Here is a 183241-nt window from a genome sequence, read left to right on the forward strand (position 1 = left end):
CGCCGTCCATGTACATGAGCTTCTCAAAAACGCCTGCCTTCACCACCAATGAAACCATTCAACCCTTTGATATCGATTCAAAAGGCATGATGATCGGCGAAGGGATCGGCATGGTCGCGCTTAAACGCCTTGAAGATGCCGAGCGCGATGGCGACCGAATTTATGCCGTCATCAAAGGCGTTGGCGCCTCATCTGACGGTAAGTTTAAGAGTATTTATGCGCCGCGCCCTGAGGGCCAAGCTAAAGCTCTCGAACGCGCTTACGACGATGCAGGTTTTGCCCCGCACAGCATTGGCTTAGTTGAAGCCCATGGCACGGGTACTGCCGCAGGTGATGTGGCTGAATTTAATGGCTTAAAATCAGTATTTGCCCAAGGCAACGACACAAATCAACATATCGCGTTAGGTTCAGTGAAATCCCAAGTGGGCCACACTAAATCCACAGCAGGCACTGCTGGGGTGATCAAAGCCGCGCTAGCGCTGCACCACAAGGTATTGCCTGCGACCATTAACGTTAGCAAGCCTAATCCAAAACTGAATATCGAAAGTTCGCCATTCTATTTAAATACCGAAACTCGCCCATGGTTCCAGCGCGCTGATGCAACGCCGCGCCGTGCAGGTGTAAGCTCCTTTGGTTTTGGCGGCACGAACTTCCATCTTGTATTAGAAGAATACAAACCTGAGCACAGCCGTGACGAGCAATATCGTCAGCGCAGTGTGCCGCAGACGCTATTGTTTGCCGCAGCCAATAAAGCCGCACTGCTTAGCGAGTTAAAAGCTGCGCTGAGCCAAAGCGTAAACACAAGCGCAAACGCGAATAAGAGCAGCGCTGCGAGCCTAAACGCTATCGCTCAGCAATATCCGCTGCGCCCGCTGGCAGACACAGATGCCCGTTTAGGTTTTGTGGCTAAGGATATCGCTCAGCTACAAGCTCAGCTAAATCAATCGATTGCGCATTTAGAAAGCGGGCACCTAGAAACCAGTGCAAGCGAGGCGTGGCAATTACCTTCTGGTATCAGCTACCGCTCCCATGCCTTGGTCGCTAAAAATGAATCAAAGAAAGTAGCTGCCCTGTTTGCTGGTCAAGGTTCACAGTACCTGAACATGGGCCGCGAACTCGCCTGCCATTTCCCGGAAATGCGCCAACAAGTGACGGCCAGCGATAAAGTATTTGCTCACCACGGTCAAACACCGTTATCGAACATCCTCTACCCTATTCCAGCATTCGATGCCGATGCGGTGAAAACCCAAGAAGCGGCGCTGACCAATACCCTGTTCGCTCAAAGCGCCATAGGCGCGGTTTCAATGGCGCAATATTCGCTATTAACGCAATCGGGTTTTGCACCCGATATGGTGGCGGGTCATAGCTTTGGTGAACTGTCAGCCCTTTGCGCGGCAGGCGTGATTTCCAATGAAGATTACGTCGAACTAGCCTTCGCCCGTGGGCATGCCATGGCGCAAGTGCCAAGTGATACCGCGAGTAAAGCAGTTGATTTAGGAACCATGTTCGCCATCATTCTTAAGCAAAAGAATGATATCGATGCGATCAATAGCTGTTTAGCCCAGTTTGATGACGTTAAAATTGCCAACTACAACGCGCCGACGCAATTAGTCATCGCAGGTGGCACAGAGCAAACTCAGCTGGCCGCGAAAGCCATTAGTGAACTGGGCTTTAAAGCGATTGCCCTGCCTGTCTCAGGCGCGTTCCATACCCCATTGGTTGGACACGCACAAAAGCCATTTGCCAAAGCCATTGATAAAGCTAAATTCAGCGCGCCTTCAGTCGCACTTTATGCCAACGGTACGGGTCAATTGCACCCAAGCGATGGCAAAGCCATTAAAGCAGAATTCAAACAACACATGCTGCAATCGGTTCGCTTTAGCGAACAACTGCAGGCCATGTATGACGCTGGCGCCCGTGTGTTTGTTGAGTTTGGCCCTAAGAACATACTGCAAAAGTTAGTTGAAAATACCTTAGGTGAACACTTAAATGAGCTTTGCCTTGTCAGCATGAACCCGAATCCTAAGGGCGACAGTGACAGTCAATTACGCTTAGCCGCAGTGCAATTAACCGTAGCCGGCGTGGCGTTAACTGAGGTTGACCCCTATCAAGCCGTCACGTCACAAGAAATTGCCGAACGTGAAGCGCCATCAGCGATGAACATCAAACTCACTGCCACTAACCATATTAGTGCTGCAACCAAAGCTAAGATGGCCAAATCCCTCGCCACAGGCAGCGTGACTAGCCAAGTGCAATATGTGGATCGCATCGTTGAAACGGTTGTCGAAAAAGAAGTCGAAAAAATTGTTGAGAAAGAAGTCATCGTCGAAAAAGTGGTTGAGAAAATAATAGAAGTGGAAGCGAATCAAGTGGCAGCTGTTGAAATGAAACAAACATCCCCAAGCGTTGCGCAAGGCTTAAGCAATCAGCAGCAAGCGACGGCGCAGTTAAACCCAAGCACACCTAACGTCAGCAGCGATGCGTTAACGGCATTTTTCAGCGCACAATCTCAAGCGGCGCAGTTACATCAACAGTTTTTAGCTATCCCGCAGCAATATGGCGATACTTTCACGACACTGATGACAGAACAAGCCAAGATGGCAAGCCAAGGCATTGCAATCCCTGAAAGCCTGCAACGCTCGATGGAAATGTTCCACCAGCATCAAGCGCAAACCCTGCAAAGCCACGCCGAATTTATGCAACTGCAAAGCAGTAGCAGCCAAGCGGCCTTGGCGATGCTAAACAATGCGCCGATTAACTTTACCCCAGCGGTTACAAGTCAGCCACGAGCAACTGCGCCGGCTCCTGCACCTGTTGCTCCAGCGCCTGTGGCTGCATCGACAGTGGCACACAATGCCGCACCAGTAGCGGCTCAGGCTGTTGCGACGAGACCAGCAATTAACACACCTGTTGCATCTGTTGTGCAAACCGCTCCCGTTGCTCATGCGCCTGCTGCGACAGTACAGGTTGCGCCAGCAGCTCCTGTTTTAGTTATGCCAGAGATGACATCTGCGACACCAGCAACGAGCGGTTTAAGCGCTGCGTTAGTGCAACAAACCATGATGGCTGTGGTTGCCGATAAAACAGGCTATCCCACTGAAATGCTAGAACTTGGCATGGATATGGAAGCCGATTTAGGTATCGATTCGATTAAACGCGTTGAAATTTTAGGCACAGTGCAAGACGAACTGCCGGGCTTACCCGAACTTAGCCCAGAGGATCTCGCCGAGTGTCGCACCTTAGGTGAAATCGTTGCACTCTTTTCGAAAGAAATAGGGAATAGCAAATTACCTGCAGCGGGAGCTATTGCTTCGATAGCAGCGCCAGTTGCGCAAACCATTGCAGCTCCTGCCGCCAGCGGTTTAAGCGCTGCGTTAGTGCAACAAACTATGATGGCTGTGGTGGCTGACAAGACAGGCTATCCGACTGAAATGTTGGAGCTCAGCATGGATATGGAAGCCGATTTAGGTATCGATTCTATTAAGCGCGTTGAAATCTTAGGCACAGTACAAGACGAACTGCCGGGTTTACCAGAGCTCAGCCCAGAAGATCTGGCCGAGTGTCGCACCTTAGGTGAAATCGTTGACTACATGAACAGCAAGCTGCCTACGGCTGGCCAAGTTGTCGTTTCTACAACAACGCCAACAACTCCTGCAGCCAGCGGTTTAAGTGCTGAGTTAGTGCTGCAAACTATGATGGCAGTGGTAGCCGACAAGACGGGCTACCCCACTGAAATGCTGGAACTCAGCATGGACATGGAAGCTGATCTAGGTATCGATTCAATTAAGCGCGTTGAAATCTTAGGTACAGTACAAGACGATCTACCGGGCTTACCTGAGCTGAATCCAGAAGATCTGGCCGAGTGTCGCACCTTGGGTGAAATCGTTAACTACATGCAAAGTAAGCTTACACAAAATGACAAGCTGCCTGCAGCGGGCGCAGTTATCGTAGCAACTCATGTGACAACTGCCGCACCTGCCGCCAGCGGTTTAAGCGCTGCGTTAGTGCAACAAACTATGATGGCTGTGGTCGCCGACAAGACAGGCTACCCCACTGAAATGCTGGAACTCAGCATGGACATGGAAGCCGATCTAGGTATCGACTCCATCAAGCGCGTTGAAATCTTAGGCACAGTGCAAGACGAACTTCCGGGCTTACCTGAACTCAATCCTGAAGATCTGGCCGAGTGTCGCACATTAGGTGAAATCGTTGACTACATGAACAGCAAACTACCTGCGGTTGGCTCGGTTTCAGCTACAACAGCAGTGCAAGTCACTGTTACCGCTACAACAAATAACGGCTTAAGTGCTGCACTTGTCCAACAAACCATGATGTCAGTAGTGGCCGACAAGACAGGCTACCCCACTGAAATGCTGGAACTCAGCATGGATATGGAAGCCGATCTAGGTATCGATTCCATCAAGCGCGTTGAAATTTTAGGCACAATGCAAGACGAGCTACCGGGTTTGCCTGAACTCAATCCTGAAGATCTGGCCGAGTGTCGCACCTTAGGTGAAATCGTTGCACTCTTTTCGAAAGAAATAGGGCAAAGCAAGCTAGGCCAAAACGCGGTAAGCCAGAATGTAGCGCCAATTAGCGCTGTCGTTCAGCCTGAACCTACTATCGATTTACCACCCCATAGCGAGGTGGTGCTAAAAAAGTTGCCAGCGGCGGCTGAATTAACGCAACGTGAGTCGCAACTATCAGCGCAACAAGCTGTGACACGCGTTTTTGCTAAAGATGCCTGCATTATCATCGCAGATGATGGTCACAATGCTGGCGTACTTGCCGAAAAATTGCATGCTCAAGGTCTAACGGTTGTGGTTGTGCGCTCGCCTGAAAGCCTTGTGGCCAGTGCATCACCGCTCAATAGCCACATTGCCAGCTTCACATTGGCGGCGATTGACGATGCCAGCATTGGTGCCGTAATTAATCAGATCAAAAGCTTAGGTACGGTTGCAGGCTTTATTCATCTGCAACCACAACATAAAAACTCAGCCGATGCGAAAGGTTTAGTGTTGTCCAGTGCCGCCAAGGCATCCGTCGAGCAAGCGTTCTTGTTCGCCAAGCACTTACAACCGTTTTTAACAACAGCAGCGACCGCCAATACTGGTAGTAGTTTTATCAGCGTCAGTCGTATCGACGGTGGTTTTGGTTATCTCAACCACAGCCAAATTGCCCGCAGCGAGTTAAACCAAGCAGCATTGGCAGGTCTGACGAAAACCTTGAGCCACGAGTGGCCAAGCGTGCATTGCCGCGCCTTAGATATCGCGCCAGCACTTGATGCCAAGCAACTGGCCAATGCAGTGATCGCTGAGCTCTTTGCAACCGATAAGCTATTAGAAGTCGGTGTGAGTGAAGCTGGCGTAACTGAAACGCTGGCACGCGTGACCTTAGTTGCAGGCAAGGCAGATACCCGCCACCGCGCAGCTAACTTGACCAGTGCAGATAAAATTCTGGTGACTGGCGGCGCAAAAGGCGTGACCTTTGAATGTGCCTTGAGTCTGGCAAAACGCAGCAAGGCGCACTTTATCCTTGCCGGCAGAAGCAGCCAACAAGCCATTCCCGCTTGGGCGCAGGGTAAGAATAACAGTGAACTTAAAGCCGCTGCCATTGCCCACATTCAAAGCTTGGGCGAGAAACCCACGCCAAAACAAGTGGATGCCTTAGTATGGCCAGTGCAAAGCAGCCTAGAAATTGCAGCCGCACTAGAAGCCTTTACCGCCGTAGGCGCGAGTGCCGAGTACTTAAGTATCGATGTTAACAATCCAGATGCGATCGCCAGCACGATAGTGCCGATCACCGAGTTATCACCTATTACTGGCATCATCCATGGTGCGGGCGTACTCGCCGATAAACACATCCAAGACAAAACCTTAGATGAGTTAGCACGGGTGTATGGCACTAAGGTCACAGGTATAAGCAATCTACTTGCCGCACTGGATTTAGATAAATTAAAACTGATTGCCCTATTCTCTTCGGCGGCGGGTTTTTACGGCAATACTGGCCAAAGCGATTACGCCATGTCCAACGACATACTCAACAAAGCCGCACTGCAACTGGCGCAGCAACTGCCAAATGCCAAAGTGATGAGCTTCGATTGGGGTCCGTGGGACGGCGGCATGGTGAATCCTGCGCTGAAAAAGATGTTTATGGATCGCGGTGTTTATGTGATCCCGCTAAAGGCAGGCGCTGAGTTATTTGCTAGCCAATTACTGAGCAACACAGGCGCACAATTGCTGGTCGGTACTGACATGCAAGGCACAGTTCCAAGTGACGAGCAAGCAACTCAAGGTAGCAATCTAAAAAAGCCTGAAGCGGATCTGACCACTGACGCGTCGGATCCGCATGCTTTGGCATCAACACTTGCTGCAATCGCTTTCACGCGACCGCTAACACTGCAGCGCACACTGGACCCTAAGGCAATGATCTTTATTGAAGATCACTGCATTAACGGTAATCCCGTATTACCGACTGTGTGTGCGATTCAGTGGATGCGTGAAGCCGCCTTTGATGTGCTCAAGCAACCAGTAAAAGTACAAAGCTACAAGCTGTTGAAGGGCATTATTTTCGACACTGCCGTGTTACAAAATGGAGTGTTAGAAAGTGAAGCGCCCATCACGCTGGAACTTGAACTGGCATCCTTAGTCAATGCACAAGCTAGTGTACAAATTAATGCCTTAATCAGCTTTGAAGGTCGTCCGCAATATCAAGCTATCCTAGTCGTTGATGATGCTGTTGATGACGCGGCTAACGATTACTTAGCCACTAACAGCAAAGCAACCGCCTTTGACGCGCAAAGCTTGGCAGGACTTTCTGCCATCACAACCGCGAGCAGCCTTTACAGCGACGGCACGCTTTTCCACGGCCCAAGACTGCAAGGTATTGAGTCGGTGGTGAAGTTTGACGATGCGAGCTTAGTCGCTAAGGTGAGTCTTCCCCATGTTGCGTTAGCGGACTGCGGGGATTTTGTGCCTAATCTCACGCCTAAAGGCTCACAAGCTTTTGCGGAAGATTTGTTGCTACAGGCGATGCTGGTATGGGCGAGACTCAAATATGGTGCGGCGAGTTTGCCATCAAGCATTGGTGAGTTTATCTCCCATGCGCCGTTTGCCTTTGGCGATAAAGGGTATTTAGTGCTCGAGGTGGTGAAACACTCTGGCCGTGCCCTTGAAGCCAATATCACGCTGTATCATCAAGATGGCCGTTTAAGCTGCGAGATGAACAACGCCAAAGTCACCATCAGCAAAAACCTTAACGGTGCATTCTTAGCTAATAAAGTTGCGGCTAATCAAACCGCTGCGAATAAAGCCATTGAAAGTGTGGAGGCAAAAGTCGAGTGAATTTAGCCCACACTTTAGCAACGCTACATAGCGGCCAAACTGAAACGTCGATAGCTGACACGGCTATGACTGAAAAGCTTGCCAAGCCACTGCGTATTGCAGTGTTGCTTGGCGATGCCGTCAACCTTGACTCTCACTCAGCCCAAGTATTAGGGAGATTTACGGAACGTGAAAGAGTTCAAATTTGCGCTGCCGATGCCAACCAATCGACAGATCATGAACCGTCAGTGTATGAGCAAAGCTCGCTCACTGCCTTGTTAGGCCAAGCAACAACAGCCATTGAGCAAGGCAAGCTCGTTGAACTTAAATTCAATGATGGCAATCTGCCCCAGTCTCTGTACTTGCTCGATGGTTTAACCGCCGCCAAACTGCGCCTCCACGCCCACGCGTTTATCGCTGGTTTTGCCGCTGGCAATGAGACTACAGGTGTTGTAAATGCAGGTGTTGCTAATGCAGGGGCGGTTGCTAATGCGGCATTAGCGGCGGCAAAGCGCAGCCCAGCTCAAACCGTTCAACATCAGACTGTCGCCAACACTCTCAACGAGGCATTTGTTGCGCTGCGCCAAGGTGTAACCGCACTCGCCGCGCGAACACAAGCGCCGCTTCATGGCGCTACTGATATTAAAGAGGCAAACGGCACCAATCATCAAGCTGGCTATTGGTTTAGCGACCAACATCAAGCGCGGGTTTTATGTCTAAATCTTGTAACAAAGAATCTAGCGGCAACAAGATCAAACCCAGCAGATACCTTGCTGGATTCAGGCCAAGATATTTACCAGAGCCTAGTACTGACCCAAGGCACACAAGTTATCGCGCCCAAAGCTCTTGTTGATGAAAACCAGCTGTTTGTGCCGATAAGTGCTGACAATATTGATTCACTCATCGCGCAAGTATTTCAACTTTTGCAGCGAGTTAACACTCTGGGAAATGGTGCGGGCACACTGGAAAATGGCGCCGGCTTGCACGCTGACTTTCGCGCTGAGCAACTCAAACCTTGGTTTGAACGCTATGATGCCAACGCAACACTGGCATTAGTCTTGATGGCGGCATCGATTGACGACCTCAAACTTGAAGCCAAAGCTATGCTTACGGCGCTTGAAAGTGATGCAGTGCGTCATCATGGTCAACACTTTAAGACGCCAGCGGGTAGCTGTTTCACCGCTAAGCCGCTAGGGGATGCGGGGCTGACCTTTGTTTATCCCGGCGTTGGCACTGTTTACGCCAATATGTTCAATAACTTGCATGAATATTTCCCCACGCTGTATCACCAGCTAGAACGTGAAGGCGATTTAAGCGCCATGCTGCAATCTCCGCTGATATATGCGGCAGATGTTAAAACCGCGGCTGGCATGAACCTAAGTCAGCAAGCGATTAGTGGCGTGGGCGCCAGTTACCTATTCACTAAGCTGTTGACCCAAGTCTTTAATATTAAACCAAAAATGGCGCTGGGTTACTCAATGGGCGAAGCGGCCATGTGGGCCAGCCTAGATGTGTGGCAAACACCCCATGCTATGATCAACGCCACCGAAAATAGTGATATTTTCAACCATGCCATTTCTGGCGAGCTAACCGCAGTGCGCCGAGCATGGCAGCTTGCAGATAATGAATCCATAGTGTGGAACAGCTTTGTGGTGCGCGCCGACAGCAATGAAATCAAGGCATTATTGCCAGAGTTTCATCGTGCTTATTTAGCCATCACCCAAGGTGATACTTGCGTCATTGCAGGCTGCGAAACTAGCTGCAAAGCCCTGCTTGCCACGTTAGGCAAACGCGGGATTGCCGCCAATCGCGTCACGGCAATGCATACCGCGCCAGCCATGTTAGTCCATGGGCAAGTACAAGATTTCTATACTCAAGCAGTGAAACCTGAGGCGCTGGAAGCGGCGGCGCAAGATTCGTCTATTCGCTTTATCAGCGCAGCGCAAACTGCGCCAGTAACCGTGGATAGCCACAGCATTGGCCGCGCGATTGCCGATACCTTTTGTTCGCCACTCGACTTTAGTGCACTCATTCAAAATGCCACTGAGCAAGGCGCAAGGCTATTTGTCGAAGTGGGCGCCGATAGGCAAACCAGCACACTCATAGATAAAATTAGCCACGCCCATGCAGGCCAAAGCACGGCGAACGAGGCAACAGTCGCCATTGCTTGCAATGCCAAGGGTGCCGATGCGATTACCTGCTTACTCAAGTGTTTAGCTCAGCTAATAAGCCACAGAGTGCCGCTTTCGCTCACGCCGCTCATTCAGCCATTAAGTGCTAACAAAGCCCCTTTATCATCAGCAGTATCACCACAAGGAGAACCCCAGTGAGTTCTCAGCATTCCCCTACTATTGATAAAACTACCGTGCCTATGATTTTGTCAAAAAGTGCGTCAAACCGCGCATCAAAAAGTGCGTCAAAAATTGCGATTGTCGGTCTTGCGACTCAGTATCCTGATGCCGATAATCCGCAAACTTTCTGGCAAAATCTGCTGGATAAAAAAGACTCTCGCAGCCAAATCAGCCGCGAGAAGCTCAATGCCAATCCCGCCGAATACCAAGGTGTGCAGGGTCAGTCTGACCGTTTTTACTGTGATAAGGGCGGCTACATCCAACACTTTGAGTTTGATGCTAAGGGCTATCAACTGCCTGAGTCCGCCTTTGACGGGTTAGATGAAAGCTTTTTATGGGCACTCGATTGCAGTCATAAAGCCCTTCAAGACGCAGGGATTGCTCCAAACGATACCGTACTGGCGCGCACAGGTATCGTAATGGGAACCTTGTCGTTCCCCACGGCCCGCTCCAACGAATTATTTTTGCCTCTGTATCATCAAACCGTTGAAAAGGCGCTGCAAAACAAACTTAACCAAAGCGCATTTCAGCTGGCTGACTTTGGCAATTCAGTTAACGATCTCAATGCCAATAGCCAAACCTTAAACGTCGCCAATGGCGCCGTTGCCCACACAGCCTCAAAGCTGGTCAGCGATGCACTCGGTTTAGGTGGCACTCAGTTAAGTCTGGACGCCGCCTGCGCCAGTTCGGTTTACGCACTTAAACTCGCCTGCGATTACCTAACAACTGGCAAGGCCGATATGATGCTTGCAGGCGCAGTATCGGGCGCAGATCCCTTCTTTATCAACATGGGATTCTCGATTTTCCACGCCTATCCAGATCATGGTATTTCGGCACCCTTTGACAGCAACAGCAAGGGCTTATTCGCCGGAGAAGGCGCTGGGGTTTTAGTCTTAAAACGCTTAGAAGATGCCGAGCGCGATGGCGATAACATCTATGCCGTCGTTAGCGGCATTGGTTTGTCGAACGACGGTAAAGGCCAGTTTGTATTAAGCCCCAACAGCAAGGGCCAAGTGCAAGCCTTCGAGCGCGCCTATAGTGCGGCAAACACACTGCCCGCCAATATCGAAGTGATTGAATGCCACGCCACGGGCACGCCGCTTGGGGATAAAGTCGAACTCGCCTCGATGGAACGCTTTTTTGAGGACAAACTCGCAGGCTCTGCAGTGCCGCTGATCGGTTCAGCAAAATCCAACTTAGGCCATTTACTCACAGCCGCGGGCATGCCGGGGATCATGAAGATGATTTTTGCCATGCGCTCGGGCCGCTTGCCGCCAAGTATTAATTTATCGGCGCCGATATCCTCACCTAAGGGTTTGTTTAGCGCTAAAAATCTACCGACAGAACTGCATGCGTGGCCCGATAAAGCTGGCAATGACCGCCGCCACGCGGGTGTTTCCGTGTTTGGTTTTGGCGGCTGTAACGCGCATTTATTGCTGGAATCCTATGTACCGGCAAATACCAGTAGCAAACATCAGCAGAGTACAGCCCAAGTAAGCTATCAACATACACCATTAAATATCATTGGCTTAGCATCGCACTTCGGGCCTTTATCCTCCATAAATGCGCTGGATAACACCATAAGCGCGAAGCAAGATGCCTTTATCCCGCTGCCCACTAAACGTTGGAAAGGCTTAGATAAACACCCTGAGATTTTAGCTAACTTTGGTTTGCCTTCTGTCCCGCAAGGCGCATATATCGACCAGTTCGATTTTGACTTCCTGCGCTTTAAAGTGCCGCCCAATGAAGACGATCGCCTGATCTCCCAGCAACTGCTGCTGATCAAAGTGGCCGATGAAGCGATCCGTGATGCCAATCTAAAACCCGGTGGCAAGGTGGCCGTATTAGTGGCGATGGAAACTGAACTCGAATTACACCAGTTCCGTGGCCGCGTAAATCTACACACCCAACTGGCAGACAGCCTTAAAAAACAAGGAATAACACTCACGCAAGCTGAGTATCTCGCCCTTGAAAAAATCGCCATGGACAGTGTGCTCGATGCCGCCAAACTGAACCAATATACCAGTTTTATTGGCAACATCATGGCGTCACGTATCGCATCCCTTTGGGACTTTAACGGCCCTGCCTTTACCATTTCGGCGGCGGAGCAATCGGTCGCCCGCTGTATCGATGTGGCCGAAAATCTGTTGTCCCAAGAATCCTTAGATGCCGTAGTGATCGCCGCCGTCGATTTAAGCGGCAGTCTAGAGCAAGTCATCCTTAAAAACGCCGTATCGCCAGTGGCATTTACTGCCACTGACGCAGGCTGGAAAGTCGGTGAAGGTGCTGGCGCGTTAGTGCTCACAACAGCGCAATCAAGTGCAGCCCAGCCAAGTAATGCCGCTGACAATGCTAATACCAATAGCAGCTATGGCAACAGTTATGGTCACATCAGCGGCCAAGTATTTGGCGCGATTTGTGACATACAAGGTAATAGCAACACAGCGCGCATTTGCGATGACTTGCTAACCCAAGCCAAGGTGAATAGCAGCCAGATTAGCTTGATTGAAACCAGTATTGCGGTTGAGCAACTTGACGATTCAGAGTTGGTACTCAATACCCTGCTGCCGAGTGTGAACCAGCGCAGCCAAGCCGCTGATACCCTAGGCCACAACTTTGCTGCGGCGGGAATGGCGAGCATGTTGAGCGCGCTGCTTCAGCTTAAAAATCAGGTGCAGCTTAAAAATCAAGCGCAACTTAACAAGCATTCTTCTCAAGCTCAGCAGCACGCGCTCGTTGCCACGTTTAGCCAAGGTAAATGCTCGCAGTTACTGCTCAGCCAAAGTGCCACGCAAGCATACAATTTGCAGCAAAGGCTTGAACAAGACTTAACGCTTTCAGAGCAAAAACACTTAATAAAACAAGTAACGCTCGGTGGCCGCGATATCTATCAACATATCCTGGATACGCCGCTCGCAGGTCTTGATGCTATACAACAAAAAGCCCAAGCCATGACAGCACTGCCAGCGCGCAGCCAACGCAAACATTTGGCCCAAATAGCGAGCAAAGACACGAGTCGCTTTGCAACAAGCAGCCCAACCACGGCTCAACAAAAAGAGACATTAAGCAGCATGCCAATGAATGCCCTAAGCACGCCCAATAAAAACGCCACTCAAGCAGAGCTAAAAGACGCGGCATTTTTAAGCAATCAGCAACTCGCCCGTGAAGCCCATTTAGCCTTTTTACAAAGCCGTGCTGAAGGCTTGAAACTAGCCGATGCCTTGATGAAAGCCCAGCTTGCCAGCGAGTTAGCCGTCAATGGCCAAGCTGCGCCAGTACAACAGCAAGCCATTGTTCAGGCATCTGCGACAGCGGTTCTTCCACATCCAGTGCTTTATCCCAATCATGCAAAAGTGCCTGAGTACACGCCGCCAACACCGATAAGCAAGCCTTGCATTTGGGATTATGCGGATTTAGTCGAGTACGCCGAAGGTGATATTGCTAAAGTATTTGGCCCAGATTATGCCATTATCGACAGCTATTCGCGTCGTGTACGCCTGCCAACGACTGACTATTTGCTAGTATCTCGGGTAACGAAATTAAACGCCCAGATGAACCAATATCAGCCTTGCACTATGACCACGGAATACGACATTCCTGTGGACGCGCCGTATTTGGTCGATGGCCAAATCCCTTGGGCCGTGGCGGTCGAATCGGGTCAATGCGACTTGATGCTGATCAGCTACTTAGGTATCGATTTTGAAAATAAAGGCGAGCGCGTTTATCGCCTGCTCGATTGCACCCTGACCTTCCTTGGCGACTTACCGCGCGGTGGCGACACCCTGCGCTACGACATTTCCATCAATCACTTTGCCCGCAATGGTGATACCTTGTTGTTGTTCTTCTTCTCCTACGAATGTTTCGTGGGCGACAAGCTGATCCTGAAAATGGATGGCGGCTGTGCCGGCTTCTTCACCGATAAAGAACTGGCCGACGGCAAAGGCGTTATTCACACCGAAGCCGAAATCAAAGCGCGCAACCTCGCCTTGAATAATCCGAATAAACCGTGCTTTAATCCGCTGCTTGATTGCGCGCAAAACCAATTTGATTACAGCCAAATCCATAAACTGCTCGGCGCCGATATCGGTGGCTGTTTTGGCGGCGCACACGCGGCGCATCAAGCCCAATATGGTTTGCAGCCCTCTTTATGTTTTGCCTCCGAAAAATTCCTGATGATTGAACAGGTCAGCAATCTTGAGGTGCATGGCGGTGCGTGGGGCTTAGGCTCAGTGCAAGGCCATAAGCAGCTCGAAGCTGATCATTGGTATTTCCCGTGTCATTTCAAGGGCGACCAAGTGATGGCGGGATCGTTAATGGCCGAAGGCTGTGGTCAATTACTGCAATTCTTTATGCTGCATATTGGGATGCACGCCAGCACAGAAGAAGGGGGCGTCAAAAACGGTCGTTTCCAACCGCTCGAAAATGCGTCACAAAAAGTGCGCTGTCGCGGTCAAGTCTTGCCGCAATCTGGCCTGCTCACCTATCGTATGGAAATCACCGAAATCGGTATGAGCCCGCGCCCGTATGCTAAGGCGAATATCGATATTTTGCTCAATGGCAAAGTGGTCGTGGATTTCCAAAACCTTGGAGTGATGATCAAAGAAGAAGCCGAATGCACCCGCTACCTCGCGGATAATGCCAACAGCACAGTTAACCATGTAGCTAAAAAAGCTGTTTCGGCTGCGCCGCTTGTTTCAACAGCACCCGTATTGTTAGCCGCGCCGCTGATGGCGCAGCTGCCCGATTTAACTGCGCCAACCAACAAAGGCGTAGTGCCGCTTAAGCATGTGTCTGCGCCGATTGCGCCAGCGGATTCAAAGTATGCTAACCGCGTGCCCGATACCCTGCCGTTCACGCCGTACCACATGTTCGAATTTGCCACTGGCGACATCGAAAACTGCTTCGGCCCCGATTTCAGCATCTATCGCGGCCTAATTCCACCGCGCACGCCTTGCGGTGATTTGCAGCTCACGACTCGCGTCATTGCGATTGACGGCAAACGCGGCGAACTGAAAAAGCCCTCTTCGTGTATAGCCGAATACGAAGTGCCTGCAAACGCTTGGTATTACGATAAAAACAGCCATCACGCCGTTATGCCCTATTCTGTGCTGATGGAAATATCACTGCAGCCAAACGGTTTTATCTCAGGTTATATGGGCACCACCTTGGGCTTCCCCGGCCAAGAGTTGTTTTTCCGTAACTTGGACGGTAGCGGTAAGCTGCTGCGCCACGTGGATTTACGCGGCAAAACCATAATGAACGACTCACGTTTGTTATCGACTGTGATTGCTGGCAGTAACATCATCCAAAATTTCAGTTTTGAATTAAGCTGCGATGGCGAGCCTTTCTACCAAGGTAAAGCGGTATTTGGTTACTTCAAGGGCGATGCACTGAAAAACCAGTTAGGCATAGACAACGGCAAGATAACTCAGCCTTGGCATGTGCAAAATGGCATAGCCGCCGATAGCCAAATCAATCTGTTAGATAAACAACATCGCAGCTTTAATGCACCACAAGGTCAGCCACATTACCGTTTAGCGGGCGGTCAACTTAACTTTATCGACAAGGCTGAAATCGTGAAAGCCGGCGGTAAAGCGGGCCTTGGCTATTTATACGCCGAGCGCACCATTGACCCGAGTGATTGGTTCTTCCAATTCCATTTCCATCAAGATCCTGTGATGCCAGGCTCCTTAGGGGTTGAAGCCATTATCGAGCTGATGCAAACCTATGCGATTAACCAAGACCTTGGTGCGGGTTTTAAGAATCCTAAATTTGGGCAGATTTTATCGGATATCAAATGGAAATATCGCGGCCAAATTAACCCATTAAACAAGCAGATGTCGCTAGATGTACACATTACCAGCGTGACAGACGACAATGGCAAACGCATCATTATGGGCGATGCCAACTTGAGTAAAGATGGTCTGCGGATTTATGAAGTTAAAGATATCGCCATCTGTATTGAAGAAGCCTAGCGAGTTTACGCAGTTAGAAAGACGCTAATCTCGAATAACGAATAACGAATAACGAATAGTTGCGCCGCCTTGGCTATCCACATCACCAAGGCGGCACAAATAACATGAGAACACCTATGACTAGCCATACTCTAGATCAATTCAATAGCAATAACGAAAAACTCAGCCCTTGGCCGTGGCAAGTCAACGATGCAGAGCTGTGCTTTGATATCGACGCATTAGGCAAAAAACTCAAAGATTTAAGCCAAGCCTGTTACTTAGTGAATCACAGTGAAAAAGGCTTAGGCATAGCGCAAACAGCCGAAGTCACCACAAGCGACAGCCAAGCGCCACTAGGCTCACACCCCGTCAGCGCCTTTGCGCCCGCCCTTGGCACCCAAAGTTTAGGCGACAGTAATTTTCGCCGCGTACACGGGGTTAAATACGCTTACTACGCTGGCGCTATGGCTAACGGTATTGCCTCGGAAGAACTGGTTATCGCGCTGGGCCAAGCGGGCATTTTGTGTTCGTTTGGCGCGGCGGGGTTAATCCCATCCCGCGTTGAAGCGGCCATTACTCGCATTCAAGCGGCGCTACCCAATGGTCCTTACGCCTTTAATTTAATTCACAGCCCAAGCGAGCCCGCATTAGAGCGCGGCAGTGTTGAGTTGTTCTTAAAACATAAAGTGCGCACGGTCGAAGCCTCGGCATTTTTAGGCTTAACGCCGCAAATCGTCTATTACCGCGCCGCAGGTTTGAGCCGCGACGAACATGGCGAAATCGTCATTGGCAACAAAGTCATCGCAAAAATCAGCCGCACCGAAGTCGCGACTAAGTTTATGGAGCCAGCGCCAGCCAAAATCCTCCAGCAACTAGTGAGTGACGGCCTTATCAGCCAAGACCAAATGGCGATGGCGCAACTCGTGCCGATGGCGGACGACATCACAGCCGAAGCCGACTCAGGCGGCCATACCGACAATCGTCCATTGGTCACGCTATTGCCGACGATTTTGGCGCTCAAAGATGAAATCCAAGCTAAGTATCAATATAAAACGCCCATCCGTGTTGGCGCAGGCGGCGGCGTCGGCACACCCGATGCAGCATTAGCCACCTTCAACATGGGTGCGGCATTCATCGTCACAGGTTCTATCAACCAAGCTTGCGTCGAAGCGGGCGCCAGCGAACACACACGTAAGTTACTCGCCACCACAGAAATGGCCGATGTGACTATGGCGCCTGCCGCCGATATGTTCGAAATGGGCGTGAAATTACAAGTGGTTAAGCGCGGCACTTTGTTCCCGATGCGCGCCAATAAGCTTTATGAGATCTACACCCGTTACGATTCGATTGATGCCATCCCTGCGGACGAGCGTAAAAAGCTCGAAGAGCAAGTGTTCCGCTCATCACTCGATGACATTTGGGCTGGCACAGTAGCCCACTTTAACGAGCGCGATCCTAAGCAAATCGAGCGCGCACTGGATAACCCCAAACGTAAGATGGCGCTGATTTTCCGCTGGTATTTGGGTCTATCGAGCCGCTGGTCAAACACAGGCGAAGTCGGCCGCGAAATGGATTACCAAATTTGGGCAGGCCCAGCGCTCGGCGCATTTAATGCGTGGGCCAAAGGCAGTTATTTAGATGACTATAAGGCCCGTAATGCGGTGGATTTAGCCAAACATTTAATGGTGGGCGCAGCATATCAATCCCGCATTAACCTGCTGTTATCCCAAGGCGCGAGCATTCCAGTTAGCCTGCAACGCTGGAAACCATTAAATCGTTTTTAAACGTATTTAGCTCATATCATCTTGTATTATAAGATCATAATATCTTCAAGCCGACACAAACTCACAGTGTCGGCTTTTATTTGTCTTTACTTATGAACGACATCAGCTCACAGTCTTTGATTCAACGTATTAGGCTGAAACTCTTACCGAAGCTTAGGTAAAAATTGCCTACCCCTCTTTTAATTCACTCACACCATTTTAAATAAAATGATTTAAATTATATTTAAAATCAATTAACTACTTAAAATTTTTAAAGTTGGCATTAAGATCGCAATCAAGTAAGAGCCATTAGCCGTTACCTTACAAGTGACACAAACGGTCATGAGAAGGATTAATACAAGGGCAGGAGGTTATTATGCTAGGTTGGACATTAGTATTTCTAGTTGTTGCCGTGATTGCCGGGTTGTTAGGATTTGCTGGGATTGCTGGCGCAGCGGCGGGAATAGCGAAAATCATTTTCTTCATATTTATTGTGTTATTAGTGATTTCTCTGCTGATCAATGCCCTTAAGGGTAAATCACCGCGACTATAATTTTTTTTAGAAAAGGAGATAGATATGAAACCATTTACCCTGATGACAAGTGCAGCATTCGCATTATTACTCGCCCTAGGTTTAACGGCCTGTAGTGATAACAAAGCCGAAGACGCGGGCGAAAAAATCGATGAAGTAATGACTGATACAGGTAACGCCATCGAAGATGCCTGTGAAGAAGTCAAAGAAGGTGTTAAAGCTAAAGATACTAAGTGCTAAACAAACCTGACTTTAGGGTGGCAATAGACTCGTCTACTGCCACCCTTTTGGTTTAGACTCGCTCATTTCTGCATCTCTCATCTCGACATCTATCCATTCAAGTGCAACGATTTTAACCAAGAACAATGGCATTGGAGGACTTGCATGCTAACGAAGATCCACATCAAATATTTGTACACTGCAGGTGCAGTATTGTTAGCCTATTTTGCAGTAACAGACACTTCTCCCCTGCTCACTTTCATTTGTGCATGGACAAGTCTGTCACTGTTTTTAGTCGGTTCCGCCTATTGGTTTAATCTCGCCAGTATTTTTAGAAAACGCCAAGATGGCACTATTCCTTGGTATATTCGTTGGGGTTTTATTCCCTTTTTATTAGGCTGTCGACTCTATAACCACTGGGCCAGAAAATACGATTCAGTACCGCCCATGCAAAGGATTGATGAACATCTGTATCTCGGCTGTAGACTCTTTTCCGCAGATCTGGAAAAGATTAAAGCCAATAAGATCACTGCCATTCTGGATGTCACCGCTGAATTTGATGGCTTAGATTGGTCGCAATTTGAAGATCATATCGAGTATTTAAATATTCCCATCCTCGACCATAGCGTACCGACTAGCGCCCAACTCAATCAAGCCGTTAACTGGCTGCACCGCCAAGTGCGCGCCAATAAACAGGTACTCATCCACTGTGCTATGGGTCGTGGCCGCTCAGTGCTGGTACTCGCCGCTTATTTGGTTTGTAAAGATAAACAACAGCACTTCGCCGAAGTACTGCAGCAGATAAAGCAAATTCGCAAAACCGCTGGCTTAAACAAATGGCAATTACGCGCGCTCGATCGCATGCTCAGTCAAGGGAAAATTAACATCCACAAAGTAGCGTGGATTATCGCCAACCCAGTTTCAGGTGGCGGGAAATGGCAAGAATACCGCGAGCAAATCCAAGATGAACTCAAAGCCTATTTTGACCTAACGTTAAAACTCACAACAGCAGACGAAACCGCAAATGTCTTCGCCGAGCAAGCCCGTAATGCAGGCGCTGATATTATTATCGCCTGTGGTGGCGATGGTACTGTGACTGAAGTGGCCTCTCAAATCGTCGATACGGATATCGTCTTAGGCATCATTCCTCTTGGCACAACTAATGCCCTCAGCCATGCCCTCTTTGGTTTAGGCAGTAAGCTTATTCCTATCTCTCAGGCGCTGGATAATATTATTCAAGGGCATTGCCAAGCCATTGATACCGCGCGTTGTAATGAGGCGTTAGTGTTGTTGCTCGTAGGCATAGGGTTTGAGCAACAAATGATTGAATCCGCAAACCGTGAGCGTAAAAATGCTCTCGGCCAGTTTGCCTACCTCGATGGCTTATGGCGCGCAGTGAATGCCGATATCACTTTAACCATCCAGCTCAGCTTAGATGATGCAAAACCCACAACATTGACGACCCATAGCCTAATCGTTGCCAATGCCGCACCGTTTACCAGCGTGTTGGCGCAGGGCGATGGCGAGCCAAACATGACCGACGGTTTACTCGACATTACTTGGTTGGATGCTGGCGATGAACCCAAAGAGCAGTTGCTTAGCCTCGCTGAATTAGCGATTGCGGGATGGGTAAAAGAAGGCAATAAAAATGTGCGAGATCAACAAGCGAGTGCAAGTAAAGTCCATCATGCCCATGCTAAAAAGGTCACCATCAGCAGCCAGCCTAAGTGTAAATATGTGATTGATGGTGAAGTATTTGAGCCTGCAGATCTCACTATTGAAGTCCAGCCAGCATCTCTTAAAGTGTTTGTTCCTTATCAGGAAACCACTGAGCAAGATGAGTGATCGTTGTGGAGGACATCCAGCCTAACTTTTTAGGCTGGATGACTGAGCATTTATAGAACGAACAAAAAATATAAAATATTCAACAAAATAAATATAACCAGCAGAACCAGTACCCGCATGAAATTAAATTCACTACCTTTGGGAAGTGATTTTTGAGTGGTGTTACTAAAATCCTGAAATTTACAGTCTATTGCCTGCGCACATTGCTGTAGAACTTGTTGTAATTCCTTTCTATCAGTACTGTCACCCAATATCAATTGAGCACCGTTGGGCTGATGCAATTCTAAATAAGCCAGATAATGTTGGACAGTATCTTCCGCTTGGCGATTGCGGCTGATCTGATGCCAGCGGGTGATTTGCAGCTGATAAAGTTGCACTGCTTTGATGTCCGAAAAGGCATAGGAACGCCACCGCCACAATCCCATATACCTCCCATTGAAGAAACCTTTACCGAGCCACAATTGCTGTTGCTCAGCATCTAACCAACACTGTTGCTGAACAAACGCAGTCGGTAACACGGGTAACAATAGAAACAGTGTTACCCAGCCGAGAACGAGCTGTAGTATCGGATCGGGTTGTAAATAGGTTGCTCTGGCGCAGAGTAAACCAAGCAGTAATAACCCAGCAGCAAACAGCCATAATAGAGGTCGGTACTGAGTACTCAGAGTTTGAATATAAAATGCATTTTTAGAAGGTTGATTGAGTTTCACTGAACTTGTTCCTTGTTCCAAAAATTATCTCACCATTCAATATTGACCTGTGCCAGTAACAATAAGAGGCATTGATAGTTTGCACAATCAACACCTAACTCATTTCTAGACGCTTTCGAGTTAAACCAAAGACTGACATCAACGTAAATAAACAGTTGCGATATAACTCATACTGCAAATATAAGCTGCAACTTTGCTGTTGCAGCTAAGGTGTTATTGACCCGCAGCAGTATCCTCACCGGTCCAGAGTCGCATGATACGATAAGGCGGTTTGGCTGTTTCGGCTTTTCCATTAAAGGCTTTTGCTTTATGCAATTGATTCACTGAAATATATAACCAGCCTGTTTCACCAAATTGCACACTATCTGGAAAATCCAGTAGTGGAGAACTGACCGCTGTTGTTAGTGTGCCTTTGTTATCTAGCATGGAAATGGCATTGTGGTTCAAATTGGTAAAGTAATGATTACCTTGTTTGGACGTTGCTGCGCCATCTGATACAGGCTTGGCTCCGACTAATTTTACCGTGGCGATAATTTTATCATTATTGCCTGTTTGTAAAGCCGCAGTCGATAACTGATACCAGTGAGTGCCATTCATTGCACCATAATAGAGTGTACTTCCGTCGGCAGATAAACTGATTGGATTGACCGCTACACTGGCGACTTTGCCATTAAACAATGTTGTTTTGTTATCTATGTTCATTACTGCATCCGTTTCGGCCTGCAGCGAGCTATGACCTGAAAAACGTATTGTATGACCATCGTCGATACGCACCGCTAAGAGGCCAGGGTTGGCGATATCAGCTAAATAAATCCAGCCTTTTTGAGAGTCGACAACCAAATCCTGCATAAAGCTGCCTTTAGGCGCGAGAGCTTGTGGTAGGACGATTTGTTTATATAGACTGCCGTCCTTAATGTTGAATCCCCAAATTCTTGTCTGGCCTAATTCTAACCCCATATCTGCGGTCCAGAGGTGTCCAGCCTTGTCCTGAGCAATACCTAATAAGGTATCAAATTGAGCAGTATTGGCTGTCGATGTTTTTTGCAAATCCATTGAAGGCCAAGCTTTATAAGCGTTGGTCTCACGATTAACTTCAATCAATTGCAAACCTGATGGTGTATCAAATGGATGTACTGTGGCAAAAATCCGACCTTGTGCAGTGACGCTGACATTGCCAGGTCGTATTGGCAATTCAGCGACTGTTTCAAGACTTCCTACTGCTGGGGTGGCGTTCACAAAACTACTGGCTGTCAAAGAAAGCCATAATGCTGTTGTTAATAAGTGTTTCATATTCTATCTCCGCTTTTTCTGTTTAAGGGCTGTAGAATAGGAGTTATTATTTACAAAAAAAAGAGTATAAAGTTTAGCTCTGTTTCAATATTAATTTGATAATTAATGTTTATTCAGCAGTCGTTTCACCGGTCTCGACTTGCTGCTCGTACTTGCTGAGCTTGTTGTAGAGGGTTTTAACGCTGATCCCCAGTTGTTCGGCGGTATCCGTTTTATTACCCTGAGTGGTTTCTAGTGCTTGATAAATAGCGATTCTCTCTAAATCATCTAAGCGCATGCCTTGGGGGATAACAACTTGTTCACCACCACATAAACCCACTTCATTCGTCTGAGGTAGCTGTAAATGGCTGGGTAAAATATCCTGATCGGCCAGAATATAGGCTCGCTCAATAGCATGTTTTAATTCGCGCACATTACCAGACCAAGGGTACTTAGCAATCATCTGAATACAGTCTTCAGCTAAGCTCTTATTCTGCTTTTCGGCCACGTTACGATAGGCAAGAAAATGCTGCGCAAGCCCAATAATATCCTCGCCACGTTCCCGTAAGGGCGGAACGCGAATGGGAAACTGAGCCAAACGAAAGTACAAATCTTCTCGAAATAACCCAGCCTCTATCGCCACTATGGGATCACGGTTAGTCGCTGCCACAATACGTACGTTTGCACGTTGCACTTTGTCGCCACCCACAGGACGATACTCGCTATTTTCCAACACTCTGAGTAACTTCACTTGATGATCAATCGGCATTTCGGTGACTTCATCGAGAAACAAGGTCCCGCCTTCAGCCTGTTCAAATACGCCTTTGTGATCGCGATTCGCCCCCGTAAATGCGCCTTTGACATGACCAAACAGCTCACTGTCGACCAATTCTGGGCTTAATGCACCACAGTTAATCGCAATAAAAGGCTCGTTCACCCTAGGGCTGGCAAGATGTATGGTATTAGCAACCAGTTCTTTCCCGACCCCACTTTCCCCAATAATCAGCACATTACTGCCTGTCGCAGAGACGCGACGAATTGTACGATATAGCTTGTGCATAGGAGCTGATGAACCAACAAGCAAACCGTATTGGTCTAGCTCGCTAGCAAAAGGATGCAGTCGATTAGGCGATGATGCTAAATACTGTGCAAAATCAGCAAAAATTTCGCTGATTAGCGGCATATCGTAAGGTTTGCGAAAGTGGTAACCCGCAAAATGAGACATTAACTGATCAAGATTAGGGTTTGGCTGACCGTCGGAGAGAAAAATAAACTCAATATTTGACATGGCCGCATTATCCAGCAGCACAAGGTAATCTTCACGACTAAGACTGGATAACTCAATAATGGCAACATCGACGTGATTTGCCTCTAGCTGCTCTATCCAAGGCAAGTCATCGACACTGCGTAGCTTATTAAAGTCAGCAGCGCCAGCAAGTTCGATGATTGCTTGCTCGGCGCTAACATCCTGCAAGTGATAAAAAAGTGTCAGTCGAGCCATGCGTATCTACTCCCTGTATGAAAAACTACTGTATGTCAGCCATGAAATTTTAACAACAGCAACGGTAATAGTTGCCGATGTTCTAAGATGATATCTCGATGAACTGAGAATATCAGTCTAAAAATCAGCCTGTTAAAATATCATTAAAAACGAGAACAGAATATGCATGGTAGCTGAACGAAACAAAATCAGTTTACCCAAGCAGTTAAACAATCTATGTCGAACACTGGCATTAGGAGGCCCATAATGAAGTCTAATGTTGTGCAACATCAGACTGATATCCGCGCCGATATCATGTTGATCGATGAAATCATCAAGCTGAATCAAGAAGGACTCATATTTTACAACCAAGCGAGGAGGTATGTCGAAGACTATAATCTTAAACGTGTTTTTTCCGCCAAAGCTAACATCCACCAACGAATGTTAACTCGGTTTGAACAGCTGAGACGTTTGGCTGACGAGCCAATTAATGGCCTAAGTCACACCGTGCCCGTCACTTATACTCAAGCAACAGAATTGCTGCAACAGTGCCAAATTTCGCAGGCTATGACCGCCCTTGTCGATATAGAGCAGCAAGTGCTAATCCAAATAAAACAAGCAGTAAGGCAAGCGCATCAGCCACAACTTGCAAACCAACTTGCAGAGGGCGCCGCTTGGCTGCAAATGAGTTACGACGGTACGGGATCGCTCAATCACCATTAATTCCCTGTCGCTAAGTGAGCCATATTTAACCGACTCCCCTCCACTTTTATTACAGACATAATACCGCACTGATGAGTGCGGTTTTTTATGCTCGAATGATGGCTCAGCATGCCAGAAAAAATTACATTTTGTCGGTAAAAAAGACCGACCAAAAGGAAAATCCCAAGGTATAAAAACGCCAGATAAAACAATTAAAACATTAAAAATCATCATCTTAAAAACATTGGCACGATTAGCGCATTATCTAGCTTCGAGAAAACAACGGAGGATATGATTATGAAAACTACAACAGCATCAGTACTAGTGGCTTTACTTGTCGGTTCAATCAGTTTAAATGTGGCCGCCGCCCAAGATTGGAAAGGCGGAACCAAGGATGCGTGGATCGATGGAAAAGCAGAAACCACTTTACTGCTCAACACAAATCTCAATTCCTTCGACATCATTACAGATGTCAAAGATGGTAAAGTGACGTTAACAGGTAAAGTGGAAAGCAGTGTGGATAAAGCCCTCGCCACAGAGCTCATCAAGAGCTTAGATGGGGTGAAAGATGTCGATAACCAACTCACTGTGATGAATGAAAAAGAAGGCACCAGTGAAGTTGTTGCCACCTTAACTGACTCTAAAGTTGCCACAGTCATCAAAACGCGTTTACTGTTTTCAACTGACGTATCCGGCACCCAAATTAATGTGGATGTTGCCAATGGCATAGTCACATTGAAAGGTGAAGTTGCCAGCGATGCAGAACGTCAACTAGCACTGAAAATTGCCGAAAATACCGACGATGTGAAAAAGGTCGTTGATAAAATTAAAGTGGTTAAAAAAGTGTCTTAACTCTCGCGACAACGGCATTTTTTAAATTAAACGTATTTTAAGTAACAGCACACCGATCTAGACTCAAGGTTCGATAGTGCTTTATGAAAAAAGAATCAAAAAAACCAGCCTCAGCTGGTTTTTTTTATGCCCATTTTCAGACTCAATCGAAAAGAATTACTCGCTTAAATTAAGAAGGGTGAATTCAGATGACTCGAATGATAATAAAGGAGAAGAGTTACAGAAAACTGAGCTAAAACGCAGGCGTTACTCAAGCTTCAAAGCCAAACTAAGCTTCAAAGCCAAACTGGAATGCATAAAAATGTTGGCCATTCTCAATATTGATGGTCATAGTGCCAGTTAACCCCTGCAACTCCCCCGCCCCAGAATGGGGTACCACTTCTAAGATCAGACGATTTTGTCCATCGGTCATAATGCCAAAATGTTGTAATACAAAACTGCCCTGCTTACCGCACAAATTACCAACCACTTGTTCAATGGCCACATAGCCAGCTGAGCCCTTGACTGACGTCATAGCACTGAGCATTTCCCCCTTGCTGCGCCCCTCAAGCTCACCATAAAAGGTTTTATCTAAGCCCATACGTCCTAACGTCACACCACCAATGCCAGTAGCATAGGGGCTATCAGGAGTGAGCTTAACATCAAATTTCCCAGTGATTTTGCTAACTTGCATGACACTCTCCTTGTCGAAATCTTATGCTGACCTATTGCCTGCTAACGCTTGCTACTGAAGCAAACATCACCCACTGACCGAAAAACAACTTAGCATAAGCCTGCGTAGATCCATAATGGCATTTACACGCTACTTATGTATGCTGGTCTCACTCACTATCATCTCTATGGTTTTGACTATTTCAGGGCTTTCAGACATGGGTTGGTCAGACGCTCTATCGCGATAAGTCACAGCAATTTTGAATGGGGCTTCGAAAGGATAAACAGGTTCAATACTATCCACCTCGATTCGATCACCAAGCATGACACTGCCTAAGTGTTTCAAGCTATTGTGTTTAAAATCCAGATTAAACAATCCAAGATACCAAAATACGCCTGAACCTTGAGTCGTCACAATAAAGGGCGCCACAAAAGGCATAGTTTGCATTTTAGGATCATCTTGAATCGGTGCGTCACTTTGGGTGTCCGGCTCTAGAGCGGGATCGAAATTTAACGGTGTAATGCGTAAGTAATCAAGTAATGCTCGACCTTTTACCTCACCATCTTGGTAGTCGCCCATAGCAAACTCTGTTTGTTTGATCTTAATAAAATGAGTCAATGCAACGGACTTGCCGCCCTCAGGCAGTATTATTTCAACAGGATTGGCGGTATTTAAGCTAAAGAGTTTAAGCATCACTTCTGATGCATTCGCCACAGGCTTTACCTCAAAAGGTGTCACAGTTTCGATCTCATTCGCCTGAGCCTGAGTTTTTTCATGCGCCATGGCTTCATCGTATTGCATCACCTGTCCATCTTCCATCACCATATAAATATCATCATTGGTCATGTTGAAACGGTAAATACCCGCAGCAAGTAAGGCTAATACCACTAAGGTTGCCGCTATGGTTAATTTTACAAACGTACTCATCTTCTCTCCCCAATCGCGCTCGTTATGCGCTACTTTTCTAACACCGATAAACTTCAAATCAATGTCGGAGCAGTATTACAGATACTGAGTTAAAGCGAAGTGGGTAAAGTGTAAAAAATGCCGCTATTTTGAATTTTGTCAGGCTAAGTTCAGATTGTCCTTAGCAAAGATAACTAAAGGCATTGAATTTTTATCACCTTACCGTCTTCAAGCTTAAAAAATGCATCTTGCGGCATGTCTTGTGCCCATAAAGCTTGATAATCCAGATCCGCATAAATACCGCGAAACACGGCCCCAGATAAAGCATGAGAAACGACAATGACACGTTCAGGTACGCTCGGATCGTTCAGCCAATCCTTAAGACGCTCAGTTATACTGGCAAATGACTCAGCATTTGGAGCATAGGTATACCAGTCGACGATGTGACTTAACTCAGGCTGGGTTTGCTTAATGTCAGGGACGCGCTGCTGTTCCCAATCACCAAGACCAAATTCAATTAAACGCGCATCCTTTTGTAACCGTGCAATAGGAAAACCAATTTGTTGACAAATAATTTCGGCAGTCTGTACTGCTCGCCCTAAAGGACTAACATAAAATGCCCATTCATCCACACTGTAGATACGCTGCATCAGTACTTCCCCAACCGCTTGTGCCTGTAACTTTCCCAACGCCGTTAGAGGAGAATTACAACGTCCCTGTAAACGTAACTCTGCGTTAAATTGTGTCTGCCCATGACGTAATAGATAAATCGTTTTTTTAATCAATTTGAGAACCTAGAAACATATTGCTGAAATACAGACTTAGTGTTATGTGCTAAGCTACGCTTTGGCATTGATAATGGGAAATGTCATTATTCAGTATCAAATGACGTCCTTTAGCATCAGAATGTAAAATACTCAAACTTACTGGACGAATGGTATTCCAAAGTGTTTCAGAATTTTGTTCAGTCAGGAAATAATTAGTCAATAATTTAACCATCAAAGATTCTAATACAATAAGCACATTACCACTGTATATCATGCCAATATTTTCAATGATTTCAAAAAGACGTTTCTCTACTATTTTTAATTGAGCATAAATAGATGAGCAAAAACCACGGGATTGCAACATCATAGTATGAATACACAGGGTTAAATCAAAACATTCTCCATTAACGTCAAAATCGGCTTTAAAATCCTCCAATGCTAACTTTTTAATCACAGATATGGATTTTTTCCGTCCCCGGTTTAATATTCCAGCCGTTTCTATCGATAATGGTGACGTGCAAGAGTATACCATTTCAAACCGAGTATCCCTCAATGAGTTTGCTAGCATATTTGCATGCAATTCTCCGAGATTAGACAGTGAATGATGAGAAGGTGCAGACAGGTCGTACACTTCTAAAGATTTTGCATCCCCTTGACTAATTAGATATATAGTAGCCAATTAAATCACCTCAAATTTTATAGTAAGTTCGACAATCTTAGCCGAGAGCAAGCTAAAGCAACCTACACTCGGCTACATTTTAGACGGTTAAAAAACGTGGCGGACACCTAATGTAATAACTTTATCGTCGCCAACATCTTGCTTTATACCAGACAATCTATATTCGCCTTCGTATAAGGAAAAATGAGTATAAACTCGAGTCGATTTAGTCACTTTTTTGTCGATACCAATAGTAAACTGGCTGATATCAACGTCAGTCACCTCATCATTTTGGCCAACAAGTTTAGAAAAGTAGCCACCTAATCCAGAACGATCTTTACCAAACTCAGCTTTTAATGTTATACCCAATAAATCGTAGGTAGCATTGATAAAATAGGAGTGTCCTTCCATATTGGAAAACGTCAAACTTTCAGTATGTTGAAATATCCCACCAAGTTTAACGTCTCCTAACTTAATTTGTGTAACAGCACGATAAGCATCAATATTAGCGATACCTTTATTAAGTGCTGCTGCTAAATAATAATGACTATTCTTGAGTTCCTTATCACCACTAGTCATACTCAATGCGTACAAATTATCATCGACACCATAATTATCTTGCATTAAGTAAGTGGCATTAAAATCAACTAGACCGAATAACTTTGGAGAGTAATACCACAGACCATCAGCACTTCGAGTCTGCCCAGCGACTAATTGATTGATATCGGCATTCGTTGTACCAAAAATATCGACTTTACCTTCTGACGTTTTAAAAACTGTATCATTTCGACCAATAAGCAAAGAGCCATAAACGGTTTCAATACCTAAATAGCTATTTCTTGCAGAGAATACTTTGCTAGAATCATTGGCACGGTTAGACGTATTATTTACGCCAAACTCCATCTTGTAGATAATATTAATGTCGTCATTTATGCTTGATTTACCTTTGAGACCAATATTGGATGAGTTATTTTCAAGATAAATGCCACTCTCGTCCACATTCACTCCGCTAGTGCCACTGTAAACAGTTGAACCTAACTCTGAATGGGTAACTGATAAATCAAGTCGCCCATAGATGCTAGGCGATTCATCTGCTGTAACAGATGCTGAATAAATGGCAAATACTAAAGCGGTTAAAATTGCTTTTTTCATCGTGTTTCTCTTACTTAGTTTGATATTAATGGTTTAAGAAGAAACTCTTTACAAAGGCCATGACAATTAACGCCATGACCGACTCGGTTTATCAATCGACCATAGTGACTTTCTTAGAACGCCATACAGAAGCTGCGAGTACAATGGATAGTATTGAAGTGCCTAACCAGAAGTATTGCGCACTACCAAAGTCATAATGCTTAACACCTGCCAATTCGGTCACTACGATTAATTTTGAAGAAACAATTTCTTGCAGGGATGCCGCGAGGTAAGAGAACAAACCAATGAAACCCTTCACTGCGCCTACCGCATTTTTAGGCATTAAGTCACAGGCCGTTAAACCGGCAAGGAATACGACTAAACCACCGATTGAAAAACCGATCAGGCCCAGACCAAAGGCATCCATAGTGCGACTCTCTGAACCCCAGAACAGTAGGCACATACCAACTATATTTGCTAAACCGTATAAGAAAGTCGGAATATGACGATTAGCATTGAATACTTTGTCAGAAATAATCCCAGATAAAATAGCCCCAATGAATCCTGCAATCGGATATGAAGACATAGCAACACCTGCATCAATCAAGGAATAGTTTTTTTCCGATTGCAGGTACAACACAGCCCAAGAACTCATGGCATAACGCGATGAATACATTGCTGCACACGCTAAGGCAATAATCCAAACTACGGGTTGTCTTAATACGAACAGTTGAGCTTTACGAATAGCGACAGGATCATGCCCTTTAACTGACTCAGGCTCTTCACCATAAGCTGTTGCAGGATCTGGTAAACCATAGGTACGAGGACGATCTTTTAGCAGCATGAACATACAAGCTGCAGCGGCAAATGCAGCAATACCAGCCCCAATAAAGCCTATCTGCCAGCCAAAAAAGCTTACTAATGAAGCAGTTAAAATCCAGCTAATTGCTTCACCGATATTGCGTGAGCCGCCCCATATAGAGTAAACACTGCCCCTTTGTTTAGGAGAGTACCAATGGAAGATTGAAACACATGAAGGAGCAGAACCCACGGATTGGAACCAGCCATTCATCCCCCAAAGTACTACAAAGAATACCCCTGCAACCCCCATTCCCATTGCCATGCAAGCAATAGAGGAAAGCATCAAGGAAACAGACATAAAACGGCCAATGTTGGCATAATCCGCTAAAAATCCATTTGAGAACTTACCAAATGCATAAGTAAAGAAGAATGCTGAACCCATCAAGCCTAATTCTTCAATGGTTACAACACCTGCGTCGAGCATAGGTTTTTTAACCACACTCAACGCCATACGTACTACATAAAACATGGCATAGCCGAACACTAAGCCGATAAAAACCTGCCATTGATATTTTTTATAAATTGAACGAATTTTTTCGGGCGTCTCGTTCATAATAGGTAGATCAGCACCGGTTTGAAAAAATTTCTTTATCATAGCTTGCTCCAAAAGTTGGAAGTCTCGTTAGCCAAAAAGTAACGATGCACATATTAAAAATTCGTGTAACATCATTTTCACAGACACCTTAATATCCGATATGAATTGCAACAAATTGGCGAAAACGAGTTAGTTTTGACACAAACTCGTCCTAGAAGCGCTAATTCCTATGTGTTAATACAAGGCGCGAACGATAAAGATGGCTTAAGCTATTTTCAGCCCTAAAAAATCGAGTCAAATTTGACTCAACTAGAATCAAACAAGAATTTAAAATTTTAAAAATATGCGAGTTGAATCACTTAATAAGGTATTGATGCCATGAGTTACATAAAACTGGACGAAATAAATCATGTTCTGCAAATAAAAATTAAAATTTTGACTCCATTTTTATTACTACTGTGGACAAGCATAGGATTAAGCTCACTCTTTAATTCCGCCTCTGCAGCAGAACCTCTAGTGGTATTAACCACCTTTTCTGAAGAACCTATGGGCGCCTTATTTGAAGAATTCAAACAGTTAAATCCAGATGTCCCCATTCAAGTGGTATATCGCAGGACTGGACCTGCATTAAAGTGGGTAAAACAATCGTCAATACATCCGGTAGATATGATTATTTCTTCTACTCCAACCTTCTTTCGCGATTTGGATAATGCGGGGCTTATTGTCGCCCCATCAGAACGCTATGAAATGCCGCCTTGGTTAAAAATACATGACCTTACTAAAAGCAATAAAACCATAGCATTAGGCTATTCTGGGATAACGATTATGTATAATCAGCGCTACCTAGAAAAAAACAACTTACCCATACCCCATACTTGGAAAGATCTCGCTGCTGCACAATTTTCTGGGCATATCATGATGAGTACGCCCAACAATTCTGGCACCACTCATATGATGGTCGAAGGAGTACTACAACAAAAAGGCTGGATTCAAGGGTGGGCATTACTAAGGGAAATAGGTGGAAATTTGGCCTCAGTTTCAGCAAGAAGTTTTGGAGTGAGTGAGTCTATCTCTAGGGGGCTTGTTGGCGCTGGCGTTGTAATAGATAGCTATGCAATTGACTCTAAATATAAATTTGACTTTACAAATTTTAATTATCTACCCAATACCGTTATACTTCCGACTTATATTTCCGTTACTTCCCGTGGCAGAAGTAAGGCGAATGTCGAAAAGCTTATCCAATATTTTCTCTCTACTAATGGCCAAAAGCTTATAAGCTCTAGTGCCGTTGCCAAACGTTCACTGACGGATTCTAGTCTTGCTAAAAGTACACAACCCGTCATTAATGAAGAAGTACTGTTTAACAGAGCCGATATTATCAATTCATTATTCGATCAGGTGATTACCTACCAATTACCTAAACTACAACTGGCATGGAAACTTATCCACCAAGCTGAAGCATCGACCACCATTTCATCTGATGAACAACAACTCATTAGTCAAGCACGACTATTAGCGAGTTCAGTTCCTATTGATGAAGCCGAGTCTTTATCTTTAGCACTACAGAATCAATTTATACAGATTTCAACAGAGCATAAGCACACCACAGAAATAGAACAAATTTTGTACCAGTGGCGCAAGAAAAGTGAGCATCAATTAGATCAGGCTATTAGTTTAATGAACAGCTTAGTGTCCAAAAAATCATGAAAAAATATCATTTTAAAATACCAACAACATTAGGAAGCAAATTAATGCTCGCCTTTGCGAGCATGACATTTCTCAATCTATCTATAGGAGTGACTACGGCTTTTATTTGGGAAGAACTCAGTAATAAGATAAATAATATCGTAGAGCATAGTCTGCCACCACTTAATGGCGCATATATACTAGAAAGATCAAGTGGGAATATACAGACTATTATCTCTAATAGCTATAAAATTAAAGATGAATTCGATTATAAAAAATTTGAGGCTGATATAAAAAATGAAATTATAACTATTGAAAAAGCCTATATGAACAGTAACCATGATAACGAGCTACTCCCTGAACAACGGATTGCACTCGATCATTTCTCAAGTTTAATCGAAAAACAAGATACGCTATTAAAACAAAAAATAACTTACAGCCAAGAACTTAATAACTTGCAAAAACGCATCACTTGGTTACATCAAGACCTTAATGACGAAATGACGCCCTTAATGCAAGAGGTCGAATGGCACGTGACTCGCTTACTGTCACATCCGGTAGGAAATACCTCGCCCAATGCATTAATGAGTGAATTTTTTATTTTGCAAGAATTATCCGCTAAAGAAACAGAACTCTTTACCTTAGTGAATGAAATTATTGATCAAAGATACACGCGAGAATTAACGAGCGCCTTCTATTACTTAGATCAAAAAATAGTCGAAATTGAAGAGTTAGTCGAAAAACTGAAGAGCTTTCCTTCCACGATCAGCCATAGGCAAATAATGAAGAATCTAATCAACCTTATCAGCTCTAATGGTGAATTGATTCGACTCTTAAAACTGGATACTGAAGCTCAACTGGCATTATCACAATTAGCAACCCCATTAACTCAAGTGTTAACCCAATTTCACCGCAAAAACATTGCTACCTTGGAACAATCCAGCCAAGCATTCAACTCATTAAACATCAACACCAAATCTATGATAGTAAATGGAAAGTTGATTATTTTCCTTATATCCGTAATTTCTATTTTAATCAGTATTTTAGTATTGGCAATCCTCATTCGACAACGAGTATTAAAACGCCTTAATACCCTAGAAATTGATTTAAAAAATGTCGCTAACGGCCATTTAGACTGGCCGATAGCGACGCAAGGTAAAGATGAAATTGGCCACATGGGTGACTGCTTGCGACAATTCTGTGTCGATATGCAGGCAATGGTAAAAAGTAATGCTTTGACACTTATCAATAATGCCCAAGCAAGCTTGATTACATGTTATCCCAACGGGGAAATTGAATCGGCAAACCCTCAGGCATTACAATTACTGAGTTTAACCACGCTCGCCCCACAACTAACCCTTTGGCAAGCATTCCCCTCCACTAGCCAGCAAGTGTTATCGCAACAATTCGCGATTGATAGTGAGCTGCAACAAACGGGACGAAGTGAATGCATCCTCAATTTACTCAAGAATAACACCCCCCAATACTTGCATTTTCACCTGCAGGCATTCGAACACGCACGACAAGCAAAATACATGGTTACTATTACTGACATCACCAAACAAGAGCTCAATGCCCGCGAACTTGAGTCCTTAGTCGCTGACAGGACTTTAAATCTAACCTTGAAAAATCAAGAGCTAACGGCAGAAATAGAACAACGTGGCATTGCAGAAAGGCATTTACGTCAAGCGCAAGCAGATCTCATCCAAGCTGCCAAAATGGCTGCGGTAGGTCAGACAATGACAAGCCTAGCTCACGAGTTAAATCAACCACTTTCAGCAGTCAGTACCTATCTGTACAGTTGCCGTTTAGCACTAGCATCACATCAGTTCGACTTACTCACTGACATGCTAAGTAAAACCGAAATGATGAATTTACGGATGGCTAAAATTATCTCTGCTATTAGAAACTTCGCCCGAAAATCCCCCAGTAATATTGAAGCTGTTAGCCTAGATATCCGTCAACTCGTTAGTAACGCATTGGTACTAGTGGAAACCCGAGCTAGAAATGAAAACATCATTATTCATAACGAGTTAGATAAAGATCACATGATAATGGCAGACGCGGTTCAGGTAGAACAAGTACTGCTGAATATCCTAATTAACGCTATGGACGCCACCGCAAGTCAATTAGATAAACAGATCTTTGTATCAATATTCAATCAAACGAGCGCCAAATTAACACTGGCAATTTACGATAATGGCCCAGGATTTGACCCGAGTATTTTGCCTCTTATATTCACCCCGTTTAACACAACTAAGGCCGTAGGTCTGGGCCTAGGGTTGAGCATTTGTCGCTCAATACTCGAACGTTTTCAAGCTGAGATTTATGTGGCATCACACCTAAAAGGTGGCGCTATGATTATTTTGGAGTTTCACAATGCAGATTGAAAATTCGACGCAGTTTAATGTGCTACTTGTCGATGATGATGAGGATGTACTCACTGCCTATCGCCACTTATTACACCTATCAGGGTACAATGCTAAGGCAACCAACTCACCAGCTAAAGCCTTAGCGTTACTCAATGAAAACTGGAATGGGATTGTCGTCTCAGATATTTATATGCCCGCGATGAATGGCATGGACTTACTCGATGAAGTCAAAAAAATTGATCCTGAAATTCCTGTCATCATGATCACTGGTCACGGTGATATCCCACTCGCGGTCGAGGCAGTCAAACGCGGTGCTTTCGATTTCCTTGAAAAACCTCTCGACTCCGCTCAATTCTTACAACTGCTCAAACGAGCTCAACAAATCCGTCAAGGGATCATAGAACAGAGAGAGGCTATCTCTAGCACTTTTAAGGAACATCTATTCGGCACCAGTGAGCAGATCAATCTAATACGCCAACAACTGAGTCAAATCGCTAAAATAGATAAAGATGTGATGATTGAAGGACAAATGGGCACAGGTCGTCACTTAGTCGCATCTGTATTGCATAGCTTAAGTCAATACAAAAACAACAGCTTAATAATCCATGATTGCAAAGAGCATCCCACATTTTCGGAATTAGAAGCCAGTATAGTCAAAGCCCAAAATGGTACCTTAGTGCTGCGTTCGTTAACTCAGCTAGACCATGATCATCAACGCTGGCTATGTACTCGCTTACTGGATCAGGAAAGACTAAATACCAAAAGCCATCGTACGATTTGTATTTTCGATACCAATCCAGATGATGAAGTCAAAACAGGAGCCCTATTACCTGAGTTATATTACTACTTCTCACAGGCACGGATCCAATTGCCAAAACTCGCTGAACGCAAGAGTGATATTATTCCTTTATTCCGAAATTTTGTAAGCCAAAGCTGTAAGCGTTTCGATATTTCTATTCCCAAAATTGACTTGAATTATATCGATATTCTTAAACGCTACCACTGGCCAGGAAACATCCGTGAGTTACGAAATCTTGCCGAGCTCTATGCCGTTGGCATCATAAAACTTCCCGGTGAAGAAACCCTCAAACTAGTACAAACCCCTGATGCACCGTTGGATGAGCTCGTTGACGCCTATGAAAAACAAGTAATTGAAAATATTCTGTATCTTTGTTCAGGTAGAGTCACAGATGCCGCAAATTACTTAGGGATACCTCGGAAAAAACTGTACCTAAGAATGAAAAAGCTCAATCTAGAAAAGGATAAGTTTAAACCTAAGTCCTAGATACTATCTGAGCCAGATAAAAGACTACCGCGGTGATATTTAAAATATCACTGCGGCAATGGATTTTGTGTTTATAAATCGCACTACTTTTCATTTTTCCACAAGGCTGGGGTTTGGCTTGGTTGCCAATTGCTTTGGGAGAAATGGGCTTGCACTAAGGAATAGATTTTATCTTGATAGGACACAAACTCAGGTAGTTGATAATTATGCTGATCCTGCCAAGCAGGGGCATAGTTATCTAGCGTATCAAAACGATACCCTTGACGTTGAGCTTCTTCAACAAAACGCTTAATTTTAGGCAAGTTGATGGTTGCACCTTGTCCGCGGTGCGCATTCTCAAACAGGAAGTCGTGGGTCAAGATCACCACTTTCCCGTTATGTAAACCATCACTACAATCTAAGTTCTGCGTACGACTGTTAAGCGGATTCATCGTCGTTCCTGCGCAGGTGTTGATCACTTGATTGACTTTTGCCACCAGCTCAACCCCATCGGCCATAGATTCAGCAGGAAAGGCAACCCCCCAATCCTCTGGTCCCCAATCTAGATCCCAGCCAAATATTTTATAGTCACTCTCGGCGAGCATGTTTTGAATTTGCACCGCAACTTGCGAACTGTTGGTCGAGGTTTCTGCGGTACAAGCAAAAGCAGGGTCCCAAGGCGGCACAGTATCGGATGTCGCACACAAGCCGTCGCCTTTGAGTTTACTGGTCACTCGCCAACCATTGGTGTAAGGCAAACGTGCCAACTTAGTCATCTTGTTATTGGGATAACTGGCGGCATTAGGAATAAGTTCAACCACTTTGGCCGTGTTCGTCACAAAATAGGTGAAATCGGTGGCCGCATCTTGATAGGATTTTACAGGCCAGAGTCCAACTTGATTACAATATGCCGCCCCAGATTGCACGCCATCAGTGCAGTTATGCAGCATATGATCGTAACTGTGGTTTGCCAAAATATGACCATCATCTAGCAAGCGTTGTAGGGCGACAGCCGCTAACGCCTCGTTTTCATCCCCTTCGCCATACATATGAAACGCATTAATAAAGAACGTCGCCTTGATATTGGCATCCTTTAACGCATCTAACAGCCCTAAGGTCGCGTCAATTGGACCATCATCAAAGGTAAGGTAAATGGTTTTATCACTGGCGTAGGCCGCACTTAAGCCAGTACTCAAGCTCGCAACACAAAGCCCAACTGCAACGGCTATCGATTTCAGTTTCATGATTTCATCCTATAAATAATGTTTAAAGATGAATAAGTTAGTTCTCTTTACGCACTGGTTAATTCATAACCTGTAGACAGCGAGTTCACTCATCCGTTTAGCTTATCTATAGTGAGTAATCCCACCAGCATTAGTTATACCATCCTAGCAACAAGCCATACTTTTCTACGCTAAGTCGATAAATCCTGCCTTTGCACCCAGTTAACCATCCTCTTACCCAAGGTTTCAAAGACAATAGAAAAATACCAATCCTAGTGTGAAAAGTACCGCATCAACAATTCGATAACAGGTAAGTTAACTGGAGAAAAAAACAACACAAAAGCACTACAGGGATGCAATAACATGTCAGAAGGTCAACTATTTAAGAGCTCTTTGCTCGCATTATGTATCGCTAACGCCTTGTTCGGGATGAGCTCAACCGCAATCGCGGCGGAGCAACAAGAGGCAACCGCAGAAAATATTGAGGTAATCCAAGTACGCGGCATACGTCGCTCGATTGAAGCCTCAATGAATACCAAACGCTTCGCCGACTCCACGGTCGATGCCATCACCTCGGAAGATATCGGTAAGTTTCCCGATAAAAACATTGGTGATGCGCTGCAGCGAATTTCTGGGGTGACGGTCGATAGACAATACGGTGAAGTGAGCGGGGTCACCATTCGTGGTACAGCGCCTGAACAGAGTCGTATTTTGCTGAACGGTCAAACCGTTGCGAGCACCTCTTGGTATGATCTTGGTCCTGCCACTCGTACCTTCAACATGGAATTATTGTCAGCCGAGCAAGTCAGTGCGGTTGAAGTCCACAAAACGCCAACCGCTAGCCTTGAAGAAGGTGCGCTGGGCGGCACTGTCGATCTCAAAACCCGTAAGCCCTTAGATCTCGATGCTCACACTTATCAAGTGGCGGGTGAGTTGAGCCAAAGCAGCCTGTACGATGAAACAGATCCGAGTGGATCTTTCGTCGGAAGCTGGAAAAATGACGATGAAAAATTTGGTATTTTAGGCGCTTACTCAGTAGAAAAACTCACCAGTGGTCGGCATGTATTAGAATCGCTCAGCGGTTATTATGAATACTTCGCTGCCGATCCTGCACAAGACCAAGAATCAACTGTCGGGGCGTGGGGGATTGGCTCACAGGCATTTAGGGCCGAACGCGAACGGACCAGTGCCCAAGTCACACTGCAATTTGCACCGACTGAAAAAACAGAGTTCACCTTAGATTACTTTAATTTTGAACTCGATATCCCCCACGTAAACCATAACTTCTTAACCGTTGGCGCCCGCGGTTCGGGCTCCACCAACGTAGTAAATAACGCCCAAGGCGGCACAGCATCGGCAACGATTCTGCCAGCGTATGCGTCGATTATTTATAACCCTGTGGTACGCCACGCGGTCAATATGAAGTCTGACGTACTCAACTTAACCGGAAAATACGTCGGGGACAGTTTCACCCTTAGCGGCGTCATTGGCCAATCGACCTCAGATGGCGGCACCCAAGGCGGCTCATCTTCTTGGTGGATCCCTGCGACGGACCAAGGCGGCAAAATTGGCGATCCCGCCTTCCCTAATGGTCAAGGCAGTGTCGATGGTGGCTTTAGTTACGATGCCACAGGTCCCTATCAAGTGGTGCTCACGAGCCTAGATGCCAACGATGCTAGCCAGTTCAAGCATGCGCAGGAAGCCAACTACGAAACCACAGTGCAAGATCATAAAGTCACCTACGCCCAGTCTGACTTCGAATATCAACTCGATCATGATTTTATTAATAAAATTGCGGTCGGGATTAAGTACAACACCAGTGATTTCGAGCGTAATGCCTTCAACCGTAACCCCGCAGAAATCCTAGGTTTCGTGCCTAATGGCAACCTAGCCAACTGGAGCGATGGCGTACTGTCTGGCCTGCATTCCCAGAGCGGTGGCAATGTGCTCGACTCCTATGCCAAGTTAGATGAAGACAAATGGTGGGCGTTTATCAGCGAGAAATACGCCAATGGCGAGTTAGTGGAAGTCGCCGATCTCGGTAACACCTTCACTGTCGAAGAGGATATGTTGGCCTTGTACGCCCAAGCGGATTTCAGCGGCGAATTCTATCGTGGTAACTTTGGTTTGCGTTACGTTAACACAGACCAAACCTCAACCGGTTTTGCCGATGGCAAACCCTACAATGAATCCGTTAATTACGATAATTGGTTACCGAGTATCAACGTCGCCTTTGATCTACAAGAAGATCTAATCCTACGTGCCTCGGCCTCTGCCGTGATGGCACGTAACAACTACAGCGATCTTAAACCTGGGTTAGCGATAGCGAAAAACTTTGGTACTGCGACCGGCGGTAATCCCAATTTAAAACCCTATAAGGCGAACCAAGCCGACCTTGGCATCGAATGGTACTTCACTGAATCTTCTATGCTGTCGGCAGCCTTATTCTACAAAGACATTGATAACGTAGTGTTTGTCACTGAGTCGACTCAGTACATTGAAGGTTGCGGCGCGTCAGAATCCGAGTGGGATAAATGCCGTGTCACAGCCCCAGCCAACGGCGGTAGCGGCTCAGTGACTGGGCTTGAAATCCAGTTACAACATAACTTTGAAAGCGGTTTTGGCTTCTTAACCAACTACACCTATGTTGACAGTAAAAGCACTCGCCCCGATGGCACCGAGCAGATGATTGAAGGCGTGTCAGAGAACTCCTTCAACGGTTCACTCTTCTACGAAGATGATCTGTTCAGCGCCCGTATCGCCTATAACTGGCGTTCAGAATACTTAGGCGTAGGTAATATTCAAAACGTGTTAAACGACAGCTATCAACAAGTGGATGCCTCAATTATTTGGCATGCAATGGAGAACTTAGATATCTCACTCGAAGGGGTTAACTTAACCAATGAAGTGGTGCAATCCTATGATGTTAAATACGGATTAACCCAAAACACCATCGAATTTGGTTCACGTTATTTCGTCGGTGCCAGCTACAAATTCTAAACTTGAGTCACAGCATAGCCGACCTTAGGGTCGGCTTTTTGCGTTGATAATGCAGAGGTATAAGCCATGAAAGTGAAGCAAGCAATCAGAAAAGTCATTATCTTAGGGGGTGGAACCGCAGGTTGGATGGCAGCGGCAGCCCTCGCGAATAACCCCGTATTTGCCGCCATTGAGCTCTGTTTAGTGGAATCGGACAACCTAGGCACCATCGGCGTTGGTGAAGGTTCAACGCCACACTTGAAACGCTTTATGGACAACTTAGGCATTAGCGAAAAAGATTGGATGGAGCAATGCCACGCCAGCTATAAAACCGGCATCGATTTTATTAACTGGAATGGGGACGGGCAGCAATATTTTCACCCCTTCTATTGTCAAATGGATGTGAAACCCGCTGAAGTTTTCTTTATCAACGCCAATGCAAGACGCCGCGGTCATGGCAGTGCAGTAAAACCCGATGCGTTCTTCTCCAGCGGCGTACTGGCGAAACGCAATCTCAGCCCAAGGCCGAATAAAGCATTGCCCTACGCTAACGAATACGGCTATCACTTCGATGCCACTGAGCTGGCCAACTACTTAAAAGAATACGCTTGCCAACGGGGCGTAAAACACCTCATCGGCGATGTCATTGAAGTTTCAACAACCCAAAACCAACATATAGACGCCTTAATGCTGGCGAATGGCGAACGACTTAACGCCGACTTTTTTATCGATGCCAGCGGCTTTAGCGCTAAGTTAATTCATAAAACCCTAGGCGTACCCTTTCAATCCTTCGCCAATGAACTGCTCAACGACAGCGCCGTCACTGTTCCTGTTCCTGTTCCTGTACCAGCATTAATGGACTCCACTCAAACACAGCAAACCCATGATCTACAAAACCATGCATTGCAAACCCAAGCACAGCAAGCCAAGTACCATACCCGCGCAACGGCGCTCAGTGCGGGCTGGCTATGGCAAATCCCCCTCACCCACAGGCTTGGCAATGGCTATGTTTATAGCCGTCGCCACCTCAGTGCCAATGCCGCGGCTAAGGAATTGTTGCACAGTGTTAATCTGCCTGAATCAACCCAAGTACGGTTTCTCAAAATGCGGGTCGGTGTCAGTGACAAGGCTTGGCACAACAATGTGCTGGCGATAGGACTTGCACAAAGTTTTATCGAACCGCTCGAAGCCACGTCGATCATGATGACCCAATTCACTCTTGAAAAATTTATGTCGTTATTCGAGCGCTATCAATTGAATAAGCAGGCAGAGACCTTAAGTCGACAAACACTCAATCAGGCGGTCATGCAGTTAGTGCTCGGCATAAAGGATTATATTCAGGCCCATTATGTCACCAGCCAGCGCAGCGAACCCTATTGGTTGGCGGCGAGAAAAGTCACCATTTCCCAAAGGCTGACGCAACTATTGCAAGCTTGGTATCAAGGGGAAGACTTTGATTTACTGCTTTACCAATACGATCAGCAACTCGCCTACTTTCGCCCTTCTTGGTATGCGCTGTTAGCGGGAATGGATTACCGCGACCCAAAACTGAAGCGCCCATTTGAGCCGATTTCAGCGGAGATCACGGCGCAAGCGATACGCTACAGCCAAACCTTAGTGGAGCAGTATTTTCAGCCTAAGCATCCGTGATAAGAATGGTTAAATTGCCCTTTGTTTACTGCTAAAGCACTGACGAAAACGACTCGGCGTGACACCTTTAAATTGAATAAAGCGCCGATTAAAATTGGATAAGTTATTGAAACCACACTGATCGCTGATGGTTGATATCGGACTTTGATTTGACAGCAGTAACTTGCACGCCTTAGCGATCCTGAGTTGATTGATAAACTCAGTTAAGGTTTTCTCGGTGCGTTTTTTAAAGAAGCGATGGAAGTGATTGGTGCTCATGTGCGCTAACTTTGCCAAATCCTGTGCCGACAAGGCCTGAGTGTAATTGTCATAAATATGCTCAATCACTTTATCGAGCTTTTTCACGGTAAAGTCGAGTTTACTACCGTGGGTAAACAAGGTGCTCGACAAGAGTTCTTGCTGACTATCCTGTTGTAATAACGCTAATAATTCCAATAACAAAATATAGCGTTTAAAAGGATTGGCCGTCTCCATTTCGATAAACACACTATGGGCCTTACGCGCCGTTTCCTCACTAAACAACACACCTCGTTTGGCATGGGTCAAAAGTGAATGCAAAGACGCTAACTCACGTTGCTCATTCACAATTTGGTGTAGCCAGGCCGCTGGAATTTGTGCCACATAAACGACTTCCTGCACCCTCGCATTCGAAGTGCCATCTTTTAGCGCGTTGCCATTTGATATCTCGTCAGTTGAAACACCAAGGTTAGCCTCGGATTGCCAGCCGTGGGGCATATCCGGGCCTATGATCACTAAATCATAATCGCCATAACGGGCAATATGGTCGCCCACATAACGCATACCATAACTGTTAAGGGTTAAGCAGATTTCGTACTCGGGGTGATAATGCCAATTGAGATCCATGTGGTCCCATTCATAACGAAAGTAACGCCAAGAGCTATTTTCATCGGGGATCACTTTTTCACACAGAGGTTTCATCCATTAAACTCCAGTTGCTCATTCCTTTACCTTAGCTTCAATCAGCTCTTATAGTTCAACGCCATTCACTCAAGCTAGCCGTTATTGCATCCTGTTAAATTATTCAATTACTTAGACCTTACTTTTAATGCCAGCCTTGACCTATCAGCACGGCGAAATAGCTGTGCCTTCGCGCACTATTGTCTATAGCAAGTCAGCCTTGCAGTGATACTAAAATCCGCCACTCCGATACTATTCTATCCAATGTTAATTAAAGGTAACTATTTTACAAGTAAACACTTTATCAGCAGAGGCTAAAACACCGTTTTATCTATGCTCATCCGCAGCAGCTATCTACTGCCCACTATCTACAGCAAGTATTTACAGCACCTGATGTAAATCAGCCCAATCAGCGCGAACACGATTTGACTATGTGAGAAAAGTATCGACAGAGGCACCATTCGTATCACCACCAAGGCGAGCGTCAAGCCACAATGAATTTCACTTAATTCAATTGGCTAAGCACATGAAACACAAACTCATCATTCTGTTTGTCCTCTGTACTTTCTTTGTGATTTCCCTGATGACCAACAGTATGGGGCCGATTTTCCCTGCGTTAATTGACAGTTATGCTATCGGCCTAACGTTGGCGGGATTATTTCCCTTTGCGTTTTTTATCGCCTACGGCGTGACATCGATTCCTGCGGGGATTTTGGTGGACAAGTACGGTGAAAAACGGGTGATCATCTTAGCCTTTAGCCTGGCGTTTATCGGCGCAATTACTTTTGTGTGTCTCCCTTCCTTTAGCATCGCCATGTTTAGCCTGTTTTGTATTGGCACTGGCATGAGCTTATTACAGGTGGCAGTGAATCCCTTATTGCGACAAGCTGCGGGGCCAGAGCATTTTGCCTTTTTCTCCGTACTGGCCCAACTTGCCTTTGGCGGCGCCGCGACCTTAGCGCCGCTGGTGTATCAGCATTTTGTCGCCTTAGATCAAGCCAGTGTTGCATCCGCCAACTATGTGCAACAGCTATTGCCCGAGAACATGAGTTGGCTCGCCATGTATTGGTTATTCGCCGTGGTCGCGCTCGCCATGGTGCTCTTTGCCAGCCTAGTGAAGATGCCCAAAGTGAATAAACTGGCAGATGAGTCGGCAGGTGCCCTCGAGACCCATTTACGCCTTTTCAAAGATAAAACCGTTTTGAAATTCTTCTTCGCTATCGCCGCCTACGTTGCGCTTGAGCAAGGGCTTGCTAACAGTATCTCAGTCTTTTTGCTGCAATATCATGGTCTTGATACCTTAAGTGTCGGCGCCAATGTGGTTAGCGATTTTTGGTTTTACATGACGCTCGGCTGCCTACTCGGTTTGCTACTACTTAAACTTATCGACAGTCAGATCTTGCTGCTCAGTTTTTCCCTTAGTTCACTGGTTTGTTTTCTGGTGGCGATTTGGGGACCGAGCCAACTAACATTAATTTGTTTCCCATTGGTTGGCTTTTTCATTTCTATCATGTGGTCGGTGATCTTCTCGCTGGCGCTTAATTCGCGCACTCAAGATCATGGATCATTCGCCGGCATTCTCTGTACCGGCATTATCGGCGGCGCGTTTATCTCGCCGATCATTGGTGTTATCAGTGAGCTGTCCGGCGAATTACGGCTCGGGATGTTAGTGCTGTTAATTCCTATGGCATACATAGGCTATGTCGCCCTAACGGCTCGTCCCTTGATTAAAAACACCACATTATTTTCAACAAAAGCGGCCTCAAAGAATGACGAGCCGATGGCAACAAACAACACGAGAGGCAACAAGCTATTATGAGCGTCCTATGTTTAGATCTTGGGGGAACTAAACTGATGTTGGCACAGGTGGAAGGTAAAACCTTACTCGACACTTGGCGGTATCCTGTTCCCGCCGATGGCAATTTCGAACAGTTATTCGATTTCCTCGTGACCTGTATCCACAGCCACCTCACGCCTGAAACCAATGGAGTTTCCATCGGGGTGCCCGGTATGGTGGATATGCACAGCGGCACTTTACTCGAAGTGCTCAACATCCCAGCACTAACGGCAACGCGGTTAGCCCAGCAACTGCAAAATACCTTTGAAATGGATGTGGTTGTAAATAACGATGCGAACCTCTTTGCCCTTGGCGAAGCTGTACTCAATCACAATCAAGACATGCTCGGGATTACCTTAGGCACAGGCGTAGGCGCTGGGGTGATTTTTAATGGTCAGTTGTATTCGGGTAAACATTGCGCCGCAGGAGAAATCGGCAGTTTGAGTTATCGCGATGGCATTATTGAGCACTACTGCTCGGGGCAATACTTCACCACTCATCACCAGATGAGTGGTGAGCATTTGTACCAAAAAGCCTGTGAAGGTGACAGCCAAGCGCTACAAGCCTTCGCCCATTTTGGCGAACACTTGGCGCACATGATCGCCCAAACCTTACTAGTATACGATCCCAAAGATATCATCCTTGGCGGCTCAGTCAGCCAAAGCTTTCCCTTTTTTATTGAAGCGCTTAAACAGAAATTGCAAAGTTTAGTCTATGGCCCGCAACTGACAGACTTGACGATTTCAGCCAGCCAACATCACAATGCAGCCCTCATAGGTGCCGCGCAGTGGTTTTTACAACAACAGAAAATCAAACAAGTTCAACCAACATCACAATGCTCCAGCAATTGATCGACGCGGCGCAGTGGTTTTTACAACAAAAGGACTCAGCTAAGTGAAAGGACTAATAAAACAAAGAGGGATGATTAAGTGGCAGAGGATTAAGACGGCCTTAGTCAGCGGCGTCATGGCAGTGCTTCCCGTGGCGTCGGTGCTTTCAATACTTGTTATGCCATCAGTACTGGCCGCCAATGCTGTGCAGGAGGCAAATCATGTCGCGCTGAATCAATTGGCCGATAAGCTCCAATTAAATTATCAGCTAACCGCTAGTTATCTTGAAACCTGTCCCGCTAAAGAAGCCCAATGCTATCGCTCCGCCATTGAGCTAACCCTGCCCACTCAGTTATCCAACGACAAGTTATCCAGCGAAGAGCTAAATCATGGCGACTGGCAAATTTATTTCAGCCAATTATCGCCCGTTTATTTCGTCGATGCGGGTGACTTTAGCATTGAGCATATCAATGGCGATTTACATAAAATCACTCCTAAAGCCAGCTTTAAGGGCTTCGTCGCCAATCAAGTTTATCATATTGAGTTTTATAGCAAAGGTAGCCAAATCACCCGTTCCGAGTTTATGCCAAACTTCTTTGTCGCTATGGGCGATAAGGCGCAGATCATAAAGAGCACTCAAACAAGGCGCGATAAAGAAACAGGTTTAGCCGAGCAAGACTACCTCGCGCTTTTTAATGCCGAGAAACAATTCTTACTGGCAAAAAACGATGCAACCCCCTTTGCCGATGGCCAGTATTTAGCAGAGCAATATCAAGCCTTAGCCGCAGACAAAGCACCTGACATTAGCGGCAAACTCATCCCCACGCCACTTCATAGCCAAAGCCTAAACTCGGCGCCTTTATCCCTTGCTAAAGGTTATCGACTCACGGCTGCAACTGTCGATTTTAAGGGACGGCAGGCGGCATTTAATTACCTCGATTCTTTAGGCTTTTCGGCCAAGGACAAAGGCACGCCGCTATTATTGCAACTCGATACTCAAGCACCTAAGGTCGCCAGCACTGAAGCCCATGATAGTGAAATTAAAAGCAGCGAAGCCTATCGGTTAACCATAACGACTGAGCAAATCAGTATTCGAGCGAGCACTGAGGCGGGACTCTTCTATGGCCTACAGAGCCTAGCTGGGTTGATCAGTTTAAGTGACGATCAACTGGTCGCCATCGATATTCAAGACCAGCCTCGCTACGCCTTTCGCGGCCTACATATCGATTTAGCCCGTAACTTTCACTCGCTCGATTTTATTAAACGCATTATCCCACAGCTCGCCGCCTATAAAATCAATAAGCTGCACTTGCACTTAGCCGACGATGAAGGCTGGCGTTTAGCCATCCCCGGCTTACCTGAACTGACCGATGTGGGTGCAAAACGCTGTTTCGATTTAACCGAGCAAACCTGTTTATTGCCACAACTGGGCAGTGGCATAGCGGACGTAAACCCCGTCGATGGCTACTTAACCGTGGCGCAATACCAAGCAATATTACAACTGGCTGATGCTCACCATATCGAAGTGATCCCTTCACTGGACATGCCGGGGCATTCACGCGCCGCAATAAAATCCATGGAGGCGCGTTATCACCATTACCTCGCCAAGGGAGACAAAGCTAAGGCGGAGGAGTTTTTACTGACTGAATTTGCAGATAAAACCCAATATTCGTCGATTCAGTATTACCACGACAACACACTCAATGTGTGTCTGCCGAGCACCTATCACTTTATCGATACTGTGATTGATGAAGTCAAAAAAATGCACCAAGCCGTAGGCATTCCTTTAGTGCATTACCACATAGGCGCCGATGAAACTGCGGGCGCTTGGGTAGAATCCCCTGCATGTATCGCAATGAAGCAACAAAAAGCCGATGAGTTAGCCGGACTGCATTCGCTCAATGGTTACTTTATTGAGCGCGTTGCTAACATGCTGGCGGAGAAAGGGATTATTGCCGCTGGTTGGAATGATGGCATGGGTGAAGTGCGCCCCGAAAACATGCCAGCCCAAGTGCAATCTAACGCTTGGTCGCAGATTTCAAACAACGGCCATCAAATCGCCCATAAGCAAGCAAATCTTGGCTGGAAGGTCGTTATCTCAACGCCAGAAGTCACCTATTTCGATTTCCCCTACGCTAGCCATCCAGATGAGCGCGGCAATCATTGGGCCTCGAGGGCAATAGACAGTTTTAAGGTGTTTAGCTTTATGCCCGACAACCTGCCCGCCCATGCCGAGCGCTGGCACAATAGCTTAAATCAGCCATTTGTGTCGGACGATAGCCACAGCCAGCTCAAACCGGGACACAGTTTTTACGGCTTGCAGGGGCATCTTTGGAGCGAAATGGTGCAATCGGACGAGCAAGCAGAATACATGTTATTCCCGCGCATGGTCGCCCTCGCCGAACGGGCATGGCATAAGGCGCCATGGGAATTAGCCTATGATTATCAAGGTAAAATCTATAGTCAGCAAACTCAACATTTCGCCCGCCAACTCAAGGGCCAAGCCGAGCAAGTCCTCAAACAGGATTGGCAAATTTTCACCGCGGTTTATGCCAATAAGGTACAACCTAAGTTAGCTAAAGCGGGAGTTTTCTACCGCATAGCCCCGCCTGGAATACGTGTTGAACATCAGCAGTTAGTGCTCAATAGCTTGTATCCCAATGCCGAGCTGGAATACCAACTCGACTCAGGACCTTGGCAAAACTACCGACAAGCGTTCAAGCTTAATGATGTCAAACACATCCGCGCCAGAGTCAAAGATGGCACGCGTTATTCTCGCCCATCGACTTGGCAAAACACCCTCTAGTCGTTTCTCGCACAATGTCGGCCATCGTATGTGATGGCCGATGCGTTAATTGGCTATTAATACCACTAGTCGATAGGTTAAGCATAAGCTTACATTGAGGCTTTTCAATAACAGCGCAACTCAGGCTATAATCTCGCTATTCGCGATGACACTCTCGTGATAATACTTTATCAAGCCTAAGGATCCGCCAACCGATGACAACTGCTTCTACTAGCCCCTTTGCCGTGTTAAACCAAACCACAGCAACCTCGTTTAATGAACAGAAAAATCTGATTAAACGGGTATTTAAAGGTAAGCCAGTGCAATGTCCTAGCTGTAAACAGACACTTAAAGTGATATTGCCAGAGCAGGCAAAAGCCGAACAAACCGCAGGAATTTACTGTGCTAAGGGCTGCACTGATATCGAACTCGATATGGAAGCCGTCGCGGGACTCTAATCATTCCAGATCCAACCCACACTGGCATTAGCCTCACATCGACGGCCAAGCGACGATTACAACAGTCACTGTAATTCGCCGTTATAAAGTAAATATCTTTCTAATTATCAATGAGATTATTTAAACTGATCACGGCAGTTGCTTAAGCTGCCCACGAAAATAGTGTCGATAATAGCCCACCAAATTACTGCCAATAAAGAGTACCTCCATTAACACTGCCACAGGCGATCCCACTAAGGCATTGTGAACAAGCCAAAAACTGGTTCCGACTATCATAAGCAGTCTGAGATCTTTATCCCTTTGACAGAATGCGGCGCGGGTTTGAAACAAGGTGCCTATACAACTGATCACAGTCGTTACCCCATTAAAGGTCACAATGCTCATCACAAGTGCAGCAATAGAGAAACACCATAGGGCTACTTTTGAGGTGGTAAAAATACTGGTGAGATAACGCACTGTGGCTATGCCCATTAAGCCTGCGGCAGTCCATTGCTCCAGCAAACAAAAATGAATTGAAATCAAGATGCCAGACACAAAAAGGCAGGCGACTATCCGCTCCCGCGCCTTAAATTGAAACGAAATCAGATCGAAGATAATGGCTATCGCCACCAAAATTTGAGACAAAGTAAACGCAGTCAACTTATTAAGCTCCTTCGCTTTAAGTAATAATGCGCACTCTGATTGAAAGCTTTGTAGACTTGAGAGCGCAACTTAAGGCGCAGCATCATGGAAATCGCGATTTAGCGCATTAACTTAAGTTAACTGGGAGCAAAAACCGTTAAAGAGAGTCTTGAAGTCGTCGACGCATACGCGACAAACTGATTGCCGTAATGCCAATATAATTAGCTAGCTGACCTTGGCTTAACCGCTCAAGCCAAAGTGGTGAATGTTCGCGTAAATACAGATAACGTTGCTCAGGAGTGTGCAGCAGTAAAAAGGCTTCCTTTTGTTCTTTATACAATAATTGCTGTTTAAGTAACCCAAGTTGCACTGACTGCAGCGAAGTATCATCCAACACAGATAACGGCATTTGGATAAGTTTACAGGCGCTTAAAGCTTCTAATTGGTAACGAGCGGGAATTTGCTTAAGCCAACTGACATACAAAAAACACAGTTCACCCTCGAAATAAAACTCCTTACAGCGCTCTGTGCCCTCCTGAGTATAATGGCAAGCGCGCACGATACCATCCACAACAAAATATGCCTGTGACTGCGCCTCACCTTGGTTAAGAAGCACCTCTCCCGCCAGCACGTTCAACGCTTTAAACTGTGATAAGTAACGTTCAACAGTAGCTTGACACGCCCCTAACGCAATCAAATATTGTTGCAGTGGCTGGCAAGTTGGCACCTGCAATACAGCAGTCTTTTTTACGTCATCAGGTTCAATCATGCGAGCAACTCAGCGATTTATCACTAAACACTTAACCACTGCCATTCGAGTAAGGGTTCAGCACTCGCTTGCAGGCCACGGCTCAGCGTGACGTTTAATACACTTTTAGCGGGAATGCTTCCCACGCCCTTGGGCGTGCCTGTCATTACGATATCGCCCTCATCGAGACTGATAAATGCCTGTAGCTCGGACAATATGGTCTGAGGTTTGTAAATCATTAAATCGATATGCCCCTCTTGAACCAAGTTATCGTTGATACTCAAGGTGAAATGCAGCTGTGCCTCTGCATCATCAATCGCCACAAACGGACTGAATAACGCAGCACCATCGAAGGCTTTTGCTCGCTCCCAAGGTAATCCCTTAGCTTTTAACTTAGTTTGCAAATCACGTTTTGTGAGATCTAGACCGACAGCGACGCTACTAAAACGGCCATTTTGAAACATAAAACACAGCTCGGTTTCATAATGCAAGGTTTCCCCTTGATGCTTAGAATGAAGCACAGTCGAAATAGCCGAGTTAGGCTTTAAAAATACCACCATATCCTCGGGGATTTCGTTACCTAATTCATGGATATGCTCAACATAGTTACGCCCAATGCAGAGAATTTTTGTCGGTACGATAAGGTTTTCACCTAACACGACTGATTTCATCTTTAATCCTTTTCAAGATAGGGTTGAAATAATTTTAAATAATAAAACCAACTAGTTAACCTAAATTAGATCTAAACGTTCAATTGAACTAATCACTGTACTTATGACGAACTCTGCTACACTTAAATCAATATTTCAACGAAAACAGCGATCTAACCATTAATAAACCCATTTTACAGGGACAGTCATAGAAGAGGTTTTCGCACTATGTTAACGCTTACCATAAAACAAAAAATCATCTTTAGTTTTAGTGCAATTGGCGCGCTGCTCATCGCTGGCAGTAGCTTTTTCTACTATTCACTCTCCCAAGTACAAACCGCCTATCAAAATATTGAAACCTTAGCCGTACCCGTGCAAAAGCAGAGTAATAGCTTACAACTAGTGCTATTAAAAATGTCACGCCTTGCCACCTTGGCCCATAGTCAGCAAGACACTGCCGCCTTAACCAAAAGTCAGCAAGCATTTACCGCGCTGCAGAAGAAATATCAAAGTATCGAAAATGAGTTAATTGAGCGAGTTGCAGATCAACCTAAGATGCAAACATCCCTAAACGAAGCGCAGGCAAGATATCAAGCCTATTTGCAGCAAAGCCAAGCCATGTTTAGCGCTAAACTCGCCAATGAACAAGCAAAACGGCAGTACCTGCAACTCTTTGAGCGCTTTAACCATGCCAAGACCAACGCCAGTAATGCGATGATTGATCTCGAAACTCTTTCCATCCCCGATAATCCGACTTTACTCGAAGAAATTGTCGGCACAGGTACTCGCATTGACGACATGCTCTATACGCTAGCCAACACTATGGGGGAACTGATCCACACTCAAAGTTTGGATGTTATTCAATCGCACCAACAGGATGTCGGTATTTTACTGGGAAATCTCACCACTAACTTTACCTTTTTAAAACAACAAACTGATGGGCTTGATACCTTAGGATTACTGCAAATATTCGAACAAGAATATGCGATTATCAATACCTTACTCGCAGCGCCTGCCGAACTTTATAAAGTGCAGGAAGCCGTAGTTGAGGCACAACGACAAGCAGAGCAACATTACCTCGATGCCGATAAAGAGTTTAATGCGAATAATCTCGCCTTAGATAAGTTAATCAACTTAGCCGACCGCCGATTTACCAGCCTGCAAACCATCGCCAGTAATGATATTCAACAGGGTCAAACCTTAGCGATTGTACTAGCACTGGTATTTATCGCCATGGTGAGTTTTATCTCTTTCTTCACCTCCAAGGCCATGCTCAATCCCTTGGCCTTAGTGAACGGCGCACTCGCCAGTATCGCCCAAGGGGATTTATCAAAACGCATTCATAAACGTCATAACGATGAATTTGGTGCCCTAATCGATAACATGAATACCTTGAGTGACGATCTTGCCAAGCTGTTAACCAATATCAGCCAAAATGCCCATTCATTGGACAGCTCTGCCACCCAAACCAATGAGCAAGGCCAGCGCATCGCCAATGCCGCAACGGCGCAAATCAGTCGAGTCGATGAAACTAAAGCCTTGGCAGAACAGATGTTTACTAGCTCAAATCTAGTGACAGAACAGGCCAGTGAGTCGGCGAGACAAATCAGTCAAGCCTCGAAATACGGTAATCAAGTGAAGCAAATTGCCGATGATAATCGCAATAAAATTGCCGAACTGAGCGCCCGTTTAAGTAGCTCAGTTGAAGTCATGTCTCGCTTGAGCATTCAAAGCGATAATATTGGCAGCATTTTAACCACCATTAGCAGCATTGCCGAACAAACCAATTTGCTGGCACTGAACGCCGCCATTGAAGCCGCCAGAGCGGGGGAACATGGTCGTGGTTTTGCCGTCGTGGCCGATGAAGTGCGATCACTTGCCTCACGCACCCAAGCCGCCACCGCCGAAATTCAAACCATGATCACGGCCCTGCAAAAAGAAACGTCCACGGCAGCCGATGCAATTACTACGGGGCAAAATCAAGCAAATGAGTGTGTCGGACAAAGCCAAATCCTGCAGGATGCTATCGCTCACATAGAAAGCACCTTACATACCCTCAATAAAATGAGTCTAGAGATCACCCACGCCGCCCACGAGCAGTTAGATTACAGCCAACGGATTGAGTCGAGCATGAGTGAGGCGGCACAATCTGCAGACCAAAATGCCAATGAAGCCATGGACATGGCCAAACGCAGCAACGAAGTCACTCTGCTTGCCCATTCACTCACCAGCTCAGTGGAGCGGTTTAAACTGTAGAGGTGATGGGACCTAGATTCTAGATTCTAGATTCTAGATTCTAGATTCTAGGCATATTCCATCAGGAATTCATCGAGTTGTTCGTTGGCAATTTCAATTTCGTCACCTTCGAACTGGGCGATATGAAACATACCCTCACCTTCGTTAGTCACAGGGATATTACTTATTCCTATGATAATACCGTCGGTTGGCGCGCGAATGGCCACACTGTCACCGCCGTGGGGGCTGACGATATGGGCAATGATATAACCCTTAGTCACCCGCTGGCCGAGTTTAAGCTTCATATTCACTAAACCATCGGATTCACTGCGCACCCAATAACTGCGAATAGCACTGACACTCGCGCCTTTGTTACTCACTCGCCCTTTAAGCATATCTAAACTGCGCATCACATTGAGCACACCTTTGAGGCCAGATTTTATCGACAACTCGCTAAAACGTAACGCCTCTCCAGCCTCATATAAAATGCAAGGAATGCCCTGTTGATTAGCATAACCTCGCATAGAAACACTGCGCGCTTTAGAATGCATAATAAGCGGCGCACCAAAGGCATTCGCCATGGCCAGCATAGTCTCATCATTAGTATCACAGCGAATTTGCGGCAAATTATCCCTATGGACGGCCCCTGTATGTAAATCAATCACATGGGTTGCATGAACTAATAACTGAGTGGCAAACAGATTAGCTAAACGGCTTGCGAGCGCCCCTTTGCTAGAACCAGGAAAGCAACGATTTAAATCGCGACGATCGGGTAAATAACGGGATTGCTGAATAAAACCAAACACATTCACTATTGGCACCACAATTAACGTGCCCGTCAGATTCTTGGGATTCACTCTGGCTAATAAACGCCGACAAATTTCGATACCATTGAGTTCATCCCCATGAATGGCGGCACAAACCAGTAAAGTCGGGCCAGGTTTGGCTCCGTGAAACACTTCCACATGAATATCGAGTTGCGTATCGGTATACAACTTAGCGGCTGGCAGCTTGATCCCTAATTGCGTCCCAGCTGTGACTCGTTTTCCCGCTAATTCAAATGCTTCACGTCTTTTTACCATGGCAACTCCCTTGTTCTATAAAATGTTATCCCGCGCGGTTGGCTCATGTTTACCGCATTTTGCCAAAGTGATCCGCTATTACATATCAGCCTACTTTAAAGACTAAAGTGGGATTTTAAACGAATTATTGCGGCTCAAATTGGTTCAGCCAAGATTTTAAAATCTGCAGTAATACAGGCCTATCTTCAACGCTCACGCCCGCGAACAACGCACTTTGACATTGAATATGCTGAGGTAATGCCTTATCAATGAGCGCCTTACCCTCAGCAGTTAACGAAACATGGACGGCGCGGCGATCTTCCTTACTGTGCTCCCGCTCAATCAGCCCCTTATTTTCGAGTCTGTCTAAACGACTGGTCATAGCGCCAGAACTTAGCATCATGCTCTGATAAAGTTGCGAAGGCGAGAGTGTGAACGGCTCTCCCGAGCGCCTTAACGTCGCGAGCACATCGAACTCCCCCTGACCTAAGCCAAATTCGGCGTGGCATTGCAGCAGTACCACTTCGATATATTTCGTTAAACGAGCGATTCGCCCGAGCACAGCCATAGGGATCAAATCCTCACTCACCCCTTGCTGTTGCCACTGTTCAACAATTCTATCGAGGCCATCTTCTTTGGTATTCGAATCCGCTTTCTTTTTATCCGTAGAACTCGCGTTAGTATCCGCAGGACTGGCATTAGTTAGCGTCATTTTAGCTGTCATAGGTTTATCTCAATATAAAGATTCTTCACATCATCCTTTACATCTTAGTCATTTTCTCGCAGAATTAAAATATCTTTATATCAAGATACATCTGAAAGAGATTCTTTTTGAATTGTAGTGATGTGGTTTCAACCTACTGTTGTTGAAAGGAAATCATCATGAGTATGCTAAATGCTGCTACAAATCACTTTTTCAGCAAATCAAACTCAGCTTATTTTTGGAGACAATCCATGCGATCCCCCCAGACAGAGAAAGCGAATTTATTGCTGCTCGGACTCGCGTTCATCCTTATTGGTCTAAATCTACGACCCATTCTCGCCTCCGTTGGGCCTTTACTGCCCAGCATACAAAAGGATATCAGCTTAAGTTTTACTTTAGCATCTATGCTGACATTGCTGCCCGTGCTCGCCATGGGACAGGGCTGTTTTGCAGGCTTTAGTATCGCCAAACGTTTAGGATTCAATACCGTAATGACAGGATCATTGCTACTGCTGATCGCCGCTACTGCAATGCGCTTCTGGGCGATAGATGCCAATTGGCTTATCTGCTCGGCATTACTGGCTGGAGTCGCAATCGCCCTCATTCAAACCATAATGCCCGCCATGATTAAGCTTAATTTCGGTGAACGGGTGCCCTTAATGATGGGGCTTTACGTCACCGCCATTATGGGCGGCGCCGCATTAGCGGCGAGTAGCGCGCCTTTTATCGGGATAAACTTAGGTTGGCGCGCGGGTCTAGGTCATTGGACTTGGTTAGGCATATTCGCACTCGTGCTGTGGCTCCTGATTAAACATAAAGCCGCATTACCGAGCCAAGCAAAAGAGCAAGCTTTGCAACTTAACTTTTGGCGTTTTCGTCGCAGTTGGCTATTGGCGATATTTTTTGCATTAGGCACAAGTTGTTATGTCTGCGTACTTGCATGGTTAGCCCCCTACGCGGTCGAGCTAGGTTATAGCCAAACTCAATCGGGATTAGTGTTAGGTTTCTTAACCAGCATGGAAGTGATCGCAGGCTTAGTGTTTCCTTGGCTTGCCAGCAAGTCGACGGACAGACGCGCCATCATAGCCCTACTCTGCTTGCTACAACTCATTGGCTTTATGGGACTCGCACTCGCCCCTCAAGTATCGCTATTTTTATGGGCGGGACTTGCAGGATTAGGTATTGGCGGGATTTTTCCACTCGGGCTGATTGTCACTATGGATCATCAACAGAATCCCATGTTAGCAGGTAAATTAACCGCCTTCGTGCAGGGTGTGGGATATACCATAGCGGCTATCTCGCCTTGGATTGCCGGATTAATTCGCGATAATTTCAACAGCTTTAACAGTGCTTGGTTATTACTCGGTGGCTTAAGTGTGATCGCGTGGATATTATCTTGGCAATTTAATCCGCAGGGCTATGCACGCCAATATCAAATCACCCGCTGTGTATCTTAACTACCTAACTCAACATAAAAAAACCGCCATGTCGGCTAACGATCATGGCGGTTTTTATTGTGTTGAGCTAAATAAATCGCGCTCACACTAAGCGAAACTTAAGACTTTTTAACGAAGCACGTCAGAATCACAATACGAGTACCGTTAACGCGGCCTTCGATATGCTCTGGGTTGTTGGTCAAAGCAATGTTACGCACAGCTGTGCCACGCTTAGCCACAAAGCTAGTGCCTTTCACGTTTAAGTCTTTGATGATGACCACAGTATCGCCAGCATTGAGCACTGCACCATTACTGTCTAACGTTGGCGTAGCATCGTCACCTGCTGCGGCAACTTCGGCATCACCCCACGCTTTTAAATCGTCTTCAAGATAAAGCATATCCAGCAAATCTTGCGCCCAGCTTTCGCCATTTAAGCGCTTAAGCATACGATATGACATCACTTGAACTGCCGGTACAGGACTCCACATGCTGTCATTCAGACAACGCCAGTGGTTCATGTCCATGGTATCCGGTGCCGCAATTTGGCCACTGCAGGTTTCACAAATCATGATCTCATTGTCACGGCCATCGGAGGCTGGCAGATCATAAATAGAGAGTTCAAGCTCGCTGCCACACAGTTCACACTTGCCGCCACAGCGACTTAGCAATTCATTTTCAGTCATTTTTCTGTTCTATATGCCTAGTAAAACGCGGATTATGCCATAAACTGGCATTTTTCGGCAGGGGCTTAAGCAATATAACCCTATTTTTTATGAGCTATATATGCCTAGTCCACACAGCCTTGGTGATTAGTCTTTAAAATTCATAGGCTAAACTCAAACGAACATCACGCCCTGCGGCGGGTATCCCATCGGAGAGAAACGGCACCACTTGCAGATCCGTAAGATTTTTTACCATCAAACGCACACTTAATCCCTTTAAGATGGCTTGAGGTTCATAGGCGAGATACACATTCTGTAGGAAATAATTCTCGCTTGGAGACTCGGCATTAAAGATATCACCGTGGGGAACATTGGTTTGCGCATCATACCAAGCACCCTGCCAAGCGATAGAAATGTCATCTGTGATATACATGCCTAAACGCAGACGAATATCGAGCGGGGCTATGTTAGCTAAATATTCATCGTCATCTTGGCTGTCTCTGAGTGACCCATTGTGCTGTCCTTGCAGCCATGAAACCGCAAGATCACTGAACACATCTTGATAGCGATATTGGGCTTCAAAATCGGCACCGTAAATATGGTAACCATCAAGATTTGTGTAACCACTTTGAATTAGCTGGGTTTTATCAGACTTAGCTCCGCGGCGCTGGGCAATATCATCACGACCTAAATTGGCAAACAGGGTGATTTGCGTCGACAAGGCATCCTCATTGGCAAGTACATGCTGGTGCTGTGTCATTAACCCTAATTTGAAGGCATGTAAGCGTTCGACATCAATATCGCGACTCGTGCCGGTAATGCTGGCTTTGGCGTATTGCACGGCATAAATCTCATCCACCACAGGGGCTTGCAAGCTATAAGCGTAATCAAAGTTTAACCGAGCGTGATTTGTCAGTTGATAATCTATGCCTAATCTGGGTGAGAACCCCGAATGATGGGTTGAGCTATAGTCATGGCCCGCAGCAATATCATTGTAATCTGGTGCAATATTTGGTCGACCTATGCTGTAGATAAAGTCATATCGCAGCGAGGGCGTCACAGTTAAGTCATTAGTAAGATGAATTGCATCGCGAATATAGGCAGCATAGGTATCTTGACGGCCTTCAGGTTGGTAGTAAGGTGTGTACCAGCCAAAGTTTTTCTCGGGATTTGTTTCATAACTTTTGTTAAACACGAGCGAAGTGCGGTCGAGACTACGGTACTGTAATCCTGTGGTGATCTCATGGTCACCAATCAAGCTCAAGTTGTTAATATCAATGTAGTCACGTTTATAGTCTAGCCAAGATTCGTGACCGAAGTTGCCTACGGAAACCGTCATTTTCTCCCACGCGATATCGGGTCTTACCCAGTGGCGTGCATTCGCCGAATGGGAAATCACCACTTGGGTATCGATCAGTGGATTACTCGGCGAATAGCGATAATTTGCCGACCAAGTGTTGTCTTCATAGGTGTTGTAGGCAGTTGTGGCATACAGCGCCTGCTCGTAGGAACCGTACTTTTTGATGTTGTAGTCCGAAATTGCAGGCATAGGGCCACGGCGATTAGCCCAAGGTTTGCGGCCCTCATCAAGATAATGGGTAACGCTCAAGGCTAATTGGTGATCGCCCTGCGCGTAATCCATCTTACCTAGGTAGTTATTTTGCTCATAACCTGAATATTCAAACTCTTCACCATTGGCTAAAGTGACATCCCCCGCATCGCGACGCGTAAGATGCAGCAAGCCAGATAGATGTGAATTCACGCGGCCATAAACTGTCCCCGTATAACCCATAGCGTCATTATTGCTGGCGTAGCTGGTTTTGACTCGCGCGCCAAGGGATTGATCATATTTAAGAAAATCATCGGCCGATTTAGTAACCACATACATGGCACCACCAAAACCGCCATTGCCCGAGCGCACATCATGGGCCCCCTTAATCACTTCCACTCGCTTGATGAGGTCAGGATCGAGGAAAAATGAGCCGTAGCGATACTGCTCAAATCCTACCGGAGCATTATCCACATAAACGTTAAAATCTTCAGTCTCGCCAAAGCCCCAAATATTAATCCTCTCACCGCCACTGCGGGTACCGCCATCGATATGCGCCCCCGCCATATCATCAATCACTTCGGCGAAGGTCGTCGCCTGCATCTCCTCGATTTGATCCATGGAAATAATCGCTTCACCGGGTTTAGCGACTGTGATAGCCCTGCGATATTGCTGCCCATGAACCTGCAGAATCTCAATCGGCTCAACCTTAGGCTCGCCCAATACCTCAGCGGCGTACAACGGCATTGAGGGCAATATACATAATCCCATGAGCGACAGATTTCTATTCGCTTTCCACTTCTCACACTTAGGCAGGCAACCCATTCAACATCATCCTATTAACAAACCAATCTAAAAATAGGGCGGCATTATAGGCACTAACAAATAAGATAAGAATAGTTCTCACTTAGCTTTACGTGTAAATAACCGACTTATTGAAAACAAGGTAGAAGCGGCACAATGCAAAAATTTAAGTGAAGATCTTGCCGAAGGATGGCAGTATTGGCACCCAACTTGGCAGTCTTAACTATCGTGTTTTAACTATCGTGAGTAAGAACGGGCGGGCGATACGGAAGGATATGTCAGCAACTCACCTTGCTCCTCAATCGGCATTAATACTGCTTGTGCTCGGTTTATCTGCATTAATAAGGTTCCCTGATAATGGCCACTCTAACAACTAAAATCCCTATTGCGACTGGTGCAACGTTCAGCGCTGCGAGCCTGCAATTTTTAAATCAACTGGCACAAAACAACTCCCGCGACTGGTTTAAAGCCCATCAAGCGGAATACGAAGAAACAGTGCGAACGCCTGCGCTGCAATTTATCGAGCAAATGCAGCCCAGTATTCTCGCCCTCTCGCCTCGGCTGACTGCAGTACCAAAAAAAGTCGGCGGCAGCTTGATGCGTCCCCAGCGAGACAGCCGTTTTAGCAAAGATAAAACGCCCTATAAAACCAATGTTGGCATTCAATTTCGCCATTTTCAGGGCAAAGACGTGCATGCCCCGGGACTGTATCTACATATTGCCGAAGATGGCTGTTTTATTGCAGCAGGGATTTGGCACCCAGAATCGAAAGCCTTAAATGCCATTCGTACTTGTATTGATGAGAATCCTAACGGCTATAAAAAGGCGCTACAAACCTTACAAAGTCATGGATTTAATATGGATGGCGATAGCTTAACTCGACCACCAAAGGGATTTGATAAAAACCACCCTATGCTGGCAGAGCTAAAACGAAAAGATTTTATCGCAGTTAAAAATATCGCCTTTGAGGAACTCTGCCGCCCAGATGCAGTCAGTTTTTGTGCCGAGCAATTTGCACACTGTACTCAACTGATGGCCTATCTGTGTTTTGCGCTGGACTTGGACTTTTAGAAATAGCTTTTAAAAATAAACTTTTAAAAAATAGATTTCTAAAAACATGGCCTAGGCAGAAAACTAGGCCAATCAAACTATGTCATTTGCAGTTATGCCGTCTGATTAGCACTCAAACTACGTAAATAGTCTTGCAATACAACAAACGCATTGTCTAACAACTCATATTCGCCCGCCTTGCCTAACACTCTAATCCCTTGTAATTGCAGCACTAAAAAAGCAGCAACTTGATGTGGTTGCACATGGGCTAATAGCTCTCCACGCGCTTGGCAAACTTGTAACACTTGGGTGAATGAGGTCTGTAATCGACAAAATAATCGCTGACATTCCTGCAGCACACTTTCATCGTTAAGGCTCTTTTCGAGCACAGCATTTTGCATAAAACAGCCGTACTTTTGCTCCCGCTGCAAAGCAACAAAGCGCGCTAAATAAGCTTCTATTTCAGCTAAGCCCGCTTTTTCATGCAGCAAAGTATCTGAAGCGCCAAAGGAGTAGTTATCGAGGTAGAAACTGAGGCACTCGCGATAAAGATTCTGCTTGTCGCCGAAACTGTTATAGAGACTAAATCGATTAATGCCTAAATGGCCGACGAGATCGGAAATCGAGGTTTCGGCAAAGCCCTTTTGCCAAAAAAGCTCCATCGCCAATATGAGTTTTTCTTGCCGATCAAAATTACAACTCCGTGCCATAGCCTGCGACCTAATCTCTTGAATACGCGTTCACGATCAGCTTCACCATTCCTCTTTACTACAGAAAGTTGAGGGGTAAATCATTCTTGACTGTTCGTTTAGATATAGCGTAAATTCTAACCTAACCGAACGTTCAGAAAAAGCCCTATGTGCCCGAATCGAGCATAAAGCACTGATAAAAACTACAGGACTTTAGATGAAACTCTACGAATTAGCTCCGACTCCCAGCGCACGCCGCGTCAGTATTTTTCTTGCGGAAAAAGGCATAGAAGTGCCAAGAGTGAACGTCGATATCCGTGGAGGGGAAAATTTAAGCGCCGAGTTTAAAGCCAAAAGTGTAAATGGTCGCATTCCACTGCTCGAACTCGATGATGGCAGCTACCTGTGTGAATCAGTTGCCATTTGCCGCTATTTAGAAGAGGTCCACCCGAGTGAGCTTTCACTGTTTGGTAATACACCTCTTGAGCGCGCCACAGTAGAAATGTGGCAACGCATCATAGAGTTACAAGGATTAATGGTCGGGTTTCAAGCCTTTCGTAATTTAAGCGGTGTCTATAAAGACAGGGAAAATTGTGTCGAGTCTTGGGGCGCAGAATCACGCCAAAGGGTCATTGACTTCCTACCAACCTTAGACCAACAATTGAACACGTCAGTCTTTGTGGCAGGCGATGCATTCAGCATTGCCGATATTTCGGCTTACGTTTTTATCAGTTTTATTAAAAATTTAGACATCGAAGTGACTGATAACTTGCCGCATCTCAAGGCTTGGTTCATCACTATGGCGCAGCGTCCTGCCATAGTATCGTTAACCCCTAAAAAATAGCGGCGCTAATGCCTGATAATGAATATTCATAGGCACTAAAGTGAGTAGCTATAAGCGTTATAACCTAAAGGAATCATCATGATAGATTTATACACAGCCGCGACCCCTAACGGTTTTAAAATTTCCATCGCACTGGAAGAAATGGGACTTGAATATCGCGTCCACAAATTAGATTTCAGCACCAATGAGCAAAAACAGCCCGAGTTTATTGCCATCAATCCCAATGGTCGCATTCCCGCCATTATCGACCGCGATAACGCGGATTTTGTGGTATTCGAATCGGGTGCGATTCTGCTGTATCTCGCCGAAAAAACAGGTAAATTCCTGCCAGCCGATCCTAAAAAACGCTCGCAGGTGATCCAATGGTTAATGTTCCAAATGAGCGGCGTCGGCCCCATGATGGGACAAGCCAACGTATTCTTTAGGTACTTCCCTGAAAAAATCCCCGCAGCCATTGACCGTTACCAAAAAGAAGGTCGACGTTTATTCGAGGTTATGAATACTCAACTAGCTACAAATCAATACCTTGCTGGTGACGAATACACGATTGCCGACATCGCAACTTGGCCTTGGGTGCGGATCCACGAGTGGAGCGGCATCAATATGGAAGGTCTGACCCATTTGCAACGTTGGTTAGATGAGTTAGCACTCAGACCCGCGTGCCAAAAAGGCATAATCACGCCGCCACCTGTGGAAATGAGTGATGAAGAACGGGCTAAGCAAATCCAAAAGATGGTGACGAAATAGTCATCTGCTAAGCGGTCATTGCGCGAATAGCCTGCAAATAACCCTTTGGTACTGAATGCACCATGAGTCTCAGTGACCCAACCACAAAAAGCCCCGCAAGTTGATACTACTTTGGGGCTTTTTTTCTGCCTGTTATCGGGCAAAACTGCTACACTCTGCGCCACTTATTTTCCCCTCTGTTACAGTTATGCCTCCTACATAAGGCGCAACCACAGAGAGCATAATTCAGGCTAAATTTATGGGTAATCCAAGCAGCTTCTCTTCCGATAAGGCATCTAACTCAAACACATCGTCAGCGTTAAATACAGAGGCGAGCACCCCAGCGCAAAAACGTGCGCTCAGTTACGCCAGTACAATTAAGCAGTTATTCGATGAAATTCAAAGCAGTAAAATGCCCGCCGACCGTATTTTGGCAAACTACTTTAGAGAACATAAAAAACACGGCTCGAAGGATCGTAAAGTCATCCGTGAATCTTTGTTTAGTCTATTTCGTTGGTGGGGGTGGTTTCAGCGAATAGGCGATCAACAAGAATCAGCGACTTATTTTGCCAGCCTAAGCGCCAGTGCGTTATTGGAAGCCCATGCCTGGCAAGATATCGCCACTGCTTGGCATGAGTTATCGCAGTCGCCTATCGATTATCAACAGGCTCAAGCACTTGCCGTTGACAGTCTCGACGACAAACTCACGCTAATGCAGCATTTATTTCCAGCGGCTAAGCTTAAATCACAGGATTTATTACCCGACTGGTTCTGGCAAGTGTGCCCTATAGATGCGGCGCAGCAAACGCAATTAATTGCTGCTATGTCCAGTCGCCCGCCGATTTGGGGACGCGCGCAAGGGATCACGAGCCAAGATGCGGCGGCGCAGCTGCAAGCGATAGGTATCGATGCTAGTTATGGTCATTACTTTAACGATGCCATTAACCTTGGCAGCAAGAGTATGAATCTTAATGAAATCGCCCTGTATAAAGACGGTAACATTGAGATCCAAGATTTGGCTTCACAGGTCATAGGGCAAATTTGCGCGCCAGAACCCGATGACCATTGGTGGGATGCCTGCAGTGGTGCTGGCGGAAAAACCCTGCAGCTGCGGTCTTTGATGTTGACCAAGGCTGCTGATAATAAAACACCCTCTACGGGCAGCATTATATCGTCAGATATTCGCTCCAATGCCCTAGAAGAACTGACTAAACGTGCCCAAAGAGCTCACTTTAACGGTATTAGCGTTGCCCGTTGGAAGAGCGTTGCCCTGCCGGTACCTGCGGATCATTTCGACGGTGTGTTAGTCGATGCCCCCTGCAGTTGTACTGGCACTTGGCGACGTAATCCTGATATGCGTTGGTTGGATGGTGTTGAAGCAGTGGCCGATAAAGCCGCGTTACAGCTCGATATTTTAAGCCGTAGTAGCCGCGCAGTTAAAGCGGGCGGCATCCTCGTTTACGCCACATGTTCCTTGTCGCCGCTCGAGAACCAAGACGTGGTGACGGCGTTTTTACAGCAACATCCAGAATTCACGCTCACGCCAATACGCCATCCTTTTACGGGTGAACAAACAGAAATGTTGACCGTATGGCCCTTTGAAGCGAATAGTGATGGTATGTTTGTCGCGCGTATGCTGCGCAGCAAGTAACACTAACTCATTATTTTGTATCAAAACTTGGCGCCTTTCATTCTGGGCGCCAGTTTCAATCATATAATATAATTTCTGATGATAATTACACTTACCCTTTAATTATCATAAGGATAATCCACACATTCCCCATTAAAATCTCAGATACGGCCATTTCAGTGGCAAGATATAGCCTTTGGACAAAACTTTTCACCATCAGTGATGAAATATTTCGCTTTAGCTTCATCTCACCTTTGGGTAAAAAGATCGGGTGCTGCGAATGGCACAGGTATTTTTGGAATTTTGACCATGTCACACTCCTATGAATTTGACGACGATGATGCGCCATGGGGCGATAACGTCAAAGGTAAGCAAAAGAATAAACGCGTGAAACAGCGCCGCAGAGATACTAAGCGACGTTACTCGGACGATAATACAGAGGTGGATTTCTACCAAAATAAATCGAAGTAACTAAATCTAAGTACCCTTGCTCTCACGGGTTTGTTTTACAAATTCGTTCAGTGCTAAACCTGCCAAATCTGAGCAAGTTGGATAATATCCAACTTGCTAATCAACCCCGTTATCCCCTCTCAAATACTTAATCATTCCAGTGTAAAATCAATGGGCTTAATTGCTTATTTGCCCTATGCTTTTTGGGCTATAACTCCCAAATCATTGGACTTACACTGAAATTTAAGGATGAACGCCATGGAAAAACAGCGCCCCGACTTTATTTATCCCCAAGGCAGTATGTTGATGCACTCGCCCTTAGTGCTAAATAAAGCCGATATGTACGGTTTTTTTCTTAAGGGGAAACAGGAAAACCTGCAACGCTCTATCGATAAAACCTTGAATCAAGTTGCTGGCAGCGAAATGTATTTTAAGGTGCTGTCTCCCTACGTACTGACAACCTTCACTCAAATTGAAAAAGCGTATTCCGCTTATCCAGAGGACAGAGCTAAGGGCTGGATCCAAGAAACGGACATCATCACTTGGGTCATGGTCGGGCGCCAAGATAGCAGCAACAGTAAACAAATCAGCCAAGTGTATTTTCAGCCACTACATATTTGGGTGAACGATGCCATGGCCTTAATTAATGGCAGAGAACTCTTTGGTTATCCTAAATATTTATGTGAATACACTATGCCAGCGGTTGGCGAGCCTCTGACGCGATTATCCCTTGAGACCAAAAGTTTTTTACATTTCTCACCCGAAACCGAACTTGCCCTGCATCCATTAATTGAAGTGAATTGCGATGCCAAACCCGAGGCACAGCTTTCAACCCTTGAAGCAATAGCTCAAACTTGGCAACTCTTTAAAGAACAAACCGATTTTATTCCAGAACTTGACCAGCTTGGCGAAGAGCAGCTATTTCATCTGTTATTTAAACCCGCTATCGATCAAGTATTTCTAAAACAGTTCCCCGACTCGTCAGGGCAAAAAGCCATTTATCAAGCCATCGTTGCCGCGCCAGCCCAAGTGAATAAAGTGCACAGTGTTGCCCTGCTAAAAAATGATTTTGTTGCGACCATTTTTGATAATGCCAGCTTCCCGTTAAAGGATACGCTCGGGGTCGAGATTGGTGAGCAACACGTTTTACTGCCTTACCATGTGAACTTCGATTTTGAAGTGCCGCCCGGCGAGGTATTAGTCGATAACTCCGAAATCAAAAAACAGAAAATAGCCATTCTCGGTGGCGGTGTCGCGGCAATGACAGCAGCCTGTTATCTAACCGATAAACCCGGCTGGCAGAATCAATATGAGATTGATGTCTATCAACTCGGCTGGCGTATCGGTGGTAAAGGGGCTAGTGGCCGCAATGCCGCTATGGGGCAACGCATCGAAGAACATGGTTTACACATCTGGTTTGGTTTCTATCAAAACGCGTTTGCCTTAATGCGCAAAGCGTATGAGGAATTGGATAGGCCAGCAAACGCGCCGCTTGCAACTTTTTTTGATGCCTTTAAACCGCATAACTTCATCGTCTTACAGGAAGACGTTGATGGCCGTTCTGTGAGTTGGCCAATCACTTTCCCAATGCTACCAGGCATCCCAGGTGATGGCACCGAAACCCTCACCTTCTGGAAAGTCGTTAAAGTCGCCTTTGCGTGGATCAAAGAATGGCTCAAAGACATGGATGACCTGCTCGATGCAGATGAAAAAGCCATGGGAACACCTAAAAACTGGCTCGATAGCAGCTGGTTTGAACGCTTAAAAGATAAGTTAGAGGATTCGGTCGAAGATGCCAAAGAATCACTCGACGCGCTCGGTGATAAGCTTGAATGCCATTTTAATCAAATGATTGGCCGCGAGTGCGATGAGCATGTACACAGTGAAAGTGACGATGGTCTTGTAGAATCAGCTGTCGATGCCCTGCATCAAAGACTCGTGAAACGTTTTAGCGGACATTTAGATAATAATGACGAACTGCGCCACTTATATATAGCCGCCGATCTGGGCCTCACGATCCTCAAGGGCATGTTTGCCGACGATGTATTTGAAAAAGGCTTTGACGCCATCAATGGCTATGATTATCGCGAATGGTTAACCAAACACGGCGCCAGCCTTAAGTACACAGTCGACAGTGCGCCAGTGCGCGGTTTTTACGACTTAGTGTTTGCCTATGAGAAAGGGAACTTCGACAAACCCAATGTCGAAGCGGGCACAATTATCCGCGCTATGCTGCGTATTGCCCTGTGCTATCAAGGTGGCGTGATGTGGAAAATGCAGGCGGGCATGGGTGATGTTGTGTTTACACCTTTTTACGAAGTGCTCAAACGCCGCGGAGTCAATTTCCACTACTTCAATCGAGTTGATAATCTCGAATGCCGTAATCAAAGTATTCAAGCGATTGAGATCACTGAGCAAGTAGCCATGGCACCGACTGTCACAAACTACGATCCTTTAGTCGATGTGAAAGGTCTCGCTTGCTGGCCGAGTACGCCCAATTATGAGCAACTTGAGCCTGAACAAGCGGCACTGCTTAAAGCCCATAATATCAATCTTGAACACTTCTGGAGCGATTGGGACAGCGTGTATGAAACTCACTTTGGCAAAGCCCTACCGAAAAAGCGTTTAGTCAAAGGCGTAGATTTCGACAAAGTGATCTTCGGTCTATCCATAGGTTCTGTGCCCCACGTGGCGAGTGAAGTTATGGCACAAAGCCCAGCCCTCAAGCTTTGCGTTGATAAGGTGCAAACTGTCGCCACTCAAGCCTATCAACTGTGGATGAACCAAGATCTGAATGGAATAGGCTGGCCTAATTACTCTGAAGATGGCGAGGAACCCGTATTATCGGGCTTCACCGAACCCTTCGATACTTGGGCATCGATGAACCAACTACTAGACAAAGAAGATTGGCGCGGCTTAGAACCTAAAAATGCCAGTTACTTTTGCTCGGCATTGCCTGTCGAGGCCTATCCACCAAGCTCGGATGTAGATTTCCAACAACGGAAAACCTTAGAAGCAAAAGCGGGTGCTATCCATCAACTCAATACCGAAATCCATAAACTTTGGCAAAATGTCGGTGATAGCTTCCCTTGGGAATGGTTACACGATGAACAAGACCGTCAAGGTGTTGCCCGCTTCGATAGCCAATATTGGCGCGCAAATGTAGACCCATCCGAGCGTTATGTCTTATCGGTTAAAGACAGCTCGCAGTATCGCATCACGACAGATGGCACAGGGATAGATAACCTGTATATGACGGGCGATTGGATAAAGACAGGCCTTAATGCGGGCTGCGTCGAAGCGGCGACGATGGCGGGAATGCACACATCAAAAGCGATATCGGGTCATCCTGCGGTGATTAAGGGCGAAAAAGACTTCTAAGCTCGTCCTTAAATCTAGCTAAGTCGCAAACTTGGACACTGCTTAGTCCAAGCAAAATGAAGCTAATAAATCTAAGATAAAAACATAAACGGCGCAGATAAATTCTGCACCGTTTATGTTTTCTAATGTTCTACTAAAACGATTATTTTAAATTTTTCAATAGCTAGCTTAAATGTAGCCTCACATCGACACCACGAGTATCTGCATACTCTTGACGACGCTTATCCATACGCGATTGATATAAGTGAGTGTCAGCAGAACGCAACCACTCATGGGGATCTGCGACCTCAGTGTTTAACGACATCCCAAAACTACACTGGCAATCTTTAAAACCATGGCTTGCTAATTCTTCACCTAAGCCACTCAAAGCACTCTGTAATAACTGGATACCAGCAGAAGGCGTCACAATCACAAACTCGTCACCACTAATCCGATAAACCTTCATGTGCGCTAAGTCTGTTGCTTGCAATAACTGCACTATCAACAGCAATAATCTATCGCCTTCTTGATGGCCGAGTGTTTCATTGACACTTTTCAGACTATCGATATTCAATAGTGCTAACGCCATTGGTTGCACGACTTTATCGGCAAATCCTAATTGTGAGTTCATATATTCGTCAAAAGCATAACGATTACCGACTCGCGTTAATCCATCTAAACGTGCCTTTTCCCATGCAATCGCTAACTCTTCAATATGCGCCTTACGTTCCTCAGCAAGTAATTTCAGCTTATTCGCTAACGCTAAGGACAGTAATAACGCATCAGCCGTACCGCCCATCAGAGTCGCAAGCTCTGCATGTTCAATGAAATCAGGAGTGAGCCCCATATTTCCGGGTAAAATAATCACCGCAGGCAACAGCAAGCAGGTAAAGGCAAGAATAAAATAACGTGCAGGAGCAAAGCCTTTCATCAAACACACATTACCGCAGGTAATCGCTAAAGCAATCCATAGCATGATCAGTACAGAGGCAATAATTGCCGTATAGGACAACAACCAAATACTGGTCGGCAGAGCCACAATACAGGCAAACATTAAATACTGACTAAGACGCCACAGCCGTGGTGAGTAACTAGGCAACTGCAGGAAGTGCTTGTAAAACATGATATTAAAAATGGGTAAACTGATGAAAAACAGATGATGCAACTCAAGGTAATGAAAATTAAATAAGTGTGCTGGCAAATGGAAAGTCAGTGCCCAGCCACCAAAATAAGCAAATACGTAAAGGCCATAGTAGAGAAAGGCTTTATCAAGAATAGAGATATAAATCAAAATATTATATAAGGCGATAAACAATAATCCGCCTAAACACAGCAGCACTGCCATTGCGAGACGGTCAGACATCAACTGATGATCCGCCACACTTTGCAATGCTATCTCAGGGGGAGAGGAGTAATAACGGCTGCTCAGCTTCACCACCAGCCAATAATCCGTGCCCATATTCAAGGTGACCTTACGGCCATAATCGAATAAAAACTGGTATGGAGCACTGTAGCCACTGTGGGCATGTTGTACGCTGCCGTCACTGCCGAGTATCCAATAATCTACGGATTCAATAATCGAATTACTTGCATCCACTACCCAGTTTGATTGACGTTGATTGACCATCACAGGTGTAATCATCCAATAATCGCCACCGGTTAAGCTGACCGAACTAGCTTCGTCGAGTTGTCCCATCCAATGGGGCACGGTTTCAAACCGATCAGGAGGCTGTTGATCCGCTTTAGCATGGAACAAATACGGGGAGTCCAACGCAATTTCAGCGCTTAATACAGAGGGACTTAATGTCCACAAAAAAAGTAAAAAACACCCAAATAGAGTTTGTTTAAGTTTGTTCATCGGCTTATTTAGTTAAAGGGCCATAGATCATTTTTACAGCTATGAAGAAAATGCTAATGCTGTCAATCTTAGTCGATAGTTGGATTTGTAGGTTAACTTTATGGCTACATTTAGTTTTTTACAATCAGTTAGGCTAAATTAGTCGGATATACCATGCCTTATGATGCTATTTTAGTCTCAAAGTCCAAACTGCGGCATGAAATTCAAGATACACCTTAATACTGACTTATTTTTGCTGGGATCCTATGCAGCCTCTATTGATGATTTTAGCCGCACAACTACTGATTGCCAGCGGTAACCTATTGGTTAAGTTGCTTGAAACCAATGCGCCTGTTTTTCAACTGGTGCTCTACAGGCAATTATTTGCCACTCTGCTTGTACTGCCTTTTGTGTGGCACTTACAAGGTAATCTTAAACTGAGTCCTTTTTACAAAGTGCATCTCGCCCGCGCGCTATTGATTGGACTGGGCAACGCCATTTTTATGCTTGCTATTCTGCATCTTCCGCTCGCAACAGTAACAGCTGTGATTTATACCTCACCCTTGTTACTGCTAGTACTATCGGCCATTTTTTTAAATGAACGTATTGGTTATCGACGCACGGTCGCAGGTCTTATCGGCTTTAGCGGCATTTTGCTTATCAGCCAACCAACAGAATTTAACCTGTACATAGGTTTAGCCTTTTTCGGTGCCATGACATCAGCGTTGAATAGTTTGATTTTAAAGGCCTATTCGACCCATGAACATCCTTTTTCCATGCTCTTTTGGTCTAATGCCTTTGCGATGATATTTCTGATACCTGCGACCTTATACGAAGGCGCCGAATTTAGTTTACCAGTGGCGCAAGTGGGGCTGACTTTGGGACTATTTTACATTGCCATGACCTATCTCATCATCCATGCCTATCGACGTGCCGATGCGAGCCAAATGGCACCAGTAGAATATACAGGATTGATTTTTGCAGCCTTGTTAGGCTGGTGGATACTCGATGAAGTACTCAGCCTAGTGATTTTAATCGGGATTGGATTGGTCATTTTCTCATCCATATTACCAAGCTACAGTGAGCTAAAGGCGAAATGGAAAAGCCGGCGAAGTTAACCTCGCCGGCTCTTTAATTCGACATCACGATCGCAATATAGCTAAATCAATAAGCCTTGTGCTTAGAAACGGAATTTACCGCCAATATACACACCATCTTCGAAAGTAAAATTGCGAGCATCATCGTATTCGAAGGCAATCTTGCGGTAACCAACATAAAGTGCCATGTTTGGCGTTATACGGTATTGCACTTTTGAGTCTAATTCATAATGACCATCAACATTGCCAAATGACAATACAGACGGCGCATAGTAAGCCGCGGCGTGCAGTGAAATATTGGGTCCCATTGATAGTGCATAACGACCACCAACAGAAACGGCACTGCCATTGGGTGAATAGTCAGACCAAAGCTGGCTTAACTGAGCACCAACCTCAAAGTGATGCACACCCGCATCATGGGTCATGTGCATTGCACCTTGAGCGATATGGCCGCCTTCATCCGCATAGATATAACCCAAAACTGCGTTAGTATCTTTGTTCAATTGCAGTTCTAACTCAGTTGAAACCACATCGTTGTTCAACCCAAGATTAAATTCTGACGCATTCACTTGCAGCGCTGCTGCACTCAATAATAAGACACTTGCTACTCTGAACTTAGCCATAAAAAAACACCTCAATAATGACTGTGGGTAATAGCCGCGGATCATACCGAATAAATAAAGAAAATCAGCCTATTTGCGTATAAAGAGGGATTATTTGCGAGGAATATACAAATGTAAAACAAGATGAAAACACATTAAGATCTAAGTCTTTTCACTTACAACACAATTAGACCGCCGGGGTACGATCGCCAACTAAAGACTGCATTATCGCTTCAGCATCGACATTAACGCTTAAAGCTAAGTAATACCAACCCACAGTATTTCCTGTGCCACGGATACTCAAATAATTACGCCAAAATTGAAAACCTGCCTTCAATAAATTAGCTTGACTCGACGTGTTCTCGGCGCGAATTGTGGCGTATAAAATCAATATCCCTAAAGCCTTAGCCACTTCGATACGTTTTTGCGTTAAACCTTGAGCTATGCCTTGACGCCGATAATAGGGCGACACCACCAGATAACCCAGTTCACCGACAGTGCCTTTATCGACAGTGCCTTTATCGACAGTGCCTTTACCGGCTTTTATCGCAGCACAACCCACTATCTCACCCTCGATAGTTTTCGCTAAGATCACCGCACGGGAATGGAAAAAGACCTGATGATCCAACGGATGAGCATTATCATCACGCCCATCAATTAATTGTGCCGCCAGCGCTAATTCTTCCGGCTTTTCACCTATAACAAACTGAATGTTATTCATATCCAGATTAAACCGTTAATGTTCCCAACATACGGTGAATGCACACCAAATTGCCGTGCATTCATCTTCCAAACTCACCCAAGAGCCCACGCTAAAGATATAACAACGTCGCCATACCTAAGAAAGTAAAGAAACCCACCACATCGGTCACAGTCGTTAAGATCACTGAACCCGATAACGCCGCGTCTTGATTAAACTTCTGCAACACCATAGGCACTATCACCCCAGCAATAGCGGCAACGGCCATATTAATCAATATCGCACAGCCAATCACTATACCTATCGTCGCTTCACCGAACCACCAGCCAGAGACTAAACCTATCACTATCGCCCACAAAAATCCGTTAACTATGCCAATGCCGAGTTCGTTTTTCATTAGCGAAAACAAGTTACCCGCCGAAATCTGTCCCATGGCCATACCGCGGATCATTAGCGTTAGAGATTGGCTCCCCGCGATGCCGCCCATAGAAGCGACAATCGGCATCAACACCGCTAATGCAACCACTTGCGATAGGACATTTTCAAATAAACCAATGGTCGCTGAGGCAAGGAAAGCCGTCAGTAAATTGATCCCAAGCCATACAGCACGGCGCTGAGCACCTTTCATAATAGGGGCGAACAAGTCGTCGGATTCATCCATACCCGCAGTTGCCATCAACTGCGCCTCATAATGCTCACGCACTAATGCCGTTGCGGTTCGTAGCGTCACGCGGCCGATTAACTCTCCGGACTCATCAATCACAGGCAATTCAATTTCGCGGCTGTGCTCTATCGCTTCGGCCGCTTCCAAAAGACTCGTATCGGCGGATAACGCACGGCAGTCCTCAGACAAAAGTGAAATCAATAACTCATCGGGATTATGTTTAAAAATATCATAACGACGAACAGTACCTTGATACTTATCCAGATCATCAACGATAAACAAATTGTCGTTACAATCGAGCTCTATACGGCGAAAGAAGCGCTGCGCTTGAGCAACTGTCGCCTTATCACTGAGCACCAACATTTGATGATCGGTATAACGGCCGATTTCATTCTCAGAGTATTGATCATAAAGTTCGAATCGTTGTCGCTGACGCTCCCCCATCTGAGCCAAGGCACGATCGGTAAAACTTTCAGGAAGATAATCACTCCACTCAATTAAATCTTCAGGGCTTAATTGCGCAAATAACAAATCCACTTCATTGTCAGGCATCCGCTTCAGGATCCCCATACGTGGATCGGCACGCATCAGGCTCAGCACAGTCACTCTGTCAGCAAATTCAACTTGCTGCCAACGCTCATAACGCTCATCCAAGGGCAAGGACTCAAGCGCTAAGGCTATGGTTCCAGGTTCTGAGTCATTCAGAATTTCACTAAACACTTCAGCCTGTTCTTCGCCTTCAACTTCAGTGAGTTGTTGAACTACTTGCCCCACATCCGCTTGCATGTTTGTTTCGTATTCTGCGTCATTTTCTATCACACAGATGCCCTTTTTTAGCCACAAAATTGCTGTAACTATATTGATAATTAAGTAAATTAGCAAACCCACAAAATAAATTGTGCGCAATTATATTGCTGAAAATTATTTTAAGGTTTATGCTGTTTGGCTAAGATCCTACGGAGGTGAACATGACTACGAATATATACAGCCAATCAGCAACAGACATTCAAGGCAACGCGGTAAGCTTAGAGCAGTATCGGGGCAAAGTACTCTTAATCGTCAACACCGCCAGTGAATGTGGATTTACACCGCAATACAAAGGATTAGAAGCGCTATATCAAAAATACAAAGATCAAGGATTAGTGATTTTAGGCTTTCCTTGCAATCAATTTGGCGCCCAAGAAAAAGCCGATGAACAAGGCATTCAAGCCTTTTGTGAATTGAATTTTGGCGTGACGTTTCCGCTATTTTCTAAAATAGAAGTGAATGGCGAACATACGCATCCACTTTATCAATACCTTAAGAAAGCCGCTCCCGGCGTATTAGGCACTCAAGGTATTAAATGGAATTTCACTAAATTTTTAGTTAATCGCCAAGGCGAAGCAATCGAAAGATTTGCATCAACGACCAAACCCGAAGCATTAGAAAGTAAAATTGCTGCTTTGCTAAAATAATTTAATCACTATCTATTTGAAATCTTGCAATTTATAAAAATTTAGATTTATTTTAATTTTTTATGGAACTTTAACCGTACAAGGCCCCTCAAATGTATTGACAGTGAATGTCTTTTTCATGTTCATCATCTCCCTGGGGCTTCTAGCGCAGTCCCCTTGACCTAGGAATAGGTCATTAGGCAACCATTAGGTTGCCTTTTTTTATCCCTTTATTTTATATGTAAAATAAATGTAACAACTAAGTGTGGGCACTCAATATCTCTCAAAAACTTTTTTTGTCTTTTTTCTGATATCGGTGAACTTAATTAAAAATGGCGACTCTGAGTATAGGTAAGGATTAACAGATAAGATTAAATGCACCTTGAGAATGAAATATGTGAAGTCGCAGTTTCATGCACTCAAATGACACAGTTTCTGTTTTATCGCATTGAGTCGAATTGGTTGGTCGTTCATCATCATCTCCCTTTTGGGACGCAATAGAAAACACGCTAGCGCACTGAATTCTATTTGTATCCCGCACTGATTTCCTTGTGGCAACCTTAGGTTGCCATTTTTTTTACTCAAATTTCAACAAGCGCTAACGCTAGCTTATAGATTAATAAACTGACACGCGTTTAATTTTTTATCACCATGATTTTAATGTAGAAAAAATGTAACACTTAAGTGTGAGTACTCAGTATTCCCCAGAAAAATGTCCCATAAAATCTTTTTTAAACTTTTTTGGGATTTTTTTCTGATATCAGTGAACTTAATTAAAAATGGTGACTCTGAGTATAGGTAAGGATTAACAGATAAGATTAAATGCACCTTGAGAATGAAATATGTGAAGTCGCAGTTTCATACCCTCAAATGACACAGTTTCTGTTTTATCGCATTGAGTCGAATTGGTTGGTCGTTCATCATCATCTCCCTTTTGGGACACAATAGAAAACACGCTAGCGCATTGAATTCTATTTGTATCCCACACTGATTTCTTTGTGGCAACCAATAGGTTGCCATTTTTTTTACCTAAATTTCTATAAGCTGAGTGATTTGTCCAATTGAACTTGAATCGAAGGATGATAGCCTGCACGAGCCTTTGTATAGATGTCTTTTAATTCAGAGTGATATCCCGCAATTTGTAACTCAGCATAGAGTGGCCGCACAAATTTACCGCGTCCAATACGCACTAAATAGGCACTTAATGCCGGCAACACAGGATCATAATGATTACGAATCGCGACTCGAAACCAATCACAGGCAATTTCTGCATTAGTCGATTGGGTTAATTGGAAGGTTTCATCCAGATCCATCAATTGAACTTGACTAACGACTTCAGGTAATTGGGTCAGAAAATATTGCCAATGGTGCACTCGCCAATCTTTAACGCTTAATCGGCCCGCTGCTGTTCCCTGTAAAAAACACGCCAGCGCATCATCGACTTTATCTAAACTCATGGATGTTGGTCCGCAATAGCCCTCAGGTAAGCCTTCACCATAAATCCACGTTAATAGTTCAGCTTCAGTGATTTTATCTGCATGTAATTGCAGTAAAGTTTGTTTTGCGTACTCGACAAACACTACGGTGGTAATGGCTTTAAACGCAAAATGATTCACATAAGTGAGTAAAAATTTATCAAATTCTACTCGCCCTAGCCTACGCTCTAAATCATGGACAAACATCGAAGCCTTATCATAAGTAAAACGATTAAAGGCAAGATTAGGATCGTCCTGCTGCACATTAGCGGGTAAAGTTTGCTTATCCTTAGGCAAAGATGCTATTTCTTCTTTTAAGCGACCAAACTCTATTACCCATTCTAATTCTGCCTGTTCTTTGCCGTAGACAGCCTCGACAATACGGTTAGTAAAATAGGTCGTGAAACCTTCGTTTAACCAGAGATCACGCCAAGTCGCATTACTGACCAAATTGCCCGTCCAAGAATGCGCTAACTCATGGGCAACGGTTGACACTAAGCTTTTATCACCAGCAATGAGTGTGGGCGTTAAAAAGGCTAAACGCGGATTTTCCATTCCACCGAATGGAAAACTCGGCGGCAAGATAATCATGTCATAGCGGCCCCATACGTAAGGACCTAACAATGACTCAGCAACATCGAGCATATTTTCAGTATCTTCAAACTCTTTTGCGGCGGCCACTAACATGCTAGGCTCGGTATACACGCCGCATCTTGGACCTATCGCTTGAAAGGCAATATCACCCACAGCCAACGCCATTAAATGGGTCGGAATAGGCTGTTCCATCTCAAAGTGAAACACACCATTAAGTGGCGTATCGGGATGATTCATCGCGCTCATAACGGCGCGCATGCCTTTGGGCACTTGCACCTTAGCATCAAAAGTGATCCGCGCCTTAGGCGTATCTTGTAATGGGATCCAACTGCGGGCATTGATCGGTTGCGATTGACTAAAGAGGTAAGGTAACTGTTTACCCGCGGTTTGCTCAGGCGCTAGCCACTGTAATCCTTGGGCGGACGGCGAGGTTTGATAGTGAATACAAACCTGCTTGCAAGGAGATTCTGGTAAAGTGATACACAATTTTTGCCCGAGTATGGGGTCAGCTTCATTAAGCACAAAGTCGAGCGGTTCTTCATCCATTTCTGTTAATACATTCACCCCCTCTGTAGCATTAAAGCAAGTCACAGCAAGTATGGTTAGATCTCGACTATCAAGCCAAAGCTCTGTTACATCACACTCAATAAAATCCAAGGACAGCGTCGCTTTAGCGAAAAGACGCTGCGCGTCAAAATCCACCATGACATCCAAAGAGACATGGGTCACTTGCACTTGTTCGGTATTCGCAAAAGAATGGTAATCTCGGGTTAAATCCCAAGGGGCTACATCAGCTAATGTACTCTTAGTTGGTTGCAACACTGTCGCCTCGATATTCAAGTTTTGAGCGGTATGTTCTAAATAGTGGGTTATGAGTTACCTTGCTGTGGTGACGGGCTTGATAACTTATCACTAATCATTGGGAGGTATTATCGACTGCAAATTTACTCAGAGGCAAATCGTAACTGAGCTCTAGAGCTCCTTAGGAACAAGTTTTTTGTAACAGTTCATCTTTGGGTGTAGGTACCGAGTTTGCAATAAGCTATCTCTAGCTTGCTGGATTTATCGGTAGTCACAGTAGAAGCAGCTAAAATTGAGACGTGCAAACTTGGCAAAAATCGAGTCAGCCTCTTTTTATAAAAACAAAATGCAAAATTATTTAAAATATTTCGCACTTCCCCTGAACTAATTTGATGATGCTGAGTCAGATATTATGAACCGAATCTTTGTAATGAGTTTCTTCGTTCATCATCATTCTCCTTTAGATGGTTTCTAGCGCGACCGTCCCAAGATTCCGAATTGGAATTTACAGCAACCTACTTAGGTTGCTTTTTTTATGTCTTTAATTTGTTCTAAATTCGACATCATCACACATTTAAAACCACAAAAACAAAAAGGACCTCCTGAGAGGTCCTTGATTAACAAGCCGTTTGACTTACAAGCGAATACCTACTTGCTCTAAATCTTTAGCAACTACGCTATTAGGCACAGGTACATAACCGTCTTTTTCTACCACTTGCTGACCTTGCTTAGACAACACATAACGCAGGAATTCTTTTTCCATTGGTGCTAAGTCTTTGTTTGGTTGCTTGTTCACATAAACGTATAAGTAACGTGATAGTGGGTAAGTACCATTAGCCGCGTTTTCAGCTGTAGCTTCGATAAACTCATTGCCTTTCTTAGCGATGGCAACAGCTTTAACACCTGCAGTTTTGTAACCGATACCTGAGTAGCCAATCGCATTCAGAGATTGAGAAACAGATTGCACAACAGAAGCTGAACCAGGTTGCTCGTTTACGTTAGCTTTAAAGTCACCTTTACAAAGCGCGTGCTCTTTAAAGTAACCGTAAGTGCCCGATACTGAGTTGCGACCGTAAAGTTGAACGTCTTTGGCAGACCAGTTACCGTCTAAGCCTAAATCGCCCCAACGTTGGATGTCACTGCTACCACATTTGTGAGTTGAAGAAAAAATGCCATCAACTTGCTCAACGCTTAAGCCTTTGATTGGGTTATCTTTGTGCACGAATACGGCTAAAGCATCGATAGCAACACGAATCGCAGTTGGCTTATAACCAAAATGCTTTTCGAACGCTTCAACTTCATTAGGCTTCATCTTACGGCTCATAGGACCGAACTGTGAAGTGCCTTCAGTCAACGCTGGTGGCGCAGTAGAAGAACCCGCCGCTTGGATCTGAATGTTGACGTTAGGGTACATTTGTTTAAATTCTTCTGCCCAAAGTGTCATCATGTTGGCTAAGGTATCTGATCCTACAGATGATAAGTTGCCAGATACACCGCTCGCTTTTTCATAAGTAGGCAGAGATGGATCAATCGATGCCATCGCAGTGGCAGAGAATACACCAGCGGCTGTTAGAGTAATCGCGCCGACAAGCTTTTTCAGTTTCATTATGTGCTCCAGTAGTAAGCTAACTAATTTGTAACTTAAGTTTCTTCAGACGCAGCCAGTATCAATCGCTACAATGACAATTCTATGTCCGTGATATGACACTTAAATGACAATGCACTATTTATCGCTTTTTTCTGTCATTAATACCAATCACATTAAATATCTAATCAGTTCAGAGCCTCACAGGCATTTCAATCCAAGGCGCATTGACGCAGAAATGGTCATTCATACAACACCGGAGTGGGATGCCTGTGTGGCTCCCAAAGGGCGGGTTTCAATGCGCTTTATACTGCGTTTAAGGCTTTCGACAGAGCACCACTATGCCTTCAAGCCTTCGCCTTGTCTAAAGCGCGTTGAATTCCCGCTGAATGAACAGATATTTAATACTATTGGTATAATAAAGACTCAATAAATCTAGAAATAAAAACAGGCCCTAATGGCCTGTTTTTATTATTTATTGTAAATATCTCACTCACACATACTATTTCTTACGTTCGATAAGATGCAAAGGGATAATAAAGCTAAAAGTACTGCCTTTACCGACTTCACTGCTGATTTTAAGCTTACTGTGATGGTGGTTAAGCGCATGTTTTACTATCGCTAAACCTAAACCACTACCACCAGTTTGCCTTGAGCGCGCACTGTCTACCCGATAAAAGCGTTCCGTTAATCGACCAATATGTTGAGCCGCAATACCTTCACCCGTATCCGTTACGCTAAAGATGGCACCCGTAGCCACACTGCACCACTGCACTGTAATTTTCCCGCCAGGTTCTGTGTAACGAATCGCATTAGAAATCAAGTTAGAACAGGCACTTCTCAGCTGCAATTCATTGCCGTGAGAATCAAGTCCAGGCTCACAATAGAAACTCAACTCATACTTATCTTGTGCCAGCGCCTTAGCTTCCTCCTTGAGCACCTCCATCAACTGCATCATATTCACAGTGTTTTCGAGGTTAATATCCGCCGCATCTTCAATTCGCGATAACATCAATAGCTGTTCGACCATAGATTGCATTCGTCGCGTCTGCTGCTGCATCAATGCTAACGGCTTGACGTTCATCGAATCAGGCTCAGCCATGCTTTGCATCATTTCGAGGTAACCCTGTAACACAGTGAGCGGCGTTTTTAATTCATGCGACACATTGGCGACAAACTCTTTTCGCATTCCCTCAAGCTGACGTATACGAGTGATATCCCGCGCAATTAACAGTAGCTGCCTGTCACCGTAAGCCATGATACGGATTTCAAGCAAACGCCTATCCGATACCGGCGAAGGTAACTCCAGCGGCTCTTTGTATTGTGCGGATTTAATGTAAGCAGAAAAATCAGGATGACGGATTAAATTATCGATTCGTTGACCATTATCCTGTGGCCACACAAAACCGAGAATGAGTTGCGCTAACTTGTTGCACCATAAAATATTATGCTCTGAATCAAGCACGACAGCGGCATCGGGTAACGCCTCAGCACCTTGACGAAATCGTGCCAGCAATGCGGCCAGTTGACCGACACGTCGACGATTCTTCCCTTGAAGGCGATAAATACCGTTAAATACACCTTCCCAGCTCCCACTGCCCTGCGGCGGCGTGAGTTTCCTATCCCGCCATAACCAAAAGTTAAGCCGTGATAATTGTCGATAATGCCAGCAAACTAACCCTAGCGTGCCGATAAAAAGTATCCAGAGAAGTTTCCCTACCAATAAACCTATTAGCGCGCAAAGCAGTAGATATAAACCTAAGCGCGTAAACAACCGATACCCTGAATAAGAGTCAGACATAAATAAACCCAAACATCAGGCTAAATAAGAGGAGCACAAGATAGCGTAAAAGCTAACTTGTGCCTAACAGTTATTCAGCACTAAATGCGTGTAGAGAAACGATAACCAGCGCCACGAACCGTTTGGATCAAGCGATCATGACCAGACTCTTCAACGGCTTTACGAAGGCGTCTGATATGCACGTCAACGGTTCTGTCTTCAACATACACATTGGTGCCCCACACATTATCGAGCAGCTGTTCACGGCTGTAAACACGCTCAGGATGGGTCATGAAAAAGTGTAATAAACGAAATTCGGTTGGGCCCATATCTAATACAGTTTCACCCACACTCACCCTGTGACTCACAGGATCGAGCATTAAGCCCTGTACATCAATGGTTTCTTCTAAACGAGTCGGTGCACTGCGACGCAATACGGCTTTAATACGTGCGACCAGCTCTTTAGGGGAAAAAGGTTTAGTGATGTAATCATCGGCGCCAACTTCGAGGCCTTTGACTTTATCTTCCTCTTCACCGCGGGCGGTTAACATAATGATCGGAATTTGGCGCGTAAACTCATCTTGCTTTAAGCGTTTCGCCAATTGAATACCACTTCCGCCAGGAAACATCCAATCCAATAAAATCAGATCGGGGTAAGGCTCCTTTAGCAGCGCAATGGCCGAATCAAAATCTTCCGCCGCAGAGGTTGTAAACCCATGCTGTTCCATTACAAAAGTCAGCATCTCGCGGATGGCCAACTCGTCTTCTACTATCAATATCCTTGCAGTCATAAGTGATTTTCTGTCAGTGAATGTCAACACGGCTATTATTAGTCATTTTTATTACAGATTTATGAATAAGCACGCCGCTTGAGCCATATAGTAGTAATATTTGTCATAATAAGTTTATATAACTGTTTGTTTATAGCAATAAAAAAGGAGGCTATATGCCTCCTTAATTGAGTTTTAATGCTGGATTTAGAATTTGTGTTCTAAGCCAACACCAATGTATTTGTCATCATCTGTAGACGCTTCTAACGAACGGTTCGTGTAGAAAGCGAATAGTTTAGTTGGCTTACCTAAGCTGTAGTCTGCACCTACCGACCATGAATCACCAAGTTCTTCCATATCTTGGAACTGAGCTTTTAAAGTAACAGCATCGATATCATAGGCTGCGCTTAATAGATAGCCGTTAGCACTTTCTGCAGTGACTTCAACTGGCATCGACGTTACAGAATCAAATTTATAGATTTGCTCTTGTTGCTGGTACATACCACCCAGTTTAATTCCGGCTAACTTAGCTTGTAAGCTGGCACGAACAATCTCATATCCAGACACATCCGAGTCATAGGCAAGAGATGCATAAACGGGTGTTTTCTTCAGTTTCGCATCACCATACATGGCAGCTAAGCTAAAACCATCTTGAGCAAATTGACCTTTTACATCATTTCCTTCGGCAACATAGGTAACACCGAATACAAAATCACCAAAGGAAGGCGTAAGGTAAGTCGCCGTTTGAGCAGCGCGAACTTCACCCTTGAACAGCTTACCTAAGTCACCTGAAAGGTCGTTAAACTGATCAACATCACCTTGAGAAATTTTCAACAAGGTATCATTACGACCCACAGAGAACGAACCAAATGCGCCTTTCAAACCAACAAATTGGTTACGTGCAGTAAAGTTATCGCTTGATGCTGCACCTGTATCAACTTGATATTCCACTGTGTAGAAAGCTTCCAGCGAGCTAGACAGCGCAAAATCACCCTTCACACCAAAACGAGAAGCATTACTTTGAATAGTTGTTGTAGCATCACCTTTCTCATCATTTGATTGAGCAGTGACATTCAACTTACCATAAACAGTCAGTGGCTCAGCGGCATTAGCTGAAGCCAGAGTTGCAGAAGCTAGCGCAGAAGCAAGTAGAGTTTTACAAAAAACGTTCATCATTTAATCCTTTCGACGTTATGTTCGTCTTGGTTATTGGTTTGGAACGACCGAAAGTTTGCAATGAATGTGTTTCAATTTTATTTCAATTGTGACCATTAACGTTGGCGTGCAAAAAAGCTGACGCGAAGCTAGGCATAAAACCCAGTAAAAATGCAGGCTGCAGCTAAGCTAATTATTATGTTACAGTTTAATGAATTCTGATCTTCAGTTAAAAATCCGCTATTGAACACAGGTTTACCCCGTCCAAACTATGCCGTAAACTGCCACTTTAATTTTCAATGGGCGCCTCTTATGTGGTTTAAAAATCTTACTCTTTATCGTTTCAATAAACCTTTTGCCGTCGAAACCGAAGCACTAGAAACTGCGTTGGCCGATTTCACTTTCTCTCCCTGCTCAAGCCAAGATGTCAGTAAATTTGGTTTCTCAAATGCGTTAGGCAAAAAAGGCAGTTCTTTGGTCCATAGCGCTGACAATCGTCATCTGATCTGCGTGACTAAAGAAGAGAAAATTCTGCCAGGCCAAGTCATCAAAGAAGCCTTAGAAGAAAAAGTGGCTCTCATTGAAGATGAAGAAAATCGTAAACTGGCGAAAAAAGAAAAAGATGCGCTAAAAGATGAAATCATCACTAGCCTACTGCCACGCGCTTTTTCGCGTCGAAGCCAAACCCACGCCTTGATTTTGCCTGAGCTAGAAATGATCCTCGTTGATAGTTCAAGTGCCACTAAGGCCGAAGAATTATTAGCGTTATTACGTAAAGCTCTCGGCAGTTTACCTGTGATCCCACTGAGCTTTAAAGCGCCAGTCGAATCCAATTTAACTGAATGGTTAAAACTTGGCAGCGCACCATTACCCTTTGAAATGCAAGACGAAGCCGAGCTAAAATCTGAAGCTGATGAAGGCGGAATTGTGCGCTTTAAGCAGCAGGATTTGAAAGAAGACGAAGTGTTAGCTCACTTAGCAACAGGTAAGCAAGTACACAAGTTAGCGCTGCATTTCGGCCAATCGATTGCACTATTATTGCAATCAGATGCCAGCGTGAAGCGCCTTAAATTCTCTGAAGAGTTTAGAGCAGGGAACGATGAAGTCGGCACTGACGATCCTATGGCCCGTTTAGATGCAGACTTTGCCCTAATGGGCAGCGAGTTAGTCGCCTTGATGCATGCACTCGTGGCCGCCCTTGGTGGACTCGAAGACGCACAAGTTTAAGCAGAAATCGTTAAGCAAACGAGATCTGCAATTCGCTTATTAGACTGAGCCGTACAAGATAAGGAAAGGCGCCCCCATCAAAATAATGGTTGCGCCTTTTTTATGACGATTTTACTTTAGGTGGCTTTAAGACAAAGGTATTTAGATGCTAAAGATGAAGTCCTAACCACATTAAGCTTTAGTCGCTAACTCGCCTTTATTGTCAAACGGCCAATCAATGCCTAACCAAGTCTTGAAGAAAGCTTTTTGCTGTTTAGTCGCTTTTGCATCCCCCTTGAGCACTAGCTTACCGCTTTGCTGCTCGCCAAGGGTGAGCTGTACTTGCTTGATTTTATCGTTGCTAAATAATGTCACCTCTACACTATCGCCAACCTTAAAGTCTTTGATGCGCTTATAGAAACCCGCAGCAGTCACCTTGAGACCATTAATCGCTAATACTTCATCCCCCGCAACTATGCCCGCTTGCCAAGCAGGACCATTACGCAACACTTGGTCTAACACTAAAGAGCCATGGGTACTGCTCAAGGTCATTCCCGCAAATGCCTCAGCTTTTGAATCTTTACCATAGGACAGATTTAACCCTGCCTGTGATAATAATTCTGGAAAATCTAAACTCATGGGACTATTCACATTGGCTTGCCACCAAGGTGCATAATCTTTGCCGGATAAGTCTTTAAGAATGTACTGAACATCACTAACACCATAGCCTTTTGGTACGCGATGTTCTTGATATAAACGACGGTGCACATCGCGATATGAATACTTAAGCTCGGAGTCTTGAAGCAATGAAAAATCTAAGGCTAAAGAGGTTAAGTAACCCTCTGAGTAAATATTTACACTGTGGTTAATGGCATAATCGCCACCGATACTGCTCCACTCCCCAGCACTCGCCTCTGCCACAGATTGAGTTTCACGACCCGGATTGAGTTGGTTTTTCTCGACGCGCTTGGCTAAATCTTCGAGGAACTCTTTAGCTGTTATCACTCCAGCCCGCAACAGCAACTGATCTTGAAAATAACTGGTAGAACCTTCAGCCATCCACAGTAATTCCGTCATGTTTTCATGTTGATAATCATAGGGAACTAATCCCTCGGGGCGATAAGCCTTCACGTTCCAGGTATGGATAAACTCATGGGATGCCGTGCTAATAAAGCGCAGGTAGTCCTTGCGTTCACGGAAACTAAAGCGCGGCAGCTGAATGACAGTAGAGTTTAAATGTTCTGTCGCGCCACTGGCACCACTCGTTGCGTGCACCATATACACGTAACGATCAAAAGGATAATCATCCCAAATCACCTTAGCTTGACCGCTTAAGGCTTTAAGATCTTTTACTATTTTATCCGTGTCATAGTTACCTTCACCCCAAAACACCAATTCATAGTTTTTACCATTAGCACTAAATTGTTTATGGGTACTCACACCGGTTTCAATCGGGGAGTCGATCAACACATCATAATTAGGGGCAATAAAGGAATGAGCGGCCTTACCCGATGACATCCCAGAGTAACTTTGCCAATTTTTAGGTACTTTTAATTCTACGGATATTGGTTCAGAGCGAAATTGCGGACTGTACATGAACACACCGCTAGCATCTAAATAGGCATGGCTCGCGTCAATATGGCGCACCCTTTGGCCTAATTCATTAGCATACAATTGATAACTGACGGTAACACGGGTTGGCTGCGTGAGCGCCACTTGCCATTCACCGCTCGCGGTGCGCTTCCATTGCAGTTCATGACCTTGACTATCTTTAGCACTAAATAAGCGCACACCATCGGCCAAAGGCAATACTTGATATTTGCCCGTCCGCCACACAGGGAGATTCACCGTAAAATCGTTCGTCTTCACTTCAGGAAAAGTGACTCTCACTTGGGCAATATGGTGTTCGGGTTTAATAAGGTCGATTTGGTATTTCACATCGGCCAATACTTGACCCGAAAATAATGCGCTCAATATCAAGATTGATAGTCTGTTGGGTTTCACTCTTGCTTCCTTCTGTTATTATGCTTCTTATGATTTTTCCAAGTATAACAAGTCGATGTAGCATCCTCATTAGGCGCTAACAAAAGCTAACAAAATAAGTTCCTTGACTAAAGGAATGAGGAATCACAGTTCAAATGCAAAAACTCACGGTTATTTTATTTACTCTGTTGCTGTCACTGCCTTTTACAGTCCAAAGCCGAGATCTCGAAGCGGATGAGGTTGAGTTAAGAGAATCACCGCAGCAGATGTATGATGCGCTCAACAAAACGATTTCCTTTCCCCTCGCTTTTCAAAACCGTGACCAATTTGAGCGCGCAGCCCAAGAGCAAGGCTACAATCCACTCGAATTTGAACAGATTTTGTATTTACTGGCCCGCCTCAATATGGAGCCAAACGTTAAAACCAAGGTCGATTTTCAAAACGCAAAAAGCTTGATTGAACTCCTATCGACTGCGGCGCAATCGCCCTATGAACTTGCCATGGTCGCCATGTTAAATGGCCGTTACCTTGGCCGTACGGAACAGAAATATCAAGAAGCGATAGGTCTTTATAATGAAGCGCTCACCCGCATCAACGACAGCTATGACATCGAAGCATTAATTCTTAAACACAATATTCATGAACATCTAGGTGGCTTACATTTATTGATCCGCCAAGAAGTGCCTGCACTGATGCACTTCCACACATACCGCGACATTGCCTATAAACTCAGAAACGATTACTTAATCGCGGCGGCTGAAGCGAGGCTTGGCTTTTATTACAATTTTAATCAGCAGCTTACAAAATCACTACAGCATTATAGTGAAGCGATTCGGATCTCCAATCGTTCTAATTACCCTTCAATGAAAACCAATCTGCAATTGCAACTTTCTAAGGTATACCGTGACTTAAAGCAGTGGGATGAAGCGCTTAAAAATGCTCATGAAGCCGCGGCTGGCTTTAAAAAAATGGGCAATGACACTTATCTTTCAAGTTGTATGACAGTGATCGCTATGGTCTATGGCGAACAAGGGGATTGGCATAAAGCGATTGATTACTACCTAAATGCCCAGCAATTAGATGCAAAACGCGGTAACTACATCGCACAAGGGCTTAATTTCCATAATTTAGGACAAGCCTACTCAAATATTAAAGACAATGTTAACGCCCTAAAATATTTACTGATGGCCAATCAAATATTCAAAGAAAAACAAAGCCATCACTATCAAGTTTATAACGAACTCTTAATTGGTGAAATCGCCCAAACCAACCAAGATTGGCCGCTGATGATGGCCCATGCCGATATCGCATTAGCACTCGCAGTCGATTTAAAACTGGTCGATGAACAAAAATCCGCACTCACACTTATCGCCTCGGCGGCGCAAAAATTAGGGGAATTAGCAAAAACCATCGATGCCCAAGCCCGTATCATTGAGCTAGGTAAAAAGCCAGCGGAGACAGATAAAGACTCCCCAGTGTCGGCCTCTGCCCTTGCAGAGCAACAGCTTAAACTTGAGCTCAACATGCTACAGGGAAAACTCGTTGAGACAGTGAAAGAAAGCAACAACACTCACACGCTACTGCTCATTTGTAGCCTTATTGCCGGATTCTTGCTGCTCGTGATTATTTTCATGCTACAAAATCGCCGCAAAATAACAGCTAAAAACGCGGCATTAACTCAATTAACGCTACAGGAACCCTTCACTCACAATTTAGGATATGCCGCATTATTAGCGCACTTAAGCCATAATCAAAGTCAGGAATCCACAACGGCACTCGGGATTATCGCCTTCCCCACCCAACTTACGGCGGATCTGGACTATGGCCAATATTTTAGTGATGCAGTAACAGCGCAAATTGCCAATCATCTAACGGATGCACTCGCAGCATCTGTTTATGTGGTACGCCAAGGGGTATTTGCGGTTCGTTTCACGCAACCTATTGAGCCGACACAAATACTCAGCCAAGTACGCCTAAAACTCGATCAACAGCAAATCACACATCATTTCCGTCTTGGTTTTGCACATTTGCCACTTTTAGCGAAATCAGAAATTAAAATGGCCGCGAAATTAAAATTTGAAACAGTGCAGATGGCGCTTGCCTGTGCCCGTAGTTTAGGTGGTAATAACGACTATTATGTCGCTCTCAGAGCCCTCGACTTTGTTCCTTTGAGCTTATTTGCAAATCCGTTATTTTTACACCTTGAAAAAGGCATTGAGCGTGGATTAATCAGATTAGAGACCAACGGCAATAAAGAGGATGTTCGCTGGCCTTGCTGGGAAAATAACCAAGATAGGCAATTATTGGAAAATATTTGATCAATATCGGTAATTAATCACAGAGTCACAGGCAAATCGCATTTGCACTCTACGCCCAGTGTTATAACATTAGTATCATATGAGTTAACAGCTAATCTGGACATAGGATTGTCATGTTTTTTAGCCTTGCAGAGTTAGGACAATACTCAGGATGAAGGATTCAAGCGCTACAGTTTCACAACTTGCCTTGCTGCAACAGAAACTCCATTCGGCCAAACTTGCCCTTGATGAAGTTAATGAAGATAGAAATGCAAAGTTACAGACATTACTCCAATTTATTGGTCACTTAAGCCTCGCCTGTAAAGGGCAAAATCTTGAGCTGGATAATAAACTCGCCAAACTTCGCCATAACTTAAATACGTTTGAGCGAGTCGATGAGGCATTGCCAGAATTAGTTGATGTCGAGCGCCTGCTAAAAGGCCAATATCACCATGTGATGGTACAACTCGAAGAGAGTCGTACTGGTTTGTCACAGGTGATCCGTCAGATCCAACGCGTTAACTCAGCACCTGAAAAACTCAAAAAAGAAGTCAATTACTTCAAGCAAGATCTGGCGAAACCTTTTCATACTGTATGGGAATATATACCCAAAGTTAAGCAAATCATTGGCTTCTACGAAACCATATTACAGCTACAATTTAGCGAATCTGAAAAGCTTGATGTCTTACCAAAGCACAGGCAGCTAGCCCATGAGCTGGCACAGATGATTTCGGAAATCGAGTTCCGTAAAGATCAACGTGACCAAGTATTAGTGATCAAAGAAGTACTCTCTTCTGAGATTGAAGTTGATAGCTTGCTCGAAGCCTACCAAACCATTTTAGCGTTATTGCTTGATAACATCGCCCGCGAGAAATCGGCATCCCAAGAGTTTTTGTTTGCACTCAATGATGCCTTAGCCGCGGTACGTGAGGTGGTGAGCGAGTCTTACAATCACAATCAACGTAGCTTCCAATTAAAAACCCAGCTGAATCGTGAGATTAACACCCGCGTCGATAATGCAGGTGAAATCATTATCGATGTGGAAGACGTCGTTGACCTTAAAGCTCAACTAACAGAGCAACTTAACTCTATCCGCTCGGCATTAGCCCGTAAAGAAGCCCTAGAGCAAAGAGAGCAAGCTCTGCTGCGCAAGTCGATGGAGACAATGCGCAAAGAGCTTAATGAGTTAAGTAGTGAGGCTAACACCTACAAAGAGCGTTTGTTTGAACAACAAAAACTCAACTTACTCGACAGCTTAACTCAATTGCCTAACCGTGCTGCATTAGAAGAGCGCATGGAGCTAGAATACCGTAACTATCAACGGCATAAGTCCCCGCTGTGGGTTGCCGTTGCCGATATCGATCACTTCAAAACCATCAACGACAGTTTTGGCCACAGTACAGGTGATAAAACCTTGCAAGTTATAGCAATGGCATTGAAAAACTCACTGCGAGATACAGAATTTGTAGCCCGCTATGGTGGTGAAGAATTTGTACTGCTATTACCTGATGTGGCACCTGCTGATATCGCTCAACTTTTAAACAGAGTGCGCGAGAAAGTAAAAAATATTCCATTTAAATTTAAAAATCAGAGAATTACAGTTACAGTATCTATAGGGGCTGCGCAAGTTATGGGAAGTGAACTCATACATGAGACCTTTGAACGCGCCGATGCAGCACTCTACAAAGCGAAACACGAAAGCAGAGACAGGGTTGTGATTGACGTATAATTAAGCCCCACTATACGCCTCCTCTAATCACTCCTGTCATGACGAAGGAGTGGTAAATGATAGTAAAAGTCAGCCCAAAAGGCAGCATGGATCAGCTTTCGCAACTTGAAGTTGATCGACTCAAAAATAGTGCCAAAAGTGCCCTATACCAACTGTACCGCAACTGCTCCTTAGCAGTGCTTGCCGCGGGTTTAAAAACCGACAACTCTAAAGCCCTATTCGAGCAATACCATGATTTCGACATCAACGTTCTACAACGGGAGCGCGGTGTAAAATTAGAACTGATCAATCCCCCCGAACAAGCCTTTGTCGATGGTCAAATTATCACGGGAATTCAGGAACATCTGTTCTCTGTCTTACGCGATATCCTTTATATCAGTGATAGATATGACTCACTAAAACACATTAATCTGACCAATGCCCACCATATCACCAATGTGGTGTTTGATATTCTGCGTAATGCGAGGGCGATAGCACCGATGAAAGACCCTAATGTGGTCGTCTGTTGGGGCGGACACAGTATTAATGCCATCGAATACCAGTACACACGTGAGGTAGGTTATCAACTTGGCCTGAGAGAATTAGATATTTGCACTGGCTGTGGTCCTGGCGCGATGGAAGGTCCGATGAAAGGTGCGGCGATAGGTCATGCCAAACAACGGATTAAAAATGCACGATATATTGGTTTAACTGAACCAAGTATTATTGCCGCCGAGCCACCGAATCAAATTGTCAATGAACTGGTGATCTTACCCGATATTGAAAAGCGCCTCGAAGCTTTCGTGCGCTTAGGCCATGGTATTATTATCTTCCCTGGCGGTGCTGGCACAGCTGAAGAATTGCTCTATATATTGGGTATTTTACTTAACGAAGAAAACCAACAAACGCCTTTCCCGCTGATACTCACAGGCCCAACGGAGAGCGCAGATTACTTCATTAAGATTGATGAGTTTATTGCCTCAACCTTAGGACCAGAAGCTCAGAAAAAGTACCAAATTATCATAGATAATCCCACTGAAGTGGCACGCATCATGAAGCAAGGAATGGAGCAAGTAAAAGCCTATCGCCGCTCAACAGGTGATGCTTACCAATATCAGTGGGCACTGAAGATAGAGTCTGAGTTTCAGTTACCTTTTATCCCAAGCCACGAAGTGATGGCAAACTTAGATCTACACTTCCAAACCAACAAAGCCGAATTAGCCGCCAACCTGCGTAAAGCGTTTTCGGGTATAGTGGCGGGTAACGTCAAGTCGGAAACAATCAAGCACATAGAGCGTGATGGACCCTTCCAATTAAAAGGCGATCCCAAGCTCATGGATATGATGGATAAACTCTTGAGTGCATTTGTACAACAACAAAGAATGAAGCTTCCAGGAAGCGCCTATATTCCTTGCTATCAAATAGTGAAATAGAGAGCGAAGCAACAACACCCCATGAACAAGTTTTTAATCATAGATGGTCTCAACTTGGTTCGCCGCATCTATGCGGCGATCCCCGATGAATCCGATATGCAAAGCCTCACAGAGCGCGTCAGTTTGGCGTGTACTAAACTGCTGCGGGTGCATCGCCCTACCCATGTGGCTATCGTGTGGGACGGTGATGAAATCTCATGGCGTAAACAGCTTTACCCCGATTACAAAAAAGGCCGTAAACCTATGCCAGAGCCGCTGGCAAAAGGCCTTGCTGCGCTGCAAGATCACTTAACCATGATGAACATTGGCTCCATTTATGCGGCGGCTGAAGCCGATGATGTGATTGCCACTCTAGCGATAAAAACCGCCAAAGCGCAGGGTGAAGCCATAATTGTGTCCACCGATAAAGGTTTTAGTCAGCTCAATCATCGCCAAATCAGCCAGTGGGATCACTTTAATCAGCAGTACTTAGATATCGCTGCATTGGAACAAAAACTCGGTGTCGAACGCAGCCAATTTCTCGACTTGATGGCATTAGCTGGCGATAGCGGTAATAAAATTCCTGGTATTGCGGGCATAGGCCCTAAGTCGGCTGCCGAATTATTGAAAACCTTTAGAAGCTTACCAACCTTGTTTTCATCGCTATCTAACTTAGGCGCTAAACAAGCCAAAAAACTTGCCGAAGGTAAGGAGATGGCAAGACTCAGCTATAAGCTCGCGCAGTTACAAACAGACCTACCACTCAATATTAATTTAAAAAATTTTCGCGTGATGAACTCCTTGCCTGATAATAACTGCCTGCCTGAAAACCCAATCAATCCAGCCTAAACATCTGTTAATATAAAGTTGCAATTAACGCATTTACCTTAGAACAACAAAAGCGTATTTTATGGACGTAATAACGTGACTCATTTAATGAGGTAAAGGAATAACTGTAAATGAAATCAAAAGTTTCGGTAATCATCGGTAGCATTTTCGCCGCCTACGTCGCCTTTGTCGCTGTGGTGGTACTCGTTTATGAACCTACGCCAGATGACATGAGTTGGGAGGACAGACAATCCTATAACAGCCAAAAAATGAACGAGTTAGCGCTAGGGCAAAATATCGTTTCAGTAAAACAGTTACTAGGTAAAGCTGACTTTTCAGAGGCCAAAGCCGTAAAAGAAACCAAGCTACAGGTGCTCTTTTATCGCACTCACCATGAAAAATCAGACGGTGTAACCACGAAAGAGGAATGTACCCCACTTATTTTTGAAAATGATCAATTGATTGCTTGGGGCCAAGATACCTATAAGCAATATCTCGATGCAGATACTGACACAGCCCTCAGCTCTGCCCAAGAGACATTAACCAGTAAATAAATACGACTGACAGTTAAATAAAAACGCCACCGAATCGGTGGCGATTTTATTTTGACAATCAACGAATTGACTCAGTTGTAAAACAACTAAACCAATTGCCTATTCATCATCGGCCTTATACTCGACATAGGCTTCACCTTTGCTGAGCCATTCTGGCGCGGGTTTTCCCTTCAGATAATGGTCGAAATATTGCATCATGCGAATGCTGTAATCGAGCTTGTTCGGGTACTTTTTCAAGTGATGCGGCTCATCCTCGTATTGCAAGAACACCACCTCTTTACCCGCACGGCGCATGGCTAAGTACATTTCAACACCTTGTTCCCAAGGCACTGCATCGTCCTTATCACCAAACATGATCATCAAAGGCGTTTGAATACGGTCAGCATAAAATACTGGCGAGTTTTCAATGTACTTTTGCGGCGCGGCAAACAAACTTGCGCCAATACGACTCTGTCCGGTTTCATATTGGAACTGACGCGCAATACCTGTACCGTGGCGAATACCGCTATAGGCACTGGTCATGTTCGATACTGGAGCACCTGCAACCGCCGCCTTAAACATCCTAGTTTGAGTAATGGCAAACGCCGTTTGATAGCCACTCCAAGAATGACCTTGCAAACCAATAGCATCGGGATCGGCAATGCCTATCTCAATCAGCTTTTGCACGCCAGACGTGAGCGCTTGTACTGAACTCGCCCCTGGGTAACCAATTTCAAAGCGAATGTCCGGTAGGAACACCGCATAGCCATTATTGATGTACCAAGCAAAGTTAGGTCTGTGGTTAATGTTCATCTGCGGGAAGGCGTGCAGTCTATCCGTCATAAAGCGATAGTAATAAACCAGTACAGGATAGCGCTTACCCGCTTGATAATTCGTCGGCTTGATCAGCACGCCATCTAACGGTTTACCATCGCCATTTGTCCAGTGAACTAACTCGGATTGGCTCCAGTTAAAGGCTTGACGCTGCTTATCTAAATCGGTTTGCTTAACTGCATTTTGCGGCGCGCTATAGTTAGCCGTATACAAGTCAGGGAATACGTCAAAACGCTCCTTAGAAAACACGATAGTATCGGCGTCTTTACTGCGGCCTAACACGGTCAACTTATACTCACCTTGCATCAGCGTTTTCACGCCCGCTTCGCCCAAGGTGGCTTGATAAAAACCATCGGCCTTGGTTTTATCACTATAACCGTGGAGTAAAACCGTGGCGTTATAGGCAAGCTCAGTCGGCTCATCGGGATTATCGACTAAGCCCTCAAGCCGATATTGAATTTTCTGAGTGCGCCCTTTACCTGCGGTTAAGGCAAAACCCGCCTTAGATTCGGTATTAAACTGCCAAACATCGTATTTGTCGTAAACCAAGAAACCCGCATCATTTTTAAGCCAAGGACCAAAACCATATCCTGGAGCGCTGGATGGATAATCGTGGTCTTCATCGGCAAAACTGACCTTTAGGGATTTTGTGAGATTAGTACGACGATCCTGAGCAATATCATAGAGATACACATTACCTTGCTGATAATAAGCCACATACTTGCCATTTCCCGACAGCGTAGGCTCGGCATCACTCGGCTGTTGTGTCAAAAATGGCACTTTACTGCCAGTATTAATATCGACCAGATAATAATCTTGGTAGAACCCTGCCCAAGTTGCCATCTTACGATAGGGCAAATCTGAACTGGCCAACATAAAACGTTTATGTTGTGAAATCGTCACATCTGGAACAGTTTTATCGCCAAGCTGCACCACGTTATTTGAGCCTAAATGCAATACCGCAAGGTAAGTGCGTTTTTGCTCATCCTCATATTGCTTGATTTCATTAGGCTTAATACGAGGATCATCCCCATGCCACACCTTAAGCCCACGCTGTCCGGTGACAATATTTGTATCGAACAGGTCTTTTTCTTCGGTGATCTTCTGCAAACTGAGCAGCTGACTCACCTCAGGTACGCGGCCAAAGAACAGCCGTTCGCTATCCAATGAGAAGCTTAAACTTGTGTAGCGATTAAGTTTCCACTCGGGTGACTCAGGGGGGGTACTGATTTTGCCAGACTGCAAATCGACCAGCGATAACTGATAGCTGCGGCCATAAGGTAACTCGCTGTCTTTGCCCTGCGTAAATGCAAGCCAACGACCATTTTTAGCCAGCGCTAACGCACCAATCTGTTGGCTAAGCGAATCAAAGGCAACGGTTTTTTTGTGAGTGTTTAAATCGACTAACTGCAATTGATGTTGCTTATTGGTGATATCGTTCACTGCCAGCGCGAGTCTACGGCTTGCCTTATCAAAAACATAGTCAGTAACCTGCTCGACATCAATTCGCTTTGTTTGGTCTTCTAAACTGAGCAACGTAAAACGTCGACCTTGGTCAAACTTATCGACCTTTGGCTTATCAATATTCGCAGGGCTTTGTGTGCCTGCTTCAGCGAGTTTTTCGGTCGTTTTAGGCTCAGCCTCTTTTTTGGACTCTTCATCAGCCTCAAACCAAATCGCCAGATGCTTACCGTCATCACTGAACACAAATTCCTTCACACGCTCGAAGCGAGTTTGCGTGCCAGTTTGAGTATCGAGCAACACCATGTCGGACTTAAGTTTTTTCTTCGCCTTGACATCACTCGTCTCACGCGTAAGCAAACTCGGTTTAACCACCACAGCCACATAACGACCATCATGGTTCACCAAGGGAGCTGACCCCCCCGAGATTTGATAGCTTTGCTGCGACAGGACATTTTTCACAATGACGTGACTATCCCCGCGATCGGGCGCAGACTCGACCGCGATGACTTGCCCCTTGTCTGCAATAACCGGCTTTTCAAGGGATTCAAAATGCATAATGTCTGTTAGGGTGAGCGGTTTAGTGCTGGTTTCAGCCTGCACTGCTGGCAATATTCCAAGGGATAACAAAACCAGAGATGTGATAGGGATTAACTTCAATGTCTTCCTCTTTTATATATTTGTTAGACTAAAGTAGACTTTTTTAACCATTGGCTCTCCATCATGGTGAGAACCCAGTATTTTTACAAGTTATACCACATAAAAAATCGTGATATTGCTCACTATTTCCTGTGAAGTTTGACCAAAGATGGTTAAAATAATAGGCAGAAAAATACCAAATTCATAGTCCTGCTATCCAGTTAGCACTGGGGCAGACAATTGCAGTAACGACGAACCGTGGAAGGACTTCTCCATGTCAAAAAGAACGATAACCGTAATTCCAGGTGATGGAATTGGCCCAAGTATTATTGATTCAGCCTTAAAAATTCTTGATAAAGCGGGCTGTGATTTTGAATATGAATTTGCCGATGCCGGCCTGACTGCACTTGAAAAGCAAGGCGAGTTACTGCCAGCACGCACTTTAGAACTCATTGAAAAAAACCGTATCACGCTGAAAGGGCCGCTGACGACTCCCGTTGGTGAAGGCTTTACTTCTATCAACGTAACCTTGCGTAAGAAATTCGGTCTGTATGCTAACGTACGCCCAGTACTGTCTTTCAAAGGTACCCAAGCCCGTTACGAAAATATCGATATCATCACAGTACGTGAAAACACCGAAGGCATGTATTCTGGCCATGGTCAAAAAGTGTCTGAAGATGGTTTAACAGCCGAAGCAACCAGTATCGTCACTCGCCAAGGTGCCGAGCAAATCGCCACTTTCGCCTACGAACTAGCTCGCAAAGAAAACCGTAAGAAAGTCACTATTGTACACAAAGCCAACATCATGAAGTCAACGTCAGGCCTGTTCCTGAAAGTGGCCCGTGAAGTGAGCCTACGTTACCCAGACATCAAGACAGAAGAAATGATCGTCGATGCAACGTGCATGAAGTTAGTGATGAACCCAGAAAACTTCGATGTGATCGTGACGACCAACCTGTTCGGTGACATTTTATCGGACCTGTGTGCCGGTTTAGTGGGTGGTTTAGGTATGGCGCCAGGCGCAAACATTGGCCGTGATGCCGCGATTTTCGAAGCCGTTCACGGTAGTGCGCCTGATATCGCTGGCAAAAACCTCGCAAACCCAACCTCAGTGATTTTAGCGTCTATCCAAATGTTGGAATACTTAGGTATGGCTGACAAAGCTGAGCAAATCCGTAAAGCGGTATCTGCAGTGATCGAAGAAGGCGACCGTACGACTCGCGATTTAGGCGGCACTCACGGCACGACTGACTTCACGCAAGCTGTGCTTGAGCGTCTGTGATCTCAATGCTAAGCGCGTTTAAGACGAGCCTATAACGCGCTTTGCTTAAAAGAAGCAAGCGCTTGAAACTCAAATGAATAAACACGAAAAAGCCCCAAAGTTTCCTTTGGGGCTTTTTGTTATCTAGCTTTTAAACCTGCGTGGCTTTAAACCCGCGTGACTATTACCATTCTAGCGACAACAAGATCACCGCAGGGTTAGCACTGGAGTTAATTCCACGCGGTATTAGGACGTAGCCATAAATGCACTGTCACTTCATCACGGTCGTGATAAAGATGCTTACACTGTACTTTAAAATCGGTCACACCATTCTCTTTAAGAATCGTCTGCATGGTCTCAAGAATGGCTGTCACTTCTTTATAGCGGCTCTTCATCGGTAATTTAAGGTTAAAAATCGCTTCCTTAAACCAACCGTTAATAGCCCAAGCTTCAATCAGTTCAGCAACGCGCGCAGGTTTCTCAACCATGTCACACACCAGCCAATAGATATTTTTACGTTGTGGTTCGAAACGGAAACCGTCTTCACGGTAATGTTTCACTTGGCCCGTTTCCATCAGTTTTTCATCCATAGGGCCATTATCAACTGCCGATACAAACATGCCGCGACGCACCAGTTGATAAGTCCAGCCACCTGGGCAAGCGCCCAAATCCACTGAGTTCATGCCACTGCGAATACGCTCTTCTTGCTCTTCCTTAGGCACGAATTGGCCAAAGGCTTCGTCGAGTTTCAGACTTGAACGACTCGGTGCATCCGCCGCCATTTTAAGGCGTGGAATGCCCATAAAATGTGGCGAACTGTTATTACTGTAGGAATAACCCACATAGGCACGGCCGGGGCCAATAAAACACACGTGGATAATCGGACGTTTGGGATTTTCCTGCGCGAGCAAACTGCCGGATTTTTTCAAATGCTGGCGTAAAGGCACAGTGAACTTACGGCAAAAAGCCGAGAGCTCTTTCGCTTCGTTAGTGTCAGGTGTTTCAACCCGCACTTCACCCGCTTTGCTGACGTCACTGAGCGCCGCAACGATTGGGCTTATTCTGTCATTTTCAGGCAAGTCAACTAACAAGTCGCTAGCAGCAAACATCTGGCGGGCGAAAATGAGCGAATCTAAAGGTAATTGTTTGACTAACGTATCAGCAGCGTCGTCTTCAAAACATTGGTATACAACATAAGCGTCGTTATTGTTGGCCTTAACAAAGCCACCCACATTGAGCTCACCGGCTCGCTGTTGGATTTCTGCAGCGCATTCTTTTTCAAAGCCTGCGCGGCAAAATAAAAATAGGTTTTTCATGGGGATCCCTGAGAAATCCAAGCCAAAGCATTGGCTGACTATCGATTTGGGCGCCAGTATACCAATTTCAATCCACAAATGCCCTATTTGCCTACTGCAGAACCTTGAATTGCGATTAGAGAAATAAAAAAGGCTTAGGTGCACCCTAAGCCTGTTAACTCACATAAGCATCAGCGATTAAGACTCATGACCGTCGATTACTTTGTGACGCCATACCGCGGCGGCAAATAATAACCACCCCAATAAGAAACAACCACCGCCCATAGGCGTAATAGGACCTAACCACTTAGTCCCAAACAAGGCCAGTCCATATAGTGAGCCCGAAAATAGTACTATGCCTGCGACAAAGAGATATGCCGACCAGTCCAGTAAACGCGAGGTTAACCATTGGCCCGAGAAGGCAACCATGATGAGGGCAAAGGTATGGTAGAAATGATATTGCACACCTAAGTTAAAGACTTCAATTAAGTTTGGTGGCGCGACCGCTTTTAAACCATGGGCACCAAAAGCCCCTAAGGCGACGGCTAAGAATCCGCTCACGGCGGCGAGTAACAATAAACCTTTACGCATTTAACGCTCCTGCTGGAATGGGATTAACTCATTCAACATTTATTCGCTCAACATCAAGCTCACGAATAAAATCACTTGATAAATCAATAGCACGTGCAAGGTTAGCGGCTTCACTGGTGCCTGACGACTTTCTTGGGACAAAACTATGATCGCCGTCGGTTATCCAAACCAATCCTATCTCAGCTTTCAAGGGCCAGCTTGGGATCTGCGCTTTGCCACCAAACTTATCCCGCTCACCCTGTACGACTAATACTGGGACTTGGCATTCATTCAAAGGTTCCAATCTAGGCTCGCCGCCTTTGAGTGGCACAAAAGGATAACCTAAACAAATCACCCTATCGATGTGCGCCGCTAATGTAGGATCGCAGGCTAATAGGGCCGCCATACGACCGCCCATGGATTTCCCCATTAACACCACACGTTCAACTTGTGGTTGTGAGTGGGCGATATCGAGCATCTGTGTAAAACACGCGAGCAATTTAGGCGCACGGTCCGGTGGACGCCGTTTACCATCTACAGCATTCGCCTGCATATAAGGAAAATTAAAGCGCATCACTCGGAAGCCCTGAGCAACGAATCCCGCCGACATGGCCTGCATAAAATCAGAATCCATGTTAGCACCCGCACCGTGGGCCAATAAAATCAAAGTACTCGCAGGCTCCCCTTCTAATACATAACTCGGCTTATCCGGGCAACAACTCACTGCGAGACTCCTCGGCAAACATGTCTAACATCCATTCACGAAACGCCACCACTTTACCCAGCTCAGCATGGTTTTGCTGGCAAACTAAGTAGTAAGCATCTTTACTGACCAAGACTTCTTGGAATGGGCACACAAGTCGCCCAGCTTTGATATCGGGGCGAGCCAGCACGCTGTAACCCAGAGCAACCCCTTGACCGTGGGCCGCCGCCTGCAATACCAAAGACGAATGACTGAAAATAGGTCCTTGATTCACATTAATATCGGTAATGCCACATTGCCTAAACCACGCCTGCCAATCGTGACGATTCATATCATGTAATAGCGTGTGATACTTTAAATCGCTCGGTTTTGAAAGTGGTTTAGGACCGTTGAGCAACATGGGCGAACACACGGGAATAAGCACTTCGTTTCTGAGCTTATCTGCACGTAGCCCAGGCCAATTACCTAAGCCATAATAAATAGCCACATCCACATCATCGGTTAATGAACTCGCTTCAGTATCAACGGCCTTTATTCGCACATCGATATCGGGATTTTTCTCACTGAATTTAGCCAAACGTGGCACTAGCCATTGAATCGCAAAACTGGGGGACATACTGACCGTCAGCGAACCAATCGCACTGCGGGCGAGTAATCTGTCGGTAGCATCGGCAAGCTGAATAAAGATATCTTTGATGTCGAGAAAATAGCTTTGCCCTTCTTCGGTTAATAGCAAAGAACGGTTCTTTCGACGAAATAATTTTAATCCGAGGAAATCTTCTAATGCCTTTATTTGATGGCTCACCGCAGCCTGTGTAACAAACAATTCTTCCGCTGCCCGCGTAAAGCTCAAATGCCGCGCGGCTGCCTCAAAAGCTTTAACCGCATTAAGCGGTGGTAATCGTCTCGACATAGTGATCTCAGTCTCGTTTTTTAATTAGTTTTTCTAATCCGTATTGTTACATTTAATCGTTTGTAAAGGCCAGCGTTTTTGGTTAAATTTTGCGCCAATGAAACAGCTTATCAACGAAACACCAATAGCGATGAAACATCCATAGCTATGAAATACCTAAGTTAGACAATCTCAAAGTTGATGATGGGAATGTCTGACAGCGTTAATTTGTCAGCCCGGAGGCGACTATGTTCAATTTAAAATCGGCATTTGCGTTAATATTAGTCTCAGCACTCAGCTTTAATGCCAGTGCAAATGTACTCGTTGACGAAATCGTCATTGACACAAGCGACTTGCAAGCCAATATCACTGCAGATTTAACCGCTGCAATGAATAAAATGCACCAAGAAGTGCTACAAGAAGCCACTCTGCTGATTGCCACAGACGATGTCGCATCTCATCAGCAAGTCGTTAAAGCCGAATAACCTAAACGACACTGAAACTCAGGTCGCGCTCAGTAAGAGCAAAGAAAAAGCCGCATTAATATGCGGCTTTTTTGTACTTGAATAGCAAATCAATCCCACTGACGATATACGGCAATGAGCAAGTTTTCGCCCGACTTATGGACGATACACTTTCACGTTCGTGTAGCCTTGCTCGATTAAATACAATGCCTGCAATTTACTCATCACCCCACGCTCACAATAGAGCAAATAAGTCTTTTGCTTATCGAGATCGGCAAACTGAGTCGCTAACTTGAAGAATGGGATGCGCTTTATCTCAATACCTTCAATTTGCAGCGGTTTGCTTTCCTCTTCTTCAGGGGCACGAATATCAATGACCACTTGGTTGGTATCGATACTGGCAACCGTTTCTGTCTCAGTAATCCGAGTATCCATTTGTTCTGCGATCTCCCTGATATCGATAGTGACAGATTGGGCGATGATCTGATCAATCAAATCCTCAGAGAACTTTTTCTCTTCCGCTTCAACCTTAGCTAATACCGCTTTTACCGTTGGCTTTTGCGAAATTACGCCGCAATATTCAGGCATTGATTTAGCAAAATCTTCGGTGCCGATTTTACGGCTCTCGTTGATAATGTCTTGCTTATCCATGGCGATTAAGGGACGTAGAATCAATAACTCAGTACAACGGTCGATGACGTTTAAGTTGGTCAGGGTCTGGCTAGACACTTGGCCTAAACTTTCACCGGTAACTAAGGCTTGAATGCCCATACGCTCGGCGATACGCGCCGCGGTACGCATCATCATGCGTTTCAACACAACGCCCATTTGACCGTTATCGATACGCTCTAAAATCTCAGCAACCACAGGCTCAAAAGGCACAGAGATAAACTTCACTTTGTGGGATTCACCGTAGGTTTTCCACAAATGGTAAGCCACTTGTTTAACACCAATTTCGTGCTGTGCGCCGCCCAGATTGAAGAAGCAGTAGTGGGTACGAGCGCCTTTTTTGATAAATTGATAGCTAGAGACGCCTGAGTCAAAACCACCCGAAATCAAGGACAATACATCTTCCTGTGTCGCCATCGGAAAACCGCCTAGACCTTCAATACGCTTAGTCACCATATAAAGGTTATCGCGCTCAATCTCTAAATTAACGGTAATGTCCGGATTCTTTAAACGCACGCCCAGCGCATCGGTAAACTGGTTTAAGCCACCACCGACATAACGCTCAACTTCAATAGAATTAAAATCATGATCGCCAGTACGCTTTACTCGCACGCAGAAGGTTTTACCCGCGAGTTGGTCACGGTAAACAGGCAAGACTTGCTGATAAATATCATCAACAGATTCAAAGCTGTACTCATCCACTTGCACTACGTGTGCAATGCCAGGAATACACGCCAGACGCTCACCGAAAGCTTGGGCCAATTCAGGCTTATCCTTTGGTACCATCACCATAATGCGGTCCCATTGACGCTGCACTTTTGCATCTTCGTCAACTTTTTTAAGCACATTACGGATGTTAGTTTCGAGCATTTTGGTGAAGCGCATGCGTACAGGCTTGCTCTTCATCATGATTTCTGGATACAGCTTTACAATAAACTTCATGGGATTTCCGCGGGCAATTTTAAAACAGCAAAATTGGTTAAAAGAATAATCGGGGGATTATATACCCAAGCAACCTAAAAAGGCGAGTTTCAGCGCACATAGCTAACAGCGACACAGGCCACATTTATGGCGTATTCATTGCGTATTCATTGCGTATTAATGACTAAATCACGGCAGCTAATTAGGTTGAAATAATGTCACTAAAGCCTATTCGAATAGTTTGAGTTGCCCTGCTTAAAATAAGTGATTTGAGATGAATCATTAACAATTAAGTCGTTGAGGGATGGTTAAGGAAACTTAGGGATTACACACTCAATGTGATTAACGTAAAGCCCAAATGGATTTAAATCAACCACAGCGATTTGATGCATAACACGTTAACTAAAAGGGAAAAGTCCACATTAGCTCAATAAAAAAGCCGCAAGATTATTGCGGTTTTAGATTGGGAAAGTATCTAAACACTTAAGGCGAATTACCGATCTGAATTTCTTCAGACTCCTTAGCTTTACCTTGCTCAATAGCAATTTCAACCCTGCGGTTACGGGCACGATTTTCCGGAGAATCGTTAGGCACAATCGGATTGTTAGACGCCATACCAACCACTTTCATTCGATTAGAATCAAAGCCGCTGACCTGCACTAACTCATGGGCCACTGCCACGGCACGTTTGCTGGATAAATCCCAATTAGAACTATAGAGCTCATCGCTTATTTGCATATCATCCGTGTAACCTGACACTGTGATGACACCTGGCACATCTTTTAACAATTCGCCGACTGAGCGCACCACAGGTTTAAATCGAGGCTGCAGGAAGCCTGAGCCAGAAGCAAACGACCCCTTCTCACGTATACGAATAATAATCTGCTGACCTAATGACTCAATTTCAATCGCTCCATCGGTGATCTCTTTATTGAGCTCCTGCGCCATCTTCTTCACTTGCTGATTGATCTTTTCTTGTGCCGCTGCCGCTTCCGCTTTAACCGCATCGGCCACTTCTTGCGCCGTTGCACTCGCTTCGCCACCCCGCTGAGAACCATTTTGCTGCTGCACGCCGCCCGCACTATCGTCTTCACCCGCTTGGAAATCCAATACAGGTTCAGTCATTTCATTCGTTTGCTGGTTAATGATTTCAATCGGAGTCGGATCGGGACGACCGGGTCTAAATTCTAAGGCAATGACAGAAGTCCCTTTCGGGATGTCTTTAACTTCCACCTTATTTTGCACACCAAAGGCATACTTCATTGAGCCCGCGATCTGCTTAAACTTCATCACGTCCATTTCAGAAAATGACAATAACAACACGAAGAAGCACATCAACAGCGACATCAAGTCGGCAAATGTTGCAAGCCACATCGGTGCTCCGGGCGGTGGACAGTTGCACTTAGCCTTAGCCATTGGCTACTCTCCGTCCGTTGTATCTATTTTGCGATTTTTCTCAGCCAGATAATTTTTCAAGAAGCCTTCAATCACCCTAGGGTTTTGTCCGTCTTGAATCGCCAATACCGCATCCATAATAAGATTACGGTTAAGCATTTCTTCTCCCATCCTAATTGTTAGCTTATCCGCGATAGGCAAGCAAACCATGTTAGCGACCATAGCGCCGTATAATGTGGTTAACAAAGCAACGGCCATCGAGGGACCAATAGATTTAGGATCTGACATGTTAGATAGCATGGCCACAAGACCCACAAGCGTACCTATCATGCCCATTGCTGGGCCAACATCGCCAAAGGCTCTAAATATGCCAATCCCCGTCCGATGACGTTCTTCCGTTAAAGCGATATCCTTCTCTAGAGCTGCACGCACTACTTCACCATCATGACCATCGACTAACATATCGACAGCCTTTTGCATAAAAGTATTGCTAATTTGCGCTTCTTCTAATGCCAAAAACCCCCCTTTACGGGCAGCATCCGCCATAGTGACTGACTGTTCAATCAAATCTTCTGGTTTATCAATCTTAAATACAAAAGCTTTCAAAGCAATTTTAACGGCGCTTAAAAACTGTTTAAGAGTGAACTTCATCATTACCACGAAGAAGGACCCACCGAACACAATCAGGATCGAGGGCACATCAACGAAAATCATCAAGCCGCCACTGGTCACCATAGCGCCGAGAATAAAACCAAAGGCTCCCACAATTCCGATTATTGTTGCTAAATCCACAACGGCTCCTCAATTTTCGTAATAAACGACATAATACTTACTCTGGGTAAGCAAGAACACTCAGTTATTCTACCGAATAAGATAATCCCACCGACACACATACGAGCCTTGTTTATCCAGTTAAAAATTACCATACAAATGATGATACTATTGTCAGTTATCGGACACACACTAAGCAAGTTTAGCGACAATTTATATTTTCTGGAAAAATTTCAGTAACAAAGCGTGCTATTGAGCAAATATCTTTAGTCTGAATTTGACCCTTACGCCGCCCTGATATACCTTGTGTCCGCTAAATCAAAGGAAACCTGAACGTGGCGAAGAAACCCGAAAATCTTAGTTTTGAAGAATCCCTTGGCGAACTTGAACGCATCGTTGCCGATCTAGAACAAGGCGATATCTCCCTCGATGACGCGTTAAAACAATTTGAACGTGGCATCAATCTCGTTCGAAATAGCCAAGCAAAACTCGAACAAGCCCAACAAAAAGTGGCCATTTTACTGAAACAAGACGAAAATGCGCCCCTATCCCCCTATGCCGTTGAGGGCGAATAAGCGTGTTAGTCAGTACCATTCAAGAATATCAACAACGAGTTGATGATCAATTAAAACAGCGTTTTAGTACGCTTGAAGATACAGCTCCCCAATTAAAAGCCGCTATGACTTACGGTGCCTTATTGGGAGGGAAGCGCATTCGACCGTTCCTCGTATACAGTGTAGGACGCATGTTTGGGGTCGAACTTGAAAAGTTAGATGCTTGCGCCGCAGCTATTGAATGTATCCATGCTTATTCATTAATCCACGACGATTTACCCGCCATGGACGATGACGAGCTCCGTCGTGGCCAGCCGACCGTGCATATTGCCTTTGATGAAGCGACGGCCATTTTAGCGGGGGATGCTCTGCAAACCTTAGCCTTTGAAATTGTCACCGAAACCGTACCAGGGATCAGCAGCGAACAACATATTGCTATGGTAAGAGTATTAGCCAAAGCCTCAGGTTATCGTGGTATGTGTGGAGGCCAAGCGATAGACTTAGCCTCGACCGATAAACATATTGATCTTAAAGCATTAACTCAGCTACATAATATGAAAACCGGCGCCCTTATCAGCTGCGCCGTTGAGTTAGCTTTGATCGCCGCAAACGCGCCAAAAGATCAGTATGCTGCTATGATGGATTTTGCTCGTTCGGTCGGACTCGCCTTCCAAGTACAAGACGATATCCTTGACATCGTAGCCACCACCGAAGAGCTAGGTAAACCGCAAGGCTCAGATACTGAATCGAATAAGAGTACGTTTCCACAACTACTTGGACTACAAGGTGCACAAGACACCGCCAAACAACTGATCCAAGAGGCACTATCAGCGCTGGCTAAATTGCCATACAATAGCCAGTTAATTGCAGACTTCGCCCGCTATATCATTGAGCGAAGAATATAATAAGAGTCGAAGTATCTCGCTATGAGTTTGGACATTTCTCAGTTTCCCGTGTTGGCGCAGGCCAACACCCCCAATGAGCTCCGCCAGCTTCCTCAGGCACTTTTACCACAAGTAGCCGATGAACTGCGCGAGTTCCTTCTTAAGTCTGTTGGCATGTCCAGCGGACATTTTGCCTCTGGGCTCGGCACAGTAGAACTCACTGTGGCACTGCACTATGTCTACAATACCCCCTTTGATCGACTGATCTGGGACGTAGGCCATCAAGCCTACCCCCATAAAATTCTCACGGGTCGACGTGACAAGATGCACACCATTCGGCAAAAAGATGGCTTACATCCTTTCCCATGGCGTGAAGAAAGTGAATACGACACTTTCAGTGTTGGCCATTCTGGCACGTCGATTAGCGCCGCGCTAGCGATGGCGATAGCTGCAGAAAAAGAACAAGCAGGTCGTAAAGTGGTCGCTGTCATCGGCGATGGCGCTATGACCGGCGGCATGGTGTTTGAAGCCATGAACCACGCGGGCGACTTGCACAATGACATGCTCGTGGTACTGAACGACAACGAAATGTCGATTTCAGAAAATGTCGGCGCCCTCAACAATCATTTAGCACAACTGATGTCAGGCCGTTTCTACACCACACTGCGCGAAGGCGGCAAAAAAGTGTTGAAAGGTATGCCTGTCATCAAAGAAATGGCCAAGCGCACTGAGGAACACCTCAAAGGTATGGTCGTTCCTGGCACTCTATTTGAAGAGTTAGGTTTCAACTACATAGGTCCTATCGATGGCCACGACGTAGACGCTCTGGTCGAGACCATGCGCAATATGCGTAATCTGAAAGGTCCACAGGTGCTGCACATCATGACCAAAAAAGGTCGTGGTTATGAACCTGCTGAAAAAGATCCTATCGGTTGGCATGCTGTGCCTAAGTTTGACCCATCACTCTTTAAAAAGCCGGCCACCAAACCCGGTTTACCGACCTTTTCTCAAGTCTTCGGTAAATGGTTGTGCGACATTGCCGAACAAGATGAGAAAGTGTTAGCGATTACTCCTGCGATGCGTGAGGGTTCTGGCATGGTGGAGTTTTCCCAGCGCTTCCCGAAACAATATTTCGATGCAGCGATTGCCGAGCAGCATGCAGTCACCTTAGCGGCGGGTTTTGCCTGCGAAGGTTTCAAGCCTGTAGTCGCGATTTACTCGACCTTCCTGCAACGCGCCTATGATCAGCTTATTCACGATGTCGCACTACAACAATTACCCGTGTTATTTGCCATTGACCGTGGCGGCATCGTCGGTGCCGATGGTCCAACCCACCAAGGTGCATTCGATTTAAGTTTTATGCGTTGTATCCCTAATATGGTGATCATGGCGCCGTCCGATGAAAACGAATGTCGTCAAATGCTCTACACAGGCTATTGCTATGATGCGGGCCCAAGTGCGGTGCGTTACCCAAGGGGTAGTGCCACGGGAGCGATGCAAGTCGAGTCCATGACTGCGTTGCCAATTGGTAAAGGTGTCATTAAGCGCATAGGTAAGCGTATTGCCATACTTAACTTTGGTACCTTGCTCGCATCGACATTAACCGCTGCCGAAAGCTTAGATGCGACGGTTGTCGATATGCGCTTTGTGAAACCACTTGATGTTGATCTGGTAAAAGAAATGGCACTAACCCATGAAGTGTTAGTCACTGTGGAGGAAAATGCCATCATAGGCGGTGCGGGTGCCGGAGTGCTTGAACAGCTTCAAAAGCTAAAAATGCCTAAAGCCGTACTCCAAATTGGTTTGCCAGACGAGTTCATTAAACATGGCTCGCCAGAGGAAGTCATCCACGACTTGCAACTGGATGCCGAAGGCATACTGGCGCAAATCAATGCTTATCTAGCGCAATAGGCTGAACTTGCTTATCTCGTTAAGACGCTAAATGTTATCAATAAAAAATTCCGCCCATAAAAAAAGGACTGCAATTGCAGTCCTTTTTTGTTGCTGTCTTTTATAACAGCGGCTGATCCAATAAAGCTTAAGCTTCGATATCTATCGTTGCGCTTTCTTGGTTAGGGCCACCCTGTGACACCATCACCATAGCAGGGCGCAGCAAGCGACTGTTCAGCTCATAACCCTTTTGCATCACCAACATCACAGTGTTCGCAGGGAACTCGGCGCTTGGCTGCATGCCAATCGCTTGATGTTGGTCAGGGTTAAATGACTGACCTTGTGGATCAATTTGCTTAACACCAAATTTAGCCACCGCAGTGAGTAAGCTTTTTTGAGTTAACTCAACACCTTGATAAATCGCTTTCGTCGCTTCATCTTCTGGGTTTGTACCCATTAGCGCGCGCTCCATGTTATCAAGCACAGGCAAAAGCTCATTGGCGAACTTTTCCAAGGCAAACTTGTTCGCCTTTTCTACATCCATTGCGGCACGACGACGAATGTTATCGACCTCGGCTGCGGCGCGGATGACTGAATCCTTCTGCTCTTCAACTTTCGCCAAAGCTTCAGCGAGTAACTGTTCCAGCTCTTCAATACGGAAATTGGCCTGGGTAAGCTCATCGATCAGACTTGCTTCTGCGGTAGATACTTCAGACTCTACACCCTCTTGGATCAGATCCTGTTCTGCTTTAATCGATTCGTTGCTCATTTTCACTCCAGCTAAAAATGCTTTGTTTCTGAAATACTCTGGGCATATTATGGGGATCAATTTTGACGTTTCAAGGCCTAAGGCCAGATCTAGCATAAATATGACCACAAAGTTTCATACTATCGGCCTTATCGGCAAACCTCACCACCAAGGGACCAACCAAACCTTAAAGCGTCTGCATTATTGGCTGACAATGCAGGGCTTTGAAGTCTTAGTGGAAGAGCGTGTTGCTACCGAATTAGGACCCAATATCATAGCGGTCGATTTACTAGAAATTGGCGCGCGTTGCGACTTAGCCATAGTCGTCGGTGGTGACGGTAACATGCTCGGCGCGGCAAGGGTATTAGCCCGCTTCGATTTAGGCGTGATTGGGGTTAACCGCGGCAATTTAGGCTTTTTAACCGATCTGCCGCCCGATGCCTTCGAAGAGGCGCTCGCCAAGGTACTCGATGGAGAGTTCGATACCGAGCATAGATTCTTACTCGAAGCCGAAGTCTATCGCCACGGTATGCTCAAGGCGAGCAACACCGCCGTCAACGAAGCCGTACTCCATCCGGGTAAAATTGCCCACATGATTGAGTTTGAGGTCTATATTGACGATCAGTTCATGTACAGCCAACGTGCCGACGGCATGATAGTGTCAACGCCTACCGGTTCAACGGCCTACGCCCTCTCCGCTGGCGGCGCTATTCTGACGCCTAATTTACAGGCACTAATCTTAGTACCTATGTTCCCGCACACTTTGTCGTGCCGCCCGATTGTTGTCGATGCGTGCAGCACCATAAAAATGGTTGTGTCACCTGAAAATGGCGAAAACCTCGAAGTCAGCTGTGATGGCCACGTGCATTTAGCCGTGTTACCCGGCGATGAAATTATAGTGCGCCGCAGCTCTGAACGTTTACGGCTTATTCATCCTAAAGGACACAACTATTTCCACGTGCTGCGGACCAAATTAGGCTGGGGCAGCAAGTTGTTTTAAGTCTGTATCTTTGGGCTAAATCACCAATAAAAGAGACATATCACGTCTCTTTTTTATTTTGTAAATTTAACCTAAAAAATTGCCATTAAAGCCTTATCTTTTCCCCTGCACAGTCTTTGGTGAACTTTTTAGCACCTCTCACAAACGGCTGATATTCGCATTAATGACGTTTAAGCATTAATGGCACTAACCAGTTTGATAAAAGTTCAAACAGTATTTTTTAGTTTTGTTACTTAAAATTTCTGCTTCAATTACACCCTGTTCTCTCAATTCCCCCTCTTAACCCATTAGAAGCGATCACTTTTTATTTCAACTTTTCTGTTGTTCTCTCAATATACTTGAATATTTTGGCTGGCAGTTTGCTCAAATAAACTGAAATTAAATTAAACAATAGTTATTAAATTTCATATTAAAGTAAAATTTATTAAGTGATATCCATCACAATAAAATCCCACCATTTTAAAAGGTGCTCTAGATCACTATAAAAAAACATTCCAAAATGGACATATTAGGCAATATTACAATGGCTTGATGAAAATAGAAGTAAATGAGTTAATCCAGCCACAACAATCTATGCGACCTTAATCACACCTTAAAAATGACTGAAAAAACCAATAACAGACTATTAATGAAATAAATGGATCAGTTAATTGCAATAATGACGATGAATATGAGTGATAGCTCTACTTTTAATAACCAGAAAAACAACAAATTTAATTTAATATAACCAAAGTAGATATATACCCAACAGTCTAAGTGATCATTGTCACATATAAGAAAATCCCCCGAGAGAAGCACCCCGCAGCACTGTAAATTAGCATTTCATATAACAGCCAAGATGATCTAGATCATATTAGTCAAGCTCACAATAGCGTCTAGTACACAACACAGAATGTCGAGACCGTAAGTACTTGCAGTATTAACTGCTGATTTATTGGTCTGGGAAGTCGACATGAAGGCAGATGAAAAATCCTAATATCAATAATAAGACAGACCACTTTATGAAGAGGCAAGCATGACAATACTTCAACTCCTCGCTAGCTTGACGCCTGTGCTCAGTGTAATGCTATTTCTAGTGTTACTCAGAATGCCTGCATCTAAGGCTATGCCTATCTCCATGATAATCACAGCGCTCGCCGCCGTGTTTATTTGGCAAATGGATACCACATTACTGGCGGCATCGGTCCTCGAAGGACTGCTCTCAGCCATCACACCGTTAACCATCATTTTTGGTGCCGTATTCCTACTCAATACCCTGAAATACTCAGGTGCCATGGACACTATCCGTGCTGGGTTTACTAACATCAGTGCCGATGCCCGTGTACAAGTCATCATCATCTGTTGGTTATTCGGTGCCTTTATTGAAGGTAGTGCTGGTTTTGGTACTCCCGCAGCCATTGGCGCACCACTACTGGTATTGCTTGGTGTACCACCCGTTGCCGCAGCTGTCGTGGCTTTAATTGCTGACTCGGCCTGTGTATCCTTCGGTGCGATTGGTCTACCCGTACTTTTTGGGATGGAACAGGGTCTGATCCAAGGTGGCGTGAGCATGGCGGCGGAGCAATTTGCTGCCCATGGCGGTAACTATGCTGGTTATGCTCGATATATCGTCATGCATATGATCACTATCGATTTAATCACAGGTTCATTAATTCCTCTCGTAATGGTGACCATGCTGACAGGATTCTTTGGTCGCAATAAATCCTTTAAGGAAGGCTTAGCAATTTGGAAATTTGCGATTTTCTCAGGTCTTGCCTTTACCGTCCCCGCATGGATCATCAACTACCTTGCAGGCCCAGAATTCCCTTCGGTTATCGGTTCACTGATCGGTATGGCCTTAGTGATCCCCGTTGCGCGTAAAGGCTACTTACTGCCTAAAACGCCATGGAATGATTTCGCAGAGAATGACAGTCAAGAAAGCGGAAAAGTCGAAACAACGGCTAAGTTTTCCCAAATTGCCGCTTGGACACCTTACATCATCATGGCTGCGCTTTTGGTACTGTCGCGTACAGTGGCACCGTTAAAAGCATGGTTATCAAGCTTTAACATCAGCTGGACAGGCCTAATGGGCACTGAGCTTAAAGCCAGCTTCGCAACCTTATATGCACCAGGTGCCTTCTTTGTTGCCGTGTGTATTCTAGGTTTCTTCCTGTTCAAAATGAAAAGCCCTGCGATTCAGCAAACGGTCGGTGTTTCATGTAAGTCCATGTTGCCAACCATTATTTCATTAGGCGCATCAGTGCCTATGGTGAAAATCTTCTTAAACTCAGGCGCGAATGGTGCAGGTCTTGCCTCAATGCCTGTCGCTTTAGCGGATATGTTGGCAGGTTCCATGGGCGCAGTGTGGGCTTGGATGGCGCCTATCGTGGGGATTTTTGGTGCCTTCTTATCGGGTTCAGCCACCTTCTCAAACATGATGTTCTCCAGCCTTCAATACAGCGTGGCCGACAATATTGGCATGAACCACACACTGGTATTGGCACTACAAGGTATCGGTGCAAACGCCGGTAACATGATGTGCGTAATGAACGTGGTTGCCGCTGCAACAGTAGTGGGTATGGCAGGTAGAGAATCAGAAATTATCCGTAAAACAATGCCTGTTGCCATTGGTTATGCCTTACTGGCGGGCACAATAGCTACCCTGTGGGGTGGATTCTAAGCCGTTTTATTTTATTGAATGCCCGAAGTCACTCCCAGTGACTTCGGCTTTAATCTATTAATAAAGAGAGTGATGCTATGTCGATTAACTATAAACTGGTCATCGATGATCTAAGAACGCAATTAGGTGATCATCCCGTGACGGATGATCCCATTCGCCGTTTTGCCTGGTCCACCGATGCAAGCTACTTCAGGATAGTCCCAGAAGTGGTTGTCCATGCAGAAACCCTAGAACAGGTAAAGCTCACATTAGCCGTTGCCCGTAAGCATGATGCACCCGTCACGTTTAGGGCCGCTGGAACCAGTTTATCTGGCCAAGCTATCGGTGAAGGTATTTTGTTGATCCTTGGCCATGATGGTTTTAGAAAGATTGAAGTCAGTAGCGATGCCAAACAGATCACCTTAGGTGCGGCTGTCATTGGTTCCGACGCTAACGCCGTACTCGCGCCGCTTAACCGCAAAATTGGTCCCGATCCCGCCACCATAGGCTCCGCCAAAATTGGTGGTATTGTGGCAAACAATGCTTCGGGAATGTGCTGTGGTACTGCGCAAAACAGTTACCAAACTATCGCTTCCGCGAAACTTCTTTTTGCAGATGGTACTGAACTCGATACAGGCTGTGAAAAATCAAAAGCTGCCTTTGTTAAATCCCATGGAAAAATACTGGATGCGCTGACAGAACTGTCGCACATGACTCGTCATAACACAGTGTTAGCGGACAGAATTCGTAAAAAGTATTCCATTAAAAATACCACCGGCTACGGCATCAATTCGTTACTCGATTTTACCGACCCATTTGACATCATCAACCACTTAATGGTGGGGATGGAAGGCACCTTAGCCTTTATTAATGAAGTCACTTATCACACAGTGAATGAAGCTAAATTTAAAGCCTCAGCTATGGCCGTATTCCATAATATGGAAGATGCCGCACGAGCCATACCACTGATAAACGGTGAAAGCGTTTCTGCTGCTGAACTCCTTGATTGGCCATCAATCAAAGCAGTAACGGGCAAGCCTGGCATGCCAGATTGGTTATCAGAATTACCGGCCCTATCCGCTATTCTACTGATAGAGTCCCGTGCTGATGACGACAAAACCTTAGATAATTATACTCAAGATGTCACCGCGAAACTCGCCGGCTTTGACTTTATCCGCCCAATGGAATTTAGTACGAATCCAGCGGTTTATGACAAATACTGGGCAATGCGCAAAGGCTTGTTCCCGATTGTAGGTGGTGAGCGTCCAAAGGGAACCTCAGTTATCATCGAAGACGTGGCCTTTGAACTAGAGCACCTTGCTGCTGCGGCGCACGATATCACTGAGCTTTTCCATAAACATGGTTACCCTGAAGGCTGTATTTATGGCCATGCTCTTGCGGGGAACTTCCACTTTATCATTACCCCCACCTTCTCGACTCAAGCCGATATCGATCGTTTCCATGCCTTTATGGATGATATTGCCGACATGGTGATTAACAAGTACGACGGTTCAATGAAAGCCGAGCATGGTACTGGCCGTGCTGTCGCGCCGTTCGTCGAAAAAGAATGGGGACAAGATGCTTACACTTTGATGAAGAGCATCAAACAAGTATTTGATCCACAGGGTATTCTAAACCCAGGCGTTATTCTTAACGACGATAGCAATGTCCACGTTAAAAATATCAAGCCCTGCCCTGTGGTCGATGATTTTGTTGATAAGTGTATCGAATGTGGTTTCTGTGAAAAAACCTGCCCAACATCGGCACTCAACTTCTCACCTCGTCAGCGTATTGCGACTCTGCGTGAAATAGAACGTTTAGAACAATCCGGTGATAAAGCCGCCGCAGCAGAAATGCGCGCCGCCGCTAAATACGATGTAGTTGATACCTGTGCCGCCTGCCAGCTTTGTACTATTGCTTGCCCAGTGGATAACAGCATGGGCCAACTGGTGCGTAAACTGCGCACGCCGTACATCAGCACTACTGAACAAAAAGTCTTAGATTTCCAAGCCAAACACTTTGGCGCAGTTAACCAGGTTATCAGTTCAGGTTTTGACATGCTTGGCGTGATCCACAAGATCACTGGCGATAACATTACCAGTGCCCTAATGAAAACCGGCCGTTTGATTTCAAAAGAAGTGCCTTATTGGAACCCCGATTTCCCGAAAGGCGGCAAATTGCCAAAACCATCCCCCGCTAAAGTTGGCCAAGAAACAGTGGTTTACTTCCCAGCCTGTGGCGGCAGAACCTTTGGTCCGACACCCAAAGATCCCGATAACCGCACTTTGCCTGAGGTGGTCGTCACGCTGCTGGAACGTGCAGGCTATAACGTCATCACGCCAGAAAAAACCCGCGATTTATGTTGCGGCCAGATGTGGGAATCTAAGGGCGACTTTAAAAACGCCGATGCCAAACGCCAAGAACTCATCGATGCAGTGAGCAAGATAACCAATGGTGGCAAGCTGCCAGTGATCGTCGATGCCCTGTCTTGCACCTACCGCACTTTGTCAGGTAATCCAAAAGTACAAATTATCGACTTAGTTGAGTTTATGCACGACAAGCTACTGACTAAGCTCAACATCAGCAAAAAAGTCAATGTGGCACTGCACTTAGGTTGTAGCGCACGCAAGATGAAACTTGAACCTAAGATGCAAGCAATCGCCGATGCCTGCTCTGCGCAAGTGCTCAAACCTGCAGGAATTGACTGCTGCGGTTACGCGGGTGAAAAAGGCTTGTATAAGCCTGAAATCAACGCCAGCGCACTGCGTAATATTAAAAAGCTCATTCCTGTCGAGATTAAGGAAGGCTATTACGCCAACCGTATGTGCGAAGTCGGTTTGACCCAACACAGCGGCATTTCCTACCGCCACTTAGCTTATCTGCTCGAAGAGTGCAGCCGCTAATCTGGTATAACAGTAGTAAACAAACGGGGCTATTTTTAGCCCCGTTTGTTTATATAAGCGAACTATTCTCATTTATTTGTCATTAAGTATTTTTTGAGAATTTCAAACCTGAATAAATATATTTTAAAACCAATGTAATCATCAAGTTAAAATATTCTCATTTTTGAAAAAATCTACAAGCTCATTTACTAAATTAGGGCTACTTATTCCGCTAAGATAGGCCTATATTTGATCAACTACCTTAGCATTAGTGTGGATATTGGGTCACACTGCAAGGCAATGTCGTTCACTAACAAGAAAGAGAAAACACAATGAAAATCGCCCTTTTCATCCCGTGTCTAGTCAATCAAATGATGCCAGAGGTCGCGATTGCCACCTTGGAATTATTAGAGAAACTCGGGCACCAAGTGATTCTACCCGCGGGTCAAACATGCTGTGGCCAGCCGATGACAAACTCTGGTTGCTTCGATGCAGCGCGCAGTACCACCCTTAAATTGCTCAACGCCTTTAAGGGAGTGGAATGCGACGCTATTGTTTGCCCTGCCGCCTCTTGCTTAGTGGCCGCCAAAGAAAACTTCCACGAGTTTGATAGCAGCCCAGAAGCACAAGCTGTGATCAACAAACTCTATGAACTGACTGAGTTTTTACACGATATCGCGCCGATCCCCGCCTTTACCAAGCCCTTCGCGCACAAAATTAGCCTGCAACTGAGTTGCCATGGCATTCGCATGTTAAGCCTTGCCACCCCAAGTGAGCAAATGGGACCAAGATTCAACAAAGTCGAAGCTGTATTGGCCAATATTGCAGGCATAGACATAGTGTATCCAGACCGCCGTGACGAATGCTGCGGCTTTGGTGGCACCTTCGCCGTCGATGAAGGCGCAGTGTCGGCTAAGATGGGGAAAGACAAGGCCCAAGCCCACGCTGCAACGGGTGCTGAATATGTGGTGGGTTTTGATCCCTCATGCCTGTTGCACCTCGATGGCATGATCCGCAGACAGCAATTGCCGATTGAAATTCGCCACATAGCGCAAGTGCTAAACGCCGCGCTCTAGGAGACTCACCATGGCTTACAATCATAATCACGGAGCTAATGGCTCCCAAGTCCATGCCCATAAAGCCGATATTTTTTGCCGCGACGAAACCCGTGTCGACTGGCATTCAAAAGCACTATGGATGCTCAGAGAAAAACGCGACCGCGCCGCGAGTAGCATCCCAGAATGGGAACAACTGCGCCAGCTTGGCTCAGAAATTAAGCTCCACACGCTAACCCATCTTGCTCAATATCTTGAAACCTTTGAACAAAACTGTATCGCCAACGGCATACAAGTCCATTGGGCGAAAGATGGCGCAGAGCACAATCGTATCGTGCATGACATTTTATCCCGCCATAAAGTCAAAAAGTTGGTGAAGTCTAAGTCTATGCTGACCGAGGAATGTCACCTCAATCCGTACTTAGAACAACGTAACATTGAGGTCATAGATACCGACTTAGGTGAGCGGATTATTCAGCTCGCTAAAATGCCACCATCGCATATTGTGGTGCCCGCTATCCATATGAAAAAGGAAGAAGTCGGCGAACTCTTCCATGAAAAACTCGGCACTAAAGCGGGGGCAGCCGATCCCTTGTATTTAACCCGCGCCGCCCGTGCCCACCTGCGTGAACAGTTCCTTAGCGCCGATGCCGCGATGACAGGCGTGAACATGGCAATTGCCGATAAAGGCGCCGTGGTGGTCTGCACGAACGAAGGCAACGCCGACATGGGTGCTAACCTGCCTAAGTTGCAGTTGCATTCAATGGGCATCGACAAAGTGGTGCCCGATATCGATAGCGCAGCCGTTTTACTGCGAACACTGGCACGCAACGCCACAGGCCAACCTGTCACGACTTATAGCGCCTTTTACCGTGGCCCACAGCCCGAAGGTGAGATGCACATTATTATCGTCGACAATGGCCGCACTGAGATGCTCAAGGATAAAATCCTCGCAGAATCATTGAAGTGTATTCGTTGTGGTGGTTGCCTCAATACCTGTCCTGTGTATCGTCGCTCCGGCGGTTACAGCTACAACTACACTATCCCTGGCCCAATTGGTATCGCAGTGGGCGCTAAGATTGATGACACTAACTCGATTGCCTGGGCCTGTACCTTGTGTGGCAGCTGTACCTATATCTGCCCAACTAAGGTGCCGCTCGATAAGATTATTTTCCACCACAGACGCCTTAAGGCTGAAGCCGGAAAACTCCCCTATGGCAAAAACAGTTACATGCCATTAGTGGGTAAATTTATGGCAAGCGAAACCATGCTGAACTGCTCTATGAGTGTGGTGAGAACTGCGCTGCGCATTCTACCGGGTAGTCTGTTAAAACCCTTTAGCGGTGCATGGGGTAAATACCGTGAACTGCCCGTTGCCCCGAACTCCAGCTTCGAAGCTTGGTTTAAGAAACACAGGAGCCTATAAGATGTCTAGTAAACTTGAAATTCTCAATGCGCTCAAACTGTCGGCCTTAACAAATCACCCTATGCCAAGCATAGATGTGACGCCAAGAGTCGAAAATCTCGTCGGCCAGTTCGAGACCAACCTCAATACTGTCGCGGGTACGCTGCATAAAGAAGGTGGCATCAAAGCCCTGCAAGCCAAAGTCGATGAACTTATCGCCCAAGGGTTACAGGTCATCTCCCTTGTAGAGGGTGTCACGGCAAACCGTGAAATGCCCCCCACAGCCCACGAGCTCAAAAACATAGATTATGCAGTGATCCCAGGTGACATTGGCGTTGCCGAAAACGGTGCCATTTGGGTTAACAATAAGAATCTAGGCCACAGAGTGACACCTTTTATCTGTGAAAACCTGATCTTAGCCCTGCCAACGAATAAGATTGTGCCGACCCTACATCAGGCAGCTAAAGAAATCACGTTAGCCTCAGGTGAGTTCGGGGTGTTTATCGCGGGTCCATCAAAAACCGCCGATATCGAACAAGCCCTCGTCGTCGGCGCCCACGGCGCCTGCAGCTTGAACGTGTATTTGCTCTAATGCCTCGAGATTTAATGTAACCAAGAAAATTCAAGGGTTATGGAATAATCGAAACACAAAAGCCGCCTTCATTAGCGGCTTTCTTATTGAGACTTCGCTGAATGATATTTGAGTTGTAGGCTGATAAACCACTAACACAGCTTACCAATTAACGTTTATTGACTAACAGTTTACAGGCTTGCCATGGCATTCACTCGCCGACTCTGTGAATAGAAACCTAGGGCCTCTAAGCTTATGAACGAGAGCCATGGTCGTTCTCATGCATCCCTGCATTGCACGACATTCAGGCGCCCTGCCTATCAGATGGCAAACTGGCAGTTAAACACGGATGTTGTTCAAGTCAATCCGTGGATGCAGGAGGGTCGTCCCGTCCTGCTCTTTGATGAACGGCGCCATCTCTGATATTTATCTGCGTACGTTAGTGAACACTTAAATATAAATCCAACATTAAGATGTTGATTTAAATTGTGATATCACTACGTTCTAAGACAATCGTTAGTGATAAGCAGGGGATCTTTATCAAGTCGCTTTAACCACGTGCGATAGCGCACATACTGAGGATACCTTAGTAGTATCCTCGACTCGGTTGATAGTATTCTCGACTATGTCCATGAGGCATTTATAGTAAAGGTGAGTAAATGAACGAGGTATTACTACAAATAAAGGCGCTCACCAATGGTGATCCTTTGTTGACGGCTGTCATTGTTGGAGTATTAACATTTACGTTAATTGGACTCGTAGGCTACATGCTAAAAGATGTCCCCACGAAGCTGTTAAGTTGGCTCAGTAGTCTGCTGTTTGTGCGGCTCACTATAGACGATAGCCATCAGGCGCGCACAGAGGTATTCAATAAACTGTCCTTTTTGATCAGTAATACTACCATTCCGTTTTTTTCACGCTCTATCTCTGAGGCTGTGTACTATGACTATAGTGTGAGTTACGACGGGCGTGTCAGTGTTAAGTCTATCGGCTACGGTATGCACCTGTTTAAATACGCTGGTTGTTTCATGTTGGCTACCCGCTCTAAGGTCGATAGTACGATGGCATACGATACTATTACTGTAAGTGCACCATGGTGGGCAAAAGATAAACTATATAGTTTTTTAGAAGATACTCGTGGAGACATCTCTACAGAGCCAAAAGTGAATATTTTCGAAGAAACCGAATGGTGTCGCTATGGCACATTGAAATCATCGGGTTTTAGTGAATTAGTGCTAGATGAAGGGTTTAAGCAGAAGTTGATGGGAGAAGTTGATAACTTCGCAAGTAGAGGGAAATCGGTTGTAAGTAAGCTAACCATACTGTTACATGGCAAAACGGGTACAGGTAAGACGGGTATAGCGAGAGCCTTAGCTGTTGAGTATCATCGCGATCTTTACATATTGAATCTATCGACTGTAAATGATGCCACTATTCATAAGGCGATTAGAAAGGTACCACCCGGAGCTATGTTGTTAATAGAGGACTGTGACTGTGTAAAGGCTACGGTATCACGTACTGCTGAAAGCAATGTAGATAACCCACCACTCACTTTAGGTGGCGTTCTAAACGCGTTAGACGGAATCATTCCTCTTGATGACTGCCTTGTAATAATGACCACAAATCATCCTGATAATCTTGACCCAGCGTTGATACGTAAAGGTCGTGTAGATGTCAGTATTGAAGTACCACTTATCAGTGCAAAACAAGTTAATGAAGACTACTTTGAGCGTTTTGGCGCAGTTCTTAATAGAACTGAGCCATTGTTAGGTTGTGAAGTCTATGAACTCCATCGCAGAGCGAGCTTAAGATATGGTGTGTGTTGTAAGCCAGTGTAGATGCTCTGGATTCAACAAACCATGAGGTCATGATAGCCATGAATAACAATAAACTGATCGTCTTCAATTAGTGGTAACTGGCCGAGTTGCTGTAATCTGATTTTTAATTCAGCAAGCAGAAATACATTGTCATCCGCCAAACCGGCGGGAAAAACGGTTTTCGCAATTCTAATCGCGTTAATGGATTTATAGCGAATACACCTTTGCACAAAAAGACAATCAGTAGCCATGATCTCGGATAACACTTGATTTGAGGCTTCATAGTCCTCTTCACCGACCAACTGTAGTTGCAAATACACAGGACGAGAAGCTAACAGCGTCATACATTCGCGCCATTTAGTATTATTCATCATAGAACTCATAATGTTAAATTGCTTTTTTACCCCTGATGATTAACAAGTTACCTTTGGTGTTTAACTGCCCGTATAGGGATTAAAAATGGTAGCGAATAAAGTAAGCCGCTTAAAGTAATGGGCTAGACGTAAACTCGTTTAGTACATCTTCTGAGGTTGACTCATATTCAACCACCAGTTTATGGGGTGTAAGCCGATACACCCTCACCTCAATATTCCCTCGCACAGCATAAATTAAAGCGCCGCCATAGGTTGTTTCAGGCCCAAGATCTCCCGCTGGAACTTGCTCGGCGGCGCCAATATACAGGCACCCTGACAATATTGTTAAGTTTGCAGAGAGATAATTCGAATTGAGCCCAGCCTCACCTAGCTTAAGGAAAATTTCAACCTCATAACAGCCATCGGCGCCAAGTCCTACGAATAGCACATGACCTTGATTGATTTCCAAAATTTCGTCACTCGGCACAGACCACCAATCAGCCGTATCTTCACAGCGATGAGTTAATGCCGCGGGATCAAATATCGCCATTGTGGCGGTATCTGTGTCAAACCGAGTTGTTGTATAGGGTTTACTCATCATCCTTGCCCACTAACAGAAATGATTCTGACTATCTGTTTTATCCTTGATAACTCCAAACCTAAAATAGAAAAATCGCCATAATTTTAGGCCGTTACTACCACTTACTTACAACAATCCTTTACATAAAGGCTTTAGTGAACGCTTCCTTCGACTGGCGAATGTAGTTACGGGCGCTTTTGGCGTGCTGCTCCCACACGGCGCGGTCGCTAGGATCGGTAAAGGGGTTTTGCTCAGCGGCAATTGAGCGCTCAAATTTGTCGTAGAAGGTCAGCATGGCCGAAGTGATCTGATTAAAACGTTCCTTGAACTCTTGAAATTCATCAATCTTCTCAGTGGTTTTAATCATGTACTGCACTAACTCTGCATTGCTGTTCGAAGCCAATAGCGCCTCAGCTTTAGCACTGATATTGGCACTCGCCTCGGCAATCACCAACGCTCGTGCCTGCTCGTCTTTACTCATCACTCGGCTGTAATTTTCAGGAGTGCGGGCAATACTGGCATGCTGTAAGTAACTGCGCAGATGTTTGTCGAGATCCTTACGGAAATTATCTAAGTTCTTCTGCATACTGACTAAATCATTATCGAGTGCAGTGACTTGTTGCAGTTCTTTTTCGATTTCAGACATAAACCGTTCGGCCTGCTGATAAATTTTCAGGCCATTTTCTTCAGCAAACTTTTTATCACTACGGCTTAAGTCACTGTTGTCATAATTAGAGCGATCAAAAGTCGCTGCTAAGAATGACTTAAAGGGTTCGGCAAAGGCGGAATACGCGCCAGCACTAACCACGTTTAAGGTGGCAGTTGCTAAGTCACCAAAGGGTTTCACCATAGAGCCTAAACGCGCCTGTTGGAGAGGTGATGCCACACGTTTAGCGTCAGTTAAAACCGACCTAAATGTATTATATCCCATAGGGTTAGACATTTTATTGCGCTCAGACGTCGCCAACACAAAGGTGATACTTGAATAAATAGCATTCGAGTACTCGAGGTATTGCCTTTGGCTCTCGAGCTGAGCGGCATAATTTTTACCTAAAGTACGAAATGACTCAGACTGCACTTCGTAATTCTTGTCAGCTTTCAGCTTATCTAAAATCCCGCCGATAATTTTCTGCTCATTTTTTTGCAGGGCCATATCAAGGCGAATTTTACCTAAGCTCAAATCGTCCAAACTGATAGGGCCATTAATGGCCTCAATATCAAGACGGATATATTGGCGACTCGGATCATCAATAGACACTCGGTGCGCTAAATATTCGTTAGCCCCGGGGGTGATATCGATTAAAGCAACATGCTGCCACTGGGCATCAAGCTTTAATACCGGAGAGGTCAATACATTGATTCGATATTGGGTTTGAGTATTCTGGGTTTTGACCCAAAACTCTAATAGACCCGCTTCAGAAATAGGGTACTTACTGACGATACTGCTATTGCCTTCGACACAAAGCAGCGCACTTTCACCTGTGTGAGGTTCAGCGCCTTCAAATTGACAACCCATGATCCACGACCAAGGTTGAGATAAACGATTGCCTTCGAAGTCGCTGGCAAACACTAACTCATTCTCTTTGGCACTGGCATTAACTGTCGTTAACACGCCAAGCAACAGCATAGAAATGACTGCAGTGGTGCGCATAAGGGCCTCATAAAACATAAATTACTAAAATCAACGAGCGAGTCATTCGGCTCAATACCCAGTCATATCAACGATCAATAGACCCAAAAGCCTAAGCGAACTCAGTCTATTAATTGAGGACTATAGCCTCGACTTAAGAGCACGCTTGGATAAGTCATTTTTGATTGCAGATTAAACCAGCGAAATGTACCAGAGGCCATCATCCCACGCTAGCCCTAAGTCATGTTTAACGACGAAAGATATGTGGGCAATTACAATTGGGGCCATTAATCGCCCCAATTGTAAAATTTACGTAAAACTAAACACTTATGCCACAGCTACAGGTTACTTGCCTCGCCCCTTGTCTTGTCAATATATCAGGCGAAACCAATACAGCCCAAAGCAAGAATTAATGCAAACGTGCCTCGACTCGCTTCATGGCGTAAAACATCCATATCGTCAAGATAGTGCTACAGGTCGCGAGCGACACCCACACACCAATCACGCCGAACGCCCATGCAAAGCAGTAGATGATCGCAGCGATAAGAATAAGCTTAGCGCCCGTCAGCATAGAAGCTTGTTTCGAACAGTTAATCGCTTGGAAGAAACTCGCACCGACTAAGATTAAGCCTTCCATAGGCAAACCCCAAAAATACCAGCGCATACCTTCAATCGCCACTGGTGTTAAATTCGGATTATCACCGGCAAACAAATACACTAACCATTCAGGGCGAGAATAAATCAGCGCTAAACCTAAAGCTGCGGTGAGTAACGTCATACCAAAAGCAATATTGCGCGCTTGTTTAACCCTGTCAAAACGCCCAGCTCCCGCGTTAAAGCTATAAATGGGTTGAGTACCAAGCGCAATGCCCTCAAAAATCAGATAGAAAAACGCTTCTGTGTAACTCACCACACCATAGGCGGCCACATGTAATGGACCGCCAACCCACAAAAAAGCCGTATTATGCAGGGTTAACACTATCGACAAATACAGATTCATCAAAAAGCTGGGGAAACCAACGCGGGCTATATTAAGGCAATTGTCGAGCTTGAGCTTCATCTGCTCAAAAGTGATTTTAAGCTGAGTGCGCGGACTGAAAAAATGCTGTAAACACAAAAGCCCCGTTACCGCCTGCGACAACATAGTCGCAATCGCTGCACCTGCTAAACCAAAGGGGAAAACCACAATAAACAGCCAGTCTAAGAAAGTGTTTAATACACCACCCAAAATCAGCACCCAAGTCACCATGGATGGCCTGCCGTCATTACGCAGCAGTGTGGTGAAGGTCATTGAAATTATGGGGAAATGACACAGTGCAAAATACCAGAATAAGTATTCGTTAGCATTTTCGAGCATCTCACCTTGCGCCCCGAGGGCGACCAAAATATCTCGCGAGAATATCCCGCCAACAAGGGCAAAAAAGCATCCGGTTAATAAACATAACGTAAAGGCATTACCGAGTAGTTTACGGGCCTTGACTACATTACCTTGACCAAGATTGATTGACACTAATGCCGCGCTACCCATACCTACCATGGCGCCAATAGCGTATAAAATCGCGCCCACAGGGTAAGCTAGCATCATCCCCGCCAGCCCTGTTTCACCTAAATAGTGGCCAACAAAGATGCCATCAATTGTCACATATACGCCCGTCACCAACATAGAGGCTATGGTGGGTATGGTATAGCGCCAAAAAAGCTTCGCAATCGGCTCCTCGAGCAAGCTCATATCCGCAGGAGCATGATTAGATGTTGTTGCTGTCATTAGCGTTTCTCACAAAAAGGGGGGGGTAGAGTCGTATCTATTTAGAAAAATGATCGGGTGAACAAAAATGCGACAATGGATTGTACCTAAAAATAGCGAGAACTCAAAGCATGTTCATTATGAATAATTAACAATAAAGATTAATCATCACAATGACTTAAGCAGAAACAGTCCAATTTCAGCCAAATGACAAACTCAGTACAGTTCAATAACAGATGTGGGTTAATTCATCATTTTCTGCTACTTTTTTGGTGTTTAAGGCCGAATTAGGTAAAGTATCCGTTCAAGCAAGCCCATTAACGTATTTAAGCAAGATGAAATCATTAACTTCATAAATTTAAGCTTTTGATAATTAATGGGTTAAACAGAAATAAATTCAATAACAATAATAAGGGAAGGACATGAGTCAGAATAGTCCAAATGCAGGCAACGATCTGCGAGAAGTCAAACAGCTCGGCATGTGGGCCTCCATTACTAGCTTAGGTTATGTGTTTTGGTTAGTTGGTGGTATGGAGTTAGTCGAGCGTATCGCCTACTACGGTGTTAAAGCCAGTGCTGGATTGTACGCTAAAGCGCCAGAGTCTGCGGGCGGCCTTGGGATCAGCCTAAGTGACTACGGCATTATTATTTCCCTCTGGGCGATCATGCAAACCTTTGTGCCCGTGTTCACCGGTGGCATGTCTGACCGAGTGGGCTACAAAGAAACCATCTTCGGCTCCACCATCATTAAAATCTTTGGCTATCTCGTCATGGCATTCTTCCCCAGCTTTTGGGGCTTCCTTGTCGGTGCATTACTCCTTGCCATAGGCACAGGGATATTTAAACCGGGCATTCAAGGCACCTTAGTGCTGTCCACTAATCGCAACAACACTTCAATGGCTTGGGGCATTTTTTACCAAGTTGTAAACATTGGCGGTTTCCTCGGGCCTTTAGTTGCTGTGCATATGCGCCAATTGTCGTGGGACAATGTATTTTTCGCCTGCGCCGCAATTATCTCACTCAACTTCTTATTCTTACTCACCTATACCGAGCCAGGTAAAGCCGAGCGACTGGAACGCAATAAGCAAATAAAATCGGGTGAAGTCGAACAAGAATCCCTGTGGCGTGATGCTTGGCGCGAGCTGAAAAAGCCGATTGTAATCTACTATATGCTGGTATTTGCAGGCTTTTGGTTCTTGTACAATGCCCTATTCGATGTGCTGCCTATCCATATTTCCGAATGGGTCGATACCAGCATAATCGTCACGTCCCTCTTTGGCAGCGAAGGCACCAGTAATGGCATTCTGCAATTTTGGCTTGGCCTCAATAACGAAGGCACTAAGGTGATGCCCGAAGGCATGTTAAACCTTAATGCGGGCATGATAATGACCAGCTGTTTTATCGTCGCCGCGCTGACGGCTAAATACCGTATTACTACCGCCATGTTTATTGGTTGTTTGCTGAGTATTTTAGCTTTTGTGTTTATCGGTGCTTTCCATGCGGCATGGTTTATCGTATTCGCGATAGCCATGTTCTCCATTGGCGAAATGATGATTAGCCCGAAGAAAAACGAGTTTATGGGTAATATTGCTCCTGAAGGTAAAAAAGCCATGTACTTGGGATTTGTGATGTTGCCCCAAGGGATCGGCTGGGGATTAGAAGGCTACTTTGGCCCTAAACTCTACGAGATTTATGCATCAAAGGAATTGTTTTCGCGGGATTTATTGCTAGAGCGCGGCATGAACAGCACTGAGGTCAGCGCCATTCCCCAAGGTGAAGCCTTTACTACTTTGGTGAGTTACACAGGTGAAAACGCACACGATCTCACTCAATTGCTGTACCACAGCCATAACATTGGCATGGCGTGGTACATCATAGCCGCCATAGGGACTATCTCAGCGGTAGGGATTTACATCTATGGTAAGTGGTTACTCACCCTACAAAGAGCCCAGCAAGACGCCTAAGCGAGTCTAACGAACGATTAAAAGACAAAGATAAGTTGAGGAGCAATCCTCATCTTATCTTGTCAGCAACTCAGGCGTAAATTGTTCTGGCGACAACAATAAGCCTAGGCTTTCGATTTGTGCATTCAAACGATTGAGATCTTGAGTCAGTGCCGGTAAGGTCAGCGTATTATCATCGAGTACATACACTTGTCTTAAGCTGGTGTAATAAAAAAGCAATATAATCAAAGCATTCACATCATTTTGCGCCGCAGCGGCTTTAATCTTTATCAACTTGCGATAGATACGATTATGGAGTTGCTTTAATTGCCACACATAATAAATTTCGCTGAAAAAAGGTCGGTCTTTTAAGTTGTAAATCACGGCGCTACACAGACCCAAACTGAAAATCACGCCTAAGAGATTCAAGTGAAAATTACCTGTTGGCTCACCTGGCACTGGCGTCGCCCCAAACAGCGCAATGAGTCCAGTACCAAAAATCAGTGATAACACGACTAAGCTAACAACTAGAATAACAATGAATAAATTCATATTTTTACGATACAAGGTTTTATCTATTTCCTGCAGCTTCATAACATCCCGCTCAAATAAACCGCCCAGCATTGGGGTATAAATCAATCAATGGCAGAGCATACCCCAATCCCCTTTATTCGGCCTTAACTGATTTAAACGCATAACGAAAATACATTTCTCCACCCCATCAGTGAATGATACAAACTGAAACCTTTAAGCGTAACTAAGCAGGCTGAGGGATAGGATGATGTATCGATTGAAGATCAACGGCTTAATGCCCTTACGATTTATCTTCCATTTATTTCAAAACATTAAAATGTTAACGTGCAATCAAATCTGAGTAAAATTTGCTAACCTTAACCCTAGTGAATTGCATAACGATATCGCCGCTTTTACGAGAGACAGTGTTCTAACCTCCCGCATTCAAACCACACAAGGAATGCCATGATACTCAGCAAAGGCTTTGCACAAGTCGTCCTTTTGGCGCTCAGCAGCCTTTGCTTGACTGCACAGGCCAAAGACCTGCTCGCAGTGGGTTCGAGTTTCAGTCAAATTTTTGAACTACAAGCCAATGGAGAATATACAGGCTTAGGTGTCGATATTTTGAATCGCTTCGCCCAGCAGCAAAGTGTGAACATTCACTATCAAATTACCCCATGGCGCCGCGCTATCTCTATGGTTGAACGTGGCCAAGCGGATATTCTTATTGGTCCCTACGATACCCCAGAGCGTAATGCCAACTTGGTTTTTGCGGCGAAGGCATTTTACCGCGATGATATGGTGTTTTATGCTCGGGCAGACAATGAAATAGTGTGGAATGGCGACTATGCCAGTATTAAAACGCAACGGATTGGAAAAATGCAGGGCTGGAGTTATGGCACAAGGTTTACTGAACAAACTAAATCATTAAATATCAATGAATTTGTCGATATTAAAAGTGGCATAGAACGGCTTTCGCGGGGTGATTTAGATTTACTCGCCACCAATAGTCGCAATACAAATGCAGTGCTCGCCCAAATCAAAATCCCTAAAGCAATTACGCCAATCATGCCGATAATCGATGTGCGAGACGGCTTTATGGCTTTTCCGAAACAAGCTAAATTTGATCCGCTAAGAACTCGTTTTGACAGCTTCTTCGAGGAGATGATCCAGAATGGCACACTCACGACACTCGGCCAAAAATACCGCGTGACCTTGCCTTACTGATCCAACCTTACTGTTCCCGCCAAATCCGCCCCTCTTATCTTTGCTCACACCTGTAATAAAGAGTGATGGGGAACTCTGTTAGCTAAGACAAGCAATCAATTGCTGCTCAATCTCGTCCCAATTAACGTCGTCCATGGTAATCATTTCTAGTCTGGAATCTAAGGTGTCATCGAGTTCAACTACAGTAAACTCATGGTCAATCCAGTTAAATCCCGCAATTCCATCAGTAGTGATCATCACAGCCTTTAATCTAAGCAACACTTGCCCAACGTTGGATGACTGAGCTTGCCGCTGAATAAAATCCATTAATTTATCAAAATCAAATTCTTGACTCGGTTCAAACACCCAGCCGCAGCTAAAACAACCTTCACCTTGATTCTGCTTTCGCACTATACCGCGATCATCAAAATCAAGTGCGGCTTCGATTGCACCTTCGGCAAAGAGGCTCAACTCACTCAAGCGAGAACCACCAGCACGAAACAAGCTTGGGGCCGTCGTCGGTAGGCTGCCCAGCTTTAGGCCCGCGCTAGCATGCCCATTTATATTGAGTGACACGCGCCTTGGTTGGTTAAGATAGTCCAGCAAAGCGCTAGGTAAAGGCTGTTGATTTGAGTGGCTCACTACAGGAATATCAGTACGTTCAATATGGCTTAAATAAGTCTGCAATTCATAGAGTAACTTAGTATTTTCAGCATCATATAAGTCAGACTTAGTTGCGATGATCACATCGGCCACTTGCAACTGTTGGATAAAATTTGCATGTTCGCGATAGCGAGGATCGTGGATCTTACGCGCGTCCACCAAACATAGGGTGCTACGCAGTGAAATCACATTCTGATAATGGGGCGCACTCAGTACTTTAATGATTTCATTAGGATGCCCAAGCCCAGTCGGTTCAATCAATAAGCGGTCAGGTTTCGCTTTCGCAATCAACTGATTGATGGCCACTTGTGTCGGTACGCCTGCTGCGCAGCACATACAGCCACCCGCAACCTCACGAATTTGTATGCCGTTATCGGAGGAATTAAGTAACCCCGCATCAATGCCGACCTCACCGAATTCATTGACCAGTACTGCCCAAATTTCATCCGCGGGTTTAGTCGCCAGCAATTGCTTAATCAGAGAGGTTTTACCTACACCTAAAAAACCTGTAATGATATTGGTAGGAATCGCTTTGATAATCATAAGGAAACTCGCTCGAATAGAAAGCTTGGCGCTCGAGTGTAGAAGTATTGGCTTCGAAGCTCAACAAAAAGCGCATCGGTGAGGATGCGCTTTTAGAATAGCGACAGGCTATGTAGCAAAATATGCAACTGACTATTCAACAAACTAGGCAACCGTTAAACGGCTAAGCTAATAGGCACTTTGCACTTATTAGCCTTGATTGTTGGGCTTAGCTTATTTTGACTTAACTTATTTTGACTTAACTTATTTTGACTTAGCCTATTTTGACTTATTGGTGCGAGAGCCAAAACCTGACTTATTGCTCACCAAATTCGACTTAGGTTTAGTCGCATTAAACGGCTTACCTGAGCCAGAAGCTGGCTTAGCACGGCTAGAGGATTTATCGCCACCGGTTTTGCTGTCCTGCGCTTTACCTTTCGCGTACTTACCCTGACGAGACTGACCAATAGTACGATCCTGCGGCGCCTTATGGCTCCACTTTCCAATAGGCTTAATCGGTGCAGCGGGCGCATCACGGTAACGGGCAGGCAAAGGCGTGCCTTCTTCATAACCCGGTTGTACCGACACGGGCAGTTTCTGCTCAATCAAGGCTTCAATTTCAGCGAGCATTTCATCGTCAGAAGGTGAAACAAACGAAATCGCGCGACCCGTTAATCCAGCTCGGCCAGTACGGCCAATACGATGGATATAGTCTTCGGCAAGGAAAGGTAATTCAAGGTTGATCACCATAGGCAAGGCATGAATGTCTAAACCACGAGCGGCCACATCGGTCGCCACCAGCACCCGCAATTTACCGGCTTTAAACTCTTCCAACACCCGATTACGGGCGCCTTGTGTTTTATCGCCGTGGAATACACCTGCGGCTATGCCATCCAGCTTTAATTCTTGTAACAAATGCTCGGCGCTTTCTTTCGTGCTGGCAAACACCAGCACTTGGCGCCAATTGTTGCGGCCAACGAGTTCTGACAACAGCTCGGCTTTGCGACGTTTATCAACGCGATAGACTTCCTGCACAACTGTGGATGCGGTAGTCGTGTCAGCAACATTCACCCACTGAGGTTCATTCAGCATTTTCTCGGCGAGTTGTTTGACGGCATCACTATAGGTCGCTGAAAACAACATGGTTTGATGCTGCGGCGCAATTAAGCGTTTCACTTTTTCAATGTCGCGCACAAAACCCATGTCTAACATACGGTCGGCTTCGTCGATCACTAATGTGGTAACGCTCGACAAATCTAACTGGAATTGGCCAATAATGTCGAATAAACGACCAGGAGTTGCCACCAAAATATCAACGCCCTGCTCTACCCCTTTACGCTGGGGATTCATGTTGGCGCCACCGTAAACCGCTAAGGTTTTCAGTGGTAGGAACTGGCTGTATTTTTGGATATTTTCGCAGACTTGAATCGCAAGTTCGCGGGTTGGCGTCATCACCAACGCGCGTAAAATCGGTTTATCATTGCTGTCGCTTGTTAAAGACTCAGCCGCCAGCTTTTCAAGTACAGGCAGAGCAAAGGAAGCCGTCTTACCTGTACCCGTTTGGGCGCAGGCCATAATGTCTTTGCCTTCAAAGGCAAGCGGGATCACTTTCTCTTGCACTTGAGTGAGTTGCTGATAGCCACACTCAGTTATCGCATTCAAAATAGGAGAAGATAAACCGAGTGTTTCAAATTTCATAGGGACTCTTTAGCTAAGTAGTAAAACTTTGATGCGAGGTGATACTCAATGCCCCAACGCGGGGCCGCGGAGTCTAGCAAAATCCGCGGCGTTTTTATAGGCAATTATCGCCACTAAGTTAATATCTCCTCAGACATGGGAGACTAAAAGCGGATCCTGTAAGTATTTTTGGCTAAATTCACCCGCAGGCACAGGTCTTGAGAACAAGTAACCTTGGCCGTAGTCACAGCCTGCAGCCAACAACACTTGGCACTGCGCATCGGTTTCGACACCTTCGGCAATCACCTTCATTCCCAACTTGTGGGCCATCACGATTATCGCCTCACAGAGAATTTGATCGTTTGAATCGGTATCAATATGGCGGGTAAAAGATTGATCAATTTTAAGATAATCGATATCAAACTTTTTCAAATAGGCGAGTGACGAGTAGCCCGTACCAAAATCGTCCAGCGACACTTGCACACCCGCATCGCGGTAGGCCAGTAGTTTTTCGGTTACACCCATACTGGCATCCAATAACAGGCCTTCGGTAATTTCAACGCACACGCCCGCGCCTGTGATATTAAGATCTTGCAATAACTTCAACCAATCATTGAGCAGCGTGCCTTCATCACGAAATTGGATTGGGGATTTATTGACGCTGATTTGGATTTCAACCCCTAATTCATGACGCCACGCCGCACTCTGGCGAGCGGCTTGCTCGAACACCCAATTGCCGATTTCAACAATCAAGCCGGTGTCTTCCGCAACAGGAATAAACTCTGCAGGCGACACAGCACCACGCTCTGCATGATGCCAGCGGATCAAGGCTTCAGCCTTGGTCACTTCACCCGTTGCTAAGGCAACAATCGGCTGATAATGCAGTTCAAATTCTTTATTCACGACCGCTTGACGTAAGTCTTGGATCAAGCGCATACGGTATTTGGCGTATTCCTGCATCGATGGGGTGAAATAGTTGAAGCGATTACGCCCTTGATCTTTCGCCGCATACATAGCCTGATCCGCATGCTTGAGAAGCCCTTCAATACTGGTCGAATCATCGGGATACAAAGTAATCCCAATACTGACGCTGATATAAGCGGTTTCTTCCCCTAACACATAGGGTTCGGCAATTCGTCGCAAAATATTCTCGGCGACGCGCTCAATCCCCTTATGGTCTTCCATCGAACTTAACACCACAGTAAATTCATCGCCGCCAAGACGCGCCACGACGTCGGCATCACGCACACAGGATTTCAATCGACTCGCGGTTTCTATCAGCAGTAAATCGCCCATGGCATGGCCTAAGGTGTCATTCACTTCTTTAAAGAAATCTAAGTCCAAGAACAGTAAGGCAAAGTGGTTGCGATTGCGGTCGGCATTTTTCACTTCACTGCTTAAATACTCCAACAACATGCGCCGATTGGGCAACCCCGTCAGCGTATCGTAGTTGGCTTGTTTCCAAATCAGATGCTCATTTTGCTTCTTATCGGTAATGTCTGAGAACAGGGCAACACGTCGATAGGGATGGCCTTCTTTATCATTAATCGTATTGATGGTTAACCAGATGACATATTCTTCGCCATTTTTGCGCCGCTGCCACATTTCCCCCTGCCATTGGCCTTTCTCGCGGATATCATTATTCATTTTGTTGTAAAAATCGCGGCCATTGAGGTCACAATAAAGCAGCCGAATATGTTGGTCCCGCACTTCAAATTCGCGATAACCCGTCATCACACTAAAGGCGGCATTGACGGTAATAATTACACCCTTTTCATCGAGGACACTCATGGCTTCAGAGCTGTTATCGTAAACCAGTGCCGACAACTTTAAGGATTCTTCGATAAGTTTTGCGTCGGTAATATCGGTATAGGTTCCACACATACGCAGAGCATTGTTGTTTGCATCTCTGCTCACGACTTTACCCGTATCAAGGATCCACCGCACCTTACGGTTTACGGTATTTAAGCGGTACTCCATCTTATGTTGCGCCGTTTCGCCACGAATATGGGCCTCAATCGAATGCAGCACTTTAGGCCTGTCTTCGGCGACTATCGCATCCATCCATTGGCGACTATTAGCGTTGAGCATATCAACATCGCAGCCAAGAATATCGGCGCTGCGGGCGTTACGTTCGATACGATCATTGCGAATATCCCAATCCCACACCCCAAGATCGCTACTGCTCAGCACCAGTTCGAGTTGCTCACGACTAGCAAGTACCTCTTGGTCAGCAATGGCCTGTGAGGTGATATCTAAATATCCAGCAATAACAAGCAACACGGCATTATTACCACCACGCTTACAGGCGACTGTCATATGGGTGTAAACCACGCTGCCGTCTTTAACGATAAAACGTTTATCCATCTCGTAATTATCGATATCCCCCCGCAGCATAAGCTCAAATTTCAGGGCATCCGCTTCTAAATCATCGGGATGAGTAATTTGTGCCCACGTCATCCGTAGCAATTCAGCTTCTGAATACTTGAGCATTTGACATAACCGTGGATTCACCTTTATCCACTTTTGATCTATCCCCGTTATTGCAATACCAATATTGCCCGCGTTGAATTGGCTCCGAAAAAGGAAATCATCCTGCAGACGAATTTGTTCATCACGCTCTAATTCAAAACGTCGCGATAACAAGCGGCTCAATAGCCAAGTCGCTATCGGGAAAATGGTCAATACTGGGAGGGTCACTTTGGCGAGTAATGGCATTGCTATGCCATCGGGTAGAAATAAGAACCACAACAACATCACGATATGAACGGTATAGGCAAAGAGAAAAATTTCTCCACCTGAAATATTGGCTAACAGAGACTTACGATATTGACGCCAGATCACCCCGATTAAACCGGATGACACTATCACGCCGACGCCAATCCATATACCAGCGCCACCGATACTGATGCGATACAGCGCCGTCATCACGACAGCAACTAAGGTCGGTAAACCACCGAAAAATAGACCAGAAATACAGAGAATAACCGAACGGGTATCAAAGAAAACGCCAGGCAAATATACCCAAGGCGTACTCATAATAGTGATACCAATACCACCGATGAGCATCCCAATAATGATGCGCCACAGTAAAAAATACTGCCGCTGATGCTTTTTAGGGATCACGTCGTACAAAAAGACCAACGCCAGCAATAAAGCCGCATTTTGTACTAACGGAAAGAGAATACCTTTATCCATAACTCAGAGAGCGACTCCAAAAATGAGGGGGCTTGATACCATTTTAACATTCCCCCACAAGTGTAGCAGAATCACTTAGAAATCATGCGTTAATTCCCTTTGCCGCATCACACTTTGGACTTACCACATTACATTTTGCAATAGAGTTGTTGACGATATTGCTCTGCAATAGAATGCCAGTCAAAACGCTGTGCCATGGCCGCAGCACGCACTTGTGACCATGTTTTCCCCTCGAAACAAGCAATGGCTTGCATCAACCTTTGCAGAAACGCTTCGGCCTGCTCATTTAAGCTATTGCCGTTAAAAGCAAAACCATTAACGCCATCCTCAACGGTATCCTTTAAACCGCCTACACTATGCACTAAACATGGCTGTCCCGCGCGCATAGCCAACATTTGACTGATGCCACAGGGCTCAAAGGAACTTGGCATCAAAAATAGATCGCCATGCTGATACAGCGCTTCGGATAACGCCTCGTTGTATCCTTGCAAAAATAATAGGTTATCGTATTTAGCCCCTAACGCTTGGAAAGACTTAGCAATCGATGCGTCGCCACTGCCGAGTAAAATCAGCAGCGCCGTCGGTTTTGTCTGCTTCAATGCTTTAAGTAAGGTCTCAAGCACAGATAAACCCGAGGGCAATTGATGGCGCAGCAGTAAGACTTTTTGATCGGTCAAGCGGCCCACCGAAGTCAATAACAGACTCGGTACTTGCTCCGCCATTGCTTGACGCCAATGGGCTTGGGTGCGGGCAAAAGCAATCATGTCCACGCCACTCACTTGCGTTTGATGCCCCTGCCATTGCACTAACGCAGCTTCAACCGCACTGAGCAATTGCTTAAACTCGGGTACTTGAATACGCGCAGGTGGCTTAGCGGGTAAATCCGATACTGACGAATACACACAGCCATTTAAAATCCCCACCACTTTGCCGTCATTGGCCTTGGCCTGTAAGTCTTGCTCTAACCCTTCACCACCAAAGAATCCCGCTTCTGGTTTGGAGGGCTGCAACACTTCCTTGACATAACTGGGTGAGACTAAATGCACTTTGTCGCTCAGCACTATGCCCATGCGCATAGGGTTAACACAGTAGGGATAACGGGGATCGGTGATCAGCTGTTTTTGCCCCTGCGTCAAAGTGGCAAACAGCTCGGGAAACCAAGCCGCAAAGGAGGATGAGTCTTGGCTTAAGGGACGTATCCCCTGCAGCGCAAGATTGTGGATAGAGAACACACACTCAATTTCTTTGAGAGCACTGAACTCAGGCACGAATGCTCTTAACATGGCTAAGCAGCCCGCATGCCAGTCATGTAAATGCAGCACAGTCGGCATAGGCACTCGGCCAGTAACTAATGCTGTCGCGACACTCGCGCAGAGGAAAGCAAACTTAGTCGCATCGTCGGCGAAAGGACGCTCGGCACTGCCTTGGCTATAAATCTGCCCAGGTACGGATTGCCATAATGCATGTTCGAGCAGATAAATCATCGCCTCTGGCACATGGGAATGGGGCATGGCAAACACATGCACTCGCTCCAATCGGCCGCCAAAGGCCACAGTTAACTCACCCAGATCTTGGGGTTGATTGGCTACCGCAGTCAAAAAGCCATAGCTTGGCATGATCACATCGGCGCACAAATCAACACCCGCCAGAGCGGCGGGTAAATCACGGATGACATCCGCCATACCGCCAACCTTGGCGCCCGCAAGGGCACCGTTTTCAGCCGCGACCATCAAAATGCGTTGTTTCAATTAATTGGATACTCCCGCTACTTCAACTGTGCAGCTTTTATTAAGCTGCCTATACCTAAGCCATTTTTACTTTAATGATCAATTTACTTTAATGCTCAAATCACTATTCATAGCCTACAGGCAAACCTAGCATGTCACGGGTCACTAAAGTCACGCCTTTTTCGGACACCCTAAAGCCTTTAGCTCTGTCGTGATCATGGTTATAACCTATTACCATGCCTTCGGGAATAATGCAGCCACGGTCAAGTATCGCATTCTTGATTTTGCAATGGCGCAGCACGACTACATCGGGTAGCACTACTGAATCTTCAACCAACGAATAAGAACAAACGCGTACTTCGTTAAACAATACGCTACGGCGCACTGTCGCCCCCGAAATAATACAACCGCCCGAAACAATCGAGTCCAACGCCATACCACGTCTGTCATCGTCATCAAACACAAATTTAGCGGGAGGTAATTGTTCTTGGAAAGTCCAAATTGGCCATTTCGCATCGTACAAATTCAGTGCTGGCGTGGGCGATAACAGTTCCATATTCGCTTGCCAGAAAGAATCTAGCGTACCCACATCGCGCCAATAGGCTTGCTCGTTCGGGAAAGCGCTCTTAAAGGGATAGGCAAACACATTATGTTTTTCGATGATCGCAGGAATAATATCCTTACCAAAATCGCGATCTGAGCTTTCGTTTAAGGCATCTTTCTTGAGCTGGTCAAACAAAAACTCTGTGTTAAACACATAGTTGCCCATAGATGCTAAACACATTTCAGGATTACCCGGAGAATGCTTAGGTTGCAGCGGCTTTTCTTCAAAGCCTAAAATGCGCATCTCTTCATCAACTTCCATCACCCCAAACGAACCCGCAGCTTCGGCGATAGGCACTTCAAGGCAAGAGACTGTCATATCTGCACCCGACTCGGCATGGGCGGCTAATAACCCAGCATAATCCATGCGATACACGTGATCGCCAGACAACACCATCACGTATTTAGGCAGCTCGTGGCGAATGATATCGATATTTTGAAATACCGCATCGGCCGTGCCTTGGTACCAGTTTTCCGAATAGCGTTGTGAAGCGGGTAAAATCTCCACCGACTCGCCCAGCTCCTTCTTAAAATGGCCCCAACCGCGCATCACATGGCGGATCAATGAATGCGACTTATACTGAGTCACAACCCCGACTCGACGAATACCCGAGTTGATACAATTTGAGAGCGGGAAATCGATAATACGAAACTTACCACCGAAATACAGTGCAGGTTTAGCACGCCAATCCGTGAGTTCATGCAAGCGAGACCCGCGCCCACCAGCTAAAATCAACGCATAGGTTTCACGAGTTAAATTACTGATATAACGAACATTAGACATAGGCTCTTACTCCGAAATCGGCAAACTGATTGCCCATAAATGGCTTATCGATACGGCAGACACTGCCGTACTCCCCTGAGTATTTCTCACTTGCATTCCCCATTCCTTCCATTGATTACTGCATTCCTTTCAAACACTTATACTCAACCGCTATAACAAGACTTATAACCAAGAGCCCAGCCCTTACAGTTTCCAAATTTCATCGCGATAACCCGCGATCGTCCCATCACTCGAAAAACGTCCACTGGCGGCGGTATTGCGAATACTCATCTGCGTCCACACCTGCGGATCTTTATAGGCCCGCGCCACGGCTTCTTGCACGACTCGGTAACTGTCAAAGTCGGCGGCCGTCATCCATTGATCGTCGCTGCTTTCGATGGCGGCAATAATGGGATCGAAAATCCCCGGCTCAAGCAGATTGAAGTGACCACTTTTGAGTAACTTCATCACCTCAGATAACGCCGGTGAATCGTCAATAATGCTGCACGGATGATAATGGTTACGTACCTGCGAGACCTGCTCCGCATTGAGTCCAAACAGGAAGAAGTTCTCAGAGCCCACTTCCTCTAACATCTCGATATTGGCGCCATCCATAGTGCCGATTGTCAGGGCGCCGTTCATCATGAACTTCATATTGCCCGTGCCCGATGCCTCTTTGCCCGCGGTTGAAATTTGCTCGGACAAATCAGTCCCCGGACAGATTTTTTCCATGGCGCTGACGTTGTAGTTTGGTAAGAAAGCAAAGCGTAGGTAAGGCGTCACCATAGGATCGGAATTGACCATATGAGCAACATTGCTGGCGAGTTTGATGATCAACTTAGCCATAAAGTAACCGGGCGCCGCTTTACCGCCGATCAATACACAACGTGGCACCATGTTTTCGGTGTGGCCTTGCTGGATCTGATGATAGAGATGAATCACATGCAATATGTTGAGTAACTGACGTTTATATTCGTGAATACGCTTCACTTGCACGTCAAACAGCATAGACGGATCGAACTCAACCCCACATTCCTTAACAATCATCTTAGCCAGCAAAGCCTTGTTGGCTTGCTTCACATCACGCCATTTTTGGATAAACGCATTGTCCTGTGTGAGAGCATTGAGCGCCGTTAACTGGCTTAAGTCTGTCACCCATTCTTGACCTAAATGGGCGGTCAGTAACTTAGCTAAGGCAGGGTTACAATGGGCAAGCCAACGCCTTGGCGTCACACCATTAGTACGGTTATTAAACTTATGCGGCCACAACTCATAGAAATCCTTAAACAACCCAGATTTGAGTAGTTGCGTGTGTAAACCCGCGACACCGTTGACCGAGAAACTCGCCACAATCGCCAAATACGCCATACGCACATGGGGATGTGGACCATCTTGAATAATTGACATACTCGCCAATTTCTCACTATTTCCTGGCCAATGGTGGGCGACTATATCTAAGTAACGGGCGTTGATTTCATAAATAATTTCTAAGATGCGTGGCAACATTTGCGCCATCATACGCACGGGCCAACGCTCTAATGCTTCAGGCAACAGGGTATGGTTAGTGTAAGCCATGGTCTGACTGGTAATCGCCCATGCACTGTCCCATTCCAAACCGTATTCATCGATCAATAACCGCATCAACTCAGGCACGGCAATGCTAGGGTGAGTGTCATTCAACTGCATGACATTTTTAGCGGCAAACTGCGTAAAATCATGACCATGACGACTCACCCAACGTTTGAGTAAATCCTGCAAACTAGCGGAGGATAAAAAGTATTGCTGACGTAATCGCAGCTCTTTGCCGTTCTCGCTCGCATCATTAGGATAGAGCACCATAGTGATCTGCTCGGCCAAGTTTTTACGGGCCACGGCTTCCGTGTAGTCGCCTTGGTTAAACTCAGCTAAATCAAAATCATCGGTCGCTTCAGCCTTCCACAATCTCAGGGTATTTACCCGCCCATTGCGATAACCAGGAACAGGCATGTCATAGGCGACGGCGAGCACATCTTGGGTTTCAACCCAAATAATGTGCCGACGGCCTTGTTTATCGACATAGGATTCGGTATGACCAAAAAATGGCACAATCACGTTGTGGGTAGGGACACGCACTTCCCACGGATTGCCTTCGCGCAACCAACGGTCAGGGCGTTCAACTTGGTAACCGTCGACGATCTTCTGGGCGAACATGCCATATTCGTAACGTATGCCATAGCCTGTCACTGATAAGTCCATGCTGGCGCAGCTATCGAGGAAACATGCGGCTAATCGACCTAGGCCGCCGTTGCCTAAACCGGCATCATGTTCGGCCTCTTCTAACTCTTCTAACGATACCGCATAGTTGCTCAAGGCATCACGGCTATCTTGTTGCAAATCTAAACTCAGTAGTGCATTACCTAGTGCTCGGCCCATCAAAAATTCGAGGGATAAATACGCCACTTGCTTGCGCTTAAAATGGCTGTCATCCACTCGGGTCTGACGCCAATTATCTAGCATCTGTTCTTTCACGCTGTAAGCTAACGCTTGAAATAATTCGCAGCTCACGCCTTCGCCACGGCTGAGTCCATAACGTAAATGGCGCTCAAAAGAAGCGGGCAAAGCATCGCAGGGTTCACAGGGCTCAGCGGCTTTAGACTTAGTCTGACGCTTAGCTGGCGCCTTCTTGCTCGCGGCTTTTGACTGAGCTAGTGTTACTGGTTTTTCGCTGGTATTGGGGCTCAGCTCGCTTTTGTCACTCATAGTTAATTCCTTCATTTCCTATAAAATCAAATCAGCATGAAAAAGCATGAGACTACGATCTTGCAGTAAGTATCGCGTCGCAGAGATCTGAACATCCAGCGGCTCAGTTTGGGTATGAATAAGGCATTGCCACGGACTCAAGTGCTCAAAAGTCGGCAGGGTAAAAGCGAGAGGATTGTCGTCGGCATTAACCATCAACAGCAAAGCTTGCTGCTTGCCTTGATCTTCTAAATCACCGGAAAGCACCACAGACAAACTGCGGCACATAGATTCGGTCCACAAGCTCTTGGTCATTTGTTCACCTTGGCGACTAAACCAATCTAATCGAGTACCAATATCGGCTAAGGACTCGGCCAATAACTGTTCGTGAATGAAGCGCTTAGCACATAACAGCGGGAAACGTTTCCGCAGGGCAATAAGCTGTTGAGTAAAGGCCAACAGATCAGTGTCCATGCCCTTTGCAGACCAATCAAACCAGTTCAATTCATTGTCTTGGCAATAGGCATTATTGTTGCCTTGCTGAGTGCGGCCTGTCTCATCGCCGCTCAACAACATAGGCACACCTTGAGATAAAAATAGCGTAGTCAATAAGTTACGTTGTTGACGACCACGAAGTGCCAGAATTGATCTATCTTTGGTTTCCCCTTCAATCCCATAATGATGGCTGAAGTTTTCTTGGTGACCATCGCGGTTATCCTCCCCATTTGCCAAGTTATGGCGCTGGGTATAACTCACTAAGTCTTTAAGGGTAAAACCGTCGTGACTGGTTAAAAAATTAAGACTAGTCGCAGGTGGACGGCCACTGTGCTCAAAAAAATCCCCCGAGCCGTGAAAACGCCGAGCAAATTCGGGCAACATGCTGTGATCGCCGCGCCAAAAGCGGCGCATAGTGTCTCTATATCTGTCGTTCCATTCGCTAAAAGCCACGGGGAAATTGCCCAATTGATAACCACCAGGGCCGATATCCCAAGGCTCAGCAATTAATTTCACTCGGCACAAAACAGGGTCTTGCAACAGCGCATCGAAGAAACCTGAGCCGGGATCAAAACCATAGGCTTCGCGACCTAAGCAAGCCGCTAAGTCGAAGCGAAACCCATCGACACCCATGATTTCTACCCAATAACGCAGCGAATCTAGTACGAGCTGTAACATGCGTGGATGATTGATATTTAAGGTGTTTCCGCAACCCGTATCATTAATATAAAAACGCTTATCGTTAGGATGCAGGCGGTAGTAACTGAGATTATCTATGCCACGAAAACTAAAGGTAGGCCCAAGGCGACTCCCCTCTGCGCTGTGGTTATAGACCACATCGAGGATCACTTCGATACCTGCCCCGTGAAGTGCATCCACCATGGCCCGAAACTCACCAATATCGTCGGATGACAGATAACTCGGCTCAGGGGCAAAAAAGCCGATACTGTTGTAACCCCAATAGTTAGTGAGCTTTTTCTCGAGCAAAAATGGCTCAGTGAAAAAGGCCTGTACAGGAAGTAACTCGACACACGTCACCCCAAGTTCGGCCAAATAATCGATAGCCGGCTGAGTCGCTAAACCCGCAAAGGTGGCACGTTTATGGGGTTCAATCTCCGGATGCGCCGCCGTAAAGCCTTTAACATGCATCTCATAAATGATGCTGCGCTCTAGGGGTTTGGGCTGAAACCTCGACGCAAGGGGCTGAATCGACTGCTTGGCAGCTATCTCGATTAATGGACGAATGTCCACGACCTTGCATTTTGGCACATAGGCAGCGTTATCTAACTTGCTGAAAGATAAGTCTTCATCCATGTGGTTCAGCTCGTAACCATAGTTAGACTCATGGTCGCGATATTCACCGACAAGCTGGCGCGCATAGGGGTCGAGCAATAATTTATTGGGGTTAAATCTGTGACCAAGCTGAGGCTCATAGGAGCCATAAACGCGATAACCGTAGAGTTGCCCCGCCTTAAGCCCTTGCACAAACACATGCCAGATTTGCTGGGTTTGTTCAGTTAACGCAATACGCGCGACTTCTTGCTCGCCATTGTCATCAAATAAACATAACTCGACCGCTGTGGCGTTAGCTGAAAATAACGCAAAGTTAACGCCATCGCCCTCAACATTAGCACCGAGCGGAAAAGGCTCACCTACCCCTAACGCCCATTTTTCGCTTTGAAATGGGTGGTTTTTAGCGTCAGGGTTGAGCTTAATATCATCAGCCGTGGGCTTTTGCATGCTAGTTAGCCTCAGCCAATCCAGTTGCAGGCCCTATCACTAGGCAGCCCAAGGGCGGCACAGTGATCAGCGCGCTCTGCGCCATTCCTTGCCACGGCAGCGACTCAGCAACCACAGTGCCCGCATTACCTTGATTACTGCCACCATAAATCTGGCTATCGCTATTAAGATATTCGCGGTAATCCCCCTCCAAGGGCAAACCAATACGGAATCCAGTGTGCAATTGGGGCGTCATATTGATGACAAACACTAACGGCGCATCACCCGCTAAGCCGTAACGCACAAAGGTAAAGATGCTGTCGCGGCTATTTTCACAATCTAGCCAACTGAATCCTGCCCCCTCGTAATCCTGAACCGATAAGGCGGGCATTTTTTGATATAAGTGATTGAGATCTTTAAGCCAACGCTGGACGCCTTGGTGCGGCTCGTAAGCCAATAAGTGCCAATCTAAACTCTGGTTATGGTTCCACTCATTTCGCTGACCAAACTCGCAGCCCATAAAGAGTAATTTCTTACCTGGATGCCCCCACATAAAACCGTAATAGGCACGCAGAGTTGCAAATTTCTGCCAATCATCACCGGGAATTTTATGCAGCAACGACCCCTTGCCGTGGACCACTTCATCGTGACTCACGGACAACATAAATTGCTCGGTATAGGCGTACATTAAACTGAAGGTCAATTGATGATGGTGGAACTGGCGGTAAAGCGGGTCACGGCCTAAGTAGCTTAAGCTGTCGTTCATCCAGCCCATATTCCACTTAAAACCAAAGCCAAGACCTTGCTGATCCGTCGGCTTAGTCACCCCCGCAAAAGCGGTGGACTCTTCGGCAATCATGCAAATGCCGGGGAAAGCTTGGTACAAGCGTTGATTCAAAATTTGTAAGAAACTGATAGCCTCGAGATTCTCCCGTCCACCATAGGCATTAGGCAGCCATTGGCCCGGCTCGCGGCTGTAATCGAGATACAACATAGAAGACACGGCATCGAGACGCAGACCATCAAAGTGAAATTCCCGCAGCCAGTAACAAGCATTACTCAACAAGAAGCTGCGCACTTCACCGCGATCATAGTTATAAATCAGGGTATCCCAATCGGGATGTGTGCCCTTGCGAGGATCTTCATGCTCATACAGACATGTGCCATCGAAACGCACTAAGCCGTGGGGATCCTTAGGGAAATGCGCCGACACCCAATCGAGGATAATACCAATTCCCGCCTGATGGCAGGCATTCACAAAGGCCTTTAACCCATTGGCATCGCCAAATCTGTGGGTCGGCGCATAGAGACCCACTGGCTGATATCCCCACGAACCATCAAAGGGAAACTCGCTGATCGGCATCAGTTCGATGTGGGTAAAGCCTTGCTCCTTCACATAGGGAATAAGCTGTTCAATCAAGTCTTGATAATCAAGATATTGCTCGCCTTGCTCTCCCTTACGACGCCACGAACCTAAGTGCACTTCGTAGGCCGACATGGGCGCTTTATGCCAAGCAGTCGCCGCTCGCTTACTCATCCAAGCGGTATCATTCCAGCTATGGTGGGCTTTTGGGGGCACGATAGAAGCATTGTGGGGCGCGCATTCCATTTGGGTTGCCATAGGATCGGATTTAGTATGGCGCTCACCATTTTGATAAACCAAATCAAACTTATAGTGTGCACCTTCAGCCACATTGGGTAAAAATAGCTCCCATAAACCATTGGCAATATGTTGGCGCATCACATGGCGAGTATCATCCCAATGGTTAAAATCTCCCACCACAGACACCCGCTTAGCATTGGGTGCCCACACACAAAAATGCACACCTTCGACGCCTTGGGTTTGACGCCAGTTGGCACCTAAAAATTCATAGGCGCGCTCGGCGCTGCCTTCACCAAACAGGTAAATATCATCACTATTGAGCAGTGAATTAAACTGATAAGGGTCGACTATATCTAACTGACACAGGGGATATTCCACCCGTAGCAAGTAGAGAAACGGCTTGACGCGTCGTCCCAAAGTGCCGGCGAACAGTCCCTGCTCGTTGACCTTGTCCAGACTCGCCACTTTGCGGCCATCTTTAATGCTGATCACATCCACACTGAGGGCATTGCGAAAAAAACAACGAACAATTAATGCCTTACCCTCGTTGGCACTGTGCATACCCAAGAGCGAAAAAACATCAGTGTATTGACCATTAAGTAGGGCGACGTCGGCACCATCGTAGAAATAGGCATTGGCTTGAGTCATCATTTTTCTTCCGTTTATCAGTCAATTAAACTTGCAAATTGGCACTCTTTACCCACATAACACCCCCTAATAATCTAATCTTTAGGGATGGCATAATGTGGTGCGACTTAGGCAGCCTTTCGCTGGTGCTAGATTTAGCTCGGTAGCTGTCTCGCCACAGCGATATTTTGTAATCGCTGCAGTATCTCTGGCGAAGTCGACACTTGCGTTAAATTCAGCGGCAGGCGACGCTGCCAATTTGGATATTCGAGCCAAGTACCGGGAATGTTCACCGCATGGCGATCGGCTAATAAATCGCACAGTTGCACGCTGTATAGCGCACTATTGCCGCGAGCTCCTAAGGTCATCCAAGCCGTGAGTAAGGTTTGAATATCGAGTTCGGCTATCGCCGCCTCGGCTAACAGACCTTGAGCAACTAACAGTGAAATGAGTTGCTGCTTTTCATGTTCACGCCCAGCGAGCGCCTCGCCTAGCTGCTCGTCAGTTTCAAACAGGGATAACTGTCGACGCAGGTGTAAATCACTGCCATACCACCAAGCGACTAAAGTCGGCACATCGTGGTTCGCCAGCATCATTAAGCTTTGGGACTTATATTGATCCGGTGATTTAAAGCCTTGATGGTCTTTGCAGAAATAGAACAACTCGTTGGAATAAATGCCAGAAGTGTAGAGACGATGAATAATGTCAGGTGGCACCAGTCCTAAATCTTCACCAATCACCACACAGCGAGCACGTTGGCTCTCAAGGCAAACGATGGCAAGCAAGGTTTCGACGGGATAATACACATAGGCACCGTGACCGAGTTGCTTATCCAGCGGCCACCACCAGAGTCGCAGTAAGCCCATCACATGATCGATACGCAAGGCGCCACAGCTTTCCATATTGGCGCGGATCAAGGCGATAAAATGGCTGAAATGATGTTGTTTTAACTTCACAGGATCGAGTGGCGTTAAGCCCCAATTTTGTCCTTGGGGTGCAAAGGGATCGGGCGGTGCACCTATGCTGGCATTCAAACAAAACTGCTCGGCATTAGCCTGTACTTCACTGCCCTGCAGCGCTGCACCGACGGCCAAATCACGGATCAATCCCAGCCCCATCCCAACCTCTTTAGCTTTTAGCTGACAGAGGTGTAACTGCTTTTCAGCCACAAATTGCAGGTAAAGATAGAAACCTTCCTCTTGCACAAACGCTTTAGGACTACGTAAATATTCCGCTTGAGCAAACTCTTGTAGCGCACTGCCCTGCTCACGCACAAACTCATGGAATCTTTGCGCTCTGGGCGTGTCGTTCGCCAGATGCGTGTCACAAAAAACGCGATATAACTGCTCAAAGGCACGGTATTTCAGCTCGCTCACTTTAGGATAATCGAGCCAATTATCACGATTCAGTAAGGCGATAGCCTCTACCCAAGTAGCGCTTGAAAATTCAGTGGCAAGAGCTTGGTATTCAGGAACGCTTTGTAATTGAATATAAAGAGGATTAAGTCTGCGGCGATCGCACGGACTATAAGGACTCGGATGCTCTGGCGCCGCGATATCGAGGGCATGCAAGGGATTGAGTTGAATAAAATCCGCGCCCTGCGCCGCCACCAGCCCGATCAGTTGTTCTAAATCACCAAAGTCGCCAATGCCCCATTGGCTCTCGCTGCGCAAACTGTAAAGTTGAACGCTGATCCCCCAAGGTTTATGGCGTTTACCTTGGGCGACAGCCGTGAGTACGCCTTGGTAGGCGGCCCGCGGCGCCACCATTAAGGTGCCAGAGAACAAAGTGCTGGTATCAGCTTCAGCCGTCACACTGCTCTCTAGCGCAGAGCTTGCCGCTTGTGCACTTGTCGATAGGGCATGTTTTAAGCTTAAGGCTATGCGATGAAAGCCCAAACCTAACACAGAGAAATCACTCGCATTTTTGTCGGCTGCATGCGCAAATGAGTCTTGGTTTTTGATTAAGGCAGGGTTGTTAGTAAACTCTTGGCTGCTCAGGAAATAGGACGCTAAATTCACCGCTTCAGTCTCGGCGGGCATTAAGTTGTCAGGGAAAGCTTGGGTCTTGGCCTCAGCTAAATCGAGGCGTGCGAATCCCAGTTGCGTAAGATCAAGGCGATAGTGTAGATAAAGCGTTTGTTCAATGCGGTAATCGCCAATGGACTTAAGCGCCGAGAAAGGCACATCGAATACAATGGACTCACCCTGTTCGCATTCAATCGCCACACTCAGATCTGAGGTGTAGGTTTCCGGTAAACAAAGGCTTATCCAAGGTTCATCCACAAAACACCAATGGAATTCAGGTAGCACCTGAGTCCAAGGACGGGCATCCAGTAAATCAATTTGCGACGCTATCAGTGCTTCGGTCAATACCGTATCGACACAGGTCAGCCCAGCATCACTCGATAACGCTTCTGTAGCAGGAGCATCAATGGCAGTCCCTGCCACGCTGTTTTTTTCCTGTAACATACAGGTCAAGATACCTTGCCTGTCTACCTCGGAAATATGGATATTTTGGCCAAAACAATCAGTAAATTCTGCTCCAACTCCCCGCAAATACAGCAACTTTTCCAGCCCCATATTTTGTCGCCCCCGCGACCGCTCATCCATAGCTTTAGATATACAGTAACCATGCCAACGAAAAGTAACAAGAAGATGACATAAATATTTCAGAGAAATAACAAAAAACTTTTTCAAAAAATCAGTAACTTACTAGAAGCACTCAGTTAAGTTGGCGCTCAGTAGCTATCAGGATATAAAGAGTGGAATGCACTAAATTGGGGCATGCGTTCAGCAAGAGGGCAAGCATGGCTCCTAAAGCATGCAATAAGTGAAGAGCAAAGGGATAGAAATAACATGACAAACGTAAGTCATTTTTATGTCATTACATTCAGACTAATACTAACAAATAAGTCAGGTGACATATTAACCACAGATATCAGTGCAACACTTTGTATCAATTGTGTTTTATAACTTGAATAGCCTATCTCTCCTCTGTCAACATCTCGTCTCGCTACAGCATAGAAACATAATAACAACATTAAATTCATGGAACCTGATATGCCCTAGCATATACGCCAAAGGCTCAAACCCATGGAATGCTAAAGCAAAAACACCCCAATGATGATTGAGAATAAGGATATGAAATGAAGAAGTTATCAGGATTACTATTTGTCGGCTGCATAGCCTTGACGGGTTGTGAAGGAAGTACAGATGGTGATTTAACGCCGACGCCACCGACACCCGATCCCACGCCGCCAGCCTTAGCTGCGGATGTGTGTTATTTAATGAAAACCACGAAAGGCGATATCACACTTGCCATTGACTTAACTAACATGCCAATCACAGGTAAAAACTTTAAGCAGTATATTGATAAGTCTTTCTATAACGGCACCTTATTCCATAGAACCGTTAATAACTTTATGATCCAAGGCGGCGGTTTTACCACTGGGCTCAAAAGCAAACCAGGCGATGCCCCCATCAAGAATGAAGCCGCTGTCGGTATTAGCAACAAACGTGGCACTATCTCCATGGCTCGCACGGATGATCCTAACTCTGCAACATCACAGTTCTTTATCAATGTGTTAGATAATCCACATTTGGATGCGTCTGTGAGTAATTATGGTTATGCCGTGTTTGGCAAAGTGGTCGACGGCATGGATGTGGCGGATCAAATCAGCATAGTACCGACAAAAAACAGCGGTGGTTTTGCTAATACGCCAGTGCAAGAAATCCTGATTAACTCTGTTGCTAAAACAAGCTGCCCTGCTGCTTAAGCATCTAAAAGACGCACAGCTAAACGACATCTAACTAAAAGCAAAAAAGCACTGAAGATTCAGTGCTTTTTCATTTTAAAATCTAATCGATTTTAACGTCTAATCAATTTAAAGCATGAGCTAAACGATTACTCATCCCCTTGGATCTTCCCCACCAAGAGCATAGGCGCCGCATCAATTTTATCGGCGTCCATCATAGTCGCTATACGCTCAACGGCTGAGAGCAATTGACTCTGCTCCCATTCTTCAAGATTCTGATAACGCTTAATAAAATGATCCTGTAGCGGTTTAGGTGAGTCCTGTAACAGCGCTCGGCCCGCATCGCTAAGGTATAAATGCACCTTACGTTTGTCAGTCTCACTGCGCAGACGGATCACTAAACCACGGCCCTCGAGTCGATCGATAATGGTCGTCACAGTTGCAGGGCTCAGCGTAATTTCTTCCGCCACGGTTTTAGCCAATGGCGCATCCAATTGGGCGATTTTCTGCATCACCATCAATTGCGGCCCAGTTAAACCTGAGTGTTTGTTCAGCTGGCGAGAATGAATGTCGATAGCGCGTATCACTCGGCGCAGCGAAATAAGCAGTTGTTCGTACTTTTCCATCGTTCTTTTCATTCTCCCCATTCTAAGCAACGAGTGCACCTTACCAGAAAGCGCGACTGAACTCACCCACGGGAGGCACTTTTATGGTAAAAGTCCCTTAGATTACAACATGAATTGACGCGATACCGACAACACTAGACGCTCGTCACTGGTATCTAAGTTCATGCTAGTATCTTCGGCGGCAAGACTGAAATCAAAGCCACTCCAACTGGTCAGATAGGCGATACGGAAATGATTAAAGGATTTGCCACCATCCCATGACCATTTATCCTCATCAAGTGATGTCGAGCGATCGACACTAAAGCGAATATCATGCCCTTCGGCAACGCTAATCGTATGGCCAAGCAACATAGTGTAATGCTCACCACCCAAACCAAAGTAATCCCATGTATAGGTCAACTTAGCCTCAGAGTGACCCAGTGAACTATCATATCCTAACTTGCTATACAGCTCAGGATAGTTGTACTCATCGGAAAACGACTCGCCGTGGTAAGTGTAATAAGCCAGTCCGACATCGAAACTCAGTTGCTCATTGAGCTGATAAAACTTACCCGCATAGGCATCGAGTTCCAACCAAGTGCTGTCGTTTCCCCCAAAGTCGACGTTCGAGGTAAAGCCACCCACGTACCATCCCGAATCAAAACCGTAATCCAAATTGCCTTGCAGCGCTGGGCCGTTGTCCGTTTGGCTGACACCGTTAAAAGTGTAATCCGACGTCGCCGTCACAGTGGCCGATAATCCGGCATTGGCCGCTGTTGACACTAATAACAATCCGCCGGCGACAAGATAAAAACATTTTGATTTCATTATTAATTTTTCCATTAGTTAGCTAGCTCAATTTTAGTAAAGTCGATTTTGTTCTCTTTTGGCGAGCGCTCAATGGCACGAACAGTTTGCAATTGCGTCATCATGATGTAACCAAAACAGCTAAAGATCAGGCCCAGTGCGATTGCACCAACCCATTGAATTTGAAGAAAGTCTAATTGAAACAGTAATGTCAGACTGCAGAGCAAGACTAAGTTAAAACTGACATATTTAAACTTGCCTAACCGCTCAATGGTCAAATTAAGATTGTCGGTATAGAGGCGCACCAGTGAGTCGAGTGAATTGATTACAAAGGTAATTCCCACGATCACCATCGCCAGATTATAGAAGCCCGAGGTATCTAACCCATTGGCACTGTAGTAATAAAGTACAGTGAACCAAATAGCGATGGGGATAGACGGAAACACCATCATGGCCAACAGCACTTGATAGGTTTTCATGCCGCCGACAAAGCGCGAGGTAAATTGACCGATCATAATGCTCCACGCAAACCACCAGAACAGATAAAACTCATGGTAGTCATTGATGGGTAACACAAAATGTTGAATATTGCCGAAGTAGTCACCTAACATGGCAAAGGTCGTAAAGAACTCGCCCACACTCGAGTCAGCCGATAAAAATGCACTGGCCCACATCATGGCAATCAAGCCTAAAAATAACCAAGTGCTCGCCAGACTCAAGATACGCACATAACGTATGCTAGTGCTGGAATACACAGCCGCGGCGATCACCATAAATACGATGAGATAAAAGCTACTGACTATGGTTTCGCCATCGCCTAATTCGGGTAAATACCAAGGCAAATTGCTTAATAACAAATAGGCGGTAAAGGCACAGGTGCCAATAATCACCACATTATTGATGAACTTGACCCAAGGAATATCGAAGAATCTCACCCTAGGCTCAATGACACAAAAATAAAAACAGGTTAAAAAGTAGAAGCTCCAAATCAAGAAGGCCCAGAAGCCAAACTCAATCGCCAGCGGATTACTAAAGCCGTATTCAGGACTCGCCGCCACATTGACGTAACCCGCAAACTCGGTGAGCGGAAACATGATCAAGCCGACATCAAGTCCTGAGGTAAACAGAATCGCGATAAAGGTAAAAGTACGCACAGGCGTCACGCCGATACAGCGAATATTGCCCCAGCGATAAATCACAAACGCAATCGCGGCAAAAGTGAACAGTATCCCTGCGGATAATAACCAAGTCATAATGAGCACTCAGTCCCAGTCGATACTGGGTATAAGTCGGCATCTGGATATAAACCCATAAAATGTAACTCCATGTTTTTATTTAATAATAAAAACTGATCCATTTTTAAAGGCAACGTTCTGCCCTCAAGCCTTAAATATCGCTACTTAAAAACACTCCGCGATAGTTAAACCCTGATAGATGATCAGTCGTGAAAGCGGTCATTTGCACACTCACTGCGGGCTGACCGACCCTTTAGATAAAATGAATAATGACCCTTTTGAGTCATCAATTAATGAGTCACTTCAAAATTGAAGCCGCCAGTCCGTCGATTCGACGGACTGAGCAGGCGTGTTGTTAACTTATGGCTTTAACTTGTCGCAGTACTTCTTTGTGTGGTTTGCCAAGCGTCGGCAACCACAACGGCGGAATCTGCTGGCACTAACATCTCAGCCTCTAAAATCAGATCCGCGGCGCGCTCGGCCAACATGATGGTCGGCGCGTTCAAATTGCCGTTCGGGATAGTCGGGAAAATAGAAGAATCCACCACCCGTAAATTCTGCAATCCGTGCACGCGGGTTTCGGGATCCACCACCGCCATCGCATCTGTGCCCATCTTGCACGAACAAGAAGGATGATATGCACTCTCAACCGATTGACGCACAAAGGCATCGATTTGCGCATCGGTTTGCACTTGTGTGCCGGGTTGAATTTCCTCACCGCGATACTCATCGAATGGCGCTTGATTGATGATCTCACGGGTTAAGCGCACGCAGGCCCTAAAGCCTTCAATATCATCGGGATGCTGTAAATAATTGAACTGGATCTTAGGTGGCGCTTTAGGATCTGCCGACACTAAGGTCACGGCACCACGACTCTTAGGCTTGTTATGGCCCACATGTACCTGAAACCCATGACCCGCAAAGGCTTCTTTGCCATCGTAACGCATGGCCGCAGGTAAAAAGTGGTACTGTAAATCCGGCCACTCCAGACCCGCTTTTGAGCGAATAAAACCACAGGATTCAAAGTGATTTGTGGCCCCTAGGCCAGACTTATCTAAGATCCAACGGGCACCGATTAAGAACTTGCTGAAAGGATCTAACTTGCCATTGAGTGAAATCGGTTTAAGGCATTTGAATTGGAAATAAAACTCTAAATGATCCTGTAAATTCTGACCAACACCGGGCAACTCATGTTGTAACTCGACCCCTGCATCGGCCAATACTTGGGGATCGCCAATGCCTGATAATTGCAGTAAATGCGGCGAACCTATTGAGCCAGCAGCTAAAATCACGTCTTTGTTACAACGAATATCTTCAACTTTACCTTTGTGTTCAATGCGAACGCCAACAGCCGTTTGTCCTTCCAATAACACTTTATGCACTAAAGCGTGGGTCACAACCGTGAGGTTACGTCTAGCCATCGCTGGGCGTAAATAGGCATTGGCGGTTGACCAGCGTACGCCTTTTTTGACCGTCATATGCATAGGGCCAAAACCTTCTTGCTGCGCGGCATTATAATCGGCGGTCGATAAATACCCCGCCGCAATGCCCGCATCCACAAAGGCTTGGTATAAGGGATTTTGCATCTGGTTGCCGTTATTCACGCCTAACGGTCCAGACTCGCCGCGATACTCATCACCACCAAAGGCCCAGGTTTCCGCCTTCTTAAAGTACGGTAAGCAGTGGCTATAATCCCAATCGGTCGCCCCTTGCGCCTGCCACTCATCAAAGTCCCTAGCATGACCACGAACGTATACCATGCCATTGATCGACGATGAACCGCCAAGCACCTTGCCCCGAGGACAATGCATCTTGCGATTATCTAAATACGGCTCAGGCTGCGTCTCAAACTGCCAAGCATATTTAGGGCTGTTCATCGGAATTGATAACGCCGTCGGCATTTGAATAAAGATACTCTTATCACTGCCTCCGGTTTCTAATAACAGCACTTCGTTTTTAGGATCCTTTGACAAGCGATTGGCGAGCACACAACCCGCTGAGCCTGCGCCAACTATGATGTAGTTATAATATTTTTGCTCTAATGACTGAGTCAAAATGCCTCCTTAAAATGGGCTTTCTAAGGGCTGTAGACCCACATAAACGGCTTTAACTTGGGTGTAATGCTTGAGTGTCTCGCTACCGTTTTCACGGCCAATGCCCGACAACTTATAGCCACCCACAGGCATTTCGGCTGGCGAGGCGCCATAAGCATTGATCCAGCAAATACCCGCCTGTAACTGATGAATGACCCTATGAGCACGGCTGATATCTTGGGTAAACACCCCAGCGGCTAAGCCCATGGCGGTATTGTTTGCCCGAGCAATCACTTCGGCTTCATCTTTAAAGGTAAGCACGGACATTACAGGGCCAAAGATTTCCTCTTTACAGATGCGCATCTCGTCGGTGCAATAGGTGAAAATCGTCGGGGCAACAAAGTAACCATTGGGAGCATTTTCAGGTGTTAATGCTGTGCCACCGGTGAGCAGAGTTGCGCCATCGTCGATACCTTGCTGAATATAATCGAGCACTTTTTGCTGGTGAGCTTTGGAGATCAAGGCGCCAAAGTTAGTCTCTGGCGCCATAGGATCGCCCACCACAATGTTGGCTTGGGTACGGGCGAGCAGTTTTTCGATAAAGCGTGAATAAACCGACTCATGAACAAACACTCGCGTCCCATTGGTACAGACTTCACCTTGGGTATAGAAGTTACCGAGCATGGCACCTGAAACGGCATTGTCGATATCAGCATCGTCAAACACGATAAGCGGTGATTTACCGCCGAGTTCCATAGTGACGTCTTTTAATGAACTTGCTGCTGCGGCCATGACTTTTTTGCCAGTACCGACTTCACCAGTGAAAGACACTTTGGCAATATCCGGATGTCCCGTTAACCAAGCGCCAACCTTGCCATCGCCCATCACGACGTTAAATACGCCATCGGGCAAACCCGCTTCACTTAAGAGTTGCGCTAATTTCAGTGCGCCAAGCGGCGTTTCTTCCGAAGGTTTAAAAATCATCACATTGCCGCTGGCTAATGCAGGAGCGGCCTTCCAACAGGCGATTTGTAATGGATAATTCCAGGCGCCAATGCCAGCACAAATACCTAAGGGCTCACGGCGGGTGTAATAAAAATCTCCACCGACTTGCTGCTGAGCGCCTTCAAGCCCAGGGGCAATATGGGCGAAAAACTCGATAGCATCTGCGCCTGTGACCACATCAACCACTGAGGCTTCTTGCCAAGGTTTACCTGTGTCGCACACTTCGATTGCCGCAAGTTCATCATTACGAGAGCGCAATAGCGCAACCGCGTTTAACAGAATACGACTGCGTTCGGTGGCACTCATGGCAGACCAAATCGCAAAGCCTTTTTTGGCGCTCTCGATGGCCGCTTGCTGAATTTTTTCATCGGCCACTTGCACTCGGTACGCCAATTGCCCAGTGGCAGGATTGACGACGTCGAAGGTTTCGCCGCTATCGTTAGCGAGCAACTGACCCGCAATAAAGTTGTACTGTACTTCTACTGACATGTTTTGACTCCATGCTGCTTTATCACATTGTGGATAAAGGTTTTGCATAATTTTTCGGCCTGAACAAAATCCTGCTCAGGGGTTTCACTTAAAGCGCTGCGTAACCAAAATCCATCGATCATCGCCGCCGTTTGCTCAGCAGCCATCAGGGCAAACTCTTTAGGCAACACGTGCCGAAAGGAAAAATATAAGTTGCTGTATAAGCGGCGACTATTGATATTCTGCAAACGGGCTAACTGGGGATCGTGGACGGCCTGTGCCCAAAAACTCAGCCAAGTGTGAGTGACATTTCGCGAGCGTTGTAACTCGGTAAAATTCGCTTCAACTATCATCATTAAGCGCTCTGTTGGCGCCAACACTTGTCCTTGGATTCGATTGAGCAACGCTTGCTTTAACTGCTCAAGCAAGTGGCGCAGCGTCGCTTGGATTAAGCCCTGCTTACCACTGAAATAATGACTGATGATCCCCGACGACATCCCCGCCAACTGACTAATGCTGTTGATGGTCGTGTGCTGCAATCCATGCAAGGCAACCGATGCTAATGTCGCATCGATAAGCTGCTGTCTGCGTATCAATTTCATTGCGGCTTTAGGCATAAATACTCAAGGAATAACCACTCTCTCAATACTCTGAACGACGTTAATTGAACGTTCAATTAACAATCATGATAATGATTAGTGATGTAACTATCAACCTAAAATGCCACAGTGACAAAGCTCACAAGTTAGTTATGTAAAAAAGAATTAATCTGTAAAAACAAGATAAAACTATAGATTCCTTTGACTTACGGCCCTACCACAACCACAGCAGTACGCATAAATCAATATTAGATATCAAACTAATTAATTGGAGTTAATGCTACAAATGAGAGTATTCATGAGGTTTAACCTCTGTTAGATTTAACAATTGAGCCGTCAAACTCTGGATAAAAAGTGGGATAAAAAGTAAACGAAAAATGCACAGAAATGATGCATCACAAGGGGCGCTAACAACGCTAAAAAACCATATCGTACGCCAACACTAATACCCGTCATAAAAGTCCGAAATTTAGTTACCCAGTTCCAACTTTAGTGGGAAATTACCCTCAGATAAGCGCCGAACTCGATCAAGCTCACACTTTCACTACCTCCAAATTGGTAGCTTGATCACCAGAAAAGAACACAACTTAATCTTTACAAGCAAATAGGTGGATTTTATGGCTGCTAAATTTTTTATTCCTTCTGTCAACGTATTAGGCCAGGGCGCAGTGGATGATGCTATCGGTGACATCAAAACCTTAGGCTTTAAACACGCACTCATAGTGACAGATAAACCCTTAGTCAAGATTGGCTTAGTCGGTGAAGTGGCCGAAAAACTCGGTCAAAATGGCATTACCTCCACCATCTATGATGGCGTACAACCTAACCCAACAGTGACCAACGTCGAAGCGGGTTTAGCCCTGTTAAAAGCCAACAAGTGTGACTTTGTGATTTCACTCGGCGGTGGATCACCCCATGATTGCGCCAAGGGTATCGCCCTTGTTGCCACCAATGGCGGCAGCATTAAAGACTATGAAGGGTTAGATCAATCCGCAAAACCACAGTTGCCGTTAGTGGCCATTAATACGACGGCAGGTACTGCCAGTGAAATGACGCGCTTCTGTATCATTACCGACGAAGCCCGCCACATTAAAATGGCGATTGTCGATAAACACACCACGCCTTTGCTGTCGGTCAACGACCCTGAGCTCATGCTGAAAAAGCCTGCGAGCCTCACGGCCGCAACCGGTATGGATGCACTGACTCACGCGGTTGAAGCCTATGTGTCTATTGCAGCTAACCCGATCACCGACGCCTGTGCGATCAAGGCCATAGAATTGATTCAAGCTAACTTAGTCAACGCAGTTGAAAACGGTCAAGACATCAACGCCCGTGAACAAATGGCCTACGCCCAGTTCTTAGCAGGTATGGCGTTTAACAATGCCAGCTTAGGTTATGTGCATGCGATGGCGCACCAATTAGGCGGTTTCTACGATCTGCCCCACGGCGTGTGTAACGCTCTGCTGCTGCCACATGTGCAGGAATACAACGCCCAGGTCGTCCCTGCTCGCTTAAAAGACATTGCCAAGGCTATGGGTGTCGATGTGTCTGCGATGACAGATGAGCAAGGTGCTAGTGCGGCGATAGCGGCAATCAAAAAACTGTCTGTTGCGGTTAAGATCCCAGAAAACCTGACCTTGTTAGGCGTGAAAGCGGAAGATATTCCAACACTTGCGGATAACGCGTTAAAAGATGCCTGTGGATTCACCAATCCAAAACAAGCGACCCATGCGGAGATCTGTCAGATCTTCACTAATGCGCTGTAATTGTGCGCAGTAATCGCCATACCTTACCAATCGCAAGTTATCGCACTGTAATCGTGCGCTAACTTGCTGGATAACGACTTATTGTCCTGCTAGTGCGTAAACACGACTTCATCCTCCAATGAATTCGTTTTAGGCTCCAATAGTGCACAGATTATTGCTGCACTATTGGGGCCTTTTTTACACCTGTATCAACAAGATGGTGAGGTAAGTTACTATCTTAAAAATTGAGTAACAAAAACCAACATAAAACTCAGTGTCTATGCACCTTTGAACTGACAAAACACTCACAAATCTGCATATTCAAGAAGAAAGGATCTGAACCTAAAATATTCATAGCAAAATGATATAAAAAACGTGATCTCTGTGGGTTACAGACTGTTACAGATCCGATAAGATGGCACCAGTTCGCTTTTTCCCTGCAAAAGATGAAGCCAGCTGAGAGGCCCGTTCTAACGAATGGGCCTCTGTCCATGCTGCCAGTTACCCGTATAGCTCCCATCAAAGTTTAATTAACCTATTTACTCCGCTGTTAACTCTTTTTATCAATAAGACTTACTGACGACCAAGTTGTTGCTTTATTAATCAGTAATTCAGCAAAAGCGAAACTTCACCCAAAACTGAGATCTAGCACAAAGTTATTGGCATAAAACTCATGCTAAATAGAGACATGACAGATTAAGTAAATGGTTAATTTTCATGCAGTAACTATCCTTCTCCGTCAAAAAACATCAAGGCTATATAGACTTAATTAATGATTGACCGAATTCAAAAACGATGCCTATGATGGCAACAATATCCTCGAACAGGTAGGTACGCTATGACTGCAATCACCCATGTATATAACTACACAGTTAGATGTCCACATTACAAAGATCCTGAACATCCCGTTACTTGGCTAAATCATATTGAAATGAACCAGTCCTGTGAGATCGCGTTAAATCGCATCACTAAATGGCACGAGCTTTCTGGGGAAAAAACCTTCGAAACTAATAAGTTTGTGGTTCGTAAAGCCGAAAATGAAGATGCTTACTTCTCAATGCAGAGTGACAGACTCAAAAATGACGGCCATGCCTTAGTCACCTTTAAAATCTTTTTAGACGATTGCTGTGACGATGCGGCGCCAGAAGAAATCATGCAGCACCTGATTGAAGACTATCAACAACGCTTAGCCAAACTCGAATAATCTTTGCAGTATTATTTAGCGACCTTAGACGCCAGTGCGCAAAACGCCACTGGCGTTTTTATTTGTCGAGTTCGATAACTCAACCCACGACGTCATTTAATGCTCTTAGTTTCGCTCACTCGGTTGACACTCGCCCAGAAACATTGCAACAGCGACTCGGCAGATAATATCGCCATAGCGTGATTCAGCTCAAGATCTGTTATATTGTCCCGAATGTCATTTAGCACAGTAAAAATGGCAAGGCCCAGTAAATTGAGTTACGAACTTAAATTGAGGATTAGCATCACAATGAATAAAGCGACGCTCATTATTATTCCTTTATTACTCGCTACATCCGCCTGTGCGGATTTAAAGGACGCAGGCCGTGCCATCGGCACAACGACTAAAGAAGTCACCACTGAGATAGGCCACGCGACTCGAGACACGACAAAAGCCATAGGTCATGCTTCACGGGATGCGGTCAAATCGGTAAAAGAAGATTTAACCAAAGACTAATGACAGTGACGCCTAGGCGTCACTGCACATTTTAAGCATCTTATACATTTAAGCATCACGCATTTTAAGCGCCACGCCCCCTTAAGCCGCATTCGCCCGAATACCATGGGGCACAGGCAATCCTTGGGCATTCACATGCACAAACACCATCTTATCTATACTCACCACTGGCGCCTGCGTCATTTTATTGCGTACTTGACAGCTCACGGTAATAGAACTGTGGCCGAGACTCACTAGCTCCAGACCAAACTCAATCACATCCCCTTGATGCGCTGGCGTCATAAAGTTGATTTCAGAAATCAGCTTAGTCACATGGCTCGTGCTCTTCATCTGACAGGCAGCAAAAATGGCGGCCTCCTCATCTATCCAACTGAGCAACTGACCGCCAAACAGGGTATTTGCTGGATTTAAATGTTCAGGTTTAACTAAACGGCGACTGTAATATTTCATGGCGGTGACCTCAATGTGAATGCCAATAATCAGCTTTAATGCACTGTAACTTCCCGTAATATTCAGAGCATTATTCAGGCCACATTTGATAGCTATTAAATAACAATGAGATAGCAATAAGTTACTGTAAAATAATCCGATTATTGCACCAAGTCGTATCAGAGTTGCACCATATTAATCAGCGCAATAGTGAACCAATAAGCAAAAAAATAGCGACTCATAGAGTCGCCAAGCTAAGGCAAGCAAAAACTTACAGGGTAGGAAGTTAAGTCACAAGGTTTGACTTAAAAACCCGCGCAGCACATGTAGGCGAACTGCACGGGGACAACAGCTGCAAAGCAGCTAAACACAGGTTTACAGGTAACACTCTTTCATACTCAACTCGAGATTTAAGCTGCAAGCTCGGTAACTCATCACAGTCCGCTCTTGCCCTCTATTTCGAGTTTTTAACCACGCCTCACCAGATACATCAGCATAAGGCGTGCTGAGGAGTGATCCACAATCACAATGGACCATCCTAAGCGCTGCTTACTGCTTAAAACTGCTCTTCTTCGGTAGAACCTGTCAGTGCGGTCACTGATGAATGGCCACCTTGAATAACCGTAGTCACTTGGTCGAAATAACCTGTGCCCACTTCCTGTTGATGCGCGACGAAGGTGTAACCTTTCTTCGCTGCAGCAAACTCAACTTCTTGAACTTTCTCGACATAATGCTTCATACCTTCGCCGCGCGCATAGTCGTAAGCGAGGTCGAACATGTTGTACCACATGTTGTGGATGCCGGCTAAAGTGATGAACTGGTACTTGTAGCCCATGTCTGACAATGCTTGTTGGAAGCGCGCGATAGTGGCGTCGTCCAGATTTTTCTTCCAGTTGAACGAAGGCGAACAGTTATAAGCAAGCAGTTGATCTGGGTACTGAGCATGAATCGCTTCAGCAAAAACACGCGCTTCTTCAAGATCCGGTTTAGCGGTTTCACACCAAATCAAATCCGCATAAGGGGCGTAAGCTAGACCGCGAGAAATCGCTTGGTCAAGACCTGCTTTCACACGGTAGAAACCTTCATTGGTGCGCTCGCCAGTCACGAAATCACGATCGTATGGGTCGCAATCTGAAGTTAACAAATCGGCCGCGTTAGCATCGGTACGGGCAATAACCAGTGTATCGACACCGCTCACATCCGCCGCTAAACGTGCAGCAACCAACTTTTGTACCGCTTCTTGGGTTGGCACTAATACTTTGCCGCCCATGTGACCACATTTCTTCACTGAAGCTAACTGATCTTCAAAGTGAACACCGGCAGCGCCTGCATCGATCATCGACTTCATCAGTTCGAAGGCATTTAATACGCCGCCAAAGCCCGCTTCTGCGTCAGCAATAATTGGCAGAAAGTAATCAACAAATTTTTCATCTTCTGGATTAACGCCATTGCCCCACTGAATTTGGTCGGCGCGACGGAATGAGTTATTGATGCGTGACACCACAGCTGGCACTGAGTTAGCTGGGTATAAAGATTGATCTGGGTACATAGTGCCGGCTAAGTTAGCATCGGCTGCCACTTGCCAACCTGAAAGGTAAATCGCTTCAATACCCGCTTTCGCCTGTTGTACCGCTTGACCACCCGTTAACGCACCCAATGAATTCACATAGCCTTTTTTAGCGCCACCGTTAACCAATTCCCATAGCTTAGCAGCACCGCGCTTAGCGATAGTATTCTCAGGCACGATTGAACCACGAAGTGCAACCACTTCTTCTGCGGTATAAGGACGACGCACGTGTTTCCAACGTGGGTTTTCAGCCCAATCTCGCTTGATTGCATCAATCTGTTCTTGACGTGAAGTCTGAGTCGTTGCCTTAGTCATATTGTCGCTCCTTTATCTTTGATGTTGTAGCTATCATGAAACTGCCCCCCAGTTTCACTCTGCTAAATTGTTTGGTTGACGGTAGCCCCGCCACAGCTAAATCTGGTTTACCTAAAACGGTTCAAGCAAATGAGTTCATTCTAAGCTGTCAGCATTTCGTAACCGGGTAAGGTTAAGAAATCGACCAGCTCGTCGGAGGTGGTAATGTCTTCAAGCAATACCGCCGCTTGGGTGAATTTGCCATGGGTGAATCTGTCGCTACCCACTTCTTTTTTCACGTTCGACAGCTCTTCAACCAACATGTCTTTAAAGAGTTGTTTGGTCACTAGCTTGCCGTTTGACAGCGACTTACCATGTTGGATCCATTGCCAAATTGATGCTCTAGAGATCTCTGCCGTAGCCGCATCTTCCATTAAGCCGTAAATGGGCACACAACCATTGCCGCTGATCCACGCCTCTAAATACTGCAGGGCGATACGAATGTTCAGACGCATCCCTTGTTCAGTGCGCTCACCGTCGCAGGTTTTAAGTAACTCGCTAGCCAGGATTGGCGCGTCTACATCACGGGTAATATGCAATTGATTACAGTGATCTTGGCCTATGTATTCGTTGAAAATACCCATAGCGGTGTCGGCAAGGCCAGGGTGCGCTACCCAAGTGCCATCGTGGCCGTTACGCGCCTCAAGCTCTTTATCTCGACGAACTCGCTGCAATACGGCTTCGTTCTGAGCAGGATCTTTAGCAGGAATAAAGGCTGCCATGCCGCCCATCGCTAATGCCCCGCGTTTGTGGCAGGTCTTAATCAAGAGTCTTGAATAAGCGCTTAAGAAAGGCGTATCCATAGTGACGGCTTGGCGATCCGGTAAGACTCGGTCGCTATGACGTTTTAATGTTTTGATATAGCTGAAGATGTAATCCCAACGACCACAGTTCAGTGCGACGATATTGGAACGCAGCTCATAGAGAATTTCGTCCATTTCGAACACGGCAGGCAAAGTCTCAATCAAGCAAGTACATTTAATCGTGCCCGCTTGCAGACAAAACCTTTCCTCAACAAAAGCAAATACTTTTGCCCACCAGCGCGCTTCAACATGACTTTCTAACTTAGGAATATAGAAGTATGGACCACTGCCCTTGGCCAAAAGTTGGCGATAGTTGTGGTAGAAATACAGTGCGAAATCAAACAGTGAGCCTGGAATCGCTTTGCCGTTAAACTGCACGTGTTTTTCTTTAAGGTGCAGACCACGAACGCGGCAAATAAGCACTGCAGGATTTGGTCCTAATTTGTAGTGCTTACCTGTGTCCGGTGCTGTGTACTCAATATCACCACGCACGGCATCACGTAGATTGATTTGACCTTCGACGACTTTTTCCCAGCTTGGTGCTAAAGAATCTTCAAAATCGGCCATAAACACTTTGGCATTGGCGTTGAGTGCGTTAATCACCATCTTACGTTCAACGGGACCTGTGATTTCTACGCGGCGATCGAGTAAGTCATCGGGAATACCACGAATCTGCCATGCACCATCACGAATAGCGCGGGTTTCAGGCAGAAAGTCTGGTAATGATCCTTTATCGATACGCGCTTGCTTATCTTTACGTTTAGCGAGTAAGGCGGGTACTTCGTCGGCAAATTCACGACAAAGGGATTCGAGTAAGGCGACAGCCCCTTCGGTAAATATGACTTCTTGGCCTGGAATGTCACGACCCACAATATTAAGCGTGGCGTTTGCTGTAGCTTTACCCAGTGTCGAATTCAATTGCTGTTCACTCAAAGTGTGTTCCGTCATCTTGATGCCCTCCCAAGAGGCTCCACTATCACAGGCTTAGCGCTGACATATAAAGCAGTAGCATCCCCAATCACCGCTGCTTATAAACTCACCAAAAAACCATCAAATGTTTGTTTCGAACTAAAACTTACCGACAAACGTTTGTATTTGCAACAGTCCAAGATTGACAAAAACATGCATTAACCTAAGTAGAAACCATGCTAACATTGGTCTGACCAAACAAAAAAATAAACAACAAGCAACTGATAAATATGCAATTAAACATTTTAATCACATATGACAATTGCAGTTAAATGAAACTTGTCAGACAACTTTACCAATCAATACGCAAAGTAATTAATTACGTAATTAAATAACTAATAGTAAATTAATTATTACACCATTTTTACTCTATTAGACCTAAGTAGAAAATGCTCAATGTTTTGAACTAACCTAGAGGTAAGTCAGATAAATTCATATAAATCATAATGATAAAGACTGTTGCTATTGCCACAAATTAAAACGACCGTTTCATTTTGACGTTTACGTAAACGAAATAAGTGTCGTGTGCGATTCAAACTAAGTACCAGGTTGCGTTTCCCGATCAACAAGGTGGGATGTGATGGTTAACTCAAAAAATAAATCACTTTTTTATAAAAAAATGAAACAAATTTGACATTACAGCGGGATGGAGCTTAGACGCGACTTTTTATGAAGCTTTTCTCCTGCGAGAACCCATACCTTACTTCCTCAAATACATGCCTTTTCGTAACACTTATTCGCAGCACTGCACATTTCAACCACGACATCTGAAACATTTGTCGCCAACTTAAATGCAAATCATTACTATTCGCGACCTATTTATTTGGGGGAACCATTAATGAAACCATTTCGTTTGTCACTAACTGCACTCGCCTGCCTTTCCGTTTTATCGCAAACTGCATACGCCGAAGCTAACTCGGTATCAGCAAATACTGAAGCCAACGTTGAGCGCATCACGGTTTATGGCAGACAAAACTCAGTGGTGAAAAATTCAGGGCTAGCGACTAAATCCGACATGTCTCTCATGGAAACACCAGCTGCAGTTGTAATTGTTGACCAAGAACTGATCGAAACCCAAGGTACAGATAATCTGCAAGACTTGATCCGTAACATCAGTGGTGTGACTCAAGCGGGTAATAACTATGGCATTGGTGACAACATAGTCATCCGTGGTTTAGGCGCAAATTACACCTATGACGGTATGTATGGCGGTGCTGGCCTTGGTAACACTTTCAACCCCACGCGCTCTTTAACCAACGTTGAATCCGTAGAAGTATTAAAAGGCCCAGCGACTGGACTCTATGGCATGGGGAGTGCTGGCGGCGTCATCAATTTAATTGAGAAAAAACCGCAATTCGAGTCAAAAAACAAATTTACCGCTGAAGTTGGACAATGGGATACCTACTCTCTTGCTCTGGATAGCACGGGCGGTCTGAGCGATGATGTCGCCTACCGTTTAGTGGCAAAATCCGGCCGCAGTGATGGCTATCGCGATATAGGTACAGACAGAGACGAAATCTATGGCGCCTTGAAATGGGTATTAAGTGATAGCCAAGATTTAATGCTTTCAGGTGCTTACATCAAAGATGCTATTGCCGTTGACTCTATTGGCCACCCGATTCGAATTTACAATGCCGATTCAGTCGGCGGTAAGAGCGCGGGAGAGGTCACTTGGCAGGATTTAATCAACGATCCAAGTGGTAAGGGTCTACAACTGACCGATGCACAGCGTCAGCAGTTAGCGGCCTCGTTGTCGGGCGCTGATGGCTTAAGGCCCTATTCGTTTGGTGATGCAGGGCTGATTTCACCCATGGCGAAGGACAATGAAGGCGAAGAGTTAAGATTTAAACTAACCCACAATATTTACTTCAACGATAGTCTGTTTCTTAATCAGCAATTACAGTATCGCGACTACACTTCAGGCTTCGCCCGCCAAACAGGTGCTTATAACTACGTCTACTGGAAACAAGGCAAAAACCCGATCAACGCTGATCCCCGCGCGCCTTTAGTTGAAAACGGCGTACTTTATCCTTTTGCTGCAAGACGTCAGGAATACCGTAAAGTGGATGCCGACGAGACTTCGTGGCAGTACTTTGCCGATTTACGTTATGACTTCCAAATTGGCAATATAGACAATGAATTATTGGTCAATGCCAACTATGAAGACCGTAATATTCGCTTCCAGCAATATTCTATCTACGATGCGGATCAAATCTTTAAAAACAAAGATGGCAAAATCATTTACCAAGGATCTCTGCCTTATATATACGACATCCGCAATCCTAATTGGGGCACAGGTAAATTCGAGGACTATGACCCACTCAAAACCGCTAACTATGACAAAAAAGTCAGCGCTTGGGGCGTAGGCTTACAACATGTCAGTTATCTGCCATACGGCTTTACCACACGTATTGGTGTTGCCTTTAATGAGATTAAACAAGCCTATGAGCACTTTGGTGTTGATCCACGCTATAGCACTAGCCAATCCCAAGCGACACCAGAAGCCGATACCACAGATAACGGTATGACCTATAACCTAGGGTTAACCTACATGCCGATTGAGGATTTATCATTTTTCATCAACCATTCTAAAGGGCGCACCGCTTACAGTGTACTTGATGCAGTAAAAGATAATGCTACCGACCGAGATGATTCAGAATCGATTAGTAATGATTTAGGCATGCGCTTTAAAGCATTTGAGGATCAATTACTTGGCTCACTGGTATTCTTTAAAAGCTCGCGTACTAATGTCGCCTATAACAACCCTGATTATACCAATGGCATATTAACCCCTAATATTCCCGTGTATTTTTACGATGGCAGCGAAGATACTCAGGGGGTCGAACTCGATCTCAATGCCCACCTGAATGATCAATGGCGCGTTAACCTTAATGGCATGTACCAAGATGCAAGGGATAAGCAAAACCCGAATGACGTCGCAAATTACGACAGCCGTCAAAAAGGTGTGCCTTATGTCACTGCCAGTGCTTGGGTTACCTATGGCGCGGATTGGTTTAGATTATCAAGCCCAATCGAGCTGAGCCTTGGTGCAAAATTTGTCGATGATCGCAGTACGCACTCAAGCTCATTTGGTATTCCAAACGGTTACGTGCCTAGCTATACCGTCGTTGACTCGGCGGTGAGCTACAACACGGATTCTTGGAAAATCCAGTTAAACATCAATAACCTTTTCAATAAAGACTATTACAGTAAAGCCATGTTCCTCGGTGGTATGCCGGGTGAAGAACGCAACGTCAAACTGCAATACAGCTATAGCTTTTAACACTTAAACATCAGCGTTAAATTTGATGTTGTAAACCAATAAAAAAGAGAGCATTTATGCTCTCTTTTTATATCCAAATCAGAGTGACAACATTAGCTCACATTCTCCCTATCGCCACGCATGAGGGATTCCAACTCTGCCTTACCCTTATTCGATAGATTGATTAACGTCGCTAAATCATTTTGATGAGCCGCACTCGCAATCACCAGTTTCTTATCATGTTCAGCAAAAATTTTTACCCGCTCGTTGGCTTGTACCTGCGATAAACCTAAACCTTGGAGAATCTTCTCACTGGCCGATAGCGCCGAACCAAAGGTCTCACGAAACACATCCGTCACCCCAAGGCTCATCAAACGATAAGCATGGTTACGGTCCCTCGCCCGCGCGACAATGTTGATATGGGGAAAATGCGTTTTCACTTGCAGAGCAATTTCAATGGAATCCTCAACACTGTCCACGGCAAGCAATAGTAGTCTAGACCGAGCAATCCCCGCCGACATCAACATGTCTAAGCGTCTGGCATCACCAAAATACACTTCACCACCGTATTTACGAATAACATCCACATGACTCGCATCCTTATCCAAGGCGACAAAAGGGATACCTGATGAGGCCAAAATACGCCCCGTGATCTGGCCTACTCGACCAAATCCTGCAATCACCACTTCAGATTCGGTGACATTAATCGTATCTGGCAGACGAGTATCCACCACTTTGGCTTTAGTTGCTCGGAACAAAGTAAACAATAGAGGTGTTACTGCCATAGACAAACCAATAGCAAGCACAAGGACTTGCGCAATTTTATCGCCGACAATACCAGATAGCTGCGCCTGAGATAACAGCACAAAGGCAAATTCGCCCCCTTCAGCAAGGATCAAACCTAGTGCAATACTAGGCCGCCATTTGTGGTGCCGAATACGACCCAACACCATAAGCACAAAGGTTTTAATCAGCAACATAGCCATTAAAATACCCAGAATAAGTAACGGATCAGATATCAATAATTTCAAATCCATACTCATACCGACAGCCATGAAAAACAGCCCAAGCAATAAGCCTTTAAAAGGTTCTATGTCAGTTTCGAGCTGGTGCCGATAACTTGAGTTAGCGAGCATAATACCCGCCAAAAATGCCCCCATGCCCGCAGAAAGTCCCAACCACTCCATTAACTCAGCGCTACCCATAACCAGCAATAATGCAAAAGCGGTGAGCACTTCACGCACCCCACTGCTTGCCACTAGTTTAAGGAATTTAGGCAGTAAATATTTCCCCACTAACACAAAACCAACGAGCGCAAGACACGTCCAGTACCAAGGCACCGCATGATGTTCAATCTGAGCAGAATTGGGCGCCAAATATGCTGTCAGCAGCAACATAGGTATAACCGCAAGATCTTGCATTAACAAGACCCCAAAAGCATCACGTCCAAGTGGGGTTGTAAGCAACCTATGCTCACTCATTAACTGCACGGCAAAGGCTGTCGATGATAAAGATAGCGCGGCGCCAACCACTAAAGCCGCCTCAATAGACAAGCCAAAGCCCCAAGCCAAACCTCCAATCGCAGCCCATGACAACAACAGCTGACCACTGCCTAAACCAAAGATAGCACTGCGAAGTTCCCATAATTTACTTGGATTCAATTCGAGTCCAAGTACAAACAGCATAAGTACCACACCTAACTCGGCAAAATGCAACACGGCTGCAGGATCAGAAACCAACGCCATACCACCTGGGCCTAAAATAATCCCTGCGGCCAAATAGGAAAGAATAGGACCCGCGCCAAACCGTTTACCCAAGGGAACAAAAATAACCGCCGCCAATAAAAATAGCAGCACCGACGTGAGTAAACTCGACTGTTCCATGAAGGCTCCAACGGAAAAAGGAATGCGCATTGTTCTATGTAAGGACCCAGCAATAGCTAGGCAATTATCAGCTATGATATCCCATTTATTTATTAACAAGGTCAAGGCAATTCATTAAAAATGAGAAATTTTGATACGAAAAACACTTAAGCGTAGAGGAAATCAACTGGAGCAACAAAGCAGAGTAAAAGAGCACTTAGAGACACCTTAAACTGTTATCGCATTTTGTGAGTGACTGCAAAATAAAAAACGAGCAATAAACTAAGGAAGGATAAAACCAGTAAGGGCTTGCCAACTCTGGATGAGACTAAATGCTCACTCGACTTACATTACACAGAGGGCGATGCGATATGACGCCGTAAATCAGTTGCCTGCTTGTCACATTTTAATATGTCAGAATAGCGTACTACGGTGTTACGGCCATTGGCCTTAGCGGCATAGAGCGCCATGTCGGCTCGGTGGAATAATGGATCTAAACTCAGATCATCAGCCATTAAACCGCTCACACCAAAACTTGCCGTTATGACGAACTTATGCCCTGAATGTTGGGTATCAATGGCCTCGATACGAGCTCGACATTGCTCCGCCACTTCCATGCCTTTCTCTTCATCGGCATAAGGTAATAAAATTGCAAACTCCTCACCGCCGATACGAGCAAAAACATCACCATTTCGGATATGGGATTTAAGGGAGTCAACCACCTTTTTAAGCGCCCAATCGCCAGTTCCATGACCAAAAGAATCGTTGATGCGTTTGAAGAAATCTAAATCGAATAAAATGACACAGAAATCCCCGCTACGAGCCGTGGCTTGCACAAAAAGGTTTTCTCCCAACTCTTGCCCTGCACCACGATTCAATATGCCTGTTAAGGCATCCATTCTCGCCATACGCATAAACTTACGTTTCTGCATCTGACCTACGGCTAACAAAATCCCAAGGAAGAACAGCCCACCCACTAGAATAGTGATAAACATCAGCATATTGGTGTATTCCCGCTCTTTTACCATTTGCTGAGCGATGTAAAGTTCACGCTCTTTATTGAGTAAGTTGATTTCACGCGCCTGTTCATCGGCATTAAACTTAGCCGCCTGATAAGCGAGAGTTTTCATTCTAGATTGGTCAAAAATCAATTGATTATAATATTGTTCTTTTCTTGTGTATTCATAGGCTTGCTCAAATTGTTTATCCGCCGCCATCAGTTCGGCAAATACCTTATATGCAATATGCTTATGTTCTATGTAGCTATTATCATCGGGAAATGAAAGCACTTTAACGGCGTGACTTTTCGCTTGAACCTGCTCACCCATGGCAAAGTAATTCTCTGCAAGTAGTGCATGTACATGGCTAATTTCTAACTGAAATTGAAAAGCTTCATACCCTTTTAAGGCTAATAGCAGAATCGCTCTCGCGCCTAAAAAGTCGCCCCGCTCCTGCAAAACCATAGCTTTGCCTTTCATCGACATAGTCGCCAGAAGGGGGAATTGCTTCGCATCACAGTATTGACGGCTATCTTCGAAGGCATCGAAGGCGTCGGGATTTTTCACGCCGAGTAAATAAATAGCGCGCAACAATTTGGCATGACAAATATCGCGAACATCGGTTTCCTTTGCGAGTTGTAGCACTTTATTGGCATAAAGGCCCATATCGCTATAAGCATCCATTTCGGAATAAATATTGGCAATTCTTAAATATGAGTGCCGTTTAATCGTGACATCATCAATATTCACCACTAGGACTAATGCTTGAGCGACTGCAGCCAAGGCTTTGTCATAGTCACGTATCCCTATATATACCGTGGCTTTGTAACTATAAACTGACGCTAATAAATCAGTATTTGTCACTAAGGTTTCTGCTTGGTGTAGATCATCTAACGCTTTAGTATATTCACCGATGAAAAAATAACCTATCGCTCTATCTATCCTCAGTCGTCCTTGTTGTATTGTAGTTAAACGACTGAATTCTTTCTCATATTCGGCAAGCTTTTTCTGCGCAGCACTAAGATCAGATTGCAGTAATACATCAAGCTCATTGAGTGCCTGATCAAAATCGAGAGAGTTAGCCATCAAATCTGTCGAACACAAGGCGAAGATGGCTAATAGGGCACAACGTAACCGTTTCAAGATTAGTTAATTATTACCATGATTGACTAAAATAAATGTTTGATAATTTTGGTCGCCACTCAAAACTTTTAGTTTTGTCATATCCCCTGTCATTACAGCGCTAATTTCTTCATCAGTTAACCCATGGGCGCGCATTACGGCCTCCGGGTCCTGTTTATACGCTTCCATCAGTTGTGCATCTTGACCTAACTGGGTAAAAAAATCCGATAATGCAGACATACCTTTCCTTATTTATATGATGACTCCCGAATTCAGCTCAGAAGTACAGCACTCACAATTAGCCTAAATCTTCAGGTCTAATGCCTAATTTAGTTAAAATAGCATAGTTGTATTCGAGTTTTTTTGCTGGCGGGATCAGTAAAGTACTGATCGGAGACAAGTTTGCCTCGGGCAGCTTACTCAACGGCAAATACTCAATTCTAGGGGCTTGAACTGGCAGATTAGCAGCTTCGTAGATCACCACTTGATGATCTCGCGGATACCATTGATTCAGTTGTTCAACCAAAATCTGCAGCCTGTCACTCGTAGTATGGAACTGAGTTAAGGTATGTTCACCAGCAATCGCAATTTGCCATAACAATAAATGGGTTGTCGGATCGGGCACATGATTAAAAAACATAAACTGGCTAGCTTCAAAGCTTTGATGCCCAGAGCTACCGGGGTCAATACCCAGATCAGCCCATAAACACGCCTCGGCAGAAATCCCCGGCTCCATCTTCGCTGAAAACCCTTCTGCCCTCGCCCGCGTAATCGCCATATGGGAAACACAGGCAAAGACTCCAGGATGACCATAGAGTGCACAAACGGTTTTTTTGCCAGCCCTCACCGCCTCCAATATAGAATTAACCATTTGTTCATAGGTTTCTCGGCGATTTTTAACTTCACCATTTTGTGCATAAAACGGCTGTAAATTAATGACATTGGGATTAATGTTCTGGATCCAACGCTGCGAAAAACCATCGGGCAAGAGTGAAAACACGACATCAGCGTGCTCAATATAACTACGACTCATCACACTGATCTGTCCGGCCAGTTGTAAACCCGTACCTACGCAAACTAAAGAACCCAATGCATCTATCCCACTATTTTATTTCTAACACTGCAAACTCACGGCAAAAAGCCACAGTACAAGAACACAATAAAAACATATCGGTAACTTTAATCTGATTTTAACGAGATTACTATGTTTATCGCCACACATACTGTCTATCGACTTACTAACTAATTGCTTGGCTTTAAAGAAGAAATCGCTCACATTTACTCTTTTCCCAATCCAGCCAACAGTAAACCTGTACGGCTCTGAAGCCGAAAATCATACTCATAGCCCCATATGACTTTAGCGAATAAATATCCTTAAAGATTGAGAACTAAAGCCAACATACTGGGTCGAAAAGTCACACAATTCGATCTATGACGGTAGCAAAGCCCGATTGCCCTTGTCATGAGGGGGAATGCTTGGGTATTATGGCCGCCAGATTTTCAGAAGTAGCGCATACAATGATCAATAAAAAGCAAAGTCTTACCCTACTGGGCGCTGTGGCGCTCTCTGTTTCGCTCAGTGCCTGTAGCGTGTTCGATTGGTTGATTTATAAGCCCGACATTCCACAGGGCAACTACATGGAACCGCAACAAGTTGAAAAGTTGCGCATTGACATGACCAAGGAACAAGCCGAATACATTCTCGGCCGTCCGGTATTACGAGATAGTTTTGCTGACGATACTTGGTACTATGTGTATCACTACAAGAGTGGGCGTGATGCCAGCATTACGCATAAAGAACTCATACTGCACTTTACGGGCGATAAACTTACCTCAGTAAAAGGCGACTATGAACTGAGTAAAGAATTTAGTACGCCGCTAGAGCAAAGCAGCTTACCAACAACAGGTAATAAAACTGAGCTAGTACCACAAATTCCAGCACAGCGCGCCGATGAAAAGCCATTAGTTAAAGAAAATCAAGCTGAAGCGCAAGTTCAAAAACCAATTAAGTAATATCCTAAACTTTGCTAATGCTCTTCTCAGTCAATCAAATACAAAAAAGCGCCCAAGGGCGCTTTTTTATTGAGCAATGATGTCAGTATTTAAGCCCGTCCGCCCGTCACTTTATTCGCGCGGCCTTCATCTTTAGCTTTATCTGCTCGGCGACGACGCACATCCTTAGGATCAGCAATCAAAGGACGATAAATCTCAACCCTTTGCCCCGGTAAAATCACTTGGTCATGCTTAATCACATTACTAAACACACCGAGCTTAACCGTGTCTAAATCGATCTCAGGAAAAAAGCTTACAATGTTACTTAAACGCACAACCTCAATCGCTGACGTGCCGGGATTCACATTTACCGAAATCACTTTTTGCTGTGTAGGCAAGGCATAAACCACATCAACTACAAACTTATCTGTCTCATTTGTCACTGTAAATCACCTTAGCGCGACTCGTAAATGCCGTCACCATTGATACCATAAGATCATTAAACACTTTACCAAAGGCCATATCGGCTAACGAACTTGAAAACTCAAAACTCAGCTCGAATTCTACCTTGCAGGCCTCTTCAGTCAGCTCAGTAAAACGCCACTGCCCCAATAAATGCTTAAAGGGCCCATTTTCCAATGTTAAATCAATACTCTTACCAGGAACCACTTGGTTGCGAGTCGTAAATGTCTTACGGATCCCCGCTTTACTCACATCAACAGATGCCAACATAGTCTTGCCATCAAATTCTAAGACTTTGCCACCCACACAACCGGGTAAAAATTCCTTATACGACTCGACATCATTCACTAAGTCATACATTTGCATCGCACTAAAACGGACTAACACACTTCGAGAAATTTGCGGCATAGGACTTAGTACTCTTCACTAACGTATTCACAGCGACCTAAGCAAACTCAAACGCACGAAAATAACGCACGTGCAATAAACAACTTAGGCCAGCAATCAAAATTTGCACGGATTTTATCACGATACGTAAAAAACGCACCCCTTGTGCACTTAGGCTGATACTCAACCCCCTAATCACGTTCAAAAAACCAGCAATAACACGATAGAGGCTTGAAATTAACTAAATAAACCCTTATATCAATACCAAATTGATTCACCGTGCGTATAATGGCGCCACTATGGTAAAGAAAAATTCAAGCAAAGCCGCGCCTGCGACTATCGCACGTAATAAGCGCGCAACCTTCGAATACCGTTTCGAAGAGAAAATGGAAGCCGGACTATCCCTAATGGGATGGGAAGTGAAATCTATCCGTATGGGTAAGGTCAACTTGTCCGACTGTTACGTATTCCTGAAAAATGGCGAAGCCTTTATGCATGGCTGCACCATTATTCCCTTGAATACGGCATCGACACACGTTGTCTGCGATCCCCTGCGTTTGAAAAAGCTGCTACTCAGCCGTAAAGAGCTAGATAAACTAGCGGGCTTAGTTGAGCGCCAAGGCTACTCTATTATTCCTATCTCAATGTACTGGCGTAAAGGTGCATGGGTGAAAGTGGAAATTGGTCTAGGTAAAGGTAAGAAAGATCACGATAAGCGCGAAGATACTAAAGCGCGTGAATGGGAAGTTGAAAAAGCCCGCGTGATGAAAAAAGAAAAAACGCACGGATAATGAACAAACGATTGAACTTGAAGCAAATGATGCTAGGTGATCATAGTGCTACGGGTTACAATCAAATTCTTGGGGGCGATTCTGGATTCGACAGGATTCACGAAACCCTGGGAGCATGCCGAGGGGCGGTTGGCCTCGTAAAAAGCCGCACAGTTATAGTTGCAAACGACGATAACTACGCTCTAGCAGCTTAGGCTAGCTAGCCATCTGACACAGGTCTCTCAAATGGGCGGTGTATACAGATGGTCATCTTACATTTGATAGCGAGGGAACTCCGTCCGGGGGTGAACCGCGAAATAGTACCGGACTCGCCCGATGAAATCCTGTCTTTCGGAGTTTATTCGGGTTAATTAAAAGAGAGACTAAGCATGTAGTGCCTTGGATGTAGGTGTTCTGGACGCGGGTTCAAGTCCCGCCGCCTCCACCAAATAAAACAAGGGCTTAGCGGAAACGCTAAGCCCTTTTTCTTTTCAGTGGCGACAAAATGGCGGCAGCGAAAACCTAGGCTTACTGTTTTATCTCCTTATCCCTCTGATAAATTCACCCTCTTAAATTATCAAAAATCATTTCAGTTTTTGATCGTCTTAAGTTGTTGATTATTCTTGCTTAGATCTTTTTCAATATTTTTTCATCATTCATAAAAACCCCACGTAATCCACGTAAAAGCCAATTAAATCAATACTTAGATATTTTTACTCGCCACCAAACGCGCTGTATCTAACTGTAAAACAGTGAAATAAACCGCGATCATTTCAGATCTTTGATCCTTTAAAACCCCTAGGAATGGCGCTGGCTGCGCCTATGAACTGCAATAAACTAAAACTGAAAAAAAATTAACATACAAAGCGCGCAGGAGGGTGAGGAAGAGTGCGGATTTCGTGTCGTGGTTTCTCTGTCGCGCTGGTTTTCGTGGCTAAAATGGTCGGGGCTGGTGTTTGTGTAGCGATGATGTGATGACGTGGCCAACATAGTCGGCGGTGTCTGTACTCGATATAGATGCGGGTGGCTTTGCTGCAGCTAACAAAAAGCCCAGCGCTTTGGCTGGGCTTATGCGTGGAGCTTATGCGTTAAGCTTTTACTTATGTGTGTAGCTTATGCGTTAACTTACTTTGTATGTTCCTGCGCTGCTGCCTGTTTCGACGACCACATCAGCGTTAGCGGTGATTTCATCAATAACGGCTTTAGCAATGGCGGCGGCCATCTTGCCCACGAATGCGTGCTGGCCTTCGGTGATAAAGTCCTGTCCTTGTAGTTCGCTGATTATTTTTGCTTCTAATGATCCGCTGCTTAATGCCATTGGCCTTCCCCTTATTTGCCTGCGCTAACTGTGGATGATCCGTCGCCGTGTGGTGCGCCCGTAAAGTGGCAAATATGGGCACAGGTGACGACTGCTGCACCGCCGTTTAGTTTGATGGTGTCGGCATCTTCGGTAATGTTCTTCGCGGTGATGCGCAGATCATCAGTGATATTCATGGTCATTTTGCCCAACACTTCGGTGAGCTGGTCTTCTAACACTTTGATGCGCTGATTAAGGCATTCAATGGTGCTGTCTTTATCGGTCACGCTAAAGAAGTTACCCGCCTCATCTATGTGCTGATAAACGCCCTCGCGGGTTTGGGTGCGTGACTCTCCCGCTTTAATGGCTGGAAGATCCCATCCGAACGGTAAGATGCAGCGGATGAAGGGTTTATCTGGTCTGCCATAGGCAAAGGCTATTTCGACGATGGAACCAATAGCGGGTGGTTCGATTCGGCCTGCTTTATCGCCTGCGCCATTGAGTGGCAAGGGTACGGCTTGCAATACTTTCGATTTGGTGGCGGTGCCGTGTTCGTCGAGTAGCTGCACGTCAACTGCATAGCGTGGGTAAAACGCATCGCTGCCGCGTTCGCCGTCTTCGGCTGGCAACTCTGGCAAGGCAACGACTTTAGCCCAGCGCGGTAAGTGCAATTGCGCACTGAGTTCTGGGAATAATCGCAACACGATTTTTTTTATGATTTGTTCCATGTTTACCAGCTTATCGTCATGTTAGTGCCTTTAAACTCGACCTTGGCAATACGTGCGCCGTTGGCGGTGACGTTAGGGCGCAGTTTTGGCACGGCTGGAATGGTGGAGGTTTTACCCGCCTGCTGGTCGGTCATTAGGCTTTGTGGGATGGTGATGTCTTTACCCGCCCAAAACGAATCTTGATAACTGCCTAGATAGATTTTGCCATTGCCCTGCTGTTGCCAGATAAAATCGGGCACCTTGTAAGTGCGGCCAAGGTTATCGAGCATGGCATAACCTGAGGTATCACCATAAAAACAAGGGATGGCGGTATCTGCGTAAGGCTTATCTGGTAATACAAATTCAAGGCCCACTTGGGCTTTGATTTCGTCGCATACGTTGCGCAAGGTTGGATGGCGTAATGTCACGCTTAAGTTGTTCGCTAATGCCGACGATAACTCACGACAAAACACGGTATACAAGCCGTTAGCCGCTGGCATTATGCGCTCGATATAACCGTAAAATACCCGTTCAATCATGTCACCCCATCCCATTTCGAAAGCGACAGGGGTAAAGCGTTCTGCTGGTTTGTCGACGGTTAACTGACAAGTACCTGGTGATGATGCTTGTAACACTAGCCAGTGATCGCTTACAGCGACTTTCTGGCTACCAATATAAGCTCGGGTGATAAATTTCGCGTTAGGCTCGGCCATTATGCTAACCCGTTATCGACTTTTTTGAGGAAGCCCATTAGGCCAGTGAGTTCAACTTCTGTCGCTGGCGGTGCGGTTTCATCGGCTAATACTGTGCCTTGGCCTGTGCTGCCCTGCTGCGCCGCTGCCACTTGCGGTGCGCGTTCCTCTTTTTTCTGCGGCACGCTGCGCACTTCGGCTAAGGTAAAACTCACGTTCCATTGGCGGGTGGTTTCTTGCTCCACCGCTTCAATTTTGCTAGCGAATTTCACTTGTTTAATGCCCAGTGCCGAGGCGGTTTTATTGCTAATGCGGTAAGTGGTACGTGCTCCACTTTCCGTGGCTTCGGCCATTTTAAATATGTCGGTTAATAGTGCTTCATCGTCAAATTTAATAAAGCCCGATACGGCCAACATCTTAGCTTTTATGCCCGTTTCGGCGGCATCGGTGCTCGAACTTTGGCCGCTGGCGTCCTCAGTCGCCAGCTCTTGGCTGGCGGTGATCCGCAATGACTTAAGGCTGACTGAGGTTGCGTTAAGAGCTATCATCTATAACCTCACACTATGTTGTTGTTTAATCAGTTATACTATCCCAATTGTGCAGGGTTAAAAGTGCTTGCTCCTGTATAAATATCAATAGCATCTATAATAAACTCTCCCGGACTATTGGTTTTCACAAACGCTTCTAATACTCCATTAGCAGACTGCATCGACAGGTGCAGAGTCAGCCATGTACCATTAGTTGCACCTTCAGATCTATCAGAGTACACCACGTTTGCGGCAACCGCCGTAGTGTTAGCACCCTGAGCTAGATAAAGTGAGCCACTGCTAACTACTTTTACTCGTGCACAAACAGTATATATTTTGTTTGGTACGACAGTTGCAGTCACTCTTACCCCGTGATCTGCAGAGGTCACGGCAACAGTCATCGACTTAGTGCCGCTATCAAAATCTATATTGTTAATGATAAATGTCACAAAACTACTGTTTGACCTAAAAATATTGGCTGACATCGCCTGAGGATCAATAGGTAAAGGCAGTAAGCCTTTTCCTGAGTTGTTACCATCTGCTATAACAGGCTCTGCATAGCGTTTGTCTGCGTTACTTAACGGCATGTTACGATTTCCTAATCCAGATTTATCCACATTTACTTTGGCTCCATTAAGTAGTTTTAAACCGCCATTATTTTGCAGATACTCAATATTTCGCACTGTATTTTTTGATCCGCCATCTACATAGATTGAGCCTGTTGAAATGTTATTGTTCTCTATCGTGACACTAGAGCAATTTTTAAGGTAGATAGCTTGTGCCTCTCCATTTCCCGGATTGCTTGCTTCTACTTGTTCAACCCATGCTGAGCGCACGTAACCAGCAATTGCTCCATCTAAGAAAATCCCACGATTGGCTTGGTGCGGGCTTGTGCTGCCTGACGGGTTTACGCCATCAATTTTAAATACCCTTCCAGATAGCTGTATCAACTTATCGAAGGCGCCAATTATCTCAATATTTTGAAGCATTAATGTATTACCAACCAAATCAATCGGATTATCACCCTCAACGATTGTTGCAGATTCTCTTACGCGATAAGCGTTGACACCATCCATTACAAAGTTACCCCATATCGATCCTTTGATTTGGTATGGCCTGGTAAATTCCCAACTACTAATATCACGGAGTGTTCCACCACGTAATGAACCTGCAATATCAAAAAGTTTCGCACGCTCTGAACCACCACTGGCAGGCGTGAATCTCAACTTTTCCATGATCCACGAATGAGAGAATATACCTTCAGGAACTTTAAATAATGAGTCTTCATCATTAAGTCCAACAATTATGTTTGTGTTATATCCTTCCCCTATAATTGACATTCTAGTCATCGAAGGCATTTGCGCTGTTACTAAAAAATTGCCTGACCCCATATCTGCTTTTGTTTTATTGGTGTGGCGTTGCCAGTTCATCCAATCACGCATAGCCTGTGTGTCGTCATGCTGACCGTCTCCGTAAGCTTTAAAGTGATACATCGTGAGGTTTTCTGTAGACTCTCGTTTCCAACGACCTGTCGATATCATCGGAGGTTTTATAATTACGCCACCATATTCATCTTCAGTTGATTCTTCATCAAATACAAATGCGCCACCACCCGCTAATATTCCAGCATTAACACTTTGTAATAGTATGCGTTGACCGTTTCTTTCTGGGATTATCTCCTTTAAATTAACTTCAGACAGACACGCGCCAATAAGACCATAACCCGCTGGCGCTGCCAAACTGCCTTCATAAGCAAATATTTCTTTTTTTAAATTATCTACCTGCTGCGCCAATCCATCTGTATTTCGCAAATCCCCCACATCATCAGCCGCATTAATCACCGCCAGCTTATACACATAGTGCTGTGTTCCGCTTGGGTCGATGTAATCGTCCATTTCACCATTGGTAACAGTAAAGGCGAGTTGTGGCGACCATGTGCTGTTAGCGTTGCCGCTAAACCATGCGTCGACGTAAACAAACTTCGGATAGCTTTGGACGATTAAAATATGTTCTTGCTTGAGTTCTACCCGTAGGCCTGACACATAGCCCACACCTGGCGTTACGCTAAAGGTGTTGGCGGTCGCGCGCGGTACTACTTTTAGGCCGTCGTCAATAAACCAGTCTTTGCCGTTCATATCGGCGGCCAACTGTTGGGTGAGCAAATCCATGCCGCTTAAGCGGGCCGTATAGTCAATTTGCCATGTGCTTTGGTCAACTATAATTCCCGTTAACTCTGCAATGCCACTGTACTCAATACCAAAGTTACGGTTTAAGGTATTACCTGCCTCACCTGATGCGGTGGCTGTTTTGGTGACTGTTGGCACATGGTTAATGGCGACTAATTTTTGGTTAACGGATGAATACAGCCCTACCCAGTTAAATTCGAACGGGCCAGTAATGCTTTCTAACACGGTGGAGTACACCACCACGTTGTCGCTGATACGACCAACTTGCTGCACGTTTTGCTGATACACAATGTGCGCTGTGGGGATGCCCTCTTCGCGATTAATGGGCGCAGTGGGATCTTGGTTTGGCACATTAGCAAAAATAAAAGTGTCAATATCTAGCGGTTCATTAGCCTGTGCTTTCGCCGCAAAGAGTTGTTCACCTGCAAGTGTAATTACTGAAGCCATGTTCGTTCCTTATCTCTTTAACTAATGAGCTGTGATTTTTTTGCCACAACAAAGTGGGATTCGTTATCCATAAGGCCTAGGCCTATGCTTGGTTGCATGTCGCTACTTAAGCGCGCCATGCCTGTTAAGCTGTCTAATGCAAAATCGTTTGGCGGCGCTACCAGCGGCATGCTGGCGATGGTGTCGTACTGATAGCGTCGCGTGGTGCGGCCGTATTGGCGGCAAATGTTGTCAACCAAGCCCGCTCTATCTGCTAGGTCGCTGTCGAGTAATTGCAGGCTGACGACGTCCCAGTCGGTTTCGCTTACCCGTTCGTCGATGGTGATCCACGGTGTGCCGAGCTTTTTAAACATGTAATACCAGCCCGATTTGCTACCCGCGCCTTGGGCAAATTTAAGCGCGTACTTAACGCGCGTTCTGTATAGGTGTTCTGTCTCGTTGGGGATTTGCTCGATATCGCGCTCCCATGCCAAGAGGTGCACAAATTCAAGCTCTGCGGTCATGGGGTCGAGCTGCTTGGCGGGGAATTCGAGCATGTCGACAAAGCGCTGCCAAAAACGCACCGCGCCTTTACGCAGTTTGTCTAGCTCACTGGCAGGTCGTGCCAGCCAGTAAGGCATTTTGGTCAGAGTGGACCAGTCGATGTTGATACTCATAGCTCGTTACCATTTTCAATGGTGAGCGTGCTTAAGCGCGGTACGTTGTTGGCGCTGGTAATGTCGATTTGGTGCCAGTTAAGCGACTCGATACCCGCAAATTGTCTGTGTAACTCTTGGCCTAACTTACTAAAGCTAAAGCGAATAAACGGCTCGGTGCGGGTGGCGGGGTAGTCGGTATTCTCGCGAAATGCGCAGCGGATAAAGTTGTCGATGTCAGCTAATAGCGTGGCGACTTCGGCTTCTAATAAGTAGCTGTAGGGGTAAACCGTGACGCCGACTGTGACATCAATACCGGGCATGGCGAGCACGAGCAGATCATCACCGTGGCCGTGGTAGCCTTTATCCATCACGTACTGATTCAGGTCTGTCAGCATGGCGGCTGATGGTTCGCCCGTATCTAACAAAATATAGGCGTTAGCGGTGCCCGGACCTCGCGGTGCGTCGTGCTCAAAATAGACGTTATCGGTGTCCAGTCCTGCGCGTTCGGTCAGTATTGCGCGATACACTGCATCGATATGCCACGGCGCGGCGGCGGTAAAGGCGTTGCGAGTGCGCAGCTTTAAGTCGTCGTTAGTTTCGCGGTCGCTGCCGAGTTCGTCTAGCCATTCAGCTTCGTTGGTGACGCTGCCGATGCCTGTAACTGCCGTGGGTAAAATGTGCAAATAGCCGGCGCCAAGGTTATAGGCCGCGCCCGCGTTTTCGGCGATCACTGGCACTAATACGCTTAAGCTGTTTTGCGGCAAGATCACATCTTCAACCGTTAGCACACGGTAAACCGTGCCGTTAATCGCGTCGGTTTGCACATAGGTGTTTGCGGGGATTAATAAACTTGGGCCACTGGATGCGGCGCGGTTAAAGCGTACTTTGCCTTTGGCTTTGCTGTCGGTTTTGCGGGTTAAGTCGTGCTCCCATGCTTTGGCCTCGATAAAGCCATCATCGTTAGCAGTGAGTAAAAACAGGTTGGGCAAGATCACCCCTATCAGCACTTTGTTAACTATCCACGTTGCTGGCTTGGCAATAATGGCGGTGATCAAGCGCCAGAACGGCGAGTAAGGCGAGTCGTTTGCAATAATGCTGCCTTCGGCTTCGACATCTTGCTTAAACAGCGCTTTCCAGCCCTCTTCCGTGGTCGGGATGCCTGCGGCTTCGACGATTTTGGCAAAATCTATGGTTGGCACGTCGATTTTATCGGCCATTAAAGATCCCCTCCGATGATGCTTGATGAGATGAGCCCGAATTCGATGGTGTCGGCAAATACCCACCATTGGCCGCTGGCGGTTTCTTCTATGCGAACCGTGCCCGGCATGATGCGTACATCGTCCTCGACTAACAATTTGAGTTTGATTTGGGTGTCGGCGGTAACGCCTGTGCCACGGTCGCTAATGAGTAAGTGCGCTAAGCCTGTGTCTAAAATGGCGTGCACTATGTCCTGCGCGATGGCGGCGCGGTCGGTTAAATAGCTGGGGTTTAAGCCCACATCTAACACCACGTCGCCGTGTTCTATGTGCAAATCGATATAGAGGCTCATGAGTGCATCTCGACATAGTTTGCAAAGTTGGTGTCGACCTTTTGCGGGTAAATATTGATGTTGCCGACGGTGGTTGATTTGCTGTTGTTGGCGTTGGCGATTTGCTGGCTAACGCCGCCGCGAGTAAGGTTGGCTTGCACTGGTGAAATTGCGTCAACGCTGGGCATACTGCCTGCGGTAATGTTGCTGCTAATGTCGACACCTGGTATCAAATTGAGTTTGTCGATAATCCAATTGATGGTGTCGTTAAAGACGGATTTAACCCCGCCCCAAACGGTGTCGAAGATGCCGACAATGGATTGCACCCAGCCCCATTCGCCCATGGTGGCTTTGAGGTCGTCCCAGTAGTAAATCAGCGCGCCGACAGCAATCACGGCGGCGGCAATACCCGCGACAATCAGGCCGATAGGGTTGGCGTACATGGCGATATTGAGCGCCAACAATACGCCGCGCATGGTGGCAAGGCCGCTGGTAAACAGTGCGCTTGCCCCTGTCCACATCATCACGCCAAGGCCCCATGCCGTCATTGCCATTTTGCCTGCGCCCATCATCACAGTGAATAAACCGCCAGCGGCCACGGCTAAGGTAAAGCCCACGGCCACATAACCGAGCCAGCGGGTAATGTTGGGGAACATATCGGTGAACCAGATCACCGATGTGCCCATGTCGGCAATCTTGCCAACAAAGCTATTAAACGCGGGTAAGATGGCGCTACCGATGGCAGCGCGGACCACCCACCAACTTTGCGCAAGTCGCTCACTTTGGTCAGTCATGGCGGCGGCCATTTTCTCTGCTTGTTCCATGCCGTTGACTTTGCCCAGCATGTTGATTGAGCCGCTTATGCCGTTAATGTTGTTTAACAATAACTTGACCATGGACACGGCCTCTTGCGAGCCGAACGCTTTGGCGAGTTCGTCACCTTCAGCCACGCTGATCACATCGCCGTATTTGCCTTTAATCTTGTTGAGGATGTCGACAATCGGCAGCATAGCGCCGTGTGAGTCGGTAAATTTAAGGTTGAGCGCGTCTTGCGCCTTACCAGTTCCAGCTAAAAAGGCTTTGTATTTAGTGGCAGATTCTCCGCCCTCCATAGTTGCTTGCAGAGTGCCTAAAATCGCCATTTGTTCTTCAAGCGGGCTTTTATCTGCCGATGCTCCTAAGGCACCAAAAGCGTCGGCCATTTTTTTACCGTCGGTTTTGAATACTTTAACTGCGGTGGCTGTCATGCCTGTTAAGCGTTCAACCCATGCACCATCACCCATTTTTTTAGCATCATTTTGAAAGATGCCGTACATGGTGCCCATGTAATTTGTAATGGTTTCTGCATCAGCTTTAGTCGCAGCGGCTAGAACGTTACCAGCCTTGGTAAAAGTGGATAAATCATTACCATTTAGCCCTGCAATGGCTGACTGTATTTGATAGGCAGAATTGACAAACTCTGTCGCTGATTTGCCATATTGCAGCGCATAGTCGTATGACGTGTTAGCGAGTTGCTTTAGTGCGTCTTGTTCTACCCCCAGTGATTTAACACCGCCTAATGCCCGTCCCATTTCAATGGCTGGCATAAGGGCATTTTGCAGGGCATAACCGCTGGCCGCGATGCCACCAATGCCAGAGGCCATTTGCATGGTTCCGGCTTGATAGTTGGACGCTAGACCGCTTAATCCTTGGCTGATTTTGGCAATCGGCCCAGTGATTTGGTCTATCAGTCCAACGGTGAACATTAGCGGTGCGGGTAAACTCATGCTATCCACTTCCCTTATTTGCCACCAAACGCCTTACAAATGGCGTTGGTGACAATGGCCTCTAGGTCTTCGCGCTGGCGTTTCATTAGCCAACATGCCCTTGCTAAACTCTGTTCATCGTCGGCCTCTAACGGTAAAAAGTGGCGGCGCATGATGAACATTTGTTCAAGCTGATTTGAGTCGATTGACTCAATCAGCCCCTCTATTTTTTTACGGCAATTTCCAGCACTGGTGAGAACTCGGCTTTAAGTTCTCCAGCGATTTGCAGTTCTGCACCTGGTGAACCGTCTAATAGCTTTTTAAAGTCTTCCTTTTGGCCACTTTCGATGGCGCGCATGGCAAAGTTGTACGATGCGGCGGTGACTGAGCCACCACGGGCGACGGCATCAACAAAATCGCCATGATCTTTGGCGGTAACTTCAAATTTAAAATCAGTTCCGGCGATGGTTAAAACGATGGTCTTTTTCATGCTGCGTCCTTATCTTTTCGATTAGTGAGTAGTTCTTTTAGGTTGTCGAAGCCGTCACGCATTTGCCGCTCCATACGGTCGCCAAGCTCTTTAACGTCGTGCTTGGTGGCATAGGTTTCGGCAACGTGGGTTTTATGGTTGCTGAGTTCAGCGCGGGTTTTATGCGCCACGCTGTTTAAATAGGCGATCAACGGCACCACTACGGTGAGGAATAGGCCGATAAATCCGACGATCACTAATAGCCAGTTTGTTAGCTGTTCCA

The 183241-nt window shown here is 45.7% G+C and carries 134 protein-coding genes and 1 other RNA gene (1 of these 135 running past the window's edge); 56 read left to right on the forward strand and 79 right to left on the reverse strand.

Features of this window, described 5'->3' with window-relative positions; genetic code table 11:
- The 7 genes from ACHA99_RS03835 to ACHA99_RS03865 all read left to right on the forward strand — a co-directional run.
- On the forward strand, positions 1–7343 hold the 3' portion of the coding sequence (locus ACHA99_RS03835) for a beta-ketoacyl synthase N-terminal-like domain-containing protein (RefSeq protein ID WP_393941133.1). The gene continues 772 nt to the left of window position 1, outside the view; the window shows 7343 of its 8115 coding nt (coding positions 773–8115); the start codon falls outside the window, past its left edge; its stop codon occupies positions 7341–7343.
- Positions 7340–9652 (forward strand): PfaB family protein, encoded by a 2313-nt coding sequence (locus tag ACHA99_RS03840; RefSeq protein WP_393941134.1) that lies wholly within the window; start codon positions 7340–7342, stop codon positions 9650–9652. The genes ACHA99_RS03835 and ACHA99_RS03840 overlap by 4 nt, the downstream gene beginning before the upstream one ends.
- On the forward strand, positions 9649–15648 hold the full coding sequence (locus ACHA99_RS03845) for a beta-ketoacyl synthase N-terminal-like domain-containing protein (protein WP_393941136.1): 6000 nt from the start codon (positions 9649–9651) through the stop codon (positions 15646–15648). Before ACHA99_RS03840 ends, ACHA99_RS03845 begins: the two co-directional genes overlap by 4 nt.
- A gap of 116 nt (positions 15649–15764) precedes the next feature.
- Entirely contained in the window at positions 15765–17411 is a 1647-nt protein-coding gene (gene pfaD, locus ACHA99_RS03850; RefSeq protein ID WP_198572148.1) for an eicosapentaenoate synthase subunit PfaD, read from the forward strand.
- A 355-nt stretch (positions 17412–17766) separates the two neighbouring features.
- Entirely contained in the window at positions 17767–17943 is a 177-nt protein-coding gene (locus ACHA99_RS03855) for a DUF1328 family protein (RefSeq protein ID WP_028760636.1), read from the forward strand.
- 24 nt (positions 17944–17967) lie between these two features.
- Positions 17968–18162: a hypothetical protein gene (locus tag ACHA99_RS03860; protein ID WP_028760637.1), complete on the forward strand. Its 195-nt coding sequence runs from the start codon at positions 17968–17970 to the stop codon at positions 18160–18162.
- Positions 18163–18306: 144 nt separating this feature from the next.
- Positions 18307–19986 (forward strand): diacylglycerol kinase family protein, encoded by a 1680-nt coding sequence (locus tag ACHA99_RS03865; protein WP_393941139.1) that lies wholly within the window; start codon positions 18307–18309, stop codon positions 19984–19986.
- Positions 19987–20036: 50 nt separating this feature from the next.
- On the opposite strand, the gene ACHA99_RS03870 is transcribed toward ACHA99_RS03865, so the two are convergent.
- The 3 genes from ACHA99_RS03870 to ACHA99_RS03880 form a co-directional block, all read right to left on the reverse strand.
- The gene (locus ACHA99_RS03870) at positions 20037–20696 is read right to left on the reverse strand and encodes a hypothetical protein (RefSeq protein ID WP_263266406.1); all 660 of its coding nucleotides are present in this window, start codon (positions 20694–20696) and stop codon (positions 20037–20039) included.
- A 213-nt stretch (positions 20697–20909) separates the two neighbouring features.
- Positions 20910–21986 (reverse strand): major royal jelly family protein, encoded by a 1077-nt coding sequence (locus ACHA99_RS03875; protein ID WP_263160693.1) that lies wholly within the window; start codon positions 21984–21986, stop codon positions 20910–20912.
- A gap of 109 nt (positions 21987–22095) precedes the next feature.
- On the reverse strand, positions 22096–23466 hold the full coding sequence (locus tag ACHA99_RS03880) for a sigma-54 interaction domain-containing protein (protein ID WP_393941141.1): 1371 nt from the start codon (positions 23464–23466) through the stop codon (positions 22096–22098).
- 246 nt (positions 23467–23712) lie between these two features.
- Here ACHA99_RS03880 and ACHA99_RS03885 point away from each other — a divergent pair, with 246 nt between their 5' ends.
- On the forward strand, positions 23713–24168 hold the full coding sequence (locus ACHA99_RS03885; protein WP_393941143.1) for a glutamyl-tRNA reductase: 456 nt from the start codon (positions 23713–23715) through the stop codon (positions 24166–24168).
- A 276-nt stretch (positions 24169–24444) separates the two neighbouring features.
- Positions 24445–24999, forward strand: coding sequence for a BON domain-containing protein (locus tag ACHA99_RS03890; RefSeq protein WP_105249747.1), 555 nt, complete (start codon positions 24445–24447; stop codon positions 24997–24999).
- A 268-nt stretch (positions 25000–25267) separates the two neighbouring features.
- On the opposite strand, the gene ACHA99_RS03895 is transcribed toward ACHA99_RS03890, so the two are convergent.
- The 6 genes from ACHA99_RS03895 to ACHA99_RS03920 all read right to left on the reverse strand — a co-directional run bounded on the left by ACHA99_RS03895 (position 25268) and on the right by ACHA99_RS03920 (position 30569).
- The gene (locus tag ACHA99_RS03895) at positions 25268–25672 is read right to left on the reverse strand and encodes a DUF3224 domain-containing protein (protein WP_131525327.1); all 405 of its coding nucleotides are present in this window, start codon (positions 25670–25672) and stop codon (positions 25268–25270) included.
- A gap of 129 nt (positions 25673–25801) precedes the next feature.
- Positions 25802–26578 carry a hypothetical protein gene (locus ACHA99_RS03900; RefSeq protein WP_393941146.1) on the reverse strand — a complete coding sequence of 259 codons (777 nt, stop codon included), beginning with the start codon at positions 26576–26578 and terminating at the stop codon, positions 25802–25804.
- 173 nt (positions 26579–26751) lie between these two features.
- Positions 26752–27342, reverse strand: coding sequence for a histidine phosphatase family protein (locus tag ACHA99_RS03905; protein ID WP_393941148.1), 591 nt, complete (start codon positions 27340–27342; stop codon positions 26752–26754).
- Between the two features lie 49 nt (positions 27343–27391).
- Positions 27392–28003: a hypothetical protein gene (locus ACHA99_RS03910; protein ID WP_393941150.1), complete on the reverse strand. Its 612-nt coding sequence runs from the start codon at positions 28001–28003 to the stop codon at positions 27392–27394.
- Positions 28004–28090: 87 nt separating this feature from the next.
- Positions 28091–29134, reverse strand: a complete 1044-nt coding sequence (locus tag ACHA99_RS03915) for a porin (RefSeq protein WP_393941152.1) — start codon at positions 29132–29134, stop codon at positions 28091–28093.
- A gap of 91 nt (positions 29135–29225) precedes the next feature.
- Entirely contained in the window at positions 29226–30569 is a 1344-nt protein-coding gene (locus tag ACHA99_RS03920; RefSeq protein WP_393941154.1) for an MFS transporter, read from the reverse strand.
- 318 nt (positions 30570–30887) lie between these two features.
- Between ACHA99_RS03920 and ACHA99_RS03925 the strand changes: the two genes are divergently transcribed.
- From ACHA99_RS03925 to ACHA99_RS03935, 3 genes are read left to right on the forward strand one after another with little or no spacing between them, the layout of a single operon-like run.
- Positions 30888–32216 carry an ABC transporter substrate-binding protein gene (locus tag ACHA99_RS03925; protein ID WP_393941156.1) on the forward strand — a complete coding sequence of 443 codons (1329 nt, stop codon included), beginning with the start codon at positions 30888–30890 and terminating at the stop codon, positions 32214–32216.
- Positions 32213–34585 carry an ATP-binding protein gene (locus ACHA99_RS03930; RefSeq protein ID WP_393941158.1) on the forward strand — a complete coding sequence of 791 codons (2373 nt, stop codon included), beginning with the start codon at positions 32213–32215 and terminating at the stop codon, positions 34583–34585. The genes ACHA99_RS03925 and ACHA99_RS03930 overlap by 4 nt, the downstream gene beginning before the upstream one ends.
- A complete protein-coding gene (locus ACHA99_RS03935) occupies positions 34575–35852 on the forward strand; it encodes a sigma-54-dependent transcriptional regulator (protein ID WP_393941160.1) in 1278 nt (425 codons plus the stop codon). Before ACHA99_RS03930 ends, ACHA99_RS03935 begins: the two co-directional genes overlap by 11 nt.
- Before the next feature lie 83 nt (positions 35853–35935).
- Here ACHA99_RS03935 and ACHA99_RS03940 read toward each other — a convergent pair whose 3' ends face one another.
- Positions 35936–37075, reverse strand: coding sequence for a polysaccharide deacetylase family protein (locus tag ACHA99_RS03940; protein WP_113941063.1), 1140 nt, complete (start codon positions 37073–37075; stop codon positions 35936–35938).
- Positions 37076–37417: 342 nt separating this feature from the next.
- On the opposite strand from ACHA99_RS03940, the gene ACHA99_RS03945 reads away from it, so the two are divergent.
- Together ACHA99_RS03945 and ACHA99_RS03950 are read left to right on the forward strand one after the other, a co-directional pair.
- Positions 37418–40054: a TonB-dependent receptor gene (locus tag ACHA99_RS03945; RefSeq protein WP_393941162.1), complete on the forward strand. Its 2637-nt coding sequence runs from the start codon at positions 37418–37420 to the stop codon at positions 40052–40054.
- Between the two features lie 66 nt (positions 40055–40120).
- Positions 40121–41683: a tryptophan halogenase family protein gene (locus ACHA99_RS03950; protein ID WP_393941164.1), complete on the forward strand. Its 1563-nt coding sequence runs from the start codon at positions 40121–40123 to the stop codon at positions 41681–41683.
- Positions 41684–41692: 9 nt separating this feature from the next.
- Here ACHA99_RS03950 and ACHA99_RS03955 read toward each other — a convergent pair whose 3' ends face one another.
- The gene (locus ACHA99_RS03955; protein ID WP_393941166.1) at positions 41693–42622 is read right to left on the reverse strand and encodes an AraC family transcriptional regulator; all 930 of its coding nucleotides are present in this window, start codon (positions 42620–42622) and stop codon (positions 41693–41695) included.
- Positions 42623–43127: 505 nt separating this feature from the next.
- Here ACHA99_RS03955 and ACHA99_RS03960 point away from each other — a divergent pair.
- The 4 genes from ACHA99_RS03960 to ACHA99_RS03975 all read left to right on the forward strand — a co-directional run bounded on the left by ACHA99_RS03960 (position 43128) and on the right by ACHA99_RS03975 (position 48511).
- Positions 43128–44420, forward strand: a complete 1293-nt coding sequence (locus tag ACHA99_RS03960; RefSeq protein WP_393941168.1) for an MFS transporter — start codon at positions 43128–43130, stop codon at positions 44418–44420.
- Positions 44417–45289 carry an ROK family protein gene (locus tag ACHA99_RS03965; protein WP_393941170.1) on the forward strand — a complete coding sequence of 291 codons (873 nt, stop codon included), beginning with the start codon at positions 44417–44419 and terminating at the stop codon, positions 45287–45289. Before ACHA99_RS03960 ends, ACHA99_RS03965 begins: the two co-directional genes overlap by 4 nt.
- 43 nt (positions 45290–45332) lie before the next feature.
- Positions 45333–48074, forward strand: coding sequence for a family 20 glycosylhydrolase (locus ACHA99_RS03970; protein ID WP_393941171.1), 2742 nt, complete (start codon positions 45333–45335; stop codon positions 48072–48074).
- A 194-nt stretch (positions 48075–48268) separates the two neighbouring features.
- Complete coding sequence (locus ACHA99_RS03975) at positions 48269–48511, forward strand: hypothetical protein (RefSeq protein WP_173497085.1); 243 nt, start codon at positions 48269–48271, stop codon at positions 48509–48511.
- A gap of 129 nt (positions 48512–48640) precedes the next feature.
- On the opposite strand, the gene ACHA99_RS03980 is transcribed toward ACHA99_RS03975, so the two are convergent.
- From ACHA99_RS03980 to ACHA99_RS03990, 3 genes are all read right to left on the reverse strand, one after another.
- Positions 48641–49150 carry a YgjV family protein gene (locus ACHA99_RS03980; protein ID WP_028760654.1) on the reverse strand — a complete coding sequence of 170 codons (510 nt, stop codon included), beginning with the start codon at positions 49148–49150 and terminating at the stop codon, positions 48641–48643.
- A gap of 139 nt (positions 49151–49289) precedes the next feature.
- On the reverse strand, positions 49290–49901 hold the full coding sequence (locus tag ACHA99_RS03985; RefSeq protein WP_393941174.1) for a Crp/Fnr family transcriptional regulator: 612 nt from the start codon (positions 49899–49901) through the stop codon (positions 49290–49292).
- 23 nt (positions 49902–49924) lie between these two features.
- On the reverse strand, positions 49925–50551 hold the full coding sequence (locus ACHA99_RS03990; protein ID WP_393941176.1) for a fumarylacetoacetate hydrolase family protein: 627 nt from the start codon (positions 50549–50551) through the stop codon (positions 49925–49927).
- A 207-nt stretch (positions 50552–50758) separates the two neighbouring features.
- Here ACHA99_RS03990 and ACHA99_RS03995 point away from each other — a divergent pair, with 207 nt between their 5' ends.
- Positions 50759–52786 carry a methyl-accepting chemotaxis protein gene (locus ACHA99_RS03995; protein WP_393941178.1) on the forward strand — a complete coding sequence of 676 codons (2028 nt, stop codon included), beginning with the start codon at positions 50759–50761 and terminating at the stop codon, positions 52784–52786.
- 47 nt (positions 52787–52833) lie between these two features.
- Here ACHA99_RS03995 and ACHA99_RS04000 read toward each other — a convergent pair whose 3' ends face one another.
- Together ACHA99_RS04000 and ACHA99_RS04005 are read right to left on the reverse strand one after the other, a co-directional pair.
- A complete protein-coding gene (locus ACHA99_RS04000; protein ID WP_028760658.1) occupies positions 52834–53847 on the reverse strand; it encodes a succinylglutamate desuccinylase/aspartoacylase family protein in 1014 nt (337 codons plus the stop codon).
- Between the two features lie 124 nt (positions 53848–53971).
- Positions 53972–54550: a MarR family winged helix-turn-helix transcriptional regulator gene (locus ACHA99_RS04005; RefSeq protein WP_173245937.1), complete on the reverse strand. Its 579-nt coding sequence runs from the start codon at positions 54548–54550 to the stop codon at positions 53972–53974.
- A gap of 230 nt (positions 54551–54780) precedes the next feature.
- Here ACHA99_RS04005 and ACHA99_RS04010 point away from each other — a divergent pair, with 230 nt between their 5' ends.
- On the forward strand, positions 54781–55986 hold the full coding sequence (locus ACHA99_RS04010; RefSeq protein WP_393941181.1) for an MFS transporter: 1206 nt from the start codon (positions 54781–54783) through the stop codon (positions 55984–55986).
- A gap of 98 nt (positions 55987–56084) precedes the next feature.
- Here ACHA99_RS04010 and ACHA99_RS04015 read toward each other — a convergent pair whose 3' ends face one another.
- Together ACHA99_RS04015 and ACHA99_RS04020 are read right to left on the reverse strand one after the other, a co-directional pair.
- Complete coding sequence (locus tag ACHA99_RS04015; protein WP_011790067.1) at positions 56085–56648, reverse strand: alkylphosphonate utilization protein; 564 nt, start codon at positions 56646–56648, stop codon at positions 56085–56087.
- 133 nt (positions 56649–56781) lie between these two features.
- A complete protein-coding gene (locus ACHA99_RS04020; protein WP_219234245.1) occupies positions 56782–59001 on the reverse strand; it encodes a TonB-dependent receptor domain-containing protein in 2220 nt (739 codons plus the stop codon).
- A gap of 336 nt (positions 59002–59337) precedes the next feature.
- Here ACHA99_RS04020 and ACHA99_RS04025 point away from each other — a divergent pair, with 336 nt between their 5' ends.
- Positions 59338–60051 (forward strand): DUF2461 domain-containing protein, encoded by a 714-nt coding sequence (locus tag ACHA99_RS04025; RefSeq protein ID WP_393941183.1) that lies wholly within the window; start codon positions 59338–59340, stop codon positions 60049–60051.
- Positions 60052–60143: 92 nt separating this feature from the next.
- On the opposite strand, the gene ACHA99_RS04030 is transcribed toward ACHA99_RS04025, so the two are convergent.
- Positions 60144–60740: a TetR/AcrR family transcriptional regulator gene (locus ACHA99_RS04030; RefSeq protein ID WP_131525344.1), complete on the reverse strand. Its 597-nt coding sequence runs from the start codon at positions 60738–60740 to the stop codon at positions 60144–60146.
- Between the two features lie 196 nt (positions 60741–60936).
- Between ACHA99_RS04030 and ACHA99_RS04035 the strand changes: the two genes are divergently transcribed.
- From ACHA99_RS04035 to ACHA99_RS04055, 5 genes are all read left to right on the forward strand, one after another.
- Entirely contained in the window at positions 60937–61563 is a 627-nt protein-coding gene (locus tag ACHA99_RS04035; RefSeq protein ID WP_131525345.1) for a glutathione S-transferase N-terminal domain-containing protein, read from the forward strand.
- A 78-nt stretch (positions 61564–61641) separates the two neighbouring features.
- Positions 61642–62310, forward strand: coding sequence for a glutathione S-transferase family protein (locus ACHA99_RS04040; RefSeq protein WP_113941046.1), 669 nt, complete (start codon positions 61642–61644; stop codon positions 62308–62310).
- Between the two features lie 238 nt (positions 62311–62548).
- A complete protein-coding gene (locus ACHA99_RS04045) occupies positions 62549–63940 on the forward strand; it encodes an RsmB/NOP family class I SAM-dependent RNA methyltransferase (protein ID WP_393941186.1) in 1392 nt (463 codons plus the stop codon).
- Positions 63941–64228: 288 nt separating this feature from the next.
- Positions 64229–64390 (forward strand): hypothetical protein, encoded by a 162-nt coding sequence (locus ACHA99_RS04050; RefSeq protein WP_006080915.1) that lies wholly within the window; start codon positions 64229–64231, stop codon positions 64388–64390.
- A gap of 237 nt (positions 64391–64627) precedes the next feature.
- Complete coding sequence (locus tag ACHA99_RS04055; RefSeq protein WP_393941188.1) at positions 64628–67750, forward strand: NAD(P)-binding protein; 3123 nt, start codon at positions 64628–64630, stop codon at positions 67748–67750.
- 163 nt (positions 67751–67913) lie between these two features.
- On the opposite strand, the gene ACHA99_RS04060 is transcribed toward ACHA99_RS04055, so the two are convergent.
- Complete coding sequence (locus tag ACHA99_RS04060) at positions 67914–69587, reverse strand: diguanylate cyclase (protein ID WP_263140323.1); 1674 nt, start codon at positions 69585–69587, stop codon at positions 67914–67916.
- 245 nt (positions 69588–69832) lie between these two features.
- On the opposite strand from ACHA99_RS04060, the gene ACHA99_RS04065 reads away from it, so the two are divergent.
- Positions 69833–70684 carry a DMT family transporter gene (locus ACHA99_RS04065; RefSeq protein ID WP_393941191.1) on the forward strand — a complete coding sequence of 284 codons (852 nt, stop codon included), beginning with the start codon at positions 69833–69835 and terminating at the stop codon, positions 70682–70684.
- Positions 70685–70746: 62 nt separating this feature from the next.
- On the opposite strand, the gene ACHA99_RS04070 is transcribed toward ACHA99_RS04065, so the two are convergent.
- From ACHA99_RS04070 to ACHA99_RS04080, 3 genes are all read right to left on the reverse strand, one after another.
- Positions 70747–71286 (reverse strand): YfaZ family outer membrane protein, encoded by a 540-nt coding sequence (locus ACHA99_RS04070; RefSeq protein ID WP_028760670.1) that lies wholly within the window; start codon positions 71284–71286, stop codon positions 70747–70749.
- 166 nt (positions 71287–71452) lie between these two features.
- Positions 71453–71986, reverse strand: a complete 534-nt coding sequence (locus ACHA99_RS04075) for a GNAT family N-acetyltransferase (RefSeq protein ID WP_393941193.1) — start codon at positions 71984–71986, stop codon at positions 71453–71455.
- A 91-nt stretch (positions 71987–72077) separates the two neighbouring features.
- Complete coding sequence (locus tag ACHA99_RS04080) at positions 72078–73448, reverse strand: magnesium transporter (RefSeq protein WP_028760672.1); 1371 nt, start codon at positions 73446–73448, stop codon at positions 72078–72080.
- Between the two features lie 149 nt (positions 73449–73597).
- Between ACHA99_RS04080 and ACHA99_RS04085 the strand changes: the two genes are divergently transcribed.
- Positions 73598–74083 carry a glutathione peroxidase gene (locus ACHA99_RS04085; RefSeq protein ID WP_106651117.1) on the forward strand — a complete coding sequence of 162 codons (486 nt, stop codon included), beginning with the start codon at positions 73598–73600 and terminating at the stop codon, positions 74081–74083.
- A 1016-nt stretch (positions 74084–75099) separates the two neighbouring features.
- Here the strand turns inward: ACHA99_RS04085 and ACHA99_RS04090 are convergent.
- From ACHA99_RS04090 to ACHA99_RS04110, 5 genes are all read right to left on the reverse strand, one after another.
- Positions 75100–76953 (reverse strand): M1 family metallopeptidase, encoded by a 1854-nt coding sequence (locus tag ACHA99_RS04090; protein ID WP_393941196.1) that lies wholly within the window; start codon positions 76951–76953, stop codon positions 75100–75102.
- 613 nt (positions 76954–77566) lie between these two features.
- Complete coding sequence (locus ACHA99_RS04095) at positions 77567–78538, reverse strand: PstS family phosphate ABC transporter substrate-binding protein (protein WP_113941039.1); 972 nt, start codon at positions 78536–78538, stop codon at positions 77567–77569.
- A gap of 481 nt (positions 78539–79019) precedes the next feature.
- Positions 79020–80318 (reverse strand): phosphate regulon sensor histidine kinase PhoR, encoded by a 1299-nt coding sequence (gene phoR, locus ACHA99_RS04100; protein WP_393941199.1) that lies wholly within the window; start codon positions 80316–80318, stop codon positions 79020–79022.
- A gap of 80 nt (positions 80319–80398) precedes the next feature.
- A complete protein-coding gene (gene phoB, locus ACHA99_RS04105) occupies positions 80399–81088 on the reverse strand; it encodes a phosphate regulon transcriptional regulator PhoB (RefSeq protein ID WP_006085167.1) in 690 nt (229 codons plus the stop codon).
- Between the two features lie 186 nt (positions 81089–81274).
- Positions 81275–82243, reverse strand: a complete 969-nt coding sequence (locus tag ACHA99_RS04110; protein ID WP_393941201.1) for a porin — start codon at positions 82241–82243, stop codon at positions 81275–81277.
- Between the two features lie 291 nt (positions 82244–82534).
- On the opposite strand from ACHA99_RS04110, the gene rdgC reads away from it, so the two are divergent.
- A complete protein-coding gene (gene rdgC / locus ACHA99_RS04115; RefSeq protein ID WP_113941038.1) occupies positions 82535–83449 on the forward strand; it encodes a recombination-associated protein RdgC in 915 nt (304 codons plus the stop codon).
- A 171-nt stretch (positions 83450–83620) separates the two neighbouring features.
- On the opposite strand, the gene ACHA99_RS04120 is transcribed toward rdgC, so the two are convergent.
- Positions 83621–85432 carry a M61 family metallopeptidase gene (locus ACHA99_RS04120; protein ID WP_393941204.1) on the reverse strand — a complete coding sequence of 604 codons (1812 nt, stop codon included), beginning with the start codon at positions 85430–85432 and terminating at the stop codon, positions 83621–83623.
- Positions 85433–85566: 134 nt separating this feature from the next.
- Between ACHA99_RS04120 and ACHA99_RS04125 the strand changes: the two genes are divergently transcribed.
- The 5 genes from ACHA99_RS04125 (at position 85567) to ACHA99_RS04145 (ending at position 92210) form a co-directional block, all read left to right on the forward strand.
- Positions 85567–87729: a tetratricopeptide repeat protein gene (locus ACHA99_RS04125; protein ID WP_393941206.1), complete on the forward strand. Its 2163-nt coding sequence runs from the start codon at positions 85567–85569 to the stop codon at positions 87727–87729.
- 151 nt (positions 87730–87880) lie between these two features.
- Positions 87881–89437 (forward strand): GGDEF domain-containing protein, encoded by a 1557-nt coding sequence (locus ACHA99_RS04130; RefSeq protein ID WP_105249767.1) that lies wholly within the window; start codon positions 87881–87883, stop codon positions 89435–89437.
- A 56-nt stretch (positions 89438–89493) separates the two neighbouring features.
- Positions 89494–90849 (forward strand): nucleotide 5'-monophosphate nucleosidase PpnN, encoded by a 1356-nt coding sequence (gene ppnN / locus ACHA99_RS04135; protein WP_028760679.1) that lies wholly within the window; start codon positions 89494–89496, stop codon positions 90847–90849.
- 21 nt (positions 90850–90870) lie between these two features.
- Positions 90871–91677 carry a flap endonuclease Xni gene (gene xni, locus ACHA99_RS04140; RefSeq protein WP_263140341.1) on the forward strand — a complete coding sequence of 269 codons (807 nt, stop codon included), beginning with the start codon at positions 90871–90873 and terminating at the stop codon, positions 91675–91677.
- Positions 91678–91787: 110 nt separating this feature from the next.
- Positions 91788–92210, forward strand: coding sequence for a DUF3192 domain-containing protein (locus ACHA99_RS04145; protein WP_028760680.1), 423 nt, complete (start codon positions 91788–91790; stop codon positions 92208–92210).
- A gap of 99 nt (positions 92211–92309) precedes the next feature.
- Here the strand turns inward: ACHA99_RS04145 and ACHA99_RS04150 are convergent, their stop codons facing one another.
- Positions 92310–95144, reverse strand: coding sequence for a prolyl oligopeptidase family serine peptidase (locus ACHA99_RS04150; RefSeq protein WP_393941209.1), 2835 nt, complete (start codon positions 95142–95144; stop codon positions 92310–92312).
- Positions 95145–95397: 253 nt separating this feature from the next.
- Between ACHA99_RS04150 and ACHA99_RS04155 the strand changes: the two genes are divergently transcribed.
- The gene (locus ACHA99_RS04155) at positions 95398–96405 is read left to right on the forward strand and encodes an isocitrate dehydrogenase (RefSeq protein ID WP_113941031.1); all 1008 of its coding nucleotides are present in this window, start codon (positions 95398–95400) and stop codon (positions 96403–96405) included.
- A gap of 209 nt (positions 96406–96614) precedes the next feature.
- Here ACHA99_RS04155 and rlmM read toward each other — a convergent pair whose 3' ends face one another.
- The 4 genes from rlmM to ACHA99_RS04175 all read right to left on the reverse strand — a co-directional run bounded on the left by rlmM (position 96615) and on the right by ACHA99_RS04175 (position 99865).
- On the reverse strand, positions 96615–97700 hold the full coding sequence (rlmM, locus tag ACHA99_RS04160) for a 23S rRNA (cytidine(2498)-2'-O)-methyltransferase RlmM (RefSeq protein ID WP_011846285.1): 1086 nt from the start codon (positions 97698–97700) through the stop codon (positions 96615–96617).
- A 177-nt stretch (positions 97701–97877) separates the two neighbouring features.
- Positions 97878–98270, reverse strand: coding sequence for a DUF423 domain-containing protein (locus ACHA99_RS04165; RefSeq protein WP_011918954.1), 393 nt, complete (start codon positions 98268–98270; stop codon positions 97878–97880).
- Between the two features lie 28 nt (positions 98271–98298).
- Positions 98299–98973: an alpha/beta family hydrolase gene (locus ACHA99_RS04170; RefSeq protein WP_393941211.1), complete on the reverse strand. Its 675-nt coding sequence runs from the start codon at positions 98971–98973 to the stop codon at positions 98299–98301.
- Positions 98954–99865 (reverse strand): transcriptional regulator GcvA, encoded by a 912-nt coding sequence (locus ACHA99_RS04175; RefSeq protein WP_105249769.1) that lies wholly within the window; start codon positions 99863–99865, stop codon positions 98954–98956. The genes ACHA99_RS04170 and ACHA99_RS04175 overlap by 20 nt, the downstream gene beginning before the upstream one ends.
- A 227-nt stretch (positions 99866–100092) precedes the next feature.
- Between ACHA99_RS04175 and ACHA99_RS04180 the strand changes: the two genes are divergently transcribed.
- Entirely contained in the window at positions 100093–100329 is a 237-nt protein-coding gene (locus ACHA99_RS04180) for a hypothetical protein (protein WP_028760686.1), read from the forward strand.
- Between the two features lie 135 nt (positions 100330–100464).
- Here the strand turns inward: ACHA99_RS04180 and thiI are convergent, their stop codons facing one another.
- The 3 genes from thiI to pomA form a co-directional block, all read right to left on the reverse strand.
- Positions 100465–101919, reverse strand: a complete 1455-nt coding sequence (gene thiI / locus ACHA99_RS04185; protein ID WP_028760687.1) for a tRNA uracil 4-sulfurtransferase ThiI — start codon at positions 101917–101919, stop codon at positions 100465–100467.
- Positions 101920–102381: 462 nt separating this feature from the next.
- Entirely contained in the window at positions 102382–103314 is a 933-nt protein-coding gene (locus ACHA99_RS04190) for a flagellar motor protein MotB (protein WP_131522981.1), read from the reverse strand.
- Between the two features lie 3 nt (positions 103315–103317).
- The gene (gene pomA / locus ACHA99_RS04195; protein WP_393941214.1) at positions 103318–104085 is read right to left on the reverse strand and encodes a flagellar motor protein PomA; all 768 of its coding nucleotides are present in this window, start codon (positions 104083–104085) and stop codon (positions 103318–103320) included.
- Between the two features lie 314 nt (positions 104086–104399).
- On the opposite strand from pomA, the gene xseB reads away from it, so the two are divergent.
- The 3 genes from xseB to dxs are packed head-to-tail and all read left to right on the forward strand — an operon-like array spanning position 104400 to position 107413.
- On the forward strand, positions 104400–104639 hold the full coding sequence (gene xseB, locus ACHA99_RS04200) for an exodeoxyribonuclease VII small subunit (protein WP_006080884.1): 240 nt from the start codon (positions 104400–104402) through the stop codon (positions 104637–104639).
- Between the two features lie 2 nt (positions 104640–104641).
- Positions 104642–105523: a (2E,6E)-farnesyl diphosphate synthase gene (gene ispA, locus ACHA99_RS04205; RefSeq protein ID WP_393941216.1), complete on the forward strand. Its 882-nt coding sequence runs from the start codon at positions 104642–104644 to the stop codon at positions 105521–105523.
- 21 nt (positions 105524–105544) lie between these two features.
- A complete protein-coding gene (gene dxs, locus ACHA99_RS04210) occupies positions 105545–107413 on the forward strand; it encodes a 1-deoxy-D-xylulose-5-phosphate synthase (RefSeq protein ID WP_263177308.1) in 1869 nt (622 codons plus the stop codon).
- Positions 107414–107540: 127 nt separating this feature from the next.
- On the opposite strand, the gene grpE is transcribed toward dxs, so the two are convergent.
- The gene (gene grpE / locus ACHA99_RS04215) at positions 107541–108161 is read right to left on the reverse strand and encodes a nucleotide exchange factor GrpE (protein WP_028760692.1); all 621 of its coding nucleotides are present in this window, start codon (positions 108159–108161) and stop codon (positions 107541–107543) included.
- A 100-nt stretch (positions 108162–108261) separates the two neighbouring features.
- Between grpE and nadK the strand changes: the two genes are divergently transcribed.
- The 7 genes from nadK (at position 108262) to ACHA99_RS04250 (ending at position 119529) form a co-directional block, all read left to right on the forward strand.
- Complete coding sequence (gene nadK, locus ACHA99_RS04220) at positions 108262–109140, forward strand: NAD(+) kinase (protein WP_081729057.1); 879 nt, start codon at positions 108262–108264, stop codon at positions 109138–109140.
- 1015 nt (positions 109141–110155) lie between these two features.
- On the forward strand, positions 110156–111799 hold the full coding sequence (locus ACHA99_RS04225; protein WP_049821741.1) for an L-lactate permease: 1644 nt from the start codon (positions 110156–110158) through the stop codon (positions 111797–111799).
- A 77-nt stretch (positions 111800–111876) separates the two neighbouring features.
- Complete coding sequence (locus ACHA99_RS04230) at positions 111877–114681, forward strand: FAD-binding and (Fe-S)-binding domain-containing protein (protein ID WP_393941219.1); 2805 nt, start codon at positions 111877–111879, stop codon at positions 114679–114681.
- 311 nt (positions 114682–114992) lie between these two features.
- The gene (locus ACHA99_RS04235; RefSeq protein ID WP_113941022.1) at positions 114993–115736 is read left to right on the forward strand and encodes a (Fe-S)-binding protein; all 744 of its coding nucleotides are present in this window, start codon (positions 114993–114995) and stop codon (positions 115734–115736) included.
- 10 nt (positions 115737–115746) lie between these two features.
- Positions 115747–117141: a lactate utilization protein B gene (locus ACHA99_RS04240; RefSeq protein WP_393941222.1), complete on the forward strand. Its 1395-nt coding sequence runs from the start codon at positions 115747–115749 to the stop codon at positions 117139–117141.
- Position 117142: 1 nt separating this feature from the next.
- Entirely contained in the window at positions 117143–117712 is a 570-nt protein-coding gene (locus ACHA99_RS04245; protein ID WP_028760696.1) for an LUD domain-containing protein, read from the forward strand.
- Between the two features lie 638 nt (positions 117713–118350).
- Positions 118351–119529 (forward strand): AAA family ATPase, encoded by a 1179-nt coding sequence (locus ACHA99_RS04250; protein WP_393941224.1) that lies wholly within the window; start codon positions 118351–118353, stop codon positions 119527–119529.
- An 11-nt stretch (positions 119530–119540) separates the two neighbouring features.
- Here the strand turns inward: ACHA99_RS04250 and ACHA99_RS04255 are convergent, their stop codons facing one another.
- The 4 genes from ACHA99_RS04255 to ACHA99_RS04270 form a co-directional block, all read right to left on the reverse strand.
- On the reverse strand, positions 119541–119882 hold the full coding sequence (locus tag ACHA99_RS04255; RefSeq protein ID WP_393941226.1) for a hypothetical protein: 342 nt from the start codon (positions 119880–119882) through the stop codon (positions 119541–119543).
- Positions 119883–119991: 109 nt separating this feature from the next.
- Positions 119992–120459, reverse strand: coding sequence for a DUF6386 family protein (locus ACHA99_RS04260; protein WP_393941228.1), 468 nt, complete (start codon positions 120457–120459; stop codon positions 119992–119994).
- Positions 120460–120580: 121 nt separating this feature from the next.
- Positions 120581–122092: a hypothetical protein gene (locus ACHA99_RS04265; protein WP_113941018.1), complete on the reverse strand. Its 1512-nt coding sequence runs from the start codon at positions 122090–122092 to the stop codon at positions 120581–120583.
- Between the two features lie 388 nt (positions 122093–122480).
- Positions 122481–123836: an MATE family efflux transporter gene (locus tag ACHA99_RS04270; RefSeq protein WP_393941231.1), complete on the reverse strand. Its 1356-nt coding sequence runs from the start codon at positions 123834–123836 to the stop codon at positions 122481–122483.
- A 401-nt stretch (positions 123837–124237) separates the two neighbouring features.
- Between ACHA99_RS04270 and ACHA99_RS04275 the strand changes: the two genes are divergently transcribed.
- Complete coding sequence (locus ACHA99_RS04275) at positions 124238–125779, forward strand: MFS transporter (protein WP_393941233.1); 1542 nt, start codon at positions 124238–124240, stop codon at positions 125777–125779.
- A 54-nt stretch (positions 125780–125833) separates the two neighbouring features.
- Here ACHA99_RS04275 and ACHA99_RS04280 read toward each other — a convergent pair whose 3' ends face one another.
- Positions 125834–126352 carry a DUF3087 domain-containing protein gene (locus tag ACHA99_RS04280; RefSeq protein WP_393941235.1) on the reverse strand — a complete coding sequence of 173 codons (519 nt, stop codon included), beginning with the start codon at positions 126350–126352 and terminating at the stop codon, positions 125834–125836.
- A 384-nt stretch (positions 126353–126736) separates the two neighbouring features.
- Here ACHA99_RS04280 and ACHA99_RS04285 point away from each other — a divergent pair, with 384 nt between their 5' ends.
- Positions 126737–127498, forward strand: coding sequence for an ABC transporter substrate-binding protein (locus ACHA99_RS04285; RefSeq protein WP_168823321.1), 762 nt, complete (start codon positions 126737–126739; stop codon positions 127496–127498).
- Positions 127499–127576: 78 nt separating this feature from the next.
- Here the strand turns inward: ACHA99_RS04285 and ACHA99_RS04290 are convergent, their stop codons facing one another.
- The 9 genes from ACHA99_RS04290 to malQ form a co-directional block, all read right to left on the reverse strand.
- Complete coding sequence (locus tag ACHA99_RS04290) at positions 127577–128683, reverse strand: CobW family GTP-binding protein (protein ID WP_393941236.1); 1107 nt, start codon at positions 128681–128683, stop codon at positions 127577–127579.
- 258 nt (positions 128684–128941) lie between these two features.
- Positions 128942–130360, reverse strand: coding sequence for a DEAD/DEAH box helicase (locus ACHA99_RS04295; RefSeq protein WP_393941237.1), 1419 nt, complete (start codon positions 130358–130360; stop codon positions 128942–128944).
- Between the two features lie 129 nt (positions 130361–130489).
- Complete coding sequence (locus tag ACHA99_RS04300; protein WP_393941238.1) at positions 130490–133537, reverse strand: EAL domain-containing protein; 3048 nt, start codon at positions 133535–133537, stop codon at positions 130490–130492.
- Between the two features lie 128 nt (positions 133538–133665).
- The gene (locus ACHA99_RS04305; RefSeq protein ID WP_393941239.1) at positions 133666–135285 is read right to left on the reverse strand and encodes a glycogen synthase; all 1620 of its coding nucleotides are present in this window, start codon (positions 135283–135285) and stop codon (positions 133666–133668) included.
- 103 nt (positions 135286–135388) lie between these two features.
- Complete coding sequence (gene glgC / locus ACHA99_RS04310) at positions 135389–136651, reverse strand: glucose-1-phosphate adenylyltransferase (protein WP_006085131.1); 1263 nt, start codon at positions 136649–136651, stop codon at positions 135389–135391.
- 183 nt (positions 136652–136834) lie between these two features.
- On the reverse strand, positions 136835–139369 hold the full coding sequence (locus ACHA99_RS04315; protein ID WP_393941240.1) for a glycogen/starch/alpha-glucan phosphorylase: 2535 nt from the start codon (positions 139367–139369) through the stop codon (positions 136835–136837).
- Positions 139370–139387: 18 nt separating this feature from the next.
- The gene (gene glgX / locus ACHA99_RS04320; protein ID WP_393941241.1) at positions 139388–141583 is read right to left on the reverse strand and encodes a glycogen debranching protein GlgX; all 2196 of its coding nucleotides are present in this window, start codon (positions 141581–141583) and stop codon (positions 139388–139390) included.
- 1 nt (position 141584) lies between these two features.
- Positions 141585–143816 carry a 1,4-alpha-glucan branching protein GlgB gene (gene glgB, locus ACHA99_RS04325; protein ID WP_393941242.1) on the reverse strand — a complete coding sequence of 744 codons (2232 nt, stop codon included), beginning with the start codon at positions 143814–143816 and terminating at the stop codon, positions 141585–141587.
- A 131-nt stretch (positions 143817–143947) separates the two neighbouring features.
- Entirely contained in the window at positions 143948–146374 is a 2427-nt protein-coding gene (gene malQ / locus ACHA99_RS04330; protein ID WP_393941243.1) for a 4-alpha-glucanotransferase, read from the reverse strand.
- Between the two features lie 566 nt (positions 146375–146940).
- Here malQ and ACHA99_RS04335 point away from each other — a divergent pair.
- Positions 146941–147570 (forward strand): peptidylprolyl isomerase, encoded by a 630-nt coding sequence (locus ACHA99_RS04335; protein ID WP_393941245.1) that lies wholly within the window; start codon positions 146941–146943, stop codon positions 147568–147570.
- 128 nt (positions 147571–147698) lie between these two features.
- Here ACHA99_RS04335 and ACHA99_RS04340 read toward each other — a convergent pair whose 3' ends face one another.
- From ACHA99_RS04340 to betI, 6 genes are all read right to left on the reverse strand, one after another.
- Positions 147699–148175 (reverse strand): MarR family winged helix-turn-helix transcriptional regulator, encoded by a 477-nt coding sequence (locus tag ACHA99_RS04340; RefSeq protein ID WP_006080852.1) that lies wholly within the window; start codon positions 148173–148175, stop codon positions 147699–147701.
- A gap of 102 nt (positions 148176–148277) precedes the next feature.
- Entirely contained in the window at positions 148278–148982 is a 705-nt protein-coding gene (locus ACHA99_RS04345) for a TorF family putative porin (RefSeq protein ID WP_212600354.1), read from the reverse strand.
- A 14-nt stretch (positions 148983–148996) separates the two neighbouring features.
- Positions 148997–150214 (reverse strand): BCCT family transporter, encoded by a 1218-nt coding sequence (locus ACHA99_RS04350; RefSeq protein ID WP_393941248.1) that lies wholly within the window; start codon positions 150212–150214, stop codon positions 148997–148999.
- A 350-nt stretch (positions 150215–150564) separates the two neighbouring features.
- The gene (betA, locus tag ACHA99_RS04355; RefSeq protein ID WP_263200251.1) at positions 150565–152250 is read right to left on the reverse strand and encodes a choline dehydrogenase; all 1686 of its coding nucleotides are present in this window, start codon (positions 152248–152250) and stop codon (positions 150565–150567) included.
- 9 nt (positions 152251–152259) lie between these two features.
- Positions 152260–153723 (reverse strand): betaine-aldehyde dehydrogenase, encoded by a 1464-nt coding sequence (betB, locus tag ACHA99_RS04360; RefSeq protein WP_393941250.1) that lies wholly within the window; start codon positions 153721–153723, stop codon positions 152260–152262.
- Positions 153714–154319, reverse strand: a complete 606-nt coding sequence (gene betI / locus ACHA99_RS04365) for a transcriptional regulator BetI (RefSeq protein WP_393941252.1) — start codon at positions 154317–154319, stop codon at positions 153714–153716. Before betI ends, betB begins: the two co-directional genes overlap by 10 nt.
- A 599-nt stretch (positions 154320–154918) precedes the next feature.
- Here betI and yiaY point away from each other — a divergent pair.
- From yiaY to ACHA99_RS04380, 3 genes are all read left to right on the forward strand, one after another.
- On the forward strand, positions 154919–156067 hold the full coding sequence (gene yiaY / locus ACHA99_RS04370) for an L-threonine dehydrogenase (RefSeq protein ID WP_393941254.1): 1149 nt from the start codon (positions 154919–154921) through the stop codon (positions 156065–156067).
- Between the two features lie 817 nt (positions 156068–156884).
- Complete coding sequence (locus ACHA99_RS04375) at positions 156885–157250, forward strand: hypothetical protein (RefSeq protein WP_028760718.1); 366 nt, start codon at positions 156885–156887, stop codon at positions 157248–157250.
- Positions 157251–157538: 288 nt separating this feature from the next.
- Positions 157539–157745, forward strand: coding sequence for a hypothetical protein (locus ACHA99_RS04380; RefSeq protein WP_028760719.1), 207 nt, complete (start codon positions 157539–157541; stop codon positions 157743–157745).
- A gap of 81 nt (positions 157746–157826) precedes the next feature.
- Here ACHA99_RS04380 and ACHA99_RS04385 read toward each other — a convergent pair whose 3' ends face one another.
- From ACHA99_RS04385 to aceB, 3 genes are all read right to left on the reverse strand, one after another.
- The gene (locus tag ACHA99_RS04385; RefSeq protein ID WP_006080843.1) at positions 157827–158195 is read right to left on the reverse strand and encodes an acyl-CoA thioesterase; all 369 of its coding nucleotides are present in this window, start codon (positions 158193–158195) and stop codon (positions 157827–157829) included.
- A 535-nt stretch (positions 158196–158730) separates the two neighbouring features.
- Complete coding sequence (gene aceA, locus ACHA99_RS04390) at positions 158731–160056, reverse strand: isocitrate lyase (RefSeq protein ID WP_028760720.1); 1326 nt, start codon at positions 160054–160056, stop codon at positions 158731–158733.
- Positions 160057–160196: 140 nt separating this feature from the next.
- Positions 160197–161846: a malate synthase A gene (gene aceB / locus ACHA99_RS04395; protein WP_393941257.1), complete on the reverse strand. Its 1650-nt coding sequence runs from the start codon at positions 161844–161846 to the stop codon at positions 160197–160199.
- Positions 161847–162705: 859 nt separating this feature from the next.
- Here aceB and ACHA99_RS04400 point away from each other — a divergent pair.
- Positions 162706–165150: a TonB-dependent receptor gene (locus ACHA99_RS04400; RefSeq protein WP_393941259.1), complete on the forward strand. Its 2445-nt coding sequence runs from the start codon at positions 162706–162708 to the stop codon at positions 165148–165150.
- Between the two features lie 92 nt (positions 165151–165242).
- Here ACHA99_RS04400 and ACHA99_RS04405 read toward each other — a convergent pair whose 3' ends face one another.
- The 4 genes from ACHA99_RS04405 to ACHA99_RS04420 form a co-directional block, all read right to left on the reverse strand.
- The gene (locus ACHA99_RS04405; protein ID WP_173246041.1) at positions 165243–167012 is read right to left on the reverse strand and encodes a monovalent cation:proton antiporter-2 (CPA2) family protein; all 1770 of its coding nucleotides are present in this window, start codon (positions 167010–167012) and stop codon (positions 165243–165245) included.
- Between the two features lie 329 nt (positions 167013–167341).
- Positions 167342–169075: a GGDEF domain-containing protein gene (locus ACHA99_RS04410; RefSeq protein ID WP_393941296.1), complete on the reverse strand. Its 1734-nt coding sequence runs from the start codon at positions 169073–169075 to the stop codon at positions 167342–167344.
- Between the two features lie 63 nt (positions 169076–169138).
- A complete protein-coding gene (locus tag ACHA99_RS04415) occupies positions 169139–169351 on the reverse strand; it encodes a hypothetical protein (RefSeq protein WP_393941261.1) in 213 nt (70 codons plus the stop codon).
- Between the two features lie 58 nt (positions 169352–169409).
- On the reverse strand, positions 169410–170201 hold the full coding sequence (locus tag ACHA99_RS04420; protein WP_028760726.1) for an SAM-dependent methyltransferase: 792 nt from the start codon (positions 170199–170201) through the stop codon (positions 169410–169412).
- A gap of 428 nt (positions 170202–170629) precedes the next feature.
- On the opposite strand from ACHA99_RS04420, the gene ACHA99_RS04425 reads away from it, so the two are divergent.
- The gene (locus tag ACHA99_RS04425; RefSeq protein WP_393941263.1) at positions 170630–171124 is read left to right on the forward strand and encodes an outer membrane protein assembly factor BamE; all 495 of its coding nucleotides are present in this window, start codon (positions 170630–170632) and stop codon (positions 171122–171124) included.
- 89 nt (positions 171125–171213) lie between these two features.
- Here the strand turns inward: ACHA99_RS04425 and ACHA99_RS04430 are convergent, their stop codons facing one another.
- Together ACHA99_RS04430 and ACHA99_RS04435 are read right to left on the reverse strand one after the other, a co-directional pair.
- Entirely contained in the window at positions 171214–171546 is a 333-nt protein-coding gene (locus tag ACHA99_RS04430) for an RnfH family protein (protein ID WP_263145130.1), read from the reverse strand.
- A complete protein-coding gene (locus ACHA99_RS04435; RefSeq protein ID WP_028760728.1) occupies positions 171536–171973 on the reverse strand; it encodes a type II toxin-antitoxin system RatA family toxin in 438 nt (145 codons plus the stop codon). Before ACHA99_RS04435 ends, ACHA99_RS04430 begins: the two co-directional genes overlap by 11 nt.
- Before the next feature lie 278 nt (positions 171974–172251).
- Between ACHA99_RS04435 and smpB the strand changes: the two genes are divergently transcribed.
- The gene (gene smpB / locus ACHA99_RS04440) at positions 172252–172743 is read left to right on the forward strand and encodes an SsrA-binding protein SmpB (protein WP_006080832.1); all 492 of its coding nucleotides are present in this window, start codon (positions 172252–172254) and stop codon (positions 172741–172743) included.
- 71 nt (positions 172744–172814) lie between these two features.
- Positions 172815–173170, forward strand: a transfer-messenger RNA (tmRNA) gene (gene ssrA, locus ACHA99_RS04445).
- A 672-nt stretch (positions 173171–173842) separates the two neighbouring features.
- On the opposite strand, the gene ACHA99_RS04450 is transcribed toward ssrA, so the two are convergent.
- From ACHA99_RS04450 to ACHA99_RS04505, 12 genes are all read right to left on the reverse strand, one after another.
- Positions 173843–174040: a hypothetical protein gene (locus tag ACHA99_RS04450; protein ID WP_393941266.1), complete on the reverse strand. Its 198-nt coding sequence runs from the start codon at positions 174038–174040 to the stop codon at positions 173843–173845.
- A gap of 11 nt (positions 174041–174051) precedes the next feature.
- Positions 174052–174747 carry a hypothetical protein gene (locus tag ACHA99_RS04455; RefSeq protein ID WP_393941268.1) on the reverse strand — a complete coding sequence of 232 codons (696 nt, stop codon included), beginning with the start codon at positions 174745–174747 and terminating at the stop codon, positions 174052–174054.
- Between the two features lie 2 nt (positions 174748–174749).
- Positions 174750–175439, reverse strand: coding sequence for a hypothetical protein (locus tag ACHA99_RS04460; RefSeq protein ID WP_393941270.1), 690 nt, complete (start codon positions 175437–175439; stop codon positions 174750–174752).
- Positions 175439–175966: an adenine glycosylase gene (locus ACHA99_RS04465; RefSeq protein WP_393941272.1), complete on the reverse strand. Its 528-nt coding sequence runs from the start codon at positions 175964–175966 to the stop codon at positions 175439–175441. The genes ACHA99_RS04460 and ACHA99_RS04465 overlap by 1 nt, the downstream gene beginning before the upstream one ends.
- Before the next feature lie 38 nt (positions 175967–176004).
- Positions 176005–178578 carry a phage tail protein gene (locus ACHA99_RS04470; protein ID WP_393941274.1) on the reverse strand — a complete coding sequence of 858 codons (2574 nt, stop codon included), beginning with the start codon at positions 178576–178578 and terminating at the stop codon, positions 176005–176007.
- A gap of 17 nt (positions 178579–178595) precedes the next feature.
- A complete protein-coding gene (locus ACHA99_RS04475; RefSeq protein WP_393941276.1) occupies positions 178596–179234 on the reverse strand; it encodes a hypothetical protein in 639 nt (212 codons plus the stop codon).
- Positions 179231–180433: a baseplate J/gp47 family protein gene (locus ACHA99_RS04480; RefSeq protein WP_393941278.1), complete on the reverse strand. Its 1203-nt coding sequence runs from the start codon at positions 180431–180433 to the stop codon at positions 179231–179233. The genes ACHA99_RS04475 and ACHA99_RS04480 overlap by 4 nt, the downstream gene beginning before the upstream one ends.
- Positions 180433–180765 (reverse strand): DUF2590 family protein, encoded by a 333-nt coding sequence (locus tag ACHA99_RS04485; protein ID WP_393941280.1) that lies wholly within the window; start codon positions 180763–180765, stop codon positions 180433–180435. Before ACHA99_RS04485 ends, ACHA99_RS04480 begins: the two co-directional genes overlap by 1 nt.
- A complete protein-coding gene (locus tag ACHA99_RS04490) occupies positions 180762–182510 on the reverse strand; it encodes a phage tail tape measure protein (RefSeq protein ID WP_393941282.1) in 1749 nt (582 codons plus the stop codon). The genes ACHA99_RS04485 and ACHA99_RS04490 overlap by 4 nt, the downstream gene beginning before the upstream one ends.
- Positions 182511–182524: 14 nt before the next feature.
- Positions 182525–182671, reverse strand: a complete 147-nt coding sequence (locus ACHA99_RS04495) for a DUF6890 family protein (RefSeq protein WP_393941284.1) — start codon at positions 182669–182671, stop codon at positions 182525–182527.
- A 41-nt stretch (positions 182672–182712) separates the two neighbouring features.
- Positions 182713–182979: a putative phage tail assembly chaperone gene (locus ACHA99_RS04500; protein WP_393941286.1), complete on the reverse strand. Its 267-nt coding sequence runs from the start codon at positions 182977–182979 to the stop codon at positions 182713–182715.
- Positions 182976–183241, reverse strand: a 266-nt coding sequence (locus tag ACHA99_RS04505; protein ID WP_393941288.1) for a hypothetical protein, incomplete at its 5' end; no start/stop codon positions are given. The genes ACHA99_RS04505 and ACHA99_RS04500, both read right to left, overlap by 4 nt.

Origin of the sequence: Shewanella sp. S23-S33, assembly GCF_043359565.1 — a bacterium.
Taxonomy (GTDB): Bacteria; Pseudomonadota; Gammaproteobacteria; order Enterobacterales; family Shewanellaceae; genus Shewanella; species Shewanella oncorhynchi.

Excerpts from the sequence above, each read along its gene's own strand:
- ACHA99_RS04190 (WP_131522981.1), bottom strand. The coding sequence starts at position 103,314 with ATGGCTAAGGCTAAGTGCAACTGTCCACCGCCCGGAGCACCGATGTGG.
- ACHA99_RS04035 (WP_131525345.1), top strand. The coding sequence starts at position 60,937 with ATGAAACTCTACGAATTAGCTCCGACTCCCAGCGCACGCCGCGTCAGT.
- ACHA99_RS04295 (WP_393941237.1), bottom strand. The coding sequence starts at position 130,360 with ATGAAATTTGAAACACTCGGTTTATCTTCTCCTATTTTGAATGCGATA.
- ACHA99_RS04450 (WP_393941266.1), bottom strand. The coding sequence starts at position 174,040 with ATGGCATTAAGCAGCGGATCATTAGAAGCAAAAATAATCAGCGAACTA.
- ACHA99_RS04050 (WP_006080915.1), top strand. The coding sequence starts at position 64,229 with ATGTCACACTCCTATGAATTTGACGACGATGATGCGCCATGGGGCGAT.
- xni (WP_263140341.1), top strand. The coding sequence starts at position 90,871 with ATGAACAAGTTTTTAATCATAGATGGTCTCAACTTGGTTCGCCGCATC.
- ACHA99_RS04230 (WP_393941219.1), top strand. The coding sequence starts at position 111,877 with ATGTCGATTAACTATAAACTGGTCATCGATGATCTAAGAACGCAATTA.
- ACHA99_RS04455 (WP_393941268.1), bottom strand. The coding sequence starts at position 174,747 with ATGGAACAAATCATAAAAAAAATCGTGTTGCGATTATTCCCAGAACTC.
- ACHA99_RS03975 (WP_173497085.1), top strand. The coding sequence starts at position 48,269 with ATGACAACTGCTTCTACTAGCCCCTTTGCCGTGTTAAACCAAACCACA.
- glgC (WP_006085131.1), bottom strand. The coding sequence starts at position 136,651 with ATGTCTAATGTTCGTTATATCAGTAATTTAACTCGTGAAACCTATGCG.
- ACHA99_RS04030 (WP_131525344.1), bottom strand. The coding sequence starts at position 60,740 with ATGGCACGGAGTTGTAATTTTGATCGGCAAGAAAAACTCATATTGGCG.
- ACHA99_RS04130 (WP_105249767.1), top strand. The coding sequence starts at position 87,881 with ATGAAGGATTCAAGCGCTACAGTTTCACAACTTGCCTTGCTGCAACAG.
- ACHA99_RS04405 (WP_173246041.1), bottom strand. The coding sequence starts at position 167,012 with ATGGAACAGTCGAGTTTACTCACGTCGGTGCTGCTATTTTTATTGGCG.
- ACHA99_RS04300 (WP_393941238.1), bottom strand. The coding sequence starts at position 133,537 with ATGGATAAAGGTATTCTCTTTCCGTTAGTACAAAATGCGGCTTTATTG.
- ACHA99_RS03865 (WP_393941139.1), top strand. The coding sequence starts at position 18,307 with ATGCTAACGAAGATCCACATCAAATATTTGTACACTGCAGGTGCAGTA.
- ACHA99_RS04015 (WP_011790067.1), bottom strand. The coding sequence starts at position 56,648 with ATGACTGAAAATGAATTGCTAAGTCGCTGTGGCGGCAAGTGTGAACTG.
- nadK (WP_081729057.1), top strand. The coding sequence starts at position 108,262 with ATGACCACAAAGTTTCATACTATCGGCCTTATCGGCAAACCTCACCAC.
- ACHA99_RS04485 (WP_393941280.1), bottom strand. The coding sequence starts at position 180,765 with ATGAGCCTCTATATCGATTTGCACATAGAACACGGCGACGTGGTGTTA.
- dxs (WP_263177308.1), top strand. The coding sequence starts at position 105,545 with ATGAGTTTGGACATTTCTCAGTTTCCCGTGTTGGCGCAGGCCAACACC.
- ACHA99_RS04435 (WP_028760728.1), bottom strand. The coding sequence starts at position 171,973 with ATGCCGCAAATTTCTCGAAGTGTGTTAGTCCGTTTTAGTGCGATGCAA.
- ACHA99_RS04255 (WP_393941226.1), bottom strand. The coding sequence starts at position 119,882 with ATGATGAATAATACTAAATGGCGCGAATGTATGACGCTGTTAGCTTCT.
- ACHA99_RS03900 (WP_393941146.1), bottom strand. The coding sequence starts at position 26,578 with ATGAGTACGTTTGTAAAATTAACCATAGCGGCAACCTTAGTGGTATTA.
- ppnN (WP_028760679.1), top strand. The coding sequence starts at position 89,494 with ATGATAGTAAAAGTCAGCCCAAAAGGCAGCATGGATCAGCTTTCGCAA.
- ACHA99_RS04180 (WP_028760686.1), top strand. The coding sequence starts at position 100,093 with ATGTTCAATTTAAAATCGGCATTTGCGTTAATATTAGTCTCAGCACTC.
- ACHA99_RS04175 (WP_105249769.1), bottom strand. The coding sequence starts at position 99,865 with ATGTCGAGACGATTACCACCGCTTAATGCGGTTAAAGCTTTTGAGGCA.
- ACHA99_RS04490 (WP_393941282.1), bottom strand. The coding sequence starts at position 182,510 with ATGAGTTTACCCGCACCGCTAATGTTCACCGTTGGACTGATAGACCAA.
- ACHA99_RS03960 (WP_393941168.1), top strand. The coding sequence starts at position 43,128 with ATGAAACACAAACTCATCATTCTGTTTGTCCTCTGTACTTTCTTTGTG.
- ACHA99_RS04350 (WP_393941248.1), bottom strand. The coding sequence starts at position 150,214 with ATGACTTGGTTATTATCCGCAGGGATACTGTTCACTTTTGCCGCGATT.
- ACHA99_RS04410 (WP_393941296.1), bottom strand. The coding sequence starts at position 169,075 with ATGGCTAACTCTCTCGATTTTGATCAGGCACTCAATGAGCTTGATGTA.
- ACHA99_RS03985 (WP_393941174.1), bottom strand. The coding sequence starts at position 49,901 with ATGATTGAACCTGATGACGTAAAAAAGACTGCTGTATTGCAGGTGCCA.
- ACHA99_RS03995 (WP_393941178.1), top strand. The coding sequence starts at position 50,759 with ATGTTAACGCTTACCATAAAACAAAAAATCATCTTTAGTTTTAGTGCA.
- ACHA99_RS04415 (WP_393941261.1), bottom strand. The coding sequence starts at position 169,351 with ATGTCTGCATTATCGGATTTTTTTACCCAGTTAGGTCAAGATGCACAA.
- ACHA99_RS03875 (WP_263160693.1), bottom strand. The coding sequence starts at position 21,986 with ATGAAACACTTATTAACAACAGCATTATGGCTTTCTTTGACAGCCAGT.
- ACHA99_RS03925 (WP_393941156.1), top strand. The coding sequence starts at position 30,888 with ATGAGTTACATAAAACTGGACGAAATAAATCATGTTCTGCAAATAAAA.
- ACHA99_RS03855 (WP_028760636.1), top strand. The coding sequence starts at position 17,767 with ATGCTAGGTTGGACATTAGTATTTCTAGTTGTTGCCGTGATTGCCGGG.
- aceB (WP_393941257.1), bottom strand. The coding sequence starts at position 161,846 with ATGACGGAACACACTTTGAGTGAACAGCAATTGAATTCGACACTGGGT.
- malQ (WP_393941243.1), bottom strand. The coding sequence starts at position 146,374 with ATGGGGCTGGAAAAGTTGCTGTATTTGCGGGGAGTTGGAGCAGAATTT.
- ACHA99_RS04095 (WP_113941039.1), bottom strand. The coding sequence starts at position 78,538 with ATGAAACTGAAAAAGCTTGTCGGCGCGATTACTCTAACAGCCGCTGGT.
- ACHA99_RS03950 (WP_393941164.1), top strand. The coding sequence starts at position 40,121 with ATGAAAGTGAAGCAAGCAATCAGAAAAGTCATTATCTTAGGGGGTGGA.
- ACHA99_RS04425 (WP_393941263.1), top strand. The coding sequence starts at position 170,630 with ATGATCAATAAAAAGCAAAGTCTTACCCTACTGGGCGCTGTGGCGCTC.
- ACHA99_RS04060 (WP_263140323.1), bottom strand. The coding sequence starts at position 69,587 with ATGAACAAACTTAAACAAACTCTATTTGGGTGTTTTTTACTTTTTTTG.
- ACHA99_RS03955 (WP_393941166.1), bottom strand. The coding sequence starts at position 42,622 with ATGAAACCTCTGTGTGAAAAAGTGATCCCCGATGAAAATAGCTCTTGG.
- ACHA99_RS04290 (WP_393941236.1), bottom strand. The coding sequence starts at position 128,683 with ATGATTATCAAAGCGATTCCTACCAATATCATTACAGGTTTTTTAGGT.
- ACHA99_RS03920 (WP_393941154.1), bottom strand. The coding sequence starts at position 30,569 with ATGATAAAGAAATTTTTTCAAACCGGTGCTGATCTACCTATTATGAAC.
- smpB (WP_006080832.1), top strand. The coding sequence starts at position 172,252 with ATGGTAAAGAAAAATTCAAGCAAAGCCGCGCCTGCGACTATCGCACGT.
- aceA (WP_028760720.1), bottom strand. The coding sequence starts at position 160,056 with ATGACTAAGGCAACGACTCAGACTTCACGTCAAGAACAGATTGATGCA.
- ACHA99_RS04055 (WP_393941188.1), top strand. The coding sequence starts at position 64,628 with ATGGAAAAACAGCGCCCCGACTTTATTTATCCCCAAGGCAGTATGTTG.
- ACHA99_RS04495 (WP_393941284.1), bottom strand. The coding sequence starts at position 182,671 with ATGTTCATCATGCGCCGCCACTTTTTACCGTTAGAGGCCGACGATGAA.
- ACHA99_RS04165 (WP_011918954.1), bottom strand. The coding sequence starts at position 98,270 with ATGCGTAAAGGTTTATTGTTACTCGCCGCCGTGAGCGGATTCTTAGCC.
- yiaY (WP_393941254.1), top strand. The coding sequence starts at position 154,919 with ATGGCTGCTAAATTTTTTATTCCTTCTGTCAACGTATTAGGCCAGGGC.
- phoR (WP_393941199.1), bottom strand. The coding sequence starts at position 80,318 with ATGTCTGACTCTTATTCAGGGTATCGGTTGTTTACGCGCTTAGGTTTA.
- ACHA99_RS03915 (WP_393941152.1), bottom strand. The coding sequence starts at position 29,134 with ATGAAAAAAGCAATTTTAACCGCTTTAGTATTTGCCATTTATTCAGCA.
- grpE (WP_028760692.1), bottom strand. The coding sequence starts at position 108,161 with ATGAGCAACGAATCGATTAAAGCAGAACAGGATCTGATCCAAGAGGGT.
- phoB (WP_006085167.1), bottom strand. The coding sequence starts at position 81,088 with ATGACTGCAAGGATATTGATAGTAGAAGACGAGTTGGCCATCCGCGAG.
- ACHA99_RS04045 (WP_393941186.1), top strand. The coding sequence starts at position 62,549 with ATGGGTAATCCAAGCAGCTTCTCTTCCGATAAGGCATCTAACTCAAAC.
- ACHA99_RS04240 (WP_393941222.1), top strand. The coding sequence starts at position 115,747 with ATGGCTTACAATCATAATCACGGAGCTAATGGCTCCCAAGTCCATGCC.
- betB (WP_393941250.1), bottom strand. The coding sequence starts at position 153,723 with ATGTCAGTAGAAGTACAGTACAACTTTATTGCGGGTCAGTTGCTCGCT.
- ACHA99_RS03945 (WP_393941162.1), top strand. The coding sequence starts at position 37,418 with ATGTCAGAAGGTCAACTATTTAAGAGCTCTTTGCTCGCATTATGTATC.
- ACHA99_RS04345 (WP_212600354.1), bottom strand. The coding sequence starts at position 148,982 with ATGAAATCAAAATGTTTTTATCTTGTCGCCGGCGGATTGTTATTAGTG.
- ACHA99_RS04070 (WP_028760670.1), bottom strand. The coding sequence starts at position 71,286 with ATGGCTAAGTTCAGAGTAGCAAGTGTCTTATTATTGAGTGCAGCAGCG.
- ACHA99_RS04250 (WP_393941224.1), top strand. The coding sequence starts at position 118,351 with ATGAACGAGGTATTACTACAAATAAAGGCGCTCACCAATGGTGATCCT.
- ACHA99_RS04000 (WP_028760658.1), bottom strand. The coding sequence starts at position 53,847 with ATGGTAAAAAGACGTGAAGCATTTGAATTAGCGGGAAAACGAGTCACA.
- ACHA99_RS03965 (WP_393941170.1), top strand. The coding sequence starts at position 44,417 with ATGAGCGTCCTATGTTTAGATCTTGGGGGAACTAAACTGATGTTGGCA.
- ACHA99_RS04335 (WP_393941245.1), top strand. The coding sequence starts at position 146,941 with ATGAAGAAGTTATCAGGATTACTATTTGTCGGCTGCATAGCCTTGACG.
- ACHA99_RS04010 (WP_393941181.1), top strand. The coding sequence starts at position 54,781 with ATGCGATCCCCCCAGACAGAGAAAGCGAATTTATTGCTGCTCGGACTC.
- rlmM (WP_011846285.1), bottom strand. The coding sequence starts at position 97,700 with ATGAAAAACCTATTTTTATTTTGCCGCGCAGGCTTTGAAAAAGAATGC.
- thiI (WP_028760687.1), bottom strand. The coding sequence starts at position 101,919 with ATGAAGTTTATTGTAAAGCTGTATCCAGAAATCATGATGAAGAGCAAG.
- ACHA99_RS04380 (WP_028760719.1), top strand. The coding sequence starts at position 157,539 with ATGAATAAAGCGACGCTCATTATTATTCCTTTATTACTCGCTACATCC.
- ACHA99_RS04085 (WP_106651117.1), top strand. The coding sequence starts at position 73,598 with ATGACTACGAATATATACAGCCAATCAGCAACAGACATTCAAGGCAAC.
- ACHA99_RS04245 (WP_028760696.1), top strand. The coding sequence starts at position 117,143 with ATGTCTAGTAAACTTGAAATTCTCAATGCGCTCAAACTGTCGGCCTTA.
- ACHA99_RS04375 (WP_028760718.1), top strand. The coding sequence starts at position 156,885 with ATGACTGCAATCACCCATGTATATAACTACACAGTTAGATGTCCACAT.
- rdgC (WP_113941038.1), top strand. The coding sequence starts at position 82,535 with ATGTGGTTTAAAAATCTTACTCTTTATCGTTTCAATAAACCTTTTGCC.
- ACHA99_RS04470 (WP_393941274.1), bottom strand. The coding sequence starts at position 178,578 with ATGGCTTCAGTAATTACACTTGCAGGTGAACAACTCTTTGCGGCGAAA.
- ACHA99_RS04460 (WP_393941270.1), bottom strand. The coding sequence starts at position 175,439 with ATGGCCGAGCCTAACGCGAAATTTATCACCCGAGCTTATATTGGTAGC.
- ACHA99_RS04225 (WP_049821741.1), top strand. The coding sequence starts at position 110,156 with ATGACAATACTTCAACTCCTCGCTAGCTTGACGCCTGTGCTCAGTGTA.
- ACHA99_RS04315 (WP_393941240.1), bottom strand. The coding sequence starts at position 139,369 with ATGAGTGACAAAAGCGAGCTGAGCCCCAATACCAGCGAAAAACCAGTA.
- ACHA99_RS04480 (WP_393941278.1), bottom strand. The coding sequence starts at position 180,433 with ATGGCCGATAAAATCGACGTGCCAACCATAGATTTTGCCAAAATCGTC.
- ACHA99_RS04385 (WP_006080843.1), bottom strand. The coding sequence starts at position 158,195 with ATGAAATATTACAGTCGCCGTTTAGTTAAACCTGAACATTTAAATCCA.
- ACHA99_RS03930 (WP_393941158.1), top strand. The coding sequence starts at position 32,213 with ATGAAAAAATATCATTTTAAAATACCAACAACATTAGGAAGCAAATTA.
- ACHA99_RS03935 (WP_393941160.1), top strand. The coding sequence starts at position 34,575 with ATGCAGATTGAAAATTCGACGCAGTTTAATGTGCTACTTGTCGATGAT.
- ACHA99_RS03895 (WP_131525327.1), bottom strand. The coding sequence starts at position 25,672 with ATGCAAGTTAGCAAAATCACTGGGAAATTTGATGTTAAGCTCACTCCT.
- ACHA99_RS04340 (WP_006080852.1), bottom strand. The coding sequence starts at position 148,175 with ATGGAAAAGTACGAACAACTGCTTATTTCGCTGCGCCGAGTGATACGC.
- ACHA99_RS04065 (WP_393941191.1), top strand. The coding sequence starts at position 69,833 with ATGCAGCCTCTATTGATGATTTTAGCCGCACAACTACTGATTGCCAGC.
- ACHA99_RS03990 (WP_393941176.1), bottom strand. The coding sequence starts at position 50,551 with ATGAAATCAGTCGTGTTAGGTGAAAACCTTATCGTACCGACAAAAATT.
- ACHA99_RS04040 (WP_113941046.1), top strand. The coding sequence starts at position 61,642 with ATGATAGATTTATACACAGCCGCGACCCCTAACGGTTTTAAAATTTCC.
- ACHA99_RS04235 (WP_113941022.1), top strand. The coding sequence starts at position 114,993 with ATGAAAATCGCCCTTTTCATCCCGTGTCTAGTCAATCAAATGATGCCA.
- ACHA99_RS04005 (WP_173245937.1), bottom strand. The coding sequence starts at position 54,550 with ATGACAGCTAAAATGACGCTAACTAATGCCAGTCCTGCGGATACTAAC.
- ACHA99_RS04110 (WP_393941201.1), bottom strand. The coding sequence starts at position 82,243 with ATGATGAACGTTTTTTGTAAAACTCTACTTGCTTCTGCGCTAGCTTCT.
- ACHA99_RS03890 (WP_105249747.1), top strand. The coding sequence starts at position 24,445 with ATGAAAACTACAACAGCATCAGTACTAGTGGCTTTACTTGTCGGTTCA.
- ACHA99_RS04265 (WP_113941018.1), bottom strand. The coding sequence starts at position 122,092 with ATGCGCACCACTGCAGTCATTTCTATGCTGTTGCTTGGCGTGTTAACG.
- ACHA99_RS04020 (WP_219234245.1), bottom strand. The coding sequence starts at position 59,001 with ATGGGTTGCCTGCCTAAGTGTGAGAAGTGGAAAGCGAATAGAAATCTG.
- ACHA99_RS04280 (WP_393941235.1), bottom strand. The coding sequence starts at position 126,352 with ATGAAGCTGCAGGAAATAGATAAAACCTTGTATCGTAAAAATATGAAT.
- glgB (WP_393941242.1), bottom strand. The coding sequence starts at position 143,816 with ATGATGACTCAAGCCAATGCCTATTTCTACGATGGTGCCGACGTCGCC.
- pfaD (WP_198572148.1), top strand. The coding sequence starts at position 15,765 with ATGACTAGCCATACTCTAGATCAATTCAATAGCAATAACGAAAAACTC.
- ACHA99_RS04125 (WP_393941206.1), top strand. The coding sequence starts at position 85,567 with ATGCAAAAACTCACGGTTATTTTATTTACTCTGTTGCTGTCACTGCCT.
- glgX (WP_393941241.1), bottom strand. The coding sequence starts at position 141,583 with ATGCAAAAGCCCACGGCTGATGATATTAAGCTCAACCCTGACGCTAAA.
- betI (WP_393941252.1), bottom strand. The coding sequence starts at position 154,319 with ATGCCTAAAGCCGCAATGAAATTGATACGCAGACAGCAGCTTATCGAT.
- ACHA99_RS04075 (WP_393941193.1), bottom strand. The coding sequence starts at position 71,986 with ATGAATAACATTCAGTTTGTTATAGGTGAAAAGCCGGAAGAATTAGCG.
- ACHA99_RS03860 (WP_028760637.1), top strand. The coding sequence starts at position 17,968 with ATGAAACCATTTACCCTGATGACAAGTGCAGCATTCGCATTATTACTC.
- ACHA99_RS03885 (WP_393941143.1), top strand. The coding sequence starts at position 23,713 with ATGAAGTCTAATGTTGTGCAACATCAGACTGATATCCGCGCCGATATC.
- ACHA99_RS03880 (WP_393941141.1), bottom strand. The coding sequence starts at position 23,466 with ATGGCTCGACTGACACTTTTTTATCACTTGCAGGATGTTAGCGCCGAG.
- ACHA99_RS04025 (WP_393941183.1), top strand. The coding sequence starts at position 59,338 with ATGGCCACTCTAACAACTAAAATCCCTATTGCGACTGGTGCAACGTTC.
- ACHA99_RS03940 (WP_113941063.1), bottom strand. The coding sequence starts at position 37,075 with ATGAAACTGAAATCGATAGCCGTTGCAGTTGGGCTTTGTGTTGCGAGC.
- ACHA99_RS04275 (WP_393941233.1), top strand. The coding sequence starts at position 124,238 with ATGAGTCAGAATAGTCCAAATGCAGGCAACGATCTGCGAGAAGTCAAA.
- ACHA99_RS04400 (WP_393941259.1), top strand. The coding sequence starts at position 162,706 with ATGAAACCATTTCGTTTGTCACTAACTGCACTCGCCTGCCTTTCCGTT.
- ACHA99_RS04465 (WP_393941272.1), bottom strand. The coding sequence starts at position 175,966 with ATGATAGCTCTTAACGCAACCTCAGTCAGCCTTAAGTCATTGCGGATC.
- ACHA99_RS04475 (WP_393941276.1), bottom strand. The coding sequence starts at position 179,234 with ATGAGTATCAACATCGACTGGTCCACTCTGACCAAAATGCCTTACTGG.
- ACHA99_RS04145 (WP_028760680.1), top strand. The coding sequence starts at position 91,788 with ATGAAATCAAAAGTTTCGGTAATCATCGGTAGCATTTTCGCCGCCTAC.
- ACHA99_RS04270 (WP_393941231.1), bottom strand. The coding sequence starts at position 123,836 with ATGACAGCAACAACATCTAATCATGCTCCTGCGGATATGAGCTTGCTC.
- ACHA99_RS04285 (WP_168823321.1), top strand. The coding sequence starts at position 126,737 with ATGATACTCAGCAAAGGCTTTGCACAAGTCGTCCTTTTGGCGCTCAGC.
- ACHA99_RS04500 (WP_393941286.1), bottom strand. The coding sequence starts at position 182,979 with ATGAAAAAGACCATCGTTTTAACCATCGCCGGAACTGATTTTAAATTT.
- ACHA99_RS04155 (WP_113941031.1), top strand. The coding sequence starts at position 95,398 with ATGTCAAAAAGAACGATAACCGTAATTCCAGGTGATGGAATTGGCCCA.
- ACHA99_RS04260 (WP_393941228.1), bottom strand. The coding sequence starts at position 120,459 with ATGAGTAAACCCTATACAACAACTCGGTTTGACACAGATACCGCCACA.